This is a genomic window from Evansella vedderi (genome assembly GCF_030813435.1).
GTDB lineage: Bacteria > Bacillota > Bacilli > Bacillales > Salisediminibacteriaceae > Evansella > Evansella vedderi.
Map to the genome: position 1 here is coordinate 1 of NZ_JAUSUG010000005.1, position 230,686 is coordinate 230,686.

Below are 230,686 nucleotides of genomic sequence, written 5' to 3' on the forward strand. Positions count from 1 at the left end.
ATAGTCTATAACAAATTAGGAGAATTCACCATGTATTATTACGTAGAGCAAATTAGTTACTTTTTGAGAGAACCCTTTATGAATGCAGCGAATTCTATGGAATCCATTCCTATTATTTTTGCATTATTAATTGGTTTAGTTGGAGCAATGGCCCCTTGTCAATTTTCAAGTAATATTAGTGCCATTACTTTATACGGGACACAATCCTTAAATAAAGGAATTTCTTGGTCCAATACTATTTTCTTCGTTTTAGGAAAAATAGTGGCTTTTTCAGGTCTTGGATTCATTGTGTTCTATCTTGGACAGGAGTTTCAGCAGCAGCTACCACTATTTTTTGAGCCTATGCGAAAGGTTATAGGACCAATATTAATATTGATCGGAATTTATATGTTAGGTGTATTTAAAATGAAGTGGACCCTGAGTCTTTGGAAACAGCAGTCCACAGAGAAGAAAAGAAAAGGAAAATGGGGAGCATTTATGCTGGGCTTTAGTTTTTCCTTAGCCTTTTGCCCAACCATGTTTATCTTGTTTTTCGTGTTGCTAATGCCAATGACGTTATCAACTGCATATGGAGCAGTACTGCCAAGTTTATTTGCCATTGGAACGTCGATTCCTTTTATCATTGCCATTTTATTAATCTGGTACTTAGGACTAAGCGGTAAGGTGTTGAAAAAAGGAAGAAAAGTGGGCCTCATCGTCCAGCGAGTGGCCGGAAGTATCATGATATTAATTGGGATATTGGATATTTTAACCTTTTGGTAAGAGGTTGACTCAAAAGTGTTTTTTGAGTCGACTTCTATTCCTTTAATAAAAACCCGGCATCTCCTAATGCCTTCACAGCATCATCTATATCTTCTTCTGACTTCGCTTCAAGGGTATGGAGATGAATTCCATCCGTAAGTTCTGATAAGTAGGATGCTTTCGTTTCCTTTATTCTTACCAAGAACTGCTTCACTTCTTTTCTGTTGCTCACCATGATGGAGGAGGTAAGGTCTCCGTACACAGGATGTTCTATTTTTACATCCTTTACCGTTACCCCATGATCCACTATAATATTTAGCTCTTCTTCTGTTCGCTCTGGAGGGTGATAACAGGCAATAATTCGAGAAAAAGGTAATGTTTTCTCGTCTCCTTCTGACAAAATATAACCTTGACTTGTTGCCATAATCGGGATGTTCTTTGCCTTTAACAGGGAAATATCTTGAACAATAACTTGCCGGCTTACATTTAATTCTTCTGCTAAAGCACTTCCTGTTTGAGGTTTTTTTCGTTCCTTTAATAAACTTAATATCTTATATCTCCGCTCTTCCCCATACCATTTTTTCTTATTCTCCAATCACTTTCCCCTCCTTCTCATATACACAATTTACAATTCTAGTAGCTGTTTCTAGTATATCCTCTCGGGTATTATGAATTCCCATGGAAATTCGAAAAAAACGTTTGGCTTCTTGTGAGGTTCGGTGTAATGCTTTCATCGCTATGGATGGCTCTAGCTTTTCCGATTGACATGCACTACCTGTAGAAATACATATCCCATGACGATCCAATGTGAGAAGCATGTATTGCCCTTCCAATCCGTGTATTCCCATCCCGATAATATGTGGGAGCTGATTTTCTATATCTCCTTCTACTTTTATTAAATGGGATATAGGTGACAACTGTTCAAGTAGCAGTTGGCGGAGTTCCCTCATATACTCTAAGTTTGCCTTCTGCTCCTTTTCCATATCCAGTGCAGCCGTTGTAAAGGCGGCAATGCCTGGTGTATTTAACGTCCCCTGTCGAAAACCACTTTCATGGGTAGTTAGTAAATCCGCCGGTTTCCACTTCACATTTTTGGATAAAAAGACAGCACCGACTCCTTTAGGACCGTAGATTTTGTGGCTAGAAATGGAGAGAGCATCAAGCTGAAACTCTACCACATTAATAGGGATTTTTCCAAAGGACTGTACACAATCACTGTGAAAGATTACATCGTGCTTTTTTAGAAGACTACCAATCTCTTGCATCGGTTGAATAGTACCTATTTCTGAGTTCACATGTTGTATAGAGGCTAAGATAGTGTCCGGTCGTATGGCTTCTTCTAATTCATTTAATCGAACCTGTCCATCATTATTCACTCCTACGTATGTTACATTCACCCCATTATTTTCTAATTTATGAAAAAAGGAATGGACGGAGGGATGCTCCATCGTCGTTGTTATCACATGATTTCCTCTATATTTATTCCCTAAATAAAGGGATTCCAACACCCTTAAATTGGATTCTGATCCACCACTTGTAAAAAAAATCTCTTGAGAATCTGCATGAAATAAATTCGCAATTTCTTTACGACATTGATTTAATAATAGCTTCGACTTTTCCCCTTGCTCGTGTAAACTGTTAGTATTTGCAAAGAATTCAGTGCTCGCTTTCACAAACGTTTCCACAGCATTTTGTGACATGGGTGTTGTTGCCGCATGGTCTAAATAAATCATTATCATCCCTCATTTTCGTTAGTAAATATTTTCATAGACATGTAGATTTACGCCCCTTTAGAATGCCTTTTAAAAAAATGCTCTTGTCATTAGTTTAAATTTATGTAAATATAGGTGTCAAGACACATGTAAAAAAGGGTGTAACGAAATGAGTGATAAACAGGTCATTATCGTGGGATCGGGAATGGCTGCTCTCATTACTGCCGTAAGACTTTCCAAAGAAAAGAATGTGAAATTATTTACAAAAAACTTTTCCTCAGGTGGTAATTCTTGGCGTGCCCAAGGTGGTATGGCAGCGGCAATTCATGAGCAGGACCATCCATTTGATCATTTGCAAGATACACTGGAGGCAGGGTGTTTTCATAATGATTCCAAAATGGTATCCATTCTTGTTGAAGAAGGAGTCGTCCGTACGAAGAAGTGGATCGAACAAGGTATGGTCTTTGACAAAAAAAATGGCGATTTCTCCCTTGGAATGGAAGGTGCTCATCGTAAACGTAGAATTCTGCATGCTGGTGGCGATCAAACAGGGTTCCATTGGATGACCTTTTTACACGAGCAAATAGCGATGCAATCAAACCTTCTAATCTATGAAAAGGAAGCTGTTATTGATTTCATCGTGGAAGAGGGCGAATGCAAAGGTGTTCTAACGAAGGATGGGGATGGTGAAATTCGAGAATACCTTGCTTCTGCTACTATTCTAGCGACAGGTGGCTGCGGTGGAATTTTTGAAGCAACGAGCAATGATCCTACGATTATTGGTGATGGGATTGCCATGGCTTACCGAGCGGGAGCAGCCATATCTGACATGGAGTTCATGCAATTCCATCCAACCCTTATTAAATACAATGGAAAAGTCATTGGATTAGCCTCGGAAGCTCTTCGGGGAGAAGGGGCAAGGCTTGTTGATTCCAGTGGGAAATTCATTATGGAGGGAAAACATCCCTTAAAGGATTTAGCTCCAAGAGATGTGGTTGCACGTGTCATTGAACAGGAAACGAAACAAGGTAATCAAATTTACTTAGATATAAACCCTATTAAAGACTTTGAAAATTGCTTTCCTGCGATCTATTCTATGTGTAAGAATTCACAAATTCCATTAGAAGAGGGAAAAATTCCAGTTACCATTGGAGCTCACTTTTTAATGGGGGGAGTAATGACAGATTCCGTTGGAAGAACAACCATACCACGTTTATTTGCCGTTGGTGAGGTTGCCAGAACAGGGGTGCATGGAGCCAATCGCTTAGCCAGCAACTCGTTATTGGAAGCCCTTGTCTTTTCCGAAAGAACAGCAGAGTTTATTTTACAAACACATTCTCAAGCCTCCTTCAATGGCAAAAAGGGATTTGTTAAGGGAGGCATCAGGAAACCTTCCTACAGTTCATTGCATCCGTACCATACGAAAGGGGAAATTCGGAAACGTGCCACTTATGCCCTTGGAGTGGAAAGGAATGGGGCTGACATGGGTGAACTTATTCGTTGGCTTGAGAGTTCGAATCAAATAGATTTGCATATAAACAACGACCGCAGTCAGTGGACCAATGAGGAAATACAGTGTTCTAATATGCTGATTACCACTTGGTTAATGGCAAGCTCTGCTTATCAACGTACAGAAAGTATTGGAGCCCATTTTCGTGTAGACTACCCAACTCAAGATAAACGGAAATGGCTGGGAAAACAAATAATGAGGGAGCTTGAGACAGATATCAGATTAAAGCGAGTAGGAAGGGGAGCATCCAATGAACAAGCTATTACTTAGGGAACAATTACTCCATTTTTATAAAGAGGATATAGGTTTTGGGGACAAAACCTCGGAAAGCATGTTTACGAATGAAAGAAGCAAAGCTATTTTTTTAGCTAAAGAAGACGGAGTTTTTTCTGGAGAGATAGTATTAAGGGAAGGCTACAAAATACTAGAGGAAGATATTCATTTAACATTATTAAAAAAAGATGGTGACAAGGTTTCCGTGGGAGATGTGATCGCAGAGGTAGAAGGTCCAACCATTGATATATTATCAACCGAACGGGTTTTATTAAATCTTGTACAGCGAATGAGTGGAATTGCCACCTTAACAGCGAAGGTTGCGGAGAAGCTAGCAGGTTCCAACACAAAGGTTTGTGATACTCGAAAGACAACTCCTGGACTAAGGATGCTTGAAAAGCATGCAGTATTTTGCGGTGGTGGATCTAATCACCGACTACGGTTGGATGATGCGGTGATGATTAAAGATAATCATATTGCTCAATGCGGTTCCATCCTCGATGCAGTAAAACGGGTTCGAGATCATGTAGGGCACACCATGAAGGTTGAGGTGGAGGTGGAGTCATTAGAAGCATTAAGGGAGGCCATTGAAGCAAAGGCAGATATTATAATGTTTGATAACTGTACGATGGAAGAAGCAATGGCGTGGTGTAAGGAAACACCGAGTCATATTATAACCGAGGTTTCTGGAGGCATTACTATGGAGACCGTTGAGGAGTATGGAAAAACTGGCGTAGATTATATTTCCATCGGTGCCTTAACACATTCTGTGAAAGCGTTAGACATCAGTCTTGATATAAAGGGATTGGAGGAGTAAAACATGGGGACAATCAATTTATTTGAAAGCTTACAAGCAACGATTCCAGAGGAATATAAAAAGCGATCCACATTAGAGTTGGAGGCCCGGGTTAATGAAATCAAAAGTAAATTAGGTAAGCGTTTATTTATTCCAGGGCATCATTATCAAAAGGATGAGGTCATCCAATTTTCAGATGCTACAGGAGACTCCTTACAGCTGGCACAGATTTCTGCTGCAAATCAGGAAGCGGAATACGTTGTATTTTGTGGTGTACATTTCATGGCCGAGACGGCTGATATTTTAACTGGGGAAAATCAAACGGTTGTGTTACCAGATATGCGTGCGGGCTGTTCGATGGCGGATATGGCAAATATGGAGCAGACAGAGCGGGCATGGGGGAAGCTTGTGGAACGTTATGGTGATACGATTATCCCATTAACTTACGTAAACTCCACTGCTGAAATTAAAGCATTTGTTGGGAAAAATGGTGGGGCAACCGTCACCTCTTCCAATGCAGAAAAAATGTTGAAATGGGCTTTTAGGCAGAAGAAACGAATTTTATTTTTACCAGATCAGCATTTAGGTAGAAACACAGCATTTGATCTAGGGATCCCATTGTCAGATATGGTAGTTTGGAACCCTCGAACAGATGAATTTGAAGGAGACGCCCATGATGATGTAAAGATGATTTTGTGGAAGGGGCATTGCTCTGTTCATGAAAACTTTAGGTTAGAGCATGTGGAAGATCTTCGTGCAAATGAGCCAGACCGAAAAATATTAGTTCATCCTGAGTGTACCCATGACGTTGTGCGAGCTTCAGATTTAGACGGTTCCACAAAATACATTATTGAGACGATTGAGCAAGCACCAGCAGGAAGCAAGTGGGCCATCGGTACGGAGATGAATCTAGTAAATCGACTAATCGATAGTCACCCAGATAAGGATATTGTTTCCTTAAATCCTGAAATGTGTCCTTGCTTAACGATGAACCGCATTGACTTGCCGCATTTTGTTTGGGCTTTAGAGCAAATTGAAAAGGGCCAACCAGTAAACGAAATTCGTGTAGATGCTGCCATTGCAAAGGATGCTAAGCTAGCTATTGAACGGATGTTTGAGAATGTGTAGTAGATTAATATAATATGTAAGAGTTTCTGAACTCCTTGTCTAATGTAGATGAGGAGTTCTTTTGGGTTTATAGTACGGGATCGATAGGGATGGATAACGAGGCATTGACGTTTACATTCAAATTAGGTTGATGAAACGCAAAGATGGGAGAGACAGAAGATAGCTTCCGTCTAACTGTCATTTTTTTCCCCAATTAGAAATATAGTTAACTTAGGGATAAGCACCACCTACCTATGATCCCAAAAATTAAACTGTTCACCACATCACAAAGTTACAAATATTATAAATTCGTTGTCAATTCAGAAAATATTACCTATAATTAAATTACTTGGAGATAATCTGAACGAATGCTCAGTCAGTAAAGTGGTCAGGTTGTTTCCTTTTATTTCGAATGGAAATGTAAGCCTTTACATGTTAAAGAATGGGGGAAAATGAATGGATTTTTCATTTACAAAAGAGCAACTGATGATTCGGGACATGGTTAAGGAATTTGCAGAAAAGGAGATAGCACCACTAGCTGAGGAGCTAGATCGGACGTCACAATTTCCAATTGAGAACTTTAAAAAGATGGGGGAGCTTGGACTATTAGGCATTCCTTTTCCTGAAGAATATGGGGGGGCAGGAGGGGATACACTTTCCTATATTTTAGCTGTGGAGGAGATTGGAAAGGCATGTGGCGGTACAGGGCTTAGTTATGCTGCAGCAGTTTCCCTAGGTGCTGCACCACTATTTTATTTTGGAACAGAAGAACAAAAACGTGAGCACCTTGTTCCTTTAGCGAAAGGGGAAAGCTTAGGTGCATTTGGACTGACGGAGCCAAATGCAGGTTCAGATGCTGGTGGAACTCGGACGAAAGCTGTTTTAGATGGGGATTATTATGTGATAAATGGAGAGAAGTGCTGGATTACCAACGCTAGCTTTGCAAGAACCGTGATTATAACAGCTGTAAACGGAACGGATGAGAGAGGTAAAAAGAAAATATCGGCTTTTATTGTCCCTACAGACACTAAAGGTTTAACCATTCGAGCGGAGTATGAAAAAATGGGGGTCCGTGCTTCAGATACGACGGAAATCATTTTAGAAGATGTAAGAGTCCCAAAAGAAAATATACTTGGCGACCTAAATAAAGGATTCGGACAATTTTTATATACATTAGATGGAGGTAGGATTTCTATCGCAGCATTAGCTCTTGGTGTGGGAAGAGCTGCCTATGAAGCAGCACTCCAATACAGTAAAGAAAGAAAGCAGTTCGGGAAACCGATCGGAAGCTTCCAAGCCATCCAGTTCAAACTAGCGGACATGGCTATGGAGTTGGAGCTGGCACAGAACATGATCTATAAAGCAGCTTGGTTAAAGGACCAAGGAAAACCTTTCAAGAAAGAAGCAGCTTTTGCTAAACTATTCGCTTCGGAAGCAGCAACAAGGGCATGTAATCAAGCTATTCAAATTCACGGTGGTTATGGATACATGCGGGAATATCATGTGGAGCGTTTCCTGCGAGACGCAAAGCTTCTAGAAATCGGTGAAGGAACATCTGAAATTCAACGTATGGTTATTGCTCGAGAAATTGGCTGTCCAAGATAGGGGGAAACTTTTTGTTTAAGAAATTACTCATTGCAAATAGAGGGGAAATTGCAGTAAGAATTATTAAAACATGCAAACGATTAGGAATTAGGACGGTTGCTGTTTATTCAGAGGCAGACCATGAGAGTCTCCATGTAAAAGTGGCAGATGAAGCAGTGAATATTGGAGGGCCCAGGGTAAATGAAAGCTATTTAAATATGGATTCTATTCTTCAAGCTGCTGAAGAAACAAACGCGGATGCCATTCACCCTGGCTATGGTTTCCTATCAGAGAATGCCACCTTTGCAAGGAGAGTGGAAGAAAAAGGGATTTCCTTTATCGGTCCAAAGGCAGAGGTCATACAGCAAATGGGAAATAAAATAGAAGCAAGAATGAGGATGGAAAAAGCCAGTGTTCCAGTAATACCAGGTGTAACCTTAAGGGATACGGATGAAAGAACGGTAATAAAAGCAGCGAGGCAAATTGGCTATCCCATTATGGTAAAGGCCGCTTCCGGAGGTGGAGGCATCGGGATGCAAAAGGTGGAGCATGAGGATGAGATAATGAAGGTCGTTTCCTCTGTTGTGAAAAAATCAGAAACTTTTTTTGGATCGGGAGATATCTACCTTGAAAAATATATTGAAAATCCAAGACATATTGAAGCCCAATTAGCAGGGGATATGTATGGAAATGTAGTTTGTCTAGGAGATAGGGATTGTTCCATTCAACGGCGGCACCAAAAAATTATTGAAGAGGCACCTTCCCCGTTTTTATCCCAAGAAGGAAGGGAAAGGTTATATAACGTTGCAGTTTTGGCAGGAAAATCAATTCAATATACCAATGTAGGTACTGTAGAGTTTTTAGTAGATGAAGAGGAAAATATATATTTTTTAGAAATGAACACACGTCTGCAGGTGGAGCATCCTGTTACAGAGGAAACCACAGGTCATGATCTTGTGGAATGGCAGTTAAACATTGCTGCTGGAAAAGAACTTCCTCCAGTTAATGATATTCAAGGTCATGCTGTTGAGGTTCGGATATATGCAGAGGATCCGGTTACATTTTTTCCATCACCAGGAAAACTAGAAAAATGGTCCTTTCCACAAATGGAAAACATCCGCTTTGATTTTGGAGTTAGTGAAGGGAGTACAGTTACACCCTTTTACGATCCTATGATTGGAAAGGTAATTTCGAAAGGTAATACAAGGGAAGAAGCTATCGATTTACTTATTTACTGCTTAGAAAAGTCGAACGTTCAAGGAATAAAAACGAATATTCCAATGTTGATTAGTTCTTTAAATAATGCTGTTTTTCGTGACGGGAAAGCTACAACGGATTTTGTTAATCGTCATATAAAAGGAAATTAATCTTATAAGGCTGTTTTCTAAAAGATTTTAGGAGAATAACTCAGTGGCTTGGATAGTCGCCGCCTTGCGCTACTCCAAGCATTTGAAAAAGTAACAAAGTTTGCATAAAAACAGCCTATTACCCAAAAGGAAAGGGAGGAAACAGGATGAAAGAAGTTAGGGCAACGATGGCGGGGAATGTATGGAAAATACAAGTTGCAGTAGGGGATGAAGTGAAAGCTGGGGATGAAGTAGTTATCCTTGAATCTATGAAAATGGAAATACCAATCACCACTGAAGCAGATGGAATTGTGGAGGAGTTAAAGGTAGAAGAGGGAAGCTTTGTAAATGAAGATGATGTGTTAATAACACTTAAGAGTGAATAAGGAGAGTTTATTTTTAATGGATTTACCAAACAAGGTACAAATCAAAGAAGTGGGTCCAAGGGATGGATTACAAAATGAAAGGAAATTCATCTCCACAGAGGCAAAGGTGGAATGGATTAACCAACTTAGTGAAACGGGGATGAATTATATAGAAATTACCTCCTTTGTCCACCCAAAGTGGATCCCAGCCCTTTGTGACGCAGTAGACGTAGCAGCCCAAATAAAGCGAAAAAAAGGCGTAACCTATGCAGCTTTAGTGCCAAACAGTAAAGGGCTGGAAAAGGCGTTAGCAGCAAACCTAGATGAAATTTCTGTCTTTATGTCTGCGAGTGAAACTCACAATTTGAAGAATATAAATAAGTCTATTAACAATACATTTCCAGTTCTAGAAGAAGTAGTGAAAGGAGCCCTTTCTGCAGGTAAAAAGGTTCGTGGTTATGTTTCCACCGTGTTTGGCTGTCCCTATGAAGGTGTTGTTCCCCTACATTCTGTAAAAAAGGTTACAAACAAGCTTTTTGAAATGGGAGTGTACGAAGTTTCTTTAGGGGATACGATAGGGGTTGCCAATCCACAACAAATGGAAACCGTTTTGACGGAGCTGGAGAAAACCTTTTCAGTCTCTTCCCTCGCTTTGCATCTCCATGATACAAGGGGAATGGCTCTGGCAAATACTTTAGTTGGCTTGACAAAGGGCATAACAGTATTTGATAGTGCCGTTGGAGGTTTAGGGGGATGCCCTTATGCAAAAGGGGCTTCTGGAAATATAGCTACAGAAGATCTTCTCCATATGCTTCAAGAAATGAAAATCGATACAGGAATAGACTTTGACCGTTTAATGAATGCAGCGAAATATATAGAAAAAATAATAGATAAGCCGTTACCAAGCCGCCAGCTGAAGCTTTAAATGGTTCAAAAGGAGTGAAAACTATCTTGGAATATATGGATGTTTCCATAAAGGGACATATTGCCTATCTGACTTTGAAGAGAAAAGGAAGTGCCAATGCCCTTTCCCAAGCATTGCTTGATGAAATGATGACTGTATTTCAGCAATGGAAATTTGATCCTTCGATTCGCACCATTATCATTACTGGTGACGGAGATAATGTTTTCTGTGCTGGTGCAGATCTCAAAGAACGAAGAGATATGAACGAGACCCAAGTGAGGCAAGCGGTAAATAAAATACGTCAGACCATCCAGATGGTAGAGGACATGCCTATCCCCGTTATTGCAGCCATCAATGGTTCAGCCATCGGAGGTGGATTGGAGCTTGCCCTAGCCTGTGATTTAAGACTTGCGTCGGATCAGGCTAAGTTTGCATTAACAGAAACTACCCTTGCAATTATCCCAGGGGCTGGAGGTACTCAGCGTTTACCACGGGCAATAGGTACACAGCGGGCAAAGGAAATGATTTATACAGGGAAAAGAATAACTGCAGAAACTGCTGAATCGTGGGGACTGATCTTGAAAGTAGTTTCCCAAGACTCTTTATTGGAGGAAGCGACGAAACTTGCCAATGAAATAGGACAAAATGGACCAATTGCAATAAAACAGGCAAAGTTCGCCATAAACCAGGGGATCGAAGTAGATTTAAAAACAGGCTTATCCATAGAAGAAAAGGCATATGAATTAACTATACCAACAAAGGATCGAAAAGAAGGGCTAACTGCTTTTAAGGAAAAACGGTCACCTGTGTATACCGGAGAGTAATTGGAGAATAAATGAGGTGTTTATATTGAGTAGAGAAAACCGTTGGGAAGAAATTGTTACAGAAATTGAAAAGGGCGGCCCTACTAAATATCATCAAGCTAATGAAAAAAAAGGGAAGCTTTTCGTTCGGGATCGATTAGGTAGATTATTTGATAATGGTGAATGGAAAGAAGATGGTAAATTCGCTAACTGCCAAAAGGAAAGTTTACCGGCAGATGGCGTGGTTACTGCTATTGGTAAAGTCGCTGGTCGAACGGTTTGTGTAATGGCCAATGACTCTACTGTTAAAGCTGGTTCATGGGGTTCCAGAACCGTGGAGAAGATTATTAGGATACAAGAAACAGCGGAAAAACTGGAGGTACCACTGATCTATTTAGTGGATTCTGCTGGTGCAAGAATTACGGACCAAATTGAAATGTTCCCTGGCCGCCGTGGGGCTGGACGTATTTTTTACAATCAAGTGAAATTATCAGGAAGAATCCCGCAAGTTTGCATACTTTTTGGACCATCTGCTGCAGGAGGTGCGTATATTCCTGCCTTTTGTGACGTAGTCATGATGGTAGATGGGAATGCTTCCATGTATTTAGGATCGCCAAGGATGGCGGAAATGGTCATTGGAGAAAAAGTTTCTTTGGAAGAAATGGGTGGAGCAAAGATGCACTGCTCTGTTTCAGGCTGTGGTGACATCTTAGTGAACACAGAAGAAGAAGCAATTGAAAAGGCAAAAGCCTATTTAAGTTACTTTCCGTTGAATTATTTAAATCGACCTCCATCTGCAGAAGCAGTAGAACCAAAGGAATTAGATAAATCATTGGAAGAAATCATTCCGGAAAATCAAAACGCCTCCTTTGATATGTATCAATTTATCGACGGAATTATTGATGAAGATAGCTTTTTTGAAATAAAAGCACTTTTCGCAAAAGAATTAATAACAGGATTTGCAAGAATCGATGGAAGGCCAATAGGTATTATTGCCAATCAACCAAGACAGAAGGGAGGAGTATTATTTCACGATTCAGCAGATAAAGCTGCAAGGTTTATTACCCTTTGTGATGCCTTCCATATTCCTTTATTATTTTTAGCTGATGTGCCTGGTTTTATGATTGGAACAAAAGTGGAAAGGGCTGGTATTATTCGTCACGGTGCAAAAATGATTTCTGCTATGTCCGAGGCTACTGTTCCAAAGATATCGGTCATCGTACGAAAAGCTTATGGTGCTGGATTATATGCCATGGCAGGACCTGCCTTTGAACCAGATTGCTGTATTGCCCTGCCGTCAGCTCAAATCGCTGTCATGGGACCAGAAGCTGCTGTAAATGCTGTCTATGCTAATAAAATTGAATCTTTACCTATAGAGGAGCGACCAGCTTTCATTCAAGAAAAACGAAAAGAATATCAAGAAAATATTGATATTTATCGTCTTGCTTCAGAATTAATTATTGATGATGTAGTACCTGCTAATGAGCTTCGAAATAACCTTGTGGATCGTTTTGAGATTTATTCTTCTAAGTATCAAGTGTTTTCTCATCGGAAACACGCGGTTTACCCAGTATAAATGTGATTCACGGCAAGAATCCACTTGTAACATATTCGAGTAATCTTTTGGCTGTTTTCGTAAACTTTGTTGCTTTTTTATAAAGCTTGGAGAAGCGAAAGGCGGTGACTCCAGTGGGAAAAGCAACGGCTGAAGACACCGTAGTGTGGATTTCCAGAGTAGGCTGAAGCGTTGCCCGCGGGGAACCAGGTCGGTGACATTACGCCTGTAGCAGATCCAAGCCATATTATATTTCTTTTGCAGCTAATCTATTTAAAAGTAATTTTTATTACGAAGAATGGGAGGGGAAATGATGAAGGAGGTATTAACGTCATTTACTGATGCAGTGGCAGACATTAAAGACGGATCGACACTTTTAGTAGGTGGATTTGGGTTGTGTGGTATTCCAGAAAATTTAATTAAAGGCTTACGGGAAACAGGGGTAAAGGATTTAACTGTTATTTCCAATAATTGTGGAGTAGATGACTGGGGTTTAGGTCTTTTATTAGAAAATAAGCAAATAAAAAAAATAATGGCATCCTATGTAGGTGAAAATAAAGAGTTTGAACGGCAAGTTCTTGCTGGGGAGTTAGAGGTTGATCTTATTCCTCAAGGTACCCTTGCTGAAAGGATACGGGCGGGAGGTGCTGGCATATCAGCTTTTTATACTCCAGCGGGAGTAGGAACGAAAATTGCAGAAGGGAAAGAAGTAAGGGTTTTTGACGGTAAAGAATATTTGTTGGAACGTGCCATTACGGCTGACTTTAGTCTCGTTCGAGCCTATATAGGAGACCGCCATGGAAACCTTATTTATCGAAAAACAGCCCAGAATTTTAATCCAATGATGGCTGCTGCAGGAAATGTAACCATTGCAGAAGTGGAGAACCTTGTGGAGGCAGGAGATCTTAATCCAGAACATATCCATACTCCTAGCATATATGTTAATAAACTCATCATAGGTAAACAGGAGAAACGAATTGAGCGAAAAACATTAGCCCAATCTTAAGGTGAGGAGGGGAAAAAATGAGTGTCGATAGGAAAGCTTTGAGAGAAAAAATTGCACGAAGAGCAGAAAAGGAAATTTATGATGGGGACTATGTAAATTTAGGAATAGGTATGCCTACAATGGTAGCAAATTATATTTCTGATAATAAGCAAGTAATTCTTCAATCAGAAAATGGCCTCTTAGGTATCGGCCCATTTCCAACGGAAGAAGAATTAGATCCGGATCTAATTAATGCTGGAAAAGAAACGGTAACCGCAGTAAAAGGAGCATCCTATTTTAGCAGTGCCGAATCCTTTGCAATGATTCGGGGCGGCCATATTGATGTGGCCATTTTAGGAGCAATGGAAGTTGCGGCCAATGGAGATTTAGCCAACTGGATGATTCCAGGAAAAATGATTAAAGGTATGGGCGGAGCAATGGACCTTGTCCATGGGGCAAAAAAAGTCGTAATCATTATGGAGCATGTCAATAAAAATGGGGATCCGAAAATTTTAAATAAATGCAGCCTTCCTTTGACAGGTAAAGGGGTGGTAAACAGAATTATTACTGATCGTGCAGTTATTGATGTGACAGATAAAGGTCTTGTTCTAAAGGAGATTCTTGGTAATGAAAGCTTTGAAGACATTCAAGCTATAACGGAGCCTCCTCTTATAAATGGTATTAGTTAAGAAATATTTAAGGTTGATAATAAGGGAGAGAACCTTTATTAGCAACCTTTTATTTTTTACCTAAAAATTGTTAATGAGATTTTTACATACATGGGCTCTTTTGATTCATACTATGGTTACGTCAGGAGGTGAGAAACATGCCAAACAACAGAAGCAACAACAACAATCAACTTCTTGTACCTGGTGTACAACAAGCACTTGACCAAATGAAGTATGAAATTGCACAAGAGTTTGGAGTTCAACTTGGTGCTGATGCTACTTCTCGTGCTAACGGATCTGTTGGTGGAGAAATCACAAAGCGTCTAGTATCTATGGCTGAGCAACAATTTAGTGGTCAGCAACAACAATAATTAAATGAATAACATGGCTGTATAGGGGATGGACAAGCTCCATCCTCTTTTTTAGATTTTAACCATTATATTCTACCAAATAATAGCCTAATTTCCAAAATTACAGTGACTAGCATTAAAGGATTTGATAAATCCTAAAATTATATAATTTGTATCTTGGAGGCTCTCTAAAATGAGTTATTGTCCAGCTTGTAATGGTATTGAGAATATAAGTCAAAACTGTCCTTCATGTGGATCTTTAATGGAGGACAAGGGAAGATGGTTTGATTATTTTGATGATTATAGTGCTTATATGCCAATAAATACAATGAAACTATTTGATGGAATACAAAATGACTTGCAACAAGAAACATGTCCTCATCTTCTATATTGTGAAAACTGTCATAATGACTCCGTTATATTAATCCAAGAACAAAAATAAAGGCTCTTTCGCAACTTTGTTACTTTTTTAAAAAAGCTTGGAGAAGCGAAAGTTTGTGACTCCAGTGGGAAAAGCAACATTCTTTTATTGCGACGAGTAATCGCAGGAGCAATCTATACGAAAAGAGTCAAATGAAGAAGGGGGAGTCATAAAGGTTTTTTAAAACCTTTTGACTCCCCCTTTTTATTATAGATTAGCGAATACGTAATTCTGTTTCAGGATCAAAGAAGTGACATTTGTTCATGTCGAACGCCATTGTTAAAGTGTCACCGCTGTTCACGTCTGTACGTGAGTCAACACGTGCAATAAAGTCTTGGTTACCTACCTTAGAGTATAGGAATGTTTCTGCCCCCATAAGCTCTGCTACATCGATGTATGCTTCAAACTGTGAGTTTTCAGATGCTTCTAGGAATACAGGCTCATCATGGATGTCCTCAGGACGAATTCCTAAAATGATCTCTTTGTTATTATAAGCCTCAACAAGCTTTAATTTTCCAGCAGGTACTTTTACTTTATGGTCTCCTACATGGAAGTGTCCATCTTTAAGTGTACCAGTTAGGAAGTTCATAGAAGGTGATCCAATGAATCCGCCTACGAATACGTTTTCTGGATAATCATAAATATCCTTTGGACGACCTACTTGTTGAATTAATCCGTCTTTCATAACAACGATACGTGTCGCCATTGTCATGGCCTCTGTTTGGTCGTGCGTTACATAGATCGTTGTTGTTTGTAGACGTTGGTGAAGTTTTGTAATTTCCGCACGCATTTGTACACGAAGCTTTGCATCAAGGTTCGATAATGGCTCATCCATTAAGAATACTTTAGGATTACGTACGATTGCACGACCTAATGCCACACGCTGACGCTGACCACCAGACATTGCTTTTGGCTTACGGTCAAGCATTTCTGTTAAACCAAGAATTCTAGCTGCTTCTTTTACACGCTTTTCAATTTCATCTTTTTTGAACTTACGAAGCTTTAGACCAAATGCCATGTTATCGTAAACGTTCATATGTGGATATAGTGCATAGTTTTGGAATACCATTGCGATGTCACGATCTTTAGGAGCTACATCGTTCACTAGCTCATCACCAATGTATAGCTCTCCTTTAGAAATATCCTCAAGACCTGCAACCATACGTAGTGTAGTAGACTTACCGCAACCAGATGGACCTACGAATACGATAAATTCTTTGTCTTCAATATCAAGGTTGAAATCTGTAACCGCTGTTACGTCACCATCATAAATTTTGTAAAGACCTTTAAAAGTAATGTCTGCCATGATTTCCACTCCTTATTCTATGAACGTTACGAATTTGAAACGCTCAAGATTGAATTAATTTGATAGTCTTAGTGTAACTTGTAAAGGGTTACAAAACTATTGTAAGAGTGCACAAAAAAAAACTAGATTTTTGTGCAACCTGCAAACGATTACAAGAAAAGAAACTCTATCGCCCCAAGTAAGTAGGCGATAGAGCAGGAAAGCAGCTAGTCATCCCTTCTAGCTGGTTCAAGCATTGTGAACATAAAGTAGACTGCAACGGCATTAGGAAAACGTTTTATATCAATAGATGTTTTTTCAATAAATTTATCTACTCTGTATTGGAGTGTATTACGGTGCATGTACATCTTTTTTGCCGCTAAGCTCGTATTTAAATTACATTCTAAATAAACCTTAACGGAGTCTAATAGGGTACGGTCATCTAATACAGGAGTAAGTGAATGGAGGATTGTTTTTTTCGTTTCCTCTGTCAAGTCCTTCAAGAAAATATAAGGGACGATATCCTGTTCCACAAATAAATTCTTTGCTGTTGCAGCTGGCCTTGCCATCTCAAAAACCTTAGATTCCCAACGAAACCTTTCCTTTATTTCACCTAATTCTGTAATAGGTGATCCTACGTATAAAGTAAGCTGAACAAAAAAATCGGACATGATTGTATCTATCAACGACTCTTCTATTTCATCATCTTCGAAATGATCATCGATTAATTGTACAAGCACTCCTTTATTAGTAGAAATCCACAACAAGTCATTAGTGGATGAAAATAAGTTTTTCATTGCTTCCTCAAAATCAGATTGATCCGCAACGGTGCCTTTAAAATTAAAATGAATAAACCTGCATGGGAAAGTAAGTATCTTTGAAACTTTCCCTGTATCCATTTCTTCATTGAGAATTAAACAGTTATATAGAACCTCTTCAAGCATTGATTTCGGATGAAAAATGTGTTCATCCTTTACTTTGAATATCGTTTCAAGGAGATTTACTTCATCCTTGGATAATTTTCTCCTGTCAAATGTAACGGTATCTCCCATATCATCTGCAATTGTTAGCTGGTATGATTTTGATAACACGCTAACGTCATGTATAATTGCGTGCTTATAATTTTGTTTTAAGCGATTTAACATGTAAACCTTACCCCTTTATAAAACATGGGCAAATTGTTTTCTTTGATTTTCCCCAATAGCCCTTCAATATTCTTACAGAATTTATAGTACTCATTATATAAAAGTAATAAGGTTAATTCCATCATTCTTTTTGTTTCAATAATTATTAAAAATGAAGAAGGGTGTCTCAAAGGTATGTTTTTATCCTCTAGAGACACCCTCTTTCTAAAAAAATTAATTCTCATCGGTATGATAAGGAGGATCTTCTTTTTTAAAATCCTGAGCCTCATCAATTTGTCGTTTTCCATGGGTTATATGGTCTTGGCCCCCCGCCAAGCCTTCATTGGTCATCCTGTCTACGTCCACCATTACACGGTCTCTTCCTTCATGCTGAGAATCTTTTCTCATTCGTCATCCCTCCTCAGTAGTATAGTTTCATTTTCGAGGAGAAATTATCCAACTTAATGCTTTTCATAAACATGGAACAACATTAAATCGTGGACACAAGTTTCAAGGAATTTTTTGTCTTCTTCTTTAGGAGAAGGGTTGTCCCATTTTATTGTCCCGTCTTTATAATAATTGCCTAAATACTTTTTTTGTTTGTAGTAAAAGGAAAAACTCCATTCTTGATTAATTAGATTATTTTTAATTTCTTTATAGTGAAAGTGCGTAAGCATGAGATCCCCTCCAAGTAGCAACAAAGTTTGTGAAACAGCCTTAGTATAACAATAAGGGACTGGTCATTCCTATGGAAGGGCACAGTCCCTTGGATTAACTGTCGTTTAAAAAGATATTTGTGAGCATCTTTAATCGACTTTCTTGAATCTTTTTTTCATCAAAAGACATGGGCTTACTATTTACATCTAATACCCATAATTTTTGGTGGTTATCCATTATAATGTCAAAGGAAAACTCTCGAACACTTGAATAGTGGTTTTGAAGCAGTACCCCAATTTTTTTTCCAATTCTTTTTACATGAAAGGGGTTTGGGCGAACCGGAACATCATGGAGGGACATTACTTCTCCCCCTTGGGGAACATGAGTAGTGTATCCTCCGTGGGAGGCCCCCCGAACACCGATACCAACTAGCTTCCATTGATTATTTTCAAAAATCATTAATACTCGGAAGTCATAAGGATGGTTATTAACCGTTATACCTGCTATCGTCTCCTGGAGGAGTATTATCCTTTCCCTCATGATGGATTGTAATAAATAAGCTAATTGCTGAAAGTTTAGGTTAGAAAAAACCTTTTGCTGAGAATGTAACGTATATTTTTTTTGAATACGATTTATTTTCCAAATTCCCTTTCCTTGTGAGCCATTCACATCTTTTAAAAATATTGAACGGTGTTTTTGCAGGAAGTTGTATAAAGTTGTTTTGCCTGTTAAAGGTAATGTTCTAGGAAAGTGATGTTGTAGGAACACATCACCTTGGAAGAGCTTTGCAATGGTTTGTTTATTGAAAAATGTGCTATTAAAGTAAGGAACTTCCCAACGATCAAGCAGTTTTAAATAAGCACGTAATGGTTCAGTTTCCGGCCCATCCCGATATGGATATCGATTATAGACGATATGCGGTTTCGGGCAGATCACTTCTTGCCATTGCTTCAAAGAATTATTCCAGAAGTATCCTTCAAATAAAATATTATCTTCACGGAGAGGTAGGACAAATCCCATTCCCCCATGTTCACTAATGGAAGTGAGAAGTTGCTCATAATACTCCACTTCACCAGAAAATTTCTGTCTTTCTTTTGGAGCAGTTAAAATAACAACATTTTTCTTCAACGGAGCATCCACCTCCAGAAAAAACGATTATACCGTTGCCTCTTCTGTAGAATTGATATCCTGTATTGTCGATTTATATAAATAAGTTGCATAGCTCATTGGCATTTGCCTTGTTAATTGGTCCTCCCGTTTTAGTTTAGGGTGAGAGAAGATCGTACGTCCTGGCTTGGAATTGGCTTCAAACATCCAAACCTTCTCCTCTTGATCAATTCCTAGATCAAAACCTATTTCGCCAACGTTCCCATCTGTAGTTTTATCGATTGCCTTACTTAAGGATAGAGCTGTTTTTTTCAATCCACTAAGGAGGGCCTTGCTTAAATTTAAGTCCTCCCAAATTTCTTGTACGGATTTTACATGCCCGCCGCTTTTTACATGGGTTGTGACACTGCCAGAACCTGCAATCTTTGCAGCAATGGCACTAATCTTCCAAATTCCCTGATCATCTTTATTTGTATGAATTCGGAAATCTATTGGATTATTTTGATATTTTAATAAAGAAATACCTTCTTGAATGACTAAATGGTTAAAGCCATTAGGAAATTGAGTTTTTAATAATCTTGACAGGGAACCGTATCTTCTTAATCGATTACGTTTTTTATCACGGAAACGACAATAATAGAATTTCTCACCGGTATCATAGTGTATTTGATGAATACCTAAGCCAAGACTCCCGTTTTTAGGTTTAATATAGACATGTTTATATTCATGAACAAAATCTTTAATTTCCTCCTTTGTTGGAGCCGATATGGTTTTAGGAAGGAGGTGCTTTACCTCGTCAACGTGGATAAGTCGGTCGTAAATCTCTGATTTATCAAAAAAACCAGGGTTGAACCACGGTATGTTATAGTCATTTTGCAGTTTTTCTCGAACTTCTGAATAAGCTGGATGGGCTTCTGTTCTCCGATTTGGCAATCTGTCGTAAATAACATTAGGAAATGGTACGATTACTTTTTGCCAGCCTGATTCTAAGAAAGAATACCCTTCAATAATTCCCTCATCCCAGTTTATATGATGGGAGCCGAAAATCACTGCTAAAGACCCACTTAAACTTGCAGCATGAATATACTTTGCAAATAGAAAGGATCTTTCCCCTACAGGTCTTAAAACACTTCCCGTAAAGCCTGCAGTAAAAATACCAATTATCGGTCCGAAATAAAACTTTTCCTTGTCTACATAATCTAAGGTTAATGTTAAGGGATAAGGGATAAACAAGTTTTCCCAAGCTTTCTTTGAAAATTCACAATGTTTAAAGCTTAAGTGTTTTTTTGAATAAATCCTACAATTAACTTCCCGTGAGCCGAATTGAACTGTTTTTACATCCCCTTCCTCAAGCTTTAAATGAGTTAACAGCTCCTTTGATAAAAAAAGTTGATTTTCATTTTTATCCGATTCCACTTGATTAACATTGATAGTATAAGGCATGAAATTGATTCACTCCTTTAGTTGATGCTAGCTTATTTAAGAAAATGTATAAGACAGTATTATTAAAGGACATTTTGTTCCCGACGTTTTTTTTCGAGAGATTCTACAAGCTCTATAGGTCCATTAAAGATAGAGTCGTATTTCTCTTTCATTATAGTTCTCATTACTGTTTGATAGCCTGGTTTGGAATTAACCTCTAATATCCACAGGCGTCCATCCTCGCTAATCCCTATATCGATTCCCAATTCAAATAGAGGTTGATGAAACCGTTCCAATTGATTTGGAATTAGACGAATGATTGTAGCAATATTCTCTTTTAAATATTCTGCTTTTTTTTTCGATATTGGAATGGAAGAACGAATTTCTCCTCCCGTTTGAAGGTTCGAAAGGAATGTACCTTTCTTACCTATTCTAAACCCTTTTCCCACTACCTTCCACTTAGAAACGCTATTCCTTTGAACAACTATCCTTAAATCGAAAGGGGAATTATTAACTTTGAGGGGGAGGTAAGGCTGTATTAAATAACCCTCGGAAATAAGCTTTCTGTATATATATTCATAGAGCTCATGAATATCCTTATCCACTCTATGTTCCGCCGTGTTCACTCCGTTAGAAATTAGGTAATGGTCAGGTGTCATTTCAACAACATAAAAGCCATAGCCCCCTGAACCGAAGATAGGTTTTAAAACAATCTTCGAAAAAGTTTCTAAGTAACTTTGTAAGGATGCTTTCGAAAGAAGGGTAGTTGGAGGTAGGTGTTTTTTTAGCGTATTATTTTGTTGCAGCCATTGATAAACAATCCATTTATTAGGAAGTCCTGAACCTAAAAAAATTGTCTTCTTTTTAATAGTATTTATTTTTTTGATCATAGCTTTTCTAAATAGTTTATTTTTTGGAAAGAAAGTTCGATCATATATATATTCAGGAAGAGGGAATCTCCCATCTTTCCATTGCTGCTGAACTTTATCATATTTCATACCATCTATTTTTTCTAATTTTTCATGGTAGTTAAAAGGAGTAAATCGGATAACTTCAATTCCTTTATTAGTAGAAGCCGCTGCCACTTTATTCAAGTATTCGTTATATTCATTAGTATTAAATTGAAGAATCCCTAATGAGGTCAACCTTGACACCCTCTCTATTTATCAATAAATCCAGCTAATGAAGCTGCAAATGTTAACAGAAGCTTTATGGAGGGAGGTGTTTGGTTCCCATTTTGAGTAAATTCACTTTTAGAAGGCTTAATATTTACCTCTAATATCCAAACATGTTCCCTTTTATCAACCATAAAGTCAAATCCTAACTCACCGAATAGCCCGCCAGCTTCCGCATCAAGTACTTGAGCACAATGTACAGACAATTCGTGGAGAAACCTTTCCACTTGAAGGGCTTTTTCTTTACTCATTAATTCCTCTAAAATAAGCAATGCCTTTCTTTGTGAGCCACCTTTAGAAAGGTTAGAAACAATATTTTCCCTTTGGCCTACTCTTCCTATAGCAGAACAAGTTCTCCAATAACCACTGGTATCCTTTATACAGAGGACACGGAAGTCAACTGGTGCTTCATTCATGATCATCATGTCTATCCCTTGCTGTATTAAATATTTTCGTTTCTTCAACCTCCCCTTTAATGTAAAAAATAGGTCAGGTAAGTTTACTTCTTTTTTTGTTTGCCATCCATCGTCATTTGGATACGTAATAATAAAAAGATCCTTTTCTTTTTGAATGCGGATTATCCCAGAACCCTCTTTTCCCCAAAAAGGTTTTAAATAAATGGTGGGATATTTTTCAAGCATGTAAAAAAGATCCTTCTTTGATTGTAGTTGACGAGTTTCTGGTAAATATGGTGTTAACGTGGGCTCTTGTAAAAAAAATGAAAAAGTATGCCATTTATGGAGAAAACGATCATTAAAATAAGGGATGCCCATTTCTGTAAGCTTTTCAAAAAATAACTGACACTTATCAGATCTTTCTTGATCTCTACGACCTATACGGTTATAAATGACGTGAGGCAAAGGGAAATACCCCTTTTTCCACGAGTTTTCTTCAAAAATAAAGGCATGGACAAAGGAGCCTTCCACTTCTTTGTATGAGAAAACGATTAGTGGACAATATAGCTCAATTGCTGCTTTCGCCATATCTGTAATATATGCTGTTAACGGACCAAAAGGGCTTTCCCCTTTCTCTAGGACATCCCCAAGAACAATGCCCACACTAGGTCCAAAATAAAAGGAGTTTTCTTTGCTGCTGTATTGGCACTGTATTTTTCCCTCTTCTGGTAAATATAACTGTGATAATAAGTGAGGGTTCATCTCTATTTCAAATTCCGACAAGTGTGGTTCCACTACTATTTCTACTTCCTTTGATAAAAAATGGTAATTCAGTTTACCGTACTTTCTTGCAGGAAGTTTCCAAATGGACGCGATTTTATTGGGAATTATTAATTGATTCGTTTTTAATTTTTCATTAAGACGAATATGTGAAATATAGAATGTAAAATTTATCATAATCAGCCCTCATTTAGTAACAGAACTTAAAAGATTGGAACTAGTTGTAACCTTTGATAAAATCAAAATGCTAATGATAAAATTTGCCAGACTAGGTATTTGTCGATACCGTATCTTATGAGTCAGGAGCGGAAGGTGTGCATTTACAATAGAAAGGTGATTAAAATAATGGAATTTCAATTTTTGTGGATAGCTATTCTTATCGTTATTGGGTCGTTTGTAGGAGGAGGAACGAACATAATTGCTATTCGAATGCTGTTCCGACCTCATGGAGTAATATATGTAGGTCCTTATAAACTGCCATTCACTCCTGGACTTATCCCAAAAAGACGGGAACAGATTGCTGCACAGTTAGGAAAAATGGTAGAAGAGCATTTAGTGACACCTGAAGGAATTGCTCAAAAAATTTTTCACCAACCCTTTATTGAAGAATTAAGTAATCGAGCAAAAGGAATGCTTCATTCCTTCCTAAATCAGGAATTGACTGTCGATGATTGGTTAAGGGAACACGTTGGTGGCCAATGGTCCACTATGGATGCTAGGGAAAAACTAGAAGCAGATTTACGGAATAAAATCTGGTCGCTTGTGAAGGACAAGGAGAATGACCGGATAGTAGAATTACTTCCTCAGGAATGGAAGGAAAAAATAGAGGGGAAAATTCCTGTTGTATCAAAAAAGATCCTAAATAAGGGTGTAGAGTACCTTGAATCTCCAGAAGGGGAAGAGCAAATGGATCGTATGGTAACTCAGTTTTTCGCTTCAAAGGGTAACATGGGTGGACTTCTAGGTCGAATGATCCAACGGGTTTCTCCTACCTCGATCATTTCTAATGAGTTGACGAAATTGCTTCAAGATGTGAGAACGGAGGAAATGATTAATAACTTGCTTCAAAAAGAGTGGAACGCTATTTTAGAGAAAACCCCAAGTAATTTCATTTCTAGGACGGTAGTAGGGGAAAAAATCAATGGATTTGTAAAGGTAGTTGTAGACGAAACACCAATTATCGGTGAGTGGGAACAACCGTTAAATAAGTGGGCGATTCGCTATGAGGAAATAATTGTCAATAGCTTCCTGCCAATTATTACCGAATCTGTCACCCAACTTGTACAGAAACATTTGAAAACGGCCATGAAGCACTTAGGAATTCAAGACATTGTTCGTAAGCAAATTAATAGTTTCCCCTTGCAAAGACTAGAGGCCATGCTTCTGTCTATCGCAGGACGAGAACTGAAAATGATCGCTTTACTAGGAGCAATGATAGGAGGATTAATTGGTTTACTACAAGGGATCATTATTTTTATCTTTATTTAGATTGCTTCTAAAATTTGCACTATGGAGAATGAAAATTGTACATTGTCTCTCGAATCCGTTACAGGCGTAATGTCGCCATCCTGGCTCCCGCGGGCAATGCCTCAGCCTCCTCGGGAAAAACTGTGTCTCTTCCTCTGCAAGCTTTGCTTCGTAGCATATCCGTCGAGACAACTCGTAGCTATTTCATGAAGCCTCGCTCGTCGCTGGAGTCGCCGCCTTTCACTCCTTCGAGAGTGCAAACTGCAACACGGGAACTATATTTTCAAGGTAGATCTCCATACAAGTGAAATTTTGCACCATGGGTAAGAAAATACAAGTTATTATTGCAGTTGGTGTGAGCGAAAGCCCACGAGACTCCTGCGGGAACAGCGAGCCAGGCAAGACCCCACAGGGCGTAAGCCCGAGGAGGCTTGCGGTTCGCCCGCGGAAAGGGAGTGGGCTGCAGCGAATACCAACACAGTATTTGTATTTACAGGGTAGACTTCCAAGCAAGTAGAAATTTGCACCATAGTGAATGACACTTAGATTCGAATTTTCATGGCAGCCTCTAGTTAAAATAATATTTTGAATCTTTGTCCCTAGGGTGAATTCATTTTTATTTCATGTTATGGTAGAAAGGATAGAGTAAACGTGCGTATATTTCATAAATGTTCGTACAAAAAACAAGGAGGAAATATTTAATGACTAATCCTTATGATAAGGCACAAGAATTAGCGGGTGTCTTAAGAAACAGCGAAGAATTCACTACACTAAAGAACCTTCATGAAGAGGTAAACAAAGACGAGGTTGCTAAGCGTATGCTAGATAACTTCCGCAATGTTCAACTTGAGCTGCAACAGAAGCAAATGCAAGGTGAGCAAATTACAGAAGAGGAAATTCAACAAGCACAGAAGCAATTTGAATTAGTACAGCAGCATGAAACTATTTCAAAGCTAATGGAAGCGGAACAACGCATGAGCCAATTAATTACTGAGTTAAATCAAGCGATAACAGCTCCATTAGAAGAGCTATACGGAGCAGAAGCTCAACAAAGCTAAAAATAACTTAAAAGAACTGAATTATTTTTGATGAGCCTTTTTTTAAAGTCTCAATTTAAAATAAAACTGGTCAGAAAACGAATGTGGAAATCAGCACATTCGTTTTTTTGTGGACAAATTAGACCATTAGGCCCCTTTTCTTCTACTGTTAAGTTCTATTCATGAAAAAAAGGACATATATGTATTACCAATACCAATGATAGTAAGGACAATTGAAGGGGGATGGCAGCAATGACGTATCGCTTATTAGCGTTAGACATCGATGGGACCCTATTAAAGTCAAATCATCGACTGGCAAAGGAAACAAAGGAAGCAATTGAATATGCAAAGGATAAAGGGGTGTATGTCACTTTAGCTACGGGTAGAGCATTTCCATCTGCCAAAAAGATAGCTAACGCATTGAAATTAGATGATGCTTATTTAGTTACACATGATGGTGCTTATATCGCCTCTGAATTAGAGGAGCCAATATACGAAAGAAGGTTAGATTCTGACAGAGCATATCAAATTGTAGATATTCTGGAAAATTATCATTGCCATGTGAGGCTCTTACACGAAAAATATTCTATTGCTAATAAAGTAAGACAACGGAATTATTTGATTGCTAAAATGAACATAGGTGTTCGTGAGCCTTTGTTTTATCCTGTTAATTTTGTTGACTCAGTTAGTCATCACCTAATCGATCAACCTTTAACCGTTCCAAAAATTAGAGCTCATTTCTGGAATGAAAAAGAGCGAAGGGATGCAATAGAAGAAATAAATGAGTCAGTAAGGCATGTAAATTTGACCTCCTCTGCAGAAGGAAGCCTAGACATTGTGGATGCATCTGCTTCCAAAGCGAGAGGGATGCAAGTGCTCGGGAAAAAATTAGGGATTAAGCTTCAAGAAATGGTTGCCGTCGGCTCCTTTGATAACGATATAGAGATGCTTACACAATCAGGACTTGGTATTGCAATGGGCACTTCACCGAAGCACGTTAAAGAGGCTGCTGACTGGGTAACTAGGTCTAATAATCAAAATGGAGTTGGCTATGCTGTAAGAGAAGTATTCCGAAAGCAGCTTCACCCAGCTGTCTATAAATAAGAACAGGTTATTTTCGTAATTTTTTATGCTTTTTTTGAAAAGCTTGGAGAGGCGGAAGATGGCAAGAAGAAGGTATTCTAAGCGAGAGCTAAGGATACCTTCTTTTTTATGGTATAGGAAATTATATTTTTCACTCGTGGAAAAGTTTATTTATTATTAATCACGTCTAGCTTCAGCGCCTACTCGCTCGAGGTCAAATGATCTGCCCGCTTAAAAGTAAAAAGCACTTTTTATCGGGCAGATGCATTTGCTGGTCGCTCGTAGACAAGGCGCTTGCGCTTTTGTTCTGTGGGTAAACCCGGTTCATGCTATATCTAGCTTATATGTAACCTTCCTGTTGACTCGGGGCACAATACATAGATACACTGTATTAAGCAATGTGACAGATAGAAAGGAACGACGAAGATGAAGGTTATTGAACTTTTAGGAGTACAAGAGTCATTTCAACGATCCTGTGAACGAATCGTTCAGCTCTTCTTTGAAGAATCTACAGTCCGTTTTCCAAGTAAACCTGCAAAGGAAGAGGGATTGGCCATCTCCTTCCATACTAATGATTTAGAAGACACAAATCAGATGCGAATAACAGGGGAGCTTTTTGAAAATAAAACGAAGGTAAACGCACAGGATGTCATTTTTAATATAAACGAACAACCACGAAAGAAAGTGGAGAAACAAGGGGTAAGCTTTGTCCTCCTTAAATTATTAGAAGAATATACAGGAATGGAGCAACCATGGGGGGTTCTCACGGGAATACGCCCTACGAAGCTTTATCATATGATGCGTCGGGAAGGTAAATCAAAGGAAGAAATCGCAGAAATCCTTCAAGAAAAATACTTACTCCAGCCGGAAAAAATTCAATTACTACAACAAATTGTGGAACGCCAGCTTACGGTTGTTCCTGATCTTGACCGAATTGGTGAAGAGGTTAGTATTTATATTGGCATTCCCTTTTGTCCGACAATGTGTGCCTATTGCACCTTCCCAGCTTACCCGATTAACGGAAGGAACGGCTCTGTGGAAGAGTTCTTGATGGGGCTTCATTACGAGATGGAAAAAACAGGTCAATGGCTGAAGGATAACAACATAAGAATTACTACTATTTATTATGGTGGAGGTACTCCCACTAGTATTACTGCAGAACAGATGGATGCCCTTTATGCAAAAATGTATAAGGTTTTTCCAGCAGTGGAAAATGTGAGAGAGCTAACGGTGGAAGCTGGGCGTCCTGATACAATTGAACCTGCAAAAATAGATGTATTAAACAAGTGGAATGTGGACCGCATTAGTGTCAATCCTCAATCGTTCACGGATGATACACTAAAAGCTATTGGCAGACGCCATTCGGTAGAAGAAACGATTACGAAATATCATTTAGCATTTAAAATGGGACTGACAAATATTAATATGGACTTAATTATTGGACTTCCAGGTGAAGGAAAAGAAGAATTCTCCCATACCTTGGAGGTTACGAAAGAGCTTCAACCTGCATCCTTAACCGTTCATACGTTATCTTATAAGCGGGCATCCCAAATGACGAGATATAAGGAAAAATATAAGGTAGCAGGGCGGGATGAAATTCATGAAATGATGGAGATGGCAAGTCACTGGATGAAGAAGGAAGGCTATGTACCATATTACCTCTATCGTCAAAAAAATATTTTAGGAAACCTGGAGAATGTGGGCTATGCTAAACCGGAACAGGAAAGCTTATACAATATCATGATTATGGAGGAGGCCCAAACGATTATTGGCTTAGGCTGCGGTGCTTCCAGCAAGTGGGTGGATCCTATTACTGGTAAAATTGATCGATATGCTAATCCAAAGGATCCGCAAACGTATATAAGTAAATATGAAGAATATACCCATAAAAAAATAGAACAATTAACAGAACTATTTTCCAGAAAAAGGACGGAAGTATAAAGTAAAGGTATAAGAGAGGTAGGATGAAAGTGGATGAGCAAAAATTACGGGATAAGTTTGAAGAGGCCATAAAAGTTCATAATGATGGGACTGGTCAATTATTTTTATATTCCCTTTTAGATTTTGACATTCAATATGATGAACAGAAAGAGACGGTTTCCATAACTGTACCCGTTTCTGAAATTATGTTTAATCCCATTGGCTTCATTCACGGGGGATTAATAACTTATATCGCAGACACTGCGATGGGACATTTGTGTGCTGCTTTTGCAGATAGCCCATGTGTATCTTTGGAGTTAAAAACACAATTTTTAAATACGGCAAGAGAGGGACAAGTTCATGCGAAGGCATCCTTCTTAAAGAAAGGGAGAAGTGTGCAGTTTGCGGAGTGTGTGTTAGAGGATAATAAGGGGAAAATGTTAGCGAAAGTTTCTGGTACTTTTTATTCTATAAATAAGTAATGGTATTTGCTTCGCTCGTCGCTCGCCCACTCGAGAAAACCACTCGTGTGGGCTTTCGAAAGATTACGACGGCTACGCAAATACTTCGAGGGAGAATCAAAAGGTAAAAAATACCCTTTGATTCTCCCTCTTTCTTATGGTTTGAAGTAAATTAGTCCTGCTGAGGATCGAACGATTCGACTTGTATTAATTTCGATCTTTTCTTCTTTTAGGCGTTTGAGTCCCTTATGTTTTGCATCTTGGTCATCTTTAGCATGAAAGGATTCATTGAGTAATACGGAACCATCCGCATTAAAAGCCGTAACGAAATATTTTCCCATGCATGTTTCCCCCTAAAAAATTTTTCCTCCTTTTTTAAACTTTACGTAACTATTCCCCGTTCCTATCTAGATAAAACTTTCTAGGAAAAACTTGAAAAAATACTTTTTTGATGGGGAACGTTTATTCTGTTATATGTTATACTTCATGTAATAGAAGAAAAAAATGGAAGGGTGATGGGAATGATCCGTTTTATACATGCTGCAGATCTTCACCTAGGTCGGGCGATTCGAACCCGTGGTGACTTGCCTGAACATATGAAGGAGACCATTCAACAAGCAACCTACACTTCTTTTGAAAGAATTGTAGATCAAGCGCTGGAATGGAACGTGGACTTTGTATTAATAAGTGGAGATGTGTACGATCACGAAGAAAGGTCTTTAAGGGGACAATGGTTTGTAAGAAAACAAGCAAAAAGGCTGGAAGTGAAAGGAATTCCATTATTTATTATTCACGGAAATCATGACCCACTAAATTCAAATGTAGTTAGACAAAATATACCAGCCAATGTTCATATTTTTTCCCAGGACGTAGAAGGGGTCCCCATCACTACAAAAGGGAAAGACAAGGTATATATATATGGATTTAGTTATCCTCAAAAAGCTTATTATGAAAATCCTATTCCAAAGTATGAAAGGAAAAATGACCCTGATTCCTATCATATAGCTATGCTTCATGGTCAGGAAGCTGGTAATAAAGAGCACGAACCGTATGCCCCCTTTACTCTAAAGGAAGTGCAGGAAAAGGATTTTCATTATTGGGCATTAGGACACATTCATAAGCGGCAAACATTATCTCCTAATCCTCCCGTTGTGTATCCTGGAAATATTCAAGGGGCTCATCGAAATGAAACAGGGGAAAAAGGGGCTTATTTAGTTGAAATGACAAAAGTAGAAACAACTATGACCTTTCTTCCAACCAATCCTGTTCAATGGGAGAAGATTACCGTCTCCATTGAAGGATTGGAAACGTATGATGAGCTTTTGGAACAGTTAGAAGAAGAATTGTCCCTAAAAGAAGAAAACAAACTATTCCTTCTTGACCTTACGATTCATGGAAGTGGCCCTTTGCATGATATTTTACTGGAGGATTCGAAACAAGACGAACTTCTCACGATCCTCAGAGAGGAAGTTCTTGAGACGGCAGGTTGGGTTGATCGTATTCATGTACAAACAATTCCCGTTATTGATAGAAATCAGTTAAGGAAGCAAGATCATCTGTTAGGGGATGTTGTTAGAATAGTGGATGACTTTAAAGAGAAACATCCTGAGGTAAATGTATTAGAGCAAGTATATGGACATGCTTCCCTAAGAAAATACCTTACCCCTTTAACGGAAAAGGATGTAAAAGAAATAGTTGATGAGGCTGAAATGAGGCTTTTAACTCCACTTTTAAGGGAGCTGGAAAGACAATGAAAATAGTAAATGTTCATATTTATGGCTATGGAAAATGGAAGGATCAAAGCTGGGAGTTGTCGGAGGATGGAGTTCAATTGTTTTTTGGTGAGAATGAATCTGGTAAATCCACCTTCATGTCTTTTATAAAGGCAATTCTTTTTGGATTCCCGAAAAAATCAGACAATCAATATATCCCAGTAGACACGGATTCCTATGGAGGAACGATTAAACTCCTTTCTGAGCAATTTGGAGAAGTGGTTGTGGAAAGGGTAAAGGGAAGAAAGGTCAGTGGGGAGGTTACTGTTTATTTTCATGATGGAACTTCTGGCGGGGAGGAAGAACTGGCTAAGGTTCTTGATGATATAGATCAAACTACTTTTCAGGGAATCTTTCATTTCGACCTAGATGGCTTAAATGGAATCGATAAAATGACTCCAGAGGAATTAAACCAATTTTTGTATGATACCGGTCTTGGTGGTGGACAATCCATATCCGCCATTGAAAAGAAAATAAATGTGGATATGGAGAAGCTTTATAAGCCAAGGGGTAAGAAAACGGAAATGAATCTTCTATTGAAAGAAATGGAAGGGAAGGAAAGGGATATTCACCAATGGGAAGAACGGATTGACCGATACGAGGAATTAACTAGCCTTATTAAACAGAAGGAAGAAAATATAAAAGATAATAAAAACCAGCAAGCTGTTTTACAGGAAAGAATAAAAAAAATGGAAAAGTACGAAATGATTGTGCCATTGGCAAAGGCATGGGAGGAGAAAAGACTTCAACTTCTAGAGGAGAAGGAGATACAAGATTTTCCGGAAAACGGATTAGAAAGAATGGATCGGTTCGAGGAGCGACTGTTAGAGAAAAAATCAAATTTAAGGGATGGGAAAGTAAAGGAAAAGCTGTTAAGGGAAAAGTATGAAGCATTAACGGAACATTCTCCAGATATAATCCATAGAGCTAAAGAGTATATAAGTGAATATGAGCTTTACTCTCATAGACAAAAAGAATTAAACGATTTTCGAGTGGAAAAAGATCACCTGACTAAACGTATGGAGAGTATGGAGAGGGATTGGAACGGTTCATCCATCGTATCTTTTATGGAAATCCCTTTTCAACCGTTTATGAAAAATAAACTTTATCATATAAAAGAAAGGGATTTAGTGGAAAATCAAGAGGAAAGGGCTGTTCAACGGGATTTAGAAAGAGTAAATAAAAATATAAACGAACTTATGGGCCAAATAAAAGAAAATAATCTTGATCTTCTAGCAGACGAAGAGATTTTACAATTAGAAGAAAAACTTTCGAAGGTAAAGGGAAAACAACAATTGCTTGATGAAAAGGCCACATTAGTGGAACAGCTCCAATATATGCAAAAACAGCATCGGATTATGAGACAGAGAGATAAACAAACGGAGTATATATTTTTTATCCTAACTATCGTTTTCACTGGCCTCGCCATATTTGTATTGCCTGAAATCATTCTAGCTTTATCCATTGTCTTACTCTCTATTCTTTCATGTGGTATGGGAATTCAAAAACGTCTTGCTTCGAAAAAATGGGATAAGGAAATGAAAAGGGATGCAAGCATACTTAAGGAAAAAATAAAAAAAATAGAAGATATTATCTCCTCCAATAATATGGAAGAAGGGGAACAGTTAAATAAAATTTTATTTTACCAAAGGGAAAAACAATTAAATCAACAGCAGCTTAAGTATCAATTGGGGGAGCTTTATATTAAAAAGGGAAATCTAGAGGAAGATCTTGAAATTATTAGAAAAAATAGAGGAGAAATAAGCATCGAATTAAGTGAATGGTGTACACAGTTTTCTCTTCCTCAAGATGAAGACTACCTTTATTATGAGGGGTTGCTTGATACATTAGAGGAATGGAATAAAATACACGAACAAAGGGAACAGATCCAAGCTAAAATGGATCGAATGGAGCGAATTCAACATGAATTTTCCAATAAGGTAAAGGAGTTAATTAGGGAGCTTAAACCAACTATATTAGAGGATCAAACATTGCAGAGATCAATAGAATTACTAATACAATTCCTTAACGAGGTAGAAAGAACAGAGAGAAGGAGAAGCTCTGTTCAAGAACAGATTTCTAACTGTAAGGAAACTATTTCAAAATTTCAGGTAGAAATAGAAGATATAATGGGTGAAATGGAAGAGTTATTACGAAAAGCAGCAGTATCCAGTTTAGAGGATTATAGAAAGAAAGGTGCTGCAAACGAACGTTACCAAAGGCTTCAAGGGGAATATAAGCAACTATGGCTCCAAATGAAGCTTATAATCAGGAATGAAGAAGAATTAAGTCAAACGGTTCCCCTTCTATTAGACGGAGAATTAAAGCCTATTTATGAATTGAGTAATTTGAAAGGGCAGTTAATAGAGCTAGATACGGCTAATGAAGAAACATATAAGGATTTAGCTGCTATAAAAAAGGAGTTATCCGTTTTAGTGGAAGACGGAACGTATGAAGAGGTCCTGCAAGAGTTTACCCAAATGAAAGAGGAATTGAATTCATTAGGGAAAAAATGGGCAGTCCTTTCTATTAGTAAACATATTATCCAAGAGGTTAAACGGATGTATGAACAGGAAAAACAGCCTGCCGTCATAAAAGAGGCAGAAGTATTGTTTTCCTCCATGACAAATGGAGAATATCGAAAGCTATTTGCACCATTGGGGGAAGAACGTTTTATTTTGGAGAGACATGATGGTGTGAGGTTTGATCCGGCACAATTGAGCCGAGGTACTTGTGAATTGCTGTATCTAGCTTTTCGTTTTGCATTAGCAAAAAAGTTTCCGAAAAAGGAAGCATTTCCGTTGGTTATGGATGAAGCCTTAGTCAATATTGATCGGTCACGCAGAAAGCAAGTGTTAAAATTGGTGGAGGATATTTCTCAATATCGTCAAGTTTTGTTTTTTACTTGTCATAATCACATTAGGAAAGAAATGAATGGAAATTTATTAACTTTGCCTGAAAGTGGGGTCTTACCGCGTCTGTGAAATCCCTTTTAACCTAGATGATCTTTTGGTAAAATGTATGGAGGTAAAGAAGGCTTGGAGGTTTTTTCATTGCAAAATGATCAAAACTGGATGAATTATGAGAAAATTAAAGATCATTTCATTCATAGTATTGCGAAAAACATGACGCTATATGGAATTACACCATCAATAGGAAGGTTATATGGGGCTTTATATTTTTCCGATGAACCGATGACGTTGGACGATATGTGCAAAGAACTTGCCATGAGTAAAACAAGTATGAGTACTGGGGTTCGAACATTATCGGACATGAAAATGGTAGAACCTGTTTTTCGAAGGGGAGTAAGAAAAGATTTATATGAAACAGAAAAGGATTGGTATAAATCTTTTACAGCTTTGTTTTCCCGTCAATGGAAAGCAGCAACCGAAACCAATATAGAAGAAGCGGAAGAGGCAATGGTCGAGCTTAAGAGGATTTACGAAAACACTGCAGACGAACAATTAAAGATGAGAATTGATAATGATAGGGCACGTCTCGAGTATGCTCATCAATATTATCGATGGCTGCTTCGATTTGTAGATGCTGTGGAATCAGGTGCAATATATGATTTAGTTCCGAAAGAAGAGTCAAAGGACCAAAAATAAGGAGGGTGTCACAGTGACACCCTCTTTCACATTTTTTCATGGTATTGTTCTTGAACTGACATATAACATTCATTCCTTTTAAGTAACTTTTATATTAAAATAGGCTCAATAGGAAAAATGTATAGTAAAAAGGATGATAGAAGATGAATCAATTTCAAATTAATTTAGTGGAAGATGAACAAAACTTGGGTGAGGTAATTAAAGCCTATATGGAAAAAGAGGGGTGGAAAGTAACTCATTTTACAGATGGTAAAGAAGCATATGATGCCATTGAGTCTACACCACACCTTTGGATACTTGACATAATGCTTCCAGGGATGGATGGTTATCAGCTGTTAAAAGCCATTAAAACAAAAGAGGATACACCTGTCATCTTTATCTCAGCAAGGGATAAGGATTTAGATCGGGTATTAGGACTAGAGCTAGGGAGTGATGATTATCTAGCAAAACCGTTTTTACCTGAAGAACTGGTTATTCGTGCAAAGAAGCTGTTAAAGCGTGTGTATCCACAGGATGAACAAGAAGTAGAAAAAATTGAGCTTAATGGCTATATAATCGATCCCCATGGAAGAACTATTTTAGATGGGAGCGAGAATATAGAACTGACTACGAAAGAATTAGATTTAATTATCTTGCTCACGACAAACGTTGGGAAAGCATTATCTAGGGAAGAGATTATTGAACATGTTTGGGGTAACGATTATTACGGCTCGGAGCGTGCGGTGGATGATGTAGTTAGACGGGTTCGTAAAAAGCTTCCCCGTATTCACGTGGAAACTCTCTATGGATATGGTTATAGGGTCCTATCTTCATGATAAAGTTAAATTTAACACAAAGAATTTGGTTTTCTTTTATAGCTATCATTCTAATGGTTGGGCTCCTGATAGGTATTATCTATCCTATTTCATTAAAAAGTACTTTGACAGAAGAGACCTATCGTATCATCGAGCAGGAACAGGAGAGGTATGTAAATCCAACTAGCGAAAACCTCCTTCCTCCTCAGTCAGAGATTGACTTTATTGAAAGAAGAGATGCAGAGCGATCCGTTGGTCATCTCTTTTTAATGAACCAATTTGGAAGACTAGAAGGAGATCCTGTACCGAATGAAGTGTTAAGGGAAATGGGTGAAAAGGCTCACAATCAGATGACACGGCGGGGCAGATATGAACTTAATTTTAACGAAGCAACTTTATTTTACGTCGTTTATAAGGTATACACTACAGGTGGAGAAGCCTATCACATTTCATGGATGTGGGATACATATAGAGACCAAATGGTTAATCGTCTCTGGGGGCGTCTTTCCTATATTATGGTCCTTGCTGGCTTCCTTAGTCTCATTCCGGCTTTTTGGCTAAAGCATTATTTAAAACAGCCATTAATAAGCCTAGGTAACCATTTCGAACAAATTTCCAAAAGAAATTGGAAAGAACCTTTCCATTGGGAAGGAGATAATGACTTTGAAAAACTTTCTGACCAATTCGAACGTATGAGACAGAATTTAATGCGCTACGATAGAGCGCAGAAGACGTTTATCCAACATGCTTCCCATGAACTGAAAACACCAATTATGGTAGTTAAAAGTTATGCTCAAGCTGTAAAAGATGGAATTTTACCGAAAGAAAACATTGAAAACACAATGGATGTTATCATTCAAGAATCAAATCGAATGGAAAAAAGGGTAAAGGATATGCTTTACTATACAAAGCTCGATTCATTAAAGGAATCACCTATGGAAAAAGAAACCTTTCCATTCGGTTCGGTAGCCTATGGAATAGAAGAACGATTTCGATTGCACCGTGATGATGTATCTATTGTTGTTAAAGGTGATAATGTGCCAATACATGGAGATAAGGAATTACTAGGAGTCTTACTTGAAAATTTAGTTGAAAATGCTCTCAGGTATACAGAGGGTCTCATAGAGATCAGTGCTGAGGAGGAAGAGGATAATATTTCCGTTAGCGTAATTAATAATGGGGAGAATATCCCAGAAAATGAAATGGAACACATTTTTACCCCGTTTCGAAAGGGGAATAAGGGTCAGTTTGGTTTGGGACTAGCTATTGTAAAGAGAATTTGTGAGCTTCATGGAGGTTTTCCTTTGGTTTTTAATGAAGCAGAAGGAGTACGTTTCACGATGGTAATTCCGAAAATAGGGGCTGAAGGAAACTTCTAGACTTTTTTATTGCTGTGACATCCCCTTTTATACCATAGGAAAGTAGCTGGTTGTTCGTGGTATACTAGAATAAGAGACTACTGTTGAGGGAGGGGAAATTTTTATGAAGAAGGGAATTCATCATCATCAAATTGGTGATAGTATCGAATTGTATTTACTAATAAAAAATGTGAAAAAAGGTACTGCTAGCAATGGTAAACCATTTTTGACACTACAAATGTCTGATAAAACAGGTGAAATAGATGCTAAGCTATGGAGTGTTTCTCCTGAAGATGAAGCTACCTTTGTCAGTTCTGTGATTGTCCATGTTCAAGGAGAAATACAAGATTTTAGGGGGATGAGACAGTTAAAAATTAAAGCCATTCGTCCAACAAGTGGTATGGATCAAGTGAGGCATGGGGATTTTCTTCCCTCTGCCCCCTTATCTCCTGAAGAAATGCTAGAGAGGGTTACCCAATATATATTTGAAATGAGTAACCCAAAGCTTCAAAGAATTACTAGACATTTGTTTAAAAAACATCAAGATAAGTTTTTACAATCACCAGCTGCAACAAAAAACCATCACGAGTATGTTGCTGGGTTAGCTTACCATGTTGTTTCTATGCTTGATTTAGCGAAAGCAATGGTAAATTTATATCCTTCCTTAGACCAGGATCTATTGTATGCTGGAGTAATATTACATGATCTAGGAAAAGTGCGTGAACTTTCGGGTCCTCTTGTATCAGAATATACAACGGAAGGTAAGCTGTTAGGCCATATTACCTTAATGGTTAATGAAATTGAAGAAGCTGCGAAAGAACTGGAAATTGAAGGGGAAGAAGTGTTAGTCCTGCAGCATTTAGTCCTTAGTCATCATGGTAAAGGGGAGTGGGGAAGTCCGAAAGCCCCCCTTATTAAAGAAGCAGAAATACTGCATATGATTGATAACATTGACGCAAAAATGAACATGATGGACAGAGCATTAGAAAGGGTAATGCCAGGGGAATTTAGTGAAAGAATCTTCCCAATGGATAACAGGTCCTTTTATAAACCAACCTTTCACGCCCCACCAATAGAATATTAGAATAAAAGCGAATCCTTAAGTAACAATCTTTAATATACAGCCCAAATAAAAAGACAAGGGAGGAATTTGAACTTTCCTCCCTTGTCTTTTTTAGTCTCCTATATTTAAGAAACGTTAGATTTACTATCCTCTATCTGTAAAATTTCAACCTCTATGTCTTTAATAACCTCTTCTTTGAAAAGAGAAAAACAGTTTGACTGAAGCCATTGTTCCCAATTCATTTGCGAACATTTCATCCATATTAATGACCAGTGTGCAAGTAAAAATGAGTCCACTCTATCTAAGACCAGTGGAAAGTATACAAGAGGAGATATAGCTTTATCGTCTATTTCTTTCATGGTTAATTGTACTAATCTTTCTTGAAATTCACCATAGGACATGTCAGACAATCGTTTACTATTCATCTGTATATCACCTCGCTGAATATTGAAAGTTAGAAAACTATTCCCAATAATAAATATTTTAAAACTTTCTATCATATTGCCTAATAGAATACGTATAGATAGATAGTAGAGTTAGTTGATAGAAAGGAGATTTCCATGAAACCAATAATCATTATTTTTTCCATGTTAGGTGTGTTATTTCTTATTTTTGTAGTAAGGCTGTTATCCTTAACATCGGCAGGGCCAGGGATCGTGTCTGCCCCATGGTGGGTATATATTACGTATTTAGGTATTTTATTTAGTGGGATTATGTTTGTTTATTCTTGGATAGAAGATAAACGAATTGAGCAAAAAGTCATTGAAGAAGAAGGTAATAAAATCTTATCCATGTATCAAAGGGACAGAAAGAAAATAAAAGCTAGTCATAATGACCCTTCACAGATAATGAAAGATGAAGGGTTAGACGAAGAATGGAAAAGGTATTCATTATAATAAAACAGTATTTCATATGACATTATTATGTTATGTAGGTAGGGATAAAATTGTTACGTAAATACAAAAAAAAGAGGGGTGTGAAGGTTCCGTGAACCTTTATTTAACTCCTCTTTTTACAGGGTATTAGTTTGTGAATTTAGGAAGTTTAAATTGTTCATCTAATACATTTACTTCTACGTTCTCGAATAATTCTTCTTGCATTTGACTCATATGATAAAGCTTACGATTATTTAAAGTATCACGCAGCTTTTCCATTACCTCTTCAAAGCTGTCTTCGAATTCTTTACGGTCTGTTACTTCAATGATATGGTAGCCAAAGTTGGTAGGTACAGGCTCACTGATAGATCCTACTTCTGTATAAAAGGCTGCCTCTTCAAAGGGCGGGGTCATAATTCCCCGTTGAAAGAAACCTAGGTTACCTCCGTCATCTTTAGAACCTGGGTCCTGGGAGTATTCCTTAGCAAGCTCTCCAAAGTCTTCTCCACCACGGGCTCTTTCAAGAAGCTCTTCTGCAGTTTCTATATCATTTACAAGAATATGTCTTGCTTCTACTTCCAATCCAAGTTCATATTCTTCACGAAGTTCATCTTCCGTAAATTCTCCAACATGGCCAACGAGATTTTGAAGGACAAGGTGGCTTAAAAAACGCTCCCGGAGATCTGCTTCACTTTGAATTCCTTGCATTTGTAAAAATTGCTGAAATTGCTGATCATCCTCGATCTCAAGACTTTCCTTTAATGTATCAATCTCACTTTGTATTTCCTCTTCACCAATACCTAACTCTTCACCCTTACTCAAGAGAACTTTTTTCTGTACTAATTCATTTAATACCGTTTCTCCATACAAGTCCTTTAGTTGTTGAACAAACTCTTCCTCTGTTATATTACCAACACTTGTTTCAACTACAATGTCACCAGATTGTGCATTGTTCGTCTCTCCACATGCTGTAACTATAATAAGTAGGGGAATAGATAGTAACGTTAAAATCCTTTTCAACTTTTACTCACTCCTAATTTGTATGTAGACAAGCTTATTTTTACTATAGCACACTACGCTGCGATTGCACATACTGAACCAAAGGAAGGACGAGAAAAAAACAAGCAAAGAATATCATTCTCTGCTTGTTATCATTAGTATTTACAGTTAAGTTAGGAATATACGAAAATAGGAAGACGTAAGGAGTATTGTAATCAATACATTTATAGTTCTAAAAACCTTGGATTGTCTTTCCTCGGGTATTTCCTTTTGTAAACATAGTGAGTTCGTCATAGAATTAATCATGAACAGATAAAAGATTGCGAAGATAAAAAAAGGAATATACATTAAGAAACCTCCACTTATAGGTAGACTCTTTATAACTTTAACAAAATATGACCAAAATGAACAGGGGTCTTTGTAAGAAAAATAAATAATAGGGACGTGAGATAGCATATGAAAGTATGGAACATATGGAAAATTGCTTTTATTACTTTATTTAGTATTTTATTATTACTTATTTCTGCTGGGTATATTTTCTTATACAACCTCTCTAATACGGGGGAATTGTTTGAATCCCCACCAGAAAGGGTGAATCTAACAGGACCAAAATTTAATGTGACTACTACAAAGGGGGATCTAAACCTTTGGCTCGAAAGGGAAATGCAAAAAGAACAAACTGGAAACGATGTACCATTCCAATTATATCTTGATAGTTATGTTCATTTTAAAACGGTGTTACCTATATTTGGATTAACGATCCCTTTAGAAATGACCTTGGAACCGTACGTATCGGAGGGAGGAAACTTAGAGCTATATGAGAGATCCTTTCAAATTAGTGATTTTTCATTACCATCTCAGCGGATATTTCAATTAATTCAAACAACAGTAGAATTACCACCTTGGATATATATATACCCTGATGAGCAAAAATTTTATTTAGACCTAGGTGGAATATCCGAGGATATTCAAATTTACATTAAATCCTTTAACTTAGAAGAAGATGATTTACAATTTATTATAACATTTTAAAAGGTGTCAGCTATGGTCTGACACCTTTGTAGAGAATATTATATCCATTTTCATATTCTTCAATAACACAGCTTTTAGGAGCATGTATTAACTGTTTTAAATATAGGAGATCATAAACGCTTAATCCCATATTTATGGCTGCTACAATTGCCATTACATGCATCCATTGGGGCATCATAACAGAAATAATAATTGTAACAAGAGTAATTACTACTAAAGGAAAGGCAATGGATACAATAAGTAACTGTTTAGAAATGGCTTGTTTTGTAGAAAAGTTACAATAGGGCCACTGTTCACGGATACTGATTGTTGCCTTTTTTCCAAAAGCCCAGATGGGAAGGCAATGGAGGAGAATATGAACAGGTATGATTGATAAAATGAAAAATAATAACGGCAAACCAAAATCAACAAAAGGTACATTTGATATAAATGTACGAAAAAAAACAAAATGAATGATGAAATAACTAAGCATCATTATTAATGACATAAATAGAAGACGTTCTCTACCAAATTCTTTTTCGATTGAAATGGATTTCCAGCAGTTCATCTAGTTGCCCTCCTTCAATATACTTTAGTAATTTACGCCTTTATGAAGAATAAATCAAGCTATTTTCATAAAAAAAATTGGAAATTTTCGCTTGACTTTTTAGGATAACTAAATCTAGAAGCTAGACCTTCATACAATAGTAATTTTGCACCATGGAGAATGAAAATTTTAATCTGCATTGGAATGAGCGAAGGTCCACGACACTCCTGCGGAAGAACGAGCAAGCCAAGACCACACAGGGCAAAGGCCGTGGGGGCTTGACAGGTCGTCCGCGGAAAGGGAGTGGACCGTAGCGAATAACACCTGATTCGTATTTTCAGGATAGAGCAATAAAAAAAGGTATTAAAAGCATGCATTGCTTTTAATACCTTTTTTGGAATTTGTTAAGAATTTAGGAAGATTGTACTTCCTTCGTTTCCTGAGCTTTTGATATTAATCTACCATCAGCTTCATCAAATTCAGATTCTATTTTTGATAAACTTTTTTCAAAAATAGACATAAAATCTGGTCCGTAAATATGCTTCACAATGCTCATCACTTCTGAAAATTCAGGGAATTTACCATACAATTCTTTAATTGGAAGTGTAGCGCTGTACACTCCATAACTTTGTGGATTATAGCTTTCCAATGTCTCGATGAAGAGTTCTTCCCCTTCCTTTGTAAGAAATACATAAGTATTTCTTTTATCTGTTTGACGTTTAGAAAAGGTTAATAACCCACGTTCTTCTAATTTTTTAGAAAAGTTAAATGCTGTTGATACGTGCATGACTCCAAATTTAGCAATATCAGAAATGGAAGCTCCTTCAAGGTGATAAGCGATCCATAAAATATGGTGCTCATTAATGTTAAGATCATAAGGCTTAATCCAGGTCTGCCAATCTTTTTCTATGGATTTCCATAAAGCCTTGCTTAGCTGTGCAATTTTATGGCTAAACATAATGGATTGCTTTATGGATTGTGTTGGATGTTCCATAACGTCCGTCCCCTCCGTTCTAAAATCCTCGGTTGAAAATTGTTTTCTAAATTTTCATTATTTTACTAGGAAAATGATAATAACATCATAACATAATATTATATTTTATCTCAATACCCTTTCAGTATTTTCTGAAAATTATTCTTGTTAATCCGATTGTTAAATGAACCAATCGGATACGTAATACATTACTTGTCCCAGTTTTGAATGCGATTTTTTAAGTCTATCACAATCTGTTGTAAATAAAGAAGGTACCCCTTCATCTCATATAGGTGTGGTTGTATCTCTTCACTAAACTGTTTTATGCGTGAAACAAGGTCAGGAAGTTTGTCATTAATAAAGCTTAAAGCCTTTTCCTTCAGTTCTTCTCCTATATAAACAAGTTCTTGGAGATCTCTTTTTAGGCCTTGAAAATTATCAATCATCACATCCTTGCATAAAGAAATTTCTTCACGAAATCGCTGACTAGAATTTGGACTTGATAATAGCACCGCTGTTCCAGCAATAGTTCCTCCTATAAGAACACCACATAAATAAGTTGATGATTTAGCCATAAATTTCCCCCCTCTTAAATGTGAAAATACCCTTATAAGAAATATTAATATATAGTTTTATTATTGTCCAAGAAGAATTTTCGAATATTTTTAAGAGGCAGAATATAACTATTTATGTTCTTTTAAGAAACTTTCCATAAAATCAACTAATGTCTCCACGTGCTCCTTTGGTACCGCATTATATATGGATGCTCTAAGTCCTCCCACTGATCGGTGTCCTTTTAATCCTATGAATCCCTTTTCTTCTGCAATTTTTACAAATTTTTGTTCCAATTCCTTAGAAGGAAGATTAAACGTCACATTCATTGTAGAACGGCTGTCTTTTAAAGCGTGTCCTTTGTAAAAACCATCACTATTATCGATGGCACTATATAGTAAAGACGCCTTTTCAGCAGCAAACTTTTCCATCGCTGCTACTCCCCCTTGTTCCTCTATCCAATTCATCACAAGCCCTAATAAATAGATGGAACCGGTAGGCGGGGTATGGTAAAGGGAGTCCGTTTTAACATGTGTTTCATAGGAAAGGATTTTTGGAATATCTTTATTTGCTTGCTCCATAAATGATTTACGTAAAATAACAATGGTAACTCCGGACGGTCCAGCGTTTTTTTGAGCTCCTGCATATAGTAAATCAATATTTCCCCAGTCTAAAGTTTTACTAAAAATATCGCTCGAAGCATCTACACATATTGGAGCAAACTTATTATTCGGATAAGAAATCCATTGTGTTCCAAAGATCGTATTATTTGAAGTTAAATGAATGTAGCTCGTATCCTGAGAGCATTGATCCAATGGTACAAATGGAATGGCACGGTAGTTATCTGCTTTAGTAGATGCTAGTTCATAAGTCTCTCCTATTCTCGATGCTTCTTGAAAGGCTTTTTCTGACCAGGATCCAGAAAGGATATAAGCAGCTTTTTTCTCATTGGTTAAAAAATTCATTGGAAGCATTGCAAATTGCAAACTTGCTCCACCTTGCAAAAATAATATTTCAAACTCATCTGGTACCTTTAGTAAGGAGCGTACTTTGTTTAAAGCCCCGTAATGGATTTCTTCATATATAGGACCACGGTGACTCATTTCCAGAACAGATAATTCTGAATTTTGATAATCGAACATAGACTTTTTTGCCTCTTCGATTACCGGATACGGCAAGGCACTGGGGCCCGCATTAAAATTATAAATTGGCATGTTTCTCCCCCGTTTCTTTCTAATTTTCATCATACAAGGAAAATTCTTTTTATAGTTAAGTTTAAGTCTTTAAAGGAGTAAAGTAAATGGGGTTTTGAAAAAAACTTAAAGAAAGTAGCGAGGATGCTCTAATAACTAGTAATGAACAAGGGTAACTAAAAAGGTAAAAATCATACCTTTTTAGTCACCCTACACACGTAACTATTAATAAACCTTTGATGAGATTTCCCGTGCTATTTCTTGAAGGTCCTCTCCCGAATATTCACTGCTGTGGTCATGCCATACAGCCCCAAACCCGTCTCCTTTTCCATACCTTGGTAAAAGGTGTACATGGTAATGGAAAACGGATTGACCTGCGTCTTTACCGTTATTATTCAACATATTTAAACCTTTTGGTTCATAAGCAGCTTTTAATGCCCTGGATATTTTTGGGACAGCCGAAAAGACCGCATGGACACTTTCCTCTGAAAGTTCATAAATGTTTTCCTCATGTTTCTTTGGGATGACAAGTGTATGTCCTTTTGTCACTTGGCTTAAGTCTAAAAATGCGAGAACTTTATCGTCTTCGTAAACTTTAGCAGAAGGGATATCTCCATTAGCGATTTTACAAAAAATACAGTCATTTACTTTCGTCATTGCAAGATCACCTCATATTCTATTTTTTCCTATGTTACCACATTTATCCGCCAAAGAAAAAAGGCATGTCTACTCCTAAGCTTGTGCACATAAAAATAGAGATGTAAGGAGTTGGTTATGTTGAGTAACATGAAAGATAAAACAATTTTATTCGTAATTTTATTTTTAATATTTATCAGTATGCACATGCAATTTCCTGTATTTACCCCTCTGGCGGTTTCATTAGGGGCAGGAAGCTTTCTTATTGGAGTTATGCTTAGTACTACATCATTTGTTAATTTAACAGGAAACATTGTAGCTGGGTCTTATATCGATCGTTTTGGGGCAAAATGGTTTATTGTTATTCCTTTGTTCCTGTTATCCATTTCCCTTTTTTCTCATACTTTCATAGAAAAGTCTTCCCATTTATTTTTTCTAAGGGTGGTAAATGGGTTTATATTAGCTTTTTTAACACCAGCTTGCATGACCATGCTTGCTTCATTTGCTAAAAGTAGTCAAAAACAAAGCAAAAATATGGCCATGAACACGTTAATTGTTACACTTGCTATGACGGTGGCACCACTCATTGGCGGTTTTTTAGGAGAGAGGTTTGGTGCGGATGGAGCTTATTACGCCATAAGTTTTACTACTGCGGTTGCTTTTATTTTATCTTTATTTTTCCTAAACCAACCTTCAAAAGTCCGTCCCGTAAAAAAGGAAACAGGAATATTAGCTATGTTCCTATATCCACCATTGCTTCCTGTTTTTTTAACTGGATTTGCTATTATGTTTGCACAGGGGACCTTAATGTACGAATTACCTTTCCTATCTGTTGAACAAGGAGTTACAAAAGGGACTGTTGGATTAATGGCAGCTTTTATGGGAATAGGCACTTTAATTGTTTTGTCACTAGTGTTTCTTCATAAATTACCAGCAAAATTTCGTGCTGTTGTAGGACTTTTCATGATGGCAGGTGCGTTAGTATGGATTATGTTTTCAGGGAGTATTCCTACGAAAGGCAGCTTAATTTTGTTTGGAGCGGCATCAGGTGTGATTATGCCTGCCATGATGACTCTTGTTACGGAAGCTATTGAAGAAGGGAATAGGGGGAAAGCTTTTGCTTTTCTCTCAGCTGTATTTTCCGTAGGAACCATTTCTTCCCCTTTTATAGCAGCAGCAGTACGTACTTACATATCACCTTATTTTGTGGCATGGGTCGTTATGATGTTCGTTATTATGTTCATTGGCTTAGTATTAATGAATTCACAGAAACATAGAAAAACCATCCAATCGTAACTTTCCAATACGTTTGTATTTCGTTATAGTAAAAGATGGAAGATTATAAGTATAAAAGAAAGAATAGATATATTGTCTAAAGGAGATATCGATGATGGACAAGTTACTAACTATTAATAATTTAACCGGCGGCTACCAACGAAGCAGGCCAGTTTTGCACGATGTTTCATTTTCAGTTAACACTCATGAAATAGTTGGATTGATCGGGTTGAACGGAGCTGGAAAAAGTACGACAATTAAGCATATTTTAGGTTTGATGGAGCCACATAGTGGCGAGGTAAGGCTGGAAGGAAAAACATGGGTAGAAGCTAAAGATCAATATCGGCAGGAGCTTGCCTATATTCCAGAGATGCCTTTATTATATGAGGAAATGACCTTGTGGGAGCATTTAGAGCTTACAGCTATGGCTTATGGGCTTGACGAAGAAACATTTGAAATGAGGGCAAAAGGTTTGTTGAAGGAGTTTCGAATGGAAAAAATGGTGAAATGGTTTCCGAGTCATTTCTCAAAAGGGATGAGGCAAAAGGTGATGATTATGTGTGCATTTCTCATTCAACCTTCCCTTTATGTTGCAGACGAACCATTCGTAGGATTAGACCCTATTGGAATTAAATCCTTCTTGGACCGTATGGTGGAGTTAAAAAGGGAGGGGTGCGGTATTTTAATGTCGACCCATATATTAGCTACTGCGGAGAAGTATTGTGATCGCTTTGTCCTATTACATGAGGGAAAAATATTATTACAAGGTACTTTAAAGGACCTGCAAGAGCAAGCAAATATGCCTCGAGCAGATTTAGACGAAATTTATGTGGAAATGACAAAGGAAGATGATCATGATTAGTGAAAAGCAGCTTTGGTCAAGACGTAGAATTGATTATTGGACAATGGCCACTAAATATTTAAAGCTAATTGGGAATAGTGGCTTTCTATTTACTATATATCTTTTATTTGTTTTTGGAAGTTATTATTACGGACAGTTTCTACAATGGCTTCCTGAAACCTTCCCTGCTGTATTATTCTTTACCTTGGTCTTTATGTGGCTCATGACAAGGGGCAGGGTTCGTACGTTTGTAAAGCAAGGAGATCTTTTTTTCTTAACACCAAGGGAGGAAAAGATGTCTAGCTATTTTCGTTCTGCCCTTCATTACAGTTGGCTAATGGAAACCTTTTATTTCGCATTAGTTTTTTTGCTGTTAGCCCCGTTATTTTTTGATCGGATACATCCATCCGGAAGTTTATTGTTATCTATTCTGCTGCTTTTAAGCGGGTTAAAATTGTGGAACCTAGCTTCAGGGTTTCAAGAACAGCGTGTACAAGAAAAGGGTAAATACCACGTTCATACTTTCATTCGGTTAGGAATTAATGGTGTGACTGTTTATGCATTATTTTCCCTTCAGCCAATGTGGTTTGTTGTGCTTCTTGCAGGGATATTGGCAGTATTTTACTATGGTTACTTCTATCAGCTGTCCAAGACACATAGTGTAAAATGGGAACGGTTAGTGGAAATTGAAGATCAAACGGTTATGACCTTTTACCGAATCGCTAACTCTTTTACAGATGTTCCCCAATTGAAATCAAAGGTGCGTTTCAGAAGATGGCTATCACCATTGTTTAAGCTGGTATCTTTTAAAAAGCAGCATGTGTATCATTATCTATTCAGTCGTGCATTTGTACGTTCCAATGATTATTTTGGGATTTATGCTCGACTAACACTACTAGGATTACTCTTTATCAGTGTTGTCCAGCTTGACTGGGGACGCTGGTTAGTTATTGGTTTATTTGCCTATATGACAGCACAGCAAATTGAAACGTTAAAGCATCATTACGCTACGAATAAAATGGTGGAATTATACCCTTTGTCTGCACAGTCAAAGTTTCAGAGTCATCAATTTTGGCTTTTAGTCTTAGGGGCTATTCAAGCTGTTATTTTTGGTACCGGAGCTCTAATCTTTTATAATTTAATGGATATGGTTATCGCTTTGTTTATTGTGTCACTTGTATACTTCTATCATGGGTTTATCAGGCTGGCCAAAGTATATCGCCCAGCTTAATGAACATTAAGGGGGCAGGGTTTATGGGTTATGATGAAAAAATAGAACGGGAGCTTGAACGGTGGGAAAGAATAGTTCTCCGTCCCCCTTCCATGACAAGTAAACTAACGAAAGGATGGCAAAACAAGATTAATAATAAAATACCTGATCGAATTCACCGAACCGTTTCCGAAAGTATTAAACAAATGGTACGTGCAACGATAGCTGGAAGTGACTATTTATCTGACCAACCATTATTAACAGGATGCACGATTGAGGAACAAGAGGAAGTTCTACATAAACGGATCGAAATGTATAAACGGACAGCTGCCGTAGAGGGAGCGGGTACTGGTGCAGGGGGAATTGTTTTAGGGCTAGCAGATTTACCTTTACTATTAAGTATCAAAATGAAATTTTTGTTTGATGCTGCTAAAATTTATGGCTTTGATGTGTCAGATTATCGGGAAAGGTTATTTTTATTATCGATATTCCAACTTGCTTTTTCAAAAGAAACAAAGAAAATTGAAGCCTTTTACAAAGTAATTAATTGGGAAAGTAAGAGAGGTGAATTACCAGCTACAAAGGAAAGCTACTTAGAGGCGATAGATTGGAAGACGTTTCAACTAGAATATAGAGACTTTATCGATTTACCAAAAACGCTGCAATTAATTCCAGGATTCGGGGCTATCGTTGGAGCAGTAGCTAATTATCATTACTTAGATATTTTAGCCAACCACACCAAAAACAGCTACCGCCATAGAATAATAAAGCAGAAGGGGTGACTAAACAGGATGTATTTCCCTGTTTAGTCACCCCTTTGGTGCAATGAGCGAAAGCACCGCAATCTTTTAAAGCCTGCTTTGAGTGGTTTTCTCAAAGCAGGCCCGCGGTGTCTGAAGCCATTGCCCTAACTCCTCTCCCCTACATACTCCAAAGTCAATCTTCCTAGCATCTTTGCTGCTAACAGCATTGCTTTCTCATCAAAATCAAATTTTGGGTGATGATGGGGATACGGGTCAGTGATATCTGCACGCTTTGCCCCTGTAAAGAAGAAAGCCCCTTTAACATGATTTAAATAATAGGCAAAGTCCTCTCCACCCATTTGGGGTTTAGCAAATTCTACTTCTGTAATCCCTGGTGTGTCTAGGGCAACTTTCTTAATCAATTCCCCTTCTTGTTGATGGTTAATTAATGCAGGATAACCTTTATAATACGAAAAATCTGCTTTAGCACCATAGCTGGAGGCAACCCCTTTTATAATTTCCTCCATATCTTCAATAATATTATTTTGTACCTCTTCACTAAAAGTTCGAACAGTACCAATCATTTTTGCAGAATCAGCAATAACGTTAAAGGCATTTTTGGCTTCGAAGTGACCGATACTTAAAACTGCCGATTCCTGTGGATCCACCCTGCGGCTGACAACATGCTGTAACGATTGAACAATTTGAGAACCAATTAGAATGGAGTCCTTCGTATAATGGGGTTGAGCACCATGCCCACCTTTACCGTGTACAGTTATTTCAAAGCGATCTGCGGCAGCCATTAATGGACCAGTATTATATTGTATCTTTCCTGTTGCCTCAGTAGCCCACAAATGAGTACCGAAAATAACATCCACCCCTTCAAGACAGCCATCTTCTATCATTGCAATGGCACCACCAGGGGCATATTCTTCTGCATGCTGATGAATGAATACGATAGTTCCTGCCAGCTCGTCTTTTATAGTGTTAAGAGCTTTGGCTAAAACTAATAATTCTGCAGTGTGGCCATCATGACCACAGGCATGCATGACACCAGGAACGGTTGACCTATATGGAATATCTTTTTCATCCTGAATTGGCAAGGCATCAAAATCGGCCCTAAGAGCAACTTTTGGACCAGGCTTAGCCCCTTTTAAGGTAGCCACAACTCCCCTTTCACCAACTCCTTCACGAACTTCGTGTCCTAATTCTCGGTGATAGTTTGCTATATATTTTGGTGTCTCCACCTCTTGGAAAGATAATTCTGGATGCTGGTGTAAATAACGACGGATTTCAACCATTTCACTATATGACTGCTCAAGCAGCACATCTAACTGAAGCATAAATAAATCTCATCTCCTTTAATTGGCCATATACTACCTATTCTATTTTAATTGTCTTTTATCCTGCTGCCTATTAATCAAGGAGAGGTTTCTTGTATATAGATGCTTTGAAATTGTACGATTTTATCTCAATTTTTGAGATTTAGACCTAAAGTCTCCCTTTAGTGGTTAGATCTTTAATTAGTTGCTCTATGTTTGTAAAAGGTAATAGGAAGTCATAAACGATCAAGTTATTGAGAAATAATACACTAGCAAAGGATATAAGGCTAACCATGGAAACTGTCAGTGCTGTATTTATAAACGCAGTACCATACATTCAAACATCCCCTTTCCATTATAAACTCGCTTTTATGTATACGTCTTATAGCCTATTAAAGTGGATAATAGTTACAATTTACTTAATTGATAAAATAAGATACGGGAAATAGGTAATTTAAAATAGTTAATTAGATTTATTTTACCGTAATTTTCCTTACTGGAATAAATTGATAGTAGTATATAAGTAATATCTATGCATACGACCTACCTTTCTATTTATTAAACTAGTACTTTTGTATAATGGGATTTCTTTCATAACTCCTGACTCTTGTCCATATGATGGTAAAAAGTAGCGAAGATAAGGGAGTTTAGTTTATGATTTATATTTTAGATAACTGTTATATGAGGGGAAGGAAATGAGAATACCACCACTGTATAATGACAAGAGTTGGCAACGATTATTTGCAGGGTTTATTTTAGGCTTAATATTTGGTTGGATTTTCTTCCTTTTTCACTTTGGCCATGTTTACGAAAAAATAATCATGGATAATAGGGAGTTAAATTCAACCATTGAAAGACAGGAAAGAAGGATTGAGTCATTAGAAAAGGAAAATAGTGAAAAAAATAGAGACTTGCAAGAGAGTATAACCATTCAGGAAATTGAAATTACCTTTACAAATGAAGCAGATGTTAATATTAGTGAACTAACATTACACGAATTAAAAAATAGATTAGAAGATGAATTAGAGTCCGTTAGGGGAAGAAATGTAGAAACCATTGTGGAGTCCTATGACATTCTTATTAGAACAATGGAGAATGCACAAATAAGCATAAGTGGAAATGATTACAGTGTAGAAGTGGAAGAGTTATTTATACTGTCAGCAACTGTTAGGATGGGCCTGAGAATAAAATCTGCAGAGTAATTCCATCAATGGTGAGAGAAGAAAGGAAAGGGTGAGCTGAAAACAATCAGTTCACCCTATTTTCTATGCTTATTGAATTTGAAACTAGATATTAAAAGGAATAAATTGGGATAGGTAGGCGGCCATTCTTGAGAAAATTCCAGTAAAGAGCATGACTCCTAAAATAATCATAATGACACCACTTGATTTTTGAATAATTGGCAAGAATTTATTTAAGTTTCTTACTTTATCAAGTGATTTAGAATAAAGAATCGCTACTAATAGGAAAGGAATACCTAAACCTAAAGAATAGAAAAGTAATAGGGTCATGGCCCCAAATGTATCCGTACTTTGTGCAGCAAGAGTTAGAATCGATCCTAACACAAGGCCGATACAAGGAGACCACCCTGCTGCGAAAACGAGGCCGAACAAAACGGACCGGCCAAAGCTAGTTGTTTTATTAGGCTTCATTAATCTCTTCTCACTTAATAAGAAAGTAAGATTAAACACTCCCATCAATTGAAGACCAAACAACACGATAATAATACCACCTAGCTTTTCTAATAGATCTCGATTATGAAAGAAAATACTTCCAATAAAGGACGAGGAGGCCCCTAAAATTAAAAATATAGACGTAAATCCAATGATAAATCCAATGCTTCTAGATATAATTAATTTTTTATCAGCCGTTACTTTATTATCGGTGATATTACTTCCTGTAAGTTGGGCAATATAGGCTGGAACTAACGGGAACACACATGGGGACAAGAAAGATACAATCCCAGCAAACAAAGCGATCCATATTGAAATAAAGGTAAATTCATTAATATAAAAAATACTCATAAGTTCCATAACACGTACCTCCAATGTGTCTCAAACAAAATGTTGAACATTCTTTCAAAAAAACGCTTGGCTTTTCTCTGATTTGATTATAACTGATTTCTTTTTCTTAAAATACACTCTTTGAATTTCGTCATATAGATGTCACACATTTTAAACTTACTTAAGATAAATATGTAAAAAAAGGACAACTATGACCCGACTGAAATAGTATCTTATTGTTTTTTTAACACCCATGTCTTTACAGACATCACGATAGATGAAAACTATTTTTGGGTGCTCTATATTTGGAAGTTGATTTACGCTTCAGGCACTTCAATTACGCCTAAGAGCAGCCCACGTCCTGCGTCTGCGATTACTCGACGCAAACTACTCGAGGAAGCGTCTCAGGTCCCGCTTGTGGGCAACGGCGTAATGTCGCCATCCTGGCTCCGCGGGTAACGCGTCAGCCGTTGCTTTTCCCGCAGGAAAGAGCTTTTCTTCGTCGAATAATCATCGATTTGTCTCGACGCAGAATGCTACAGAACAATGCTGGCAGAGGAAGAGACAGTTCTCGTGCCTTACGCTTCAATCAACTTCGTTTGAAAATAAGCAATGTATTAAAACATAATTTTCTTATAAAGAGTAAAATTATTGTAGTCATCTCTGCTTTTTGCAAAATATGAAACATTTTTCTACTTTTTTCGTAAATAATATACATGAACACTTTTACCATCATAAACCATCCACTTCCTATTCGCCAAATAATTTCATTTCAAGTAAGATAATTGTATAGGGGGGTGACACCTATGTCGAAAAAACGAATATTATTTGGAAGTGCCTTCATAGCAGCTATTTTTGTTTTTGGCTTTATTGTTTATTTAGGAATTATATTGTTTGGAAATTATGCTATTGATAATAAAGAGCTTGTTATGAATGCTGCATCAACCGTTGAAACGGGCGATGGGGATTTAATAACAAGACTATATTTCGAGAATCGCGATATTGTTAGTCTTGATGAAATTCCCGAACATGTACAACACGCCTTCTTGGCAGTGGAAGATCATCGATTTTTTTCCCACCAAGGAATAGACTTTCGGGCTATTGGACGAGCACTGTATAGGGATATTTTAGCTGGCTCAAAGGTGGAGGGAGGAAGTACCATTACCCAACAGCTAGCAAAAAATGTTTTCTTGACCCATGATAAAACATGGCTTAGAAAAACAAAGGAAGTGCTCATTGCTATTAACTTAGAGTATAGGTATTCCAAGGAAGACATCCTTGAAATGTACTTAAATAGGATTTATTTTGGCCATGGGGCACATGGTATACAAGCTGCCAGTCAATTATATTTTGATAAGCCTGTAAGTGAATTGTCAACGGAAGAGGGTGCTTTAATAGCAGCATTGCCGAAGGCACCAAATTACTATTCACCAATGAGAAACCCAGAGGAAAGTAAGGAAAGAAGAAATCTAGTGCTGGGGTTAATGGAGAGAAGGGGCTATTTATCTGCAGAAGAAGCAGTAAGATTACAAGGAAGAACGATCCCCACTACTTTTGCTCAAGTAACGGAAAACCCTGCATATCTTTCTTATGTAGATTTAGTCTTAGATGAAGGGGAGAGGGTTTATAATATTTCTAAGGATGAAATATTAAAGGGAGGCTATCGAATTGTTGTGGAAATGGATCCTCATCTTCAAGAAAAAACCTACGATGCCTTTCAGGATAGTAATAATTTTCCCGCTCCTTTGGGGGAGAATCATGTAGAAGGGAGTATTGTACTCCTTGACCATCAAACTGGAGGAGTAGTTGCTGTTCAAGGTGGACGTTATTACGTACAGCAGGGTTTTAATCGAGCTATAGCTAAACGTCAACCTGGCTCTATTTTAAAACCAATGGCAGTCTTTGCCCCTGCATTAGAATCGGGTAACTATCATCCATACTCTCTATTAACGGATGAGCTCATAGACTATAATGGTTATTCTCCTCGAAACTATAACCATCAATATAGTGGTGAAATTACGATGTATGATGCCTTAAAGGACTCTGCTAATGCCCCAGCGGTATGGCTTCTTAATGAACTGGGAATTGATCTAGTTGTAGACAGTCTAAAGGCACAAAATATCGAAATAAATGAACCTGGATTAGCTTTGGCCCTTGGGGGTTTACATGATGGAGTTTCTCCTTTGCAGATGGCAGCAGCATATGGCACATTTGCAAACGGTGGTATTTACCGTGAGCCATATTTTATTAAAGAAATATATGATCGAAATGGTAATCTTGTTGCAGAAAGAAAGGGAATAGAAGAACAGGTGCTGTCCCCTCAAACCGCCTGGTATATGACTCGAATGCTAGAAGCGGTTGTAAAAGAAGGTACAGGTGCATCTGGAATATATGATGGTCCCCTAGCGGGAAAAACCGGTACAACCTCCTTCGAAGGTATAACTGGAGCAAACAGAGATATTTGGTTTGCTGGGTATACACCGGAACTATCAGGAGCTATTTGGATGGGGTATGATCGAACAGATGAAGATAACTATTTAACGGCCAGCAGCAGTTTACCGACAAAATTATTTAAGGACATTTTGACAGTAGGGAAAACAGAAATGGATCAGAATATTGCTTTTGAGGTTCCCGATGGTGTAACGGATCTAGAAGAGCCAATTCGATTTGTAGGAATAAAAGATTTAACTGCAGATGTTTCCCTTGGATTAAGGGGGGCCACCGTCCATTTACAATGGTCAGGTAGTGCTGATGATCGACTTCACTATGTTATATATGAAAAGAAAGAAGATGGTATTCAAAAGGTAGGAGAAGTAGTTGGAGAACATGAATACAGAATCACAGGGAAAAATATATTTTCTCAGAATGCTTATGTAGTTGTTCCATATAGTCCACAAATTGAAAGGGAAGGCCTTCCTTCTAATGTTGTAGAAGCGAGATTCCGTTTGTTTTCTCAAGATGATAATGCATCCTAAATATTTCTAATGGAAGTTTAGGTGATCCTATCATGTCGTGGGGTCACCATTTTTCATCTATTTTATGACATTTTCACTACAGAGGTGTACAAAATTACATAGTATTAGTATAGTAAAAACGATTTAGTTAAAATTATATATTTATTTTTATAGGCTCTTTTCGGATAGATTGTTTTTATTTGATAACTCGAAGGAGTAAAAGGTGGCGACTCCAGCGACGAGCAAACGGAGTGGCGCAGGAGCATAGCTTTCTAGAGTTGGCTACGAGTTGTCTCGACACAAGTATCTACAGAGCAAAGCTGGTAGAGGAAGAGACAGGGACATTGTGTGGCTGTCAAAAAGCAATAATCTTTTAGGAAAACAGCCTTTTTTTAAATTTTTTTTAAATATAACTTTGATATGAAGAGGTGTTAGATAATGGGTGAAGTCAATATGTTTAACGATATGTTTTTGAGATCATGTAGAAAGGAAGCAATCGAACATGTACCTGTATGGTATATGCGTCAAGCGGGACGGTCACAACCAGAATATCGTGAATTAAAAAAGAAATATTCACTAGAGGAGATTACTCACCGTCCAGAGACTTGTGCGTATGTAACTAAACTCCCGGTAGACCAGTACAATAATGATGCAGCTATTTTATATAAGGATATTATGACCCCTCTTCCTGCAATAGGAGTAGATGTGGAAATAAAAAAGGGGATTGGACCTGTAATACATAATCCAATAAGCACCCTTGAAGATGTAATGAAATTAGGAACAATAGAACCAGAAAAGGACGTAGACTTTGTTCTGGAAACAATTAAGATTTTAAGAACTCAGTTAACAGTTCCTTTAATTAGCTTCGGAGGTGCCCCCTTTACCCTTGCGAGCTACATGATTGAAGGTGGACCTTCCAAAAACTATAATAAAACGAAAGCGTTCATGTATTCACAAAATGAAGCTTGGTTCCTATTAATGGATAAACTTGCGGACATGACAATTACCTATGTAAAGTCACAAATTAAAGCCGGGGCACAAGCCATTCAAATATTTGATTCTTGGGTAGGAACGCTCAATCAAGAGGATTATCGAAAGTTTGTAAAGCCAGTTATGCAAAGAATTTTCTCTGAATTAAGAGGAGAAGGAGTACCTCTCATTATGTTTGGAGTAGGAGCAAGGCATTTAACCCAAGATTGGCATGACTTACCTTTAGATGTTGTAGGGCTTGACTGGAGATATCCAATTGGAGAAGCGAGAAAGAACGGCATAACAAAAGCGGTTCAAGGAAATCTAGATCCTAGTCTATTGATTGCCCCTTGGAATGTTATTGAGGAAAAGGCAAAAGCCATTATTGATCAAGGCTTGGAACAACCAGGTTTCATCTTTAACCTAGGTCATGGTGTCTTCCCGGAAATACAACCAGCAACTTTAAAGCGTTTAACAAGCTTCGTGCACGAATATTCAGCTGAAAAGTTAGCTGCTAAGAACCAATAAAAATAATGAGGTGTGTAAAGGAAAATGAGTAAAACTGTAGGATTATTAGTAATGGCATATGGAACTCCAAGAAAAATAGAAGAAGTGGAACCTTATTATACTCATATTCGGAGAGGACGCAAGCCTTCTAAGGAGCAGCTAGATGATCTAACTGAAAGATATGAAGCTATTGGCGGTATTTCTCCGTTAGCAAAAATTACGGAAGATCAAACGAAAAAACTGGAAGAAGAATTAAACAGGCGATTTACTGATCGACAGTTTCGCTCTTATCAAGGTTTAAAACATATTGACCCATTCATTGAGGATGCAATACAACAGATGAAGGAAGATGGAATTGAAGAGGCAGTGAGTATTGTATTAGCTCCTCATTATTCTACCTTCAGTGTAAAGTCTTATAACGGACGTGCACACGAAGAGTCAGAATCTATTCAAGGGCCAAAAATAACGAGTATTGACAGCTGGTACGATGAACCAAAGTTTATTGAATATTGGGCAGATCAGATTGTAAAAACGAGGGAACAAATGACGGAAGAGGAAAGGGCAAATCACGTGGTTATTTTCTCAGCCCATAGTTTACCAGAACGAATTCTCCAAAGTGGCGACCCTTACCCTGATCAGCTTAGGGAAACTGCTGATTTAATAGTGGAAAAAGCTGGTGTACAAAACTATGCTATAGGCTGGCAAAGTGAAGGTAATACACCTGAACCGTGGCTCGGACCAGATGTACAAGATCTAACTCGAGAACTATACGAGAAAGAAAAGTATAAAGCGTTTGTGTATTGTCCTGTAGGGTTTGTTGCTGACCATTTGGAAGTACTTTATGACAATGATTATGAGTGTAAAGTAGTGACAGATGAATTGGGAGCAAAATACTATCGCCCGGAGATGCCTAATGCTAAAAAGGAATTTATTGATACATTAGCGACAGTGGTAGAAAAACACTTAAAAGGGTGAGGAAAAAATGAGTAAGAAGAGAATAGCTATCGTTGGTGGTGGAATTACAGGATTGAGTGCAGCCTTTTATTTACAAAAAGAAGTGAAGGAAAAGAAATTAAAAGCTGAGATTATGCTATATGAATCCTCCTCAAGGCTAGGTGGAAACATCCAAACGGATTATTCTAACGGGTTTGTTTCTGAATTGGGGCCAGATTCCTATTTAGCAAGAAAAAATAGTATGACTCAACTTATCAAGGATGTGGGGTTAGGGGAGGACCTTGTTTATAATAGCTCCGGTAAATCCTACATCCTCCATGAAGGCTCCTTATATCCTATGCCAGGTGGAGCCATTATGGGAATTCCAACACAATGGGGCCCATTCTTGGGTACGAAGCTATTTTCTTTAAGTGGTAAAGCGAGGGCAGCAGGAGATCTTTTCTTACCAAGAGCAATAAAGAACGGGAAGGATATTTCCCTTGGACATTTCTTTCGTAAACGTTTAGGAAATGAAGTTGTAGACCGGCTCATTGATCCGTTACTATCTGGGATTTACGCTGGTGATCTTGATCGGATTAGCTTAAGAGCCACTTTTCCCCATTTTGAACAAATGGAGAAGAAATACCGCAGCATGATTGTAGGAATGAAATCCTCCATTGCGAAACAACAATCCGTAGCACCATCTCGCGGTCCAGGTAAAGGAAAACCGAAAGGAATGTTCCTTTCCCTTAAAAGGGGTCTTCAATCATTAGTCGATGCAGTAGAGAATAGTCTTGGTGAAAGTATAGTAAAGAAGAATGCTAGACTTTTAAAAATTCAAAAACATGATAAGCAATATATGTTACGATTTGAAGATGGACGTACGGATATTGTGGATTATTTAATACTTACTACCCCGCATAAGATTTCGTATGATCTTCTTAGAGACTATTCGGCTGTACAATATTTAAAGGAAATTCCAGCTACATCTGTAGCTACAATTGTATTAGCATTTCCGAAGTCAGCTGTTAAAAAGGATATAGATGGAACTGGATTTGTAGTGTCCAAAAAGACCTCTGATTACTCTATAACAGCCTGTACATGGACCCACAAAAAATGGATGCACTCAACTCCAGAGGGGTATGTATCCCTTAGGGGGTATGTTGGACGTTTTGGTGAAGATGATATTGTCCATAAGTCGGATGAAGAAATTCTCAGTCTAGTAATGAAAGACTTAAATCAGATAATGGAAATTGAAGGGGAGCCGGAGCACTTTAGGATTACCCGCTGGAAAGAGACAATGCCTCAATACGAAGTAGGCCACGTTGAACGTATAAAAGAATTGAATGAAGGATTGCATAGAGAACTTCCAGGTTTATTTATAACTGGAGCCTCTTTTGAGGGTATCGGTCTTCCTGACTGCATTGATCAAGGAAAGAAAACTGCTTTTAACATTGTAGATCAATTAACAAGTTATTCCATGGAAGCAGGAGATTAGTAGAGACAGAGGGAAAAAACAATTGCATATATAAAAAATACCGCACGGCCTTATATATGGCGTGCGGTTTTCCTGATGAAGGAAATTATATGAGAAAGTGGGGGAGTTATATTTTCCAATTACCCTTTTTGCCCCAGTTTTTAAACATATTTTTTTAAAGGCTCTATTAAAGGATAATGTTGATTTTTTGTCACTGCTCCCGAACCGCCCGCGGAAAGCGAGTAGCAGAAGCGAAAATCAATATCAAAGTTTAACAGAACCTTTTAAAAAATATTATAAAGAATTCATCTCACCATAATAATGGAGTTACCAAATTAAAAATGTAGCGCTGTGTCGTAAAGGGTAGAAATTACCGATAATTTGTTCGTATTTATAAAATAAAAGGAGCCTTTGTCGTAAAGTTCTTTCTCTCTTATCGTTAAAGTTGTCTTATACTTATTTTGGGACAAAATAATGGGGTGATAGATGATGACACACCAAAAATATGATCTGTCTAATTATTTGTTTGATAAGAAGCCGCTCATCATCAAAGAAATAATAGAAGCATATGACAAGGAAATCTCAAATAACATGGTGGATTTTGCTATATTTAGTAATGGAGTTTCTAATTTATATGAGCTTTTTTTACAAAAGGTTGCAGGGAATTCTAGTGAACAAGTGGTTAATATAGGTGTAAAAATCGAAAAATTCAGGAAAGGCGAAAAAATTACGCTGGAGAACTTTCTATCTTTTATGGAATCGGCACGACTGATTATCGAAAAATGGATTATTTCTATTCCAGGTGAGGAGATTGTTAAGTCGAAGGGAATTGCAGAACTGAATAAGTTTTTTTTGGATATACAAAGGGAAATAACTCTCCAGCTCAATAAGGTAAACGAAGATAGATTAAAGGTTAAGAATGCAGAGGTTTATCGATTGGAAAAGGAAAGAATGCAAATTTTATCTAAGCTCTCCAATAGCTTCGCACATGAAATTCGAAACCCATTAACCTCGATAAAAGGTTTTATTCAGTTATTGGAAAGTCGTATTGACAAACCAGCAGATACTGATGAAAGAAAATATTTTGATTATATTAATCGTGAAATTAAGGAACTAGAGGTACAGGTAAATCAAATTTTATTTTTATCTGACAGAAAGAACCATCAAGACTATAATTTAAAGTCTATTTCATTAAATCAAATCGTGTTACACGTTTTAAGAACCTTTCAACCTATTATTAATGAGCACAGAATCCAATTAGATATAAAATTACCTAAACATTCGATGGTGAATGGGATAGAAGATCATCTGAAATTAGCCGTTTTTAAGTTATTACAAAATGCTGTGGATGCTTTATTAATGAAAGAAAAGGAACGGAAAATAAAAATAACCCTCAACACTAAGAAAGATGAGGTAGTCTTATCTGTTACAAATAATGGCCCCCCCATACCTGAAGTTATTAAAAACAGCTTATTTGATCCATTTGTAAGTACGAAGGAGTTAGGTAAAGGTATTGGACTTGCCATTACAAAGCAAATTGTTGAAAAGCATCACGGAAAAATATATTGTAGATCAGAAGGGAAATGGACCTCGTTTCAATTAGTTTTTCCATATATTTTAGGAAAGTAAGGAAAATATTTAAAGAAAACCTCGATACATGTAGTATAATAGGAGAAAATCTTACCATCTATAATTAAGTGGATATTTCATAGGAGTGTTAATATGAGGAAATGGGAAGTCGTAGATGTATTACGGCACTACCGTCATGATTGGTTGAATAAACTGCAATTAATTAAGGGGAATTTAGATATAGGAAGGATTGAAAAGGTAGAGGGGTTAATACAAGAAGTTATCCAACAATCGAAAAATGAAAGCGATTTGTCTAACTTAAATAGTCAAAAGTTAGCTGAGAGGTTGCTTACTTTTAATTGGGAGGAACATCCATATGTTCTCTTTTATGAAATTTTAACAGAGGATAAAAATTGGGGGCCTATAGAGAGTAGAGTTATGGGTATATTAAATCATATATTCCTGTTATTTGATTCCCATGCAAAGTATGGTTATGATAACCAGTTAATTGTTATCTTGAAGGATGTAGATGGTGCAGAACTGGAATTGGACTATCACGGGCAGCTTTTACTTAATGATAACTGGCATTCTGACTTAGAGAATTTTCAGAAGCAATATGCAAATGTAATAAGAAAAATAGAATGGGATGAAAATGGATTGTTTTTAAACATTCATTTTTAATGTTCTTTGGAAAGTAATGAATGAGGTGAAACAGCATGTTTGTAGATAAGGTTAAAATATATGTGAAAGCCGGAGACGGCGGAAATGGTATGGTTGCTTATAGACGTGAAAAGTACGTTCCAGATGGGGGGCCGGCAGGCGGTGACGGTGGAAAGGGAGCTGATGTGGTTTTTCAAGTGGAAGAGGGTTTAAGAACTCTTATGGACTTCCGATATCAAAAACATTTTAAGGCGGAACGCGGAGAAAACGGCAGGCCAAAAAATCAGCACGGAAAAAGCCGTGATGACATGATTGTTAAGGTCCCTCCTGGAACAACTGTTATAGACGAGGATACTGGCAAAATCATTGCTGATTTAACAGAACATGGTCAGCGAGCAGTAATTGCCCACGGCGGACGAGGAGGTAGAGGAAATAGCCGTTTTGCTACCCCTGCTAACCCAGCCCCTGAAATTGCTGAAAATGGTCAACCGGGACAGGAGAGGAACTTAGTTTTAGAATTAAAGGTTCTAGCTGATGTGGGACTTGTTGGCTTTCCTAGTGTAGGTAAATCTACACTCCTTTCTGTTGTATCTGCAGCAAGACCTAAAATAGCGGAATACCATTTTACAACATTGACGCCTAATTTAGGTGTTGTGGAAACAGATGATAATCGAAGCTTTGTAATGGCTGATTTACCAGGTTTAATTGAAGGTGCCCACTCCGGTGTAGGGTTAGGACATCAGTTTTTAAGACATATTGAACGAACAAGGGTTATTGTCCATGTTATTGATATGAGTGGTTTAGAAGGAAGAGACCCTTACGAAGATTATATAACCATTAATGAAGAACTGGAGCAATATAACTTACGTTTGACGGAACGTCCACAAATAATCGTTGCAAATAAAATGGACTTACCGACCTCCGAAGAGAATTTAGCCCAATTCCAAGAAAAGGTTGGTAATGGTGTACAGATTTTCCCTATTTCTGCTGTAACGAAAAAGGGGTTGAACAGTTTACTGAGGGCTGTGGCTGATAAGATAGAAACAACTCCTGAGTTTCCATTATATGAAGAAGACCAAATAGAGCAACGTGTTGTTTATAAATTCCAAAAACAAGAAGAACCTTTCCATATAACTCGTGATGATGATGGTGCCTTTGTTATTGAAGGGCATGAGATTGAAGAACTCTTTAAAATGACTAACTTCGACCGTGAGGATGCCGTACGACGATTTGCTAGAAGGATGCGTCATATGGGCATTGATGAAGCTCTGAGGGAACGTGGAGCAGAAGACGGTGATACGGTTCGAATTTTAAATCATGAATTTGAGTTTGTGGAATAAGTAAAGTTTTCAGCAAAGGCTGTATTTGTGTTGCTTTTTTTAATATTGGAGAAACGGAAGGCACCTGCTGAAAAAAACTAGGTAAAAAAGTAATTCCTCCTTTGGAATTACTTTTTTACTTTATATAAATACAGTAAATGTGTTGTCAAGAAATTAGTTGGTCTTTATAATGAATAAATAGTATTATTCGTAGGTGGTGTTGATAGTGAGCAAACGAACAGATCAGTTTTACCTTGTTCGTGAGGATATGCTTCCTGAAGCGATGTTGAAGACAGTGGAGGTGAAGCATTTGTTAGACAGTGGTAAATGCGAAAAAATCAATGAGGCAGTTCAGAAGGTCAATTTAAGTAGAAGTGCATTTTATAAATATAAGGATGGTATTTTCCCATTTCATACAATGGTAAAAGAAAAAATAATCACCTTATCCATCCACTTAGAAGATCGTTCTGGAGCACTGTCTAAACTTCTATCACTTATTGCTCAAACGGGAGCAAATGTATTAACCATTAATCAAACAATTCCTTTACAAGGACGTGCCACCATTACATTATCCATAGAAACTGCTGCAATGAATGCAGATGTAACTATTTTATTAAAAAAAATTGAACAATTAGATTCTGTAGTAAAAGTAGAATTAATTGGTTCGGGAACATGAGGAAGGGGAAAAATCATGGGTACTGTAGCATTTTTAGGACCAAAGGGTTCCTTCACTGAAGCCGCCGCAAGGGCAATTTTACCAAATGAAACACATAAACCTTATCGTTCTATTCCAGACTGTATAGATGCAGTCAAGGAAAATGAAGTAGAATGTGCTGTTGTTCCATTAGAAAATGCCATTGAAGGCTCAGTCAATATAACATTAGATTATTTAATTCATCACCAAAGGTTGGAAATGGTGGCAGAAGTTACTGCTCCTATTTCCCAAAACTTATTAGTTCAGAATCAACACTCTGAAAATTGGGAGAAAGTAACTACGGTTTACTCCCATCCTCAAGCTATAGCACAGTGTCACCAATTTCTTCGTAAATATCTTCCTGATGCAAAAGTTTCGTTGACGAGCTCTACAGCAGAGGCTGCCAAGCTTGTGAGCGAAATGGATAAAGGTATTTCTGCAGCTATTGCTAATGACATTTCAGCAAAAGAATATGGTCTAACTATAGCAAAATCAAATATAAATGATTACGAAAACAACCGCACTAGGTTTATCGTTCTAAAAAGTGGAAATTTTAACACTGGTTCTTTTATGAGATCAAATACGGAATCTAATTATAAAACAACACTGATGATCACGTTACCTTCAGATTACTCTGGTGCATTACATCAAGTTTTATCAGCATTTGCATGGAGAAAGATAAATTTGAGTAAAATCGAATCCCGTCCAATGAAAACAGGTTTAGGAAATTATTTCTTTATTATTGACGTTGATATGAAAATGGACGACATATTAATTCCAGGAGTCCGCGATGAGCTGAAAGCCTTAGGTTGCGGAGTTGAAATATTAGGAAGCTACCCTTGCTTCCAATGGGAAGCATTAACCATGAACGGCTCAGTAAAATAACAAGTAATTGGGTATTTAAAGAAATTTATTCACTCGAATTCGTTACAGGCGGACCAATTACGCCTAAGGGCAGCCCACGTCCTACTGCGATTACTCGACGCAAACTATTCGAGGAAGCGTCTCAGGTCCCGCTTGTGGGCAACGGCGTAATGTCGCCATCCTGACTCCCGCGGGGAACACTTCAGCCTCCTTGGGAAAAAACCAAGGCTACTGAAAAAGGGAAAAACATCCTTTTTCAGTGGCCTCAAAAACCCCCTGCGGTGTCTTCAGCTGTTAACCTGTCTCTTCCTCTACGAGTATCGCTCTGGAGCAGTATCCAAGAGTCATCGTAAACGATGACGCTCCGAGACAACTCGAAGCGTATTCAAGAGGCATCACGCGTGATGCCTCTCTGAAGTAACGCTCGTCGCTGGAGACGCCGCCTTCCACTCCTTCGAGTTATCCAAAAAACATTATTTAATTTAAAAACAGCCAAAAGGGTGTGCTAGGTCTTGAATGACCTGTGGCACACCCTTTTGGCATAGGCATTAGTGGAGATGCATAAACATGGAATGTGAAAAATAAAAAAAGAGTGACGATTCGCCCAAAGCAGCATAGGATGTAGTGACATTGTATGGGAGGGATCTAAAAAAGTGAGAATTCATATTGTACAAAAAGGTGAAACTCTTTGGAAAATTGCTCAAAAGTATGGGGTTAATTTTGAAGAACTAAAGAGTGCTAACAATCATTTAAGTAATCCTGATTTAATTATGCCAGGAATGAAGGTGAAAATTCCAACTGGCAGTGTTCAAGCAAAGAAGGAGTCTGTCATTCCTACTCCTAAAGAGGCACCGATCAAAGAACAAACACCACCACCATCCTTAAAGGAAGAAAAAGAAAAACCAATTAAAATGCCTGCACCACCAAAGGTACAGCCGCACTTGTATCAACAAAATACTCATATGAACTTTAATATTTATAAGGAACAGCCGCAGCAGCCAAAGGTACCAGTACCGCCTAAAATGCCAAAACCCAAAGAAGTACCAGTTGTAGAGAAACCAATAGAAAAAAAACCAATAGAAAAAAAACCAGTAGAAAAAAAGCCAGTACCAGTACCAGTACCAGTACCTTCTATTAAAAAACCGGTTGAAAAGGCGCCAAAAGTAAAACCTGTACCTACTGCAAAAAAACCATTACCAGCTGACTGCCATCCTGTAACTCCTGTTTATCATAAAGGATATTGTCCACCACCGACACCTTATACTGGGTATCCTTATCCATATGGGTGTGGTCCAGTTGGGTATCCTGCACCAGGGCATGTACCTTTACAGGGGAACATAGGTTATCCAGTACAGCCTGTTACACCAGGAGTTCAACAGGGTCATACACCTAATCAACCAACACCAGATACTCCGCAATTTGGAGATGTGACTCAGTATCAATTCCAACAAGTTCCTGCACCTTATCAGCCAATCCATCCTGGATATGGGTATAACCCATATGTTCAGCCTGGATATGCATACGGGTACTATCCGCAGCAACCCCTTTGGAGAGATGAGATAGAGGAAGATGAGGAACAAAATAATTAGTTAAAATACAATGTGAAATTTTTGAGGCTGGGACATAACTAAAGTGTTTAATCGGAAATACGAACAATACACTACCTTAGGGAAGTACAAAGCGGGTACATTGCACCTACATCTAGTTTGTTCGGATTTCTTATTAGTAAAAATACTTTTGTCCCAGCCTCTTTTTTTGTTTTTTTCCAATCTTATTATATGGATGGAACTAAGATTGTACTAAAAAAAATTACCTATAAATGTTAGAATCAAACTTGCTTCTCCTAGACAACCTAAGTGGTGAAAGGAGGAGTAAATGAATGAAAAAAATTGCTTTAAGTTTAACGGCAGCAAGTATGATTTTTGCAGGTTTAGCAGGTTGTGGCGATGTTAACGATACTGGCATGAATAATACAACAACTGGATATACAACTAATCAAGGTCAAGGTGCTGGTACTGCAACTGGATTTGGTTTTGATAATGGAAGGTATCCAGAAGGTGTGTATCCTCATACCCGTGATTTTCAAGGAACTAGAGGATATAGAGAGGGTAGAGGATCAACAGGATTTGGAAATGGTCAAGGTACGATAGGTTTTGGCGCGGGACAAGGAAATGGATTTGGTGCCAGAGCAGGACAAGGTAACTATCAAGTAGGTCCATCAACGCGTAATAACAATGTGGGTCATGGTGCAGGATATGTGACAGAAGAGAGAAACTTTGGAAGTGCTTTTGATTATCAAACTGGAAATACAACTCCAAGACAAGGTTTACGTGGACAAAACAATGCTGGGGGATTTAACGTAAGAGGAAATAGAGACTATCGAGGATTTGGCAGAGGAATAACTGGAAATGACAGACCTGGAATGGTTGATGAAAACGGACTTCTTAACGGTTTCGACAATCGTGGTCAAGTAGGTCGTCAACATCGTGGTTTTAACCGAGGAACAGAAGGTTTCAATCACGGCACAGGTAGAGACTATGGTAATTTAAATGGCGGTACTGGAAGAAATAATGGAACTCAAGGTCTAAACCGTGGAACTGGTCGAACTGGTATAAACGCTCAAAACAATACTGGTGCTTACTTTGACAGTGAAGATGGACGACTTGCTACACAAATAAATGATCGTATTGGTGGAGACAACATTCGTGATTCCCGTGTAATTGTACATGGAAATGATGTACTAATCGGTGTAGATGCTGATGACACGGATGGAATTGACGATGACGTTCGTAATCGTGTAGGAAATCTTGCTGGAGACCGGAATGTCCATGTCGTGACAGATCGGAACCAGTATAGAGGGTTAAGAGATATGGATGATCGACTACGTGCTGGCGATGCATTTGAGGAAATTGGAGCAACTTTCAATGATATGCTTGATGACCTAGGCAATGCCGTTCAAAGACCGTTTGAACGAAGTCGCTAATAAGTGAAAGTCGCTGTCTCATAAGTTACTCGTAGTGGGTTATATAAAAAATTGTGACGGCTAATACTCGAGGGTGTTTCAAAAGGTTAAAAACATACCTATTGAAACACCCTCTTCCTTTGTATATTTCTACCCTATATTGGAAATCCTACGAATAGGTTACATACTGTATTTTTAAGGAGGCGACATGCATGTGTCTCTCATATGCACCATCTAAGGTCTTACGTAAAGAGACCACTGTTTTTATCATTACAAGTATAATTCTTTTAATTTTTACATTTGGATATGGAAACACTTCTGCAGAGGAATTTCAAATAGCACAGGCTAGCGATGTAAAAACAGTGGAAGTTATTCTGCAAAGACATTATTTAGATGGAGAAATTAGTGAGGAAACTGTACAAGAAACTATTTGGTCAATGGAAGATTTTTGGGCCTTTTATGAAGAGTGGCAACTAGTAGATCAATCCAATGATCAGGTTATTTTTAAAAGGAATATGAATGATATTTCACCATTATTAAAAATGAATGGATACTTTGGAATTTCTGATGATGGAACTTTAAATATATATTATGGAAAACCACAGGAAAATGAAGTAATTCAATCGTTTTTTCAAGTAAATACCAGTCGTTTAAAAAGTCATATTCACCGATCTTTAATGGAGGGAATACCAGTAACCACTAAAGATAATTATTTACAGGTATTGAAAATGTTCGAGGAATATGCAATAAATGAATTATAATCCTTAAGGTGGCTGCCACTAGGCAGCTTCTTTTTTGTTATTTTTCTGTTGCTGTTGAAATGTGTTTGTCATTAACGCATTTCATCATTTTGGTATGGTAAAATAGAAATGTGTGTTCTCATAGAAGTTAATAAATATTAGAGAGGAAATGGTTTTGTGATTGAGTGTTTAACGGGGAAAATTGTCCATATTGAATCGGACAATATAACAATTGATGTAAATAATGTAGGTTATTTAGTGTTTTGCCCAAATCCTTATCAATTTCAGCAATGGAAAAATGAAAAAGCTACTGTATATACATATCAGCATGTACGTGAAGATGCTATTCGTCTGTATGGTTTTATAAGTCGTGAGGAAAGACGGTTATTCGAAAAGTTATTACAGGTATCTGGTATTGGTCCAAAAGGTGCATTAGCTATTTTAGCTTCAGGTGAGCCGAAATTAGTTGTATCAGCCATCGAAAATGAGGATGAAAAATTCCTTGTGAAATTTCCTGGCGTAGGGAAAAAAACGGCAAGACAAATTATACTTGATTTAAAAGGAAAGCTTATGGAATTACTTCCTTCACATAATTGGGATGATGATATAGAGGCAGACAGGGTAACCGCTGATGACTGTTCCAATAATAAAGAATTAAATGAAGCAGTTGAAGCACTGAAAGCATTAGGTTATGTAGATAGGGAAATTAATAAAATATTACCTGAATTGAATAAGGAAGAGCTTTCAACAGATGTTTACATAAAGAAGGCTCTCCAGTTAATGTTACGCTAAATAGTGAAGTGAGAGGGGGAACTTAAAGTGGAGGACAGGGTTATTAGTAGTGAGGCACAGGGGCACGAAGAGTGGGAAGAACGAAGCTTACGTCCTCAAACCTTATCTCAATATATAGGACAGAAAAAGGTAAAGGATAATTTAACAGTCTTTATCGAAGCAGCTAAGATACGAGAAGAATCTTTAGATCATGTTTTATTATATGGACCACCTGGTTTGGGAAAAACTACATTATCCATGATTATTGCTAATGAAATGAACGTAAACTTAAGAACAACCTCAGGCCCTGCAATAGAAAGACCAGGAGATTTAGCAGCTATTTTAACTGCCTTAGAGCCTGGTGATGTCCTTTTTATAGATGAAATTCACCGTTTAAATAGAGCAGTAGAAGAGGTTCTTTATCCTGCAATGGAAGATTTTAGTTTAGATATAGTCATTGGAAAGGGGCCATCTGCCCGCTCAGTACGATTAGATTTACCACCATTTACACTGGTTGGGGCGACTACCAGGGCTGGAATGCTTTCAGCACCCCTCAGAGATCGTTTTGGTGTTGTTAGCCGGTTAGAGTATTACACCTTCGATGAACTAGCAGAAATAGTGGAACGAACGGCTCAGGTAATGGAAGTTGAAATTGACAAAAAGGCAGCGGAAGAAATTGCGACAAGATCAAGGGGTACACCACGTATCGCCAATCGTCTACTACGGAGGGTAAGGGATTTTGCTCAAGTAAGGGGAGATGGTGATATACGAATCGCAATTACAAAAGAAGCCTTAGAGCTCCTTCAAGTGGATCAACTTGGATTAGATGAAATTGACCATAAATTGATATTAAATGTCATTGAGAAGTTCCGTGGTGGTCCCGTTGGTTTAGATACGATCGCTGCTACCATTGGAGAAGAATCCCATACGATTGAGGATGTGTATGAGCCGTATTTATTACAAATAGGATTCCTACAACGGACACCAAGGGGAAGAATTGTTACCCCTCAAGCATACCATCACTTTCAATTGGAGGTGCCCCGTTCATGAGTCAAATTCCAAAGATATTAATAACCTTAGGAATAGTCATGATTATTGCCGGGTTAATTTGGCAAATTGGTGGAAAATATATTTCTTTAGGAAAATTACCTGGGGATATACTAATTAAAAGAGGTAATACAACCTTTTATTTTCCCATCGTTACGTCAATTATAGTTAGTATAGTTTTATCTTTATTATTTTTTATTATCGGCAGATTACGGTAAGACATTTTAGTGTAGACAAGAAAGGTGAAGTTAAATGGATGTAAATGAATTTGATTTTGAGCTTCCGGATGAGTTAATTGCCCAAACTCCCTTAAAAGACCGTACCGCATCACGTCTTCTTGTTATGAATAAAGTAACAGGAAAAATTGAGCACCGTCAGTTTCCAGATTTAATACAGTATTTAAATGAAGGGGATGTGCTCGTTTTAAATGATACGAAGGTAATTCCTGCAAGGCTATATGGTACAAAAGAAGATACAGGGGCAAAAATTGAGTTATTGCTCTTACGGGAAGAGACGAACCATACTTGGGAAGCTCTAGTTAAACCTGCAAAAAGAATAAAAGTGGGTTCCGAAATTATTTTTGGTGATGGAAAGCTAAAGGGAACTTGTATAGAAGAATTAACGGAGGGGAGAAGAAGGATTCAATTCTCATTTTCCGGTATTTTTCATGAAATTTTAGATGAATTAGGGCAAATGCCGTTGCCCCCCTATATTCAGGAGCAATTAGAGGAAAAGGATCGTTACCAAACAGTATATGCAAAAAACATCGGGTCTGCAGCTGCTCCAACAGCAGGTCTTCATTTCACAGAAGAACTTTTACAGCAAATCAAAGAATCGGGTGTACATATTGTCTATATTACACTTCATGTAGGACTAGGTACTTTTCGTCCGGTTTCCGTGGATAAAGTAGAGGAGCATACGATGCATGCAGAGTTTTATCAATTGACGGAAGAAGCTGCAAAAGTAATTAATGAAGCGAAAGAAAATGGAAATAAAATAATTGGGGTAGGAACTACTTCCGTAAGAACGTTAGAAACGATTGCTCATAAATATGGAAAAATAGAAGCAAGTTCAGGCTGGACAGATATTTTTATTTATCCAGGTTTTCAATATAAGGCCATAGATTCCTTAGTTACTAATTTTCATTTACCGAAATCAACATTAGTAATGCTTGTAAGCGCGTTTGCAGGTAAAGAAAATGTTTTGAATGCTTATGAAACAGCAGTGAAAGAAAGGTATCGCTTCTTTAGCTTTGGAGACGCCATGCTTTTAATTTAGCTATTCGAGTTACCTTAAATTTAGGTGTAAATGTTCAAAAGATAAGGCTCTTTTTGTAAACTTTGTTGCTTTTTAATGAAAAAGCTTGGAGTAGCGAAAGGCGGCGACTCCAGCGGGAAAAGCAATCGACGAAGACCCCGCAGGGTGTTTTTTACCGAGGAGGCTGAGTCATTGCCCGCGGGAGCCAGGACGGCGACATTACGCCGTTGCCCACAGGACGTGGGCTGCCCTTAGGCGTAATTGGTCCGCCTGTAGCGTAATCCAAGCGGAAAATATGTTTATAAACAACAATCTATGCGAAAAGAGCCAAAGATAAAAAGCAAAGGTGATCTTTGCTTGAAAAAGATTAGGAAGTGGAATATATGCCAGCAGTTACGTACGAACATATCAAAACTTGTAAACAGTCGGGTGCCCGTTTGGGAATCGTACATACACCCCATGGATCCTTTGAAACGCCAATGTTTATGCCAGTAGGGACTTTAGCGACTGTTAAAACAATGAGTCCTGAGGACTTGAAAGATATGGGGGCAAAAATTATTTTAAGTAACACCTATCATTTATGGCTGAGACCAGGTCATGACATTGTAAAGGGAGCAGGTGGGCTTCACAAATTTATGAATTGGGATCGACCAATACTTACCGATTCTGGGGGCTTTCAAGTATTTAGCCTTAGTGATATGCGAAAGATTACAGAAGAAGGTGTAGAGTTTAAAAATCACTTAAATGGAGAAAGAATGTTCTTATCTCCTGAAAAAGCAATGGAAATTCAAAATGACTTAGGCCCTGACATCATGATGGCATTCGATGAATGTCCTCCATATCCTGCAGAGTACGATTATATGAAGGCTTCTGTAGAACGGACCAGTAGGTGGGCGGAACGATGTCTAAAGGCACACGCACGTTCAAACGACCAAGGATTGTTTGGAATTGTTCAAGGAGGAGAATATGAGGAGTTACGAAAGCAGAGTGCAAAGGACCTAGTCTCCCTTGACTTTCCAGGCTATGCTATTGGAGGATTATCTGTAGGTGAGCCCAAGGATATTATGAATGAAGTACTGGAGTTCACTACACCGTTACTACCAGCTAATAAACCCAGGTATTTAATGGGGGTTGGCTCCCCGGATTCTTTAGTAGATGGTGCTATTCGTGGTATCGATATGTTTGATTGTGTTCTTCCAACTAGGATTGCACGTAATGGTACACTTATGACGAGTGCAGGTAGATTAGTAATTAGAAATGCTAAATTTGCACGGGATTATAGACCGCTTGATGAAAAATGTGATTGTCATGTGTGTGAAAATTATACTAGAGCCTATATTAGACATTTAATAAAATGCAATGAAACGCTTGGCTTTAGATTGACTACATACCATAACCTTTACTTCCTCCTAAAATTAATGGAAAATGTTAGACAAGCCATTCGAGAAGATCGACTGTTGGACTATCGAGAAGAATTTTTCGAAGAATACGGGTTTAATAAACCAAATGCTAAGAACTTCTAATGACAAAATCAATTTTCATCATGTTATGTATTGATTTTACTAGTAATTATTGTCTAAAATAGTATAGTAGGGACAACCTTACTTAAAACAGTATCTTTTATTTAAGTGAGCTTTTGCCCAAAAAAGTGTAAAGTAATTTCAAAAGAAAAAGGAAAAATTTCCCCAAAATTTTGGAATGGCCTCTAAAGCAAAAGCATCGGGAGTTTGTCACTGAAAGGGGTGAAGTATATGGAAGGTTTAGCTGGTGCATTATTACCTTTAATACTTATGTTTGCGATCTTTTATTTCCTTTTGATTCGTCCTCAGCAAAAACGTCAAAAGAAGATCCAACAAATGCATGCATCTCTTCAAAAGGGAGATAAAGTTGTAACAATAGGCGGTATACACGGAAAAATCGATGCCCTTGATGAAGATCGAGTTGTTATTGATGTAAATGGCAGCCAAAAATTGACGTTCGATCGTCAAGCAGTACGAGATGTAGTGAACCCAGATTAATAAAAAAACCGATTTCCTTAAAATCAGGAAGTCGGTTTTTTTAGTAAATAGGCTGATTTCGTAAACTTTGTTGTTTAACTTTAAAGGCTTGGAGAAGCGAAAGGCGGTGACTCCAGCGTTGCTCGCGAAACCAGGACGGTGACATTACGCCTGTAGCGTATCCAAGCCAAAAATGTACTCCTAAAACAACAATCTTTTAGAAAACAGTAAATTAATAAGACTCTCCTCTTACATTTACTCCAAAAATACCACCTAACATAGCTGCTAAAACGTAACCGCTATGTACTAACCATTGCTGTAAATCAAACCCTTCATTGAATCCTAAAAATTGTACAAGGAAAATAACAAAGGTATACAAAACAGCTGTTAATGCTCCTGCAAGCCAACCTTTCTGCCCAGATCTTCCCCCTGCTATAAAACCACCGCAAAGAACTGCTAAGAAAGAGAAGCCAAGCAGAGCCCACGTAAAGCTCCCCTCTTGTAAAGATGTAAATTTCAGGATTGTGGAGCTAATAAGACTGGCAACAATAACAAGAACGAGTATCGTAAGTATACCGTACAAGGCACTACTAAACAGCCTCTGATTCATCATTCCATCCCTCCCTAATATCTCTTATTTCATACATATTCAGTGTCCTAACTTTTAGACGAGCTTTTTTGAAAATTCCCAAAGGCTGTTCTCGTCTTTAAAAAATTTCATGAAGGTCGTCCTATCTTTTTGTACAACCAATACATGTTTGTCCGGTTTCGTTCATACAATGTATCGAATGAATGGGGAGGGACGGTTATGGATTGGGTTTTTGCTTTAGCTATCTTTACGATTAGCTATATTTTTATTATTAGTGAGAAAATAAATCGAGCTCTTGTTGCTTGTCTCGGTGGGGTTTTTATGTTATTTGCAGGAGTTCTAGATTTAAATGCTGCTTTTTTAGAGCATATAGATTGGCATACAATTGTCCTTTTACTGTCTATGATGATTCTTGTATCTATTACAAGTCAAAGTGGTTTTTTTGAGTTTATAGCTGTCTTTTTAGCGCAAAGAATAAAAGGGAGACCGATTCCCCTTTTAATTATGATTTCTACACTGACAGCTATTGGCTCAGCTTTTCTTAATAACGTTACTACAGTACTTCTAATCGTGCCTATCGTTTTTACATTGACGAAGATGCTGCAAATATCTGCGATTCCTTATTTAATGGCTGCCATTCTCGCTTCCAATATTGGTGGCACAGCCACCCTAATTGGTGATCCACCTAATCTTATGATAGGGCAGGCAGTGGAGCATTTAACTTTTAATGCATTTTTAATAAATTTAGCACCAATTGTCATTGTAATATTTGTAATCATTATGATTGGAATTTGTTTTCTTTATCGTAATCAATTGTTAGTGAGTGTTGATAACCGGAAAAAACTAATGACGATCCATCCCAAAAGCTATTTACAGCATAAGTCATTATTATTTAAATCCGTTACTGTTTTAACACTTACTACGGTTGGCTTTACTATACAGCCATTATTAAACGTGGAATTGACAAGTGTGGCAATGGCTGGCGCTCTTTTACTAATGCTTTTGACCTATGACGACAAGCGTACAGAAGAGGTTTTTCAAACGGTTGAGTGGGTAACTATTTTCTTCTTCGTAGGATTATTTATGCTTGTTGGCGGATTAAAGGAAGTAGGGATTATTGATGAAATAGCAAAATCGATCATTTATTATACGGAAGGTGATTTACCAAAAACGGCAATGCTAATTTTATGGGCATCAGGTATACTATCTGGATTCGTTGATAATATTCCGTTTGTTGCTGCAATGATCCCTGTTATTCTAGAATTTCAGGATTATGGAATGACTAATTTAGATCCATTATGGTGGGCGCTAGCATTGGGTGCTTGTTTAGGGGGCAATGCCACTTTAATTGGAGCAAGTTCTAATGTTATTGTGGCAGGATTAGCGATTAAGGAAAAACAACCTTTTACTTATATGGATTTTCTTAAAATTGGAGCGCCCACAGCGATCGTTTCCTTTGTTATATCCAGTATATATTTATACTTTAGATACCTTATCTTTTTTTAAGAAGGCTGATTTAGTTAATTTGTTGAATACACTTAAACTCCTGTGGAAAAAGGTCCATTGGGGTTTATTTTTTTCCCAACCATGTTCCTAAGTTTCCATTCCTTCTCATTCATGGATTGAACTTAAACGGTAAAAAATATTAAGGTGTACTAGTTGGAGAAGGGGCGTTCACCTGTGGAAGTAGGAACAATAATAACGAGAACTGTAGTAATATATATCGTAATCCTTCTAGTCTTCAGGATCATGGGAAAACGAGAAATTGGAGAGTTATCCGTTGTAGATTTTGTTATTTCGATTATGCTTGCTGAATTAGCGGTGATATCCATTGAAAACGAAAATGCTCCTATTGCAAAACAAATTATTCCTATGCTTGTATTAATGTGTATTCAGATAACCCTTGCCTTTGTGTCTTTAAAAAATGAGAAACTCCGAAAGTTTATTGATGGTTCTCCGAGCATTCTGATTCGTAGAGGGAAGATTGACGAGAAGGAAATGCGAAAGCAACGATACAATTTCGATGATCTTATGATGCAATTAAGGCAAAAGAATATTAAATACTTATCTGATGTGGAATTTGCCATTCTGGAGCCGTCTGGAGACCTTTCCGTTATTGAAAAGGAAACAGGACCAGATGCAAAAAGACATCCCCATTACCTTCCTCTTCCACTTATATTAGATGGGAAAATTAAACAGGACCATTTGACTCAACTAGGAAAAACAGAGTTTTGGTTAAGACAGGAATTACGAAAATTAGGCTACAGAGATATCACAAAAATATCTTTTTGTTCATTAGACAGAAATGATCGCCTATATGTAGATTTAATAGATGAGTAACAAAAATAACGTGTCGCAGGAGCAATCTATATGAAAGATCCATTTTAGAAGAGGGTTCCTCAAAAGGTTAAAACATACCTTTTGAGAAACCCTCTTATTTAAACCAGCCTCCAATGATCGGAATCTTTGCTACTTCATCCTTTTTTATCAATCCTAATAATGATATTAGGAGCACGTAAACAACAGCAGCTATACCAATGCTGCCAACAGTTTTAAAGAGCAGGATAAAGGTATCAAATACATGTGCATAAAGCCAATGGGCCATAAAGCCAGATACAAGAATTGCTACTAATACCTTTAGATATTCTCTAATATTAAGGGTAAAGCTGATAGCTTTTACAACAGTAGCAAAATGTAGGAATGTTACTAATAGAAATCCAATAGTAATGGCTAATGCTGCACCCATAATGCCGAGCTCTGGTCTTGATGCTAGTACAAAAATAGCAGCTATTTTAACGAAAGCACCGATAAAGCTATTGATCATGGCTGCTTTCGCTAGTCCAAGAGCTTGTAACGTAGCCTGTAACGGAGATTGGAAATATAGAAATAAACTAAATGGTGCCATTATTTTTAAATAAGTCGCAACAGTAGGTGCATCATATACGAGCTCCATAATTGGTTCAGCAAAGACATACAAAATAAATACGGAACCACCACCTGCTACTAAAGCTAATCTTAAAGCTTGAGATAATCGATGGTTAATAATTCTGTAGTTTCTTTGATAAGCTGCCTCACTTATAGCGGGAACAAGGGATACTGAAAGAGATTGGGTAATAAAGGTAGGAAGTAAAAGTAACGGAATGACATACCCTGATAGTTCTCCATATTGGGCTGTCGCTACCGCAGTAGCTACCCCAGCAATAGCCAAGCTTTGTGCAACAACAATAGGCTCAAAGAAAAACGCTACAGACCCTATTAATCGACTTCCAGTTGTTGGTAAGGCGATGGAAAGTAGATCATTTAATGTTTTCTTTCCACCTTTTACATATTCAAAAAATTGACGACGTACTTTAAAGCGCTTTTTCTGTTTAAACATGGTGATCATGTAAATTAATGATGCCAGTTCTCCTAATACAACAGAAATCATGGCACCTGCTGCAGCATACTCTAATCCATACGGTAAAAAAGCAGTTGTAAAAGCAGCAACCAGTGTTATTCTTACAACTTGTTCAATTACCTGGGAGATGGCAGAAGGTTTCATATTTTGTAATCCTTGAAAATATCCCCTTAAAACGGCAGATAATGCTACAATAGGAACAATAGGTGAAATGGCGATTAATGGGTAAAATGCCCTTGAATCCGTTAAGAATGTTTTAGATATAAGAGGAGCACCAAGGATCATTAAGGCTGTAAAGAAAATACTCAACACTCCGGTTACCGAAAGGGAAACTACTAAAATACGTTTTATCCGAGCTTTATCGTTATCAGCATCAGCTTCCGCCACAAGTTTTGAGATAGCCACTGGTAAGCCAAGCTGTGTTAGTGTAATAATTAGAAGTAGTGTTGGAACGGCCATCATATATAAGCCGACCCCTTCTGCTCCCATGATCCGTGCAACAACAATTCGATTTACAAACCCGAGGATTCGGGTGATTAGCCCAGCTAGTATTAGAATAAGTGCTCCCTTTATAAAGGATTGCTTTGTCATAAAACCGCCCTACCTTCTATAAAAAAATCATGGATTTATTCGTTAAATATGTATATGCTGAAGAGGTGGTCAAGCATGACATGTTTACTAAAAAAGACATTTATCCTTCTGGCAGGAGGGAGAGAATTTACATAACAAAAATAAGTTAGGAGATTGAAAATCGTGGAATGGAGAAACCTTTATCGTGGTGCTATGATGGGAATTACAGAATTGATACCAGGGGTAAGCAGCGGTACAATTGCAGTAATTTTAGGGATATACGATCAACTAATAACAGCAATCAATGGTTTATTTAGTAAAGAGTGGAGAAAGCATCTCCTGTTTCTAATCCCCCTAGGGTTAGGAATGGTAATAGCTATTGGAGCATTTCTTCATCTTATTAAATTTTTATTAGATAATTTTCGAGAGCCAACTCACTTTTTTTTCTTAGGTTTGATTATAGGAGTACTGCCACTATTGTTGCGTCAGGCAAATGTTAAACACACCTTTGGAACTGGCCATTATATGGCATTGTTACTAGCTGCTGTATTTGTAGGGTTACTAGATTTCTTACCTGAACGAACGGATGGTGTAATCGAGAGTTTAACAATGGGAAATACACTGGGTCTCTTTCTTTCTGGCTGGCTTGCAAGTATGTCCATGCTTCTTCCAGGGATTAGTGGATCCCTTGTCTTTTTAATTCTTGGTGTATATGAAACAGCCATTACTGCTTTAATTACACTTAATCTACCAATTATCGCAGTAATTGGTGCAGGAGTAATTTTAGGCTTTGCCATTAGCAGTAAGGTAATCAAATATTTGTTAAGAAACTACCATTACATGACCTATGCCGTAATAATCGGGCTTGTATTAGGTTCAACTGTAATCATTTACCCTGGCTTTAGCTCTTGGCTAGTAGTAATTCCAAGTTTAATCACATTTTTTGGAGGAGCAGTAACTGCCTTTTTGTTAGGGAGAAGAGGGTAATGGTACTTCTACAATCTTAAAGGAATGTTTAAGGAGTGATAGAGATGGAACAATGGGACAATTGGAAGGCACAGCTAGAGCCGGTGTTGAAAAGCAAGGCAGAGGAATGGCAAATGCTTGGTTATGATCGGGTAACGGAGGATGATGTATGGGCCTGTTTCTTGGCTAAACGTTCACGTATGGACATCCCTGACCCTGTACTTACACATTGGATTGTAGGTGAGTTATTCCGCCTTAAAGCGAATGATTATATGAATTGGCTTACAGTGGAAGCATATAAGGGTCCTAATTGGTTTGATAAGGAAGAGCCTCTTGATTTAAGTCAAGATTTAAGTCAAGAGAGTGCGACGAAACCGGTAAAGCCAGTAACGTAACATTGACAGTGAATTTTCAAAATCGCTATAATGATATTGCTACACATTTTTATATAGGCTCTTTTCGTACAAATTGTTGGAATTTATATCGCGTTGCCCGCGGAAAGTGTCCGCCTGTAACGGAGTCGAGATATAATTTTAATATATCGACAATTTTTAAGAAAACAGTCTTTACATAGTATTAAAGGGGTTGTTTCAAATAGGGACAACCTTTCACGAATGAAGGGGTTGCTACAATAAAAGTCACCCTTTACTTCATTTGAACATATGAAGGAGGCTCACTGGTCCATGAAAAAAAAGAGAGGGGTCAGAAAAGGACTGATTTTCAGTTTCTTTGTGATCGTTGCAGCTTTAGGAGCTTTAATTGCTTCAAACGTTCTTGACCATGCAGAAGATATCAGCCTTGGTCTTGATCTACAAGGAGGCTTTGAAGTACTTTATGAAGTACATCCTATAGACGGGGAACAAGAAATTACTCGCGATCTATTAACGGATACGGTTGCTTCGTTAAATGCCAGAATTAACGTTTTAGGGGTATCTGAACCTAATGTACGCATTGAAGGGGAAGACCGAATTCGAGTTCAACTTGCGGGGGTGAGTGACCAGCAAACGGCAAGGGAACTATTATCAACACAAGCTAGGTTATCCTTTCGTGACACAGATGATAATGTTATGCTTGATGGTTCTGATTTAGTAGAAGGTGGAGCTAGACAGAGCTTTTCAGAAACAAATCAACCAATAGTTACGGTTACTGTACGAGATGCTAATTTATTTGGTGATGTAACACGTGAAATTAAGGATAGACCAGATAATAGATTAGCGATTTGGCTTGATTGGGAAGAAGGAGACAATTTTTACGATGAGATCATAAAGGAAGATTCAAAAATTGTATCTGCTCCAACTGTACATGAAGTTCTACCATATAGAGATATTATGATTACAGGTAATTTTACGATTGAATCGGCTCAACAGTTAGCTGGGATACTAAATGCTGGTGCATTACCAGTAGAGCTTGAAGAAATTTACTCTAATTCTGTCGGTGCTTCCTTAGGGGAGAGAGCGATGGAGCAAGCTATTTTTGCTGGTTTTATAGGAATTGCGTTAATTTTCGCCTATATGCTTTTCTATTATCGATTTATGGGAATGATTGCTGTCATTACCCTCACAGCTTATATCTATATCGTATTAGTTATTTTCAATTGGATGAATGCTGTGTTAACACTCCCTGGAATTGCTGCCTTAATTCTTGGCGTAGGGATGGCCGTAGACGCCAATATTATTACGTACGAGCGGATTAAGGACGAGCTCCGATCTGGTAAGTCTACTATGAGTGCTTTCAGAGCGGGGGGACGTCGCTCCTTATCCACTATACTAGATGCGAATATCACTACCATTTTAGCAGCAGCAGTATTGTTTTATTTTGGTACAAGTGCTGTTCAAGGGTTTGCGGTTATGTTAATAGTCAGTATTCTAACTAGCTTCTTAACGGCCGTATTCGGTACTAGGTTATTACTTGGACTTTGGGTAAACAGCCGAGTGCTGAATGGTAAACCTAGGATGTTTGGCGTGAAGGAGAGTGAAATTGGTGAACTTTGATCATGAAACAACGAAGTTAGACTTTGTAAAACATAGAAACAAATTTTTTATTTTTTCTGGAGGCCTCCTTCTCCTAGGTATCATTCTTTTAGCAACTATCGGTTTAAATTTGGGAATAGACTTCCGAAGTGGTACGACAATCGATGTTTTAACAGAGGAATCAGCCACTGCGGAAGAGATTCGATCTGAGTTTGAATCAATTGGTTTAGTACCAGATGATATTACGTTGGCAGGGGATCAAAATGAAATAGGGCGTGCTGCTTTTATAGGTGCATTAAACCAAGAGGAGACGCTGGAGATACAACGGCATTTTGAAGAAGTATATGGGAATACGCCAACTGTAAGTACTGTAACTCCTATTGTGGGTGAAGAATTGGCAAGAAATGCAATAATCTCCGTATTAATAGCATCTATAGGGATTATTATTTATGTAACCATTCGATTCGAATTTCTTTATGGTATCTCTGCTATCGTTGCCCTTTTCCACGATGCACTGTTTATATTAGTTGTGTTTAGTATTTTACAGGTAGAGGTCAACATCCCATTCATTGCAGCAGTTTTGACCATTGTAGGTTATTCCATTAACGATACAATTGTTACCTTTGACCGTATAAGGGAAAATATAAAATATGAGAAAAGAATCAAGGGATTTGATGATGTGGCTAGGGTAGTGAACAAAAGTTTAGTGCAAACATTAGCCCGTTCCATTAATACCGTTTTAACGGTTGTGTTTGCAGCAGGTGCCCTATTTATATTTGGAGGAGAAGCACTTCGTGCATTCTCGTTGGCACTTGTGATTGGGCTTGTGGCTGGAACCTATTCTTCTTTATTTATCGCAGCTCAGCTTTGGTTAGTGTTAAAATCAAAGCAGTTGGAAAAAAGAAAAAACCGACCAGTACCAAACGAAGCATAATGAATTAACACCAGATGGCGTCTACATGCTAAGTAGCGCCATCTTTTGTGATTGTTTAGGCAATTATATTTTTTCTGAATGTGGATAACAGTAGCTGAATAATCGTCTAGCTTCATGCGCCATCGGCTCGAGAAAATTTCTGCCCGAATAAAAAGCAAAAAGCACTTTTTATCGGTCAGTGCATTTTCCGTTCGAATAGGCAACGCGCGCGTTGCCGCTTCGATAGGCAGGCACATTGCGCTTTTGTTCTTTTTTTATGGAATATGGGCTTTCACTTATAAAACAGGTCATACTAAACAAATAATGTTAAAGTACCCCCATATATAGATAAAGTCAAGCAGGTGATAAAGGGAATGGAAAATATACATCCAGACGAACGTTATAAGAAGGTCAAGTTAGGAGCATGGATTGGGATAATTGGAAATATTGTTCTGGCTGTTATTAAAGCGATTGTGGGGATGATGGCAAACAGCCGAGCATTAGTTGCAGATGCCGTTCACTCCGCTTCAGATGTGGTAGGTTCCGTTGCCGTTCTTATTGGAGTAAGGGCGGCTCAGCTTCCCCCTGACAGGGATCATCCATATGGGCACGGTAAAGCAGAGACAGTAACAGCAATTATTGTTGCGGTATTGCTGTTTATTGTAGGATTAGAGATTGCCATAAATGCATTTAAAGCATTTTTTGAACCAATTGCAGTACCGGGTGTTGCAGCTATTTATGCTGTTATTTTTTCAATCATTATAAAAGAATTAATGTTTCGTTATAAAATATATTTGGGTAAAAAATATAAAAGTGATGCTTTAGTAACAGATGCATGGCATCACCGTTCAGATGTTTTTTCCTCTGTTGCAGCCCTTCTTGGGATCGGTGCTTCTATCACTGGGGGCTGGTTAGGTATTTCCTGGCTCGTATACGCTGACCCTGTTGCAGGAATCTTTGTAGCTATTTTGATTATTAAAATGGCATGGAAGTTAGGAAGCGAATCGATACATAATACATTGGATCATGTCCTCCATGAAGAGGATACTAAAGAGATGTATAATACTGCGGCAAATGTAAAGGGTGTACTGAAGGTGGATGAGCTCTTAGCAAGAGAACATGGGCATTATGTTATTATTGATATTAAAGTTGCCGTTGATCCAACTATTACGGTTAAGGAAGGACATGCAATTGGAAAAAAAGTTAAAGAAAAACTGATGGAGGATCAATATGTACAGGACGTAAGAGTACATATTAATCCATTTGGAGAAGAGGAGAGTGAAGGAAGTTGAAAGGTCAATGGAACCTAATCATTGGGATCATCATTGCTATTATTATTGCTGTCTTTGCAGTTATTAACGTGGAACCAGTAGAGGTTAATTATATATTTGGACAAAACGAATGGCCGTTAGTACTCATTATCCTTGGATCCGTTTTAATGGGCGGTGTCATTGTGGGGAGTGTTGGGATGTATAAAATATACCAACTTCAGCAAGAATTAAAACAAGTAAGGAAAAAGTTGGAGACATCAAGTATCAATGATAACAAAAATACTAAGGAAACTCCGGGAAATGAGGACAAACAGCTCGGAAATAATAGTAAAAAAGATCTTAAGAAGCAGGATTATAATTAATTTAGGATAGGACAAACATTGCCACCCCTTCTGACCTTATGTATAATGATTTGGTCAGGGGTGGTTTTTTATGTTACAGTCAAAAGCGCGCTGGAAGATTAATAAGGCAGATGAAGACAAAGTAAATGAACTTTCGGAGCAGTTAAATATATCAAAGATCGCTAGTAGATTTCTCATACAACGGGGGTTTACAAATGTAGACGACGCGCGAGATTTTTTACATACAGATGAATCGTCTGTACACGACCCATTTTTACTAAAGGATATGGAAAAGGCCATATCTCGCATAAAGGCTGGTATTGAATCTGGAGAAAATATTTTAGTATTCGGGGATTATGATGCGGACGGTGTCACCAGTACATCCCTTTTGTATTTAACTTTAAGGGAGTTAGGTGCAAACGTTGGATATTATGTTCCAAATCGATTTACAGAGGGATATGGCCCAAATGAACAAGCATTTCGCCATGCGAAAGAGGAAAATGTCTCCTTAATTATTACAGTGGATACGGGGATTTCGGCAGTACATGAAGCAGAGGTTGCGAAAGAACTGGAAGTGGATCTGATTATAACTGATCATCACGAACCCCCGCCGCAAATACCAGATGCGTATGCAGTAATTAATCCTAAACAAGAGGATTGTTATTATCCTAATCCTAATTTAGCAGGTGTAGGCGTGGCTTTTAAGGTTGCCCATGCCCTATTAGACCGCTATCCACAGGAATATGTAGACCTTGTTGCCATGGGAACTATAGCTGACCTTGTTCCTTTAAAGGGAGAAAATAGATTCTTAGCTAAAGCGGGAATTCAGACCTTAATGGAGTATCAGCGTCCTGGTATAAAGGCTCTATTTGAACAGTGTGGCATTCAAGGACAGGAAATGTCAGAAGAACAAATTGGCTTTATGATTGGTCCCCGTTTAAATGCTGCAGGGCGCTTAGATTCAGCAGATCCTGCTATCCAACTCATCATCAGTGAAGATGAAATGGAAGCCTATGAACTCGCACTTATCATTGATGATTTAAACAAAGAGCGTCAGCAGATCGTCAATGATATGACAAAGGAAGCGGAAGAACAAGTTGATAGCTTCGATGAATTACCTCCTGTTCTTATAGTTGGAAAAGAGGATTGGAATGCTGGAGTAATTGGCATAGTGGCGAGTAGATTGGTAGAAAAATATTATCGACCAACCATTGTCTTAAGCATAAACTCCGATACAGGTCTAGCGAAAGGATCCGCCAGAAGTATAGAAGGCTTTGATATGTTCCAGTCTCTCTCCAAGTGCCGTGAATGGTTACCCCACTTTGGGGGGCATCCTATGGCAGCAGGTTTAACAATGAAGATAGAACATATAGATTTATTGCAAAAAAAGTTAGGAGAAATCGCAGATGAAACGTTGTCAGAGGAGGATTGGCAGCGATCTCTATCTGTAGACTTACCGGTTGAATTCAGTGAAATTTCCATTGAATCCATTGGAGAATTGCAAGCGATGGCACCATTTGGTGTTGGAAATCCAGCGCCAAAAGTTTTATTAGAGCAGGTGGAGTTCTCACTTATTAAAAAAATTGGAGCAAAGGAAGATCATTTAAAACTAGGACTTAAAAAGGGTGATGACATTCTAGATGGTATTGGATTCCGAATGGGGACATTACACAATGAACTATCTCCTTTAGCCTCTGCCTCCATTGTAGGTCAATTATCTATTAATGAGTGGAACGGCCATTGTAAACCACAAATCATTATTGAAGATTTGAAAGTAGAGGAGTGGCAATTGTTCGACTTAAGGGGAGAGACTGATCCTATTAAAAAATTATTAGCTTATCAACATCTAGAGATGACGGTTATTATTTTTCGGGAAGAAACAAAGAACTTTACTATCTCCGTTCCAGAGGGGTGGACGGTTATCCAGTATAGAAATTTAAATAGTTCTACCATAGATTTGCATAATAAGAATCTTCTTTTCCTAGATTTACCTGAAAATAAGGAACAGATTATACAAATATTAGACGTAGAAAGGAAACCAAGTCGAATTTATATATCTTTTCTACACGAAAAAGATCATTTTTTCGAGATGCTTCCCACAAGAGAACATTTTAAGTGGTTCTATGCTTTTATCTACAAAAGGAAGACATTTGATATGAACCGCCATGCTATTGATTTAGCGAAGCATAAAGGGTGGACAGTTGATGCCGTGCATTTTATTAGTCAGGTGTTTTTTGATTTAGGTTTTGTTAAAATAGACAATGGAATTGTAACCTTGGTAGAAAATCCGGCAAAGAAGGATTTGACCGACTCATTAACCTACCGACAACGGATTGAACAGTCTGAATTGGAAAATGAATTAATTTATTCTTCCTATGAGGACGTCAAAGAATGGTTTTCCAAGATGATGAAAGAAAAAGCACTAGTTGAGCATTAAACATGAATAGAGGGTGACTCAAAAGTTTACCTTATTATACGAAAACTATGGCTTTAATACATTGCTTATTTTCAATCGGGTTGATTGAAGCGAGTGCCTGAAACGTAAATCAATTTCCAAATTTAGCACAGAAAAAAATAGTTTTCATATATCGTGGGTCTGTAAAGACATAGGAGATGAGTCATCCACATCATACATATTTCTTTAGGTTTATGAGTAAACGAATAAAAGGCAAAACTAGGAGGATTAACATGGATTACAAACAGTATATTACCGTAGTACCCGACTTCCCAAAAGAAGGAATTAAGTTTAAAGACATTACAACCTTAATGGAGAATGGTGAAGTTTATAAGAAGGCTATTGATGAAATGGCGGATTTTGCAAAGGAAAAAGAGATCGATGTTGTAGTAGGACCTGAAGCCCGAGGCTTTGTAGTTGGATGCCCGATTGCCTATGCATTAGGTGTTGGTTTCGTACCAGTTAGAAAAGCGGGGAAATTACCTAGAGAGGTGATTGAAATTGATTATGGTTTAGAATATGGCAAGGATTCCTTAAATCTCCACAAGGATTCTATTAAACCAGGGCAAAAGGTGTTAATAACAGACGATTTATTAGCTACTGGCGGTACCATTGAAGCAACAATCCAAATGGTAGAAAAATTAGGCGGAGTTGTGGCAGGAATTGTATTTATGATCGAGCTAAGCTACCTTGATGGCCGTGATAAATTGAAGCAGTACGATGTGTTCTCTTTAATGACGTATTAATATGATACCCCAGGTAGAGAGTCTCTCCTGGGGATTTTAGTGTCCACAAGTAAGAACACTTAGAGTAAACTCCACGCAAATAATAGACATTCCTAGAATAGGAAAAAACATCTATATTTATCCTTCATTAATTTCTTCATAACATTTGCTAACAAAGAATTTCTGTAATATACTAATTTCATTATGCTTTTCTGAAAAATATGTTATTATTAAATGAAAGTCTTTTCTACGGAAGAGACCCTTTTTTTATAAAGATATTCGACAAAATTTTCATCATTTTCAATGAAGATAAATTATACTATAGTAAGAAAGAAATTAGACGGGATATTAAGGTGATTCCATGACTAGTGAACAAGTATTAGAAAAGGCAAGTGAATATCTATCTGAAAAAGATGTGGCTTTCTTAAAGAAAGCATATGAAGTAGCGGAGCATGCCCACCGGGAGCAATTTCGAAAGTCGGGGGAGCCGTATATTTGGCATCCAGTTCAAGTGGCAGGAATTCTTGTTGACTTAGGAATGGATCCAAATACGGTAGCAGCTGCGTTTCTTCATGATGTCGTGGAAGACACAAACGTTTCTTTATCTGAAATCGAAGAGGAATTTGGAAATGAAGTAGCCATGCTCGTTGACGGAGTTACAAAGCTAGGGAAAATTAAATATAAATCAAAGGAAGAGCAACAAGCTGAGAATCACAGGAAAATGTTTGTGGCTATGGCAAAGGACATTAGGGTTATTTTAATCAAACTAGCAGACCGTCTGCATAACATGAGGACCCTTAAGCATCTTCCACCTGAAAAACAACGTAGAATCGCAAACGAAACATTAGAAATCTTTGCACCGCTAGCTCACCGTCTAGGTATCTCAAAAATTAAATGGGAGCTAGAAGATACAGCGCTACGCTACTTAAATCCGCAGCAGTATTATAGAATTGTAAATTTAATGAAAAAGAAACGTGCAGAACGTGAAGAGTATATTGAAGAAGTACAGCAAAAAATTCGCGAACGCTTAGAGTCGGTAAATGTAAAAGCAGAGATTCATGGCCGAGCGAAACATATTTACAGTATTTATCGTAAAATGGCCTTGCAAAATAAACAGTTTAATGAAATATACGATCTATTAGCAGTACGAATCATTGTAGAAAGTATTAAAGACTGTTACGCCGTACTAGGAATCATTCACACCCATTGGAAGCCCATGCCTGGTAGATTTAAGGATTATATTGCCATGCCGAAAGCCAACATGTATCAATCCTTGCATACTACCGTTATTGGTCCAAAGGGTGACCCATTAGAAGTGCAAATCCGCTCGGAGGATATGCATAAGGTAGCAGAATTCGGGGTAGCTGCCCACTGGGCTTATAAAGAAGGCAGGACGGTGAAAAACGCCGAGTCTTTGGAGACGAAAATGTCTTGGTTTAGGGAAATTCTTGAGTGGCAGAATGATACAAACGATGCGCAAGAATTTATGGAATCACTAAAGATTGACCTATTCTCCGATATGGTCTTTGTGTTTACACCAAAAGGTGACGTAATCGAACTACCAAAGGGTTCTGTACCGCTTGATTTTGCTTTCCGTATCCATACAGAGGTAGGAAGCAGATGTATTGGAGCAAAAGTAAACGGTAAAATGGTGCCTTTAGACCATAGGCTGCAAACAGGAGATATTGTAGAAGTCCTTACGTCTAAACATTCTTACGGACCTAGTCAAGATTGGTTAAAAATTACCCAAAGCTCTCATGCAAAAAATAAAATTCGTCAATGGTTCAAGAAGGAGCGACGGGAGGAAAATGTAGAAAAAGGCCGTGAAATGATTGAAAAGGAAATAGAGAAAAAGGGCTATTCCTTAAAAGAGGTAATGAAGGCGGAAAATATCGAAAGAGTGGCCAATAAATTCAACTTTACTGGTGAAGAGGATATGTATGCTGCCGTTGGTTACGGTGGGATTACTGCTGCTCAGATCGTAACACGACTAACCGATACTATTAGAAAGCAACAAGATGAAATACAAGAGAACTTACCCTTAAAAGAAGCGGTTCAGGAGCTAAAGACCTTTGATACTACGAAGAAAACTAGCGTAGGAGTAAGGGTAAAGGGGATTGATAACCTACTCATTCGTCTATCACGTTGCTGCAATCCTGTACCTGGAGACGACATTGTGGGTTATATTACAAAGGGACGTGGAGTGTCTATTCACCGCAGTGATTGCCCAAATATTAATACAGAAGAGGCACAAACTCGCCTGCTGCCTGTGGAATGGGAAGGGGATATCCAACATTCGAAGAACTACAATGTGGATATTGAAATCTCCGGCTTTGACCGTCGAGGGTTATTGAACGAAGTTTTGCAAGCGGTAGCGGAAACGAAAACAAATATAAATGCAGTGTCCGGCCGCTCCGATAAAAATAAAATGGCAACTATCCATATGACAATATCTATTCAAAATGTCGCCCATTTGCAAAGAGTGGTGGAACGTATTAAACAAATCTCCGATATATACTCTGTACGTCGGATTATGCATTAAAGCTTGAAAGAGGGATTATATGCGTGTTGTTGTTCAACGCTCGTTAGGAGCAAAAGTAACAGTTTCTGGAGAAACAGTTGGAGAAATAGATCACGGTCTTGTTCTATTAGTTGGTCTCACTCATGATGATACAGAAAAGGATGTTAAATTTATTGCAGAAAAAGTTGCTAATCTCCGTATTTTTGAAGATGATAATGATAAGTTGAATCTTTCCGTAAAAGATGCGGAAGGGCAAATTTTATCCATTTCACAATTTACCTTATACGGGGACTGTCGTAAAGGAAGGCGTCCTAATTTCATGAACGCAGCTAAGCCGGAGCAAGCGGAAAAGCTCTATAACATGTTTAATGAGGAATTGCGCAAGCAAAACTTAACGGTGGAGACAGGAGTTTTTGGTGAAATGATGGATGTATCCTTCACAAACCACGGCCCCGTGACACTCATTGTAGAAAGTAATGAAAATAAAAAATAATTTTTTCGTACAAATAGGAGTAACCTCCATCTTTTTCGGTCAAACTGATAGAAAAAGTGGAGGGAATCATCTATGCGTTCCAGTCATCAACAAGCACGATTTACTAGCCCTAATTCTAGGTTATTGGGGGTCAACCTCCATCGATTTACAGAAATCGAAGAAAATGCAGATAGCTATGAAATTGCAACAGAATTTGGTTTATCTTTAAGGGAAGTTAAGTCTTTAAAAAAACGTATCGAGCGTAACTAAATGAAATTCTTCTCCAAAAAGGTTGACAGGATTCTTGACAATGCGTATGATAAAAAAAACTTCATTTCACGACACAAACCAATGAGGGAGAATAGTAGTGAAGCTTCCCCATGATCAGAGAGAAAGTGCCTTTGGCTGAAAGCACTTTTACATGGACCTTCATGAATGAACACTCCTTAGGTATCTCTCTGAAAGAGTTAGTCTTTATTAGGAGAGATCGTATAATCAGGCGTTAACTGATAAAGAGGAAGCTCCTCTTTAAAGAGAGCTTCAACTAGGGTGGTACCACGGGATTCAAACTCTCGTCCCTGACAGTGTTCAGGGGCGGGAGTTTTTTGTGTTTTATAAAAGTATAACTCTTGATATTCAATTACAAGATTTATTACATATTAAAAAACAACGAATGAATGTAACCAACTTTTTTACATAATAGTGTTGGATAATGAGGAGGAAATGGTTATGAGCTTTAAAATTCCGAGAGGGACGCAGGATATCTTGCCAGAACAGTCTGCAAAGTGGCAATACATAGAGCAGAAGGCCCAGGATTTGTGCAGGCGATACAATTATAAGGAGATACGTACTCCAATCTTTGAGCAAACGGAGCTGTTTGCCCGTGGAGTAGGTGATACGACGGATATTGTCCAAAAAGAAATGTACACATTTGAAGATCGGGGTGGAAGAAGCTTAACATTACGACCAGAAGGGACGGCGTCTACTGTACGTTCCTTTGTAGAGAACAAAATGTATGGTCTTCCCGATCAGCCTGTTAAACTCTATTATATTGGTCCAATGTTTCGGTATGAGAGGCCTCAATCGGGTAGAATGCGCCAGTTCGTTCAATTTGGAGTAGAGGCTATGGGAAGCGACAACCCTGCCATTGATGCAGAAGTTATCGGGCTTGTAATGGACTTTTATAAGGAATTAGGCTTGAAGAATTTAAAGCTAGTTATTAATAGCTTAGGTGACAAGGAAAGCAGAAACAGTCACCGGCAAGCTCTAATCAAGCACTTTCAGCCAAGAATTTCAGAGTTTTGCAGTGACTGTCAAAAACGCTTAGACAAAAATCCATTACGAATTTTGGATTGTAAACAGGATAAGAACCATGAATTAATGGAAACTGCCCCATCTATTCTCGATTATCTAAATGAAGAATCAAAAGATTACTTTAAAAAGGTCCAGGAGTTTTTAACACAAATGGGAATATCTTTTGAAGTAGATGCTACCCTTGTGAGGGGGCTGGATTATTATAATAATACTGCCTTTGAAGTGATGATAGATGGGGAAGGCTTTGGGGCTATTACGACCCTTTGTGGCGGGGGAAGATATAATGGTTTGGTAGAAGAGATCGGTGGTCCAACGACTCCTGGAATTGGATTTGCCCTTAGCATTGAACGGTTACTCATGGCTTTGGAAACACAGGGAATTTCTTTGCCGGTACAAGAAGGTTTAGATGCCTATTTAATTGTCATGGGGGATGAACCGAAACAATTGGCCCCGAAACTGCTACATGATTTGCGGTCCAACGGTTTGACTGTGGATACGGATTATTTAAATAAAAAGATGAAGGGGCAAATAAAAGCGGCAGACCGGCTTGGTGCAGCCTTTGCCATCATTTTAGGGGAAGATGAGATTGCTAATAATGAAGTCGTCATAAAAACATTGGCAACAGGTCATCAAGAGTCAGTTACTTTAGATAATATAACAAACTACATTCAATCAAAACTAGAGGAGATATAGAAAGGGGTATACTAGTGAATCAACGAACACATATATGCGGAGAATTATCCGAGCATTTAATTGGAGAAAAGGTATGCTTACAAGGCTGGGTAAAGAAACGACGGGATTTAGGACAGGTTATTTTTATCGACCTTCGCGACCGTTCCGGACAGGTACAAGTGGTTTTTAACGGGGAAAAGAATGCTGAAGCATTATCTATTGCAGAGAAAGTGCGTAATGAATATGTAGTAGATGTTTGCGGAACAGTTGTTGCAAGGGATGAAGAGAATATCAATGATAAGATTTCTACTGGAAAAATAGAGGTTATCGTTGATGAAATTGTCATTCTAAATGCATCCAAAGGACTTCCTTTCATGATAGAAGATGATGTAGAGGTTTCTGAAGATGTTCGCTTAAAGTATCGTTACTTAGATTTACGTCGACCGAAAATGTTTCAAACAATGCAATTACGCCATAAAACAACGAAGTTAATTCGTGATTTCTTAGACGAAAATCATTTCATGGAAATAGAAACTCCAATGCTGACAAAAAGCACACCAGAAGGGGCAAGGGATTATCTTGTACCATCCCGGGTTCATCATGGTGAATTCTATGCCTTACCACAATCACCACAATTATTTAAGCAGTTATTGATGGTTTCAGGGTTTGAACGTTACTACCAAGTGGCCCGTTGTTTCCGTGACGAAGATTTGCGTGCCGACCGTCAACCGGAATTTACTCAAGTGGATATTGAGGCCTCTTTTTTAGGAAAGGAAGAGCTTCTTTCCATGATGGAAGAAATGATGGTGAAGCTTCTTAAGGAATTAAAGGGAATTGATGTACCTAGACCTTTCCCTCGTTTATCTTACGAGGATGCCATGAACCGTTTTGGTTCTGATAAACCAGATACTCGCTATGGCATGGAATTAGTTGATATTTCTAAAGCAGTGGAAGACAGCGACTTCAAGGTTTTTGCTAATACGGTGAAGAATGGTGGAGTTGTAAAAGGGATATGTGTTAAGGGGATTGCAGAGAAATACTCCCGTAAAGATCTGGATAGTTTAGGCTCATTTGTCGAAGTTTACGGAGCTAAGGGGTTAGCTTGGTTAAAGGTAGAAGAGAACAACACATTAAAAGGACCAATTGCTAAATTCTTTAATGAAACGGAAGCAAAGACTTTATGTGATGGATTTGGAGCTGAGAACGGGGATGTTCTATTCTTCGTAGCGGATAAAAAGAAGGTAGCCTGGGATGCATTAGGTGCATTACGAATTAAGTTTGCAAAGGACTTAGAGTTAGTAAATCACAATGAATTTAATTTCTTATGGGTAACGGAGTTCCCGCTTCTTTCTTATGACGAGGATGAGGACCGTTATGTGGCTGAGCACCATCCGTTTACACGTCCATTGAAAGAGGATGAAGAAAAGTTAGATGTGTCACCCGAAAATGTTCGTGCGGAAGCATATGACCTCGTATTAAATGGATATGAACTTGGAGGGGGATCTCAACGTATATTTGAGAGAGAGCTACAAGAAAAAATGTTTACTGCATTAGGATTTACTCAAGAAGAAGCACAAAGTCAATTTGGCTTCTTGTTAGATGCCTTCGAATACGGTACTCCACCACACGGGGGAATTGCATTAGGGTTAGACCGACTTGTGATGATTTTGGCTGGAAGAAGCAATTTAAGGGAAACAATTGCCTTTCCAAAAACCGCTAGCGCTAGCTGTTTGTTAACCAATGCTCCAAGCAATGTGAGCGAGGCCCAATTAAATGAGCTTAATCTCTCTGTTGTACCGAAGAAAAAGGAAGAAAAGGTACAAAATTAATATAAGCACCATGGGGCATGAAAATTTTAGTCTGCATTGGAATGAGCGAAGGTCCACGACACTCCTGCGGAAGAACGAGCAAGCCAAGACCACACAGGGCAAAGCCCGTGGGGGCTTGATAGGTCGTCGGTGACACAAAAGATAAAGTGCGATCTTTTGTGCCACCTATTTTCAGGGTAGACACCTTTTAACAAAAAAAGTGGCTTTAAAAAATACATGTAGGTAAAAAATAGGTTTGTAAAGAAATTGTCACTCTTTTTTCCCACATTTGTTATTGTTTTTTGTCATCGAATTTTATATGATAAAAATAACTTAAGTAACATTTTTTCAAACATTGGAGTCCTGTGGTGTACGTCAATACTCTACGTTTTGAGCCAACACTTTAAAAAAGGGAGCCCCCGTTTCAACGAAGGTTGCATGCCGTTATCACGGATAACGGAAGCATAAAGTCGATGAACAGGGCACCCACCTGTTAACGCAGGTTCAAACAAGGAAGACCAAACGGCACACATGGGACCCCATACATATCAATTTATTATCAAAAAGTACCTAGCATAGTCTAGGTGCTTTTTTAATGACTTAGGAATGTATTTTATTTGAATGTGGATAACTGTAGGCGCATTGCGCTTTTGTTCATGGTCTTTTAAAGAAAATAGGGTATAGATAGTTGGCATAACTTTATAAGGCTGATACGGTGAGGCAATTCCCAAATAAGTCTGTAAATTTGGAATTCCTCCTTTTCTTTTATGTAGATTATGAGATAATAATAGGAGACTTTTTTATTTTATACATTCTATTTAGCGTAAGTCATCAGATGACCTTACCTTTAAAATGTTGGAGGTGGACTTTTAGTGAAGGTATCTTTATTCCTAACGTGTCTTGCAGATGTGGTCTATCCTGCATCTGTAGGGAGAAGTACGGTAGAAATTCTTGAACGACTAGGATGTGAAGTGGATTTTCCTAAAAAACAGACGTGTTGTGGCCAACCCGCATTTAACAGCGGTTTTCACAAGGAATCACGGGAAGTGGCAAAGCATATGATTAAAACTTTTGAATCGGCAGAATATGTAGTTTCTCCATCAGGTTCCTGTACTTCCATGCTTCATGAGTATGAAAAACTATTTGAAGACGACCTAGAATGGCAAGTTAAAGCAAAGGAACTTGCGAAAAAATCCTATGAATTAACCCAATTTATTGTTGATGTTTTAAAGATAGAAGATGTTGGGGCTGAATTCAATGGAAATGTAACCTATCATACTTCCTGTCATATGACTAGATTGCTAGGGGTGAAGGAAGCGCCAATGAAGCTTTTGGAAAATGTAAAAGGTTTAAAATTTACAGAGCTACCCTTTAAACAGCAGTGCTGCGGCTTTGGAGGTACTTTCTCTGTTAAAATGGTTCCTATTTCCGAGCAGATGGTTAACGAAAAGGTACATCACATTGAGGAAACGGAAGCGGAAGTATTAATTGGAGCAGACCTTGGATGTTTAATGAATATTGGGGGAAGAATTGATCGGCAAGGGAAGTCTGTTAAAGTGATGCATATCGCGGAAATCTTAAATAGTAGAGGAGAAGCGGGGTGAAACAATGGGGATCAAGACCAGTAATGAAAAGTTTTTTGACCGAGTAGAAAAAGGAATAAATGATTCATTTATGCGAAAAGCTGTTGTGGAGGCACAAGGAAGGTTAGAAGGAAGGAAAACACAAACAACAGAAGAACTCGGTAATTGGGAGGATTGGCGAGATCTGGCGGAAGAAATCAGACAACATACTCTAGAAAATCTGGACTACTATTTAGAGCAATTTGTAGAAAACGTTTCCAATCAAGGAGGCCATGTCTTTTTCGCAGAAACAGCAGAAGAGGCAAATGAGTACATTACTTCTGTTGTGAAAGATAAGAAGGCTAAGAATATTATTAAGTCAAAATCTATGGTAACAGAAGAGATTGGAATGAATGGGGCACTTGAGGAGATTGGATGTAACGTCGTAGAGTCTGATTTAGGGGAGTGGATCTTACAATTGGACGATCATGATCCACCTTCTCACATTGTTGTACCAGCTCTTCATAAGAATAAAGAGCAAATCAGAGATACCTTTAAGGTAAAACGACAATATGATAAATCCTCCGATCCAACAGAATTAGCGTTATTTGCCCGTGAACAGCTCAGAAAAGACTTTTTGGCAGCTGAGGTAGGAATAACAGGCTGTAACTTTGCAGTTGCGGAATCGGGGTCTATTACGTTAGTTACAAATGAGGGGAATGCAAGAATGTCTACTACGCTTCCAAAAACCCAAATTACTGTAATGGGGATGGAACGTATTGTTCCTACATGGAAAGAGCTAGATATCTTGGTGAGTATGCTTTGTCGAAGTGCCGTAGGGCAAAAGTTAACGAGCTATATAACAGGCCTAACGGCTGCAAAGGAAGAAGGAGACGTGGATGGTCCAGAAGAGTTTCATGTGGTAATCATCGATAATGGTCGGTCTAAAATATTAGGAACAAAATTTCAGTCGACCCTTCAATGTATTCGTTGTGCTGCTTGTATTAACGTATGTCCCGTATACCGGCATGTGGGAGGGCATTCCTATGGATCTATTTATCCAGGCCCAATAGGAGCCGTTCTAACTCCTTTATTAGAGGGCTATGATGACTATAAGGAACTGCCGTATGCCTCAACTTTATGTGCAGCATGTACCGAAGCTTGTCCCGTAAAAATACCATTACATGAGTTGTTAATAGAACATCGAAAAGATATCGTTGAAGAAGCTGGGAAAACAAGTTTTGCAGAGAAGTTAGCAATGAAAGGCTATGCATTTGCCATGAGTAACCCAGGGGTTTATCGAATCGGTTCCAAGGCAGCCCCATCCGTAATAGGACCAATCGCAAAAGGTGGAGAAGGAAAGGGACCAGGACCAGTAAAGCTGTGGACCCAAATTCGGGATCTACCAGAACCAACAGGTGAAAGCTTTAGAAAATGGTTCGAAGGTCGTGATAAGAAAGGGGATAAATCATGACAAAGGGAACTGTGCAGAACAAAGATAAATTCCTAAATAAAATAGCAAAACGTCTTGGAAGAGAGCGTAGAAATTCAGGAGTAAAGCTGCCAGAATGGGCTAAATTGCCCCAATATGAAGTATTTAAAGACTTCTCACAGGATGAATTGATGGAGCAATTTATAAACCACTGCAAAAACATTCATACAAGTGTAAAAGTAACAAAAAAAGAGAGCCTTAAAGAAACCTTTCATGAAGCAATAAGCGATTTAGGTGGAAAATCTATTGTTTACTGGAATGATGACAGGTTTCGTTATTACGGCTTAACGGACGCTTTGTATGAAGCAAGGGCTCACCATAATATTGATGTTCATTGCTGGAATCCTCAACTTGGAGAGGAAAATGTAAAGGTGGCAGAAAAAGCCAACATTGGAATAACCTTTGCGGATATTTCATTAGCTGAGTCAGGAACGGTCGTACTTTTCAGTAATGCAGATAAAGGACGGTCTGTCAGTTTATTACCCAGAACTTATTTGGCTATTATCCCAAAAAGCACACTTGTGCCAAGGATGACACAGGCAACAGAGAAGATTCATAAGATGGCAAGTGATCTTGGTAGAATGCCTTCTTGTATTAATTTTATTTCTGGTCCAAGTAATTCAGCAGATATTGAACTCCGCCTGGTAGTTGGGGTTCATGGTCCGGTGCAAGCCATCTATATTGTTATAGAGGATGAATAAGGGAGAATTATTGGTAGTTAAATAGTGATGGCATTAGCTTCGCTCTTAGCAAAATATTTAAGGGAGACTAAAAAGGTTAAAAATATACCTTTTTAGTCTCCCTCTTATTTTGCAATTTTTTCTAGGTTGCCGTTTTTGTCCATTCTAAATGTTGGTGCATGACGGTCATCAGATTCTTCTTCCAGCAATGCCATTCTTCTAGCACGATTCATAATTTGAATGATGGATTGATAGTCTTCCTCAATTACTTGATGTTCGTCTTTCAATTTATTAAGCTCTTGCTCCAGTTCTTTAACGCGGTTTTTAAGATTATTGTTTTCCAATTGTAAAGCTTCATTTTCTTGTTTTAGTAAGCTTTCTTGACGTCCTTTGCTATTCATAGTTTGTAAAAATTGAATAACATCTTGAAGAGTAAGCTCACCCTCATGTCTTCCCGTAACCATAGGTCTTTCTTCGTTAAATGTCACAGGTTTTTCATAAGTAGGTTGAGTAGAAGGTGCTGTAAATGTAACAGGCTTAGCCTCCCGTGCTAATTGACGCTTTCTGTCTTTACGATGTTTTTTTGCTAGTTTGATTGCATCATCGTATTTATCTCGTACAACTGCATTCCAACGGAATCCGCATGCTGCAGAGGTTCGGTTTAAAGCGTCACCTACTTCATCAAATGCTCTTAATTGAGTACTACCTTCGCGAATGTGTCTAAGTACTGTTTCTGCCAGTAGAAGATCATCTTCTTCTGACCATGCATCTTGTCTTACTTTCATATTTGTCCAATCCTTTCTATCCAAAACTTTTTCCAAATGTTGTTTGTTACTATAATGGGCACGAACGGAAAAAAATATACCAAATTATTAAAAATTTGATAGGATTGGACAAAAGATGTTAGATTTTGAACGAGGTAACTATCAATTATGAATAGATTTTTAAAGGATGCTATAAATTAGAAAATATGAAGCTGGGTGTCATTCGCTACGGTCCACTCCCTTTCCGCGGACGACCTGTCAAGCCCCCACTGTGTGGTCTTGGCTTGCTCGTTCTTCCGCAGGAGTGTCGTGGACCTTCGCTCATTCCAATGCAGACTAAAACTTTCATTTTCCATGGAGGTCTACCCTGAAAATACGAAATCCGTGTTGCCGTTCGCACTCTCGAAGGAGTGAAAGGCGGCGACTCCAGCGGGAAAAGGAATCAGCCAAGCCAGGATGGCGACATTACGCCGTTGCCCACAGGACGTGGGCTGCCTTTAGGTGTAATTGGTCCGCCTGTAGCGGATTCGAGAGACATGATTAATACCAATCTAATACATCATAGTGAAATATAATGAGAGTGAGCCTGCTAAATTCCACGTTTATTTCTTTCCTTAAAATAATCCAGTCTTTTTTGAACTGTTTTTTCATAACCATTCTGGGAAGGGGCGTAGAATTTATTATCTTTTAATTGATCTGGTAAATATTGCTGTGGCACATAATGGTGATCATAATCATGGGGATATTTATATCCTTTTCCATGGCCTAGCGTAGCAGCTCCTTTATAATGGGCATCCCTTAAATGGACTGGGACATCCCCTGTTTTCTCCTTTTCTACTCTATTTAAAGCTGCATCTATACCGTTAATCACAGCATTACTCTTAGGTGCAGTAGCTACATAGAGGGCAGCTTCAGCAAGGGGAATCCTTGCTTCAGGCATACCAATGAACTCTACAGCATAAGCTGCTGCTTGTGCTATTAAAAGGGCATTAGGATCAGCAAGTCCCACATCCTCTGCTGCATGAACGTAAATTCTTCGTGCAATAAATCTAGGGTCTTCCCCGGCGTAAATCATCTTCGCAAGCCAATAAAGGGTTGCATCAGGATCAGACCCACGCATACTTTTAATAAAAGCTGAAATAGTATCATAATGCTGGTCTCCAGATTTATCATACTGGAGTACTCGTTTTTGGATGGAGGCCTCAGCTATTTCTAGGTTAATAAAAATAGTCCCATCTTCATTTGGGTCTGTAGTCAAAATCGCTAACTCTAACGCGTTTAATGCAGTTCTAGCATCACCATTCGAAACATTTACTAAATGATCTAGTGCATCCCTTTCCAGGTGGATTGGATAGTTTCCAAATCCTCGTTCTTTATCGGTAATTGCTACTTGAATTACCTGTTCAATTTCCTCATTATTTAATGACTGTAGACGAAACAGTCTGGAACGGGAAAGAAGTGCCGGGTTTACTTCGAACATGGGGTTTTCCGTTGTAGCGCCAATCAGTATGACAGTCCCATCCTCGACAAAAGGAAGTAGTGCATCCTGCTGACCTTTATTAAATCGGTGTATCTCGTCTATAAAAAGAACTGTTTTTTCTTGGTCGTATTTTAAGCGGTCTTTGGCCCTTTGTACGATTTCTCTTACTTCCTTTATACCAGCAATAACTGCGTTTAATTGTTCAAAGTGGGCAGAGGTTGTATTGGCTATTACTTTGGCTAATGTTGTTTTTCCGGTACCAGGGGGACCATAAAATATCATTGGTGTTAACCTGTCTGCTTCTATGGCTCTTCTCAATAGGGTTCCTTTACCGACGATTTCTTTTTGTCCAATAACTTCGTCAATAGTACGAGGGCGCATTCTTGCTGCTAAGGGACCTTTCGGTGTATCATGTTCTTTGTTGTTAAATTCAAACAAATCCATTCTAGAAAACTCCTTTCAAACGTGGAGATAACTTTTTAAAAAGCTGCTTTATAAAAGTAGTTGCTATTGAATAAACTTATCTTTCGAATCCGTTACAGGCTCTAAACGCTCGTCGCTGGAGTCGCCGCCTTTCACTTCTCGATATATAAATCAATAATCTTTGGAAAAGAGCCTTTGATGAAGTATTATATAGGAATTTTTCTGCTAAAATTAATTCTTAATCACAAAGTATAGTAACACGCTTACCACGAAAAGGCTATTTCTATGCTATAATAATAACGGGATGAGGGAACTAACTATTGTCATAATTTAATAGGTTCTTTTATTGTTTTAGTTTGTGGTTAATTATTTAGAGAGAAAGAAGATGGGGAAGTGAAAGATAACTGTATAGGATTCATTCAGAATCACACATCAATGTTTCGTTGGGGTGTCTTTCTCATTGGATTAATTATCATGAGTTTTGGCATCGCCTTAATCATTCGAGCAGATTTAGGAAGTGCACCATGGGATGTACTCCATATTGGTCTAACCCTAAACTTTGGTTTAACAATTGGGACATGGACAATCATTATGGGGTTTTTACTTTTAATCGCAGCTTCATTTTTGACGAAAGAATTTCCTAAATTAGGTGCATTTCTAAATATGGTTTTTGTAGGAGTTTTTGTGGACATTTTTTTATTTTTATTAAATACACCAACGTCACTATTTTTGCAAGGCATCATGTTAGTAGTTGGAATTTTAATTATGGGATTTGGAATAGGCGTTTATATTTCACCGAAATGCGGTGCAGGACCGAGGGATAGTTTAATGCTTGCTGTTTCTTCCAAAACGAGGTTAACTGTTCCACAAGTTAGAATTAGTATGGAGGTAGCCGTTCTTGCTTTTGGGTGGCTCTTAGGTGGCCCAGTTTTTATAGGTACAATACTCTTTAGTCTAACAATTGGTCACGTTACTGGAATTTCATTAATATGGTGTCAAACATGGATGGATCGGCGAATGGAAAGAGGGGTTAAAGTTGAAAATATCCACTAAAGGCAGATACGGATTAACGATTATGATGGCATTGGCAAAAAAATATGGGGAAGGACCCACTTCCCTAAAATCAATTGCAAAGGACTATGACTTGTCAGAGCATTATTTGGAGCAATTAATCGCTCCCCTAAGAAATGCAACGTTGGTAAAAAGTGTAAGGGGTGCTTATGGAGGTTACATGCTTTCTAAGCCCCCTGCTAATATTACAGCAGGTGATATTATTCGTGTATTAGAAGGTCCAATAAGTCCTGTAGAAGTAATGGATGACGAAGAACCGGCAAAAAGGGATTTATGGATAAAAATCCGTGACGCAGTCAAGGAAGTTTTAGATAGTACCACACTAGAAGACTTAGCAAATTACGAAGACAAAGGCGACCAAGAGTATTATATGTTTTATATTTAAGGTAAAGAAAAAAGAAGATCTTCCTTTTTTCTTTACCTTAAGGATGACGAAGCTGTCGCCCTCATTTAAGAGCCTGTTTGAGTACTTTCCTCAAACAGGCGAGCGACGAGCGAGTCATCCATCCTGAGAACAGGTTACATTTCCACCTTTTTGACTAAACCTATTAAGTGAGGGCCAAAGGCTCCTCACTTTTCTTTTTGAAAAAAAATATGTATTCTTATCTACAGGGTTATACTTAATAAAAGACGCTTAAATCGATTAAATATAGAAGGTGTTAACAATGGAACGTATTTATTTAGATCATGCTGCAACATCACCGATGCATCCTGACGTGTTTGCAGCAATGAAGCCGTATTACGATAATATTTTTGGAAACCCGTCTAGTATTCATCATTTTGGACGTGAAGCAAGAAGAGGCTTAGATGAATCGAGGGAATCAATTGCAAAGGCAATTGATGCTTCCTTTGATGAGATTGTTTTCACAAGTGGTGGAACGGAGGCAGATAATTTAGCAATTATCGGCTATGCCTTAGCACATCGCAGTGAGGGAGAGCATTTGATCACCACGAAGATAGAGCATCATGGGGTTTTACATGCCTTTGAATACTTGGAAAAGCTAGGTTTCACTGTTAATTATCTAGATGTGGATGAGTTCGGTCGTATTTCAACAGATACACTAGAACAAGCCCTTCGTGAAGATACGATTCTTGTTTCATGTATGTTCGGAAATAATGAAGTTGGTACTGTTCAGCCAATAAAAGAAATAGGGCAACTACTTAGAAATCACCAGGCAGTATTTCATACTGATGCTGTCCAAGCTTTTGGCTTAGAAACCATAAATGTAAATGAGCTGAATGTTGACTTCCTAGCAGTTTCCGCTCATAAACTAAATGGGCCAAAGGGCATTGGTTTTTTATATGCTAAAAAAGGACTAGCCCTAGCTCCTTTACTTCATGGTGGTGAACAGGAAAGAAAACGAAGAGCAGGTACCGAAAATGTGGCGGGAATTGTTGGACTGCAAAAAGCTGTAGAGCTTTCTATAAAGGAAATGGAAGAGAGAAAACAAGCATACGAAACATATCGTCAGATTATATTAGACACATTTAAACGGGAGGAGATTTCCTTTCTTGTAAATGGTCATGACCATTATTATTTACCCCATATTTTAAATGTGAGCTTTCCAGGGTTAAGTGTTGAATCACTTCTCATGAATCTCGACTTAGAAGGGGTTGCCGTTTCTAGTGGTTCAGCTTGTACGGCAGGTTCTATAGACCCTTCCCACGTTCTTACAGCAATGTTTGAAGATAAAAGAAGGAGTCATTCAGCTATTCGCTTTAGCTTTGGTTACGGATTAACAGAGGAGCAGGTGAAAAACGCGGCAGAACGGACCGTTAAAGTTGTCCAACGCTTAGAAAAATAGCTCTTGGAGAAAGGAGGATAAAGGACGATGAATAATCTAAAAGATAGAGATAAAGGGGATATCCGTGTTGTTGTTGGTATGTCTGGAGGTGTAGATTCCTCCGTTGCTGCTTATTTACTAAAGGAGCAAGGCTACCAGGTTATCGGCATTTTTATGAAAAATTGGGATGATACAGATGACACAGGCATGTGTACAGCAACAGAGGATTATAACGATGTGATTCGTGTTTGCAATCAACTAGATATTCCTTACTATGCAGTGAACTTTGAAAAGGAATATTGGGATAAAGTATTTACTTATTTCCTTGATGAGTATAAAGCAGGTCGTACTCCAAATCCTGATGTAATGTGTAATAAGGAAATTAAATTTAAAGCATTCTTAGACCACGCCATGTCCCTTGGGGCAGATTATGTTGCCACTGGTCACTATGCAAGAGTAAGGCATAGCGAAAAGGGTGTTCAACTGTTACGTGGTGTGGACGATAATAAAGACCAAACTTATTTTTTAAATGCATTAAGTGAAGAACAGCTTGAACATGTTCTATTCCCAATTGGGGAAATCGAAAAGCCTCGGGTACGGGAGATTGCTAAAGAAGCTGGTTTGGCAACGGCCTCGAAAAAGGACAGTACTGGCATTTGCTTCATTGGGGAAAGAAACTTTAAAGAGTTCTTAAGTCAGTATTTACCAGCAACTCCAGGGGAAATGCAAACACTAGAAGGTGAAGTCAAGGGAAGGCATGATGGCCTTATGTACTACACTTTAGGACAGCGGCAAGGACTTGGTATTGGTGGTGCAGGTGAACCATGGTTTGTTGTAGGGAAGGATTTACAAAAAAATGTATTAATCGTAGGACAAGGCTATCACCACCCCGAGCTTTATTCCAAAGGCTTAATTGCAGAAAATGTGAATTGGATCAATAAAAATATAGTTGAAAAAGGTACTTTTCATTGTGTAGCGAAATTCCGGCACCGTCAGGAAGACCAAGGGGTTACGGTAACGATTATTAATGAGAGTGAAGTAAGAGTAGATTTTGATGAACCACAACGGGCCATCACCCCGGGACAATCGTCTGTTTTTTATGATGGGGATATATGCTTAGGTGGGGGAGTCATTAAAGAAGTAATAAAGGACTGATACAGAGTCAGTCCTTTTCCCTATGTTTTTAATAAACCGTATTTATATCTTTTATTGCTTTTTTTTGAAAAGCTTGGAGAAGCGGAAGGCGGCGACTCCAGCGGGAAAAGCAACTGCAGAAGACACCGAGGGTATTTTTCAGTGGACTAGAAGCAATCAGCGAAGCCGTTGCCCACAAGCGGGACCTGAGACGCTTCCACGAGTAGTTTGCGTCGAGTAATCGCAGACGCAGGACGTGGGCGCCCTTTAGGCGTAATTGGTCTGCCTGTAGCGTATCCAAGCCATATTAAATTTCAGAAAAACAATAATCATAGGAGTAACTTTTAAAAAAACAGCAAAACATTAATACACCATAAAAAAGAGTGAGGTTAAGAGTAGAAAATGGATAAAAACAAACTTGCAGTTGAGAAAATGAAGGATGGAAATATTGAAGAAGCAGCTAAATTATTAAACGAAGCCATTGAAGAGAACCCAAAGGATGCAGTAGCTTATACAAATTTCGGAAATTTACTTTCTGCCGTCCAAGAAAAGGAAAAAGCACTGATTTTTTTTAATAAAGCCATTGAATTGGATGCAGATTTGGCTGCTGCCTATTACGGAAAAGGGAATGTATTGTATAATGAAGACAAGTTTTTAGAAGCGATCGATGTATACCAAGAGGCATTGGCAAAAGGACTTCACGAAGGTGACGTCTATTATATGCTAGGAATGAGTTTCTATCAACAAGGAGACCTACCTAGATCATTGCCTAGCCTTCAACGTGCTACAGAATTGAATGTAACGGATATTGACGCTAAATTTCAGTATGGTTTAGTACTAGCTCAATTGGAACAAATTGATGAAGCAATAAATGTCTTTGAAGAGGTTATCCAATTGGATGAGACACATGCCGATAGTTATTTTAATTTAGGGGTTGCTTTTACATACAAAAATGAACTTGAAACAGCATTAACAATGTTTAATAAGGCTTTAGAGATACAACCAGATCATACGCTTAGTGCCAATGGGAAAAAACAGGTGGAAAAGCTGCTTCAAGGAGAGTAGAAAGTAGGATTCCATATGCTAGAATTGGAAACTGGTCAGGAAGAAAAGGATTATATAAAGGGTGAGCTTCTTTATACTGTTTATCACAGTGAAGAATCCCTATATACCGTTGCAAAAATCAAGGTCAAAGAGGCATCTAATCCTTTAGTGGAAAAGGAAACTACTGTAGTTGGTGTGATGCCCCGCCTAGAAATGGATGTAAACTATTTATTTCATGGTCATTTAACGGAGCATCCAAGATTCGGCCGTCAATACAAAGTAGAACAATTTCAAAAAATTATGCCGGAAACGGAACAAGGCATTATTCTTTACCTTTCTAGTGAACGTTTTCCTGGAATTGGTAAAAAAACTGCAGAGAAAATTGTAGATGTTTTAGGAAAAGAAGCTATTTCAAGAATTGTTGAGGATCGTGCATCACTTGAAAAAATCCCAGGTCTAAATCCAAAAAAAGCAGAAGAAATTTATCAAACTCTACTCGAAGATCAAGGAATCGAGCAGGTGCTAATGCGACTATACGAATTTGGTTTTGGTTTGCAGTTAGCCGTGAAGGTGTATCAAGTTTATAAGACCGAAGCATTGGTAATTATTGAAACAAATCCCTATCAAATGATCGAAGATGTTGAGGGAATTGGTTTTGGGAGAGCGGACATGATCGGTAGGAAACAAGGGATCACAGGAAGCCACCCTGACCGTATCAAAGCTGCTGTCCTTTATACATTAAACGAAAATTCCATGAATGAAGGACATGTTTTTGTACGAAACGAAACGATCGTCACAAACAGTAAAGTCCTATTAGAAAAGGAGGGGGGAGAGGAAATTTCTTCCCTGAAGATTGCTGATCAGGTCATTGCGTTAGGAGAAGAGGGCAAAATCATTGTGGAAGAGGATCGGATGTATTTGCCCTCCCTTTATTTTGCCGAGCAAGGTATCGTCTCGAATCTGCATCGGTTATTAGACAGTGACAATGATATGGAGGAATATCCAGATTCTGAGTTCTATAAGGCTTTAGGACAAGTGGAAGAATCGTTAGGAATAAGCTATGCTCCCTCCCAGCAGGAGGCGATAAAAGAAGCCTTGTCTTCTCCAATAATGATTTTAACGGGTGGTCCAGGTACTGGTAAAACAACGGTTATAAAAGGCTTAGTAGAAGTGTTTGGTATATTAAAGGGAATTTCCGTGAACCCAGAAGATTATAAGAAAAAAGGGGACTTTCCTATTTTAATGGCGGCACCTACTGGCCGAGCTGCTAAAAGAATGAGTGAATCGACGGGGTTACCTGCTTCTACTATACATCGGTTATTAGGATTTAAAGGTAATGAAGCTGAAATTGATGACGAACATCCAGAACAATTGGAAGGCAAGCTGATTATATTAGATGAAATGTCTATGGTTGATACTTGGCTAGCAAATCAATTATTGAAAGCAATCCCGAAAGATATGCAGGTTGTATTTGTGGGGGATGAAGACCAGCTTCCGTCTGTAGGTCCTGGCCAAGTGTTAGCAGATTTATTAGCTTCAAAAATCATTCCTGCAGTGAAACTCACGGATATATACAGACAATCGGAAGGCTCCAAAATAATTGATTTTTCCCATGGAATTAAAGAAGGAAAATTACCGGAGCGTATTGATTCCACAAGCAAAGATTTAAGGTTCTTTCCTTGTTCTCAGCAAAATGTACCCGAAGCAGTTAAAAGAATTTGTGAAGGAGCTATTAGTAAAGGCTATTCTGCGAGAGAAATCCAGGTTCTCGCCCCTATGTACCGTGGTGTGGCAGGTGTAGAGAATTTAAATGATATGCTGCAAAAGCTATTTAATCCCCCTACTGAAAAAGGCCGGGAAGTTACGTACGGAAATATTGTCTATCGAACAGGAGATATGGTATTGCAACTCGTAAATAATCCAGAAGAAAATGTGTTTAATGGAGACCGTGGTGAAATTGTTGCTATATTTACAGAAAAGGAAAATACCGATCGTGAAGTTAAAATTGTCATTTCCTTTGATGGAATTGAAGTAACCTATACGAAACCTGATCTATCCCAAATCACCCATGCATACTGCTGTTCCATTCATAAGTCTCAAGGAAGCGAATTTCCTATTGTGATTATGCCAGTTGTTAAAGGCTATTATCGAATGCTTCGAAAAAAACTAATTTATACCGGAGTAACAAGGGCAAAGAATTTCTTGCTATTATGTGGTGAGTGGGATGCTTTAGCGTATGCAGTGGGAAATGATTCCGATGTAAAAAGGAATACGATGTTAACGAAAAAGTTAAAAAATTTCACTAAGGCAAATAGAAGTTCAAGTAAAATATAGATAATGAACTGTTGCGTTTTAACATAATTTTATTATGGCTAAAACATACCAGCATTATTAACCCACAGTCTCCAAACACTAAGAATGTTCGAAAGGAGGGAAATCCTTTGCGGACGTTCCAAAAGGTCAAGGGAGCACCTATATTAGAAAGGGAAACTAAACGTATTATTGGTACAGTGTCTGACTTAGTTCTTTCTGATGAAGTAACAAAAGTAAAGGGATATTGGGTTCAAACTCGAAAATGGTGGTCAAAAAAACATTACCTTTCATTAGAGGAAATAACGCATGAGGACGGGGATGGGTTATATGTTGACAAGGGGACAACTTTAACTCTCATGCCGAAGAAAAAAAATAAACGTCTTATAGACGGGAACGGCCATTTAATAGGTAAACCAATATTAGAACAGGACGGGACAATGGTTGGGATCATTGAAGATGTATATTTTCTTCCAGATTCGGGCATGATTGTAGGGTATGAACTTACGGAAGGATTATTTTCTGATTTTACTAAGGGAATAAGGCTTTTAAAGCCTAAATTACCCTTAATTCAAAGGGAAGAATCCTTCATGGTTCTAAAGGAATCATAAGATCTGGAGGTTGTCCCTATGCGTTGTCCTAATTGTAAAGGTAAAGATATTGGAAAAATTGGAACAAACCAGTATTACTGCTGGAATTGCTTTATAGAGTTATCCATTAAAGATGATCGGTTTTGTCTACACCAAGTGGAACCTGACGGATCTTTAAGCTCCCTTGACGATTTATTTGAAGAGGAAGAACGAAAAATCATGGAATAAATCAATAAGGGTGGTGACAATAGGTGAGAATGTTAGTATCATTAGCCGCTATTGGTGCCGGAGCATATGCTTATAGAAACATGGATAAGAGAACAAAAAAGCAAATTAGGAAAGCTTTTCAACAATTTCAGCGTTAGTTCACACATGGAGAACGGTTAATCCTATATAAAATGTATGAGAAAACCTTATTTTGAAATAATAGTGTACCAAAAGGTATTATTTTAGCCTTTGGTACACTTCATTATTTTTGAGGAGGAGCATCATGGAGAATCGTTTGCTATACTGGATCATGAGGCTCGGATTTGTTTTACTGGTTGGTCTTGTTCTGTTTATGTTTGTTCAGTTGCTTACATACATTTCACCTTTGTTCAAATTGGCAGGAAGAATTGCCTTACCCTTTATATTAGCAGGAATTATTGCATATTTATTACACCCGATCGTGGAACGGCTTGAAAAAAATAATGTTCCAAGACCATTATCCATCTTGTTAATTTATTCTGCTTTTATTGTTATGTTTGTATGGATTATATTTAAAGGAACACCTTATATTATACAGGAAGGTCAGGATTTATTAGAGCAGCTTCCTAAAATGGCAGAGACATACAGAAATTTTGCTAATACAGTACATGAGCAAACAGAGGTTTTACCATCGACGTTCCAAGAACGGGCCGATGGTTGGTTAGAAAGTGTGGAAGCTTTTATTGCTGAATCCATATTACAAGTAGGTGTCTTTTTAAGGGAGTTAGTAGATTGGATGCTTCTTTTGATCGTTATCCCCTTTATTGTTTTTTATTTATTAAAGGACATAAATCTTGTGAAAAAAGTTTGTTGGTATTTAACGCCTGAGAGGTTTCGTTCAGAGGGCTTGAATTTAATAAAGGAAGTAGATCATTCTCTTGGAAATTATATTAGAGGTCAGTTGTTAGTATGTGCCGTTGTGGGCTTATTGGCGTATATTGGTTTTTTGATTATAAATATGCCTTATGCCCTGTTATTGGCAGTTTTTATTGGACTTACAAATATTATTCCTTATTTCGGTCCAATTATTGGGGTAATACCAGTTATATTTATTGCATTAACAGAATCGTTACATTTAGTGATTCTAGGGTTAATTGTAAACTTCATAGTACAAATTATTGAAGGAAACTTATTAGCTCCAATCATTGTTGGAAAAACGTTGCATATGCATCCTGTTTTGATTATCTTCGCCTTAATTGTGGGAGGAGAAATGGCAGGTGTAATTGGGTTAATTATTTCTGTACCAATACTAACCATCCTTCGAGTCATTTTTCTTCACGTTCGGCGTTTAGTTCGAGAAAGGAAAGGTATTTATACGTAATTAACATCTATTTGTCGATTATAGTTGACAAATGCGACTCCTATTTCTATAATGCAGGTATAATTTACAAAAAATAAATTGATGACGGAACGGATTACTAAAGACCATCTAAAGCACGATGCTGCTTGTCAGAGAGGAATTTCCTTGGGCTGTAAGAAATTCTAGATGAAGGTTAGTAATTAGCTACTCCTGAGAGCAAGTGAAACCTTGCCGGTTAAACGACCGTTATTCGTTGAAAGGTGATAAAATGGAGGATTTAAATAGGGATCCAATATTTTATAACCAGGGTGGTACCGCGTGAGTAAACTCTCGTCCCTGTTTCAGGGAGGGAGTTTTTTTTATTTCAAAAATAATTGGCCCTCCTGTAATGGAGTCGAGCGATATTCTACTTTCCAAAAAGGAAATAGCCAATAAAAAATTAAAATTAGTGTGATTGGAGGAAAAGAAATGAAACAATTAAGTTCTGCCGAAGTTCGGCAAATGTTTTTAGATTTTTTCAAAGAAAAAGGACATGATGTGGAGCCAAGTGCATCCCTTGTTCCACACGAAGATCCATCCCTTTTATGGATTAATAGTGGTGTTGCTACATTAAAAAAATACTTTGATGGGCGTGTTATCCCTAAAAATCCAAGAATAACAAATGCCCAAAAATCAATTCGTACAAATGATATTGAAAATGTAGGAAAAACAGCAAGACACCATACTTTCTTTGAGATGCTAGGTAATTTTTCTATTGGAGATTATTTTAAGAAGGAAGCTATTCATTGGGCTTGGGAGTTTTTAACGAGTGATGAATGGATTGGTTTTGAAGAAGAGAAGCTTTCTGTTACCATTTACCCTGATGATGAGGAAGCTTTTGAATTTTGGAATAAAGAAATTGGTCTCCCTGAAGAACGTATTATTCGCTTGAAAGATAACTTCTGGGATATTGGGGAAGGACCTTGTGGACCAAATACAGAGATCTTCTATGATCGTGGCGAGGCTTATGGAAACGACCCTAATGATCCAGAATTATTTCCTGGGGGAGAAAACGAACGTTATTTGGAGATATGGAACTTAGTTTTTTCCCAATATAATCATAATCCAGATGGAAGTTATACACCCCTTCCTAAGAAAAACATTGATACGGGTATGGGATTAGAGCGAATGGTATCCGTAATTCAGGATGTGAAGACAAACTTTGATACAGACTTGTTTATTCCCATTATTCAGGCTACAGAACAAATCTCAGGGGTAGATTACGGAAAATCGGATGAATTGGACACTGCCTTTAAGGTTATTGCCGATCACATTCGTACAGTAACCTTTGCTGTTTCCGATGGAGCACTCCCTTCTAATGAAGGACGTGGTTATGTATTAAGAAGGCTCCTTCGCCGTGCAGTTAGGTTTGCAAAGCAAATTAATATTGAACGTCCATTTATGTATGAGCTTGTACCGGTAGTGGGTGAAATTATGAAAGATTTCTACCCAGAAGTGAAAGAAAAGACAGAGTTCATTCAAAAGGTTATTAAGAATGAGGAAGAACGCTTCCATGAAACGTTGAATGAGGGGCTGACTATATTAAACAAAATCATGGAAAAGGCAAAGGAAGAGGACAAAAGTATTATTGAGGGGACGGATGTTTTCCGACTATACGACACATATGGGTTTCCGGTAGACTTAACGGAAGAATACGTTAAGGAAGCAGGCTTTGAGGTTGATATACCAGGTTTTGAAGATGAAATGAAAAAGCAAAGGGACCGTGCAAGAGCCGCTCGTCAAGAATTGGGCTCTATGCAAACACAGGATGAGATTCTCGGCAACATTAAAGTGGAAAGTGAATTTGTAGGTTATGATCTATTAGAAATTCCTGCTGTAATTCAAACAATTGTAAAGGAAAAGGAATTGGCAGAAGAAGCACGAGTTGGTGAAACGGTGCAAATTATTACAGATCGTACACCGTTTTACGCGGAAAGCGGTGGGCAAATTGCTGACTTAGGAACGTTTGAGAATGATGACACTGTATTGGAAGTTAAGGATGTGAAAAAAGCACCTAACGGCCAAAATCTCCATACAGTGGAAGTGGTTAAAGGGACATTAACAACGAACATGACCTTTGCTGCTAAGGTCGATAGACATAATCGAAAAGGTGTTATTAAGAACCATACAGCAACCCATCTATTACACCAAGCATTGAAGGATGTTCTAGGGGAGCATGTGAATCAAGCAGGATCCCTTGTTGCAGCTGACCGCCTGCGGTTTGACTTCTCACATTTCGGCCAAATAAATACGAAAGAGTTAGAGAAGATTGAGGAAATCGTAAATGAAAAGGTATGGGAAGGTATTCAAGTTCAAACGATGTACCGAAGCTTACAGGAAGCTAAGGAAATGGGAGCAATGGCTTTGTTTGGTGAGAAATATGGTGACACAGTCCGTGTTGTTCAGGTAGGAGACTATAGTCTTGAACTTTGTGGAGGATGCCATGTTAATAACTCTGCTGAAATTGGTTTGTTTAAAATTGTTTCTGAAGGTGGTATTGGTGCTGGAGTACGCAGAATAGAAGCGGTTACGGGAAAAAATGCCTACGAACACATGAACAGCCAAGTGGATGTATTGAAAGAAGCAGCTGAACTGTTAAAAACGAAGCTGACAGAAGTACCATTCCGTATCGAGCAGCTTCAACATCAATTAAAGGAAAAGGAACGGGAAAATGAATCCTTTGCTGCAAAATTAAGCCAGTTAGAGGCAGGAAATATTTTGGATGATTTAGAAGTAGTTAATGGTATTTCCCTTTTAGTGAAAAAAGTAAACGTCCCAGATATGAATCGTTTAAGACAAATGGCAGATTCATTAAAAGAAAAGGTGGAATCAGGTATTCTTGTCCTTGCCGCTGTTAACAATGATAAAGTTAATATTGTTGCTAGTGTATCGAAGGATCTTGTAAAGGAAGGCTATCATGCTGGTAATATTGTAAAAGAAGTTGCTACACGCTGTGGAGGCGGAGGGGGAGGCCGCCCAGATATGGCACAAGCAGGTGGAAAAGATCCAAACAAGTTAGCAGAAGCTTTGAAAATTGTTCCTGATTTAGTAAAAAGAAATTACTAATTGGAATCAATTGGTGTAAAATAAAAGACAAGGGTAAATGTACGTGACCAAAATTTGATTCCCTTAAGCCTTTCTTTTCAAAAAAGGAGCGAGGTGTGTAAAAATGAGTTCGATGGATAACACGATGAAGTTTAATTTTAATGATGAATCGATGGATGAAGATGTGAAGGATGTTCTTCTGGCTGTGTACTCTTCGTTAGAGGAAAAGGGCTATAATCCCATTAACCAAATCGTTGGTTATTTATTGTCTGGAGATCCGGCCTATATTCCTCGTCATAACGATGCAAGAGCATTAATTCGAAAAATTGAGCGAGACGAAATTATTGAGGAGTTAGTAAGGTCCTATTTATCCCAACACGATAAGGAGTAGCCATGAAAGTTCTAGGATTAGATGTAGGCACAAGAACGATCGGTGTAGCTGTGAGTGATGCTTTTGGATGGACTGCGCAGGGTGTCGAAACAATTAAGCGTGTGGAAAATGATGAAGAAAAGGATTTCGAAAGGTTAGATACGTTAATCAAGGAACACGAGGTGGGCACAATTGTTGTAGGTCTTCCTAAAAATATGAATGGTACCATTGGCCCTAGCGGTGAATTGTGTCAAGCCTTTGCTGATAAGCTAAAGGCTAGAACCAATTTGAAGGTTGAGTTATGGGACGAACGTTTATCTACTGTTGCTGCAGAACGAATGCTGGTAACAGCGGATGTGAGCCGAAAGAAAAGAAAAAAGGTAATAGATAAGATGGCTGCGGTAATGATCTTACAAGGATACTTAGATAGAAACCAGTAAAAACTAGTCATGTTGTTGTTATGAAAGGAGAAGGTGGATATGGCCAATCACCAGATAAATATTCCAGAAGAGGAAGAGGCAAAAATTGTAATCGAAGATGAAGAGGGAGAGAAACATCTCTTCGAAGTATTATTCACTTTTGATGTGGATTCAACCGGTAAATCATACATGGTTTTAACCCCAGAAGGTTCTAACGAATCGGATGAGGAAGAAATGGAGGTTTATCCAGTAAGATATGAGGAACAGGATGAGGAAGACTATAAACTAATTCCAATTGATACAGATGAGGAATGGGAAATGGTTGAGGAGCTCCTAAATACCTTTTCAGAACAAGAAATGGATGAATAAAAAAGGCTTGGAGAAGCGAAAGGCGGCGACTCCAGCGGGAAAAGCAACATTCTTTTCTTGCGGCGAGTAATCGCAGGAGCAACCTATACGAAGAAGCAATAAAAAAGGTGAGAGCTTAGCTCTCATCTTTTTTATTCATCATCCGCGCGAAAGACGCAGCAAAGTTTCTCTGAAAGTAATGTATTTAACTCTGTATAATTAAGTTGATAATAATTCCATGTTCCTTTCGTTTCTTTTGTAATTAACTCTGCATCAAGGAGGATTTTTAAGTGATAGGATAATTTAGATTGTTTCATTTCAATCGTTTCACTTAAATCACATACACAAACAGATCCTTGGCGCGTAATTTCATAAAGAATTTCAAGTCTTTTTTCATCTGCGAGTGCCTTAAATTTTTTTTCAAATTGTTGGAAAAATTCAGGGGAAGGCTTATTGGAGTCTGTTGGAATTAATGGTATGGATAATGGGTCCATAATTAACACCTCAATTCAATTTTTATATCAAGAAAAATTGATTATAAGACTATTATAGCAAGATTTGATGGAAATACAACTGTTACCATTTTTTATAGGGGAGAATGGTGCATTTTCAGTGTTGTTAAACAATGTTTCGACATAAACCATCGAAAAATGATGGAAATGTAGTATAATAGATGGGGTGAAAGGGGGAGTAGCATTGTCTGATGAAAAAGATAAATTAAAACAGAAACATATAGAAAAACTTCAAGAGAGACAAAGAGAGGCAAGTATAGTACGTAGGATTGTGCTTGTATCGCTTATTGTAATAATATTGGCTGTTGCAGGTGTAGGATATGGGGTATATCAGCATATCGTCGGTGCCATTGGTCCTGTTGATGAAAATGATGACGAAATAGTCGAGGTAACTATCCCAATTGGCTCTACTGTTACTGGAATAGGAAATATTCTAGAAGAACATAATCTAGTAAGCAACGGGGATATGTTCCGGTTTTACGTTAGGTTTAGAAATGAGAGCGGTTTTCAAGCAGGCGATTACCAGTTGACTCGATCCATGGATATGGATGAAATCATTGAAGAGCTGAAACAGGGAACCATTTATCAAGAATATGAGCTTACTTTTACGATTCCTGAGGGACGTTGGCTGGATAATGTTGTGGCTCGAGTAGCAGATGAGACAAATCTAACGGAAGAAGAACTGATGGAAAAATTAGAAGATAGGGAGTATCTTGAATCCCTTATAGATCGTTATTCCATTTTAGATGACGTTATATTGGATGAGCGAATTCGTTGGCCACTAGAGGGTTATTTATTCCCCGCAAGGTATGATTTTGTGGATGAAGAATTAGAAGTAGAGCAGCTAATAGAGACTATGTTAAATCGTACAACAGAAGTTCTATCTGAAAGTGGTGCAAGCGGCTCCAACTATAGTTATCATGAAATATTAACTATTGCTTCGATTATTGAAGGGGAAGCTAGAAATGATGAGGAAAGGGCAAGAATCTCTGGTGTTATCCGTAACCGTCTTAATATTAGTATGAGACTTGAAATGGATCCGACAGTTGCCTATGCCCATGGAGAGCATTTTGAAAGGACTCTTTATGAACATTTGGACATCGAATCACCATATAACACATATCGAATTACTGGTTTACCAGTAGGACCAATCAATAACCCTGGTGCTGCTTCCATACGTGCTGCCTTGTATCCAGAGGATCACGATTACTTGTACTTCTTCCATGCTCCAAATGGTAATGTATATTTCTCAGAATCATTTCCTGAGCATAATAGAGCTGTACAACAGTATAGATAGTAAATTATTCCATTTGTAAGTAGGAGAGAATGTGGTATTCGCATTCTCTTCTTTTGTATGGTAAAATATATCGGGTTAAAGTAGAAACCCTGTGGAAACAGGGAAAAGAGCAGCCAAAGGAGGCGCTTTTTTTGGTTAAACGAGGGATTCAAGAAGATTATTTATCCTCTCTGCTGTTGGAGAGAAATGAAGATATTCAGGCAATAGAGAAATATGCTGAAGAAAATAATGTTCCAATAATGGAGCAGACAGGGATGCAGCTCCTGCTCCAAGTTCTCCAGCTCCATCGCCCTAAATCTATATTAGAAATAGGTACAGCTATTGGTTATTCCGCAATTAGAATGGCAGAGGTGACTCTAGCTCAAATTGTTACTGTAGAGAGGGACGAGGAAAGGATTAAAATAGCGGAAAGTAATATAAACAAAAAAGGTATGAACGATCGTATAAAGATCATAAAAGGGGATGCCTTAGAAGTTGAACCTGAAGTTTCGCAATACGGTCCCTATGATGTTTTATTTATAGATGCTGCTAAAGGACAGTATGAGCGTTTCTTTCACCTTTATGAGCCATTAGTGTCCATTGGTGGTGTCATTATTTCCGACAATGTTCTATTTAAAGGGCTGGTTTCAGGGGAAAGTGATATACCATCTAAAAGGCTAGAAGGTATGGTTAAAAAACTACGCAGCTATAATGAAGAAAGGATGGCTGACAAACGCTTTTCCTCCATGATCTACCCTGTAGGTGATGGGGTTATGGTCAGTATTAAGAAAGCTTAGTTTCTTTTTAAAGAAAAGTTTATTTATTAGTTGGATGTGGAAGTAATGAGGATATTCGCTTAAAACGTATACTTTCTGACATATACACAATTTCATATAAAAATCTGTTCAAAAAGCTCAAAAACTGACCTTTTTATATGAAAAATATGTTTTTATACGTTGTTTATTTTGAAACGAAGTAGATTGAAGCGTAATCAACTTCCAAATTTAGCACAGCAAAAAAAGTTTTCATTTATCGTGATGTCTAATAAGACATGGGAGTTATTGAACAGACTCTGTAAATATAATTGTATTAACTTGGGAGGGGTGTTCGAGCTAACACCGTTCTATTAATTAATGGAAGGAAATTGGTGGTGAAACTATGGCTAAACCAGAATTATTAGTAACGCCTACATCAGTAGCGCACATTGATGATGTAATAGATGCAGGAGCAACTGCGGTTATTGTAGGGGAAGAAACCTTTGGCCTACGCTTAGCTGGTGAATTTTCAAGGGATCATATTAAAGAAACAGTTTATAAAGCTCATGGGAAAGGAGTAAAAGTTTACGTAGCTGTAAACGGAATTTTTCATAACGACAGACTCTCAGACCTACCCGATTATCTGAAATATTTAGATGATATTGGAGTAGATGCTGTTGTTTTTGGAGATCCCGCTGTATTAATGGTAGCCCGTGAATTCGCTCCAAACATGAAGCTTCATTGGAACACGGAAACAACGGCAACAAACTGGTACACAGCAAACTACTGGGGAAGAAAAGGGGCAAAACGTGCTGTTCTAGCCCGGGAATTAAATATGGATGCCATTGTTGAAATAAAGGAAAATGCAGAAGTGGAAATTGAAGTACAAGTCCATGGCATGACTTGTATGTTTCAGTCAAAACGAACATTAATTGGGAACTATATGGAGTTTCAAGGGAAGGATTTAAAGGTAGAAGGGCGCAGTAAAGATCGTACCCTAATCTTGCATGATCCAGAAAGGGATGCAAAGTATCCTATCTGGGAAGATAAAAACGGGACCCATATTATGAGCCCAAAAGATATTTGTATTATTGATGAGCTGGAAGAAATGCTTGATGCAGGTATTGATTCGTTTAAAATTGATGGAATATTAAAAAGCAGTGACTACATTACGAAAATCACTAAGTTATATCGTGAGGCTATTGATTTGTATTTGGAAGATCCAGAAGCATACACAGATAAAAAAGACGATTTTGTAGAAGAAGTGAGAGCTATCCAGCCTCGTAACAGAGATATTGATACTGGCTTCTTCTTTAAAGAAACGGTTTATTAAGGGGGGAAATAATATGGAACAAATAACAGTAAAAACTGCAGAAGGTAAACGGATAATCACGAAAAAACCTGAGCTTTTAGCTCCTGCAGGTAATTTAGAGAAATTAAAAATTGCTGTTCATTATGGTGCCGACGCTGTTTTTATTGGTGGACAAGAGTTTGGTTTAAGGTCTAACGCAGACAATTTTTCCATTGAAGAAATGGCAGAAGGAGTTCAATTTGCAAATAAATATGGTGCTAGGATTTATGTGACAACAAATATATTTGCCCATAATGAAAATATGGATGGGCTTGATGAATATCTTCAAGATTTAGAACGGGTAAGTGTGGCAGGAATCATTGTTGCAGACCCTTTAATTATTGAAACATGCAAACGGGTAGCCCCTAAATTAGAGGTTCATTTATCTACTCAACAATCCCTTGCTAACTGGCAAGCGGTGAAGTTTTGGAAGGAAGAAGGCCTAGAACGTGTTGTCCTAGCACGAGAGGTTGGACTAGAAGAAATGCTAGAAATGAAAAGAAATGTGGATATTGAAATAGAGACGTTTATTCACGGTGCTATGTGTATTTCCTACTCTGGAAGGTGTACCTTAAGTAATCATATGACTGCTCGAGATTCCAATCGTGGCGGTTGCTGCCAATCTTGCCGCTGGGATTACTTCTTATACGAAGAAGGGGAATCGCAAGAAACGGCACTATTTACTGAAGAAGATGTACCCTTTGCCATGTCACCAAAGGATTTAAACTTAATTGAATCCATCCCTAAGCTCATTGAAGCTGGCATTGACAGTTTAAAAATAGAAGGAAGAATGAAGTCTATTCACTATGTAGCAACTGTTGTTAGTGTGTATCGTAAGGTGATTGATGCTTACTGTGCGGATCCTGACAATTTTGAAATTGATCCGAAATGGTTAGAAGAGCTTGCGAAATGTGCAAACAGACCAACAGCACCTGCTTTCTTTGAAAATATTCCTGGTGTGGACGAGCAGCTCTTTAAAAATCATAGTCAAAAAACAACACATGATTTTGCAGGATTAGTATTGGACTATGATGATAAAACTGGTATCATAACCCTTCAACAGAGAAACTATTTCCGTCCTGGTGACGAAGTGGAATTCTTTGGACCTGAGATCGAGAACTTTACTCAAAAGGTCGGTAACTTGTGGGATGAGGATGATAATGAGCTTGACGCAGCCCGTCATCCTTTACAAATTGTGAAATTTAAAGCTGAGAAGCCAGTTTATCGTAATAATATGATGCGAAAGGAAGCAAGATAATGAATAAAAAGCCGGTAATAATCGGTGTAGCCGGTGGATCAGGATCTGGAAAAACCACGGTCGCTAATAAAATCTATTGCAAATTTCAAGATCGAAGTGTTGTTATGATTGAGCAAGACGCTTATTATAAAGGCCAAAGTCATTTACCGATGGAGGAAAGGTTAAAAACAAATTACGACCATCCCCTTGCCTTTGATAATGAGCTTCTTATAAAGCATTTGACGAAGCTTCGAAATCGTGAAGCAATACACAAACCTGTTTATGATTACGCAAATCATACCCGTTCAGATGAAGTTATTTTAATAGAACCGAGAGATGTTATTATTCTTGAAGGAATTTTAATATTGGAAGATGAGAAATTAAGAGATATAATGGATATTAAATTATATGTAGATACTGATGCCGATTTGCGAATCATTCGTCGCCTTATGAGGGACATAAAGGAAAGAGGAAGAACAATCGATTCCGTAATCGATCAGTATACATCCGTTGTTCGCCCGATGCATCTCCAGTTTATAGAACCGACGAAGAGATATGCCGATATTATTGTACCTGAGGGTGGACATAATCAAGTTGCTATCGATTTAATGGTAACAAAAATAAAAACTATTCTTGAAGAAAAATCAATTTTGTAATAGCATAAGGTAAGCAATAATAAAACGGTTATCTTTTGAATAAAGTTAATGGATCAGCGCCCCAATATCTTTTTTAGGTTTCTGTTAAAGAGGTAATTGGGCGCTGAAACGTTTATGAAGATGAGGTACTATTCATTTTTTCTTTATGGTTTCATAGGCTTCAATATACCGTTTTATATAATTATTTAATATACTTAGGGTGCCAATAGAAAAAACTTGAAAGCGCTCACGAACTGGAATTTTTTTACTAGACTGAAGGAGTGAACAAAATGGCAGAAGAAAAACATTACATGACAGTAGAGGGCAAGGAGAAATTAGAAAAAGAACTTGAATACTTAAAAACAGAACGACGAAAAGAAGTCGTTGAACGTATAAAAGTTGCTCGCAGCTTTGGAGATCTTTCTGAGAACTCCGAATACGATTCAGCTAAAGAGGAACAAGCCTTCGTAGAAGGAAGAATTGGAACACTAGAAAAGATGATCCGCAATGCGGTAATTATCGAAGAGGATACTTCTAACACATCTGTGGTTTCCCTTGGAAAGACTGTTACCTTTAAGGAACTTCCAGACGGAGAAGAAGAAGTTTACACTATTGTTGGACGTGCAGAAGCAGACCCAATTGAAGGGAAGATTTCTAACGATTCACCAATGGCACAAAGCTTAATGGGGAAAGCAGTTGGCGATACAGTAACTGTTTCTACTCCAGGCGGCGACATGAAAGTAGAGATCATTGAAGTTAAATGAAGGTAATTATTTTCCCTTAAGGGCTCTGCCCTTAAGGTTTTTTTGGTTTTAAAGAGATGGAGGAGCCTAAAGCAGGAAAAATGACCGCGTGCCAGCTAACCACAGGTTCCCTTCCCAAATCTATATTGACTTTCAAAATACTTAAATGGATGAACCTACAGATGGTTTAGACAGTATAGCGAGGCAGCAGTTCCTCGATTTAGTACAGCAATATATGGAGAAGGAATACCGCTCTATCGTCTTATCTACTCACTACACGAAGGAAGTAGAAGGTATTTGTGACTATGTCCTATTCATCAAAAATGGAAAGCTGCAATTTACCATTACCTCTAAGTCAACGATGATAAGCAGCTGTGATGATATAGTAGAAACGACACGATTATCTGTAGGGGATATAAAGCTTCCTTCGGAGGAAACTAGAGATCTAGTACAAATGTATTTTCTTCGCTATTTTGATGAGATATGGGGAGACGGTACATCGCGTTATTACAGTCATACATTTCGGTTAAGTTATCGGCTCACTGAACAGGAGACTAATCAATTTATAAAAGATTTCAACAAAGAGGATATTAAAATAATGCTAGAAAACCCAAGAGTGTCAGGCGGTGCCATTGAACTTTCCTTTTAAACGGCCATATTTTGACTATTAATCTCGAATAAATCCAGTAGATGCATTATAATATAGGACAAGGGAGTATTAAAGGAGGAACATTATTCTATGAATCAGTACGGAAACTATGGCCCCCGTCGATCTGAAATGAGAAAAAAGCAAAAACTAAATACATGGTTAAATGGAGCAATTATTATTTCGATTATTGGGATTGTTTTCTTTGCTTCAACACTCATTTTTGGAGGAGGTAGTTCAGAACCAGCAGCAGGTGATGAGTTAGAAGAAGAACAAAATGCCCTTGAAGAGGATGTATCAGTTGAAGATGAGGAAGGATTAGAGGAAACTGTTGGAACGGAGGAATCCACAGATGATTCCACAGAAGAGGATTCGGAAGGAAGTAACGAAACGGAAACAGATAATACTTCCTCATCAGAAGAGGCTAATGGAAATGAAAGTGAAGAAACGACCCCATCTACTGTTGTTGGTGAAGGCCAGTGGGCACCGATTGGTACCGTCCAAGAAGAGCCGTTTGTTGCAGTATACGAGAAAGATCATGTGAACTGGGAAGAAATGACCCGTGCTCTCAAGTATGCTACGGGTTTAGGGGATGATATGATCACTTGGCATATAGGAAATGGCGGCGACCACGAGAGTGCTGTCGGTATTGTTAGTGATTATGCTAATCGTAAAACACCATATGAAGTGCGCATTGAATGGGTAACCAATGAAGGGTGGATGCCTGTTTCAGTTAACCAATTGGAAGAAAATCCAAGACTGAATAACAATTAATAAAAAGAAATGAGGCTGGAAATTATTCCAGTCTCATTTCTTTATAGATTAGCTTTAAAGTGAACAACCGCAGTATAAGTTTTTCTCCCGGATTTAGGGTCCATACATACATCGTGAGAAACATGATGAACAGATAGCATAATAGCTTGATTGTCCTCTACTTTTTTTGCAATTTCCTTTTCTAATGTATGGAGATCATTGGCCTCAAAAAACTCGATCTTATCCTTTAGGAAGCTTGTTTGAATCATCATACGGTCACCTCGTCTTATCTTATTTATTACTATTACTACTATTACTAGCATAATGGAAAGCTGGTGAAAAATACAAGAGAACACAAAAGTGGACTTGCCCTTAGACAATTGTTCCGCTATGATAAATAAAGGTATTTTTACATAACAATGCACTTCCGTAATTACCATAATGTTAAACGAAAGTAGGTTATAAATGATGCGTATAGGTATTATCGGCGCTATGGATGAAGAAGTGGAGCTATTACGTTCTAAAATGACTATTTCGGAAAATCATGTAACTGCAGGCTGTGAATTTTTTTTAGGAAAGCTTCAAGGAGTAGAAGTAGTGTTGTCAAAGTCCGGTATAGGTAAGGTCAATGCTACCATTAGCACAACCTTAATGAATCAACTTTATAATCCAGATTATATTATCAATACAGGCTCAGCTGGGGGCTTTCATCATGAGCTAGCAGTGGGTGACATTGTTATTTCAACGGAAGTTCGTTATAACGATGTAGATGCAACAGTATTCGGCTATGAATTTGGCCAGGTTCCCCGTATGCCAGCTTTCTATAGTCCTAATGAAGAGTTGATATCTATTGCTGAGGAGTGTGCCAAGGAAATTGGAATAAACTCCGTGAAAGGGTTGGTCCTTTCTGGTGATTCCTTTATGAGTGATCATGCACGTGTAGAAGAGATTCGTCAGAGGTTTAACGATCCTTATTGTTCTGAAATGGAAGCGGGGGCAATTGCACAAACATGTCATCAATTTCAATGCCCATTCGTTATCATTCGATCCTTATCGGATATTGCAGGTCAAGATGCAAAGGTTTCTTATGACCAATTCTTAGAAACAGCTTCCGTTAATTCGGCAAAAATGGTTTTATTGATGCTCGAGGAGTTAAGAAAGAAAAATTAGAAGAGGCAGTTCCATAAGTAAATAAGGGAGACTTAAAAGGTTAAAAAAAACCTTTTGAGTATCCTTTTTTTTGGGTATTCAAGTGAAAGCATAACAAGCAAAGGGGAGTTTTAAATAAGGAATTGTAATTTTTATGGAAATCATTACTACGTCCGTCAAACCAGAGACATGTTATACTATTCATAGTTTCATATATGAGTTAAAGAGATAAATATATAAAGCTGATAACTGTTATAAAATATTTTACTCTCCTATTAGAAAAGGTGAATAGATATGTCTGAAAAACAATTGACGGATTTAAAACATAAAGTAACGGACTTGAAACGATTTGCATTTATACTATTAGCCCTTAGCGGGTTTTTATGTGTGGGCCTTGTTTTACCAAACGAAGGTGTTACTGTACAACAACAAGGAATGTTAGTAGGGCTAGTGTTCATCCTATTAATCGGTGCTTTTGGATTACACCGTATAGCAATGGAAACTCAAAGAAAAATTAATGAAGAAGAATAACTCACAATAGTTTGGAATAGGCAGTGATGGCATTTGCTTCACTCGTCGCAAATACAGCGAGGGTTTCTCAAAAGGTTAAAACCATACCTTTTGAGAAACCCTCTTTAATTCTCAATAAATTGTTTCATTTCCTCGATTACATGGGCAAGAATCCTAGCTGTTATCCCCCATATAACATAATTGTTATATTCATAAAAAAGTTCTTTTACGCTACCGGTCCGCCAATTGTAGTCCTCCCCGTTAGGGATCAAATGGTATGGAAATTCCTTTTCTGGTTCCACCTTTAAATATATATGGTGTTCCATAGGTTCCATTATTAGTAACTCAGAAAGGGGAACATAAAGGACTTCCCTTACCTCTCCATCATTTTTGCTAATGTTTGCATCCTCCTCAATAATTCCTAAAAAAGGATAGAGGATCAACTTATATGGAGTGATCATATAGTCCAATTCCCCGATTATTTCTACTTTTGAAGGAGTTACTCCTAATTCCTCTGAAAGTTCCCGTATAGCTGCCGCTTCATGGGAGGGATCTGTTGAATCAACTTTACCCCCTGGAAAACAAATCTCCCCAGGTTGACGAATATTTTCTGCCCTTACCTCAAAGATCATATGATATTCACCGTTTATTTTCATAAGTGGAACAAATAGGGCAAAACGGTGATATTTGTTGAAGTCCATAATTTGTCCTTTACGAGAACGAAAGTGATGTAACCACCCCTGGTTTAGATTTTCCAAAGTATTCACTCCTTGCTGTTTTACCTTTTACTTCTTTATCATAACAGAATTTTTTGTTAAGTAATTATCACTTGCTTATAATAATTAATTGTATTTCCATTAACAGAGCAATATAATGTAACTAATAAATAAAAGAGGGAGTGTTTTCCAATGAAGTTAACCGTTCAAAAACCAATTTTTGCTGAATCAGCTAGTAAACTTGTGAATTTAGCGGGTGATCATGCTTCTACTATTTTAATTAAGAAGGATCACTGGGTCGTTGATGCGAAAAGTCTGCTAGGTGTGTTAGCCCTTGCGTTACAGCCTGGAGAAGAAGTCGAAGTGAGTGTGGAAGGAGAGTCTGGGGATGAATTCCTTAGTGAATTAGTGAGCTCAGGACTCTTCGAGAAATAAATATAAGAATAAGGAAAATGGGATGCTCCTCCCCAGAGGACATCCCATTTGTATTTTTTCAATAATAAACTAGTGGATATGTACGATTGCCACTTTGTTTTATACATTCTTATTCATTGTTTTTCTTTCGAAATGTTGCTACTATTAACAAAGGTGATAGCTTTTTAAATAGCAATGAGGTGAAGAAATGAATATAACAAACAAAGCCAAAGAATTTTTACAAGAGGTCATGGCAGAACATGGTGTTGAACAGGTTCGAGTTTTTTTCGCAGGGATGGGTTGAGGTGGACCCCAATTGGGCCTGTCTCTGGATGAGACGGCAGAAACGGATATAATGGAAGAAATCAACGGAATAAACGTAGCCTTTGATGAAATGATTTATTCTCAAACAAAAGAGCTCACTTTGGAACTAAAAGAAACACCTGAAGGTAAAGGGTTAACGATTATGGGAAATGAAAGTCATTGTTAAATAAAAAAGCGCTCTCCAGCTTTACTGGAGGGCTTTTTTAGTGGTGTTTTTTTGCCACTGCGACACCAACTGGATAATATTCATTTTCTCTAGGAGGTTCTAATAGGACTCCCCGTTGGAAATAGAAGTCTACCCCTTTGAAACTGGTGAATAATGATTTAAATTCGTTGATTGTTAATTGATGATAATGGAAAGGCTGACTTGTAGGCTTCCCTCTTCCTTGGCCAAATGGGGTAGATAATATTAAAGTTCCCCCCGGTTTTAATAAGCTGTACAGTTGATCCATAAAAAATAGGTCATCTTCCACATGCTCAATAGTTTCAAAGCTAATTATAGTATCGAATGTTCCGTGCTTTTTCACTATATGTGGATCTAATACATCACCCTGAACATAGGTTAACAAAGGGTGATAGTAGTTGGCTTTGGCATAATTAACCGCTTCTTGACAAAGGTCTACTCCTAAAAATTCACTTATTACCGTCTTTTTTGCCTTGACGAGCATTTTACTACCATAGCCTGTTCCACAGGCAATGTCTAGCACTCGGCCTTTTACATAATGTATGGCGAATTGATATCGAGCTAAATGCTCTAATAACAATCCATTCATTGGATCCATATTGTTTGGAATGACTCGCTCTCCAGTATCCTTTAACACATTAATCACCGCTTTTTTATTTTAGGCTATTTTATAAAAAGATTATTGTTTTTAATGAGAATATAATATGGCTTGGATACGCTACAAGCGGATCAATTACGCCTAAAGGCAGTCCACGTCCTGAGTCTGGGATTACTCGACGCAACCTACTTGAGGAAGCTTCTCAGGTCCCGCTTGTGGGCAACGGTGCAACGTCACCGTTCTGTTTCCGCGGGCAACGCTGGAGACGTCGCCTTCCGCTACTTCAAGCTGTTCAAAAAAAAGCAACAAAGTTTTATCTTATTTTAAGGGTTTTATTATACCATTTTTGAATTGTGTTCCAAATATTATCATGAAAAGTGTGGATATGGTATAATTCGGTTTGTTGAAATAAGAGAGAATGAGAGGTAGCTATATAATGGCAAAAGCAATCTTATTTGATTTAGATGGAACATTACTACCAATGGACACAGAGTCTTTTGTTAAGGTATATATAAGCCAGTTAGCACCAAGAGTTGCCCATATTATGGATCCAAATGATTTTATTAAAGCTCTTTGGACTGGAACAGAAGGGATGATGCGTAATTTAGATCCTGAAAAGACAAATGAACAGGTTTTTGAAGAAACATTCTTGAGCATTATTCCTGTAAAAAAAGAAGATATTTGGGCTACTCTAGATGAATTTTATGAAAATATTTTTCCTACTTTTTCACACCTGTGTGAACCTACACCTGTTGCTAGACAGATAGCAGAAGAAGCACTCCACCAAGGTTATAAAATAGCTGTAGCTACTAATCCAGTCTTTCCGAAGGCGGCGATATATCACCGATTAAAATGGGCTGGAATTGATGATATCCCCTTTGAATTGGTAACGGTATATGAGGAAAGCATGTTCACAAAGCCTCATTCTCAATATTATAAAGATATTTATCAACGGCTAGAAGTAAAGCCGGAAGAATGTATCATGGTTGGAAATGATAAGCAAGAGGACATGGTGGCTAGTGAAGTTGGCATGAAAACCTTCTTAGTGGAAGGGTTTGTGATTGATCGTGGTGAACCTCAATATACTATTGATGACCAAGGTACTTTAAGTGAACTATATACAAAGCTTAAGGAGCGGACAGGATTGTTTGCTGATAGATCGTTAACAAATCATTAAAACCGAATTTCCTTGAAAAAGCCCATAGGTAAATATGGGCTTTTTCACATTCTAGAATTTTAAATGAACAATGTCAAAGTCCACAATGTGCTCATATAGTAATAAGGCGAATAACTAAGTAACATATAAACGTAATGGGGTATTTACAATGAAAAATATTTTTTTTAAAGCGGTACCTGGGTTATTTCAACGGAGAAAAAATATAAAGAATGATAACCAACAGTTTTATTACGATAACAAAGTTATGGATTCCATTAACAAGTTACAGAAGGCAAATCATAAGTTAGTAGATAAGATAACAAGCTTAAATGAATCAACTAACAAGGTTGGAGAGAAAACAGAAGATCTCTTTCAAATAATTGATAATATTAAATACGATCATGCTGAGGAAATGGAAAAGGTCTTAGGTCAAATGTCAGAATTAAATGAAAATCAAAAGCTGGAAATGGAAGATATGAAAAATTATTTAAAAAATTTACAGCGAAAACAACAGGAGAAGATGGGCAGACAACTGGGAGATTTAAGAACTAACCTTCAACAATTAAAGGAGTTACAAGACAAAAACCAAATTAATTCAACGAATGACCATGAAATTTTAACTGTTTTATTAGAAGGGCTGTATGACCGGTTGGATACTCTTCAACAGAACCACAAGAAGGAAATTGGACGAATTGCTACCAAACTTGGTGAAACGAATAAGGATATTCAAGAGAAAAGTAATATTCAATTGGAATACAGTAAAACGCATTCTGACCTTCTTTATAAATTGCGGGAACAGCATTTTGATTATGAAAGTAATCAATTGGAGGAACAAAAAAAGTTAGTGGACATCATTGAAGAATTGCGTGGAGACATGAAGAAGCTAGAAAAGTTGATGGAAGTAAGTGAAGGATTAATGAAAACTAAATAATGAAAACGAGAAGAAGAAGGGAGCTAAGTATAGGGAGATTTTATCTAAGCTAAGCAGCTGCCTTCTTTTTTCATTATTTTCTAAATATTCCCTTCTATTTTTACAATTAAACCATAAAATAAATATTTTACATCAATTAAAAAAGACAGACACAGACAACCACCGGTGTGCATATAAATGAGGTACAATGCCCAAAAACGGAGGTGCAGTGCATGTCCAGTCTAATTGCAGCAATTACACACTTTGTGAAAGAATTGTTTGTCTTTGTTTCCTTTGTCAAGAACAATGCATTTCCACAGCCGTTAAATGCAAAGGAAGAAAAGGAATACATTAAGCGGATGAATGAAGGAGATGAAGAAGCAAGAAACCTCCTCATTGAACATAATTTACGCTTAGTGGCACATATCGTCAAGAAGTTTGAAAACACACGCGAGGAGAATGAAGATTTAATTTCCATTGGAACTATCGGTTTAATTAAAGCGATTGAGAGCTATTCCCCAGGAAAAGGTACCAAATTAGCAACCTATGCGGCACGATGCATTGAAAATGAAATTCTAATGCATCTTCGTGCATTAAAAAAGGTTCGCAAAGATGTTTCCTTGCATGATCCTATTGGTCAAGACAAAGAAGGAAATGAAATTAGTTTAATCGATGTTCTACAAGCGGAAACGGACGATGTAGTGGAAACAATTCAGTTAAATATGGAGAAGAAACAAATTTATGAATACATTCATGTTTTAGATGAACGGGAAAAAGAGGTTGTAGTTGGTAGATTCGGTTTAGATATGAAAAAGGAAAAAACACAAAGGGAGATTGCTAAAGAGCTTGGAATTTCCCGCAGCTACGTTTCTAGGATTGAAAAAAGGGCATTGATGAAGCTGTTCCATGAGTTTTACCGTCATCAGAAAAATGCATATAAGTCAGATTAGAATATAACAGGGTGTGTCCAAAGGTTCTTGTTTGACCCTTAAAAACACACCCTTTTTACATTCCTTGATTATTCCTCGATAGCAGCAGATAACGCCACATGGACCATTTCGTTAAATGTTTCTTGTCTTTCTTGAGAGGATGTCTCTTCCCCCGTAAGTAAATGATCACTTACTGTTAGGACAGATAAGGCATTTACACCAAAGCGAGCGGCAATTGTATATAATGCCGATGTTTCCATTTCCACTGCAAGAACTTGATGATCTGCAAGAAGCCTAACTATCTCCTTATTATCATTATAAAACACATCGCTAGTGTAAACACTTCCCACTTTAACATTTAAATTTTCTTTTAAAGCCCCTTGATAGGCTCTATTTAGTAGGTCGAAACTAGCTGTTGGGGCAAAGTCAAGTCCGCGAAAATGTAGACGATTCACTCCTGAATCAGTTGAAGCACTCATAGCTAAAATAACATCACGAACCTTTACATCCTTTTGTAAAGCTCCACATGTTCCTACACGAATTAAGTTTTTAACATTATAGCTATTAATTAATTCATGAACATAAATAGAGATAGATGGGACGCCCATACCTGTTCCTTGGACAGATATTTTCTTACCCTTATATGTACCTGTAAATCCCAACATCCCCCTTACTTCATTATAACAGCTAATATCCTCCAAGAAATTCTCGGCTATATATTTGGCACGCAAAGGATCCCCAGGTAATAAAATAGATTCAGCAATTTCTCCCTGCTTTGCTCCAATATGAACACTCATGTTGATCATCCTTCCTATATTTAATGGACTCTTTCTAAACTTACCATAATGAGTTTATTATTTGCAAAAGTGAACGTAAAAATAGGACTATATTCTAAAATTTAGTAAAATAAAAAGTAAAATTGTGAATATTGTATGAATATATTGTAATATAAAGGAAATGGTCGAAAAAAGGGGCGGGAAGATGGTTGTGGTACAAATGAATCAAGATCATAAAATAATAGGCAGAGTGTTGGCCGATGATGTTATTTCTGATTTGGGACATTTTTTACTGCGAAGAGGTATGGTTTTGTCCCCTTGGCATTTACAAATTTTAAAGATTCATAAGATTGAATATGTTGTTTTACAAGACATGGAAGCTCCGCCCCTAAACATTCAAATTAAGAATGTTTTTAAAAATAACGAAGAGGTTTCTAATTTATATTATGAAAATGTTATGGAAATAAAAAGCTTGTTTCAACAGGCTATTTCTCGTGAGATCCCTAGTTTACAAACATTTATGAAGCCCTTTACTCCATTGCTTGAGACAGTTATTAAAGGCAGTAATATTTTATTGGAACTGCACCATATTCGAGGATATGACGAGTATACATATAGACATAGTATAAACGTAGGTTTACTAGCGGCTACGATAGGTAAAATTTTAAAGTATCCTAACGAAATTACAATGATTCTAGGGAAAGTCGGATTCCTTCATGATATAGGAAAAATGAAAGTTTCTCACCAAATTTTAAATAAAAAGGGTCCACTCACGGATCAAGAGTACGGGGAAATAAAAAAACATACCATCTATGGAAAAGAAATTCTTGAAAGTATTGAAGGAACAGAGCAGGCATTGAAAATAGGGGCCTTATATCATCATGAGCGATTGGATGGATCTGGTTATCCTCACAATTTAAGGGGAAAGGAAATCCCCTTCTTGGCTCAAATAATTGCTGTTGCTGATACGTATGATGCCGTATCTTCGGACAGGGTATATAGAAATAAATATGCCCCTCTTGAAGCACTGAATGAGTTAGTAAAAGACGTTTATAATGGACGTTTAAACGGAGAGATTGTCTTACCGTTTGTGAATCATATCATGAATGGTTATATGGGAAATAAAGTAGTATTAAGTGATGGTAGAAGGGGACAAATAGTACACCTACATATTGATGAAATTTATCGTCCTTTAGTTATGTTGGACGATGGACAGTGTATTGATTTAAGAAAACATAGGACTATAGCTATTGTAAATGTGTTTTCATAATAGAAGAGCGTGTCTCAAACTCCCATGTCTTTACAAACACCACGATTTAATGAAAACTATTTTTGGCTGTACTAAATATGGAAGTTGATTTACGCTTCAGGCACTCCAATTGTAGCCGTTGCTTTTCCCGCAGGAAAGAGCGTTTCTTCTTTGAATAATCACCGATTTGTCTCGACGCATAATGCTACAGAGCAATGCTAGCAGAGGAAGAGACAGTTCTCGTGCCTTACGCTTCAATCAACTTCGTTTGAAAAACTTTCTTATAGGACATGCTTTCATTACTGTATTATTTTCTCCAGGATTTTTTCCTTGCTTAGTTCGGGGTTATTTAATTGTAGAGCTTCTGCATTCAACAAGAGCTCTTTAAATTTAGGGCTTGGCTGTAACCCAAATTGTTTTAAATCAGCCCCAGTAACTTTTTTTTGCATTTTCTCCCTTGAAAGGATATATTTCAGTCCCTTTAATGAAGTTTCTTCAGGCAATAAGGTTATAAACACAAGCATTGTTTCTATGCTTATACCTGAAAAATGTTGATGCCAATCTCCCAATAAATCAGGGTACTTTTTTTCTAGTGGATTGTCCTTTACTAGTTCGTAAAGATCCTCTAACAGCATTTGATCCCCTTTATTCAGAGAGTATAACCAAAGTTTATCTTTCTCCCTCTTTAATGGTGTTAGAAGAAGTAAAAAGGAAATCCAAACAGAATCCAAAGTAATTCCTTCTTTTTTTAATGTAATGATATAGCGACTTAGCCTTTTTATTCGTATGTTTATTATATTCCTTGATTCTAGAGTATTTAGGAGGAAAGGAAGCACCCCTAATTCAGCCATTCGTTTTACACCATATACTGGGTCTTCTTCAATAAAAAGTCGTTTTAATTCATTGGCAATCCTTGACTTGGAAACAGTAAGGAGGTTATTAGCCGATTGTTTTGCCAATCCCTCTGTTTGACTGTCCATGGCAAAACCTAAACGACTTTCAAATCGAATTGCCCTTAATATTCGTGTTGGATCCTCTACAAAACTTAAGTTATGTAGAATTTTTAATTTACCTTCTAATAGATCTTCATATCCATGAAAGAAATCTAATAAGGTTCCAAATTGTTCCTTATCGAGAGAAATAGCCATTGCATTAAAAGTGAAGTCCCTTCGGAATAAATCTTCTTTTATAGTGGACTTCTCTACCTCTGGAAGTGCCCCAGGATAATTATAAAACTCTGTTCGTGCACTTATTAAGTCTACTTTTATATTTGATGGATGCCTCCAGGCAGCCGTTCCAAATTTCTCATGATAACGAAGCTGACCACCGTATTTTTCCTGTAAATGTTTGGCTAACTTTAATCCATCACCTTCCACTACAACATCCATATCTTGATTACTTCTTTTGAGGAATAAATCTCGAACCATCCCCCCTACTAAATAAGCTTTTATACCAAGATTACTGGATTCCTTCCTAATGAGCATAAGCAGGCTGTAGACTTTGTCTGAAAGCTGTTCTTCCAGTTCCCTGTTTAAATTATAATTTTGAAGCCTTTTTGATTTTAGATCTCCTATTTGGAATTGTTTTCCTTTGACACTGTGAATGGCTTCTATTACATCCGTACGGGAAACAATTCCAACTAGCACTCCTTCTTCAACTACCGGTAGTCTTCCTATGTTCTTATCAATCATATACTCTTGTATTTGCCCTAAGTTTGTGTATTTGTTAATTGTAATAGGATAGTGACTCATGAAACTCTTTACGGGAATATAACCTAATCCGTGATGAAGTGCTTTATCTATATCTTTTCTTGAAATAGACCCAACAACATTCTCCTTCTCTACAATAGGGAATCCAGTATGACCATATCGATTGAACATTTTAGAAACATCTTTAATGGACATTTCCGGTGTCACCACACGTACAGGACTGGACATTATGTCCTTTGCTGAAAGGGGAATATCAATAAACTGTTGAATCAAGGTTATGTTTGCTCCATTTTCCAAAAACCAGGCTCCAGCAAGTAAGTCCCTCCTTGTAGTTTGTTCAGATGTAAAAGATCCTGTATCACTGTATAACCCAATGGCAAATACCGTGGCTTCAAATGGGGTAATTTCTATAGACGAAGCTTGAAGCTGCTCTGCTATAATAGTAATTGTTGCTCCTACATTCCCTATCTCACCACTGGAAAAGAGAAGGCTTTTATCTGTTTTTGGATGATGGTCGTACACCACAATATTTGGAGTTCGAGAAACACGAAGATTTACATCAACTCCAGAAAAGTTATTTGTATTTACTAAAATCAGATCGGTAACATTACTCCATTCAAAAGTATTGCTCCCTTTAAATGGAAAGTTATCCTTATAAATAGTTAAGAAAGAGTCAACACTTGGGTCAACTTTTTCTGGTAAAATCATGATAGATTGTGGGAACAATTTATTTGCGCCGATCATCGAAGCTAAACCGCCAAAGTCTAAATTTGTATGAGATAGAATTACTTTCATGATCAATCCCCCCAATATGAGGTAATGGTTATGTTTTCGCAAACTTTGTTGATTTTTTTAAAATCTTGGAGAAGCGAAAGGCGGCGACTCCAGCGGGAAAAGCAACAGCTGAAGATACCGCAGGGACGAGCGTTACGAGTAATCGCAGAAGCAGGACGTGGGCTGCCCTTAGGCATAATTGATCCGCCTGTAGCGTATCCAAGCAAACATATAAGCTAAAAAAAGAACAACCCTAAAAAAAATCTCCCATTATGGGAGACTTATAATTATTATACCTTTTTTATTCGAAAATTGCTTATCATTAGTAAAGATAGTGTTAAAATAAGAAACATAAAGACAGGAAGCGCTATCACTTCATTTAAGAGATAACTTATCGTTAGTATACAACCGGCAGCAGTAATAGGTAATCCAACAAAAAAACCTTCCTGTTCTGTCACGTTGAACCTTGCTAAACGAATAGCACCACATGCAATAAATATAATAGTAAACATCATTCCGGAGAAACCAAATTCGTGTAAGATTGATTGGTATATCAGTATAGCCGGGGCAACACCAAAGGAAATAATGTCACATAATGAGTCCAATTGTTTTCCAAGCTCTGAGGAAATGTTCATTCTCCGGGCAACCTTACCATCAAAACGATCAAAAATAGCAGCAAAGCAAATAAATGCTACACTATAGCCAAACTGTCCTTGAATTGCGTAGATCATGGCGAATCCACCTAAACCAAGGTTAATAATTGTTAAGAGGTTAGCTGTTTGGCTACGAAATTTCTTTACGGTATTATCAACAATGTGTTGAAATAGGAGCAATCATCATCCCTCCTTTATTTATGATTTGCCAATACATTTTATTGAAAATTAATTATATCATAATTACTGATGTAAACTACTAAAAAATTTATTATTTGGAGGAAGAACTTTATGCAGAAACAATTATACCGGTCCATGGTGGAATTAACACGAAATCCTATCTATACATCACTCCTCAAATCCTTTGCTACTTCTCGGCTAAGTGGTAAATTAAATCAATCCTTTGCAAAAGCCTTTGGTATAGATGATTCAGAGTTAGAAGGAAGCATTTCTGATTACAAAACGTTAAATGATTTCTTTATTCGCAATTTAAAGGAAGGGACTAGACCCATTGCGGAAGGGAAAGATACAATCGCAAGTCCTGTGGATGGTCTTATTTCCCAAGTTGGAGCTATCAATGAAAGGGCTACATTTCATATAAAAGAGCAAGATTATTCCTTACGAAATATGCTGGGACTAGAAAAAACAGTGGAACGGTATATTGGAGGGACATTTATACTTTTTTATTTGAGTCCAAAGGATTATCACCGTATTCATAGCCCAATAGATGGGGAAGTAACGAAGAGATGGGCCTTAGGAAAATATTCTGAGCCAGTTAATCAATGGGGGCTGCTCCTTGGACAGCAACCGTTGGCTAATAACTATCGTTTAATTACGGAAATAGAAAACATGGGGAAACGGATGGCAGTTGTAAAAGTCGGTGCATTAAATGTAAATAGCATTCACCCAACACAGGTTGAACGAAGGGTAATAAAAGGAGAAGAAATGGCTTATTTTACGTTCGGATCCACTGTAATTTTGTTATTTGAAAAAGATATGATAGTGCAAACAGTTGATGTAAAGGGAGAAGGCATTCCAATAAAACAGGGACAAGCTATCGGTGCTTTGATGTAATGTAACCCTTTAAAATTACAACACTAGGGGAGGGGGGGATCTGGATGAAGCTCCTATCTACTTTAGCCACTCGAATTGTTAAAGAGGTAACCCATATTGTAAATGAAGAGATAATAGTTGTAGATGACAGTGGAATTATTATGGCAGCGAGTGATGAAAAACGAGTAGGCAACTTTCATGAAGGAGCTTATAAAGCTGTTCGAAAAAAAGAAAAATTAATTATATCTGACCAGGATGTGGGGCGGTTAAAAGGGGTAAAGGCAGGTTTAAATTTACCGATAATTTTTGACCACCGAGCTATTGGTGTAATTGGAATAACCGGTAAGCCTGAGAAAGTTAATCATTTTGGAGAATTAATTCAACGAATGACAGAATTAATTATTCAAGCGGCCTACACAAGTGAAAGATTAGCTTCAAAATATCGTGGTTTAGAGACCTTTGTATATGAATGGGTTCATTTAACACAAATCGATCAAGACTTTCTAGAACGGGGAGAAATTCTTGGGATATCTATGTTTCTCCCGAGAGTTTGTGCAATGTATGAGGTCAGGGCAGAGGAATTGGATGCTGGGGATGATCGGTTAATAGAAAAAGAGGTTATAGAACAAATCAGACTATCCTTCCGAGATAATCCCCAAGACTTAGTAGTAAGGTGGGGAAATGGAAGGTTTGTATTACTAAAGCATTTTCATGAGGAAGATAAGAGTCAATTGGAACATGCATTATATCAATGTAAGCAACGGATAAAACGAGAACAAGGTATTGATGTTTTTGTAGGTATAGGGACGACGGAAAAGGAACCAGATAAATTACATCGTTCTTATCATGCAGCAAGAAAAGCATTATTAGTTTCCAAGAAAAAAAGTACTATTACCTTTTATAATGAATTAACATTAGATATCGCATTAACGGAAATAACGGAAGAAACTAGGAGAATAGTTGTAAGAAAGGTTTTAGGTGAAATAGCTAACGATAATGAATTATTAGAGACCTTGAAAGCTTATATTCAACACAACTGTTCCATCAAGGAAACAGCAAAATATCTCCATATTCATATTAATACACTTCACTATCGCTTGAAACGAATTAATGAGCTAACAGGAATGCCTTTAAAAGAAACGGAAAATCTCGTTTCCTTTTATTTAGCCTTATCTTTTTTAAATGAACTTGTATAAATACACAAAAATAAAGTGCTTTCATCTGTGAGAATTGTATTATAAAACATAGATGGGAACGCTTTATTTTTTTATAATATTTTTAATGGGGAAGTAATATTTTCACTTAAATGAGGGGGAATTTTCATGTTAAAGCAGGAAGTTAGGGATATGCTTGTATCCATTGTCGGGGATGATAATCTGCGGGATTCACAGCAGGATTTAATCGCCTATTCCTATGATGCAACACCAAATTATCAAGCGTTACCTGATGCTGTTATTAAACCAAGAAATACAAAAGATGTTTCAGAGATTGTCAAAGTTTGCAATGAATACAAGATTCCTATTGTACCAAGGGGAAATGCAACTAATCTATGTGCAGGTACAACACCGTTAGAAGGCGGTATTGTAATGATTTTTACTCACATGAACCAAATTTTAGAATTAGATGAAGAGAACCTTACTGTTACTGTACAACCTGGAATCATTACATTAAATATGATTGAGGCGGTGGAGGCAAAAGGCTTGTTTTACCCTCCGGACCCCTCTTCTATGAAAATTTCTACCATCGGTGGAAATATCAATGAGTGCTCAGGAGGGTTACGAGGTTTAAAATATGGAGTAACAAGGGACTATGTAATAGGTTTAGAATTCGTTATGCCAAATGGAGATATTGTCCGAACTGGAGGTAAGCTCGCTAAGGATGTGGCCGGATACGATTTAACTCGCCTAATGGTTGGCTCGGAGGGAACGCTAGGTATTATTACAGAGGCAACCTTAAAGCTAATTCCTAAACCAGAGTCGAAGAAAACGATGCTTGCTATGTATAATAGCTTGGAAGCAGCTGGGAAGACAGTTTCGGCTATCATTGCTAACAAAATTATCCCAACTACACTAGAATTTCTAGATCAACCTACCATTCAAGTGGTGGAAGACTTTGCAAAAATTGGGCTTCCAACAGAAGTGGGGGCAATTCTTTTAATTGAACAGGATGGCCCTTTAGAAGTGGTTGAGCGGGATAGTAATAAAATTGCAGAGATTTGTGAAGAAGGAGGTGCCATATCAGTAAAAATTGCAGAAACACCGGAAGAGGGAGAAGCATTGACAACGGCCAGACGAGCTGCTTTATCTGCACTTGCGAGATTAAAACCTACAACTATATTAGAGGACGCAACAGTACCTCGTTCCAAAATAGCAGAAATGGTTCGTGCCATTGAAGAAATAGCCGAACGGAATAACGTTCGAATCTGTACTTTTGGGCATGCAGGGGATGGTAACCTTCATCCAACATGTATGACAGACGCACGGGATAAGGAAGAAATGGAACGTGTGGAAAAAGCTTTTGAAGAGGTGTTTGAAAAAGCGATTGAACTGGGAGGTACCATAACTGGGGAACATGGTGTCGGAGTAATGAAATCACCTTATCTTGCCTGGAAGATTGGAGAGACAGGGGTAAATGCCATGTTAGCTATTAAACAATCCTTTGATCCTAATAATATTATGAACCCTGGAAAAATGTTTGCTAAGGAGAGTCGTAAACGGGTGGTGGTTCAAAAATGAGCAATTCGAAGATAAATCGTACGAATCAAATCGTAAAAGATTTCCAAGAGAAAATGGATTATGATGAATTAATGAACTGTATGCGTTGTGGATTTTGCCTTCCATCTTGTCCAACCTATCGTGAGACAGGAGGAAATGAGGCAGCTTCACCGAGGGGAAGAATTGCCATGATGAAGGCAGTGGTAGATGGTAAAATGACTCCTGATGAGGATTTTGAAAAACAACTAAGCCTCTGCTTAGGCTGCCGCGCATGTGAACCAGCCTGCCCACCAGGAGTTAAATACGGACACCTCCTAGAGGATGCAGTAGATATTCTTCAAAAGAATAAGAAGCAGTCTTCTTCCGTAAAATTTCTTAGAGGGTTTCTTTTTGATCATCTTTTTCCAAAGAAGAGCAATATGATCACTTTTACTGGTTTAATGTGGTTTTACCAAAAAAGCGGGATTCAAAAGTTTGCAAGGGCTACTAAATTAACTAGGCTTGTTGGGAAGCAGATGAGTGCCATGGAGAGGGTACTACCTGACCTTCCTTCACCAAAACAAATGAAGAATCGACCGACATATGTTCAACCAGAGGGAGAAGTAAAGAAGAGGGTAGCGTTCTTTTCCAATTGTATGATGGATACATTATTTTTGGATACAAATGATTCCACACTATTTTTATTAAAGAAGGCAAAGTGTGAGGTTGTAATACCGGAGGATCAAACCTGCTGTGGTGCCATCCTAGCCCATAGTGGAGAAAAGGATAAAGCGAAGGAATTAGCTAAAAAGAATATTGAAGCCTTTGAAAAGGAAAATGTTGATTATATTATATCTAATGCAGGTGGGTGCGGTGCTTTATTAGCGGAATATGATCATTTGTTAAAGGATGAATTAGATTGGTTGCCCCGTGCAAAAGCATTTGTAAGAAAGGTAAAGGACATATCTGAAATACTATATGCTGTTGGATTACCAGAGATGGAGTTACCTCCACAAATTATAACGTATCAAGATTCTTGTCACTTAAGAAATGTGATGAAGACAGCAGCTGCACCACGTAAGCTTTTGCAATCCATCAAAGGAGTAGCCTATAAGGAGATGGTAGAAGCAGACAGATGCTGCGGTTCAGCAGGAACTTACAATATAATAGAACAGGAAATGTCTATGCAAATACTAGACCACAAAATGGTAAAAGTTCTTGATACTAAAGCAACTACTATTGTAACGGCTAACCCAGGCTGTCTCTTACAAATGAAGCTAGGAATTGACAGGGAAGGATACAGTAATACGATGCGAGGGGTTCATATTGTCGATTTGCTAGCAGAGGCTATAAAGTTCAGTGAAGAACAGAAGAAGAACGTATTAGACAAAGAAGGTAAGAAACAACCTGTAAATACTTAATTAGGCTGTATTAATGAGATAATGGTATTTGCTTCACGCATGGCAAATACTTAGAGGGTGACTAAAAAGGTTAAAAACCAACCTTTTTAGTCACCCTCTTTTTCTCATGATTTTTGTTTCTCTTTTCTATCCAGTTGTTTAATATGTTCACCAAGGTCATCCTGTAAGCTCTTATCCCATAACTTAACTCCCACATTATAAGCAGATTTTGATATCATAAATCCTGCAACAGGAGCTGTTAAAAAGACAAAGAGAATGGTTAATAAAAGCTTTCCAGCAAAGATACCCTCAATGAAATAAAAGAATATAAAGACACCAAGAATTATACTGATAACCCCAAGTGTGGCACTTTTGGTTGCTGCGTGTAACCTTCCATACACGTCAGGGAAACGAATAATACCGATGGCACCTAATAAACTTAATCCTCCACCAATAAGGATTAAGATACTAATCACGATCTCGGTCAAGGACCACACCCCCTTCAATAAACTTTGCAAGTGCAACAGAGCCTATGAATGCAAGGATTGCAATGACTAAAGCAACTTCTGCATATGCTAACGTTTGTTGCACTATCATGATAACACCAGCAAAGCCAATTAAATTGATTCCGATAGTATCAAGTGCTACAACTCGATCAGACATTGTAGGACCTATTAATACACGGATAAAACAAACGAGAATAGAAAGTGACATTAATATTAAAACAATTGTACTCACTGTTTCTAACATTATTTTGTCACCTCCAGAATAGCCTTTTCAAAAGAATCGTGGATTTCTTTTATAGCTTCATCTTTATCCTCAATATGAATAAAATGGACGTAAATTGTTTTTCCATTTTCAGAGAAATTCATAGAAAGTGTTCCAGGTGTTAAGGAAATCATCGTGGCCAGAAGGGTGATTTCCCATTCCGTGTCCAAGTCTGTTGGTACAGCAATGATTCCCGGTCGAATATCCATTTTTGGACTTAATACAATTTTTATGACATCGATATTGGCAAGGATTAATTTGTAAATGAACAGCACTATAAGTTTAAAAAATGCATAGACCCTTCTCCCGTAAAATTCAAAGTTTAGAAGTCCACGTAAAACGAATAGCATTATGAACCCGATAAAATATCCCACAAGGAAATCGATCACTGTAAAGTCATTACGCAATAAAATCCATAGAAAGGCAATACCAATGTTAAGGAGGATCTGAAATGCCATAGTACCTACTCCTTCAGTACAGAATTAATATAGATTGATGGATCTAACATTTGATCTGCAGCTTCAAACAATAAAATGAAAAGTGGTTCTGCTAGAATCCCCATTAAAAAGCTGATGATAATTAGAGGGATTCCAGGCAATAACAGCTTGCCAACTTTTCGTTCTTTCGCTTGTTCTGGCGTAAGAGACGGAGAGCCCCAGAATACATACATAAAGATTTTAACCATTGAGAAAAGGGTTAATAGGCCCACTACTAAGCTTACAAATACGATAAAGTAATTCCCCGCATCTAGACCACCTAAAACAAGAGCGAATTTAGCAAAGAATCCACTTAATGGTGGTATACCTGCTAATGATATTGCCGCTATAAAGAACAGCCAACCTAATTGTGGGTGCGTCTTTAATAAACCGCTCATTTTCTTTAAATCTGTTGTACCTGTTACTTTTTCTGTAGCACCGCAGTATAAAAATAATGCAGTTTTAACTATCATATTATGAGCAATGATATAAATGGCACCTGCGATTGCCATCTGGGTAAAGATCCCTAATCCCATTATCATGTATCCAACCTGGCTGATAATATGAATAGCTAAGATTTTCTTAAAGTCAAATTTAGAAACGGCCCCAATAACTCCTATAAACATCGTTAATCCAGCTAAGATAAGAATGATATTTAAAGTGAAGTCTTGATTATGCGTAAAAATTAACGTGTATGTACGCATAATGGAATATACTCCTACTTTGGTAAGTAAACCACCAAGTAGTGCAGCTACAGCTGTAGGAGGGCCGAAATAGGAATTTGGTAACCAAAAGTGAAGAGGGACCAATGCACCTTTTATACCAAATACGATTAAGAATAGAATTGCAATAACCGTTAATACCCCTGTTTGTTCCACTTCACCAATTCTTTCAGCTAAGTGAGCAAAGTTTAAAGTTCCCGTAACAGAATAGAGTAATGCTATTGCAATAACAAAGAACATAGATCCAAAAATACTAATTACAACATATTTAAACGATTCTCGAAGTTGATACTTTGTTCTCCCCATAACAATTAATACGAAGGAGGAAAGAAGCATTACTTCAAAGAATACAAACAGGTTAAACATGTCACCTGTTAAGAAAGACCCGTTTACACCAGTGAGTAAGAAAAAATAAAACGGATAAAAGTAATATTTCTCTCTATCAGGATGAAGTGTTTGAAAAGCAAAGAATAAACATGCAACCGCCACGATACTTGCTAATGTAACCATTATAGAAGCAAATAAATCTCCCACAAGTATAATCCCAAACGGCGCTTGCCAATTACCTAATTCAACTGTCATTATCCCGTCTTGATAGATTAAGTAAACCATGTAAATTGATACAAATACTAGGCTAAGCGACGTTAATCCACTTACAAATCGTTGTAGTTGTATATTTTTCTTAAATAAGATAAGAATGACACCTACAATAAATGGTATCAAGACAGGTAGCAATATTATATCATTCATCGGCACTACCCCTTAATTCATCAAGATCGTCTGTTTTATGTGCTTTATACGTTTGATAAGAAAGTACAAGTAGAAAAGCTGTTACCCCAAACCCAATTACAATAGCTGTTAAAATAAGTGCCTGTGGCAGAGGGTCTGCATAAGAAGAGGCATACTCACCTAAAAGCGGTGGAGCACCTTCTTTAAGTCCAGCCATTGTTAAGAAAAGTAGATGGGCACCATGAGCTAGCATAACAAGGCCTAATACTACTCGGAGTAAGCTTTTGGTTAAAATTAAATACGTACTTACGGAGACTATTACCCCAACCGTAAGAATCATTAATATCTCCATTACGTATCATCCTCCGCAATCGTTAAGATGGATAACAAGGCTACGGCCACAACTACTAAATAGATTCCTAAATCAAATGGTAATGCTGTTTTTAATCCAATTTCACCGAATATTGGTACGGTGTAGTACTCAAAAAATTGAGTTAAATATGGATAACCAAACAACATACTATAGAGCCCTGTACCGATGGCAATAAGTAAACCCCAAGCTATAATTGTCGAGTAATCGAAGGGGATAACTTTCTTAATTTTTTTAATATCAAAGCTTACATATAGAAGGAGGAGGGCTGCTGCTGTCATTAAGCCCCCGATAAAACCTCCTCCAGGATTATTGTGACCAGCAAAGAATAAAAAGATCGAAAAGGAAAGGATGATAAAGGAAACGATACGTGTAATAGTGTGAAGCATTAAGTAATTCGTTTTCATACGTCCGATCCCTCCTTAACCTTTAATTTAACTAAGGCAACAATACCTAGGGCTGCAATTCCTAAAACCAATACTTCTAATAAAGTATCTAAAGCACGGAAATCTACTAGGATTACGTTAACCATATTGTAACCGCCTGCCAGTGGCTTGGAATGTTCCACAAAGAATTGGGAAATCACATCAAAGTTAACGTCATGTCTCATTGCATGTGCACTGAAAGCGATAAGCGTAACCATAAGCCCCATACCAATAGAAATTACTAAATTTGTCATTTTAAAAACTGGTTTAAACTTTTCTTTGCGAAGCTCTGGTAAGTGATAAAAAACAAGTAAGAATAAAATTACCATTACTGTTTCAACAAGTAACTGCGTAAGAGCCAAATCTGGTGCTCTGAAAACAACGAACAGAAGCGCTAATAAAAACCCTACTACACCAACAGCGATTACTGCAGTAATTCTGTGCTGAATGAATGGAATACTTATTGTAGTTACAATCAGTACTCCAGTTATAATCCATAAATAAGGAGAAATCTCCGATACATTAATAAAATCGAAAGCTAATGCGTCAAAACGGAAGAATGTCCAGCCTAACAGAAGGATCATAAAGACTATTGTATAAGCAAAATAATCTCGTAATAATCCGGTTAATTGTACATTCGTTACTCCTTTTGATACTGTTACAAGTCCTTCTAGTCCACCATCATACAACCTATTTAATGGGTCACGTTCCCGAAGGAAGAAAGTAGCTTCTTGCCAGTGCTTAAGGTTTAGGAAGACAAGAGAACCGAACAAGACTACTCCGACTGTCATTAACAATTCTGTATTAAGACCGTGCCAGTGGTAGATGTTAACGTATGTTTCAGGTCCATAAGGTAATATCGATTGGATGGCAGGTACAATAATAGAATTGGAAAGTAAATTTGGAAATAAACCAAATATAACAACTAAGGACGCTAGAATAATAGGCGACAGAAGCAAACCGATTGGTGCTTCATGTGCTTTTTTCTCTAGCTTTTCCGGCTGATACTTTCCTGTAAAGGTTTTAAAGAACATAATCATACAGTAAACAAAAGTAAACACACTCGCAATCCAAGCTACAATAGGGAAGATGAAACCTAAAGCTTGAACATTAAAGATGTCCAAGGCCGTAGCATTTAATACCCCAGTAAAGAACATTTCCTTACTTAGGAATCCATTAAAAGGTGGTAAGCCGGCCATAGAGGCTATTCCAATAATGGAAATAGTAAAGGTGACAGGCATGATAGCCATTAAACCACCTAGTTTTCTTATATCCCTTGTTCCTGTTTCATGGTCAACAATACCAACGACCATAAAGAGACTTCCTTTAAAGGTTGCATGGTTAATTAAATGGAATACTGCTGCTATAATGGCTACTTCAGCTATATGGTCTATAAAGGAAGCTGAACCAATCCCTAAAAGTGCCATAATTAGACCTAATTGACTTATTGTTGAAAAGGCTAGAATTGCCTTTAAGTCCGTTTGACGTATGGCTGAAATGGATCCCCATATCAAAGTTAATAACCCAAAGCTTGTAATGATCCAAAACCACTCTGGAATTCCACCGAAAACTGGTGTAAATCGTGCAACTAAGTAAATACCAGCCTTTACCATCGTTGCTGAGTGAAGGTATGCACTTACTGGTGTAGGTGCTTCCATTGCATCTGGTAACCAAATATGGAATGGAAATTGGGCTGATTTTGTAAAAGCCCCAAGCAAGATTAACAACATAGCAGGAATAAATAATGCTTCATTGAAGACAGCATTTGAAGCAAAGAATTCAATAATACCTTGGATACTGAATGTACCAGTCATGATATATAAGAGGCAGAAACCTGCTAACATAGCAAACCCGCCGCTAACGGTAATCAGCATGGACTTCTGAGCTCCATATTTGGATTTGTCCTTATGGAACCAATAAGCAATGAGTAATGATGACGCCAAGCTTGTTAATTCCCAAAATACATAAATGACGATCAGGTTATCTGATAAAACAACACCTAACATTGCCCCCATAAACATGAGTAAATACACGTAGAAGTTATTCAGTGGTTCATCCTTCTTATTAGCTATATAGTAAATAGAATAAAGAACCACTAATGCACCAATACCAGTGATGAGTAAAGCAAATAATAAACTTAAACCATCTAGATAAATAGAGAAATTAATCCCAACAGATGGAACCCAAGGAACGACCAGGGGCTCTGGTGTTTCATTCATTGGGAGGTATTGGATAAGGTAGATAAACAAAATAACAGGTAATGCAAGTACGAACCACCCAGTATGTATTTGGCGGAACCACTTATAGAAAAACGGAATAAAAACTGCCATTATAAAGGGCGCTAATACTAAAAAGTGAAGCGTTGACAAGTGATTTACCTCCTTTTATATATGTAATGTTAATTAGTTTTCAGCATCATCCATTTCTCTCCTCAAATTTATGACCAAATAAAATTATAATATAAATTATTTTTCGTTGCACCTTTCAGCCATTTAGCTTAAGCGTTTTGCATCAAATTTATTAAATAAGAAGAAAGTGAACTTTTTTCATCAAAAAAAATTTTTTTTTACATGCTCTAGACAAACATGATAATAATATTTTTACCTATAAAGTGAATTTATTACATTTTTTTTTACGGGAGATTATTGGAGAGCGGGTATAAAAAAAAGAAAACCGTATCATCCTTATACTAAAGGCGGTGATACGGTTGGAAAATAAAAAACTATTTACAATTCCAGGTATAATTTTCTTCATTCTATTATTCATTGCAATACCTTTCCATATTGATTCAACGAATCATATTGTTGAAAGACAATATGAGAATGAAAATATTAGTGGATTTATTTTCGATGAAAATCAAAGGAATGAAGCACGTTTTCGTCCTCGAGAATATATCCATACTAATAGACACCATGAAGAAAATTTAAATGAAGGGTCATAGTTTCCTTTAACTATACGTTAAAGGGAGCTATGATGTCATGGAACGCTTGTCCTTTATGGCTCGACGTTCAATCTCTTGTTGTATTAAAGAAATAAATTCCTCACTTAGTTTCAATTCTTGTGCTTTTTCATATGTTTCCAATAATAAGGCATCCGACAAATATCTCATAGCCCCTTGCCGCCCCATGGCAGCTTCACCTCCCCTATTATATTTTCCGATTAGAAGGTTCTGTAAATGGATGAATTACATTAACTTGTCCATTTTACTTCCTGTCAACAATTATATAAATTATGATCGCTCATATGGTGTTTCATAACAATTTAATAATAAGCATTTGCTGGTCGCTCATAGTCGAGTCGATTGTGCTTTTCTTATTATGTGTGTTGATAATATCATGTAATAAAAAGGTTCTCAATGGCCCTTTTATCCACATTAATTAGTGGATAAGTTGTGGATATATTGTATATAAATGTAAGGAAACTACGTTATTTATAGGTGGATATGTGTATAATGTTATCCACAATTGTTTGACTTTGTGGTAATTTGTCGAAAAATATTTGTCATACTTTTATTTTAACCTCATAAACACCAGTTAAACTTGCTACGTTTGATATTTTGGATAAAATATATGTATGATAGAGGAATATCTTACTTAATAGTGATAGGGATATATAAAATTACATAAGAAAATGCTAATGCAAATTAATGGAAAGGAAGTTACATTATAATGGGAGATTCTAAAGAACAGTCCATCAGTTGTTCCGGCTGTGGGATAAAGATCCAAACGGAAGAACCAAATAAGCTAGGTTATACACCAAAATCTGCCTTAGAAAGGGAGATAGTCATTTGTCAAAGGTGCTTTCGCTTAAAGCACTATAATGAAGTTCAGGATGTCTCGTTAACAGACGATGATTTCTTAAAGATTTTAAATACCCTAGGAGAAAAGAATGCTCTTATAGTTAAAATTGTAGATATTTTTGATTTTGAAGGAAGCTGGCTTCCTGGATTACATCGTTTTGTTGGTAAAAATCCTATATTGCTTGTTGGTAATAAGGTTGACCTTTTACCTAAATCCGTAAAAAGAACGAAGCTTATCGATTGGATGAAATCAACAAGCAAGGATTATGGGTTAAAAGCGACGGATGTTCATTTAATGAGCGCCGGAACAGGGGAAGGGGTATTGGAAACTGCAAACCTTATTGAACAATATCGAAATAAGGGAGATGTTTATGTTGTTGGTTCCACAAATGTGGGAAAATCAACGTTTATTAATCGTTTATTGAAGGAATTTGGAGCGGATGACGATTTTATGATAACAACCTCCAATATCCCAGGAACAACATTAGATATGATTGATGTTCCATTAGATGATGGTTCATCACTTTTTGATACACCAGGAATAATTAATCATCATCAAATGGCCCATTTATTAGATAAAAATGAATTAAAGGTTATCTCACCAAGAAAAGAAATAAAGCCTACCGTTTTTCAATTACGCTCTGGTCAAACATTATTTATGGGAGGTTTGGCGAGAATCGACTTTGTAGAAGGGGAGGATCAGTCCTTTGTCTGTTACTTTTCTAACGATTTAAACATTCATCGAACAAAATTAGAGAAAGCAGATGATTTATATCAAAACCATTTAGGAGAGTTGCTAACACCACCAACTGGCAAAAATGTCGATTCCTTTCCAGAGCTTATAAAAAAGGAATGGAAATTGAAGAAGGAAAAGCAAGATGTAGTAATATCCGGATTAGGATGGATTACCATTCACGGGGAAGGTGCTACCGTACGAACTCACGCACCAAAAGGAGTACACGTCAGCTTACGCTCATCTATTTTTTAATATCAACGGGAAGAGGGGAAAAAATGTCAATGAAACAAATAATGGGAGTAATAGGTCACCCCATCAAACACACCCTATCACCATTAATGCATGAGGCTGCTTACAATGCACTAGAGCTAAATATGGCTTATCTTGCTTTTGAGGTGAAACCGGAGGATCTGGATAAGGCTATTCATGGTATTAGGGCACTAGGATTACGGGGAATAAATGTAACAATCCCACATAAAGTGGAGGTTATTCCGTTTTTAGATGAAATTGATGATCTAGCAAAAGAAATAGGCGCTGTTAATACAATAGTAAACGATAATGGTCGCTTAATGGGATATAACACCGATGGGGAAGGTTATTTAAAATCATTATTGCAATGCTTAACGAATGATCTGAAAGGGATGCATGTTCTGATCATTGGTGCAGGAGGGGCTTCAAAAGCTGTTGCCCTAACCTTAGCTAAACATGGGGTAAAGGCAATGGCTATATGTAATCGTACTATAGAAAAAGCAGAAGATTTGGCTAAAAACTGTGGGAAATACGTCCCCTCTTTATCCATTTCCTTAGAAGAGGCAGAGGAACAAATCAATGATTTTGATATTATTATTAATACTACATCAATTGGGATGATTAATGAGAATGAATTACCCATATCACTAAAAAAGCTTAATAAAAAGAAAGATATATACTTTAGCGATCTAATTTACACTCCTTTTCAGACAAAGTTACTGTTAGAGGGAGAGAAAGCTGGAGCCAAAACATTAAATGGATTAGACATGTTTATTTATCAAGGGGCATTAGCTTTTGAGCGGTGGACAGGTCATGAGGCACCTATTAATGTGATGAGAGAAGCGGTAACCAAACATCTTCGAGGAGGAAAATAATGCTAACAAGTAAACAGAAGAGATTCTTAAAAAGTAAAGCACACCATCTAAAGCCAATTTTTCAGGTTGGAAAGGGCGGTGTAAACGAAAACCTTATTACCCAAGTGGTAGATGCCTTAGAAGCGAGGGAGCTAATCAAAGTGAATATTCTGCAAAACTGTGAGGAGGACAAGCACGAAGTGGCCAAAGAAATATCTACTGGAGCAGATGCAGAGTTAGTTCAATTAATAGGAAATACAATGGTTTTTTATAAGGAATCGAAGAATAATAAGAAGCTGGAATTACCTTCTTAAGAGGTGGTCGTATGGGACGTATAGGAATACTGGGAGGTACGTTTGACCCACCACATATAGGACATTTATTTATGGCGGAAGAAGCCAGGATTAAGATGGATCTTGATGAGGTTTGGTGGATGCCCAATCGAATTCCCCCCCATAAAGAAAAGGAAAGTGATACGACAGAGAGGGACCGTGTAGATATGATTCAATCAATGGTTAACCTCCACCCGTCCTTTGCTTTATGTGATATCGAATTGAAAAGGGAAGGCCCATCTTATACTTATGATACAGTTATGGAGCTTAGAGGAAAATATCCAAATGAGGAATTCTTCTTTATAATTGGTGAAGACAGCCTAGAAACATTAGATTCATGGCATAAAGGTCAAGATCTTAAGAAATTGATCACTTTTATAGTAATTCGCAGGCCAGGATATTATTATGAAAAAAAGCTGTCTAAGGGAATTACTATTATTGAAGGGCCGACAATAGATGTTTCTTCAAGTGTCATACGGGAAACAATATATCATAAGAAATGTAATAGGTTTTTATTAACCAATGATGTTTTTTCCATAATAAAGGAGAGGCAGCTCTATGAATGAAGAACAAGCCTTTGCTGCAGTGAAAAAAAGCCTAAAGAAAAGAAGGTACGAGCACACAATCCGTGTCACAGAAGAGACAGAACGTTTGGCTCAAAGATTTAATGTAAATGTCGAAAAAGCAAGACTTGCTGCAATTCTTCATGATTATGCGAAATATCGTCCTGTAGAAGAAATGCGTAAAACAATAAAAGAAGAAAATCTTCCGGGGAACCTTCTTAATTTTGGTGATGAAATTCTTCATGCTTTTGTAGGTGCATTTTACGTGGCAAAGGAATTAAATGTTGATGATTTAGGGGTCTTAGATGCGATTCGTTATCATACAACAGGAAGAGCAAATATGAGTAACTTAGAAAAGGTTGTATTTTTAGCTGATTATATTGAACCTGGAAGAAGCTTTGCCGGGATAGATGAAGTACGCTTAGCAGCTGAAACTAATTTAGATAAAGCTTGTTTTCTAGCACTAAGAAACACAATAAATTTTCTTGTTTTAAAACAACAACCTGTTTATCCAGAAACGTTTGAGGCATATAATGATTATGCCATAGTATTTAAAGGGAGGTCATGAAGCTTTCATGAAAAAAAATAATTTGTTAGATTTGGCTGTAAAAGCAGCAGATGATAAAAAAGCATTGGATTTAAATGTATTAGATATGGAAGGGATTTCACTTATTGCCGATTATTTTGTTATTTGTCATGGTAATTCTGAGAAACAAGTGGAGGCCATAGCTCGAGAAATAAAGGATCGCGCTCAAGAAGAAGGGATTGAGCTAAAAAGATTAGAGGGGTTAGATGAATGCCGTTGGGTTCTTATTGATTTAAACGATGTAATTGTCCATGTCTTCCATAAAGACGAGCGCCTTTATTATAATTTGGAAAAGCTATGGGGCGATGCAAGGATAATATCGGTTGAACAAGTGTTAAATACGTAATAATAGCTATTTGTTTTTATGTGAGGAGAATTTTTAATGACAGAGCAACATTTTGCCTCTATATACGATTTACTTATGGAGGATGTTCCTTATGAAGAATGGTTAAACTTTACAAGAAAATTTGTTTCTACAGGGGCAAAAGTTCTTGACCTTGCATGTGGAACAGGAACATTAGCCATAAAATTTTACGAAGCAGGCTTCAATGTCACTGGTGTCGACATATCACAGGACATGCTTGCTGTTGCTGAGAAAAAGATTAGAGAAAAGCAGATACCAGTTCGGTTATTTAATGGGGATATGCGTAATCTCTCTGGTTTTTCTGATATGGATGCTGTAACAATTTTCTGTGATGGTGTGAACTATCTCTTAGAGGAACAGGATGTACAGCGAACTTTCTCTGAGGTTGCAAAAACCTTGCAGCCTGGTGGGGTTTTCTTATTTGATGTTCATAGCATTTATAAGATGGAGACTATTTTTAATGATCAATTATATGGTGAAAATGGAGAAGAGATTTCTTATTTATGGTTTAGTTCCCCTGGGGAAAAAAAATATAGTGTAGATCATACATTAACTTTTTTTATAAAGGAGCAAGAAGGGGTATATAATCGTATGGACGAAGAACATTCCCAGCGAACATTCCCCGTTGAAACTTATATGACTTGGTTAAAGGATGCTGGATTTAATTTCATTGAAGTATACAGTGATTTTGGAAAAGAAGCCCCTAGGAAAACTGATGAAAGATATTTTTTTAAAGCAATAAAAAATAAGCAGGAATTTTAACATTTTTAGCGAATAAAAAAGAGCAAGGGAAGTCATTCCTTGCTCTTTTCTTTCTGTGGTAATTGTTTTTGAATTAACATGCGATCCTCGTCAAATTTTTCGTGAGTACTCTGAAATAGTTTGTTAAATTGGTCTCCAACCTCTTCTCGTAATACATTCAGCCCTACACCAGTTACGCCTCCTGGAACGGTGACTTTCTCCTGCAAGGTTTGAAGAGTAAAGTGTTTTTGCCTTAATAATTCACCATAACCAATAAGCATAGACTCCATAATATTAGTTGCTTCTTGTTCTGTGATTTCCGTTTCTGCTACTGCTCCTTTAATCATTTGTTCTACTAAAAAGCTAATAAATGCAGGTCCGCAGCACCCCAGATCTGATGCAACACGTGTAATACGATCACTGATTATTTCCGGACGGGAAATAGTTGATGCAAAATGTAAGAATTCCTCCTTTAAACTTCCAGATACAGTATCACCAAATGTTACTAAAGAAGGACCATCTAATGCACGGTTCACAATGCTTGGAATAAATCTAATGACATTTGCATCTGTAAAGGATTCTAATTCTTCTACAAGTAAAGGACTGGTAATAGAAATTAATGTATGCTTTTTAGTTAATGCATCTCGATTCCTTTCTAATAGTGGAATCATTTGCAATGGTTTAACACATAAAAAGATCCAGTCACTTTGCTCTATAACAGAACGAGCATCCTCTACTACGTTTAGTCCCTCATGTACAGTGGCTAAATTATAAGCCTTACTAATGGTCCGGTTCGTGATCGTCACGTCACTTGGGGCGATTGCATGGGCATTTAAAAAGGATTCAATTAAGATCGTACCCATGTTTCCTGTTCCGATGAAGCCAATTCTCTTCAACCGTTCCCCCTCCTTTAAATACATTTACTCCTAAACATTGTATGAAAAAAAAAACTGAATATGAATTAGATGAGGTGAAAGGTATGGGTTTTTTAAGTAATTCAATCAAGTGGCAGGTAATTTTCGCAGTAATACTTAGTTTCTTTGTAGGTGGCCTTTTAATTTTTTTTATTTTAGGAGAAGGAAGAGAAAGTGAGGAAGAGGAATGGATATTGCCTTGGGAAGAAGTTAAAGAAGAAAAGAGTGATTCACTGCAAGCATCATCAATGGAGAAAATATTTGTGGATATTAAAGGAGAGGTTATATATCCGGGTATTTACGAAATAGAAGAAGGAGGAAGAGTATTTCAAGCCATTGATAAGGCTGGTGGCTTTACAGAACTAGCTGAGGAAAGGGTCATTAATTTAGCAGAAAAATGCTATGACGAAATGGTTATCTATGTTCCTTCAAAGGAGGAGTTTGAGGGAGGAGGAATGATAAATTATTCCCAATCAAGTAATTCTCAAGATGATAGGATCCGAATCAACCAAGCGACTCCTATGGAGCTTACAAAGCTACCTGGGATAGGTCCAGCAAAAGCAGAAGCTATTATTCGATACCGTGAAGAGAATGGGCCATTTCGGAATGTGGAAGAATTAGTGAATGTTCCAGGAATTGGTGAAAAAACATTAGAAAATATAAAGGATTTAATTAAAGTTCATTAAATTTCACCTATCATTTTCAGGTTACTTTGAAACTTTCTGCAGAAAATGTTGACGATATTAAGGCAAGTTGTCTAAACTAGATTTAAATATGTCGAATTTTGGTCTGGAGAGGGGAGTTGTTGACTAAATGGAAAGAATCTCATGGCACCAATACTTTATGGCTCAAAGTCATTTGTTGGCTCTTCGAAGTACATGCAGTCGACTAATGGTTGGAGCGACTATTGTAAGAGAGAAGCGGATTATTGCAGGTGGATATAACGGAGCAATTTCGGGAGGAGTACATTGCATTGATGAAGGATGTTATGTTATTGATAATCATTGTGTAAGAACGATACACGCCGAAGTTAATGCCCTTCTTCAATGTGCAAAATTTGGAGTTCCTACAGAAGGGGCGGAGATTTATGTCACTCATTTTCCTTGTCTAAACTGCTGTAAGTCTCTAATCCAAGCAGGGATCAGGAAGGTTTACTTTGCTGCTGATTATAAAAATCATCCATACGCCATTGAGCTTTTTGAACAATCTGGTGTAGCAGTTGAACAAGTGGAGCTAGAAGAAATGATTTTGGATAGAAATAATGATGAAAAGCTAAGGTTTACTGCTGATCTTCTTACACAATTAGAACGACTGGGATTAAAGGAAGATGAGTTAGCTGAGTTAAAGGAAAAAGCAAATCGTCTTTATACTTCTTCATAATTAGAAAATCACAAGTTACCCCTTCTAGTCTAAGATAGTTAGATGGTTTTTAATCTCTTTAAATTTTTACTTCACGGGAGGGTTCTAATTTCCTATTAGTAAACCTCCTGTGCCTCTATTTATTACCTTCCTTTGTATTTTTCCGTACGACTTTAAACTTAAGCTCTTTTTGCATAGATTGTTGTTTTAAGTATATATTTTGCTTGGATACGCTACAGGCGGATCAATTATGCCTAAGGGCAGCCCACGTCCTGCGTCTGCGATTACTCGACGCAAACTACTCGGGGAAGCGTCTCAGGTCCCGCTTGTGGGCAACGGCATAATGTCGCCATCCTGGCTCCCGCGGGCAACGCTTCAGCCCCCTTCGGGAAAACTACCCTTCGTGGTCTTCAGCAGTTGCTTTTCCCACTGGAGTCGCCGCCTTTCGCTTCTCCAAGCTTTTAAAAAAAGCAACAAAGTTTACGAAAACAGCCTTTAAAAAAGTAACGAAGTTTGCGAAAACAGCAAAACTTAATAAAAAGTGTGAAGGGGCTGATATTTTGTTCCAACGAACCTATTCATTTGTGTTTTCTGCTGTCAGTGCCTTATTATTTTCCTTTTCAGGTATTAACTTATGGGGGATTGTTTTTGCTTTGCTAGGATTAATTCCTATTATTCTTTCATTTAAGGTAAAGAAAGATGCTTTAAAAATTGGAAGTTATATTATTTTCTTTTTGTTTTTTTATGGGTACGGCACGATTTTCTTCCAAAACGATCAGTCATCATTAACTGGTAAGGAAACTACTTTTATAGGGAGTGTTATAAGCGAACCAACTCTAACGTCCAATATGCAATGGTCATATGAGTTCAAATTAGATAACAAAGAAAGGCTTCAAGTCTTCACCTCTTATGATGTTCCTGCCCCAGCTTTCAAGGATCGCTGTCTTTTTGAAGGAGAATTACAAAGGCCATCCCCTAATAGAAACCCCTTTGGCTTCGATTATGCAGATTACCTATACAAAAATGGAATTCAATGGTTAGTTAGGCTACACAAGGATCATATTACATGTGAGAATTCTAATAACAAATTAAAGGGGATTTATGAACTTAGGAATAAGGGTATCGAAGCATTGATGTCAAAAAATATTCCAGAAGCATCAGCAATAATGACTGCTTTAGTATACGGAGATCGTTCTTTCATTTCCGAAAAAAGGATAAATACATATCGACAATTAGGTACTCTTCATTTACTCGCTGTTTCGGGCCTTCATGTAGGGATGGTAACCTTTGCAATGTATTTTATCCTTATTCGTTTTGGTATGACAAGGGAACGGGCCAGTATTATTCTTATGTCAGTCTTACCTTTTTATATTGTCTTAGCTGGAGGAGCCCCTTCCGTTGTAAGGGCTTCCTTGATGTGTTTTTTTCTATTATTTATAAGTTTATTAAAATGGCGGATGAAAGCAGTAGACTTGTTAGCCATTATTTGTCTATCACTTCTTATTTACAATCCATACTTTCTATTCCACCTAGGGTTTCAATTATCTTTCTTAACAAGCTTTTCCCTCCTATTATCTAGCAAGCTCTTAAAGGAGCAGAATAGGATAATTTTAGTATTAAAGGTGACCTTCGTTGCTCAACTTATTTCTATGCCTTTAACCTTGTATCATTTTTATGAAATATCTTTGTTAACTCTCCCAGTTAACTTACTGTTTATCCCTTTTATCTCGTTATGGATCCTCCCATTGTCATTTATTACGGTTATATTCCAAATTGTTTTCCCACCTTTAGCTATGGTTAGTTATTTCTTAGCTTCTAAAAGTCTTCAAACCGTTCATTACTTTATTGATATTTTTTCAAGTTGGAAATGGGACATGATCGTATTTGGGAAACCAGGAGATATTATTGTATTAGGGCTTATATTAAGCGTTGTAATGCTATTTACAGCCCTTGAAGAAAAAAATAAAAAATACATCTTCCTAACTTGTGTCCTTTTAATTTGTATTTTAGCTATTCAATTGTTTTCCCCTTATTTTCGTACCTATGCAACAGTAACTATGCTAGATGTTGGTCAGGGAGATGCTATTGTTATTGAATTACCAAGGAGGGAAGGTGTTTATTTAGTAGATACAGGTGGTGTTGTATTGTGGGGGCTCTGGGGAGGGGGAGGTGACATAACAGAAAATAGTAATGGCCCAGGTAAAAGGGTTATTGAACCCTTTTTAAAGGGGAACGGCATTAAAAAAATTGACAAATTAATATTAACCCATGGACACTGGGATCATATTGGGGAAGTTTGTTATCTTTTAACAGCTTTTCCAGTTAAACAAGTTCTATATCCTTTATCTTTAGATATCCCTAATTCAGCTAAAAAAGTACTGCAATGTATATACGAAGAGCAAGTTCCCGTCCATTGGGCAAAGAAGGGCGATTATTGGAGGGTAACAGCTCAGGGATTTTATATCATTCATCCTGAAGGAAATGAACGGGGGGAAAACGATCGCTCAATTACATTTATAGCTGAAATAGAAGGGGTTACCTTCTTATTTACAGGTGATGTTGAAGAGGCAGGTGAACATAAAATTATCCAAGGAATAGAAAATATTTCGGCTGATATATTAAAAGTTGGTCATCATGGAAGTCGCACATCAACATCGGAAAGGTTTATACAAAAAGTTTCCCCAAGGGTAGCTTTAATATCAGCTGGAAGAAATAATCGGTATGGCCATCCCCATCAGGAGGTTACAGACCGTCTCTCAGATCATGGAATCCTAACCTTCAGAACAGATAAGCATGGAGCCGTTACTATAAAGATTAAAAAAGGAAATCTTAATCTAGAGGTTACGGTAACTGAATAGGAAAGGTGGAATGGCGGAAAAAAGCTTAAAAAAACATTTTTTCAAGGGAGCCTTGAAAAAATGTTTTTTTATTGTTTAATAAACTATATTTTTTCTGAATGTTGATAACTGTGCTTAAATAATCTTCGAGCTTCAGCGCCTACTCGCTCGAGGTCAAATGTGCCTGCAGTTACTCGGCATAGGTAAAGAGTGTTTTGCCCGAATAAAAAGTAAAAAGCACTTTTTTTAGGTCAAAAGCATTTGCTGGTCGTTGGAGTCAGGATGACAACATGACACCGTTGCCCACAGGACGTGGGCAGTATTTAGGCGGCATTGAATCCTATATGTATTCCATTACATTGTGCCAAAAAAGTGAATTGCTTGAGCGATGATAAAAATAGTCATAAAGAATCCGAAAGACACAACAAATCCAACAGCGCTATCTAAAAAATCGTTACGTTTTGATTGTACTTCCTTTTCAAATTGATTTAACATAAATATTCCCTCCTGTCACCCATTTAGTATACGTCAAAGTTAAAAAAAAATCCACTGTAAAATGCGTAATTACGTCTTGTTTATTCATTGCCTTTACTGTAAAGAGTTGTCACTTATAGGGGAATTAAGCATAGGATATGATAACGAATACACAGCAATTAGTAACGTCTCATATAAGTGATTTTACGGATATCGCCATTGTGAAGAATCCTAGGTACTTTACGTGGCGTTTATCATAAATGGGGAGGAAACAATTACTGTTTTCTCTCCTTTTTCCATTCTCCCTTTCTTATGATAAACTACAGAAGAAGAGTATGAAGGGAGAATAAAACCATGGCTTACATAGATGTCCTGAAAAGTATAAAAAAGGGTAATGTTGCTCCAATTTACTTATTATCTGGAACAGAACATTATATCATTGAGGATACACTTCATCTTTTAATAAAGCAAGTGCTTACAGAAGAGGAACGGGAATTTAACTTATCTAAATTTGATATGAAAGAATATCCCATTGAACTTGCCGTAGAAGAAGCATATACGTTTCCCTTTATGGGAGGGAAACGTGTGGTAATTGTGAAGGACGCTTTTTTCTTCAGCGCTTCAAAGGATACTGGAAAAATGGAGCATGACCTAAAGAAGTTGGAGGCTTATTTACAGGAACCTGCACCAGAAACGGTGTTTGTTATTCTAGCTCCATATGATAAGTTGGATGAAAGAAAGAAAATTGTTAAACTTGCTAAAAAAAATGGCCAATTTCTGGATGGATCTCCTTTAGAAGAGAGGGATTTAAAGCTGTGGGTAATGGATCGAGGAAAGGAAAACAATGTTCATTTTAATGAAGATGCTATTGAACACTTAATTACGCTTACAGGTGCACAATTAATGCTCATGGCCTCAGAAATAAAAAAAATATCTATTCATATTGGTGAAGGTGGTACGATTACAAAGGAATTGGTGGAGGAATTAGTCCCCCGCTCACTTGAACAAAACATTTTTGCCTTAGTAGAAGGCGTAGTTAAAAGGGAAATTGATAAATCGTGGAAAATTTATTTGGATCTTCTAAAGCAAAAGGAAGAACCCATAAAAATTATCGCATTAATGGTTAGACAATTCCGTATTTTATATCAGGTAAAGCAACTCTCGCAGCAGGGTTACTCTCAAAAGCAAATGGCTTCACAGTTAAAGCTGCACCCTTATGTTGTCAAACTGGCCGGAAATCAAGCAAGACAATTTAAGGATGAAGAGCTCCTAGGTGTATTAAATGATTTAGCGAATATGGACTATGAAATTAAGACCGGGAAAATAGATAAGGTACTAGCCGTGGAATTATTTTTCTCTAAACGTGCCCCCGTAAGAAACACTTAAAAAAGTTGGCTTAGTAGTAGAGGGTGTCTAAAAAGGTTAAAATACATGCCTTTTTAGACACCCTCTCATGATTTAAGTAAATGTTGTGCAAACTACTATGTATTAGGAAATGTAAAAAGGCATTCAACAATGGAATGCCTTACTACAGTTTACGCAGATACTTCGTTCAAACGCTTTTGTAAACTTGACTTTTGACGATTTGCCGCATTTTTATGGATTAATCCTTTGTTAGCTGCTTTATCAATTTTTTTGGTTGCCACCAAGAATGCTTGTTTAGCACCTTCTACATCATTGCTCTCAGCTTTTACATTGAAAGATTTAATTGCTGTACGAAGGTCAGACTTGAATGCAGCATTTTGGGCGCGACGCTTCTCGCTCGTTTGAACACGTTTGATAGCAGATTTAATGTTTGCCATCCGTTTCACCTCCTTGATGCAACCGTAATAACGTTTTGTATTCCGTGCAACACTAAGGATTGTACCAAAAGCGTTTTTAAATTGCAATAGTAATTGTTGTACTTAAATAAGTTATTAATGTATTGGGAAGCTTTTTATATTAACAAAATAGAGGTGATTGGGAAGATGAGTCAAGAATTAGATGTATCGAAATACCAGGTTAGAACAGATTTAGCTCTAGAAGCACATGAAATGCTGATAGAACGAGAAAACCAGAAGCAGCAAGAAGAACAGAAAGAAAAATCTACCATTGATGGGGTAGTTGTGAAAGAACAGGAAATAGATGGAATTAAAGTTACGAAAGTAGAAATTTCTAAAGAAGCTACGGAGCGGATAGGAAAAAAAGCTGGTCAATATTTGACTTTTGAAGCCCAAGGTATTAGACAGAAGGATACGGAGCTTCAAGACAGAGTAGAGGAAATTTTCGCGACAGAATTTCAACAATTCCTTAAAGGATTGGGAATTAAAGATGACGCCCGTTGTTTAGTAGTAGGTTTAGGTAACTGGAATGTAACACCCGATGCACTCGGCCCCCTAGTAGTTGAAAACTTATTAGTGACCAGTCACTTATTCGATCTTCAGCCTGAAAATGTGGAAGAGGGATTCCGACCAGTAAGTGCCATTTCACCTGGTGTAATGGGGATCACGGGGATTGAAACGAGTGATATCATTCAAGGGGTAGTGGAAAAGGTTAAACCTGATTTTATCATAGCAATCGACGCTTTAGCATCAAGGTCTATTGAGCGGGTGAATACGACTATTCAAATATCAGATACAGGGATTCATCCGGGATCTGGAGTAGGAAATAAACGTAAGGAGTTATCTAAAGAAGTATTAGGTATTCCAGTAATTGCTGTGGGTATCCCTACAGTAGTGGATGCTGTTTCCATTACAAGTGATACCATTGATTTTGTTCTAAAGCACTTTGGGAGAGAGCTAAGGGAACAAAACTCTCCGAAACGTGCTTTGGCACCTGCAGGAATGACTTTTGGGGAAAAAAGAAAATTGACGGATGAAGATATGCCTGGTGAACAAGAAAGGCAGCAATATCTGGGAATTGTAGGCGGCCTGGATGAAAATGAAAAGCGCCAGCTTATTTCCGAAGTTCTTGCCCCATTAGGTTACAATTTAATGGTCACTCCAAAAGAAGTGGATGATTTTATAGAGGATATGGGGAATGTACTTGCCCAAGGACTAAACGCAGCTCTTCATGGAAACATTGACCAAGAAAATGTGGGGGCATATACACATTAGTCAAACTTGATGTGAAGTAGGGTCGAATGAACCTATTTCCCACCCCAACTTGATATGTTCTCAGAAAGAATACACCTAAGTTACGCAGCTAACTTAGGTGTTTTTCGTGCCCTCAATTATAAACTCAAGGCTGTTTTCGTAAACTTTGTTGCTTTTTTTAAGCTTGGAGAAGCGGAAGGCGGTGACTCCAGTGGGAAAAGCAACAATGCACTTTATGCGAAAAGAGCCTTTAGAAAACAGCCAAACTAAAAAACGGTTCTATCTTAACCGTCCCCTACATACTTTTTATAGTAGACAAGCTCTAATTAAAAGTTTGTGACATTTGAAAGGATGGACAAGTTCTATGAGGAAACGCCCTGTTCGTAGGAAAAAAATACACTCTCAATGGAATAGGACAAGCTTCAGTTTAAGTAAAGGGATTTTCTCAGTTGTGATGGGAGTATTATTATTATTTTTCTTCATCCCATTATTAACAGCCTTGGGACCAAGTATCATTACTTCTGCTTCTATTAATGAAGCTGGTAGGAATATATCTCATGAAATGTTTGTTTCCATGATGGGAACAGAGAATAGCTATTTTACTCAGGCTCTCCCTGAGGATTACTCTCCTCCATCAGTATCTAGTGCCGTTTTTGAATTGGCTACAAGTATTAATCCGGAGGATCATCGAAGCTTATTGGGAAGGGAACTTCCTGGATTTGCGTTATTTGATGGAAGAATTATTGTGGCTGGTGAAGGGGTAGATTATACACAGATGCCTATAGAGTCTGCTCCCCCAATGGAAGTATTATTGGCTGAACGTGAGGCGGCAAATGAAAGGTTAGAAGAAATAGAACGTATGCGTCAAGAAATGGATGAGCAAGAATTACTAGAAAATGTCGTTCATATTATGCATGCACATAACCGTGAATCGTTCTTCCCAGAGTTAAATATTGAAGATACTTCAAATGCCAATTTAGCAAATCATGGAGAGGTTAACATTACTCTCGCTGGAGAACGACTAGGGATGGAGTTGGCTAAATATGGAATCGGGTCTGTCGTTGATAAAAGTGATATTGGTGCCAAATTAAATGATAGGGGATGGCTATATAGGGATTCGTACAGAATGGCCAGAGAGGTGCTTAAAGGGAATATAGAGGAGCATGGTGAATTTGAATTTTACTTTGACCTTCATCGTGATGCACAACGTAGACCTGTAACAACGGTAGAAATAAATGGAGTGGAATATGCAAAATTGTTATTTGTGATTGGAAAAAACAATCCAAATCATGAGAAGAATGAGGATTTAATGACTGAGCTTCATAGACGAGTGGAAGAAAAATATCCTGGTTTAAGCAGAGGGGTATTTGATCCAACAAAAACGGGGACAGGTGTAAACGGAGTCTACAATCAAGACGTATCACCTAATTCCATCCTCATTGAATTTGGCGGTGTGGACAATTCTTTGGAAGAGGTTTACCGCACAGTAGAAGTGTTTGCAAAAATATTTAGTGAGTTTTATTGGGAAACTAGAGGTGAAAACATGCCGGGAGGAGATGAGGAGTAAATGGCACATATTTTTGGAAGAGGGCTTCTATTTGCAGCAATACTGATGTTTGGGTTTATTTTAGGTATTGTTTATTCTAACCATGTCCAAGTAGATCCGGATAATATTCTAGCAAAAAAAGAGAAAGAGCCAAAAGAGGAAGAGTCTGTTCCAGTGAGAACAACACCTGGTATTGTTTTTAAGGAAGTGGAAGATTATAAAATTAAAATGGAAGACGGGGATGGACTTGTCATTTATGATCACGATGATGAGGAGATTCGTAAGGATTTAGTGAAGGATGTGGATTTGCAACGGGATTTAATGGATAAAACCCTTTATGCTAATTCGGCTGGTAGACATAACTTTTTTTCACAAATGGGTCTTAGAACTGCTGATGCATTTGAAGGTGCATTTCGATCCTTTTTCTCTCTAATGAGTCATTAAATATATAAACAGTTTAAGAGGGTGTCTTCATAAATAGTGAAGTAGGGTGACTTAAAGGGTTAAAAAATACCTATTGAGTCACCTTCTTTGTTTATTTTGTGGATATAATACTAAAAAAAACACTGTTAAACTTTGATGTTAATTTTCCCTTCAGGATACTCGCTTTCCACGGGCAATGCTTCAGCCTCCTCGGGCCATGTCTCTTCCTCTGCTAGTATCTCTTCGTAGTTCCATCCGTCGAGACAACTCGAAGCGTACTCGTGAAGAAACGCTCGTCCCTGCGGTGTCTTCAGCCATTGCTTTTCGAGGCCCATATATTTTTCGCTGAGAAAATAGCAATCGCTCCGCGCGTTGCGGGCCTGCTATGAAAAAACCACTCATAGCAGGCTTTAAAAACTTGCAACGGCTTCGCTGATTGCTTCGAGACCACTGAAAAAGGGAAAAAACGTCCTTTTTCAGTGGCCTCTTGCTTTTCCCGCAGGAGTCTCGCACCTTCCGCTTCATTCAACACTATTTCAATCTGTTTCGAAATTAACATCGTTTAACTGTGCCATAAAAAAGAATATTTGAAGATTTACCCTTATTATTGCTATAATATTTCTTAGTGTATTCTCGAGTGGTATTGTTACTCGAGGATCTTATGATGAAAAACGCTAGTTCTCCTCCCTTTTTGCAAAAGGAACATTTTCCGTATTTTTAGTTTACATACTTTGACTTAGAGATCTCCTTCGGAAGATCAAGCATACTATATCTAAGTCAGGTGTCTTTATAGAATTAGTAGGAGTGATATTAGGATGAAGCATGAGGATCGAATTAAACGACGAGAGAAAATACGTAATTTCTCTATAATTGCCCATATAGACCATGGAAAGTCAACATTAGCGGACCGAATCCTTGAGAAAACCAGTGCATTAACGCAGCGAGAAATGAAAGATCAGATGCTTGATGCGATGGATCTAGAACGGGAACGTGGGATTACCATAAAATTAAATGCTGTTCAATTAAGCTATAAAGCAAACGATGGTGAAGAATATATTTTCCACCTGATAGATACTCCAGGACATGTGGATTTTACGTATGAGGTTTCTCGAAGCTTAGCAGCATGTGAAGGTGCATTGTTAATTGTAGATGCTGCTCAAGGGATTGAAGCTCAGACATTAGCTAATGTTTATTTGGCCTTAGATAATGATTTAGAGATAATTCCTGTTATTAATAAAATCGATCTCCCTAGTGCAGAACCAGAACGTGTAAAACAGGAAGTGGAAGATGTTATCGGATTAGATAAAGAAGACTGCCTTCTCGCTTCTGCAAAGAGCGGTATTGGAATTGATGAAATTCTAGAAGCGGTAGTGGATAAAATTCCTGCCCCTTCCGGAGATCCTTCTGCACCCTTAAAGGCGATGATTTTTGATTCATTATATGACCCTTATCGTGGCGTAATCGTGTATATGCGGGTCGTAGAAGGGACGGTAAAACCTGGTGATAAGGTTCGAATGATGGCTACCAAAAAAGAATTCGAAGTCCAAGAAGTTGGAGTATTTACCCCTAAACCTACAGCTATGGAGGAACTAACGGTTGGTGATGTAGGATTTATGATTGCGTCCATTAAGAATGTAAGTGATACACGGGTGGGGGATACTGTAACAAGTGCCGATCGACCAACAGCAGAACCACTCCCAGGGTATCGTAAGTTAAATCCAATGGTGTTCTGTGGTCTGTATCCAGTTGATACAAATGATTATAACGATTTACGAGATGCCTTAGAAAAATTAGAATTAAACGATGCTGCTTTGCAATTTGAGCCAGAAACATCCCAGGCACTAGGATTTGGTTTCCGCTGTGGATTCCTAGGCTTATTGCATATGGAAATTATCCAAGAGCGGATTGAACGGGAATTTAATATTGATTTAATCACTACCGCACCGAGTGTAATTTATCATGTTTATTTGACTGATGGCAGTCAATTGACCATTGATAATCCAGCGAATATGCCGGAACAGCAAAAAATTGACCACGTGGAAGAGCCGTATGTAAAGGCGCAGGTTATGGTTCCAAACGATTACGTGGGTGCCGTGATGGAGTTGTGCCAGAAGAAGCGCGGTGACTATGTGGATATGAAATATATGGATGAAAACCGTGTAAATATCGTTTACGAAATACCACTTTCTGAAATTGTATTTGATTTCTTTGATGTACTGAAGTCCAGTACAAAAGGTTATGCTTCCTTTGATTATGAAATGATTGGTTATAAGGAAAGCAGGTTAGTGAAAATGGATATTTTATTAAACGCTGAAAAGATAGATGCTTTATCTATTATTGTTCATCGTGATAGTGCTTACCAACGTGGAAAGGTTATTGTTGAGAAGCTTAAGGAATTAATCCCAAGGCAGCAGTTTGAAGTACCAGTTCAAGCAACCTTAGGTCAAAAAATCATTGCTCGATCCACCATTAAGGCGATGCGTAAAAATGTCTTAGCTAAATGTTACGGGGGGGATATTTCCCGTAAACGTAAGCTTCTTGAAAAGCAAAAAGAAGGTAAGAAGCGTATGAAGAGTGTTGGAAGTGTAGAGGTTCCACAAGAAGCGTTTATGTCTGTATTAAGTATGGACGATACGAAAAAGTAACTAAGGTTTAAGACCGTGGGGATTTCCTGCGGTCTTTAACTTTCAATGAAAAGAAGGTCGGTGAGTAAAATGACGCATGCCGTTTATGTCCATGTTCCCTTTTGTGAGCAAATTTGTCATTATTGTGATTTCAATAAATTTTTTCTAGCTAACCAACCGGTTGATGAGTATTTATCCTTATGTGAAGATGAAATTGTTAATACGCTGAAAGCTTTTCCTACAGATAGGATTTCAACTATATATGTGGGAGGAGGAACCCCAACTTCCTTGTCTACTGACCAGTTGTATAAGCTCCTAAACACTATTAAGCTCTATTTCCCTCTTCAACCAGAGCTAGAGTGGACGGTGGAAGTGAATCCTGGTAGCGCGGACTTGGAAAAATTAAAGATGATGAAAGAATTAGGCGTTAATCGTCTTAGTATAGGAGCGCAAACCTTTGACCCTACCTTATTGAAACAAATTGGCAGGGATCATCATCCAGAAGATATTGATAAAACCATTCTTTTGGCAAGGGAAGTTGGATTTACTAATTTATCATTAGATTTAATGTTTGGTTTACCAAACCAAACAATGGAACAATTAAACACTACGTTGGAAAAAGTTAATACATTATCCATTGAACATGTCAGCGCATATTCCCTAAAAGTGGAAGAGAAAACCGTATTCTATCAGCTCTTTAAAAAGGGTAAACTACCATTGCCGGGAGAAGATTTAGAAGGAGACATGTACGAAGAATTACGGATTCATATGGCTAAAGGGAACTTTCACCAATACGAAATCAGTAATTTTGCTAAAGATGGTTATGAAAGTAAGCATAATGTAACTTATTGGGATAATGAATATTATTATGGTATTGGTGCAGGTGCACACAGTTATGTTAATGGTACAAGAAGAATAAATCACGGACCGTTACCTAAATACATGGAGGCTATGAAAAAAACAGGATTTCCTTTTAGAGAAGAACACAGAGTAACGTTAAAAGAAAAAATGGAAGAAGAAATGTTTATGGGTTTAAGAAAGCTTTCAGGAGTAAGTATGAATAAATTCAGGGAAAAGTTTAATATTGAAATGGATGAAGCTTTTTCTGGAGTCATTTCTCCACTTGTTAATAAAGGACTTCTACTCCAGGATGGGGACTTCCTTCGGTTAACGGAAAAGGGACTATTATTAGGTAACGAAGTGTTTGAGCAATTTTTACTAGGGGAGTAATTTATACAAAATTATGTCCTCTTTAACTATGTTCATTGACAAGAGGATTCCTTCTTTGGTAACTTATATTATAGATTTAGCACTCGTTGATGAAGAGTGCTAACAGGAGGGGGATGCATATGCTGACAGAACGTCAATTGCTCATATTAAAGGCTATTATTGATGATTATATTACCCATGCTGAACCTGTAGGCTCCAGAAGTGTTTCAAAGCGGGAGGATATTGATTACAGCCCTGCTACTATTAGAAATGAAATGTCAGACTTAGAAGAGCTTGGTTTCTTAGAGAAACCACATAGTTCGGCTGGAAGAATTCCATCACAAAAGGGATACAGATATTATGTGGATCACTTATTGTCACCAAAGGAGTTAACCTCTCGGGAAATAAGTGATATAAAGTCTGTTTTTCGCGAACGATTTAGTGAAATTGAAGAAGTTATTCAGCAATCAGCTAAGATCCTATCCAATTTAACAAGCTATACATCTATCGTGTTAGGGCCTGAAGTATTTGAATCCACATTAAAGCAAATACAAATAGTACCAATATCCCAAAACTCAGCGGTGGCCATCATTGTCACAGATACGGGACATGTGGAAAATCAAACTGTATCGCTCCCAAATGGTTTGGATGTAAACGAATTAGAAAAAGTAGTCAACATCTTAAATGATAAGTTAAAGGGTGTCCCCCTCGTTCATTTGCGGAATAAGCTCACATCAGAGATTGGTAGGGTTTTGGAAAAATACATTGATCAATATGACTCAGTCATGACTTTACTGAATCAAACCTTTCTATCTCAACAAAACGAAAAGGTGTTTTTTAGCGGTAAAACAAATATTTTGGCACAACCGGAATTCAATGATGTGGAGAGAGTAAAACGTTTATTTAACATTTTTGAGGAGGATGCCTTAATTTCTAAACTAATTCGTTCTGAAGGGAAAGGCATGACTATTAAAATTGGGCAAGAAAACCGTTTTGAACCATTTGATGATTGTACATTGATTACAGCTACCTATTCTGTAGATGGAAAACACATGGGAACATTCGGTATTCTTGGTCCAACGAGGATGGAATATCCCCGTGTAATTGGAATTATGGATTACCTTTCTAAGGATTTGTCGAAACTGTTAACTAATCGATATCAAAAATAACTACTTTTAATGGTTATTATTTGACAAAAAGACTTACAAGTTTTATTCTCCATATTTGTAAACGGAAAACTCTTTCTTTCATTTTTTCCTAATGAATGGAGGAGCTTTTCCTTGAAATAAATCCATCATAATTTTTTATTAACTTGAGGAGGTGAAAATGGTGGATAAGAAAAATAGCACAGCTCAAGAAGAAGTGGTAGAAAAAATGGAACAAACGGTAGAACCTGAAGCTTCAGAAACAGAAGCTGCAGATGAATTAGTAGAGAATGGCCCAGTGGAGGAAGCTCATGAAACTAAAGAAGAGTCAGACCCTGTAAATGAATTAGAACAGAAGCTGGAAGAAACGACAAATCGTCTTCTTCGAGTGCAAGCTGACTACGATAACTTCCGCAGACGTACAAGGTTAGAGAAGGAAGCGGATGCTAAATATAGATCACAACAACTTGCAGAGGAATTGTTACCTGCTTTAGATAATTTCGAGCGGGCCCTTATGATTACACCTGAAGCTGAGGAAACGAAAAACCTGTTAAAGGGGATGGAAATGGTCTATCGCCAGATTAAGGATGCTTTAAATAGAGAAGGTATTGAAGTTATTGAAACTGTTGGACAGGTTTTTGATCCACATGTACATCAGGCTGTCATGCAAGTGGAAACAGATGAATATGAAAAGAATGTTGTTGTAGAAGAGCTTCAAAAAGGTTATAAACTAAAGGATCGCGTAATAAGACCTGCAATGGTAAAAGTAAACTCGTAGTACTACATATTGTTTAAAAAGAACAGGAGGTAATTTAAAAATGAGTAAAGTTATTGGTATAGACTTAGGAACAACGAACTCTTGTGTAGCGGTAATGGAAGGTGGAGAAGCCACTGTTATTACCAATGCTGAGGGAGCGAGAACGACACCATCAGTAGTTTCTTTTAAGGATGGAGAACGTCAAGTAGGGGAAGTAGCAAAGCGTCAAATGATTACGAACCCTAATACAATTGTATCTATTAAAAGACACATGGGTACTGATTACAAGGTAGACGTAGAAGGGAAAAACTACACTCCACAAGAAGTTTCAGCTATTATTCTTCAAAAGCTAAAGGAAGATGCGGAAGCCTATTTAGGGGAAAAGGTGACTAAAGCGGTAATAACTGTCCCAGCTTATTTCAACGACTCTCAACGCCAAGCAACAAAGGATGCTGGGAAAATTGCGGGTCTAGAAGTTGAAAGAATTGTAAATGAGCCAACCGCTGCAGCACTTGCTTATGGTTTAGAAAAGGAAGAGGATCAAACGATTTTAGTTTATGACCTTGGTGGTGGAACGTTCGACGTTTCTATCTTAGAGTTAGGAGACGGCTTCTTTGAAGTTAAAGCTACTTCTGGTGACAATAAATTAGGTGGGGATGACTTTGACCAAGTTATCATTGATTATTTAGTGGCAGAGTTCAAAAAAGATAATGGTATTGATCTTTCTCAAGATAAAATGGCATTACAACGTTTGAAGGATGCTGCTGAAAAGGCGAAGAAGGATTTATCAGGGGTTTCTCAAACTCAAATCTCACTGCCGTTTATTACAGCGGATGCATCAGGGCCAAAGCACTTGGAGCTTAACTTATCTCGTGCTAAATTCGAAGAATTATCTTCTGACCTAGTGGAAAGAACAATGGGACCAACTCGCCGTGCTATGTCTGATGCTGGGTTATCTGCAAATGAAATTGACAAGGTAGTGCTTGTTGGTGGATCTACGCGTATCCCTGCTGTTCAAAAGGCTATCAAGCAGTTAACTGGTAAGGATCCTCATAAAGGAGTTAACCCTGATGAAGTAGTTGCCCTTGGTGCAGCGATTCAAGCAGGGGTTCTAACAGGAGATGTTAAGGATGTTGTATTACTCGACGTAACTCCATTATCTTTAGGTATTGAAACAATGGGTGGAGTTATGACGAAGCTTATTGACAGAAATACAACAATTCCAACAAGTAAGTCTCAAATTTTCTCAACAGCTGCTGATAACCAGCCATCTGTTGATATTCATGTTCTTCAAGGGGAGCGTGAAATGGCTGCAGACAACAAGACATTAGGTCGTTTCCAATTATCCGATATTCCTCCTGCACCGCGTGGGGTACCGCAAATTGAGGTATCTTTTGATATTGATGCTAATGGTATTGTTAACGTACGTGCGAAGGATTTAGGAACTAATAAAGAGCAATCTATCACAATCACTTCTTCATCAGGTTTATCTGAAGAGGAAATTGAAAAGATGGTTAAGGACGCGGAGGCAAATGCGGAAGCGGACAAAAAGCGTCGTGAAGAAGTAGACCTTCGTAATGAAGCAGATCAATTAGTGTTTACTACTGAGAAAACGCTAAAGGATCTTGCTGATAATGTGGATGCTGCTGATAAAGAGAAAGCAGAAATAGCTAAAGATAAAGTGAAATCTGCCTTAGAAGGTACAGATATCGAAGCAATTCGTACTGCTAAAGATGAGCTTCAAGAAGTGGTTCAACAGCTTTCCACAAAGCTATATGAGCAAGCAGCTCAACAGGCACAGGCTCAAGGCCAAGGTGAAGGAGATGCTGGAACTGCAGGTAACAACGACGATGTTGTGGATGCAGAATACGAAGAAGTGAATGAAGAAGAGAAAAAGTAATACACAACGCTTCGAATGGTGTTTGTTTAAAAGTCAAAGTCAGGTCGCCCTTGGCTTTGACTTTTTTACAGTAAGGCTGTTTTCTAATAAGGTTTTTATAGACGAATATATTTGGCTTGGATACGCTACAGGCTTTCAAAAACAACTATGTTATTCGAAAACAGCCTACTGTAATGATAGATAACTTCTTTGTTTGTTAAATAATGCAAGATGGGGTGTCTATCTTGCCTGTTTTGCTAGAGAGTGTTAACATAGTCGTTATGGATTAAAATCGGGAGTGGATACAATGAGCAAGAGAGATTTTTATGATGTGCTCGGTGTCGATAAAAATGCATCGGAAGCAGAAATAAAGAAAGCTTACCGTAAGCTAGCACGCCAGTATCATCCAGATGTAAATAAAGCAGCGGATGCTGAAGCGAAATTTAAAGAAGTAAAAGAGGCCTATGATACTCTAAGCGACAGTCAAAAACGTGCTCACTATGATCAATTTGGTCATACAGATCCAAATCAAGGTTTTGGTGGATTTGGCGGAAGTGCTGGGGGTGACTTCGGCGGCTTTAGTGATATATTTGATATGTTCTTTGGTGGCGGTGGCGGCAGAAGAGATCCAAATGCCCCTCGGCAAGGTGCTGATCTTCAATATACCATGACTTTAGAGTTTAAAGAGGCTGTCTTTGGAAAAGAAACAGATATAGAAATTCCTCGAGAAGAGACGTGTGAAACATGTCATGGATCTGGTGCAAAACCAGGAACAAAACCAGAAAACTGTTCCCATTGCGGTGGTTCTGGTCAATTAAACATTGAACAAAACACACCATTTGGCCGTGTAGTAAATAGAAGAGTGTGTAACCATTGTAACGGGACCGGTAAGTTCATAAAAAATAAATGCCGTACTTGTGGTGGGGAAGGGAAAGTTAAAAAACGTAAGAAAATTCATATTAAAATCCCTGCTGGAGTGGATACAGGTCAACAGATTAGAGTATCCGGGCAAGGTGAACCTGGTGTGAATGGTGGCCCTCCGGGAGACTTGTATGTTGTCTTTAACGTAAAATCCCATGAGTTTTTCAAACGGGATGGGGACGATATTTATTGTGAAATGCCATTGACCTTTGTTCAAGCCTCCCTAGGAGATGAGATTGAAGTACCAACCTTAAACGGGAAGGTAAAATTAAAGATTCCTGCAGGAACACAAACTGGTACACATTTTAGACTCCGTGGAAAAGGTGTCCCAAATGTACGTGGAATGGGGCAAGGTGACCAGCATATCCAAGTTAGAGTTATTACACCAAAGAAATTATCCGAAAAGCAGAAGGAGTTACTCCGGGAATTTGCGGAAATAAGCGGTAATGAAGTGCCGGATGAACAGAGTGAGAATTTCTTTGCCAAGGTGAAACGCGCTTTTAAAAACTTCGGTGATTAATGAAAGCATTTAAGTAATATTTTATATCAATATTAAAGGAGTTGGTTCCGTTGAAGTGGTCTGAAATTTGTATCCATACAACCCAAGATGCGGTAGAACCTGTAAGTAATATTCTTCACGAAGCAGGTGCAAGCGGTGTAGTCATTGAAGACCCACAGGATTTAGAGAGGGTTTGGGAGACGAAGTATGGTGAAATTTATCAACTTTCTCCGGATGATTATCCACAAGAGGGTGTTCTTGTAAAAGCCTATTTGCCTGTAAACAGTTTTTTAGGTGATACGGTAGATGCAATCAAAGAGGCTATTAACCAACTCCTTCAATTTGATATAGATATAGGGCACAATACAGTTTCTGTTAGTGAAGTAAATGAGGAAGAGTGGGCCTCAGCTTGGAAAAAGTACTATAAGCCTGTCAAGGTTTCAGAGCAAATAACTATTACACCAACATGGGAAGAGTATCAGCGCATACATGACAAAGAATTAGTCATTGAGCTTGATCCTGGCATGGCCTTTGGTACTGGTACACATCCAACTACTGTATTATGTATTCAAGCATTAGAGCGCCATTTATCTAAAGGTGATACAGTTATTGATGTAGGAACGGGCTCTGGTGTTCTTAGCATTGCAGCAGCAAAATTGGGGGCCTCCAAAGTTGATGCCATAGATTTAGATGACGTAGCAGTTCAATCAGCTAGACTAAATGTAAAGCTTAATAAAGTCCAAAATGTTGTTTCGGTGAAACAAGGTAATCTTTTAGAAGGTGTTGCAACAACACCTAATGTCATTGTGGCTAATATTCTTGCAGATGTCATTGTAAAAATGACAGACGATGCTTATCAATCACTAAATCCTGGTGGCAAAATTATAACATCAGGAATTATCAAAGGAAAAAAAGCAGATGTGAAAGAAGCGATGAATCGTAGTGGGTTTGAAATTCTCGAAATCGTAGAAATGGAAGATTGGTTAGCGATTATTGGAAAAAAAACCAGAGTAGGGTGATTAGCTTGCAACGCTATTTTTTAAATAAATCACAATTCCATGAAGAATATGTTATGATAACCGGTGATGTCATAAAGCACATTAGACGTGTTATGCGCATGAATGAAGGAGATAGGATAATTTGCTGTTCAGAAGAAGGGACTTGCTATATATGTGAGCTTTCTGATGTTTCAGATGAACAGATTCAAGCTACGATTCTCTCAGAAGAAAAAAGTGTTGTAGAGCTCCCTATTAAAGTCACTATAGCCCATGGTTTACCAAAGGGTGATAAGCTAGAGTTAGTTATCCAAAAGGGAACCGAATTAGGAGCAAATGCCTTTATCCCATTTGAAGCAGAGCGTTCTGTCGTAAAATGGGATGCGAAAAAGGCAGGTAAAAAAGTGGAGCGATGGTCGAAAATCGCACAAGAAGCAGCAGAACAATCCCATAGGCAAGTATGCCCAAATGTCTGGGACGTTGTAAAATTTCCATTACTTTTGGAAAAGTTCAACCAGTTTGATACCGTTTTAGTTGCATATGAAGAAGCAGCTAAAAACGATGAGAAAAGCCATCTAGTTTCGGAATTAAATAAAATGAATGAAGGAGAATCTCTTTTATTTTTATTTGGACCTGAAGGTGGTTTTTCTGATCGTGAAATTGATCTAATGAAAGAAAATGGAGCAGTCCCTTGTGGACTAGGTCCAAGAATTTTACGGAGTGAAACAGCTCCTTTATATGGCTTATCTGCCATATCCTATCATTTTGAATTGTTGAGGTGATATCCATGCCAACAGTGGCCTTTCATACATTAGGTTGTAAAGTGAATCATTATGAAACAGAAGCAATTTGGCAGCTGTTTCAGTCTGCGGGTTATGAGAAAACAGAGTTTGAGCATACATCTGATGTGTATGTTATAAATACTTGTACTGTAACGAATACAGGGGATAAAAAAAGTCGTCAGGTTATTCGGCGGGCAATTAGAAAAAATCCAGATGCTGTTGTTTGTGTTACTGGATGCTATGCCCAAACATCTCCAGCAGAGGTTATGGCTATACCAGGAGTAGATATTGTTGTTGGTACACAAGATCGTCATAAGCTTCTTGGATATATTGAACAGTATCAAAAGGAACGTGAGCCTATTAATGGAGTAGGCAATATTATGAAGGCTCGTGTTTACGAAGAGTTGGATGTTCCTGCATTTACAGACCGTACTCGTGCTTCATTAAAAATTCAAGAAGGCTGTAATAACTTCTGTACATTCTGCATTATACCATGGGCAAGAGGCTTAATGCGTTCTAGGAAACCGGAGGATGTTATTAGACAAGCAAATCAATTAGTAGCTTCAGGCTATAAAGAGATCGTTCTAACAGGAATTCATACAGGTGGCTACGGGGAAGATATGAAGGATTATAGTTTAGCTAAACTACTTTTAGATTTAGAAAAAGTTGAAGGCTTAAAGAGAATCCGAATATCATCTATTGAGGCAAGTCAAATTACCGATGAGGTTATTGATGTTATTGACCGCTCAAACAAAGTAGTGAACCATTTACATGTACCACTACAATCAGGGTCTGATAGTGTGTTGAAGCGTATGCGTAGAAAATATACGACTGAATTTTATATGGAGAGAGTCGAGAAGTTGAAAAAAGCTTTACCAGGTCTTGCTGTTACTTCTGATGTAATTGTCGGTTTCCCTGGAGAAACAGATGAAGAATTCCAAGAAACCTATGAATTCATAAATAAAATAGGTTTCTCTGAACTACATGTTTTCCCATATTCAAAGCGTACTGGAACTCCAGCTGCACGAATGGAGAATCAAGTGGATGATGAGGTGAAAAACAAACGCGTTCATAAGTTGATTGAATTATCTAACCAGCTTGCAAAAGAATATGCTTCTAATTACGAAGGAGAGGTATTGGAAGTAATCCCTGAAGAATTGGATAAGGAAAATCCAGAATCAGGATTTTTTGTTGGATATGCTGATAATTATATGAAAGTTAAGGTTCCTGTAGATGAGAGTCTTATTGGAGAAATCGTGAAAGTGAAGATAGAAAAAGCAGGATACCCATATAACGTTGGAAGTTTTGTACGTGTCATCCGTGATGATTATGAACAACCAAAAAAGGTCGTAAATAATTAATCTAAAAGATTTAGAAATAAGTTCAATAAAGAGGGTGCTACCATTAAGTGGCACCCTCTTCTTTATAGTGTCTTAGAGAATGTTCACAAATTTGTAACTGACCGGGTTCATGAATGATTATTGGGGATAATATGAAATGTTCACTCGTAAAGGTAAATAAAACGTGGTATGCTTTGAAAAGAGGTACGTACATCTAAAGATTTATTGAGAGGATGGGTTGAATGGAAAAAGAGCTGGCGAAAATGATTGACCACACTCTATTAAAACCTGAGTCAACAAAGGAGCAAGTTACTAAATTAGCAAAGGAAGCAAAGGAATTTGGGTTTGCATCTGTTTGTATTAATCCTACATGGGTAAGAACAGCCTATGATGTATTAAAAGATACACCTGAAGTTAAAGTATGCACAGTAATTGGTTTTCCCCTTGGTGCAACGACGCCAGAAGTGAAGGCCTATGAAACAGCAAATGCCATTGAAAATGGTGCCACAGAAGTAGATATGGTTATTAATATTGGTGCATTGAAGGATAATAACGATGAGCTGGTATTTAACGATATAAAAGCTGTTGTGGAAGCCGCTAAAGGAAAAGCTTTAGTAAAGGTAATTATTGAGACATCCTTACTTACTGAAGAAGAAAAAGTACGAGCATGTGACTTAGCTGTACAAGCAGGAACCGATTTCGTAAAAACTTCTACAGGATTTTCTGGTGGAGGAGCAACAGTAGAAGATATTCGGCTCATGAGAGAGACGGTTGGTCCTAACATTGGTGTTAAAGCATCGGGTGGTGTAAGAGATCGTGAGACAGCAGCAGCACTAATTGAAGCAGGTGCCACTCGTATTGGTGCAAGTGCAGGAATTGCCATTGTTCAAGGAAAACAGGGACAAGCTGGGTATTAACAGCTATGAAGAGGGTGATCAAAAGGTTAAAATTAACCATTTAATCACCCTCTTTACGTATAAAAATTTAATGTGTTTTTCTTATTCAATAGGAGTCTTATGAACCCACTGAATAAATTTCGCAAAGTATTGAATAATTGGCAAAAATAATAAAGAACACACCACATTAAAAATAAGGGCTGCATGTGCCAACTGTTGAGAAGGGATAGACGATAGGGTCTCGATATAATAAGAAAAAAGCTGTACAAATGGGATAAAGAGTAGAATCCCAAAAACATTAACCCAAATATGCGCATAGGCAGTTAATTTTGATTCTTTACTCCCACCAATACTTGCTAACCACGCTGTTACACATGTTCCTAGATTAGCTCCTAGCATGATAGAGATTCCTGCAGGTAAGATGAGTAAGTTTTCATTCATGAAGCTCATGGCAATGGCTGTAACTGCCGAGCTAGATTGAATTAAGGCACTAATAATTATGCCTGCTGTAAGGGCTACGATATTATGTTCATTTGTCGAAAGAATCCAATCATATACTAATGTGAGGGAGGATAATGGGTACGTCAATGTTTCAAAACCATGCATGGCAATAATAATACTGCTGAAACCAAATAAGAAACAGCCAATACTAAACAGCAGATGACTTTTTGTCATAAGTAAAGGAACCCCAATTATTAGTAAAGGAAATATAAGCCATGTTAAATCAAATGCTAGGATTTCTAAAGTAGCAATGGTACCAATGTTTACTCCTAAAATGATACCAATGGAGTGTCGAAAACTAAGATAACCAGTTGCAACCAATCCTACAGTCATTACCATTACTGCAGAACTGCTTTGTAATAAAGCCGTAACTACTATCCCTATGGACAAGCTTTTTAATGGGTGGTCCACTGCCTTATGTAACCAATCCTTCATCCTATCCCCTTGTAAATGTAACAGCCCTTGACGCATAACTGTCATTCCAAATAAAAAAAGGGCAATATAAATGGCAAAAAGTGAAAGTATTTGATTCATGTCTTCAACTCCCCTCTAAATATATGTATGGGGGATAAGGGACAAGGATGACAAGCAATTCCACTTTCGTGTATTTTAAACGGAATATCTTCTTCATACCTTATAAAAAGTCAGGTGAGTGTGAAGAATTATTTCCACTTTTTTAATTGGCTTTTTTAAAGGGAATTTTTGATTTTTAAACAATGTTGATTGAAGCGAGCGCCTGAAGCAAAAATCAACATCGAAATCAAAATTTAACTGAGCTTTTTAATAAAAAGTTGACCCAAATTGCCTATTCGTATATAATCAACAAAGACATGCAATTTTGTGTGTCTTCGATTGGTTGTTTGGAGGGAGGGATATAGAATGGCAGAAACACGTGTACGTAAAAATGAATCCATAGATGCTGCTCTTCGTCGCTTCAAGAGAACCATGTCTAAAGAGGGCACGTTGGCAGAAGTACGAAAACGCAAGCATTATGAGAAACCGAGCATTAAGCGTAAGAAGAAGTCTGAAGCAGCTCGTAAGCGTAAGTTCTAAGGAGAGGGTGTATTTCCTTGAAGATTCTTGATCAGTTAAATCAAGATATGAAGGATGCGATGAAGAAAAAGGAAAAGGAACGTCTCAATGTCATTCGCTCAGTAAAGTCTTCTTTACAAAATGAAGCAATTAAACTGGGGAATGATCTTTCAGAAGATGATGTTCTAACTGTTCTAAATCGTGAAATGAAGCAACGTAAAGAATCCCTCCACGAATTTGAACAAGCCAATCGTGAAGACCTGGTTGAAAAAACGAAGTCAGAGATTGAATTCCTACAAGTATATATGCCATCACAACTATCTGTGGAAGAATTACAGCAAGTAGTTAATGAAACCATTTTAGAAGTTGGTGCAAAATCAAGAGCAGATATGGGGAAAGTGATGGGAGCCATCATGCCTAAAGTAAAAGGCCGAGCAGATGGTGGAAAAGTTAAACAACTTGTTCAAAATACGTTAGCTTAAGTAAAACGCCTTGTACGATGCAAGGCGTTTTTTAATTGTTAAAGTTTTCTTTGGATAAATTTATGATTATAATAAAATTAGAAACACTTTATTTGAAACTTTACTTTAGTTTATACGTATCTTAACTATGGTAATTTAGTTAGCCTTAAAAGAAAGGAGGAAACTACTAACATGAAGCGTATGAGAATTATCGCATTTACATTAATGATCCTCTTCGGCTTATCGCTTACATTAATACCTACTGCTGCGGATGAAGGGGGAGACGGTAAGCTTGTCTATTATATCCCTGTAGAACAAGCTGTAGAACGAGGTTTACTTGCCTTTTTACAACGTTCTGTTGATACAGCATTAGAGGAAGGGGCCGATCAAATTGTTTTCGAGGTAGATACCCCAGGTGGATTTGTGGATGCAGCAGGTCAAATTGCTAATCTTATAAAAGGAATCCCTATTCCAACGACAGCTTATGTTGTGGGAGAAGCTATGTCTGCTGGAGCTTTTATTTCTCTTAATGCAGATCAAATTGTCATGGTTCCAGGATCTGCAATGGGGGCAGCGCAGGTTATCGATGGTTCCGGTACGGCTGCTGATGATAAAGCTCACTCTGCTTGGTTAGCTACAATGAAAGAGGCAGCGGAGTTAAATGGAAGAGATCCTATTTATGCATTAGCGATGGCAGACCCGGAAATCGACTTACCAGAATACCGTGCACAAGAAGGCTATCTTCTTACTTTAACAGCAAGTGAAGCTTATGAAGTAGGATATGCTGAGGCAATAGCTAGGGATCGCTCAGAGCTATTGGAATTTCTTGGCTTAGAAAATGCTGAAGAACGGGAAATGGAAGTTAGTTTTGCAGAACAAATAGCACGATTTGTTACGCATCCTGTTGTTATCCCAATCTTACTATCAATTGGGAGTATGGGGCTTGTTTTAGAACTTTATTCACCAGGTTTTGGTATTCCAGGAATAATGGGGGCCACAGCACTATTTCTCTATTTTTTTGGACATATGGTTGCAGGCTTTGCTGGAATGGAAACATTTATTTTATTTGGTGTAGGAGTTATTCTGCTACTTATTGAAATATTAGTGCCTGGATTCGGGATATTTGGTATTATAGGTATTGGAGCGATAATTGGGAGTATGGTTTTGGCTTCCTATTCCACTGCTAATATTTTAATTTCTTTATTAATTGCAGCTGTTTTAACCATAATAATGTCTGTCCTTTTCTTTAAGTATGTTGGTTATCGTGGTCCATTAAAAAAAGTAATTTTAACCGATTCCATAAAGACAGAGGAAGGTTATGTATCCAATGTAACACGTCAAGATATGGTTGGGAAAGAAGGGGAAGCCCTTACAGTCCTTAGACCATCGGGAACCGCCATTTTTGGTAATGAACGACTTGACGTTGTTTCTGAAGGAGGCTATATTGGACAGGGTAGGAAAGTGAAAATCGTTGCAACCGCAGGTTCAAGAATTGTCGTTCGAGAAGTAAATGAAAACTAAAAGATGGAAAAGTTGAAGGAGGAAACATTATGCCAACAGAAATTATGCTCATTATTGTTTTAGGTTTAGTTGTGGTAGCTTTTGCTATACTATTTACATTTGTTCCAGTAATGCTTTGGATTTCCGCATGGGCAGCTGGAGTAAAAGTAGGTATCTTTACACTAGTAGGGATGAGACTACGTCGAGTTATACCACATCGTGTTATCAATCCATTAATTAAAGCAGTTAAAGCCGGATTAGAACTTAGCATAAATAAACTAGAGGGTCATTATCTTGCAGGTGGTAACGTAGACCGAGTTGTTAATGCGCTTATTGCTGCACAACGTGCAAATATTGAATTAACTTTTGAACGTGCGGCAGCAATCGATCTAGCCGGTCGTGACGTATTAGAAGCAGTACAAATGAGTGTTAATCCGAAAGTAATTGAAACACCGTTTATTGCCGGTGTTGCCATGGATGGAATTGAAGTAAAAGCGAAAGCACGAATCACAGTTCGTGCAAACATTGATAGACTCGTTGGGGGTGCTGGAGAAGATACAGTAATTGCCCGTGTAGGTGAAGGTATCGTATCTACTATCGGTTCTGCTAAAACACATAAAGAAGTTTTAGAAAATCCAGACATGATCTCACAAACTGTATTGAAAAAAGGTTTAGATTCAGGGACTGCTTTTGAAATCCTATCCATTGATATTGCTGACATTGATATTGGGAAAAACATTGGTGCCGGATTACAAACGGACCAAGCAGAAGCAGATAAGAAAATTGCCCAAGCCAAAGCGGAAGAGCGCCGTGCTATGGCCGTTGCTCGTGAGCAAGAGATGAAAGCAAAAGTAGAAGAAATGCGTGCGAAGGTAGTAGAAGCAGAAGCAGAAGTACCTTTAGCGATGGCAGAAGCTTTCCGCTCTGGGAACATGGGTGTTATGGATTACATGAATATGAAAAACGTAATGGCAGACACTGACATGCGTGAATCCATTGGAAAAGCTACCGACGACGGAAAAGACGACGAAAATCGTCGTAAGTAATAATATTTAAGAAGTTAACAAGGGGAATTCTCCCCTTGTCATTTAAGAAAGGAGCCGAATAAGTATGGGGTTAATTGAAGCATTATTAGGCAACCCGCTCCTTCTCTTTTTTGTCATCGCTGCGCTGTTAAGTTTATTTCGTAATGCTGGAGGGAACAACCAAGAAGAACAAAAGCGCTCTAGAAGACCTGCAAGCGGACGAAATACACAGGGACAGGACGAGGTAGATTGGCGTGAAATTTTCCAACAGGAGCAACAACCTGCAAAGCCTAGTCCTTTGGAAGAAACAAGAACAGCGTCGAGAGAGACAGTCGAGGAGACATATTCTATTCCTGAGAGTGTAGCTAAAGAACAGGATAAAGCGAACAGAGAACTTCAAGAGAGATATGAACAAGTACAACGACGAAAAAAATTAGCTATGGAAATGGCTGATAAACAGCAAGACTCACCTATTTACTCGAATGATATTTCTAATTCTAAAGTCCATTTAAACTTTAAAAAAATCTCACGAGAAGAAGCTATTAAAGGTATTATTTGGTCTGAAATATTAGGAAAACCAAAAGCAAGAAAGCTTAGATGATAAAAGATAAAATCACTTAAGGTATATTACCTTAAGTGATTTTTTTTATGGAGAAAAAAATATACCTATATAAAGTGGACGCTTCCGCTTTTCTTATAAAAATCGTTACTTTTAAGTGATAGGGATTGGAGATGTATCATACATATGATGTGAAAGGAGGTTCATCATGAAAAAAATAAAAAAACAACTGAGAAGATGGATGACAGAACAAATGGATCTCCCGGCAGATGTCATGATGGACTTACCGAGAGTTACCTTAATTGGCAACTTTCATATATACATTGAAAATCATAAAGGTGTAATCCGTTTTACAAAAACAGAATTGCGTCTCCGTTTGACAGAAGGTGAACTGCTGGTAATTGGTAATGATTTTGTTATAAAAAATATCTTACCGGAAGAGATGTTACTTGAAGGTGTTATTGAAGATATTCGTTTTCTAAAAGAGGGGAGCTCAGGTAGGTGATGATTAATGAAAAATCAGTGGGTGCATAAAGTATCGGGATATGTTCGTATTAAAATTACGGGACCATATCCAGAATTGTTTATTAATCGATGTATAGATAATAAAATGTACATTTGGGACATTCATCATCCAGGAAAAGAAGTACTTATTTGTTCCGTATTATTGGACGAGGTTTCCCATTTACGTAAATTAGCACGTGCTTCAGATTGTAAAATTTCCTTTATAGACCGAAGGGGAATGCCGTTTTTTATGCAAAAATTATGGCGAAGAAACGGTCTGTTGTTTGGGGCATTTGCTTTTGTTGTCTCCATTTTTATATTATCAAATATGGTATGGGGAGTTCAGATTGAAGGAGCATCACCTAAAGTGGAACACGAACTTAGACAGGCAGTTATGGAGTTAGGAGTAAAAACAGGTGCATTTCAATTTACCCTGCCCCCTCCTGAGGAAATACAAACTATAATAACAGAAGAAATAAGTGACGCTACATGGATAGGTGTGACAAGAAAAGGTACAACCTATCATTTTCAAGTGGTTGAAAAGGAAATAGCAGAACGGGAACCTAGGGAAGCGCCTGGGCACCTTGTAGCTTCAAGAGATGCTGTTATATACGACTTATTTGTTGAAGAGGGACTACCTATGGTGGAAATCAATCAAGTGGTTGAAAAGGGAGATCTCCTTGTTTCAGGTTTAATTGGAGAAGAAGGAGAAGAAAGGAGAGTTCCGGCTAGAGGGACAATTTTTGGTGAAATTTGGTTTCAAGGGAAAGTGGAAATACCGTTATCAAGAACACTTTATGCTGTCACCGGTGACAAATACAGAACACATAAATTATATATTGGAAATGTAGGTATCCCAATTTGGGGGTGGAATCCTCCTGAATATGCACATGCTATAGAGGAGGAGTATGAAAGTTCTTGGAATATTTTTAATATGGAGCTGCCTTTTCAATACGGCTATAAGGAAGTATTAGAAGCTACCGAAGTTGAAGTGGAACATGCGGTAGAACAAGCAGTTACTCTTGCTGTGGATGAGGGAAAAGAAGAATTACTATCTCAATTTAGTGAAGACGCAGAAATAATTGGCGAAAAAGTTTTGCACCAAGAAGTAGAGGATGGTAAAGTTAAAGTAATCATTCACTATCGAATTGTAGATGATATTGCAATGAAACAACCAATTATTCAAGGAGACTGAGACGATTGGCAGATATGAAACAGACGATACAACTTCCAATTCAGAATGCAAATGAAGTACAAGCCCTTTTTGGCCCAAATGACCGCCATTTAAAGCGGCTAGAGGAAGCTTTTGAAACACAAATTTTAACTAGGGGAGAAGAGGTAACTATAGTTGGCACGGATAACGATTTCCAAAAAATTGAGGAAATCCTTATCATGCTTCTTCAACTTATTCGTAAAGGGACTACTATTCAAGAAAGGGATGTAGTTTATGCTGCTCAATTGGCAAAGCGGGATATGCTGCATCAACTTCCTGAACTGTTTGAGGATAGAATTACCCTAAGCGCAAAAGGAAAACCTATTTTAGCTAAGACACTGGGGCAGAGACATTATGTTTCAGCTATTAGAAAACACGATATTGTCTTTGGTATTGGGCCTGCTGGTACGGGTAAAACATATTTAGCGGTTGTTATGGCTGTACATGCTTTAAAGGAAGGACATATTAAGCGAATCATTTTAACAAGGCCTGCAGTAGAAGCAGGGGAAAGCTTAGGTTTTTTACCAGGAGATTTAAAAGAAAAGGTTGATCCATATTTAAGACCATTATACGATGCTCTTCATGACGTCCTTGGTTTTGAACAAACAGAGCGTTTAATGGAAAGGGGAACTATTGAAGTTGCTCCATTAGCTTATATGCGTGGACGAACCTTAGATGATTCCTTTGTCATTTTAGATGAAGCGCAAAATACAACCCCGGAACAAATAAAAATGTTTTTAACAAGACTTGGCTTTGGATCAAAGATGGTTGTAACAGGTGATGTTACCCAAATTGATTTACCAAGAGGGAAAATGTCAGGGTTAAAGGAAGCCTTAAAAATACTAAGTAATGTTGAGGGAATTTCTTTTATCCATTTGGAATCAGCAGATGTAGTAAGACACACACTGGTAAAGCGAATAATCGATGCCTATGATCGTGTGGAGCCTAAAAAAGATAAATAAAATATGAAAGGCTCATTAAGACCCTTTATGAGGTGAAGGACATGGGGAAACGAACGTCTATTGACCACCAAAAATGGTGGCAGAGCATAAAAGATCATAAGTATATCCGTTTTGCCCTATTTATCTTAATAGGGATTATTACTTATTCCTTAATGGTGACAAATATTATTCCTGAAACATTAGAAGTTAGTCAGGGAACAGTATCCGATCAGGATATTCGCTCGCCCATAACAATTGAGAATAAAAATGAAACGGAACGTTTAAGACAGCAGGCATACGAATCTGTGGAGTCCATTTACTCTACAAAAAACCATTATGCACAGAACCAGGTTGAACGTATCAATTATATATTTGATACCATTATTCACGTTCGAAAAGAAGCTCAAGAACGCAGGGAAGAAATTAAACAAATGGAAGCAGCCCTAGAAAATGAAGAGGGGAAGGAGAATGACCAAGCAGAAGAAGAGCCTATAGAAATTCCGGAAGAGATTACCATCCAACAACAAGTGGAAATGGTAAAGGAAATTATATCTGAACAAATAACGGATGAGATATCCAATGACACGCTACAAACTTTGTTAGAGTCCTCAGAAGATGATCTTGTATTGGCAAAGGAAACGACCACAAGCGCTATTAACGATGTTATGAGTGAAGATATTCACCAAGACGAAGTGGAAGAAGCCAGAAACAGTGCTGAACGAAAAGTGATCAATTCAACTGTTGATCCTGGATTATATCGTTCTATGATTGAGTTAGCTAGATTTGGGATTACTGCAAATTATCTATTTGACGAAGCAGCTACTGAACAGGCTCGAGGAGAAGCAATGGAAGCAGTTGACCCAATAATCGTTCGTGAAGGTCAGTTGCTTGTTGAGGAAGGCCAAATAATTACTTCTGAAATCTATAGTCAACTGGCACTAGTAGGTTTGTTAGATGATCATTCCAATGCCTTTCCATATATAGGATTAGGTATTCTTGTTATTTTATTAATAGGAATGCTTGCTTATTATTTAGGAGATGCAAAGACATCTCTTCAGAAGAATAATACTCATCTTCTAATGTTTACAATTATCTACTCCTTAACTTTGCTTATTATGAAGTTAGTTAGTTTAACTTATATGATAGAGGTTACTGGTATAACATACATGGTACCAGTCGCCATGGGTACGATGCTGATTACTATACTCCTTCATTCTAGAGTTGCTTTGTTTACTAGTATGGTTTTTGCTATAGTAGCCAGTGTAATTTTTAATGAGCAATCTACTGGAATTGTTGATTATACACATGGAATTTATGTTTTCTTTAGTTCAGTAGCTGGTGTCTTTTTCTTAAGTAAATCTAATAGAGTTATAAGGATTCTCCAAGCTGGTTTGTTTGTAGGTGGATTAAATGTACTGGTTATTGCATCATTCTTATTGCTAAAAAGCGGGCAATACGGGTGGATGGAGATTGGATTGAATTTAGGTTTTGCCGCATTGTCTGGTTTTGTTGCAGCAGTTTTAACCCTTGGTTTGTTGCCATTTTTGGAAGCGGGCTTTGGAGTATTGTCTGCTACAAAGCTGATAGAACTTTCTAGTCCAAACCACCCTTTATTGAGAAAAATATTATTGGAAGCACCAGGAACTTATCACCACAGTGTTTTCGTTGCTAATCTTGCTGAAGGAGCCTGTGAGTCAGTGGGTGCTAACGGACTATTAGCAAGGGTTGGCGCCTATTATCATGATTTGGGGAAGACGAAACGACCGCACTTTTTTATTGAAAATCAAATGAAAATCGATAACCCGCATGATAAGATTTCTCCACAATTAAGTAAAACGATCATTATCGCCCACCCTTATGACGGTGCGGACTTATTGAGAGAATACAGATTACCGAAAGAAATTATTGGAATTGCTGAACAGCATCATGGAACTACACTATTAAAATATTTTTATCATAAAGCAAATCAGGAATCGGATAAATCTATTCCTGAGGAAGAATTCAGGTACCCAGGACCAAAAGCACAAACAAAGGAAGCGGCTATAGTAGGAATTGCAGATTGTGTAGAAGCAGCAGTACGTTCCATGAATAAACCAACTCCTGCCAAAATAGAAACTTTAGTTAAAAAGATTATTAATGACAGATTAGAAGATGGTCAGTTTGATGAATGCGACATTACATTAAAGGAATTAAGTATAGTGGCGAAATCTATTTGTGAAACACTACAAGGCACTTTCCATACTAGAATCGAATACCCTGAAGAAGTTGCAGAAAAAGCGAAAGAAAAAGATAATAATAAAGAAATAGAAAGACGTAAAGACGAGCAAGATAAGAACGGAGGAAACGAGAAAGAGGGTGATTAAGTTTATGGAATATAAACAAGTGGGGCTAATAGATGAAACGGGTGAATTACCAGATGACTTGTTAAACCTTGTTGGTGATGTAATTGAAACAGCAATTGAGTATGAAAATATAGAAGAAAATGTAGAAGTTGCCATTACCTTTGTTAACGATGAGCGAATTCAAGAATTGAATCGTGAATATAGGGGGAAGGATCAACCTACAGATGTATTGTCCTTTGCGTTGAATGATGGGGAGGATACCCTCTTGACCGACGAAGATGTTCCTGAACTCCTTGGTGATATAATTGTTTCGGTTCCACGGGCTATTATCCAAGCAGAGGAATATGGGCATGATTTAAAACGGGAACTTTGTTTTCTTGCGGTCCATGGCTTCCTGCATTTATTAGGGTATGACCATGATTCCGTAGAAAATGAAAAAATAATGTTTAGTAAGCAAGAGGGTATATTAAATAAACATGGTCTCAAGAAATAATCGACCATTTATATCGTGGAGCCGGTTAAAGAAGAGTTTTGTTTATGCGTCAACCGGTATTATACACACTTGGAAGCATGAACAAAATTTTAGAATTCATTCCATGTTGATTGTATTGGTACTTATTCTGGCACAATTATTAAATGTTCCACTGTATGAACAAGCACTTCTCATTATTGTTATTGGTGGAGTATTGGCATTGGAGCTAATAAACACTGCAGTGGAGCATTGTGTTGATCTAATTGTTGAAACTTATGATGTAAGGGCAAAAATAATTAAAGACGCTGCGGCTGGGGCAGTGTTTGTATTTTCTTTAACAGCTGTGATTGTAGGTGCAATGATTTTTATCCCGAAGATACTTGCACTTTTTTTATAGCCGTTTTTTAAAAGATTGTAGCTTTTAAATAAAATAGAATAAAAATACTGCTCGAATCCGATACAGGCGGACCAATTACGCCTAAAGACAGCCCGCGTCCTGGGATCCCTCGCGGGCAATGCTTCAGACTCCTCGTTCGCAAAACCGGCCTCTGTGGGGTCTTCAGCTATTGTTTTTCCCACTGGAGTCGCCGCCTTTCACTACTTCGAGTTGTGGAAATACAACGTTTATATGAAAAGAGCCTTTTAATAAAACTAAAAAAGTTAAGGTGATATATATGGTTGATAAGGAACAGTTAATTATAGAAGCGAAAAAAGCTAGGGAGAAAGCATATGTACCTTATTCTAAATTCAAGGTAGGTGCTGCATTATTATCTGAAGATGGTACCATATATCACGGATGCAATATTGAAAATGCAGCCTATAGTATGTGTAATTGTGCTGAAAGAACGGCAATCTTTAAAGCAGTGTCAGAAGGAGTTCGATCTTTTAAAGCTTTGGCAGTTGTTGCTGATACGGAGGGGCCTGTTTCACCTTGTGGTGCCTGCAGACAAGTCATTTCAGAATTATTACAAAAAGATACTTCCGTTTATCTCACTAATTTACAAGGTGATGTTGCGGAATGGACAGTAGAGGACCTTTTACCAGGTGCCTTTTCTCCAAAAGATTTAGAAGGGTGAGTGCAGCATGAAAAAATCAGGATTTGTTGCTTTAATTGGACGTCCAAACGTGGGGAAGTCCACATTGTTGAACGAGGTTCTTGGTCAAAAGGTTGCTATCATGAGTGATAAAGCACAAACAACACGTAATAGAATTCAAGGAGTTTATACTGAAGAGCGGGGACAAATCGTCTTTATTGATACTCCGGGAATACATAAACCGAAACATCGCCTTGGGGATTTTATGATGAAAATTGCGCAAACGACGTTAGGAGAGGTAGATGTCGTTCTTTTTTTAGTGGATGCAAAGGAAGGAAAAGGGCGCGGGGATTTATTTATAATGGACAGGCTAAAAAATGTAAACACGCCGGTGTTTTTAGTAGTAAATAAAATTGATGAAGTTCATCCTGACGACTTGTTTCTCCTCATTGATGAGTACCGCAAGGAATTTGATTTTACAGAAGTAATTCCAGTGTCAGCGTTATACGGTAACAACACTAATACACTTTTGGATCAAGTATTTCATTATCTTGAGGAGGGACCACAATACTATCCAGAGGATCAAGTGACGGATCATCCGGAGCGCTTTTTAATGTCTGAAATGATCCGTGAAAAAGTTCTACACCTTACACACGAAGAAGTTCCCCATTCCATTGCTGTAGAAATTGAACAAATTAATCGCAGGGAAAATAATCGTGCTATTCATGTTGGTGCGGTAATCGTTGTAGAAAGAAGCTCACAAAAAGGGATTATTATTGGAAAACAAGGAAAAATGCTAAAAGAAATTGGACAAAAGGCCCGTGAAGATATTGAGGCCCTATTAGGCTCTAAAGTATTTTTAGAGCTTTGGGTTAGAGTGGAGAAGGATTGGCGTAATAAAGGTAAGTATTTAAAGGACTTCGGTTACACAACGGAGGAGTATTAAGGTCTTTTGCTAATACTGCAAATAATAATGGAGTCGCCTCCTTTTCTTCTGTTGAACGCCTGATGTATGTTACAGTAGTGTTAAAAATTTTAAATATTTAGATAAGTACAAGGGGACCTATTGAAAAATATTGTCAAAAGGTCTATTATAGCCTTACAAAGGTGGAAGGAAGTTAATTGTCAATATTTCCATATCATGAAACGGGTAATAGAGGTCAAGATAATAATATGTATGGAGGTAATTTATTACTCTTTGCTGAAAGGTGGAAATACTCATGATGGACTTAACTTGGAAGGTCTTCTCAATGACAGGCAACATCGATTCATATTTATTGTACAAGGAATTTGAACGAGATGGCTCTTTTGCAGACGAGAAGGAAGAGGAGTTAGAGTCAGAAGAGTTTAATCCTCCAACACATTAACCTCTATCCGCCAAATTTGGTGGTGAATAATTTGCTTCACAAAGTTGAAGGATTAGTCATTCGAACGAATGATTACGGAGAAACAAACAAAATAATTACGATCTTTACAAGGGAAAATGGTAAAGTAGCAGTAATGGCACGGGGGGCAAAGCGACCGAAAAGTCGTTTTGCATCCAGTGCCCAACTTTTTATGTACGGTATTTTTGTATATCAACGCTCGACAGGGGTTGGAACTCTCAATTCTGCTGATGTAGTGGATTCCTTTCGCGAAATTAGAAGTGACTTAAAGCTAACAGCATATGGGGCATACATTGTAGAATTAGTAGATAAATTAACAGAAGACAATACCCGGAACCCTTTTTTATTTGAACTTGTTTATCAGACAATAGTTCATTTAAATGAAGGGATTGACCCTGACATTATTACAAGGATTTTTGAGACTAAAATGTTGGAAGTGGCAGGTGTTACCCCTGCATTGGATCGATGCTCTTTGTGCGGTAATCCTGAAAGTCATTTTGTTTTTTCCATGAGGCATTCTGGTGTACTCTGTTCTAGATGTAAGTTTGAAGATCCCTACTCTATTTCCATACATCGAGCAGTAATTAAATTACTGCGATTGTTTCAACACTTAGATTTAAAAAGAATCGGCACTATAAATGTTAAACAAGAAACGAAGGATCAATTAAAAGAAATACTTGCCCATTACTATGATGAATTTGTAGGAGTTCGTCTAAAATCAAAACGGTTTTTAGATCAAATTGACAAATTGTATCGAGAATAAGTTGACAGGAAGTTTTTTTTTCAGTAAGATTTGAATAAATTATATATCGGTGCAAGGATAGAAAGGAGTACTTACTCCCTCTGTATAATGTTATAAAGCGAACCTAGGATGGTGGAAGCTAGGGATACAGACAGTAAGGAAGGCGTTCTGGAGCACACTATGGAAAGAGGCTTCAAGTTCTTTAATTTCTAGCTTGAAGCAAATAGGGTGGAACCGCGGGTAACTCTCGTCCCTATGTCAATAAGACATAGTGCGAGAGTTTTTTTGTTTATAAAAAAATGTTTTCTAAAAAAAGAGTTGTTTATAAAAAAGCAATAAAGTTTAAGAAAACAGCCTACAAAAAACGTCACTTTTATTTTTCTTAAAAAACCGATAAAGATGGAGGGAAAGTCATGAATGTTCAAGATATGATCTTGACGTTACAAAAATTTTGGTCAAAACAAAATTGTTTAATTTTACAGGCTTATGATGTGGAAAAAGGAGCAGGAACAATGAATCCTATGACTTTTTTACGGAGCATTGGACCTGAGCCATGGAATGTGGCCTATGTTGAACCGTCAAGGCGTCCCGCAGATGGTCGTTACGGTGAGAACCCAAACCGTTTATATCAACATCATCAGTTTCAAGTGATTATGAAACCCTCACCAGACAATATTCAAGAGCTGTATTTGAATAGTTTGCGTGAGTTAGGTATTAACCCTGAAGAGCATGATATCCGCTTTGTTGAAGACAACTGGGAAGCTCCAACTTTGGCTGCCTGGGGCTTAGGTTGGGAGGTATGGCTGGATGGAATGGAAATAACTCAATTTACTTATTTTCAACAAGTAGGGGGATTAGATGCCAGTCCAGTTGCAGTAGAAATTACTTACGGTATAGAGCGATTAGCCTCTTATATTCAGAATAAAGAAAATGTATTTGATTTAGAATGGGTTAACGGTTTTACATATGGCGATGTATTTCTACAAAATGAATATGAGCAGTCCAAGTACTCTTTTGAAATCGCAGATAGTAATATGCTGTTTAACCTTTTTTCTACTTATGAACGGGAGGCTAAACGAACATTGGAAGCAAACTTAGTAATTCCAGCTTACGATTACGTTTTAAAGTGCTCTCACGTATTTAATCTACTAGACGCACAGGGGGCAATTTCCGTAACAGAAAGAACTGGTTATATTGGGAGGGTTCGCCAATTAGCAAGGGAGTGTGCGAAGCATTATTACGAAATTAGGGAGAGTTTAGGTTTTCCTATGTTAAAAAAGGAAGGGAATGATACTCATGAGTAAGGGAACATTTTTATTGGAAATAGGACTAGAAGAAATGCCTGCTAGATTTGTTACCAACTCCATGGATCAATTAGCTGATAATGTAGAGGATTGGCTAAAAAATCATCGTCTATCCTTTGATAACATAAAAAAATATTCAACCCCAAGGCGTTTAGCTATTGTCATTGAGGGACTGGATGATAAACAAGCAGATATGGAAGAGGAAGCTAAGGGACCTTCAAAAAAAATCGCCATTGATTCAGAAGGAAATTGGACAAAGGCTGCCCAAGGTTTTTCCAGAGGGCAAGGAGTATCAGTAGAAGAATTGTATTTCAAGGAATTAAAAGGGGAAGAGTACGTCTTTGCTAAAAAGTTTACGGAAGGGCAATCAACCGATGTTCTTTTAAAAGGATTGAAAGACGTTATTCTTAGTATGCAATTTCCTAAAAATATGAAGTGGGGATCACATAACTTGAAATATGTTCGCCCTATAAAGTGGTTAGTGGCCCTTTTTGATAGTAAAGTAATTCCATTTGGTATTGCAGATGTCCATACAAATAATACAACATTAGGTCATCGTTTCTTGGGTGGTTTTGCCACATTGATGAAGGCAGATGATTATATCAATGTACTAATGGGTGAGCATGTTATTGTGGATCCAGTTGAACGTAAACTGGCTATTCGTCAGCAAATCACCGAATTATCCGCTGTTGAGGGCTGGAATATTCCTATTGATGAAGACTTATTAGAAGAAGTAAATAATCTTGTGGAATATCCAACCGTGCTTTATGGAAGCTTTGATGAGAGGTATTTAAATATTCCAGAAGAAGTTTTAATAACCTCCATGCGGGAGCATCAACGATATTTCCCAGTTAAGGATGGAGATGGGAAGTTATTGCCTTATTTTGTGACCGTGAGAAACGGTGATCACCGACATTTAGATAATGTTCGAAAGGGAAATGAAAAAGTATTAAGGGCTAGACTGGCTGATGCGGAATTTTTCTATCAAGAGGATTTAAAGAAGCCGTTAGAAGAGGGGTTAAAAAGGCTTGAATCTATAGTCTACCATGTGGAATTAGGTTCAATTGGTGATAAAGTGCGACGAATTAAGGAGTTAGCCCTAACCCTCGGAAAAGATTTAGATATGACAGGGGAACGTCTAGCAAAAGTGGAGCGAGCTGCTTTATTAAGTAAAGCAGACCTTGTTACACATATGGTAGGAGAATTTCCAGAGTTAGAAGGAAGAATGGGAGAAGAATATGCACTGAAATCTGGAGAAGATGAGGAAGTGGCAAAAGGAATTTACGAGCATTATCTTCCAAAACAAGCAGGTGATGAGCCTCCTGCAACAGATATTGGAGCGATTGTTAGTGTATCAGATAAATTAGACACTGTCGTTACAAGTTTTGGAATTGGATTAATACCAACCGGTTCGCAGGACCCACATGGGTTAAGAAGACAAACAGCAGGGATTGTACAAATCTTTTTAACACATGGCTGGGACTTAGACCTTATTCAGGTCCTTACAGAAGGAATTGATGTTGCCGAAAAGCGGGGATTATTAAAACGAGATAAGGAATCGGTAAAGGAAGATTTAGTGGAGTTCCTTAAACTGCGAGTGAAGAACCTGCTTCAAGAGCAAGGAGTACGCTATGATGTTGTAGATGCAGTTTTGAAAACGGACCTTGGGCAAATTAAAACATTGGTGAACAAAGCTCATTTTCTTCAAGATCAATTGGTTAATCCAGAATTTAAACAAGTGGTGGAAGCATTTAGCCGTGTTACTAATATTTCCAAAAAAGCTACTGATGTTAGAGTAGACTTTGACTCAAATTTATTAGAGGGTGAGGCGGAGAAGGAGCTGTACAATTCTGTACAGGAAGTCCAAGCTAAGGTTCGTGACTATTTGAAAACAGGGAAAATATCTTTTGCCTATGAAGAGCTTAAAGGGTTAGTACCAAAAATACATGATTACTTTGACAATACAATGGTTATGGCAGAGGATACTACATTAAGAAATAATCGCCTTAAGCAAATGCAAGAGACCTCGAAAATTATTACAACATTTGCTGACTTTCAATCAATTGTGTTTCATTCTGAAGAATAATTAAGGCTGTTTTCGTAAACTTGAATTGTTTGGAGAAAACAACCATAATTCAAAATAGATACTTAATCTAAACTATTTTTCAGTTATAATGAAAGATAAAGGAAATGTTTGCCTGTGAGCAGAGGGCGGTGAGGACGATCGAATTAAATCAACGACAAGAGCTTATTTTGCAAATCGTTAAAGATAGTGGGCCAATTACCGGAGAACAGATTGCCGATAAGCTATCTTTAACTAGGGCCACCTTGCGTCCGGATTTAGCCATTTTAACTATGGCTGGCTTTTTGGATGCTAGACCAAGGGTAGGGTATTTCTATACAGGTAAAACTGGTTCTCAATTATTTACAGAGCGTTTAAAGAAATTGTTTGTCAAGGATTTTCAATCTATTCCAGTAGTGGTAAATGAGTCAGCATCCGTATATGACGCTATAGTAACAATGTTTTTGGAAGACGTAGGTACTCTTTTTGTTGTGGATAAAGATTCCCATCTTATAGGAGTTTTATCAAGGAAAGACCTGTTAAGGGCAAGTATGGGGAAACAAGATTTAGAAACAATTCCAGTAAATATTATCATGACAAGAATGCCCAACATTACAACATGTAAACCAGATGATTTATTAATTGATGTGGCCAATACACTAATTAACAAACAGATCGATGCATTACCGGTTGTATTGAAGATTGCTGATGAAAGTAATGAAAAGTATGAGGTAATCGGAAGAATTACTAAAACGAATATTACAAAAGCATTTGTGCATATTGCGAATGAAATGCATTGAGCTTAGAGGAGGTGACAACTGCTCTATGGATAAACAACCGATAGTATATGTTGTATCCGATTCAGTAGGAGAAACTGCCGAATTAGTAGTAAAAGCAGCAGCTAGTCAATTTAATGGTTCAGCAATAGAAATACAACGGGTTCCCTACGTGGAAGATAAAATGACTATTGATGAGGTGATAGCACAGGCGAAAGAGACGAATGGAATAATTGCTTTCACCTTAGTTGTACCGGCTATCCGAAAATACTTAGAAGAGGAAGCTGTTAAAGAAGATATACCGTTGTACGATATTTTAAGTCCGATGATGAAAATGCTACAATCCCGATTTAATAAAACACCACGAAACGAGCCTGGCTTAATGCATACATTAGATGAAGATTATTTCCGTAAAGTAGAAGCCATAGAATTTGCAGTCAAATATGATGACGGCAGGGACCCGCGTGGGGTACTTAGAGCCGATGTGGTACTAATAGGTGTTTCAAGAACATCTAAAACCCCTCTGTCTCAATATTTAGCACATAAACGATTAAAAGTGGCCAATATTCCTTTGGTTCCGGAAGTAGACCCGCCAAAAGAGTTGTTCGAAATTCCCAGCCGTAAAGTGATCGGCTTAACTATTAGTCCAGAAAAACTTAACAGTATTCGTACAGAACGTTTAAAGGCTTTGGGGTTAAAAGAAGAAGCCAATTACGCAAATGTAAAACGAATACAGGAAGAACTAAACTATTCTAATAAAATTATGGAGAAAATCGGTTGTGAAGTGATTGATGTATCTCACAAAGCAGTTGAAGAGACAGCAAATATGATATACCATATGTTCCAAAAAAACAAAGAAAGATAAGCTAAAGGGTGTTTCAAAAGGTACGGTTTTAACCTTTTGAGGCACCCTTTTTTAACAAAATAGTAACAAAAATCAGTTATTTAAAAAACTTTTTTGAATAACCTATATTAAAATTATAGCAATACGGAAAATTTTCCTTTATAATGAAATATTGTGATTTCATATTATTTTTTATGAAAAATGGGCATAAACAATAAAAGAACAAATAAATTGTAAAAGTCAAGACTTTTTATTATTTTTTTGGTAAAGATAGTAAATGGGAATTTGTTTGGGAGATAACGTTGTAAAAAGAAGGATTCTCAAAAAGGATGTAGAATACAGAAGTATGAAAGAGGTTAATGGTAAAATCTTTGTCGATGGAGATTCGTGTCCGGTTGTAAATGAAATTGTTACCATTGCGAAGGAGAAAAACATAGAAGTTATTTTTGTAACTTCTTATGCACATATTCGCAAAAAGGAGTTTCCTCCTAATGTCCAATCTGTATTCGTTGATCAAGACCGAGAAGCTGCAGACTTAAAAATTGCCAATATGATTAAGAGAGACGATGTAGCTATTACAGACGACCTTGGTCTTTCGAGTTTATTACTGGCAAAGGAGGTTCAAGTTCTTACCTCGCGGGGAAAGTTAGTAACAAATGACGAAATTGACTACTTATTGGATTCAAGGTATAGATCTGCAAAACAGCGGCGTGCTGGCGCTAAAACAAAAGGTCCAAAAAAACTGACAGATCAAAATCGCCTTGATTTTAAAAAACAATTAGAAAAAATTTTGTCAAATAGGCAGGAATTTTGACGGAGAGGGCGAAACTATATAAGCCATCCCTTTTATTTAGAAGGATTGGTGGTGAGGAATATGAGTCGACGTATTCCAGAAGAAAAAATCGAGGAAATTAGAAAATCAATAGACATCGTAGATGTCATTAGTGAATATGTTTCATTGAAAAAGCAAGGAAGAAATTTTATTGGACTTTGTCCCTTTCATGGGGAGAAAACTCCATCCTTTTCTGTATCACCGGATAAACAACTTTTCCATTGTTTTGGGTGCGGTGCCGGTGGGAATGTTTTTTCTTTCTTAATGGATTCAGAAGGAATTTCCTTTATTGAATCAGTCGGAAAAATAGCATCAAAGCTTAATATCGACCTTCCTGAGTTGGAACAAATTACAGAGGCCACGGAAGAAAAAAACGATACTCTAAAGTATTGGTATGGAGGTCATGAAATAGCAGCTAAGCTTTTTCACCATATTTTAACTGTTTCCGAAGAAGGGAAAGGAGCAAGGGAGTACTTAAGGAAACGGGGGTTTACAAAGGAAGTAATAGATAGGTTTCAAATTGGTTATGCTCCTAATTCTTGGGATTTTTTAACGAATTTCTTGGAAAAAAGGAAGTTTCCAATAGAAGAAATGGTTGCTTGCGGATTACTTTCCATAAGAGAATTTGATCAAAAACCATTTGACCGCTTTCGAGACCGCATCATGTTTCCAATTTGGAATAAAAGCGGCGATATTATTGCATTTGGGGGCCGGGTCCTCAACGAGGGAAATCCGAAATATTTAAATAGCCCCGAGTCTACTGTGTTTAACAAGAGTGAAACACTCTATTATTATCATAAGGCCCGCCAAAACATAAGAAAGAAAAATGAAGTTGTATTGTTCGAAGGTTACGTTGATGTTATTTCAGCATGGAGAGCAGGTATAGAGAATGGAGTTGCAACCTTAGGTACCGCTTTAACAGAAACGCAAACCAAATTACTGCGAAGAACTAGTGATAATATAATACTTTGCTACGATTCTGATAATGCTGGCCAGAATGCCACATTAAAAAATGCAGCTATGTTAGAGGCCGCGGGAATGAAGGTTCGAATTGGAAAACTTCCAGATGGGTTTGATCCTGATGACTATATACAAAAAAATGGACCAGAACGTTTTAATCAAGACATCATTGGTCAAAGCTTGACGTTAATGGCATTTAAATTTCAATATTACCGACGGGGAAGAAATCTCCAAGATGAAGGTCAAAAACTGGATTATATTCAACAAATATTAACTGAAATTAGCAAATTAACGAGAGCGGTGGAAAGGGATCATTATTTACGGCAGTTAGCAGATGAGTTTTCCATTTCGTTAGAAGCATTGAAGCAGGAGCAAATACAAATTTTTAAAGGGCGAAAAAGCAAGGAAAAACGGGAAAACAAAGCACCAAGTGAATCATCTAAGTTTATAAAAGCCCAGAAAAAATTACTTTCTGCCTATGAAAATGCAGAAAGAATATTATTAGCACATATGCTTCAAAAAGAAAATGTTGCTACCCAGGTACAGGAACTAGTGGGTGGGACATTTAATATAGATGAATACCAAGCAATAGCAGCACATCTTTACAGCTATTATAGTGAAGGCAACATGCCAAATCCCTCCGCATTTATCGAGCGTTTGGAGGACGAAACACTGAAACGAATCACAACAGAGCTTGCGATGATGACCATTAATGAAGATATGTCTGAGCAAGAGTTGAACGACTATATTAGAAAAATTCAACAATATCCTAAAAAGTTAGAGATTGAACAGTTGAAGCTGAAAAGGGTACAACTAGAGGAAGCTAAAGAGTACAAACAAGCAGCTGCCATAGGGATGGAGATCATCAAAATGGAGCAGGAATTAAAAAAGGCATAATCCGGACGATGCTGAAGTTGTCTTGAATTATAGGAAGGAGGGATCGCATGGCTGAGAAACCATTACGTCCAATGGCGGAAGGAGATTTGTCCATCGATCAAGTCAAGGAACAATTAGTAGAACTGGGGAAAAAACGGGGGGAGTTAAGTTACGCAGAAATTACAGAACGCCTTGCCATATTTGACCAGGATTCAGACCAAATGGATGAGTTCTTTGAATATTTGGGAGAGCAGGGGGTAGAAATTTTAAATGAAACAGAAGCAGTTCCTAGTCTTCAACAAGTAGAGAAAGAGGAAGAGGAATTTGATCTTAATGATTTATCAGTACCACCTGGAATTAAAATAAATGACCCTGTTCGTATGTATTTAAAGGAGATAGGGCGTGTACCCTTATTGTCAGCCTCAGAAGAAATCGAATTAGCTAAGAAGATTGAGGATGGGGATGAAGAAGCAAAACGGAGACTTGCAGAAGCCAACCTCCGTCTAGTTGTAAGTATTGCTAAGAGATATGTTGGTAGAGGAATGTTATTTCTTGACCTTATTCAAGAAGGTAACATGGGACTAATAAAAGCAGTTGAGAAATTCGACTATAATAAAGGTTATAAATTCAGTACGTACGCTACGTGGTGGATTCGCCAAGCTATTACAAGAGCTATTGCAGACCAAGCAAGAACCATTCGTATCCCAGTTCATATGGTTGAAACCATTAATAAGCTAATACGTGTACAAAGACAGCTCCTTCAAGACCTTGGTCGTGAACCTTCACCGGAAGAAGTGTCAAAGGAAATGGATTTAACTCCAGAGAAGGTGCGTGAGATTTTAAAAATTGCTCAAGAACCAGTTTCTCTTGAAACTCCAATTGGTGAAGAAGACGATTCTCACTTGGGAGATTTCATCGAAGACCAAGAAGCTTTAGCTCCTTCAGACGCAGCGGCCTACGAGTTACTAAAGGAGCAGCTTGAAGATGTTCTTGATACGTTAACCGATCGAGAAGAGAATGTTCTCCGACTACGTTTTGGTCTTGATGATGGAAGAACACGCACCCTCGAAGAAGTAGGTAAAGTCTTTGGTGTTACCCGTGAAAGAATTCGTCAAATTGAAGCTAAAGCATTGCGTAAACTAAGACATCCAAGTCGTAGTAAACGTCTAAAGGATTTCTTAGAATAGTCATAATGCTTCTGAAAGATAAATGATTTACTTGAGCCTGGCAATGGTTTATTGTCAGGTTCCTTTAATTTAAAACTGCCTATTGGCAAAACTTGAATTTCGCTATATATAAATAATGTGACTTGGATAAGCTATAAGCGGACCAATTACGCTTAAAGGCAGCCCACGTACTGCGTCTGCGATTACTCGAATGATCGTCTAATCCCTGAAATTTACTGCAATTTCTTACTTCGACTTTATTCGAGGGAGGTAATCAAAGGTACTTTGAAGTCCCCTAAAGTATAGTAGAAATCAAATTCTTTGCTTTTGTAACGATTGCATTGGTAACGTTATCATTTGTTATTATTTATTTTACTCAGTTATCACCTACAATGCAAATTGCTTTATTAATTAGTTATTGGCCATATTGCTGTGTACCGTGTCTTGTTTACGAAAGAAAGGGAAATTTATTGCCCACGTTTATGTTATGATTTCTGCTTTTATTTCGTTCTTGTTGGTGCTGACAATAAACACTTTTTAGGGGAGTCATGGGTTTTCGGTTTATCCATTTTCTAGCTATGTTTTATATGGATATACGTAGGTGTACGGTGGGGGGTACTACTTAATAATTACCGGGATTATAGGAATTGCAATCTACATAATGGCTGTATTATCTAATGAATGGTTATAATCTGAATAAGGGGTGTAATTCCTAATGAAAATAATTGCCCATCGTGGGAATAAACGTTACACACCAGAAAATACGATGGCAGCATTTCAATCAGCATGCCAATACCCCATTGATGGAATTGAATTTGACTTACAAATAACAAAGGATGGAATTCCTATCGTTATCCATGATGAGAAAATAGATAGAACAACAAATGGAAAGGGGTTTGTTAGAACCTTTACCTTCAGGGAAATTAGAAAATTTGATGCAGGGAGCTGGTTTAATAAATCGTTTCAAGGGGAAAAAATCCCTTCTTTTGAAGAAGTGATTTTATGGTCGAAGGGAAAGAATATTACTCTACATATTGAGCTTAAACACCAGAAGGGAAGGAACAATCAATTTCTTCATACTTTTTTAGAAATGGTAGAAGATTATAAAATGATTGAATCGGTGGTTATAAGTAGTTTTAATCATTCCTATATTACTTATTTAAAAGAATTGAATTCGAGTTTATCAACAGCATTCATTACGAAAACTCCTATATTCGGTGCAATAAAATACGCATCAAAAATAAAAGCAGATGCAATCCATATTAGAAATAGCTATCAAGCTATGCGGTTCTACCGTACCTGGATGAGTAAGGGGTTACCAGTTCGAGCTTATAATGTTCATCGCATAAAGGATGCCATGAAATGTCACCGACTTAATATAGATTCCATTATCACAAATGACCCTAAAAAAATGACAGAAATATTTCGCCATCTATGTAAAGAGAATTAAAAATGACTTTTTATAAAATGCTTTACTGATTTTACTTTTCTATTCTTATATTTTAAAGTACAATATAGAATAGCTTTGCTTATGCGAGCTTTGGTAATAATAGAGAATAACAATTAAAGGAGGTACATAACATGAAAGGAAAACCGTTATTTCCTTTTGCAGTAACTGCTGTTCTAGGAATTCTTTTGATCGTCATTTTATCTTTTGTTGGTCTAAATCAAGGACAAGATATAGCAGGAGAAGATGGGGATGCTGATGAACAGGAATTTGAAACTGCTTATGAGCTAGGAGAACATATTTATTTACAAAGCTGTGCTGCCTGTCACGGTCAGGACTTAGAAGGTGTGGGTAGTAACCCAGCTGTAAATGCCCTTGAGGGTAGATTTACAAAGGAAGAAATTGTCCAAATTATTCATGAAGGACCTGGAGCAATGCCTCCTTTTGCAAATTTAGGGGACGATGCAGAAGCTGTTGCTGAATTTTTATTAACTGAATCTGAGTAATTGTTAAAAAAAGAAGGATATTACGTAAATCCTTCTTTTTTTCAATATCTTTGGTAAAAATAAAAATGAGAAGGTATTATATACATAATTTTAAAGGGAATTTATAGGTGAAGAAAATGAATGAAATTCAATTATCTAAACGCTTAGAAAAAGTAGCATCCTACGTGAGAGCAGGTTCATCTGTTGCGGATATTGGGTCAGACCATGCTTATCTCCCAGTTCATTTGGTTTCAAGGGGAATCGCTAGGAGAGCTATAGCAGGTGAAGTAAATAAAGGCCCCCTCACCACAGCTATAAAACAAATAAAGAAGAATAATTTGGAAGCGAAAATCCATGCGAAACTAGGGAATGGATTGGAGGTAATAGAGGGGGAAGAGGTAGATACTGTAACCATTTGTGGCATGGGAGGACCACTCATATCACAAATACTTGAGGAGGGGAAAGGGGAATTGTCTAACGTCTCCAGATTAATATTACAGCCTAATATTGCAGCCGATCATGTTAGAAGGTTTCTGTTAAATAATCAATGGGAATTAAAAGATGAGTCTATTCTTAAAGAAGATGGTCACATATATGAAATACTCATGGCAGAGAAAGGGAAGCCATTGGTAGCTTATAGTGATGACTTAGAAAAGGAGCTTTGGCTAGGCCCCTTTCTTCTGAAGAAGAAGAGTCCTGAATTTATGGAAAAGTGGTCCAAGGAACTAGAGCAATTAGAAATTATTTATGAAAAATTAAATGAGGCAGCTCCAACAGAGGAGCTAATGGATAAAAGAGAAAGTGTAAAACGTAAGATGGATTGGTTAAAGGAGGTATTAAAGTGAAATTAGCAAATGGCCAAACAATAATCCAAGCTTTTGAAGCTGTTTCACCGAAGTCCTTTGCTATGGAAGGGGATAAAATTGGGCTTCAAATAGGTACTTTAAACAAACCGGTTAAAAAAGTAATGGTTGCTTTAGATGTTCTAGAGACAGTTGTAGATGAAGCCATAGAAGAGGGTGTAGATCTAATTATTGCTCATCATCCAATTATTTTTAGACCAATTAAATCACTCAATTTGGATACTTCTTATGGACGTACAATTGAAAAACTCATTAAACATGATATCGCTGTTTATGCGGCACATACGAATTTAGATGTAGCACCGGGAGGGGTTAATGACCTTATGGCAGATGCACTTGGACTTGAAAGCCTGGAAGTCCTTGTGAAAACAACAGAAGACCCCTTAAAAAAGCTAGTCGTGTTTGTTCCTGAGAAATATGCTGATGAAGTTCGGGAAGCGCTTGGGACTGCAGGGGCAGGGCATATTGGCAACTATAGTCACTGTACCTTTAATACGAAAGGAACAGGGACTTTTAAGCCTGGTGAAGGAACAAATCCCCATATTGGTCAACAAGGAAAGATGGAGTTTGTATCTGAAGTGAAGATTGAAAGTGTTTTTCCTGAAAGTCTAGAAAAAAAAGTTATAAGGGCTATGCTTAAGGCACATCCGTATGAAGAAGCAGCATATGACGTTTTTAATATGGCTGTAAGCGGTCAGAATTATGGATTAGGTAGAATAGGTTACCTCCCTAAGGAAATGTCTCTAGGGGACTTTGCAGAGCTTGTGAAGAGGACATTTAAAGTGAATGGGGTACGTGTAGTGGGTGACCTGAATAGAAAGGTAAAAAAAGTAGCTGTCCTTGGTGGAGATGGAAATAAATATACCTCCGCTGCATTATTTAAAGGGGCAGATGTCTATGTTACTGGAGATCTTTATTACCATGTAGCACATGATGCTATGATGGAGGGTCTTGCTATGGTTGACCCTGGTCATAATGTAGAAAAAATTATGAAAGACGGTGTTAAGAAGATCATTAAGTCTTTTGTAGAAGAAAAGGGTTATGCTACAGAGGTCATATCATCAAAAGTTCATACGGATCCTTTTCAGTTTATGTAAAAAACAAAGAGGTTGGGACAAAAGCGTTTTGTCAATGAGAATTCCGAACGAAGCATATAAATCGCTTCGGAAATATACTTCGCTACGATAATACATTGTTCGTATTTTCATCTAAACACTTTAGTTATGTCCCAGCCTCTCTTTTTATGATTTTAAGTTGCTTTCTTTTTTACCTTTGGTAAAATTTTAGTTAGCTTGACTGTACTTGTTGTATCCCAAGTGTGGGGATCATCTTCATCGTATTTTTCAAGAAATTGAATAAGTTCTTTAGTGATCGGTGTGGGGGTACTTGCGCCGGAAGTAACGGCTACCTTTTTAACCCCTTTTAACCATTCCAAATTCAGTTCATTTAAGTTTGCAATTCGATGGGCAGGAGTACCGGCTATTTCTTTAGATACTTGAGCTAAACGGTTGGAGTTATTACTTTTAGGATCTCCCACCACCAGCAGTAAATCTGCTTCTTTTGCTTGCTCTGCCACTGCCTCCTGACGCACTTGGGTTGCAAGGCATATTTCATTATGGACCTCTGCATGTGGGAATTTCTTTAAAGAATCATTGATAAGATGGGATACATCCCACTGACTCATAGTTGTTTGATTCGTAATTAATATTTTATCCGACTTAATTTTTAAATTATTAACATCCTCTGATGATTGAACGAGGTGAACAATATCGGGTGCTACACCAATGGCACCTTCAGGCTCAGGGTGGCCTTTTTTACCTATATATATTATTTCATAACCTTCCTCTTTTTTTTCACGAATTAAATCATGAGTTCTCGTTACATCAGGGCAGGTTGCATCCACAGTTGTTAACCCTTTTTCCCTTGCCATCTTTCTAACCTCAGGAGAGACACCGTGTGCAGTAAAAATTACTGTCCCTTTATCTACTTGCTTTAAAATTTCCAAACGATTCGGTCCGTCTAGTGTGATGATACCTTCTTCCGTAAAGGCATCCGTAACATGTTTATTATGAACAATCATTCCTAAGATATAAATAGGTCTAGGCAAATCTAGATTTTCTGCCGCTTGTCTGGCTAAAACCATGGCATCTACTACACCATAGCAATAGCCACGGGGAGAAATTTTAATGACTTCCATTGGGGAACCTCCAATCATATATTTAACACTAAGATAGTGGATATAATGTTCATTATTCATTAATTATTATAAGGCCATTTCAGGTATATTGACAAACGAATGTATTTAAAGGAATGGGATATAAAAACAAAGTCCGCCCGGCTGCAATAGCAACAGGACGGCTATAAAAGAGGTTATGCCCCTTTAGAATGATCATTAATAAATTGTAATGCTTCTTCCTCAGAAATATTTTTTACTAACATTAATTCGCTAACAATAAATTGCTTTGCACGATCTAGATTTTTACGGTCCTCCATATGTAAACCGTTCGTGCGTTCTCCTTCTTTCGAAGTTAAATTTGCAATTACCATGGCTGCATCTATAATGGATCCTGATTTTAGTAATGTTTCGTTTTCTTTGGAGTAAGGACGTGCTGCTTCTTTTTTGGAGGCACCTTCTGTCGGCTTAAGCGCAGTTGCTACCTCTTCTAATTGTTTAGGTTGAATGATCTTTCGTAAACCAGAACTCTTGATTCGATTTTCAGGTAACATAAGTGTAACGTGGTTTAAAGGAAAGAAAACCACATAGTAATTTAACTTTTCACCTAGAATATCCTTTTCCTCAATGTCATTAATTGTACCAGCACCGTGGTATGGGTAAACAACATGATCACCGACTTTAAACATGAGCATTCCTCCAATACAATAGTAAATCTATTGTAACATAAATGGAATTAAATTTAAAATTTTACTACGGAAATTATAATTAGTCAATGAGAAAATGTGTAAAAAGAACCAGTCAGGGAGAGGACTGATTATATATATAGTTTAGGACATGGAATTTTACCAGTGACGTCCTTTTTTTTCTTTACCGTGGTTTTTGAGGGCTTCTTTTTTTTCGATGATTTCTTTTTTTGAGATGTATCCTTTGAGAGATTTTGTTTTTTTGTTGTAGTTTGATTTTGTTTCTTTTGACTTTTCTTTTTTTTCTGTTCTGCCTCTACTTCTTCTTTTTCGTGTTCTTCCTCTTTATCCTTTTCTTTTAGTCCGTCAACTTCTTCTTCTTCTTCTTCTTCTTCTTCTGAATCAGAATCTCCCTCCTGGTCAACTTCTTGTTCATCAATAATTGACTCATCTGATTCTTCATCGCTATCGTCATCGTCACTTGATTGTAATGCGGAGAGAAGCTCTGGTAATGACTTTAACATAGGACCGTATTGTTGTACCATGGGACCAACTTGTTGAGCAAATTCGATGGCCTTTTGTGCATTTTCTACGAATCCTAATAAGGTAGCTAATCCACCACCACTTCCCGCAGTAGCTGCAGCACCAGCAGCACCAGCAGCATTACCTAATGCCGAACCAGCACTTCCAAGGGCACCTGTATTACCTACCATATTACCCATAGCAGGTCCAGGGTTTCCTGCCGCCGCACCACCGCCTCCAAATAAACGTGAAAGAAGTCCGCCGCCTCCCCGCGCAGCTTGCTGCATAGGGGCGGAACCTAGGGACCGTGACATCATTTGTTGAGTTTGTGGTTGGGAGAAAGCCCCTCTTGCAAACATACCACCGCTGTGTGAAGGTGGTCCTGAAGGATAAGGTCTAGGTCCAAACATGTGGAACATCCTTTCAAAAAAACGTATTCTTTCTCATGTTAGGTATATGCAATGGGAAAGAATATGGTATAGGCGGAAATCTAAGAATGAATAATGGAAATAATGTACACAAATTTAGCAAGTGGCATGAACGCGGTTATTCATGATAGAATAAGTAACTAGTGTGACAAAAGCTCGGAAATGAGACTGAAGAAGGAAGGTTAAGATATGAAACATAACTTTGAACGATTTGAATTAAAGCCTTTTTTAATAGAAGCTTTAGCTTCAAAAAATATAACATTACCCACTGAAATACAAGAGCGTTTAATCCCAGCAATAAAGAATGGAATGGATGTTATTGGGCAATCACAAACAGGGACAGGGAAAACGTACGCTTTTTTGTTGCCTATTCTTCATAGAATTGATATAACAAAAAAAGAAACGCAAGCAGTCATTACTGCCCCAACTAGAGAGTTAGCAGGTCAGTTATATGAAGAATTAAAAAAGCTTACTGATTTTTCAGATGAGACTATTGATTCCCAGCTTGTTGTAGGTGGGACAGACAGATTGCGAATGATGAATAAATTAAAGCATAGTCCCCATGTTGTTGTTGGAACACCGGGAAGAATAGCAGATATGGTTGATAAACAAGCCCTTGATGTACACCATGTTGAGATGTTTGTTGTGGATGAAGCAGATCAAATGTTGGATATGGGCTTTATTGAAGATGTGGATAGAACAGCAAGCAGAATGGGTCAGGAGCTGCAAATGATGGTATTCTCAGCAACCATCCCAGAGAAGCTAAAACCTTTTTTAAAAAAGTATCTTAAAAATCCACGGCAGGTTGAAGTGCAGCCAAAAACAGCTTCTCCAAAAAAAATTCAACATTGGTTAGTTCCAGATAGAGATAGGGAGCGTAAAGAACTTCTTATAAATGTAGTAAATGCGTTGAATCCTTTTTTAGCTGTTATATTTACAAATAAAAAAGAAACAGCAGACGAAGTATATGCCGCATTGCAGGATACGGGAATTGACGCTGATATCCTCCATGGTGGTGTCAGTCCACGTCAGCGAAAAAAAGTGATGAAACGATTACAGGACGCAGAAGTTCAATTTTTAGTAGCTACGGATTTAGTGGCTCGAGGGATTGATGTAGTGGGGATTAGCCATATCATCAATTATGAACTTCCAACTGAACTAGAATACTATATTCATCGTGTCGGCAGAACGGCTCGCGCCGGGTGGGACGGCATAGCAATAACCTTCTATGGGAGGAACGATCAAGACAGTATTCAAAAGCTGGAAAAACAAGGGATTTCTTTTGTATATCGAGAATTGAAGAATGGGGAATGGAAGGATATAGAGAAACGAAATCGTCCAAGGATGGTATCAACTAGAACAGAGAAGGCTGTTTCTGCTCCTAAAACTGGTGGAAGCGTTGGAAAAGCGAAGGCAAAGCCAAAGAAGGTTAAACCAGGCTATAAGAAAAAAGCTCGCTATAAAAAAGCGAAAGAAGAGCAACGTCAAAGACGAATTGAAAACAAAAAAAGAAAATAAATGGAGTAATGAAAGAGGAATGGGAGAGGATTTTTTATGTTATTAGGATCACACGTTTCCATGAGTGGGAAGAAAATGTTGTTAGCAGCAAGTGAGGAAGCTACATCCTATGGTGCAACAACATTTATGATTTATACGGGTGCGCCCCAGAATACAAGAAGAAAAGCTATTGAGGATTTAAATATTGAATCTGGATTAGAACATATGAAAGCCAATGGAATTGATAATATTGTTGTGCACGCACCATATATCATTAACATAGGTAACTCACAAAAGAAGGAAACATTCGAATTAGGTGTAAATTTTTTACGTAGTGAGATCGAGAGAACTGCTGCAATAGGTGCAAAACAAATCGTCCTTCATCCTGGAGCGCATATAGGGGCAGGGGTTGAAGAAGGGATTAAGAAAATAATTGAGGGTTTAAATGAAGTTTTAGAAAAGGATCAAAAGGTACAAATAGCTTTGGAAACTATGGCTGGCAAAGGGTCTGAATGTGGCCGATCTTTTGATGAATTAGCGAAAATAATTGACGGTGTCACTCATAATGATCGTTTATCCGTTTGCTTTGACACATGTCACGTACATGATGCTGGGTATGATATTGTAAATAATTTGGACAAGGTATTAGAAGAATTTGATCAAATTGTTGGTTTAGAAAGGTTGAAGGTCCTTCATGTTAACGATAGTAAAAATGAGCGTGGGTCTCGAAAAGACCGGCATGAAAATATTGGATTTGGTCATATCGGCTTCGAAGCATTGGAACGTATTCTGTATCATGAGGTTTTCACTGAGGTCCCAAAAATTCTAGAGACACCCTATGTTGGAGCAGATAAGAAAAATAAATTTGCACCGTACAAATTAGAAATTGATATGATCAAGGGCAGAAAGTTTGACGAGGGGTTAAAAGAGAAATTAATTAGTACTGCAAGTGTTTAATATGTTTATAGTGCCTGGTATGAGTAAAATTACTCGTACCAGGCTTTTGTTCAAATTTTAATCAAGAGAATAATCTAAATATGTTTCGTATGGCTGCAACAATTTTCGTGCCTTTTTATATAGACTTGGGTCTAGTTTTTTTAGTTGGTTGTTAATGGATAATACTAATTTTTTATTACCTATGTCAAATGGTTTAGCCTGAAGAATTTGGAGAATTTCCTTTGCTTGTTTTACTGTTATACTTAAGTTATTTTCCCTACCTATTCGAATTATTTCCTTGACTGTTAAATTCCTGATCTTTTGATTCACCATTTGTCGAATCAAGGGATTCAATAAAATTACCTCCTTTCATTCCTTAAAAGTTAAAAAAGAATACAATTTATGATTATGGTTTAATCAGCAAAATGTTCCATTTTAATGTATACTAATTTATAAGGAAGTTTAGAATTTTGTTTTTGTAAGGGGATCTGAAAATGAAGGAAGAAGCAATAAGGAATGATTATAATATTCTTCAAACAGTCGCTGCACTGTCTGACTCTTGGATATTTGTGTTTGAAACAGATCATACACTTACAAAGACTTATGTTTCCGACAAAGAAATTCAAGAAACATTACAATATAATTTTTTTTATTGTCTTAAAAAGGACGAGCACAAGAAATTCCGTTTGTTTTTTGAAAAAGTACTGAACTCTTCCTCCTTAGTTAAAGAGCAATTTACGTTCCATATCAATTTACATAAAATAGAGGTGCTTATTACTGCTACTGTTGAAGATCAACATGTTGTAATGATAGGGAAACCAAAGGTCGATAGGGAGAGGTACCAACATGATTCCTCGATTGTTCATCAGTTTCCTGTACCTGTTCTTTCCTTAACTCAAGATGGAGATATTTCTAATTGGAACTGCCATATGGAACGCCTTCTTAAACAAATGGACGTACCAGATATTGAGAAAGATAAACAAATCTCCTTTAACAAAACGAGCAATGATTTTTTTTATAAAATTACAGAAATATATCATTCTATGAAAGAAACAGGTGAGTCGAAGAAAGAAATGTATAAGTCAGAGGAAATGCGTTTTATCCTCCAGGGACTCATTTATGATGAAGAGACATTTCTAGTAGTGATTAAAGATGAAAGCTACCAAAGGAAGTTTGAACAACTTCTTACTTATCAACATCAAATGCAGGCTGTCTCTCAAATAGCAGCGGGAGTTGCTCATGAGTTGAGGAATCCCTTATCTGTTATTAAAGGTTTCCTCCAACTTTCGAGGCTATCTGATAATCTAAATAAATATTATGAAACCATCCTATCTGAAATAGAACGAATGAATAAAATTATTGAAGATTTCTTATCTGTTTCAAGAAAGAAAATCGACAAGCATTATATTCAACCAGAGGAATTAATGGACTCTATACTAATGATATTCCATTCTGAATGTATTCTACATGATATTGAACTAACCTTTAATATTATTGATTCCAATAGTTCTATTTATGCGAATGAGCAAATGATTAAGCAAGTACTCTTAAATGTTCTGAGAAATTCCATTGAAGCTTATGAAGAACAGAAACTAAACCGTGTTTTCGTCGTAAATACAGAAATATATAAAGGGTTTTATTGTATTGAACTAACGGATAAAGGTCCTGGAATTAGTCGTGAGGCAATGGAAAAAATTGAACAGCCTTTTTTCACAACAAAGGAGAAAGGAACTGGAATTGGTATCCCCCTATGTAAACGAATTATTGAGGAACACAATGGTGGGTTCTATATTACAAGTGAAGAAGGAATGGGAACTACTGTACGTATTCAACTGCCACTTCACAAAAATTAAATAATAGAACGAGGTATTCTGCAAGTGTAAATTTACCTTGAGAATACCTTTTTTAGTATGTCAATTTGAAAAAGGAAGTGTCCATAAGGGTGAATAGCTTAGGGTACCCTATTTGTTTTCCTGGACGCTGTTTTTAAAGATATGATTAAATCCTATAAATCCTTATTGTAAGCCTGTGCTTGTTTATATAAGGTGAGTTGGCTATCTATGAGGGGGTCATGCTTTTTTATATCAATGTAATGGTAGTCTCCGTTTTTTTGTTGGGACTCTAACTTTTTTGTTCGGATTTTTGTCCCAGCCTTTATATTCCAAAGGATGCCATACAAGAAACAGCTAACCTATCCCGATGGGGGAGTCCATCTATCGATTGATTAGTTAAAAGATAAAAGGTATGCTGACTTTGTGATTCTGAATTTATTTTGGCACCTATATAAAGTACTTTTGTACTCCACCTTAAAAGTTGAAGTTAATGTTTTGTAAAGGGCTGTTCCATTAACTTATTAAGTTCGTTAGCTAAAAAACAGTAGAACAGAAATACGCCTTTGAGTCTCCTTATCTAGAGAGTAATTGAAACTTAATGAAATGAGTTAGTAATGTATTCCCTAGACGTATTATTTATCATTTTTATGGAAAATCCCTTACGTTTACAAAAAAATTATGGTAATGTATACTCGATGAGTAAATCGTAATGATTCTTAATAGATGATACAGTTCCTTTCTTTACCAAAGTAAGGTATTAAAGATAGATATATAGAGTGTTATATAAAATGTATTAATTAAGGTGGTTTGTTAATGGGTGAAAAGAAGACTCCTTATGCTATTGAAATAGATCATGTGTTTTTTTCCTATGGCCAAAGGGATGTACTACAGGATATTCATTTAAAAATTTCAGAAGGCTCATTTCTTGCCTTAGTAGGCCCTAATGGTTCAGGGAAATCTACTCTCATAAAATGTATTTTAGGATTATTAACTCTACAAAAAGGGAGTATCAAGTTATTTGGCCAGTCCATTAAAAAATTTCATGAGTGGAATCAAATAGGCTTTGTTTCACAGAAAGCAAACAGTTTTAACAGCGGGTTTCCTGCAACAGTATTTGAAGTAGTTTCCATGGGTCTTTATGGGAAAATAGGGTTGTTCCGTTTTTTAACAAAAAGACATAAGGAAAAAGTTAAAGAAGCTATTAAACAGGTAGGTATGGAAGAATATATGAATCAAAATATCGGTGAGCTATCTGGGGGACAGCAGCAGCGAGTATTTATTGCTAGAGCACTGGTGAGTGAACCTCGACTTTTAATATTAGATGAGCCTACTGTTGGTGTTGATGCTAAATCTGTACAGAATTTTTATAACATGTTAAGAAAATTGAATACAGAAAAAAAAATCACCCTTATTTTAGTCACACACGATGTTGGTGCAGTAACAGAATACATTACAGATGTTGCTTGTTTAAATAAATGTCTTCATTTCCATGGGGATACTCATGAGTTTGAGGAAAAGCAAGACGAAATGATGTCTACCATGTACGGTCACGATGTTAGGGTAATTACTCATAACCATGACCATGATCATCACGATCATTTTCACGATCATGATGGGAGCGACCTTCGATGATTAGCGTCTTTTTTCAATATGATTTTTTGACTTATTCCTTATATACAGGATTAATGATAGGATTTCTTGCTCCATTTATCGGAGTGTTCCTCGTGGTAAGACGACTTTCCTTGATATCGGATGCACTATCTCATATTACTTTATCTGGGGTAGCATTTAGTTTATTGTTAGGAAGATATTATCCATTTTTTGCTGGACTTAATCCAATTTATATGGGTATGGCCTTTTCCGTAAGTGGTGCATTGTTTATTGATCGATTAAGAAATGTTTATCAATATTATAAAGAGTTAGCCATTCCAATTATTTTATCAGCTGGTATTGGGATCGGCGTTGTTTTTATCTCCCTTGCTAATGGTTTTAATAATGATTTATTTCAATATTTATTCGGCAGTGTAGTTGCCATTCGGCAATCGGATTTTCAAATAGTTAGCATTATTACAATTGTTGTTTTATTATTATTTATCTTATTTTATAAAGAATGGTTTTACTTAAGTTTTGATGAAGAACAAGCAGTAGTTTCAGGTATTCCGAGAAAACCTCTTCATTTTCTTTTTATGATAATTGTAGCCTTAGTTATTGCTGTATCTATGCGTGTAGTGGGTATACTTTTAGTTTCTTCCTTAATGACACTTCCGGTAGCAGCCGCATTAAGGCTTGCAAAGGGGTTTAAGCAAATGTTTATTTATGCTGTTATTTTTGGTGAAATTTCTGTTATTTTTGGTTTAATAAGTGCTTTTCATTTAGATACAGCACCTGGCGGGACAATTGTAATTATCAATATTTTAATATTATTATTTGCGATTCTTTTTTCAAAATATAGAAGAGCATGAATTAGGTGAGTTTATGGAAATATTGCAGCAGCTGACATTTTTAGAACGTGGAATTGCAGCAGGACTAATCATTGGGTTTATCTGTCCTTTACTTGGTGCCTTTTTATTAGTACGGCGAATAACAATTATATCAGAAGCTTTGTCCCATATAACGTTAACTGGGATTACAGCGGGTATTTTTTTAAGCCAAGGATTTGTTTTTCTATCCTTTTTAAATCCCTTATATACAGGATTATTTTTTTCATTGATTGGTTCATTATTGGTAGAAAAATTAAGACAAATATATAAGAATTTTCAGGAACTTGCTATTCCAGTAATCCTTTCCGCAGGCATCGGTTTAAGTGCTATTTTAATTAGTTTAGTCAATACCAGTTATTCAGAGTGGTATAGCTATTTATTTGGAAGTATTGTTACTGTTTCCCTTAATGATTTACTATTTATAATCATAACAGGTCTATTGGCCTTTCTTATGATTGTTGCCTTTTATAAAGAACTTCTTTCCATTTCCTTTGATCAAGAATTTGCAAAGGTTTCGGGCATTTCTATTAGACGATTTAACTTCTTCTTTTCTATATTAATAGCACTCGTTATATCTATGTCCATGAAAGTAGTTGGAATTTTGCTGGTTGGAGCAATGGTAACTCTTCCGATTGCTGCGAGTATACAAATTGCTAAAAGCTTTCGCCAAGTCATTTTCTGGGGGATCGTTTTTGGAGAAGTCTCCATGATAGGTGGAATCCTTTTTTCTTACTTCTTTGATATTGCAACAGGGGGAATGATTGTAGTAACAGGTATAGGTTTGTTACTATTAACTACAATAATTAAACGTTCTAAGGAATATGTTGAGCATAAACTTTCAGGTGGGTGACAAAGGATGAATTTACATCAAGCAATGGAGATTTTGAAGGAAAATGGATACAAGCATACGAATAAACGTCAAGATATGCTGACACTTTTTTCGAATGAAAAGCGTTATTTAGCTGCAAAGGATGTTTTGGAACATATGCAAAGCAAGTATTCTGGATTAAGCTTTGATACGATCTATCGTAATTTGTCTGTTTTTACTGAATTGGGTATATTAGAAACAACTGAGCTTGATGGCGAGAAAAAGTTTAGATTTACATGTTCGACTGAGCATCACCATCATCATTTAATATGTTTAAACTGCGGAAAATCTAAACATATTCACGAATGTCCAATGGACTTGTTTCCAGTATCGAAGGAAGGGTTTAAAATAGTAGGGCATAAATTTGAGGTATATGGGTATTGTGATAAATGTGATGAAGATAATAAACAATATAAATAAAAAATAAAGAATAAGCTCACTAATTTTGTGAGCTTATTTTTTATTTTTCCATTTGTTGTTCTTGACACCTTTTTTTGTTGAGTTTCCATCAAATGTACCAAAATGTCTACCTAGTTCACTTATTAATTCATTATATTTATTTTGAGTTAATCTACCATCAACATAAAGATAGGTTGCTAAAACATAAGCTAATGGTGTAGTATCGACCACTACATTTACATCTACATCAGAATTTCCACTATAAGTAACTGTTGAAGTTGGATTATTACTTATTTCTATTTTTTCCTTTGAATTAGAAGAATTGACAGGTCTAGTTCTAGTTCTCGGAATTAATCGATATTTCAAATTTATTAGCCTCCTTATTTCATATTGAATTACTTTAAAAGGTGTTAGAGGGTCTTTGAAAGGGGAGATCCCTTATCAAAAACCCTCTTCTCTTACGCTCGTTATAGGTCCTCGTCCGTTTGATGTTGTCTCTGTCTCTGACGTTGGTTTTGTACTTGTCTTGCTCTTGCTATTGCTTCTGCATCAACATATACATCTACAAAAGAATTTCCACTATCAACTACTTCAGCAATATTATAGTTGAAGTTTTTGTCTTTAATGAAATTCTCATTGTCCAACCTATTTCTGTTAACATTGTTATCAGAAATAACGTTTGTTGGAGTCGGACGTACTCTGCGAGGTCTTGTCAACAGTATCACTCCTTTCCATATGAACTAATAACAACATATGAAAAAGAAGGGGCAATGAGTGGACAAACTTAATAGTTATTTATTTGTTTTATTCAATTCTGATTTAAAAAGGCATATGGATGAGTTGGTTCACCTAAAAAAAACCAACTCACCTGATGGGAGTTGGGAATGATTTTCTTAATTATAAAATTGGTTTATTATTTCCTTGGCTTCGGTCCAGTTATTGACACGAATTACCCCTTTTGGTACTAGACCTTGATTATAAGGTGTATTCATTAAAATCACTGGTATAGCACACTCCTCAGCAATATCACATGCATTATCATGTTTATCTTCAAAGAAGATGTCCAGCTTATGCTTCTTAACCGCAGCTAATTTATCATGTTTCCCTAACAATTCTAAGTGATCATAAGGGATTGCAAGTTGATGAAACCACTCTAAGGTTATATCATGGTGTACCTTTGCACGTGCACTAATATAAAATAATTCATGTAATTCCTTCCATTCCTTTAATACCTGTCTTGCTCCAGTAGCTAAAACAGCTTTTTTATAAATAGTTGGTTCATGTACTTTCATCCATTTCCAAAAATTTTCGGCAGATATTCCTAAGACACTAGACAAGTCATATTCCGTAATATCATCAATCGTTAAACTTTTATTAAAATGTTTATTTATATAAGGAATAAAAGTGGCAGGGTCTGTTATTGTTCCGTCAATATCAATTCCAAACCTTTGTTTTTTCATCGAATCACCCTTTCTATAAAGCATACTACTACATGAAATCATTGTCATCGATAATACAGTACCATATTGGCATACTAATTGTACACGCATTGGCAAAGGAGGGAAAAACGAATGCCTGAAGATAACCGTAACTATCCAAGGGATTTTCGTGTAGTAAAGGATGAACATGAAGAAGTAAAGAAGTTTGAAACAGAAGAAGGCAAGGAAGTGGAATATCGAGAAGAAACTGCTGCTGAATATGCTCCAAATCAGGGGATATTTAGGGAAAACAGAACTGTAGACGTAGATGTGGATGAGGAAAGGGAAGAAACAACAGCAGGAGAAGGAAGGGGATTAGCAACTTTTGCTGTGGCTCTTTCTATCGTATCTTTGTTGTTTTTACCAATCCTATTCGGTGCAGCAGGATTAATTCTCGGCTTTATGGCTGTTAATAGGGAACAAAGAGGCTTAGGCTATACAGCTATTGCCATAAGTGCATTTTCCATTATTATGAGCGTCTTTTTTGCACCGTTTGTCACCTAACAATTAGCCTTTGCGTGTAATTATAAGGAAAAAGTACCATAATGTATGGTGATATTTGACTTCGTAATTGCAAAGAAAAAGGGTAACTTAAAAGGTTACAATATCCTTTTGAGTTACCCTCAGCAATTTACGGAGTCATATTTAATTTTTTGAAAAATTATTGGTTAAGTTGAGCTTGTTGTTGCTTTTCTTCATGCTCTTTCGCAAGCTTATCTATTTCCTTCTTTAATTCCTCAACCATATCCGCTTCTGGAACTTTTCGAATTGTTTTCCCTTTACGGAACAGCAACCCTTCTCCCCGAGCACCAGCAATTCCAATATCTGCTTCCTTTGCTTCACCAGGTCCATTTACTGCACAGCCTAGTACTGAAATTTTAATTGGAGCATTGATTGTTTGAATATATTCTTCCACTTCATTCGCTATACTTATCAAATCAATTTCAATACGTCCGCAAGTAGGACAAGATATCAGGGTTGGAGCATTGGCAGCTAACCCAAAAGACTTTAACAATTCTTTGGCCACTTTGACCTCTTCCACTGGATCTGCACTTAAAGAGATCCGGACTGTACTGCCAATGCCTTTGTGTAAAAGAACACCTAAACCAGCTGCACTTTTAATCGTCCCTGAAAACAATGTACCAGACTCTGTTATTCCTAAATGGAGTGGGTAATCAAAAGCTTGCGCTGCTTTTTCATAAGCTTCTATTGCCAACCGAACATCTGATGCCTTCATAGAAACGATAATATCATGAAAGTCTAAATCTTCAAGAATCTTAATATGATGTAAGGCACTTTCTACCATTCCATCTGCTGTAGGGTAACCATATTTATCTAAGATACGTTTTTCTAATGAGCCTGCGTTAACACCAATTCGAATTGGAATGCCTTTTGCTTTTGCAGCATTAACTACAGCTTCCACCTTCTCACGCCGACCAATATTCCCAGGATTAATTCTAATTTTATCTGCTCCGCCTTCTATGGCTTTCAGAGCTAGTTTATAATCGAAGTGAATATCTACAACTAATGGAATATTGATTTGTTTTTTTATTTCAGAGATTGCTTCAGCAGCTCTCATATCAGGACATGCTACTCGTACAACTTGGCAGCCAGCTTCCTCTAAACGTTTAATTTCCGCAACGGTAGCTTCCACATCGTGTGTTTTTGACATAGTCATACTTTGAATGATTACTTCGTCACTGCCACCAATCGTTATTGGACCAACTTTAATCGGCCGTGTATTTTTTCGGTGAATTATTTGGGTCACACTATATCGCCCCTTTATGTGTAAAATCATTGTAAAAAAAAAGATAGTCCTCGTTTATTGTACCAACGAGTTTACAGTTGGGCAAGAAGAAAGATATTATTATTGGCTAGTTGAACGATAAATTGGAAATCTGTAAGAGTGGCCAATAATTATTTGATGTGCTGTAACATTAGGATTTAATGCTTCAAAATCTTCTACTACTTTATGAGGGGGATACGTCATTTCATTTTCTCCATGCAAGGACTTAACGATTCCATAAACCGTTTGTCCTGCTTCCACGATAACTTCTTCATAAGGGAGACTTATATTTCCAGGAGATTCTATTTGATCATCATCTTCCTCTATCTTATCAATTTCGTCAGGGATTGGAGGGTGCTCTTCCTCCTGGGCTACAAATGGTGAGGAATGGGGTATCGTTCCCACCCTTAGGTCATAATAAGCACTGGTAGAGAACAACATAATAATAGCTAGAACAATAATGGGACGCATACAATCGACTCCTTACCATCTTTTTTTAAACGATATGCTTGTCCAATTTAAAATATGAACCCTTTTTGTTGAAAGTGAGTTGAAATTTTTGTTAAATAAAGACAATATTTTAATGATTATTTTAGGCTTTTTACCTTTTGTTATGGTAATAGGTAATTCTATGTTCATCCCAATATTACCTACTATAGAAATGGAATTAGGAATAAATTCAGCTCAAACAGGGCTGCTTTTGACGGTGTTTTCTATTCCGGCAGCTTTAATAATACCTTTTACGGGCTTTTTTGCAAATAAGTTTGGACGTAAAAAGATTATTCTAATTTCCTTATTTCTTGTAGGTACAGGGAGTATTCTGTCTGCTGTTTCTCCTTTTATTGGTTCTACTGAAGCGTCCTATGCATTATTAATTATTGGAAGAGTCATTCAAGGATTAGGTGCGGGAGGTACAGCACCGTTAGCAATGACATTGGTTGGAGATCTATTTACCGCGGGCAAAAGAAGTAAAGCATTGGGTACAATAGAGGTATTCAACGGGTTAGGTAAAATGCTCAGTCCTTTTTTTGGAATTATAGCCGTTATGATTGTATGGCACAGTGCCTTTTGGTTTTATTTGCTGTTAGTTACTGTAACTTTTCTTGGTATTTTAACGTATGTAAACACTGACAAGCCAACCTATCCGATGAGTATAAAACAGTATAGAAACAATGTGAAAGCAGTTTTAACAAAAGAACATAAATGGCTTCTCCCCGTCTTTTTCACCGGGGGAGTAATTTTATTTATTTTGTTTGGCTTACTTGTTTACCTTTCTTATGAGGCAGAAATGGTTTATTTAGTAAATGGAATGACGAAGGGGATTTTATTTGCTGTACCATTAGGGGTTATGACTATTTGCTCCTATTTTTCTGGGCGCTATATTGGTGACGATGTGGGTAGGGTAAAGATAATGGTTAGTAGTGGTTTAGGCCTAATGTTGGTTGTTTTAATTGGTGGGATGCTCCAACATTCATTTGTGATGCTAGTTATAATGATGACGTTTTTTTCGGCAGGTGCTGGTTTTTTACTTCCATGCTGTAACCTTTTTGTTACTTCTAACGTCTCAAAGGAGGATAGGGGAAGCGTTGTTTCTCTTTATGGGATGGTCCGTTTTATGGGAGTTGCTCTTGGCCCACTAATATATAGCCAATGGATGTATAATGAATGGTGGATGTTTATGTATTCTTTTCTTCTCCTAATTGGAGCGGTTATATGGTTATATGTCGGTTGGCTGGCTTTAGGTGACGGTGATAGCCTTTCTACTTCTCCTACTTAAATAGAGAAAGTTAGAACTTTGGACCCTTCCATTTTTGTGAAAAATATTGTTTTCTACTATTAGGTTTGTTTAAAATACCCCAAATAAACCTGAGAATAAAAATAAGACAAGTTTTAAGTAGGTATAACGAAGAGAGGAGCTTGTACAATGAATAATAAAGTAATAAAAATTGCTATACTAAGTTTTACTGCTTGGTTCCTAATGGTGTCTATGAGCTTTGCCGATGCCATTGCAGGTGAAGTAATTGTTACATTAGGAGAAGACCTTTCTGAAGAACAGAGACAAACAGTGTTAAATGAAATGGGGGTCACAGAAGATACAGTAAGAATTGTTACCGTAACTAATCAGGAGGAACACCATTATTTAGGTGATTATATTTCAGCTAGTGTGATTGGTACACGAGCTATTTCTTCTTCAAAGATTACGATTTTGCCTGAAGGAGAAGGTCTAAATGTCGAAACGAATAGAATTGATTGGGTTTCCGAAGGGATGTATGCTAATGCCCTTATCACAGCGGGAGTTAGGGATGCTGATGTCTATATTACTGCCCCTTTTAATGTGTCGGGAACAGGTGCACTTACTGGTCTGATCAAAGCATATGAGATAACCACGGATGAAGTTATTCCGGAAGAGCAAAAACAGGTTGCAAACGAAGAGCTTGTAAAAACAGCGAACCTTGGTGAAAAATATGGAGTGGAGCAAGCAACGGAGCTTATGGCTCGAATAAAAGAAGCTATTGCAAATGAGAATGTGGAAACAGAAGAGGATCTTCGTGCACTAATTCAGAGACTTGCTGGTGAATTAGGGATTAACCTGACTGATACTGAGTTAGAAGGTTTAGTTTCCTTATTTAATCGTATGAAGAATTTGAATATTGATTGGGATCAAGTTCAAAATCAAATCAATAAAATTCGTGATAATTTAAGTGATTTTTTAAGCAGTGATGAAGGGCAAGGCTTTATTCGCGCAGTATTAGACTTCTTTAATACCTTATTAGATGCATTAAAGGATTGGTTTAACGCATCCATGATTATTTGGAGAAATTAACCTTAAGGAGGGTGACTTAAAAGGTATGCTTTTAAGTCACCCTCGTAACATTTGTAACGGGGAAAGCAGGTGTTTTCATTAAAAACCTTGGGAGAGTCCTTCTTTATTTTGATTGGAAAAACTAATAATATAAAATGAAACTTTTATTAATTATACACGTACATATTTATAAGCAATAAAAATTTGTTAAAATGGTTTAAAAGGAAATTAGTTAATTTACCTTTGTGAAAGGGGGAAAACAAAATGGAAATATTAGATAATGCCACAATTGGCTTTATAGTTGTTTTCATAGCAACTTTATTTATTTTCGGAGAAGTGATGGTACGGGCTAAAGGATTATTTGGGATCATAGGAGTAGTTCTCATGGCGCTATACTTTTCGTATCATCTAGATGTATCTGCTAGTCTCTGGGTTGTGTTACTTTATATCATTGGATTAGCATTAATTATTTTTGACGGAAAAGTAACTACAGATGGTACCATTGCGTTAATGGGTTTGCTTTTAATGGTTTTAGGTTTAGCACTACCTGCACCTGGAATAGTGTACGGTATTCTGGTAGCGATGGCACTTATTCTTGCGGCACCTGCTTCTTACTTATTTACTAAGGTGTTTCCATCTCGTAACATGTGGTCGAAAATGACTTTAAAGGATAAATTATCCAGTGATTTAGGTTATAATTCCATGAATGAAAGTTATAAAGAGCTGTTAGGAAAAGAAGGGATAACGAAAACACCTTTTAGACCAACTGGTACTGTAGAAATAGATGGAAAGCTTTATAGTGCTACAACGGATAACTTATGGGTAGAGTCCGGAGAAAAGGTAAAAGTGATATCTGTTGACGGGACTCGAATCGTAGTGGTACCTGATTGAAAAAAGGTAATAAATGTAGTTCTAAAGAGGGGGGAACTCTTTAGAACTATTTTTTTATCTGTTATTGATATAAATAAAACTAAACATAAAAAATTCTACAAATCACAAAAATTAGGAAGAAAAATGTCAATTGAAGGGGAAGGTCGAAAACCAAAGTCACATTTTTTTAGTTTAAATATAGAATATAACTAGGAAAACACTTCTTTAATGTCAAAATAATGTCGATTTTGATGGAATGAATAGGTATTTATGCTTATTTTTGGGAGGCTGACAATATTCCCCAAACTCTTCGGAAAAATCAGTCTATAATCATTACAACAATAAAACATGGTCTTCTTCTAGCTAATGGCAAAACTATTGAAAAATAGAGACGCAAAACCACGGGTCTAAAGGTTAATACATATATGGTATGAAGTATCTAGGATAGCCGGGTTGCCTAGTAGGTTGAATGAGGGGGTTCCAAGGAAGCAATGGAGGAGAGTAAGCCTGTATTATTAGACGAAGAGTGGGTAGAGTTAATTAAAGAAGCTCTAAGCATAGGAGTGGAGCCGAGAGATATACGGAATTTTCTAAGAAAAGACACAACGGTATCTGAAATTGGGTAATAAAAAAACACTTTTAACATCGAACATTTGTTAAAAGTGTTTTCTTTTTAATTGTTTTAGGAAATTATATTTTTTCTGAATGTGGATAACAGTAGCTGAATAATCGTCTAGCTTCATGCGCCATCGGCTCGAGAAAATTTCAGCCCGAATAAAAAGCAAAAAGCGCTTTTACCGGTCAGAGCATTTTCCGTTCGAATAGGCAACGCGCGCGTTGCCGCTTCGATAGGCAGGCGCATTGCACTTTTGTTCCTCTAATTACGGAATGCATTTACAGAGGAGGTTGGTTCCTCAAGAGAGGAGATTGTAGTAATAGGTAAGTTAAGAGATTGAAAAATCCGTTTAATTACGTCGATAGAGGGATTCTTTTTCATCCCCCGTTCAATATAGCTGAGATAAGATTTTGAAACCCCGGTCATCCTAGATAATTCAGATAGTGAAATTCCCCGTTCCTTTCTTCGTTTTTTAATAATATCACCGATCATATCATACCTCCTTCCCCTCCTGTTAAAACACATAAGTTCATTATATCGCACAATTTAAATTTTAGGAAGATCGAAATATTAAGAAACAGGGTGTTAATAGAGGATATATGAGCGGTCACTTCGTTATAAAGAAAAAAACAAGGGAATGTGGTGTTTTTAATAACGAACAAAACGGAGTATACTATACTTTTAAGAGAACATGGAAGCCTCGTGGTGTCGGTCACTATATCGGGATTCCCTTCCCAAGGGGAAGGGATAATAGAAGAGTAATCTAGCTAAAAAATTTTCCAAAAAAAAAAAGCTTCCAACTAGGGAGCTTTATTTTTGGTTCATTTTCCATTTATTATACTCAAGAAAATCACGGAATTCTTCTTTTGATACTCCTGAATTCATTGCCTCTCGTACAAGCTTTACCCATTCATTATCGATATTTTTACCATCTTCTGCTGATACGCTTTCTACATTATCCTTTATTAAATGATCAATGGATATATTTAATACAGCAGCAACTTTTTCTAAGAATTGAACGGAAGGATTCGTTTGAATATTTCTTTCTAAAGCACTTAAATATGATTTTGCAACGCCAGCTCTTTCAGCAAGTTCAGTTAATGTCATACCAGCCTCTTTGCGATACCTTTTCACTCGCTCGCCAATCATGGATCATATCCCCTTTTGCTTCATACATTTAATATTTAATAAGAAATAGTAGAATGACTTTTATTTATAATAATTCGGTAAAAGGTTAATAAAAATGACCGTCAATTACTATTATCCTATGGCTATTTTCTAAAAGTTTAATGTTATTAGAAGAATAAAAGCCGCTTGAATACGCTATAGACGTCTCCTTTGGTCCTCCTAGCTTACTAAAAAACAAAGTTTACGAAAACATTTTAATTTATTTACATCTTATATTTATAAATATAGCATAATATTTCTATCTGAACAGTAAAAAGGTACTTTTGCAATAAAAGTCCTTATTTATCCTCCGATTGTTCCTCGCGCATTTTAGGTTGAGGAATTTTGTTAAAGACAAGATATAACATAATAAAGGCAATAATCCAATAGATAGTAAAGGAGTATGGTACGTTAAGAGCTAATGTATCAAATAACGCAAGTAGTATAGTCGGTAAAGTAGCAGTATACGCAGCTAATGTCCAGCATTGAGCGTAGGTTACTTTCACACCTCTTCTTCTTCTCATTAATAGGGCTACGAAGGACAATGTAAATATACCAATAAATTTCATACCTGTAGCAAATAAATACATAAAAACAATCAAAAGGCCAATTAAAAGTGGAAGTATACCACCAACACTTTCAACAAGGTCAATAGCACTGTCTCTCGTAATGTTTAGTGCTATATCTTGGTAATTAAAAGATTGATAAACACCATCTGCAACGATAAGTGCTTCCCTTTCTAATAAAGCAAAGGCAGGGTCATAATCCGCTACATCCGAAGGTGTCAATTCCCCTGTAGAGTCAAAAATAATAAACTCTCCATTTTCTTCTAAAATTAAGGGTTCCTCTAGATCAGAAAGTAAGACTCCATTTTCTATGGAAAAATCCGGGAATGTTTCTTGAAGGTGTGTTTCTGTTTGAGTAAAGAATGACTGTATACTTGAACCGAATAACCACGATGGTGGAATCGTTGCAATTAACATGAAGAAAAATATGTATAATATGGTCTTTCCAATCTTTTGAAATCTGAATTTTGCTATTGTCTCTGGGGAGTACAAGCTTTTATAAAATTGTTGAAATATATTCATATATATTTACTCTCCTTTTTTTCTATTTTCCATTTAAATTAACTGAACTAGTGCAAACTGAAAAAGGTAACTATCTTTTTTATTTTAACCAATGAAAAAGGTTGAGACAAGCATTGGCTTTTCTAAGAAAAAAGTGTAGGATTATGAATGGAAAATAAAAACTTAATAAAATCTTTACAATTCATTAATATTCAATTTACATTAACAGCTTAGTATGAGTTTCAGTGGTAAAAATGAAAGAGATATGTTGAATTAAGGGGATGAGATTTTTGGATATTGATTTAAGGGATCTTCTGTTTATGTTTTTTGGGGGATTGGCTATTTTCCTATTTGGTATTAAATACATGGGGGATGGATTACAAAAAACTGCTGGGGACAGACTGAGGGATGTTTTAGATAAATTTACAAGCAACCCGGTAATGGGGGTTCTCGCTGGGATTATTGTTACAGTTTTACTTCAAACAAGTACTGGAACAACAGTACTAGCTATTGGACTTGTAAATGCAGGTTTTATGACACTGCGTCAATCTATTGGTGTTATTATGGGTGCCAATATAGGTACCACAATAACTGCCTTTATCATTGGTCTAAAGATATCTGACTATGCTTTACCAATTATTGCTGTTGGAACGTTCTTGATTTTCTTTATTAAAAATAAGAAAGCAAATAATATTGGACAAGTATTCTTTGGTTTTGGTGCATTATTTTACGGATTAAATTTAATGGGGAATGGATTAAGACCTCTTCGCGATTTGGAAGTTTTTGCTGAGTTAACAGTATCTATGAGTGAGAATCCTTTACTTGGTGTACTAATTGGAACTATTTTTACTGTTGCAGTTCAAAGCTCATCTGCATCCATTGGTTTATTACAACAGCTTTTTGCTCAAGGGGCAATGACTTTAGACGCGGCATTACCAGTTTTATTTGGTGACAATATTGGTACAACCATAACAGCTGTTTTAGCTGCTTTAGGAGCATCTATTGCTGCAAAACGGGCTGCACTAACTCATGTATTATTTAACTTAATCGGTACCATATTAGTTTTAATTATAATAAAACCTTATATTGCATTTATCGCATTTATCCAAGATACATGGCATTTAAATCCTGAAATGACCATCGCTGTTGCCCACGGTATATTTAACGTCTCGAACGTAATGATTCAATTACCTTTCGTGGGTTTATTAGCGATTATTGTAACAAAAGTAATACCAGGGAAGGAAACGGTAATTGAATACAAAGCTCAACATTTAGACCCTGTACTAGTTCAACAGTCTTCTTCTATTGCATTAGGCCAAGCTAAGAAAGAAACCCTTCGTATGGCAGAACTTGCCGCACAGGGCTTAGTAGAAGCCTCACAATTTGTTGTAACGAAGCAAAAACGTCATGCTGAATTAACCTATCAGTTTGAAGATGCAGTTAACAACTTAGATAGAAAAATAACAGATTATCTTGTCAAAATATCTGCTAATTCCTTATCGGCACAAGATTCAGCAACCCACTCCATGCTAATGGACACCGTTAGGGATATTGAACGGGTAGGTGATCATATGGAAAACGTTATTGAATTAGCTGAGTATCAAGTAACAAATAAAGTGAAAGTCTCTGGCCTTGCTATGGAAGATTTAAATGAAATGTTCCGTTTAACAATAGAAACATTTAAACAAGCAATCTCTGCATTAGAGAAAAATGATATTGCTGAAGCAAGGGCTGTAATTTTAAAAGAAGAGAAAATTGATAAAATGGAAAGACAACTTCGAAAAAAACATATCATTCGTTTGAACGAAGGGAAATGTGAAGCATCTGCAGGGATTATATTTGTGGACATGATCAGCAACTTAGAACGTATTGGTGACCATGCATTAAATATTGCAGAAGCAGTAATCGGAGAAGAGTAAAATTACATCTTAGATTAAAAATAGAGTGAGCTTCTTTATAAGAGCTCGCTCTATTTTATTGAGGTCTACCCTGAAAATAGGTGGCACAAAAGATCGCACTTTATCTTTTGTGCCACCGAAGCAATGAGCGAAGCCGCCGCAATCTTTAAAAAGGTAGCTATGAGCGGTTTTCTCATAGCTATCTTTTTTGCGACGAGTAACCGCGTGGCGAGCGGAGCCATTGCCGGCACTTTTCATACTCCATGGTGCAAATTTTTACATGCATGGAGGTCTATTCTGTAAATTCGAATCTGCGTTGTCATTCGCTACGGTCCACTCCCTTTCCGCGGACGACCTGTCAAGCCCCCACGGGCTTTGCCCTGTGTGGTCTTGGCTTGCACGTTCTTCCGCAGGAGTGTTATGGGTGCACTTGGTCCGCCTGTAGCTTATCCAAGCCGCATTATATTTAACGAAAAACAACATTTTTTTAGAACTCAGCCTTTTTACAAAATTGTATTGACTTGTCTTAGAAGTACGTGCTAAGATATTCATTGTCTTTGGTAAATAATTTGGCGGTGTAGCTCAGCTGGCTAGAGCGTACGGTTCATACCCGTGAGGTCGGGGGTTCGATCCCCTCCGCCGCTACCAAATAATACTATGGACCCTTAGCTCAGTTGGTTAGAGCAATGAGCGACTCTTCACCGAGTATACTACGAATTGTCCCGACGGATATCGCATCGAAGCGAAGCTAGGAGAGGAAGGGACAACAGGTTGTAACATAATTAGAATACAGTAAAAGATGTATATAATAAATACTATGGACCCTTAGCTCAGTTGGTTAGAGCAACCGGCTCATAACCGGTTGGTCGTAGGTTCGAGTCCTACAGGGTCCACCAACATTCACGGAGGAATACCCAAGTCCGGCTGAAGGGATCGGTCTTGAAAACCGACAGGGGTGTCAAAGCCCGCGGGGGTTCGAATCCCTCTTCCTCCGCCATACATATGGAAATTAAAAGCTTACTTCTTTTGAAGTAAGCTTTTTTATATCGTTTTTCTTTTCTTATTTAGGATTTTTTTTTATAATATTTTTAGAACTTTAAATAATTCGACGGACTTAATTGGAGTGATTAAATGAATATAAGACTTACTGAAAGTGCTCAACATGTATTGAATACAAGAAGCTCAAAAATAGAAGATAATATCCTATTTATTAAATATGATACTGAAGGTTGCGGATGTGTTGTTAGTGGTGTCAGTAAACTACTAGAAATTGAAGCTATTGACGAAAAGTTAGAGTTGGTAGAGACAAGCCCATGTACATATAAGGTAGCTTATGAAAAACAATATGAATGGGCTTACGATGAAAATTTAATAATAGATTTTAATTCTGCCTCAAATACCTTTATGTTAAAAAGTCCTAATCAAATTCTAAATCCAAGAATGTCATTTACTCCACTAAAAAAATAATTAGCATGAAATAGAGGGATATAAGATAAAATAGATAGATGAGATGGGGCTATGTAATGGATTAAAAAACTATTTAATTTTTCTACTAATTATAAGCTTTATTATTTGAAAGCTGAGGTTATATCTGGTAATGTGATTTTTGAGGGGCTACTTGGCTTCCCCATAGTGGAAAAGTTGTTTTTTCCTGCTATTAAAGTTGATAATTGAGTTACCTAAACACTCAATGATCATAAATCTAATTTCTACATATTAAATTCAAGGAGGAGATTTATATGGCATTTACACTACCAGAATTACCGTATGCCCATAACGCATTAGAACCACACATTGATGAAAAGACAATGCAAATTCACCACGGAAAACACCACAACACTTACGTTACAAAGCTTAACGACGCTGTGGCAGGAACTGAATTTGAAGGAAAGAGCCTAGAAGAATTAATTAGCAATCTTGACGCTCTTCCAGAGAACATTCGTGGAGCTGTTAGGAATAATGGTGGTGGGCACTATAACCACACATTATTCTGGGAAATTATGTCTCCAAATGGTGGGGGTGCTCCAACTGGAGAGTTAGCGGATGCTATAAATGAAGCTTTTGGAACCTTCGATAAATTCAAAGAAGAATTCAAAAATGCTGCACTTACTCGTTTTGGATCAGGTTGGTCTTGGCTTGTAGTTGATGGAGGAAAGTTAGCAGTTACAAGCACTCCTAACCAAGACACTCCAATTATGGAAGGAAAAACAGCTATCCTTGGTGTAGATGTTTGGGAGCATGCTTACTACTTAAAATACCAAAACTTACGTCCCGACTATGTTGATGCTTTCTTCAACGTCATTAACTGGGATGAAGTTGCTAAACGTTTCGCAGCGGCAAAATAATGTAAGCCAAAAAACCGGTTGTCTTAAGGCAATCGGTTTTTTCTTTTTGGTTAACTTGGATTTGTCGAATATCCTTTTTGTTTCGAGACACAATATAAACTGTCACGGCAAAAGGAGCGTCGGCTATGAGGAAATGGGTTCAAAGTATGGTCGGTGATGTTGAGGCAAATAAAGATTTAAATCTTCTTTTAGTTATAGGTGGATTATTTGCACTCAGTATTGCCTTGTCTAACACATTTGTTAATGTTTATTTATGGAAGCAGTCAGGAGAGTTCATGCACTTAGCCCTCTATAATTTATCAGTGGTTGTCATGCAGCCCCTTACTTTTATACTTGCAGGGAGATGGGCAAAAAAGATTGATCGGGTTGTCGTCCTTCGTTTAGGCGTCACATTCTTATCAATCTTTTTCTTTACGGTACTCTTTTTAGGTGAAAATGCAGGTAAATATCTTATATTATTGGGAGGTCTGCTTGGGATTGGCTACGGTTTCTATTGGCTTTCCTTTAATGTGTTGACCTTTGAAATTACAGAACCAGAAACCCGTGATTTTTTCAATGGATTTCTTGGGATATTGACCTCATTTGCTGGGATGATTGGACCAATAAGTGCTGGTTTTCTTATTACCCATATGGAAAAGCTTACAGGATATCGGTTGATTTTTGCCATTTCATTGGGGTTATTCATTACAGCGGTTATCCTAAGCTTTTTCTTAAAGAGACGTTCGGCGAAGGGGCAGTATCATCTAAAGGATGTTTTTAAAATAAGAAAGGATAATCCGCAGTGGAAAAGGATTACGAGGGCTCATTTTTTTCAAGGCCTTCGTGAAGGGAGCTTTGTTTTTGTAATTGTTGTTTGGGTTTATCTTTCAACAGAAAGTGAATTAGCGTTAGGAACATATGGTTTGGTTGCTTCTGCAGTATCTTTTGTTAGCTATTACATTGTCGGAAGATTTATCAAGCCTCAATACCGAAAAAAATCGATCCTGACAGGTGGATTAATTCTATATGGAGCGATTTTTATTATTATCTTTGATTTAAACTTTACAAGGCTAATTATTTATGGCATTACAATTTCTATTGCTTATCCATTACTTCTTGTACCATATATTTCTCTCACCTATGATGTGATCGGCAGTGCCTGGAAAGCAGCAGAAATGCGTGTAGAATATATCGTTATCCGTGAGTTGTTTACAAACAGCGGAAGGATAACTTCTATTCTTACTTTAATGCTTTTTATAACAATATTTAACGAGGAAAAAGGGATCCCTTTGGCTTTGATCATCCTAGGGTTAGGTCATACGCTTATCTATTGGTGTGTTCGAAAAATAGATCTTCCTTTTTTGAAGGATAATAAAACATAAGTGAATAGAAACAATAGGAACAGGTTGTCCTGTAATGTTGAAAAAATGTTTAATTATGATATAATGTAATCAAATAAAATAAAAATGCCTGCGGTGTTGGTGAACTTCGAGTATAATTCGAACCGAACACCAATTCACTATGGGAGCTCAATATTATAGCACGTACAACAAGCCTTATAATAGTATTTATTTACTATTTTGGAAGTTAGAAATGCTTTTGCGGGCACCCACCTGCTTAAGGGCGGGTTCGTGATATCTGGAAGATAACCGCATCTGCGGGCGACATATTATAGAGGGTGACGCAAAAGGTATTTATACCTTTTGCGTCACCCTCGAAGTATTTGCTTGACCTTCCTAATATTATAAACGCTTACTATTAGGAAGGGTGTCCTGTGGCGGGCGTGGGAAAGGGTGGAGCAAACGCCATTATCATATTTTCCACTAATGGTAGAGGTTCTAAGTTGCAATAACCAATTTGTTTATTAATAATAAAATGTATAAGAGAATAGTTGAAAGGAATTATGAAAATATGACTGAAAAAAAAATTAAACGAAACCATCTACCTGTACGTCTTAATATATTGTTCTTCCTTGTGTTTATATTGTTTTCCGCACTTATTTTAAGGTTAGGTGTTGTACAAATTGTCCAAGGGGAAGAATACCAAGAGCTGCTAGAACGAACCATCAATGTGAGTGTACCAGTTGAGGCGCCAAGGGGCCTCATTTATGATAGATTTGGCAATGTTTTGGTGGACAATAAAAGGCTATTTACAGTAACTTACACAAACCGCAGAACCCCTCAAAGTGAAATGCTGGAAACAGCCCGGAAGCTAAATGAATATATTACGCTAGTACCAAATAGAATTAATGACCGTGATAAAAGAGAGTATTGGAGCCTTTTATTTCCTGAGGAATACGAGGAAAAATTGTCACTAGAAGATGCAAGAGAATTAGAGCTAACGGATAGGGAAGCACATGTAGAACGACTTAATCGAATTACGGAAAGTGAATTAGATTGGTTGACAGAGGAAGATATGGATGTATTTGCCTTATGGCGTGAGTTTAATGCAGGCTTTAATAATTTACCACATAAAGTGATGGTTGATATTACTTACGAAGAAGCGGCACGTATAATGGAAAATTTGGAAGACCTTCCAGGTGTAGATATCATATCAGATTCTGAACGGAAATATCTATATGGCGACACCTTGAGGGGGGTTTTCGGAAGTGTCGGCTCTATTCCCCGTGATGATATTGATTTCTATTTAGCTAATGGTTATGAACGGAATGAAGAGGTTGGTCGTAGTTACTTAGAAGCTCAGTATGAATCGGTTTTAAGGGGGAGAAAAGGGCGACTGGAGAATTTTTTGGATCAAAACGGTAATTTCCTCCAAAATCCAAAAGAACATCAAGGGAGTCGTGGAAATGATCTTATCCTAACGATTGATATGGAGCTACAGCAGCGTGTAGACCAAATTTTAGAGGATCGAGTAAGGGAGTTTGAAAATAGCTTTGTTGGAACTCCTGATGCCTATGTAGTTGTAATGGAACCCCATACAGGTGATATTTTAGCAATGTCAGGTTATGGGAGTGGTATTAACACGGATATTGGGACGTTTACTAGGGCATATGAAATGGGGTCAGCTATGAAAGGGGCAACTGTTCTTGCTGGCTTTGATACAGGAGTAATTGCTCCGTATCAGTCCGTGTTAGATAGAACTTTAAATCTACCTTCTGCTCCATCCATAAGTTCTTGGACGACATTAGGGTATGTAAATCATTTAACAGCACTTGAACGTTCCTCCAATATTTATATGGTCGAAGTAGCGATGAGATTAATTGGTTATATACCAGGTGTTTCGGGAACAGGATGGGGAAATTTAAATCGAGGGTATGAAATACTCCGCTCCTACTATCATCAATTCGGATTAGGGGTCAAAACTGAAATTGATTTACCTAACGAAACGGCAGGAATTCCTGGTGGGAGCAGTCGAGAAGAGCCAGGACGGTTATTATTTCTTTCCTTCGGTCAGTTAGATACGTACACTCCAATGCAATTAGCTCAATACGTATCCACTATTGCTAATGGAGGTTATCGAATTGCACCACGGGTAGTTAAGGAAATTCGTGAACCTGGTAGAGAGCGAGAGGAACTAGGACCAATTTCACAGCAAATGAAACCGAGGGTTTTAAATAAATTAGATGTAAGTGATGAACACCTGGAAGAGGTACAAAGAGGTTTTCGTTTAGTGACTCAAGGTAACAGGGGAACCGCCCGTGAATTCTTTCGAAATAAACCCTATGACGTTGCAGGAAAGACGGGGACAGCACAGGTTACTGTCGATGGTCAGCGTGCAAACAATCAAACGTTTGTTGCGTATGCTCCATTTGATAATCCTGAAGTGGCAATAGCAGTAGTCGTCCCAGGACTTAGAACAACTCAAAGTGGTGTTGCAAACAGAATATCGGCTGATGTTTTAGATGCTTATTTTGATCTGAAAGAAAGAAGAAATGGTCCCATGAATTGGGAGGAAATATATGAGGAATTAGGAGAAGACAGTTAAGAATTAGAAGAAAACGAATAAAAGAAAAAACTTCAAGCTATTATCAGCTTGAAGTTTTTTAATTAAGGAGAAGATAAGGTTTGAGCTACTTCTTGTATAGTCATGTCACTTGTTAGATTAAATTCTCCCATTCTAAGGGCACGTTCTAAACCTGATTCCTGTACATATCTCTCAAATGCTCTGCTGTCAGAGATAATATTTAAATATTCAAGTTGATCGGCAATATTTCTAGTCGTCATGCCTGATTCTATTATAAGAACAGCCTCATAAACTGTTTCAGTTGATTCTTCTTCAGCCTCGGGAGACTCTATCTCTTCCTCTGGGCTTGTTTGTCCATTCTCGACTTCTTCCTCTAGTTCCATCAGTACATTTATTTCTTCCTCTAAATGTGTAATTTCATCCATTAAATTATTATGTTCCTGATTCGTAAGAACAGTATAGTTCTCATTTTCTAATATTTGAAGTGCTTCCTCTGCTGTAATTGCTTCATCAACATAGGAGGATGCTGCAGATCCATGGAAATAGTATACACTTGCAAAGATTGAAGTTGTAACGAAGACTCCCATGGCTGAACCCCGTAAAATATGTTTTACTGACACCGTAATTTCCTGCCTTTCATTTTTTACTTTGCGAGTAACTCTTCCACTTCTATTTCTTGTCTTTTTGTTATAGCTGCTATATCAGATACGGAGTATCCGTCTTCATACATTGATAGTACGTCATCTCTAGTCAAAGGGCCCTCCGAAATATTACTATAATCCTTAAGTTTGTGGTTGCTAGTAATCATATGTTCTTCCTCTAACAATTTTACTTTATTCTGTAATTGATACATTTCCTGCATAAGTTGAATTGACAGATTCTCCAACTGTTTTTCTACGTCTTTTGTACGATCCCGTTGAAACATAGAAAATACGAATAGTATTATTGACAAACTAAATAATCCAAATATTGTCCATTCCATTGTAATTCCTCCGTTTATATTCCTCAATAATATTACTTCATTATTTATAACATAAAAATATTAACCTTCCTATATGACCAAAGTCGGGTCCTTGTCAAAAAACGGCGACATCACGCGGTTTACCCATAATAATTTACAAGAATTACCTTGGATTTTGTAGAAAAAACATGTGATTTTATTTTCAAAAGAAAAAAATGAAATTTTTATGATTTTTTTTTTGTATAAACTCGCCCGTTGGAATGAGTGTGACATATAATGACAAAAATACCTTCTTGTTGTAATGATAGATACTCGATAAGATGGTAATACATACAAACATTCCATTCCATTTTCGGTGTTTTTACATAAAAGAAAGACAAGCTTTTTTGAGAGTTTGTTAATAAATCTAAAGGGAGGTATATCATGTCAGTAGTACCATACTTATCCGTCGATTATAAAAAAGAGTATGCTCTGAAAACGAATAATAAAATAGCGGCTGTATTAGATCCAATGGACTTTAATCATTTTCAAGAAGGGGAAGAACAGAATATTAGTTGGAAGTGGATACATCTTCCCATGAAAACGCAAGGTAAGGAACTAAATAAATTAGTATTACAAAACAATACAAATGACTCCATATATGTTACAGTACTTATTCGATATACTCTGGCAAAAGCTAATGAGGCTCCATTAGTATATTATTCCCCAACTAGAGAAGCCCTTATTGTTCATGATGGATGTGGTTATAGGCTAATTGGGGGGATTAGCGACCAAGGGAATATAGAAAAATACAGTACGATGCAAATTAATATGGAGGACTGGGCAATTGGCTCTCCCCTAAAATATCAACCTTTAACAAAGGAAAGTAAAGGTTGGGGAATGGAACTTAAGTTCCTTATCAAAAAAAAGAGTACTGCTTACCTTTATGAATGGGAATTTCAGAGTCAAAAATTACAGGAATTAGAAGACCTTCATTTGCAATATCAAGAATTGTTGTGTAAGCGAGAAAAAGATCTTTAAACGTTGGAATTTTATTTCTCTTGAATATCTCTGTAATTTTTGCTATTATTTTAAGGTATGAATATTAGGAAGAGATGTGGAGGGAAATAATATGAGAGTACAAGTAACGTTAGCTTGCACAGAAACTGGTGATCGTAACTACATTACCACTAAAAATAAACGTACAAACCCAGACCGTATTGAACTAAAAAAATACAGTCCAAGATTAAAGCGTGTAACTTTACACCGTGAAACAAAATAATACACTATAGAGCGGCATGGAAAATTTATTTTTCACGTCGCTCTTTTATTTTATAGAACTATATTATTGTACCTTAAATAATTAGTGAAACCATTGGTAACTATTAATAGTTAGGGGGAACGAAAATGAACAAGCAAGATTTACGCGACAAGGTAAAAGAGAGGATGGCAACAATTAGTTTAGAGCAGAGGAATAGTAAGACAAGAGAGATTCATAAACAGTTATTTGAAAAGGAAGAATGGAAAATGGGAAAACTGATTGGTACTACCATATCAACA

232 protein-coding genes, 3 tRNA genes, 2 other RNA genes, 1 pseudogene, 1 riboswitch and 1 other annotated feature (1 of these 240 cut by a window edge) are annotated in these 230,686 nt (G+C 37.4%); of the genes and pseudogenes, 177 read left to right on the top strand and 61 right to left on the bottom strand.

All coding sequences use genetic code 11. The features are described from left to right. The first annotated feature begins 30 nt into the window (after positions 1–30). Positions 31–762, top strand: coding sequence for an urease accessory protein UreH domain-containing protein (locus tag J2S74_RS07530; RefSeq protein WP_307324366.1), 732 nt, complete (start codon positions 31–33; stop codon positions 760–762). Positions 763–796: 34 nt separating this feature from the next. Here J2S74_RS07530 and J2S74_RS07535 read toward each other — a convergent pair whose 3' ends face one another. Both J2S74_RS07535 and J2S74_RS07540 read right to left on the bottom strand, forming a co-directional pair. Next, positions 797–1,336 carry a transcription repressor NadR gene (locus J2S74_RS07535; RefSeq protein ID WP_307323763.1) on the bottom strand — a complete coding sequence of 180 codons (540 nt, stop codon included), beginning with the start codon at positions 1,334–1,336 and terminating at the stop codon, positions 797–799. Beyond that, on the bottom strand, positions 1,326–2,474 hold the full coding sequence (locus J2S74_RS07540) for an IscS subfamily cysteine desulfurase (RefSeq protein WP_307323766.1): 1,149 nt from the start codon (positions 2,472–2,474) through the stop codon (positions 1,326–1,328). Before J2S74_RS07540 ends, J2S74_RS07535 begins: the two co-directional genes overlap by 11 nt. 148 nt (positions 2,475–2,622) lie before the next feature. Here J2S74_RS07540 and nadB point away from each other — a divergent pair, with 148 nt between their 5' ends. The 13 genes from nadB (at position 2,623) to J2S74_RS07605 (ending at position 15,141) form a co-directional block, all read left to right on the top strand. Continuing rightward, entirely contained in the window at positions 2,623–4,233 is a 1,611-nt protein-coding gene (nadB, locus tag J2S74_RS07545; RefSeq protein ID WP_307323769.1) for an L-aspartate oxidase, read from the top strand. Continuing rightward, positions 4,214–5,053: a carboxylating nicotinate-nucleotide diphosphorylase gene (gene nadC / locus J2S74_RS07550; RefSeq protein ID WP_307323772.1), complete on the top strand. Its 840-nt coding sequence runs from the start codon at positions 4,214–4,216 to the stop codon at positions 5,051–5,053. The genes nadB and nadC overlap by 20 nt, the downstream gene beginning before the upstream one ends. Before the next feature lie 3 nt (positions 5,054–5,056). Further along, complete coding sequence (gene nadA, locus J2S74_RS07555; protein ID WP_307323773.1) at positions 5,057–6,160, top strand: quinolinate synthase NadA; 1,104 nt, start codon at positions 5,057–5,059, stop codon at positions 6,158–6,160. Between the two features lie 435 nt (positions 6,161–6,595). Then, entirely contained in the window at positions 6,596–7,744 is a 1,149-nt protein-coding gene (locus J2S74_RS07560; protein WP_307323775.1) for an acyl-CoA dehydrogenase family protein, read from the top strand. Between the two features lie 11 nt (positions 7,745–7,755). Further along, positions 7,756–9,090 carry an acetyl-CoA carboxylase biotin carboxylase subunit gene (locus J2S74_RS07565; RefSeq protein WP_307323777.1) on the top strand — a complete coding sequence of 445 codons (1,335 nt, stop codon included), beginning with the start codon at positions 7,756–7,758 and terminating at the stop codon, positions 9,088–9,090. A gap of 146 nt (positions 9,091–9,236) precedes the next feature. Beyond that, the gene (locus J2S74_RS07570; protein ID WP_307323779.1) at positions 9,237–9,455 is read left to right on the top strand and encodes an acetyl-CoA carboxylase biotin carboxyl carrier protein subunit; all 219 of its coding nucleotides are present in this window, start codon (positions 9,237–9,239) and stop codon (positions 9,453–9,455) included. Positions 9,456–9,471: 16 nt separating this feature from the next. Further along, positions 9,472–10,359 carry a hydroxymethylglutaryl-CoA lyase gene (locus J2S74_RS07575; protein WP_307324368.1) on the top strand — a complete coding sequence of 296 codons (888 nt, stop codon included), beginning with the start codon at positions 9,472–9,474 and terminating at the stop codon, positions 10,357–10,359. Positions 10,360–10,394: 35 nt separating this feature from the next. Continuing rightward, positions 10,395–11,162: an enoyl-CoA hydratase gene (locus J2S74_RS07580; RefSeq protein WP_307324371.1), complete on the top strand. Its 768-nt coding sequence runs from the start codon at positions 10,395–10,397 to the stop codon at positions 11,160–11,162. A 25-nt stretch (positions 11,163–11,187) separates the two neighbouring features. Next, complete coding sequence (locus J2S74_RS07585; protein ID WP_370875983.1) at positions 11,188–12,717, top strand: acyl-CoA carboxylase subunit beta; 1,530 nt, start codon at positions 11,188–11,190, stop codon at positions 12,715–12,717. A gap of 292 nt (positions 12,718–13,009) precedes the next feature. After that, the gene (locus J2S74_RS07590; RefSeq protein ID WP_307323781.1) at positions 13,010–13,702 is read left to right on the top strand and encodes a CoA transferase subunit A; all 693 of its coding nucleotides are present in this window, start codon (positions 13,010–13,012) and stop codon (positions 13,700–13,702) included. 17 nt (positions 13,703–13,719) lie between these two features. Further along, entirely contained in the window at positions 13,720–14,370 is a 651-nt protein-coding gene (locus J2S74_RS07595; protein ID WP_307323784.1) for a CoA transferase subunit B, read from the top strand. Positions 14,371–14,507: 137 nt separating this feature from the next. After that, positions 14,508–14,720: an alpha/beta-type small acid-soluble spore protein gene (locus J2S74_RS07600; RefSeq protein WP_307323786.1), complete on the top strand. Its 213-nt coding sequence runs from the start codon at positions 14,508–14,510 to the stop codon at positions 14,718–14,720. A 172-nt stretch (positions 14,721–14,892) separates the two neighbouring features. Then, the gene (locus J2S74_RS07605) at positions 14,893–15,141 is read left to right on the top strand and encodes a hypothetical protein (protein ID WP_307323788.1); all 249 of its coding nucleotides are present in this window, start codon (positions 14,893–14,895) and stop codon (positions 15,139–15,141) included. A gap of 193 nt (positions 15,142–15,334) precedes the next feature. Here J2S74_RS07605 and J2S74_RS07610 read toward each other — a convergent pair whose 3' ends face one another. The 8 genes from J2S74_RS07610 to J2S74_RS07645 form a co-directional block, all read right to left on the bottom strand. Beyond that, positions 15,335–16,426 carry an ABC transporter ATP-binding protein gene (locus J2S74_RS07610; RefSeq protein WP_307323790.1) on the bottom strand — a complete coding sequence of 364 codons (1,092 nt, stop codon included), beginning with the start codon at positions 16,424–16,426 and terminating at the stop codon, positions 15,335–15,337. 206 nt (positions 16,427–16,632) lie between these two features. Further along, on the bottom strand, positions 16,633–17,550 hold the full coding sequence (locus tag J2S74_RS07615; protein WP_307323792.1) for a PucR family transcriptional regulator: 918 nt from the start codon (positions 17,548–17,550) through the stop codon (positions 16,633–16,635). Positions 17,551–17,763: 213 nt separating this feature from the next. Continuing rightward, positions 17,764–17,937: a hypothetical protein gene (locus tag J2S74_RS07620; protein WP_307323794.1), complete on the bottom strand. Its 174-nt coding sequence runs from the start codon at positions 17,935–17,937 to the stop codon at positions 17,764–17,766. A gap of 53 nt (positions 17,938–17,990) precedes the next feature. Continuing rightward, positions 17,991–18,206 (bottom strand): DUF5342 family protein, encoded by a 216-nt coding sequence (locus tag J2S74_RS07625; RefSeq protein WP_307323796.1) that lies wholly within the window; start codon positions 18,204–18,206, stop codon positions 17,991–17,993. Positions 18,207–18,300: 94 nt separating this feature from the next. Then, positions 18,301–19,314: a YheC/YheD family protein gene (locus J2S74_RS07630; RefSeq protein WP_307323799.1), complete on the bottom strand. Its 1,014-nt coding sequence runs from the start codon at positions 19,312–19,314 to the stop codon at positions 18,301–18,303. 27 nt (positions 19,315–19,341) lie between these two features. Beyond that, entirely contained in the window at positions 19,342–20,736 is a 1,395-nt protein-coding gene (locus tag J2S74_RS07635) for a YheC/YheD family endospore coat-associated protein (protein WP_307323801.1), read from the bottom strand. A gap of 62 nt (positions 20,737–20,798) precedes the next feature. Next, positions 20,799–21,860, bottom strand: coding sequence for a YheC/YheD family endospore coat-associated protein (locus tag J2S74_RS07640; RefSeq protein ID WP_307323804.1), 1,062 nt, complete (start codon positions 21,858–21,860; stop codon positions 20,799–20,801). A 14-nt stretch (positions 21,861–21,874) separates the two neighbouring features. Beyond that, on the bottom strand, positions 21,875–23,242 hold the full coding sequence (locus tag J2S74_RS07645) for a YheC/YheD family endospore coat-associated protein (RefSeq protein ID WP_307323808.1): 1,368 nt from the start codon (positions 23,240–23,242) through the stop codon (positions 21,875–21,877). 168 nt (positions 23,243–23,410) lie between these two features. Here J2S74_RS07645 and J2S74_RS07650 point away from each other — a divergent pair, with 168 nt between their 5' ends. The 5 genes from J2S74_RS07650 to J2S74_RS07670 all read left to right on the top strand — a co-directional run bounded on the left by J2S74_RS07650 (position 23,411) and on the right by J2S74_RS07670 (position 29,054). Continuing rightward, complete coding sequence (locus J2S74_RS07650; RefSeq protein WP_307323811.1) at positions 23,411–24,553, top strand: DUF445 domain-containing protein; 1,143 nt, start codon at positions 23,411–23,413, stop codon at positions 24,551–24,553. A 680-nt stretch (positions 24,554–25,233) separates the two neighbouring features. After that, the gene (locus J2S74_RS07655) at positions 25,234–25,590 is read left to right on the top strand and encodes a YlbF/YmcA family competence regulator (RefSeq protein ID WP_307323813.1); all 357 of its coding nucleotides are present in this window, start codon (positions 25,234–25,236) and stop codon (positions 25,588–25,590) included. A gap of 231 nt (positions 25,591–25,821) precedes the next feature. Then, positions 25,822–26,673 (top strand): Cof-type HAD-IIB family hydrolase, encoded by an 852-nt coding sequence (locus tag J2S74_RS07660; RefSeq protein ID WP_307323815.1) that lies wholly within the window; start codon positions 25,822–25,824, stop codon positions 26,671–26,673. A gap of 405 nt (positions 26,674–27,078) precedes the next feature. Next, a complete protein-coding gene (locus J2S74_RS07665; RefSeq protein ID WP_307323818.1) occupies positions 27,079–28,593 on the top strand; it encodes a coproporphyrinogen III oxidase in 1,515 nt (504 codons plus the stop codon). Positions 28,594–28,616: 23 nt separating this feature from the next. Next, entirely contained in the window at positions 28,617–29,054 is a 438-nt protein-coding gene (locus J2S74_RS07670) for a PaaI family thioesterase (protein ID WP_307323821.1), read from the top strand. Positions 29,055–29,188: 134 nt separating this feature from the next. On the opposite strand, the gene J2S74_RS07675 is transcribed toward J2S74_RS07670, so the two are convergent. After that, positions 29,189–29,374 carry a YhzD family protein gene (locus J2S74_RS07675; protein WP_307323824.1) on the bottom strand — a complete coding sequence of 62 codons (186 nt, stop codon included), beginning with the start codon at positions 29,372–29,374 and terminating at the stop codon, positions 29,189–29,191. Between the two features lie 180 nt (positions 29,375–29,554). Between J2S74_RS07675 and J2S74_RS07680 the strand changes: the two genes are divergently transcribed. The 6 genes from J2S74_RS07680 to yhaM all read left to right on the top strand — a co-directional run bounded on the left by J2S74_RS07680 (position 29,555) and on the right by yhaM (position 37,649). Beyond that, positions 29,555–30,787, top strand: a complete 1,233-nt coding sequence (locus J2S74_RS07680; RefSeq protein ID WP_307323827.1) for a metallophosphoesterase family protein — start codon at positions 29,555–29,557, stop codon at positions 30,785–30,787. Then, entirely contained in the window at positions 30,784–33,789 is a 3,006-nt protein-coding gene (locus J2S74_RS07685; RefSeq protein ID WP_307323830.1) for an ATP-binding protein, read from the top strand. The genes J2S74_RS07680 and J2S74_RS07685 overlap by 4 nt, the downstream gene beginning before the upstream one ends. Before the next feature lie 69 nt (positions 33,790–33,858). After that, entirely contained in the window at positions 33,859–34,413 is a 555-nt protein-coding gene (locus J2S74_RS07690; protein ID WP_307323833.1) for a GbsR/MarR family transcriptional regulator, read from the top strand. Positions 34,414–34,556: 143 nt separating this feature from the next. Beyond that, entirely contained in the window at positions 34,557–35,228 is a 672-nt protein-coding gene (locus J2S74_RS07695) for a response regulator transcription factor (RefSeq protein WP_307323836.1), read from the top strand. Next, positions 35,225–36,586, top strand: coding sequence for a sensor histidine kinase (locus J2S74_RS07700; RefSeq protein WP_307323839.1), 1,362 nt, complete (start codon positions 35,225–35,227; stop codon positions 36,584–36,586). The genes J2S74_RS07695 and J2S74_RS07700 overlap by 4 nt, the downstream gene beginning before the upstream one ends. Before the next feature lie 103 nt (positions 36,587–36,689). After that, positions 36,690–37,649, top strand: a complete 960-nt coding sequence (gene yhaM, locus J2S74_RS07705; protein WP_307323841.1) for a 3'-5' exoribonuclease YhaM — start codon at positions 36,690–36,692, stop codon at positions 37,647–37,649. A gap of 104 nt (positions 37,650–37,753) precedes the next feature. Here the strand turns inward: yhaM and J2S74_RS07710 are convergent, their stop codons facing one another. After that, positions 37,754–38,053 carry a hypothetical protein gene (locus tag J2S74_RS07710; RefSeq protein ID WP_307323844.1) on the bottom strand — a complete coding sequence of 100 codons (300 nt, stop codon included), beginning with the start codon at positions 38,051–38,053 and terminating at the stop codon, positions 37,754–37,756. Between the two features lie 135 nt (positions 38,054–38,188). Here J2S74_RS07710 and J2S74_RS07715 point away from each other — a divergent pair, with 135 nt between their 5' ends. Next, positions 38,189–38,524: a sporulation YhaL family protein gene (locus tag J2S74_RS07715; RefSeq protein WP_307323847.1), complete on the top strand. Its 336-nt coding sequence runs from the start codon at positions 38,189–38,191 to the stop codon at positions 38,522–38,524. A 126-nt stretch (positions 38,525–38,650) separates the two neighbouring features. Here J2S74_RS07715 and J2S74_RS07720 read toward each other — a convergent pair whose 3' ends face one another. Together J2S74_RS07720 and J2S74_RS07725 are read right to left on the bottom strand one after the other, a co-directional pair. Next, positions 38,651–39,523 (bottom strand): peptidylprolyl isomerase, encoded by an 873-nt coding sequence (locus J2S74_RS07720; RefSeq protein WP_307323853.1) that lies wholly within the window; start codon positions 39,521–39,523, stop codon positions 38,651–38,653. Positions 39,524–39,670: 147 nt separating this feature from the next. Further along, on the bottom strand, positions 39,671–39,850 hold the full coding sequence (locus J2S74_RS07725; protein WP_307323855.1) for a hypothetical protein: 180 nt from the start codon (positions 39,848–39,850) through the stop codon (positions 39,671–39,673). Between the two features lie 108 nt (positions 39,851–39,958). On the opposite strand from J2S74_RS07725, the gene J2S74_RS07730 reads away from it, so the two are divergent. Beyond that, positions 39,959–40,534 (top strand): YpmS family protein, encoded by a 576-nt coding sequence (locus J2S74_RS07730; protein ID WP_307323859.1) that lies wholly within the window; start codon positions 39,959–39,961, stop codon positions 40,532–40,534. A 10-nt stretch (positions 40,535–40,544) separates the two neighbouring features. On the opposite strand, the gene J2S74_RS07735 is transcribed toward J2S74_RS07730, so the two are convergent. The 5 genes from J2S74_RS07735 to J2S74_RS07755 all read right to left on the bottom strand — a co-directional run bounded on the left by J2S74_RS07735 (position 40,545) and on the right by J2S74_RS07755 (position 44,435). Continuing rightward, positions 40,545–41,081: a DUF3267 domain-containing protein gene (locus tag J2S74_RS07735; RefSeq protein ID WP_307323862.1), complete on the bottom strand. Its 537-nt coding sequence runs from the start codon at positions 41,079–41,081 to the stop codon at positions 40,545–40,547. A gap of 391 nt (positions 41,082–41,472) precedes the next feature. Beyond that, complete coding sequence (locus J2S74_RS07740; RefSeq protein WP_307323865.1) at positions 41,473–42,054, bottom strand: HTH-type transcriptional regulator Hpr; 582 nt, start codon at positions 42,052–42,054, stop codon at positions 41,473–41,475. Between the two features lie 188 nt (positions 42,055–42,242). Then, positions 42,243–42,608: a YtxH domain-containing protein gene (locus tag J2S74_RS07745; RefSeq protein WP_307323867.1), complete on the bottom strand. Its 366-nt coding sequence runs from the start codon at positions 42,606–42,608 to the stop codon at positions 42,243–42,245. A 108-nt stretch (positions 42,609–42,716) separates the two neighbouring features. Beyond that, a complete protein-coding gene (gene serC / locus J2S74_RS07750) occupies positions 42,717–43,799 on the bottom strand; it encodes a 3-phosphoserine/phosphohydroxythreonine transaminase (RefSeq protein ID WP_307323870.1) in 1,083 nt (360 codons plus the stop codon). Between the two features lie 204 nt (positions 43,800–44,003). Further along, positions 44,004–44,435: an HIT family protein gene (locus tag J2S74_RS07755; protein ID WP_307323873.1), complete on the bottom strand. Its 432-nt coding sequence runs from the start codon at positions 44,433–44,435 to the stop codon at positions 44,004–44,006. A gap of 129 nt (positions 44,436–44,564) precedes the next feature. Here J2S74_RS07755 and J2S74_RS07760 point away from each other — a divergent pair, with 129 nt between their 5' ends. From J2S74_RS07760 to J2S74_RS07775, 4 genes are all read left to right on the top strand, one after another. Further along, on the top strand, positions 44,565–45,710 hold the full coding sequence (locus tag J2S74_RS07760) for an MFS transporter (RefSeq protein WP_307324375.1): 1,146 nt from the start codon (positions 44,565–44,567) through the stop codon (positions 45,708–45,710). A gap of 94 nt (positions 45,711–45,804) precedes the next feature. Then, on the top strand, positions 45,805–46,551 hold the full coding sequence (locus tag J2S74_RS07765; protein WP_307323876.1) for an ABC transporter ATP-binding protein: 747 nt from the start codon (positions 45,805–45,807) through the stop codon (positions 46,549–46,551). Further along, on the top strand, positions 46,544–47,761 hold the full coding sequence (locus tag J2S74_RS07770) for an ABC transporter permease (RefSeq protein ID WP_307323879.1): 1,218 nt from the start codon (positions 46,544–46,546) through the stop codon (positions 47,759–47,761). Before J2S74_RS07765 ends, J2S74_RS07770 begins: the two co-directional genes overlap by 8 nt. A gap of 23 nt (positions 47,762–47,784) precedes the next feature. Further along, positions 47,785–48,522, top strand: a complete 738-nt coding sequence (locus J2S74_RS07775) for an EcsC family protein (RefSeq protein WP_307323882.1) — start codon at positions 47,785–47,787, stop codon at positions 48,520–48,522. 125 nt (positions 48,523–48,647) lie between these two features. Here J2S74_RS07775 and J2S74_RS07780 read toward each other — a convergent pair whose 3' ends face one another. Both J2S74_RS07780 and J2S74_RS07785 read right to left on the bottom strand, forming a co-directional pair. Beyond that, positions 48,648–49,826: a M20 family metallopeptidase gene (locus J2S74_RS07780; protein ID WP_307323885.1), complete on the bottom strand. Its 1,179-nt coding sequence runs from the start codon at positions 49,824–49,826 to the stop codon at positions 48,648–48,650. Between the two features lie 148 nt (positions 49,827–49,974). Continuing rightward, complete coding sequence (locus J2S74_RS07785; protein ID WP_307323887.1) at positions 49,975–50,142, bottom strand: hypothetical protein; 168 nt, start codon at positions 50,140–50,142, stop codon at positions 49,975–49,977. A 358-nt stretch (positions 50,143–50,500) separates the two neighbouring features. Between J2S74_RS07785 and ytrI the strand changes: the two genes are divergently transcribed. After that, positions 50,501–51,007 carry a sporulation membrane protein YtrI gene (gene ytrI, locus J2S74_RS07790; protein WP_307323890.1) on the top strand — a complete coding sequence of 169 codons (507 nt, stop codon included), beginning with the start codon at positions 50,501–50,503 and terminating at the stop codon, positions 51,005–51,007. An 84-nt stretch (positions 51,008–51,091) separates the two neighbouring features. Here the strand turns inward: ytrI and J2S74_RS07795 are convergent, their stop codons facing one another. Continuing rightward, the gene (locus J2S74_RS07795; RefSeq protein ID WP_307323893.1) at positions 51,092–51,838 is read right to left on the bottom strand and encodes a cytochrome c biogenesis CcdA family protein; all 747 of its coding nucleotides are present in this window, start codon (positions 51,836–51,838) and stop codon (positions 51,092–51,094) included. 776 nt (positions 51,839–52,614) lie between these two features. On the opposite strand from J2S74_RS07795, the gene J2S74_RS07800 reads away from it, so the two are divergent. The 18 genes and pseudogenes from J2S74_RS07800 to yajC all read left to right on the top strand — a co-directional run bounded on the left by J2S74_RS07800 (position 52,615) and on the right by yajC (position 72,549). Next, entirely contained in the window at positions 52,615–54,783 is a 2,169-nt protein-coding gene (locus J2S74_RS07800; RefSeq protein WP_307323896.1) for a transglycosylase domain-containing protein, read from the top strand. A 417-nt stretch (positions 54,784–55,200) separates the two neighbouring features. Further along, positions 55,201–56,259: a uroporphyrinogen decarboxylase gene (gene hemE / locus J2S74_RS07805; protein ID WP_307323899.1), complete on the top strand. Its 1,059-nt coding sequence runs from the start codon at positions 55,201–55,203 to the stop codon at positions 56,257–56,259. A 24-nt stretch (positions 56,260–56,283) separates the two neighbouring features. Beyond that, a complete protein-coding gene (gene hemH / locus J2S74_RS07810; RefSeq protein WP_307323901.1) occupies positions 56,284–57,213 on the top strand; it encodes a ferrochelatase in 930 nt (309 codons plus the stop codon). A gap of 7 nt (positions 57,214–57,220) precedes the next feature. Then, a complete protein-coding gene (gene hemY, locus J2S74_RS07815) occupies positions 57,221–58,669 on the top strand; it encodes a protoporphyrinogen oxidase (RefSeq protein WP_307323904.1) in 1,449 nt (482 codons plus the stop codon). 468 nt (positions 58,670–59,137) lie between these two features. Beyond that, entirely contained in the window at positions 59,138–60,277 is a 1,140-nt protein-coding gene (locus J2S74_RS07820; protein ID WP_307323907.1) for a sensor histidine kinase, read from the top strand. Positions 60,278–60,370: 93 nt separating this feature from the next. After that, positions 60,371–60,898, top strand: coding sequence for a Spo0B C-terminal domain-containing protein (locus J2S74_RS07825; RefSeq protein WP_307323910.1), 528 nt, complete (start codon positions 60,371–60,373; stop codon positions 60,896–60,898). 35 nt (positions 60,899–60,933) lie between these two features. Next, positions 60,934–62,217 (top strand): GTPase ObgE, encoded by a 1,284-nt coding sequence (gene obgE / locus J2S74_RS07830; RefSeq protein WP_307323911.1) that lies wholly within the window; start codon positions 60,934–60,936, stop codon positions 62,215–62,217. 247 nt (positions 62,218–62,464) lie between these two features. Beyond that, positions 62,465–62,872, top strand: coding sequence for a transcriptional regulator ThrR (gene thrR, locus J2S74_RS07835; protein ID WP_370875992.1), 408 nt, complete (start codon positions 62,465–62,467; stop codon positions 62,870–62,872). A gap of 15 nt (positions 62,873–62,887) precedes the next feature. After that, a complete protein-coding gene (gene pheA / locus J2S74_RS07840) occupies positions 62,888–63,775 on the top strand; it encodes a prephenate dehydratase (RefSeq protein ID WP_307323917.1) in 888 nt (295 codons plus the stop codon). 632 nt (positions 63,776–64,407) lie between these two features. Further along, positions 64,408–64,552 (top strand): annotated as a pseudogene (gene safA / locus J2S74_RS27410) (SafA/ExsA family spore coat assembly protein); the annotation flags it as partial. A 1,081-nt stretch (positions 64,553–65,633) separates the two neighbouring features. Continuing rightward, a complete protein-coding gene (locus J2S74_RS07850; protein ID WP_307323923.1) occupies positions 65,634–66,737 on the top strand; it encodes a YhcN/YlaJ family sporulation lipoprotein in 1,104 nt (367 codons plus the stop codon). A 191-nt stretch (positions 66,738–66,928) separates the two neighbouring features. Beyond that, complete coding sequence (locus J2S74_RS07855) at positions 66,929–67,477, top strand: intercompartmental signaling factor BofC (protein WP_307323926.1); 549 nt, start codon at positions 66,929–66,931, stop codon at positions 67,475–67,477. Positions 67,478–67,633: 156 nt separating this feature from the next. Continuing rightward, positions 67,634–68,248 carry a Holliday junction branch migration protein RuvA gene (ruvA, locus tag J2S74_RS07860; RefSeq protein ID WP_307323928.1) on the top strand — a complete coding sequence of 205 codons (615 nt, stop codon included), beginning with the start codon at positions 67,634–67,636 and terminating at the stop codon, positions 68,246–68,248. 27 nt (positions 68,249–68,275) lie between these two features. Next, a complete protein-coding gene (gene ruvB, locus J2S74_RS07865) occupies positions 68,276–69,277 on the top strand; it encodes a Holliday junction branch migration DNA helicase RuvB (RefSeq protein WP_307323931.1) in 1,002 nt (333 codons plus the stop codon). Beyond that, complete coding sequence (locus J2S74_RS07870; RefSeq protein WP_307323932.1) at positions 69,274–69,492, top strand: DUF2905 domain-containing protein; 219 nt, start codon at positions 69,274–69,276, stop codon at positions 69,490–69,492. The genes ruvB and J2S74_RS07870 overlap by 4 nt, the downstream gene beginning before the upstream one ends. Before the next feature lie 34 nt (positions 69,493–69,526). After that, the gene (queA, locus tag J2S74_RS07875) at positions 69,527–70,552 is read left to right on the top strand and encodes a tRNA preQ1(34) S-adenosylmethionine ribosyltransferase-isomerase QueA (protein ID WP_307323935.1); all 1,026 of its coding nucleotides are present in this window, start codon (positions 69,527–69,529) and stop codon (positions 70,550–70,552) included. A 362-nt stretch (positions 70,553–70,914) separates the two neighbouring features. Further along, positions 70,915–72,054, top strand: a complete 1,140-nt coding sequence (gene tgt, locus J2S74_RS07880; RefSeq protein ID WP_307323938.1) for a tRNA guanosine(34) transglycosylase Tgt — start codon at positions 70,915–70,917, stop codon at positions 72,052–72,054. A 228-nt stretch (positions 72,055–72,282) separates the two neighbouring features. Continuing rightward, entirely contained in the window at positions 72,283–72,549 is a 267-nt protein-coding gene (yajC, locus tag J2S74_RS07885) for a preprotein translocase subunit YajC (protein WP_307323941.1), read from the top strand. Between the two features lie 211 nt (positions 72,550–72,760). On the opposite strand, the gene J2S74_RS07890 is transcribed toward yajC, so the two are convergent. Next, complete coding sequence (locus tag J2S74_RS07890; protein WP_307323944.1) at positions 72,761–73,141, bottom strand: TIGR04086 family membrane protein; 381 nt, start codon at positions 73,139–73,141, stop codon at positions 72,761–72,763. Between the two features lie 195 nt (positions 73,142–73,336). Between J2S74_RS07890 and J2S74_RS07895 the strand changes: the two genes are divergently transcribed. Together J2S74_RS07895 and J2S74_RS07900 are read left to right on the top strand one after the other, a co-directional pair. Then, positions 73,337–74,623, top strand: coding sequence for an ArsB/NhaD family transporter (locus J2S74_RS07895; RefSeq protein WP_307323947.1), 1,287 nt, complete (start codon positions 73,337–73,339; stop codon positions 74,621–74,623). A 174-nt stretch (positions 74,624–74,797) separates the two neighbouring features. Then, on the top strand, positions 74,798–75,457 hold the full coding sequence (locus J2S74_RS07900) for a DUF421 domain-containing protein (RefSeq protein WP_307323949.1): 660 nt from the start codon (positions 74,798–74,800) through the stop codon (positions 75,455–75,457). Positions 75,458–75,551: 94 nt separating this feature from the next. On the opposite strand, the gene spoVB is transcribed toward J2S74_RS07900, so the two are convergent. After that, complete coding sequence (spoVB, locus tag J2S74_RS07905) at positions 75,552–77,105, bottom strand: stage V sporulation protein B (RefSeq protein ID WP_307323953.1); 1,554 nt, start codon at positions 77,103–77,105, stop codon at positions 75,552–75,554. Positions 77,106–77,267: 162 nt separating this feature from the next. On the opposite strand from spoVB, the gene J2S74_RS07910 reads away from it, so the two are divergent. The 17 genes from J2S74_RS07910 (at position 77,268) to J2S74_RS07990 (ending at position 96,267) form a co-directional block, all read left to right on the top strand. Next, on the top strand, positions 77,268–78,071 hold the full coding sequence (locus tag J2S74_RS07910; RefSeq protein WP_307323955.1) for a DUF368 domain-containing protein: 804 nt from the start codon (positions 77,268–77,270) through the stop codon (positions 78,069–78,071). A gap of 44 nt (positions 78,072–78,115) precedes the next feature. Further along, a complete protein-coding gene (locus tag J2S74_RS07915) occupies positions 78,116–78,445 on the top strand; it encodes a post-transcriptional regulator (RefSeq protein ID WP_307323958.1) in 330 nt (109 codons plus the stop codon). A gap of 288 nt (positions 78,446–78,733) precedes the next feature. Further along, positions 78,734–80,041 carry a protein translocase subunit SecD gene (gene secD, locus J2S74_RS07920; RefSeq protein WP_307323961.1) on the top strand — a complete coding sequence of 436 codons (1,308 nt, stop codon included), beginning with the start codon at positions 78,734–78,736 and terminating at the stop codon, positions 80,039–80,041. Next, positions 80,031–80,954: a protein translocase subunit SecF gene (gene secF, locus J2S74_RS07925; protein ID WP_307323963.1), complete on the top strand. Its 924-nt coding sequence runs from the start codon at positions 80,031–80,033 to the stop codon at positions 80,952–80,954. Before secD ends, secF begins: the two co-directional genes overlap by 11 nt. A gap of 353 nt (positions 80,955–81,307) precedes the next feature. Then, entirely contained in the window at positions 81,308–82,225 is a 918-nt protein-coding gene (locus J2S74_RS07930; protein ID WP_307323966.1) for a cation diffusion facilitator family transporter, read from the top strand. After that, positions 82,222–82,566, top strand: coding sequence for a LapA family protein (locus tag J2S74_RS07935; protein ID WP_307323968.1), 345 nt, complete (start codon positions 82,222–82,224; stop codon positions 82,564–82,566). Before J2S74_RS07930 ends, J2S74_RS07935 begins: the two co-directional genes overlap by 4 nt. Before the next feature lie 70 nt (positions 82,567–82,636). Further along, the gene (recJ, locus tag J2S74_RS07940; protein ID WP_307323971.1) at positions 82,637–84,982 is read left to right on the top strand and encodes a single-stranded-DNA-specific exonuclease RecJ; all 2,346 of its coding nucleotides are present in this window, start codon (positions 82,637–82,639) and stop codon (positions 84,980–84,982) included. A gap of 251 nt (positions 84,983–85,233) precedes the next feature. After that, the gene (locus J2S74_RS07945; RefSeq protein ID WP_307323973.1) at positions 85,234–85,746 is read left to right on the top strand and encodes an adenine phosphoribosyltransferase; all 513 of its coding nucleotides are present in this window, start codon (positions 85,234–85,236) and stop codon (positions 85,744–85,746) included. A 340-nt stretch (positions 85,747–86,086) separates the two neighbouring features. Further along, entirely contained in the window at positions 86,087–88,267 is a 2,181-nt protein-coding gene (locus J2S74_RS07950; RefSeq protein WP_307323976.1) for a RelA/SpoT family protein, read from the top strand. A gap of 19 nt (positions 88,268–88,286) precedes the next feature. Further along, positions 88,287–88,739 carry a D-aminoacyl-tRNA deacylase gene (gene dtd, locus J2S74_RS07955; protein WP_307323979.1) on the top strand — a complete coding sequence of 151 codons (453 nt, stop codon included), beginning with the start codon at positions 88,287–88,289 and terminating at the stop codon, positions 88,737–88,739. Between the two features lie 72 nt (positions 88,740–88,811). Further along, complete coding sequence (locus tag J2S74_RS07960) at positions 88,812–88,988, top strand: hypothetical protein (RefSeq protein WP_307323982.1); 177 nt, start codon at positions 88,812–88,814, stop codon at positions 88,986–88,988. 72 nt (positions 88,989–89,060) lie between these two features. Further along, positions 89,061–89,301, top strand: a binding site (T-box leader). 146 nt (positions 89,302–89,447) lie between these two features. Continuing rightward, a complete protein-coding gene (gene hisS / locus J2S74_RS07965) occupies positions 89,448–90,725 on the top strand; it encodes a histidine--tRNA ligase (RefSeq protein ID WP_307323985.1) in 1,278 nt (425 codons plus the stop codon). Positions 90,726–90,739: 14 nt separating this feature from the next. Next, entirely contained in the window at positions 90,740–92,533 is a 1,794-nt protein-coding gene (gene aspS / locus J2S74_RS07970; protein WP_307323989.1) for an aspartate--tRNA ligase, read from the top strand. A gap of 336 nt (positions 92,534–92,869) precedes the next feature. Then, a non-coding RNA gene (gene ssrS / locus J2S74_RS07975) (6S RNA) lies at positions 92,870–93,054 on the top strand. Positions 93,055–93,384: 330 nt separating this feature from the next. Then, a complete protein-coding gene (locus J2S74_RS07980; protein WP_307323991.1) occupies positions 93,385–94,116 on the top strand; it encodes a (Fe-S)-binding protein in 732 nt (243 codons plus the stop codon). A gap of 4 nt (positions 94,117–94,120) precedes the next feature. Then, positions 94,121–95,548, top strand: a complete 1,428-nt coding sequence (locus J2S74_RS07985; RefSeq protein WP_307323994.1) for a LutB/LldF family L-lactate oxidation iron-sulfur protein — start codon at positions 94,121–94,123, stop codon at positions 95,546–95,548. Next, the gene (locus tag J2S74_RS07990; protein ID WP_307323997.1) at positions 95,545–96,267 is read left to right on the top strand and encodes a LutC/YkgG family protein; all 723 of its coding nucleotides are present in this window, start codon (positions 95,545–95,547) and stop codon (positions 96,265–96,267) included. The genes J2S74_RS07985 and J2S74_RS07990 overlap by 4 nt, the downstream gene beginning before the upstream one ends. A 104-nt stretch (positions 96,268–96,371) precedes the next feature. Here J2S74_RS07990 and J2S74_RS07995 read toward each other — a convergent pair whose 3' ends face one another. Then, entirely contained in the window at positions 96,372–97,031 is a 660-nt protein-coding gene (locus J2S74_RS07995) for an RsfA family transcriptional regulator (RefSeq protein ID WP_307324000.1), read from the bottom strand. Between the two features lie 568 nt (positions 97,032–97,599). Beyond that, positions 97,600–98,934: an AAA family ATPase gene (locus tag J2S74_RS08000; RefSeq protein WP_307324002.1), complete on the bottom strand. Its 1,335-nt coding sequence runs from the start codon at positions 98,932–98,934 to the stop codon at positions 97,600–97,602. A gap of 414 nt (positions 98,935–99,348) precedes the next feature. On the opposite strand from J2S74_RS08000, the gene J2S74_RS08005 reads away from it, so the two are divergent. From J2S74_RS08005 to J2S74_RS08065, 13 genes are all read left to right on the top strand, one after another. Further along, positions 99,349–99,966 carry a YczE/YyaS/YitT family protein gene (locus tag J2S74_RS08005; RefSeq protein WP_307324003.1) on the top strand — a complete coding sequence of 206 codons (618 nt, stop codon included), beginning with the start codon at positions 99,349–99,351 and terminating at the stop codon, positions 99,964–99,966. After that, on the top strand, positions 99,950–100,369 hold the full coding sequence (cymR, locus tag J2S74_RS08010; RefSeq protein ID WP_307324005.1) for a cysteine metabolism transcriptional regulator CymR: 420 nt from the start codon (positions 99,950–99,952) through the stop codon (positions 100,367–100,369). Before J2S74_RS08005 ends, cymR begins: the two co-directional genes overlap by 17 nt. 280 nt (positions 100,370–100,649) lie before the next feature. Further along, the gene (locus J2S74_RS08015) at positions 100,650–101,789 is read left to right on the top strand and encodes a cysteine desulfurase family protein (protein WP_307324007.1); all 1,140 of its coding nucleotides are present in this window, start codon (positions 100,650–100,652) and stop codon (positions 101,787–101,789) included. Positions 101,790–101,816: 27 nt separating this feature from the next. Then, positions 101,817–102,923: a tRNA 2-thiouridine(34) synthase MnmA gene (gene mnmA / locus J2S74_RS08020; protein ID WP_307324009.1), complete on the top strand. Its 1,107-nt coding sequence runs from the start codon at positions 101,817–101,819 to the stop codon at positions 102,921–102,923. Positions 102,924–103,304: 381 nt separating this feature from the next. Then, positions 103,305–103,967, top strand: coding sequence for a tetratricopeptide repeat protein (locus J2S74_RS08025; protein ID WP_307324011.1), 663 nt, complete (start codon positions 103,305–103,307; stop codon positions 103,965–103,967). Positions 103,968–103,982: 15 nt separating this feature from the next. Beyond that, complete coding sequence (gene recD2, locus J2S74_RS08030) at positions 103,983–106,280, top strand: SF1B family DNA helicase RecD2 (protein WP_307324014.1); 2,298 nt, start codon at positions 103,983–103,985, stop codon at positions 106,278–106,280. 107 nt (positions 106,281–106,387) lie between these two features. Further along, the gene (locus J2S74_RS08035; RefSeq protein WP_307324016.1) at positions 106,388–106,867 is read left to right on the top strand and encodes a PRC-barrel domain-containing protein; all 480 of its coding nucleotides are present in this window, start codon (positions 106,388–106,390) and stop codon (positions 106,865–106,867) included. Positions 106,868–106,885: 18 nt separating this feature from the next. Then, positions 106,886–107,074: a YrzR-like zinc ribbon domain gene (locus J2S74_RS08040; protein ID WP_307324018.1), complete on the top strand. Its 189-nt coding sequence runs from the start codon at positions 106,886–106,888 to the stop codon at positions 107,072–107,074. Between the two features lie 262 nt (positions 107,075–107,336). Then, entirely contained in the window at positions 107,337–108,413 is a 1,077-nt protein-coding gene (locus J2S74_RS08045; RefSeq protein WP_307324021.1) for an AI-2E family transporter, read from the top strand. A gap of 447 nt (positions 108,414–108,860) precedes the next feature. Then, the gene (gene alaS, locus J2S74_RS08050; RefSeq protein ID WP_307324023.1) at positions 108,861–111,497 is read left to right on the top strand and encodes an alanine--tRNA ligase; all 2,637 of its coding nucleotides are present in this window, start codon (positions 108,861–108,863) and stop codon (positions 111,495–111,497) included. 103 nt (positions 111,498–111,600) lie between these two features. Next, positions 111,601–111,867 (top strand): IreB family regulatory phosphoprotein, encoded by a 267-nt coding sequence (locus J2S74_RS08055; protein WP_307324025.1) that lies wholly within the window; start codon positions 111,601–111,603, stop codon positions 111,865–111,867. Positions 111,868–111,869: 2 nt separating this feature from the next. Then, positions 111,870–112,286 (top strand): Holliday junction resolvase RuvX, encoded by a 417-nt coding sequence (ruvX, locus tag J2S74_RS08060; protein ID WP_307324027.1) that lies wholly within the window; start codon positions 111,870–111,872, stop codon positions 112,284–112,286. Positions 112,287–112,325: 39 nt separating this feature from the next. Continuing rightward, the gene (locus J2S74_RS08065) at positions 112,326–112,634 is read left to right on the top strand and encodes a DUF1292 domain-containing protein (RefSeq protein ID WP_307324030.1); all 309 of its coding nucleotides are present in this window, start codon (positions 112,326–112,328) and stop codon (positions 112,632–112,634) included. A gap of 131 nt (positions 112,635–112,765) precedes the next feature. On the opposite strand, the gene J2S74_RS08070 is transcribed toward J2S74_RS08065, so the two are convergent. Beyond that, the gene (locus J2S74_RS08070; RefSeq protein ID WP_307324032.1) at positions 112,766–113,107 is read right to left on the bottom strand and encodes an ArsR/SmtB family transcription factor; all 342 of its coding nucleotides are present in this window, start codon (positions 113,105–113,107) and stop codon (positions 112,766–112,768) included. Between the two features lie 202 nt (positions 113,108–113,309). Here J2S74_RS08070 and mltG point away from each other — a divergent pair, with 202 nt between their 5' ends. The 8 genes from mltG to J2S74_RS08110 all read left to right on the top strand — a co-directional run bounded on the left by mltG (position 113,310) and on the right by J2S74_RS08110 (position 120,542). Then, positions 113,310–114,422 (top strand): endolytic transglycosylase MltG, encoded by a 1,113-nt coding sequence (mltG, locus tag J2S74_RS08075; RefSeq protein ID WP_307324034.1) that lies wholly within the window; start codon positions 113,310–113,312, stop codon positions 114,420–114,422. 131 nt (positions 114,423–114,553) lie between these two features. Beyond that, positions 114,554–115,198, top strand: a complete 645-nt coding sequence (locus tag J2S74_RS08080; protein WP_307324036.1) for an O-methyltransferase — start codon at positions 114,554–114,556, stop codon at positions 115,196–115,198. A 361-nt stretch (positions 115,199–115,559) separates the two neighbouring features. Next, a complete protein-coding gene (locus J2S74_RS08085) occupies positions 115,560–116,489 on the top strand; it encodes a peptidase U32 family protein (protein ID WP_307324038.1) in 930 nt (309 codons plus the stop codon). A gap of 13 nt (positions 116,490–116,502) precedes the next feature. After that, positions 116,503–117,765: a peptidase U32 family protein gene (locus tag J2S74_RS08090; protein ID WP_307324040.1), complete on the top strand. Its 1,263-nt coding sequence runs from the start codon at positions 116,503–116,505 to the stop codon at positions 117,763–117,765. Then, on the top strand, positions 117,765–118,400 hold the full coding sequence (udk, locus tag J2S74_RS08095; RefSeq protein WP_307324042.1) for a uridine kinase: 636 nt from the start codon (positions 117,765–117,767) through the stop codon (positions 118,398–118,400). Before J2S74_RS08090 ends, udk begins: the two co-directional genes overlap by 1 nt. A gap of 269 nt (positions 118,401–118,669) precedes the next feature. After that, a complete protein-coding gene (gene greA / locus J2S74_RS08100) occupies positions 118,670–119,143 on the top strand; it encodes a transcription elongation factor GreA (RefSeq protein WP_307324044.1) in 474 nt (157 codons plus the stop codon). Between the two features lie 145 nt (positions 119,144–119,288). Then, positions 119,289–119,771: an ATP-binding cassette domain-containing protein gene (locus J2S74_RS08105; RefSeq protein WP_307324046.1), complete on the top strand. Its 483-nt coding sequence runs from the start codon at positions 119,289–119,291 to the stop codon at positions 119,769–119,771. Positions 119,772–119,861: 90 nt separating this feature from the next. Beyond that, entirely contained in the window at positions 119,862–120,542 is a 681-nt protein-coding gene (locus J2S74_RS08110; protein ID WP_307324048.1) for a YrrS family protein, read from the top strand. 41 nt (positions 120,543–120,583) lie between these two features. Here J2S74_RS08110 and J2S74_RS08115 read toward each other — a convergent pair whose 3' ends face one another. Beyond that, positions 120,584–120,793 carry a DUF2536 family protein gene (locus J2S74_RS08115; protein ID WP_307324050.1) on the bottom strand — a complete coding sequence of 70 codons (210 nt, stop codon included), beginning with the start codon at positions 120,791–120,793 and terminating at the stop codon, positions 120,584–120,586. A gap of 196 nt (positions 120,794–120,989) precedes the next feature. Between J2S74_RS08115 and mtnN the strand changes: the two genes are divergently transcribed. Both mtnN and J2S74_RS08125 read left to right on the top strand, forming a co-directional pair. After that, positions 120,990–121,691: a 5'-methylthioadenosine/S-adenosylhomocysteine nucleosidase gene (gene mtnN, locus J2S74_RS08120; RefSeq protein WP_307324377.1), complete on the top strand. Its 702-nt coding sequence runs from the start codon at positions 120,990–120,992 to the stop codon at positions 121,689–121,691. Between the two features lie 273 nt (positions 121,692–121,964). Further along, positions 121,965–122,201, top strand: a complete 237-nt coding sequence (locus J2S74_RS08125; RefSeq protein ID WP_307324054.1) for a YrhC family protein — start codon at positions 121,965–121,967, stop codon at positions 122,199–122,201. A 104-nt stretch (positions 122,202–122,305) separates the two neighbouring features. On the opposite strand, the gene J2S74_RS08130 is transcribed toward J2S74_RS08125, so the two are convergent. Then, a complete protein-coding gene (locus tag J2S74_RS08130) occupies positions 122,306–122,938 on the bottom strand; it encodes an NUDIX hydrolase (RefSeq protein ID WP_307324058.1) in 633 nt (210 codons plus the stop codon). A 150-nt stretch (positions 122,939–123,088) separates the two neighbouring features. Between J2S74_RS08130 and J2S74_RS08135 the strand changes: the two genes are divergently transcribed. Then, entirely contained in the window at positions 123,089–123,331 is a 243-nt protein-coding gene (locus J2S74_RS08135; protein ID WP_307324061.1) for an HPr family phosphocarrier protein, read from the top strand. Positions 123,332–123,626: 295 nt separating this feature from the next. Further along, entirely contained in the window at positions 123,627–123,800 is a 174-nt protein-coding gene (locus tag J2S74_RS08140) for a hypothetical protein (protein WP_307324064.1), read from the top strand. Between the two features lie 37 nt (positions 123,801–123,837). Here the strand turns inward: J2S74_RS08140 and J2S74_RS08145 are convergent, their stop codons facing one another. After that, positions 123,838–124,455, bottom strand: a complete 618-nt coding sequence (locus J2S74_RS08145) for a class I SAM-dependent methyltransferase (protein WP_307324067.1) — start codon at positions 124,453–124,455, stop codon at positions 123,838–123,840. A 397-nt stretch (positions 124,456–124,852) separates the two neighbouring features. Between J2S74_RS08145 and J2S74_RS08150 the strand changes: the two genes are divergently transcribed. The 3 genes from J2S74_RS08150 to sigK all read left to right on the top strand — a co-directional run bounded on the left by J2S74_RS08150 (position 124,853) and on the right by sigK (position 127,432). Next, positions 124,853–125,593, top strand: coding sequence for an HAD family hydrolase (locus J2S74_RS08150; RefSeq protein ID WP_307324070.1), 741 nt, complete (start codon positions 124,853–124,855; stop codon positions 125,591–125,593). A 148-nt stretch (positions 125,594–125,741) separates the two neighbouring features. After that, entirely contained in the window at positions 125,742–126,503 is a 762-nt protein-coding gene (locus tag J2S74_RS08155) for a hypothetical protein (protein ID WP_307324073.1), read from the top strand. A 212-nt stretch (positions 126,504–126,715) separates the two neighbouring features. Then, entirely contained in the window at positions 126,716–127,432 is a 717-nt protein-coding gene (sigK, locus tag J2S74_RS08160; protein WP_307324075.1) for an RNA polymerase sporulation sigma factor SigK, read from the top strand. A gap of 68 nt (positions 127,433–127,500) precedes the next feature. On the opposite strand, the gene deoD is transcribed toward sigK, so the two are convergent. Next, complete coding sequence (deoD, locus tag J2S74_RS08165; protein WP_307324078.1) at positions 127,501–128,208, bottom strand: purine-nucleoside phosphorylase; 708 nt, start codon at positions 128,206–128,208, stop codon at positions 127,501–127,503. 199 nt (positions 128,209–128,407) lie between these two features. On the opposite strand from deoD, the gene J2S74_RS08170 reads away from it, so the two are divergent. Continuing rightward, positions 128,408–129,457: an HD-GYP domain-containing protein gene (locus tag J2S74_RS08170; protein WP_307324080.1), complete on the top strand. Its 1,050-nt coding sequence runs from the start codon at positions 128,408–128,410 to the stop codon at positions 129,455–129,457. A gap of 278 nt (positions 129,458–129,735) precedes the next feature. On the opposite strand, the gene J2S74_RS08175 is transcribed toward J2S74_RS08170, so the two are convergent. After that, positions 129,736–131,940, bottom strand: a complete 2,205-nt coding sequence (locus J2S74_RS08175; protein ID WP_307324082.1) for a CBS domain-containing protein — start codon at positions 131,938–131,940, stop codon at positions 129,736–129,738. 269 nt (positions 131,941–132,209) lie between these two features. Continuing rightward, complete coding sequence (gene pssA, locus J2S74_RS08180) at positions 132,210–132,752, bottom strand: CDP-diacylglycerol--serine O-phosphatidyltransferase (protein WP_307324084.1); 543 nt, start codon at positions 132,750–132,752, stop codon at positions 132,210–132,212. Positions 132,753–132,863: 111 nt separating this feature from the next. Between pssA and J2S74_RS08185 the strand changes: the two genes are divergently transcribed. The 4 genes from J2S74_RS08185 (at position 132,864) to J2S74_RS08200 (ending at position 137,739) form a co-directional block, all read left to right on the top strand. Next, complete coding sequence (locus tag J2S74_RS08185; protein WP_307324086.1) at positions 132,864–133,646, top strand: phosphatidylserine decarboxylase; 783 nt, start codon at positions 132,864–132,866, stop codon at positions 133,644–133,646. Between the two features lie 44 nt (positions 133,647–133,690). Further along, positions 133,691–134,821, top strand: a complete 1,131-nt coding sequence (locus tag J2S74_RS08190; protein ID WP_307324089.1) for a CdaR family transcriptional regulator — start codon at positions 133,691–133,693, stop codon at positions 134,819–134,821. A 126-nt stretch (positions 134,822–134,947) separates the two neighbouring features. Continuing rightward, entirely contained in the window at positions 134,948–136,360 is a 1,413-nt protein-coding gene (gene glcD, locus J2S74_RS08195; protein WP_307324091.1) for a glycolate oxidase subunit GlcD, read from the top strand. Further along, complete coding sequence (locus tag J2S74_RS08200; RefSeq protein ID WP_307324093.1) at positions 136,357–137,739, top strand: (Fe-S)-binding protein; 1,383 nt, start codon at positions 136,357–136,359, stop codon at positions 137,737–137,739. Before glcD ends, J2S74_RS08200 begins: the two co-directional genes overlap by 4 nt. Positions 137,740–137,843: 104 nt before the next feature. On the opposite strand, the gene mnhG is transcribed toward J2S74_RS08200, so the two are convergent. Genes mnhG through J2S74_RS08235 form a run of 7 tightly spaced genes read right to left on the bottom strand, consistent with a single transcriptional unit; the run spans position 137,844 to position 143,577 of the window. Next, on the bottom strand, positions 137,844–138,206 hold the full coding sequence (gene mnhG, locus J2S74_RS08205) for a monovalent cation/H(+) antiporter subunit G (RefSeq protein ID WP_307324095.1): 363 nt from the start codon (positions 138,204–138,206) through the stop codon (positions 137,844–137,846). Then, on the bottom strand, positions 138,187–138,468 hold the full coding sequence (locus J2S74_RS08210; protein ID WP_307324097.1) for a Na(+)/H(+) antiporter subunit F1: 282 nt from the start codon (positions 138,466–138,468) through the stop codon (positions 138,187–138,189). Before J2S74_RS08210 ends, mnhG begins: the two co-directional genes overlap by 20 nt. Beyond that, positions 138,468–138,944 carry a Na+/H+ antiporter subunit E gene (locus J2S74_RS08215; protein ID WP_307324099.1) on the bottom strand — a complete coding sequence of 159 codons (477 nt, stop codon included), beginning with the start codon at positions 138,942–138,944 and terminating at the stop codon, positions 138,468–138,470. The genes J2S74_RS08210 and J2S74_RS08215 overlap by 1 nt, the downstream gene beginning before the upstream one ends. A gap of 5 nt (positions 138,945–138,949) precedes the next feature. Then, positions 138,950–140,434: a Na+/H+ antiporter subunit D gene (locus J2S74_RS08220; RefSeq protein WP_307324102.1), complete on the bottom strand. Its 1,485-nt coding sequence runs from the start codon at positions 140,432–140,434 to the stop codon at positions 138,950–138,952. Next, a complete protein-coding gene (locus tag J2S74_RS08225) occupies positions 140,427–140,765 on the bottom strand; it encodes a Na(+)/H(+) antiporter subunit C (protein WP_307324104.1) in 339 nt (112 codons plus the stop codon). Before J2S74_RS08225 ends, J2S74_RS08220 begins: the two co-directional genes overlap by 8 nt. Next, positions 140,765–141,190, bottom strand: coding sequence for a Na(+)/H(+) antiporter subunit B (locus tag J2S74_RS08230; RefSeq protein ID WP_307324107.1), 426 nt, complete (start codon positions 141,188–141,190; stop codon positions 140,765–140,767). The genes J2S74_RS08225 and J2S74_RS08230 overlap by 1 nt, the downstream gene beginning before the upstream one ends. Then, entirely contained in the window at positions 141,187–143,577 is a 2,391-nt protein-coding gene (locus J2S74_RS08235; RefSeq protein WP_307324110.1) for a Na+/H+ antiporter subunit A, read from the bottom strand. The genes J2S74_RS08230 and J2S74_RS08235 overlap by 4 nt, the downstream gene beginning before the upstream one ends. Before the next feature lie 338 nt (positions 143,578–143,915). On the opposite strand from J2S74_RS08235, the gene J2S74_RS08240 reads away from it, so the two are divergent. Then, the gene (locus J2S74_RS08240) at positions 143,916–144,149 is read left to right on the top strand and encodes a hypothetical protein (RefSeq protein ID WP_307324113.1); all 234 of its coding nucleotides are present in this window, start codon (positions 143,916–143,918) and stop codon (positions 144,147–144,149) included. A gap of 27 nt (positions 144,150–144,176) precedes the next feature. Here J2S74_RS08240 and J2S74_RS08245 read toward each other — a convergent pair whose 3' ends face one another. Next, positions 144,177–144,335, bottom strand: coding sequence for a sporulation histidine kinase inhibitor Sda (locus tag J2S74_RS08245; RefSeq protein ID WP_370875984.1), 159 nt, complete (start codon positions 144,333–144,335; stop codon positions 144,177–144,179). A 541-nt stretch (positions 144,336–144,876) separates the two neighbouring features. On the opposite strand from J2S74_RS08245, the gene yqeH reads away from it, so the two are divergent. Genes yqeH through J2S74_RS08280 form a run of 7 tightly spaced genes read left to right on the top strand, consistent with a single transcriptional unit; the run spans position 144,877 to position 149,453 of the window. Continuing rightward, a complete protein-coding gene (gene yqeH, locus J2S74_RS08250) occupies positions 144,877–145,995 on the top strand; it encodes a ribosome biogenesis GTPase YqeH (RefSeq protein ID WP_307324116.1) in 1,119 nt (372 codons plus the stop codon). Positions 145,996–146,024: 29 nt separating this feature from the next. Beyond that, positions 146,025–146,867, top strand: coding sequence for a shikimate dehydrogenase (gene aroE / locus J2S74_RS08255; RefSeq protein WP_307324118.1), 843 nt, complete (start codon positions 146,025–146,027; stop codon positions 146,865–146,867). Beyond that, on the top strand, positions 146,867–147,160 hold the full coding sequence (gene yhbY, locus J2S74_RS08260; RefSeq protein WP_307324122.1) for a ribosome assembly RNA-binding protein YhbY: 294 nt from the start codon (positions 146,867–146,869) through the stop codon (positions 147,158–147,160). The genes aroE and yhbY overlap by 1 nt, the downstream gene beginning before the upstream one ends. A gap of 11 nt (positions 147,161–147,171) precedes the next feature. Further along, positions 147,172–147,744 carry a nicotinate-nucleotide adenylyltransferase gene (locus J2S74_RS08265; protein WP_307324124.1) on the top strand — a complete coding sequence of 191 codons (573 nt, stop codon included), beginning with the start codon at positions 147,172–147,174 and terminating at the stop codon, positions 147,742–147,744. Then, on the top strand, positions 147,737–148,309 hold the full coding sequence (gene yqeK / locus J2S74_RS08270) for a bis(5'-nucleosyl)-tetraphosphatase (symmetrical) YqeK (protein ID WP_307324126.1): 573 nt from the start codon (positions 147,737–147,739) through the stop codon (positions 148,307–148,309). The genes J2S74_RS08265 and yqeK overlap by 8 nt, the downstream gene beginning before the upstream one ends. A 7-nt stretch (positions 148,310–148,316) precedes the next feature. Beyond that, complete coding sequence (rsfS, locus tag J2S74_RS08275) at positions 148,317–148,673, top strand: ribosome silencing factor (RefSeq protein WP_307324129.1); 357 nt, start codon at positions 148,317–148,319, stop codon at positions 148,671–148,673. A 36-nt stretch (positions 148,674–148,709) separates the two neighbouring features. Beyond that, positions 148,710–149,453, top strand: coding sequence for a class I SAM-dependent DNA methyltransferase (locus tag J2S74_RS08280; RefSeq protein ID WP_307324131.1), 744 nt, complete (start codon positions 148,710–148,712; stop codon positions 149,451–149,453). Between the two features lie 32 nt (positions 149,454–149,485). Here the strand turns inward: J2S74_RS08280 and comER are convergent, their stop codons facing one another. Next, complete coding sequence (gene comER / locus J2S74_RS08285; RefSeq protein ID WP_307324134.1) at positions 149,486–150,328, bottom strand: late competence protein ComER; 843 nt, start codon at positions 150,326–150,328, stop codon at positions 149,486–149,488. Positions 150,329–150,369: 41 nt separating this feature from the next. Between comER and J2S74_RS08290 the strand changes: the two genes are divergently transcribed. From J2S74_RS08290 to J2S74_RS08300, 3 genes are all read left to right on the top strand, one after another. Then, positions 150,370–151,032, top strand: a complete 663-nt coding sequence (locus tag J2S74_RS08290; protein WP_307324137.1) for a helix-hairpin-helix domain-containing protein — start codon at positions 150,370–150,372, stop codon at positions 151,030–151,032. 127 nt (positions 151,033–151,159) lie between these two features. Further along, positions 151,160–151,726: a ComE operon protein 2 gene (locus tag J2S74_RS08295; protein WP_307324139.1), complete on the top strand. Its 567-nt coding sequence runs from the start codon at positions 151,160–151,162 to the stop codon at positions 151,724–151,726. 539 nt (positions 151,727–152,265) lie between these two features. Next, positions 152,266–154,563, top strand: a complete 2,298-nt coding sequence (locus tag J2S74_RS08300) for a DNA internalization-related competence protein ComEC/Rec2 (RefSeq protein ID WP_307324141.1) — start codon at positions 152,266–152,268, stop codon at positions 154,561–154,563. A 333-nt stretch (positions 154,564–154,896) separates the two neighbouring features. Here the strand turns inward: J2S74_RS08300 and J2S74_RS08305 are convergent, their stop codons facing one another. After that, complete coding sequence (locus tag J2S74_RS08305) at positions 154,897–155,037, bottom strand: YqzM family protein (protein ID WP_307324144.1); 141 nt, start codon at positions 155,035–155,037, stop codon at positions 154,897–154,899. Positions 155,038–155,370: 333 nt separating this feature from the next. Here J2S74_RS08305 and holA point away from each other — a divergent pair, with 333 nt between their 5' ends. Continuing rightward, entirely contained in the window at positions 155,371–156,402 is a 1,032-nt protein-coding gene (gene holA / locus J2S74_RS08310) for a DNA polymerase III subunit delta (protein WP_307324147.1), read from the top strand. Positions 156,403–156,551: 149 nt separating this feature from the next. Here the strand turns inward: holA and rpsT are convergent, their stop codons facing one another. Next, complete coding sequence (rpsT, locus tag J2S74_RS08315) at positions 156,552–156,818, bottom strand: 30S ribosomal protein S20 (protein ID WP_307324150.1); 267 nt, start codon at positions 156,816–156,818, stop codon at positions 156,552–156,554. A 165-nt stretch (positions 156,819–156,983) separates the two neighbouring features. Between rpsT and gpr the strand changes: the two genes are divergently transcribed. The 3 genes from gpr (at position 156,984) to J2S74_RS08330 (ending at position 160,080) form a co-directional block, all read left to right on the top strand. Continuing rightward, positions 156,984–158,111: a GPR endopeptidase gene (gpr, locus tag J2S74_RS08320; RefSeq protein ID WP_307324152.1), complete on the top strand. Its 1,128-nt coding sequence runs from the start codon at positions 156,984–156,986 to the stop codon at positions 158,109–158,111. Between the two features lie 433 nt (positions 158,112–158,544). Continuing rightward, a complete protein-coding gene (spoIIP, locus tag J2S74_RS08325) occupies positions 158,545–159,657 on the top strand; it encodes a stage II sporulation protein P (protein WP_307324154.1) in 1,113 nt (370 codons plus the stop codon). After that, complete coding sequence (locus J2S74_RS08330) at positions 159,658–160,080, top strand: hypothetical protein (RefSeq protein ID WP_307324157.1); 423 nt, start codon at positions 159,658–159,660, stop codon at positions 160,078–160,080. 125 nt (positions 160,081–160,205) lie between these two features. On the opposite strand, the gene J2S74_RS08335 is transcribed toward J2S74_RS08330, so the two are convergent. After that, positions 160,206–160,394 carry a hypothetical protein gene (locus J2S74_RS08335; protein ID WP_307324159.1) on the bottom strand — a complete coding sequence of 63 codons (189 nt, stop codon included), beginning with the start codon at positions 160,392–160,394 and terminating at the stop codon, positions 160,206–160,208. A gap of 480 nt (positions 160,395–160,874) precedes the next feature. Between J2S74_RS08335 and lepA the strand changes: the two genes are divergently transcribed. The 10 genes from lepA to deoC all read left to right on the top strand — a co-directional run bounded on the left by lepA (position 160,875) and on the right by deoC (position 173,127). Then, a complete protein-coding gene (gene lepA, locus J2S74_RS08340; RefSeq protein WP_307324161.1) occupies positions 160,875–162,704 on the top strand; it encodes a translation elongation factor 4 in 1,830 nt (609 codons plus the stop codon). 69 nt (positions 162,705–162,773) lie between these two features. Next, complete coding sequence (hemW, locus tag J2S74_RS08345; RefSeq protein ID WP_307324382.1) at positions 162,774–163,913, top strand: radical SAM family heme chaperone HemW; 1,140 nt, start codon at positions 162,774–162,776, stop codon at positions 163,911–163,913. 119 nt (positions 163,914–164,032) lie between these two features. Further along, a complete protein-coding gene (gene hrcA, locus J2S74_RS08350) occupies positions 164,033–165,061 on the top strand; it encodes a heat-inducible transcriptional repressor HrcA (RefSeq protein ID WP_307324164.1) in 1,029 nt (342 codons plus the stop codon). A gap of 157 nt (positions 165,062–165,218) precedes the next feature. After that, positions 165,219–165,815 carry a nucleotide exchange factor GrpE gene (gene grpE, locus J2S74_RS08355; protein ID WP_307324167.1) on the top strand — a complete coding sequence of 199 codons (597 nt, stop codon included), beginning with the start codon at positions 165,219–165,221 and terminating at the stop codon, positions 165,813–165,815. Positions 165,816–165,855: 40 nt separating this feature from the next. After that, positions 165,856–167,694: a molecular chaperone DnaK gene (gene dnaK / locus J2S74_RS08360; RefSeq protein ID WP_307324171.1), complete on the top strand. Its 1,839-nt coding sequence runs from the start codon at positions 165,856–165,858 to the stop codon at positions 167,692–167,694. Positions 167,695–167,980: 286 nt separating this feature from the next. Beyond that, positions 167,981–169,114 (top strand): molecular chaperone DnaJ, encoded by a 1,134-nt coding sequence (gene dnaJ / locus J2S74_RS08365; RefSeq protein ID WP_307324173.1) that lies wholly within the window; start codon positions 167,981–167,983, stop codon positions 169,112–169,114. 50 nt (positions 169,115–169,164) lie between these two features. Next, the gene (prmA, locus tag J2S74_RS08370) at positions 169,165–170,112 is read left to right on the top strand and encodes a 50S ribosomal protein L11 methyltransferase (protein WP_307324176.1); all 948 of its coding nucleotides are present in this window, start codon (positions 169,165–169,167) and stop codon (positions 170,110–170,112) included. A 5-nt stretch (positions 170,113–170,117) separates the two neighbouring features. Next, positions 170,118–170,870, top strand: coding sequence for a 16S rRNA (uracil(1498)-N(3))-methyltransferase (locus J2S74_RS08375; protein ID WP_307324179.1), 753 nt, complete (start codon positions 170,118–170,120; stop codon positions 170,868–170,870). Between the two features lie 5 nt (positions 170,871–170,875). Continuing rightward, the gene (gene mtaB, locus J2S74_RS08380; protein WP_307324183.1) at positions 170,876–172,231 is read left to right on the top strand and encodes a tRNA (N(6)-L-threonylcarbamoyladenosine(37)-C(2))-methylthiotransferase MtaB; all 1,356 of its coding nucleotides are present in this window, start codon (positions 170,876–170,878) and stop codon (positions 172,229–172,231) included. A 221-nt stretch (positions 172,232–172,452) separates the two neighbouring features. Beyond that, on the top strand, positions 172,453–173,127 hold the full coding sequence (gene deoC / locus J2S74_RS08385) for a deoxyribose-phosphate aldolase (RefSeq protein WP_307324187.1): 675 nt from the start codon (positions 172,453–172,455) through the stop codon (positions 173,125–173,127). 81 nt (positions 173,128–173,208) lie between these two features. Here the strand turns inward: deoC and J2S74_RS08390 are convergent, their stop codons facing one another. Further along, a complete protein-coding gene (locus J2S74_RS08390) occupies positions 173,209–174,141 on the bottom strand; it encodes a Na/Pi symporter (RefSeq protein WP_307324189.1) in 933 nt (310 codons plus the stop codon). A 345-nt stretch (positions 174,142–174,486) separates the two neighbouring features. Here J2S74_RS08390 and rpsU point away from each other — a divergent pair, with 345 nt between their 5' ends. The 26 genes from rpsU (at position 174,487) to J2S74_RS08520 (ending at position 199,529) form a co-directional block, all read left to right on the top strand. Further along, a complete protein-coding gene (gene rpsU / locus J2S74_RS08395) occupies positions 174,487–174,660 on the top strand; it encodes a 30S ribosomal protein S21 (protein ID WP_013488195.1) in 174 nt (57 codons plus the stop codon). A 17-nt stretch (positions 174,661–174,677) separates the two neighbouring features. Further along, positions 174,678–175,121 (top strand): GatB/YqeY domain-containing protein, encoded by a 444-nt coding sequence (locus J2S74_RS08400; RefSeq protein ID WP_307324199.1) that lies wholly within the window; start codon positions 174,678–174,680, stop codon positions 175,119–175,121. A 171-nt stretch (positions 175,122–175,292) separates the two neighbouring features. Next, on the top strand, positions 175,293–176,621 hold the full coding sequence (locus J2S74_RS08405; protein WP_307324201.1) for an NfeD family protein: 1,329 nt from the start codon (positions 175,293–175,295) through the stop codon (positions 176,619–176,621). A gap of 29 nt (positions 176,622–176,650) precedes the next feature. Next, positions 176,651–177,646 carry a flotillin-like protein FloA gene (floA, locus tag J2S74_RS08410; protein WP_307324202.1) on the top strand — a complete coding sequence of 332 codons (996 nt, stop codon included), beginning with the start codon at positions 176,651–176,653 and terminating at the stop codon, positions 177,644–177,646. A 64-nt stretch (positions 177,647–177,710) separates the two neighbouring features. Further along, positions 177,711–178,226 carry a YqfB family membrane protein gene (locus tag J2S74_RS08415; RefSeq protein WP_307324204.1) on the top strand — a complete coding sequence of 172 codons (516 nt, stop codon included), beginning with the start codon at positions 177,711–177,713 and terminating at the stop codon, positions 178,224–178,226. A 166-nt stretch (positions 178,227–178,392) separates the two neighbouring features. After that, positions 178,393–178,689, top strand: coding sequence for a sporulation protein YqfC (gene yqfC, locus J2S74_RS08420; protein WP_307324207.1), 297 nt, complete (start codon positions 178,393–178,395; stop codon positions 178,687–178,689). Positions 178,690–178,695: 6 nt separating this feature from the next. Further along, positions 178,696–179,883 (top strand): sporulation protein YqfD, encoded by a 1,188-nt coding sequence (gene yqfD, locus J2S74_RS08425; RefSeq protein ID WP_307324209.1) that lies wholly within the window; start codon positions 178,696–178,698, stop codon positions 179,881–179,883. Positions 179,884–179,888: 5 nt separating this feature from the next. Beyond that, positions 179,889–180,863 (top strand): PhoH family protein, encoded by a 975-nt coding sequence (locus tag J2S74_RS08430; RefSeq protein WP_370875986.1) that lies wholly within the window; start codon positions 179,889–179,891, stop codon positions 180,861–180,863. Between the two features lie 41 nt (positions 180,864–180,904). Then, positions 180,905–183,205 carry an HD family phosphohydrolase gene (locus tag J2S74_RS08435; protein ID WP_307324210.1) on the top strand — a complete coding sequence of 767 codons (2,301 nt, stop codon included), beginning with the start codon at positions 180,905–180,907 and terminating at the stop codon, positions 183,203–183,205. A 4-nt stretch (positions 183,206–183,209) separates the two neighbouring features. Further along, positions 183,210–183,677, top strand: a complete 468-nt coding sequence (ybeY, locus tag J2S74_RS08440) for an rRNA maturation RNase YbeY (protein WP_307324212.1) — start codon at positions 183,210–183,212, stop codon at positions 183,675–183,677. Then, a complete protein-coding gene (locus J2S74_RS08445) occupies positions 183,661–184,053 on the top strand; it encodes a diacylglycerol kinase family protein (protein ID WP_307324215.1) in 393 nt (130 codons plus the stop codon). The genes ybeY and J2S74_RS08445 overlap by 17 nt, the downstream gene beginning before the upstream one ends. Before the next feature lie 277 nt (positions 184,054–184,330). Beyond that, positions 184,331–184,732, top strand: a complete 402-nt coding sequence (locus J2S74_RS08450; RefSeq protein WP_307324217.1) for a cytidine deaminase — start codon at positions 184,331–184,333, stop codon at positions 184,730–184,732. Between the two features lie 7 nt (positions 184,733–184,739). After that, positions 184,740–185,636 carry a GTPase Era gene (gene era, locus J2S74_RS08455; protein ID WP_307324220.1) on the top strand — a complete coding sequence of 299 codons (897 nt, stop codon included), beginning with the start codon at positions 184,740–184,742 and terminating at the stop codon, positions 185,634–185,636. A 274-nt stretch (positions 185,637–185,910) separates the two neighbouring features. After that, positions 185,911–186,057 carry a YqzL family protein gene (locus J2S74_RS08460; protein WP_307324223.1) on the top strand — a complete coding sequence of 49 codons (147 nt, stop codon included), beginning with the start codon at positions 185,911–185,913 and terminating at the stop codon, positions 186,055–186,057. Between the two features lie 31 nt (positions 186,058–186,088). Continuing rightward, positions 186,089–186,838 (top strand): DNA repair protein RecO, encoded by a 750-nt coding sequence (gene recO, locus J2S74_RS08465; protein WP_307324226.1) that lies wholly within the window; start codon positions 186,089–186,091, stop codon positions 186,836–186,838. A 392-nt stretch (positions 186,839–187,230) separates the two neighbouring features. Beyond that, positions 187,231–188,121: a glycine--tRNA ligase subunit alpha gene (gene glyQ, locus J2S74_RS08470; protein WP_307324229.1), complete on the top strand. Its 891-nt coding sequence runs from the start codon at positions 187,231–187,233 to the stop codon at positions 188,119–188,121. Next, on the top strand, positions 188,114–190,207 hold the full coding sequence (glyS, locus tag J2S74_RS08475) for a glycine--tRNA ligase subunit beta (protein ID WP_307324231.1): 2,094 nt from the start codon (positions 188,114–188,116) through the stop codon (positions 190,205–190,207). Before glyQ ends, glyS begins: the two co-directional genes overlap by 8 nt. 104 nt (positions 190,208–190,311) lie before the next feature. Beyond that, positions 190,312–190,983 (top strand): transcriptional regulator CcpN, encoded by a 672-nt coding sequence (gene ccpN, locus J2S74_RS08480; protein ID WP_370875988.1) that lies wholly within the window; start codon positions 190,312–190,314, stop codon positions 190,981–190,983. A gap of 25 nt (positions 190,984–191,008) precedes the next feature. Then, on the top strand, positions 191,009–191,824 hold the full coding sequence (locus tag J2S74_RS08485; protein WP_307324234.1) for a pyruvate, water dikinase regulatory protein: 816 nt from the start codon (positions 191,009–191,011) through the stop codon (positions 191,822–191,824). 325 nt (positions 191,825–192,149) lie between these two features. Next, positions 192,150–192,617 carry a DUF188 domain-containing protein gene (locus J2S74_RS08490; RefSeq protein ID WP_307324238.1) on the top strand — a complete coding sequence of 156 codons (468 nt, stop codon included), beginning with the start codon at positions 192,150–192,152 and terminating at the stop codon, positions 192,615–192,617. A 60-nt stretch (positions 192,618–192,677) separates the two neighbouring features. Then, the gene (dnaG, locus tag J2S74_RS08495) at positions 192,678–194,492 is read left to right on the top strand and encodes a DNA primase (protein WP_307324240.1); all 1,815 of its coding nucleotides are present in this window, start codon (positions 192,678–192,680) and stop codon (positions 194,490–194,492) included. Between the two features lie 47 nt (positions 194,493–194,539). Beyond that, positions 194,540–195,658, top strand: a complete 1,119-nt coding sequence (gene rpoD / locus J2S74_RS08500; RefSeq protein WP_307324243.1) for an RNA polymerase sigma factor RpoD — start codon at positions 194,540–194,542, stop codon at positions 195,656–195,658. Positions 195,659–196,352: 694 nt separating this feature from the next. Continuing rightward, positions 196,353–197,087, top strand: coding sequence for a glycerophosphodiester phosphodiesterase family protein (locus J2S74_RS08505; RefSeq protein ID WP_307324245.1), 735 nt, complete (start codon positions 196,353–196,355; stop codon positions 197,085–197,087). Between the two features lie 131 nt (positions 197,088–197,218). After that, positions 197,219–197,590, top strand: coding sequence for a c-type cytochrome (locus tag J2S74_RS08510; protein ID WP_307324247.1), 372 nt, complete (start codon positions 197,219–197,221; stop codon positions 197,588–197,590). A 116-nt stretch (positions 197,591–197,706) separates the two neighbouring features. Further along, positions 197,707–198,414, top strand: coding sequence for a tRNA (adenine(22)-N(1))-methyltransferase (locus J2S74_RS08515; RefSeq protein WP_307324388.1), 708 nt, complete (start codon positions 197,707–197,709; stop codon positions 198,412–198,414). Beyond that, entirely contained in the window at positions 198,411–199,529 is a 1,119-nt protein-coding gene (locus J2S74_RS08520) for a Nif3-like dinuclear metal center hexameric protein (protein ID WP_307324248.1), read from the top strand. The genes J2S74_RS08515 and J2S74_RS08520 overlap by 4 nt, the downstream gene beginning before the upstream one ends. Before the next feature lie 152 nt (positions 199,530–199,681). Here the strand turns inward: J2S74_RS08520 and J2S74_RS08525 are convergent, their stop codons facing one another. The 3 genes from J2S74_RS08525 to vrrA form a co-directional block, all read right to left on the bottom strand. Further along, complete coding sequence (locus J2S74_RS08525; protein ID WP_307324249.1) at positions 199,682–200,629, bottom strand: 4-hydroxy-3-methylbut-2-enyl diphosphate reductase; 948 nt, start codon at positions 200,627–200,629, stop codon at positions 199,682–199,684. A 173-nt stretch (positions 200,630–200,802) separates the two neighbouring features. After that, on the bottom strand, positions 200,803–201,294 hold the full coding sequence (locus J2S74_RS08530) for a CarD family transcriptional regulator (protein WP_307324251.1): 492 nt from the start codon (positions 201,292–201,294) through the stop codon (positions 200,803–200,805). Between the two features lie 128 nt (positions 201,295–201,422). Then, positions 201,423–202,223, bottom strand: coding sequence for a VrrA/YqfQ family protein (gene vrrA / locus J2S74_RS08535; protein WP_307324253.1), 801 nt, complete (start codon positions 202,221–202,223; stop codon positions 201,423–201,425). A gap of 207 nt (positions 202,224–202,430) precedes the next feature. Here vrrA and J2S74_RS08540 point away from each other — a divergent pair, with 207 nt between their 5' ends. Both J2S74_RS08540 and J2S74_RS08545 read left to right on the top strand, forming a co-directional pair. Then, positions 202,431–203,759, top strand: a complete 1,329-nt coding sequence (locus J2S74_RS08540) for a DEAD/DEAH box helicase (RefSeq protein WP_307324255.1) — start codon at positions 202,431–202,433, stop codon at positions 203,757–203,759. Between the two features lie 36 nt (positions 203,760–203,795). Further along, on the top strand, positions 203,796–204,695 hold the full coding sequence (locus J2S74_RS08545; protein ID WP_307324257.1) for a deoxyribonuclease IV: 900 nt from the start codon (positions 203,796–203,798) through the stop codon (positions 204,693–204,695). 57 nt (positions 204,696–204,752) lie between these two features. Here J2S74_RS08545 and J2S74_RS08550 read toward each other — a convergent pair whose 3' ends face one another. Then, entirely contained in the window at positions 204,753–205,028 is a 276-nt protein-coding gene (locus J2S74_RS08550; protein ID WP_307324259.1) for a DUF2624 family protein, read from the bottom strand. Between the two features lie 140 nt (positions 205,029–205,168). Between J2S74_RS08550 and J2S74_RS08555 the strand changes: the two genes are divergently transcribed. The 5 genes from J2S74_RS08555 to J2S74_RS08575 all read left to right on the top strand — a co-directional run bounded on the left by J2S74_RS08555 (position 205,169) and on the right by J2S74_RS08575 (position 210,274). After that, positions 205,169–206,527, top strand: coding sequence for a two-component system sensor histidine kinase NtrB (locus J2S74_RS08555; protein WP_307324261.1), 1,359 nt, complete (start codon positions 205,169–205,171; stop codon positions 206,525–206,527). 792 nt (positions 206,528–207,319) lie between these two features. Continuing rightward, complete coding sequence (locus J2S74_RS08560) at positions 207,320–208,138, top strand: metal ABC transporter ATP-binding protein (protein WP_307324263.1); 819 nt, start codon at positions 207,320–207,322, stop codon at positions 208,136–208,138. Continuing rightward, positions 208,135–208,968 (top strand): metal ABC transporter permease, encoded by an 834-nt coding sequence (locus tag J2S74_RS08565; protein ID WP_307324265.1) that lies wholly within the window; start codon positions 208,135–208,137, stop codon positions 208,966–208,968. The genes J2S74_RS08560 and J2S74_RS08565 overlap by 4 nt, the downstream gene beginning before the upstream one ends. Before the next feature lie 13 nt (positions 208,969–208,981). Beyond that, a complete protein-coding gene (locus tag J2S74_RS08570; protein WP_307324267.1) occupies positions 208,982–209,836 on the top strand; it encodes a metal ABC transporter permease in 855 nt (284 codons plus the stop codon). A gap of 6 nt (positions 209,837–209,842) precedes the next feature. Continuing rightward, entirely contained in the window at positions 209,843–210,274 is a 432-nt protein-coding gene (locus J2S74_RS08575; RefSeq protein ID WP_307324269.1) for a Fur family transcriptional regulator, read from the top strand. A gap of 33 nt (positions 210,275–210,307) precedes the next feature. On the opposite strand, the gene J2S74_RS08580 is transcribed toward J2S74_RS08575, so the two are convergent. From J2S74_RS08580 to J2S74_RS08590, 3 genes are all read right to left on the bottom strand, one after another. After that, entirely contained in the window at positions 210,308–210,619 is a 312-nt protein-coding gene (locus J2S74_RS08580; RefSeq protein ID WP_307324271.1) for a hypothetical protein, read from the bottom strand. Positions 210,620–210,720: 101 nt separating this feature from the next. Continuing rightward, entirely contained in the window at positions 210,721–210,969 is a 249-nt protein-coding gene (locus J2S74_RS08585) for a hypothetical protein (protein ID WP_307324273.1), read from the bottom strand. Positions 210,970–211,146: 177 nt separating this feature from the next. Beyond that, positions 211,147–211,713, bottom strand: coding sequence for a 5' nucleotidase, NT5C type (locus J2S74_RS08590; protein WP_307324275.1), 567 nt, complete (start codon positions 211,711–211,713; stop codon positions 211,147–211,149). Between the two features lie 111 nt (positions 211,714–211,824). On the opposite strand from J2S74_RS08590, the gene J2S74_RS08595 reads away from it, so the two are divergent. Then, positions 211,825–212,235, top strand: coding sequence for a DUF4190 domain-containing protein (locus J2S74_RS08595; protein WP_307324277.1), 411 nt, complete (start codon positions 211,825–211,827; stop codon positions 212,233–212,235). 157 nt (positions 212,236–212,392) lie between these two features. Here the strand turns inward: J2S74_RS08595 and ispG are convergent, their stop codons facing one another. Together ispG and yqfZ are read right to left on the bottom strand one after the other, a co-directional pair. After that, positions 212,393–213,499 (bottom strand): flavodoxin-dependent (E)-4-hydroxy-3-methylbut-2-enyl-diphosphate synthase, encoded by a 1,107-nt coding sequence (gene ispG / locus J2S74_RS08600; RefSeq protein WP_370875989.1) that lies wholly within the window; start codon positions 213,497–213,499, stop codon positions 212,393–212,395. Positions 213,500–213,598: 99 nt separating this feature from the next. Continuing rightward, positions 213,599–213,988, bottom strand: coding sequence for a protein YqfZ (yqfZ, locus tag J2S74_RS08605; protein ID WP_307324278.1), 390 nt, complete (start codon positions 213,986–213,988; stop codon positions 213,599–213,601). 88 nt (positions 213,989–214,076) lie between these two features. Here yqfZ and J2S74_RS08610 point away from each other — a divergent pair, with 88 nt between their 5' ends. From J2S74_RS08610 to J2S74_RS08625, 4 genes are all read left to right on the top strand, one after another. Next, positions 214,077–215,294 carry an MFS transporter gene (locus J2S74_RS08610; RefSeq protein WP_307324282.1) on the top strand — a complete coding sequence of 406 codons (1,218 nt, stop codon included), beginning with the start codon at positions 214,077–214,079 and terminating at the stop codon, positions 215,292–215,294. A gap of 147 nt (positions 215,295–215,441) precedes the next feature. Next, positions 215,442–216,341 carry a DUF1002 domain-containing protein gene (locus J2S74_RS08615; protein WP_307324284.1) on the top strand — a complete coding sequence of 300 codons (900 nt, stop codon included), beginning with the start codon at positions 215,442–215,444 and terminating at the stop codon, positions 216,339–216,341. Positions 216,342–216,584: 243 nt separating this feature from the next. Beyond that, entirely contained in the window at positions 216,585–217,211 is a 627-nt protein-coding gene (locus J2S74_RS08620; protein ID WP_307324285.1) for an NfeD family protein, read from the top strand. Between the two features lie 337 nt (positions 217,212–217,548). Continuing rightward, positions 217,549–217,651: riboswitch (cyclic di-GMP riboswitch) on the top strand. A gap of 30 nt (positions 217,652–217,681) precedes the next feature. Continuing rightward, the gene (locus tag J2S74_RS08625; RefSeq protein WP_307324288.1) at positions 217,682–217,816 is read left to right on the top strand and encodes an anti-repressor SinI family protein; all 135 of its coding nucleotides are present in this window, start codon (positions 217,682–217,684) and stop codon (positions 217,814–217,816) included. A 251-nt stretch (positions 217,817–218,067) separates the two neighbouring features. Here the strand turns inward: J2S74_RS08625 and J2S74_RS08630 are convergent, their stop codons facing one another. The 3 genes from J2S74_RS08630 to J2S74_RS08640 form a co-directional block, all read right to left on the bottom strand. Then, positions 218,068–218,298 carry a helix-turn-helix domain-containing protein gene (locus J2S74_RS08630; RefSeq protein WP_307324290.1) on the bottom strand — a complete coding sequence of 77 codons (231 nt, stop codon included), beginning with the start codon at positions 218,296–218,298 and terminating at the stop codon, positions 218,068–218,070. A 318-nt stretch (positions 218,299–218,616) separates the two neighbouring features. Beyond that, complete coding sequence (locus J2S74_RS08635; RefSeq protein ID WP_307324292.1) at positions 218,617–218,955, bottom strand: helix-turn-helix domain-containing protein; 339 nt, start codon at positions 218,953–218,955, stop codon at positions 218,617–218,619. A 317-nt stretch (positions 218,956–219,272) separates the two neighbouring features. Next, positions 219,273–220,061, bottom strand: coding sequence for a DUF1189 domain-containing protein (locus tag J2S74_RS08640; protein WP_307324296.1), 789 nt, complete (start codon positions 220,059–220,061; stop codon positions 219,273–219,275). A 260-nt stretch (positions 220,062–220,321) separates the two neighbouring features. Here J2S74_RS08640 and J2S74_RS08645 point away from each other — a divergent pair, with 260 nt between their 5' ends. Beyond that, positions 220,322–221,959, top strand: a complete 1,638-nt coding sequence (locus J2S74_RS08645) for a Na/Pi cotransporter family protein (RefSeq protein ID WP_307324299.1) — start codon at positions 220,322–220,324, stop codon at positions 221,957–221,959. Between the two features lie 9 nt (positions 221,960–221,968). On the opposite strand, the gene J2S74_RS08650 is transcribed toward J2S74_RS08645, so the two are convergent. Next, complete coding sequence (locus tag J2S74_RS08650; protein ID WP_307324301.1) at positions 221,969–222,196, bottom strand: hypothetical protein; 228 nt, start codon at positions 222,194–222,196, stop codon at positions 221,969–221,971. A 313-nt stretch (positions 222,197–222,509) separates the two neighbouring features. On the opposite strand from J2S74_RS08650, the gene J2S74_RS08655 reads away from it, so the two are divergent. The 8 genes from J2S74_RS08655 (at position 222,510) to J2S74_RS08690 (ending at position 228,207) form a co-directional block, all read left to right on the top strand. Then, positions 222,510–222,586, top strand: a tRNA-Met gene (locus tag J2S74_RS08655). Between the two features lie 171 nt (positions 222,587–222,757). After that, positions 222,758–222,834, top strand: a tRNA-Ile gene (locus J2S74_RS08660). An 8-nt stretch (positions 222,835–222,842) separates the two neighbouring features. Continuing rightward, a tRNA-Ser gene (locus tag J2S74_RS08665) sits at positions 222,843–222,935 on the top strand. Between the two features lie 134 nt (positions 222,936–223,069). Next, positions 223,070–223,405 carry an iron-sulfur cluster biosynthesis family protein gene (locus J2S74_RS08670; protein ID WP_307324304.1) on the top strand — a complete coding sequence of 112 codons (336 nt, stop codon included), beginning with the start codon at positions 223,070–223,072 and terminating at the stop codon, positions 223,403–223,405. A 272-nt stretch (positions 223,406–223,677) separates the two neighbouring features. Further along, positions 223,678–224,283 carry a superoxide dismutase gene (locus J2S74_RS08675; RefSeq protein ID WP_307324306.1) on the top strand — a complete coding sequence of 202 codons (606 nt, stop codon included), beginning with the start codon at positions 223,678–223,680 and terminating at the stop codon, positions 224,281–224,283. A gap of 125 nt (positions 224,284–224,408) precedes the next feature. Further along, positions 224,409–225,644 (top strand): MFS transporter, encoded by a 1,236-nt coding sequence (locus J2S74_RS08680; RefSeq protein ID WP_307324309.1) that lies wholly within the window; start codon positions 224,409–224,411, stop codon positions 225,642–225,644. An 82-nt stretch (positions 225,645–225,726) separates the two neighbouring features. Beyond that, positions 225,727–225,930: non-coding RNA, 6S RNA (gene ssrS, locus J2S74_RS08685), on the top strand. Positions 225,931–226,173: 243 nt separating this feature from the next. Next, a complete protein-coding gene (locus tag J2S74_RS08690; protein ID WP_307324312.1) occupies positions 226,174–228,207 on the top strand; it encodes a penicillin-binding transpeptidase domain-containing protein in 2,034 nt (677 codons plus the stop codon). Positions 228,208–228,269: 62 nt separating this feature from the next. Here the strand turns inward: J2S74_RS08690 and J2S74_RS08695 are convergent, their stop codons facing one another. Continuing rightward, on the bottom strand, positions 228,270–228,806 hold the full coding sequence (locus J2S74_RS08695) for a hypothetical protein (protein WP_307324316.1): 537 nt from the start codon (positions 228,804–228,806) through the stop codon (positions 228,270–228,272). A 23-nt stretch (positions 228,807–228,829) separates the two neighbouring features. After that, positions 228,830–229,168 (bottom strand): hypothetical protein, encoded by a 339-nt coding sequence (locus J2S74_RS08700; protein ID WP_307324319.1) that lies wholly within the window; start codon positions 229,166–229,168, stop codon positions 228,830–228,832. 402 nt (positions 229,169–229,570) lie between these two features. Here J2S74_RS08700 and J2S74_RS08705 point away from each other — a divergent pair, with 402 nt between their 5' ends. From J2S74_RS08705 to J2S74_RS08715, 3 genes are all read left to right on the top strand, one after another. Beyond that, on the top strand, positions 229,571–230,167 hold the full coding sequence (locus J2S74_RS08705) for a hypothetical protein (RefSeq protein ID WP_307324321.1): 597 nt from the start codon (positions 229,571–229,573) through the stop codon (positions 230,165–230,167). A gap of 91 nt (positions 230,168–230,258) precedes the next feature. Further along, positions 230,259–230,408 (top strand): 50S ribosomal protein L33, encoded by a 150-nt coding sequence (gene rpmG, locus J2S74_RS08710; protein ID WP_307324323.1) that lies wholly within the window; start codon positions 230,259–230,261, stop codon positions 230,406–230,408. Between the two features lie 125 nt (positions 230,409–230,533). Beyond that, a protein-coding gene (locus J2S74_RS08715) for a 5-formyltetrahydrofolate cyclo-ligase (protein ID WP_307324325.1) crosses the window boundary here: on the top strand, positions 230,534–230,686 show its beginning. The gene runs 405 nt beyond the window's last position; the window shows 153 of its 558 coding nt (coding positions 1–153); it begins with the start codon at positions 230,534–230,536; its stop codon lies off the right edge, out of view.

Excerpts from the sequence above, each read along its gene's own strand:
- J2S74_RS07530 (WP_307324366.1), top strand. The coding sequence starts at position 31 with ATGTATTATTACGTAGAGCAAATTAGTTACTTTTTGAGAGAACCCTTT.
- J2S74_RS07540 (WP_307323766.1), bottom strand. The coding sequence starts at position 2,474 with ATGATTTATTTAGACCATGCGGCAACAACACCCATGTCACAAAATGCT.
- nadB (WP_307323769.1), top strand. The coding sequence starts at position 2,623 with ATGAGTGATAAACAGGTCATTATCGTGGGATCGGGAATGGCTGCTCTC.
- nadC (WP_307323772.1), top strand. The coding sequence starts at position 4,214 with ATGAACAAGCTATTACTTAGGGAACAATTACTCCATTTTTATAAAGAG.
- nadA (WP_307323773.1), top strand. The coding sequence starts at position 5,057 with ATGGGGACAATCAATTTATTTGAAAGCTTACAAGCAACGATTCCAGAG.
- J2S74_RS07560 (WP_307323775.1), top strand. The coding sequence starts at position 6,596 with ATGGATTTTTCATTTACAAAAGAGCAACTGATGATTCGGGACATGGTT.
- J2S74_RS07570 (WP_307323779.1), top strand. The coding sequence starts at position 9,237 with ATGAAAGAAGTTAGGGCAACGATGGCGGGGAATGTATGGAAAATACAA.
- J2S74_RS07575 (WP_307324368.1), top strand. The coding sequence starts at position 9,472 with ATGGATTTACCAAACAAGGTACAAATCAAAGAAGTGGGTCCAAGGGAT.
- J2S74_RS07580 (WP_307324371.1), top strand. The coding sequence starts at position 10,395 with ATGGATGTTTCCATAAAGGGACATATTGCCTATCTGACTTTGAAGAGA.
- J2S74_RS07590 (WP_307323781.1), top strand. The coding sequence starts at position 13,010 with ATGAAGGAGGTATTAACGTCATTTACTGATGCAGTGGCAGACATTAAA.
- J2S74_RS07595 (WP_307323784.1), top strand. The coding sequence starts at position 13,720 with ATGAGTGTCGATAGGAAAGCTTTGAGAGAAAAAATTGCACGAAGAGCA.
- J2S74_RS07600 (WP_307323786.1), top strand. The coding sequence starts at position 14,508 with ATGCCAAACAACAGAAGCAACAACAACAATCAACTTCTTGTACCTGGT.
- J2S74_RS07605 (WP_307323788.1), top strand. The coding sequence starts at position 14,893 with ATGAGTTATTGTCCAGCTTGTAATGGTATTGAGAATATAAGTCAAAAC.
- J2S74_RS07610 (WP_307323790.1), bottom strand. The coding sequence starts at position 16,426 with ATGGCAGACATTACTTTTAAAGGTCTTTACAAAATTTATGATGGTGAC.
- J2S74_RS07615 (WP_307323792.1), bottom strand. The coding sequence starts at position 17,550 with ATGTTAAATCGCTTAAAACAAAATTATAAGCACGCAATTATACATGAC.
- J2S74_RS07620 (WP_307323794.1), bottom strand. The coding sequence starts at position 17,937 with ATGAGAAAAGATTCTCAGCATGAAGGAAGAGACCGTGTAATGGTGGAC.
- J2S74_RS07625 (WP_307323796.1), bottom strand. The coding sequence starts at position 18,206 with ATGCTTACGCACTTTCACTATAAAGAAATTAAAAATAATCTAATTAAT.
- J2S74_RS07635 (WP_307323801.1), bottom strand. The coding sequence starts at position 20,736 with ATGCCTTATACTATCAATGTTAATCAAGTGGAATCGGATAAAAATGAA.
- J2S74_RS07645 (WP_307323808.1), bottom strand. The coding sequence starts at position 23,242 with ATGATAAATTTTACATTCTATATTTCACATATTCGTCTTAATGAAAAA.
- J2S74_RS07650 (WP_307323811.1), top strand. The coding sequence starts at position 23,411 with ATGGAATTTCAATTTTTGTGGATAGCTATTCTTATCGTTATTGGGTCG.
- J2S74_RS07655 (WP_307323813.1), top strand. The coding sequence starts at position 25,234 with ATGACTAATCCTTATGATAAGGCACAAGAATTAGCGGGTGTCTTAAGA.
- J2S74_RS07660 (WP_307323815.1), top strand. The coding sequence starts at position 25,822 with ATGACGTATCGCTTATTAGCGTTAGACATCGATGGGACCCTATTAAAG.
- J2S74_RS07665 (WP_307323818.1), top strand. The coding sequence starts at position 27,079 with ATGAAGGTTATTGAACTTTTAGGAGTACAAGAGTCATTTCAACGATCC.
- J2S74_RS07670 (WP_307323821.1), top strand. The coding sequence starts at position 28,617 with ATGAAAGTGGATGAGCAAAAATTACGGGATAAGTTTGAAGAGGCCATA.
- J2S74_RS07675 (WP_307323824.1), bottom strand. The coding sequence starts at position 29,374 with ATGGGAAAATATTTCGTTACGGCTTTTAATGCGGATGGTTCCGTATTA.
- J2S74_RS07680 (WP_307323827.1), top strand. The coding sequence starts at position 29,555 with ATGATCCGTTTTATACATGCTGCAGATCTTCACCTAGGTCGGGCGATT.
- J2S74_RS07685 (WP_307323830.1), top strand. The coding sequence starts at position 30,784 with ATGAAAATAGTAAATGTTCATATTTATGGCTATGGAAAATGGAAGGAT.
- J2S74_RS07695 (WP_307323836.1), top strand. The coding sequence starts at position 34,557 with ATGAATCAATTTCAAATTAATTTAGTGGAAGATGAACAAAACTTGGGT.
- J2S74_RS07700 (WP_307323839.1), top strand. The coding sequence starts at position 35,225 with ATGATAAAGTTAAATTTAACACAAAGAATTTGGTTTTCTTTTATAGCT.
- yhaM (WP_307323841.1), top strand. The coding sequence starts at position 36,690 with ATGAAGAAGGGAATTCATCATCATCAAATTGGTGATAGTATCGAATTG.
- J2S74_RS07710 (WP_307323844.1), bottom strand. The coding sequence starts at position 38,053 with ATGAATAGTAAACGATTGTCTGACATGTCCTATGGTGAATTTCAAGAA.
- J2S74_RS07715 (WP_307323847.1), top strand. The coding sequence starts at position 38,189 with ATGAAACCAATAATCATTATTTTTTCCATGTTAGGTGTGTTATTTCTT.
- J2S74_RS07725 (WP_307323855.1), bottom strand. The coding sequence starts at position 39,850 with ATGTATATTCCTTTTTTTATCTTCGCAATCTTTTATCTGTTCATGATT.
- J2S74_RS07730 (WP_307323859.1), top strand. The coding sequence starts at position 39,959 with ATGAAAGTATGGAACATATGGAAAATTGCTTTTATTACTTTATTTAGT.
- J2S74_RS07735 (WP_307323862.1), bottom strand. The coding sequence starts at position 41,081 with ATGAACTGCTGGAAATCCATTTCAATCGAAAAAGAATTTGGTAGAGAA.
- J2S74_RS07740 (WP_307323865.1), bottom strand. The coding sequence starts at position 42,054 with ATGGAACATCCAACACAATCCATAAAGCAATCCATTATGTTTAGCCAT.
- J2S74_RS07745 (WP_307323867.1), bottom strand. The coding sequence starts at position 42,608 with ATGGCTAAATCATCAACTTATTTATGTGGTGTTCTTATAGGAGGAACT.
- serC (WP_307323870.1), bottom strand. The coding sequence starts at position 43,799 with ATGCCAATTTATAATTTTAATGCGGGCCCCAGTGCCTTGCCGTATCCG.
- J2S74_RS07755 (WP_307323873.1), bottom strand. The coding sequence starts at position 44,435 with ATGACGAAAGTAAATGACTGTATTTTTTGTAAAATCGCTAATGGAGAT.
- J2S74_RS07760 (WP_307324375.1), top strand. The coding sequence starts at position 44,565 with ATGAAAGATAAAACAATTTTATTCGTAATTTTATTTTTAATATTTATC.
- J2S74_RS07765 (WP_307323876.1), top strand. The coding sequence starts at position 45,805 with ATGGACAAGTTACTAACTATTAATAATTTAACCGGCGGCTACCAACGA.
- J2S74_RS07770 (WP_307323879.1), top strand. The coding sequence starts at position 46,544 with ATGATTAGTGAAAAGCAGCTTTGGTCAAGACGTAGAATTGATTATTGG.
- J2S74_RS07775 (WP_307323882.1), top strand. The coding sequence starts at position 47,785 with ATGGGTTATGATGAAAAAATAGAACGGGAGCTTGAACGGTGGGAAAGA.
- J2S74_RS07780 (WP_307323885.1), bottom strand. The coding sequence starts at position 49,826 with ATGCTTCAGTTAGATGTGCTGCTTGAGCAGTCATATAGTGAAATGGTT.
- J2S74_RS07785 (WP_307323887.1), bottom strand. The coding sequence starts at position 50,142 with ATGTATGGTACTGCGTTTATAAATACAGCACTGACAGTTTCCATGGTT.
- ytrI (WP_307323890.1), top strand. The coding sequence starts at position 50,501 with ATGAGAATACCACCACTGTATAATGACAAGAGTTGGCAACGATTATTT.
- J2S74_RS07795 (WP_307323893.1), bottom strand. The coding sequence starts at position 51,838 with ATGGAACTTATGAGTATTTTTTATATTAATGAATTTACCTTTATTTCA.
- J2S74_RS07800 (WP_307323896.1), top strand. The coding sequence starts at position 52,615 with ATGTCGAAAAAACGAATATTATTTGGAAGTGCCTTCATAGCAGCTATT.
- hemE (WP_307323899.1), top strand. The coding sequence starts at position 55,201 with ATGGGTGAAGTCAATATGTTTAACGATATGTTTTTGAGATCATGTAGA.
- hemH (WP_307323901.1), top strand. The coding sequence starts at position 56,284 with ATGAGTAAAACTGTAGGATTATTAGTAATGGCATATGGAACTCCAAGA.
- hemY (WP_307323904.1), top strand. The coding sequence starts at position 57,221 with ATGAGTAAGAAGAGAATAGCTATCGTTGGTGGTGGAATTACAGGATTG.
- J2S74_RS07820 (WP_307323907.1), top strand. The coding sequence starts at position 59,138 with ATGACACACCAAAAATATGATCTGTCTAATTATTTGTTTGATAAGAAG.
- J2S74_RS07825 (WP_307323910.1), top strand. The coding sequence starts at position 60,371 with ATGAGGAAATGGGAAGTCGTAGATGTATTACGGCACTACCGTCATGAT.
- obgE (WP_307323911.1), top strand. The coding sequence starts at position 60,934 with ATGTTTGTAGATAAGGTTAAAATATATGTGAAAGCCGGAGACGGCGGA.
- thrR (WP_370875992.1), top strand. The coding sequence starts at position 62,465 with ATGCTTCCTGAAGCGATGTTGAAGACAGTGGAGGTGAAGCATTTGTTA.
- pheA (WP_307323917.1), top strand. The coding sequence starts at position 62,888 with ATGGGTACTGTAGCATTTTTAGGACCAAAGGGTTCCTTCACTGAAGCC.
- J2S74_RS07850 (WP_307323923.1), top strand. The coding sequence starts at position 65,634 with ATGAAAAAAATTGCTTTAAGTTTAACGGCAGCAAGTATGATTTTTGCA.
- J2S74_RS07855 (WP_307323926.1), top strand. The coding sequence starts at position 66,929 with ATGTGTCTCTCATATGCACCATCTAAGGTCTTACGTAAAGAGACCACT.
- J2S74_RS07870 (WP_307323932.1), top strand. The coding sequence starts at position 69,274 with ATGAGTCAAATTCCAAAGATATTAATAACCTTAGGAATAGTCATGATT.
- queA (WP_307323935.1), top strand. The coding sequence starts at position 69,527 with ATGGATGTAAATGAATTTGATTTTGAGCTTCCGGATGAGTTAATTGCC.
- tgt (WP_307323938.1), top strand. The coding sequence starts at position 70,915 with ATGCCAGCAGTTACGTACGAACATATCAAAACTTGTAAACAGTCGGGT.
- yajC (WP_307323941.1), top strand. The coding sequence starts at position 72,283 with ATGGAAGGTTTAGCTGGTGCATTATTACCTTTAATACTTATGTTTGCG.
- J2S74_RS07890 (WP_307323944.1), bottom strand. The coding sequence starts at position 73,141 with ATGATGAATCAGAGGCTGTTTAGTAGTGCCTTGTACGGTATACTTACG.
- J2S74_RS07895 (WP_307323947.1), top strand. The coding sequence starts at position 73,337 with ATGGATTGGGTTTTTGCTTTAGCTATCTTTACGATTAGCTATATTTTT.
- spoVB (WP_307323953.1), bottom strand. The coding sequence starts at position 77,105 with ATGACAAAGCAATCCTTTATAAAGGGAGCACTTATTCTAATACTAGCT.
- J2S74_RS07915 (WP_307323958.1), top strand. The coding sequence starts at position 78,116 with ATGGAACAATGGGACAATTGGAAGGCACAGCTAGAGCCGGTGTTGAAA.
- secD (WP_307323961.1), top strand. The coding sequence starts at position 78,734 with ATGAAAAAAAAGAGAGGGGTCAGAAAAGGACTGATTTTCAGTTTCTTT.
- J2S74_RS07930 (WP_307323966.1), top strand. The coding sequence starts at position 81,308 with ATGGAAAATATACATCCAGACGAACGTTATAAGAAGGTCAAGTTAGGA.
- recJ (WP_307323971.1), top strand. The coding sequence starts at position 82,637 with ATGTTACAGTCAAAAGCGCGCTGGAAGATTAATAAGGCAGATGAAGAC.
- J2S74_RS07945 (WP_307323973.1), top strand. The coding sequence starts at position 85,234 with ATGGATTACAAACAGTATATTACCGTAGTACCCGACTTCCCAAAAGAA.
- J2S74_RS07950 (WP_307323976.1), top strand. The coding sequence starts at position 86,087 with ATGACTAGTGAACAAGTATTAGAAAAGGCAAGTGAATATCTATCTGAA.
- dtd (WP_307323979.1), top strand. The coding sequence starts at position 88,287 with ATGCGTGTTGTTGTTCAACGCTCGTTAGGAGCAAAAGTAACAGTTTCT.
- J2S74_RS07960 (WP_307323982.1), top strand. The coding sequence starts at position 88,812 with ATGCGTTCCAGTCATCAACAAGCACGATTTACTAGCCCTAATTCTAGG.
- hisS (WP_307323985.1), top strand. The coding sequence starts at position 89,448 with ATGAGCTTTAAAATTCCGAGAGGGACGCAGGATATCTTGCCAGAACAG.
- J2S74_RS07985 (WP_307323994.1), top strand. The coding sequence starts at position 94,121 with ATGGGGATCAAGACCAGTAATGAAAAGTTTTTTGACCGAGTAGAAAAA.
- J2S74_RS07990 (WP_307323997.1), top strand. The coding sequence starts at position 95,545 with ATGACAAAGGGAACTGTGCAGAACAAAGATAAATTCCTAAATAAAATA.
- J2S74_RS07995 (WP_307324000.1), bottom strand. The coding sequence starts at position 97,031 with ATGAAAGTAAGACAAGATGCATGGTCAGAAGAAGATGATCTTCTACTG.
- J2S74_RS08000 (WP_307324002.1), bottom strand. The coding sequence starts at position 98,934 with ATGGATTTGTTTGAATTTAACAACAAAGAACATGATACACCGAAAGGT.
- J2S74_RS08005 (WP_307324003.1), top strand. The coding sequence starts at position 99,349 with ATGTTTCGTTGGGGTGTCTTTCTCATTGGATTAATTATCATGAGTTTT.
- J2S74_RS08015 (WP_307324007.1), top strand. The coding sequence starts at position 100,650 with ATGGAACGTATTTATTTAGATCATGCTGCAACATCACCGATGCATCCT.
- mnmA (WP_307324009.1), top strand. The coding sequence starts at position 101,817 with ATGAATAATCTAAAAGATAGAGATAAAGGGGATATCCGTGTTGTTGTT.
- J2S74_RS08025 (WP_307324011.1), top strand. The coding sequence starts at position 103,305 with ATGGATAAAAACAAACTTGCAGTTGAGAAAATGAAGGATGGAAATATT.
- recD2 (WP_307324014.1), top strand. The coding sequence starts at position 103,983 with ATGCTAGAATTGGAAACTGGTCAGGAAGAAAAGGATTATATAAAGGGT.
- J2S74_RS08040 (WP_307324018.1), top strand. The coding sequence starts at position 106,886 with ATGCGTTGTCCTAATTGTAAAGGTAAAGATATTGGAAAAATTGGAACA.
- J2S74_RS08045 (WP_307324021.1), top strand. The coding sequence starts at position 107,337 with ATGGAGAATCGTTTGCTATACTGGATCATGAGGCTCGGATTTGTTTTA.
- alaS (WP_307324023.1), top strand. The coding sequence starts at position 108,861 with ATGAAACAATTAAGTTCTGCCGAAGTTCGGCAAATGTTTTTAGATTTT.
- J2S74_RS08055 (WP_307324025.1), top strand. The coding sequence starts at position 111,601 with ATGAGTTCGATGGATAACACGATGAAGTTTAATTTTAATGATGAATCG.
- ruvX (WP_307324027.1), top strand. The coding sequence starts at position 111,870 with ATGAAAGTTCTAGGATTAGATGTAGGCACAAGAACGATCGGTGTAGCT.
- J2S74_RS08065 (WP_307324030.1), top strand. The coding sequence starts at position 112,326 with ATGGCCAATCACCAGATAAATATTCCAGAAGAGGAAGAGGCAAAAATT.
- J2S74_RS08070 (WP_307324032.1), bottom strand. The coding sequence starts at position 113,107 with ATGGACCCATTATCCATACCATTAATTCCAACAGACTCCAATAAGCCT.
- J2S74_RS08085 (WP_307324038.1), top strand. The coding sequence starts at position 115,560 with ATGGCTAAACCAGAATTATTAGTAACGCCTACATCAGTAGCGCACATT.
- J2S74_RS08090 (WP_307324040.1), top strand. The coding sequence starts at position 116,503 with ATGGAACAAATAACAGTAAAAACTGCAGAAGGTAAACGGATAATCACG.
- udk (WP_307324042.1), top strand. The coding sequence starts at position 117,765 with ATGAATAAAAAGCCGGTAATAATCGGTGTAGCCGGTGGATCAGGATCT.
- greA (WP_307324044.1), top strand. The coding sequence starts at position 118,670 with ATGGCAGAAGAAAAACATTACATGACAGTAGAGGGCAAGGAGAAATTA.
- J2S74_RS08105 (WP_307324046.1), top strand. The coding sequence starts at position 119,289 with ATGGATGAACCTACAGATGGTTTAGACAGTATAGCGAGGCAGCAGTTC.
- J2S74_RS08110 (WP_307324048.1), top strand. The coding sequence starts at position 119,862 with ATGAATCAGTACGGAAACTATGGCCCCCGTCGATCTGAAATGAGAAAA.
- J2S74_RS08115 (WP_307324050.1), bottom strand. The coding sequence starts at position 120,793 with ATGATGATTCAAACAAGCTTCCTAAAGGATAAGATCGAGTTTTTTGAG.
- mtnN (WP_307324377.1), top strand. The coding sequence starts at position 120,990 with ATGCGTATAGGTATTATCGGCGCTATGGATGAAGAAGTGGAGCTATTA.
- J2S74_RS08125 (WP_307324054.1), top strand. The coding sequence starts at position 121,965 with ATGTCTGAAAAACAATTGACGGATTTAAAACATAAAGTAACGGACTTG.
- J2S74_RS08135 (WP_307324061.1), top strand. The coding sequence starts at position 123,089 with ATGAAGTTAACCGTTCAAAAACCAATTTTTGCTGAATCAGCTAGTAAA.
- J2S74_RS08150 (WP_307324070.1), top strand. The coding sequence starts at position 124,853 with ATGGCAAAAGCAATCTTATTTGATTTAGATGGAACATTACTACCAATG.
- J2S74_RS08155 (WP_307324073.1), top strand. The coding sequence starts at position 125,742 with ATGAAAAATATTTTTTTTAAAGCGGTACCTGGGTTATTTCAACGGAGA.
- sigK (WP_307324075.1), top strand. The coding sequence starts at position 126,716 with ATGTCCAGTCTAATTGCAGCAATTACACACTTTGTGAAAGAATTGTTT.
- deoD (WP_307324078.1), bottom strand. The coding sequence starts at position 128,208 with ATGAGTGTTCATATTGGAGCAAAGCAGGGAGAAATTGCTGAATCTATT.
- J2S74_RS08170 (WP_307324080.1), top strand. The coding sequence starts at position 128,408 with ATGAATCAAGATCATAAAATAATAGGCAGAGTGTTGGCCGATGATGTT.
- J2S74_RS08175 (WP_307324082.1), bottom strand. The coding sequence starts at position 131,940 with ATGAAAGTAATTCTATCTCATACAAATTTAGACTTTGGCGGTTTAGCT.
- J2S74_RS08185 (WP_307324086.1), top strand. The coding sequence starts at position 132,864 with ATGCAGAAACAATTATACCGGTCCATGGTGGAATTAACACGAAATCCT.
- J2S74_RS08190 (WP_307324089.1), top strand. The coding sequence starts at position 133,691 with ATGAAGCTCCTATCTACTTTAGCCACTCGAATTGTTAAAGAGGTAACC.
- glcD (WP_307324091.1), top strand. The coding sequence starts at position 134,948 with ATGTTAAAGCAGGAAGTTAGGGATATGCTTGTATCCATTGTCGGGGAT.
- J2S74_RS08200 (WP_307324093.1), top strand. The coding sequence starts at position 136,357 with ATGAGCAATTCGAAGATAAATCGTACGAATCAAATCGTAAAAGATTTC.
- J2S74_RS08210 (WP_307324097.1), bottom strand. The coding sequence starts at position 138,468 with ATGTTAGAAACAGTGAGTACAATTGTTTTAATATTAATGTCACTTTCT.
- J2S74_RS08215 (WP_307324099.1), bottom strand. The coding sequence starts at position 138,944 with ATGGCATTTCAGATCCTCCTTAACATTGGTATTGCCTTTCTATGGATT.
- J2S74_RS08220 (WP_307324102.1), bottom strand. The coding sequence starts at position 140,434 with ATGAATGATATAATATTGCTACCTGTCTTGATACCATTTATTGTAGGT.
- J2S74_RS08225 (WP_307324104.1), bottom strand. The coding sequence starts at position 140,765 with ATGGAGATATTAATGATTCTTACGGTTGGGGTAATAGTCTCCGTAAGT.
- J2S74_RS08230 (WP_307324107.1), bottom strand. The coding sequence starts at position 141,190 with ATGAAAACGAATTACTTAATGCTTCACACTATTACACGTATCGTTTCC.
- J2S74_RS08245 (WP_370875984.1), bottom strand. The coding sequence starts at position 144,335 with ATGGGGCGGCAAGGGGCTATGAGATATTTGTCGGATGCCTTATTATTG.
- yqeH (WP_307324116.1), top strand. The coding sequence starts at position 144,877 with ATGGGAGATTCTAAAGAACAGTCCATCAGTTGTTCCGGCTGTGGGATA.
- aroE (WP_307324118.1), top strand. The coding sequence starts at position 146,025 with ATGAAACAAATAATGGGAGTAATAGGTCACCCCATCAAACACACCCTA.
- yhbY (WP_307324122.1), top strand. The coding sequence starts at position 146,867 with ATGCTAACAAGTAAACAGAAGAGATTCTTAAAAAGTAAAGCACACCAT.
- J2S74_RS08265 (WP_307324124.1), top strand. The coding sequence starts at position 147,172 with ATGGGACGTATAGGAATACTGGGAGGTACGTTTGACCCACCACATATA.
- yqeK (WP_307324126.1), top strand. The coding sequence starts at position 147,737 with ATGAATGAAGAACAAGCCTTTGCTGCAGTGAAAAAAAGCCTAAAGAAA.
- rsfS (WP_307324129.1), top strand. The coding sequence starts at position 148,317 with ATGAAAAAAAATAATTTGTTAGATTTGGCTGTAAAAGCAGCAGATGAT.
- J2S74_RS08280 (WP_307324131.1), top strand. The coding sequence starts at position 148,710 with ATGACAGAGCAACATTTTGCCTCTATATACGATTTACTTATGGAGGAT.
- J2S74_RS08290 (WP_307324137.1), top strand. The coding sequence starts at position 150,370 with ATGAAAAAAAAAACTGAATATGAATTAGATGAGGTGAAAGGTATGGGT.
- J2S74_RS08295 (WP_307324139.1), top strand. The coding sequence starts at position 151,160 with ATGGAAAGAATCTCATGGCACCAATACTTTATGGCTCAAAGTCATTTG.
- J2S74_RS08305 (WP_307324144.1), bottom strand. The coding sequence starts at position 155,037 with ATGTTAAATCAATTTGAAAAGGAAGTACAATCAAAACGTAACGATTTT.
- holA (WP_307324147.1), top strand. The coding sequence starts at position 155,371 with ATGGCTTACATAGATGTCCTGAAAAGTATAAAAAAGGGTAATGTTGCT.
- rpsT (WP_307324150.1), bottom strand. The coding sequence starts at position 156,818 with ATGGCAAACATTAAATCTGCTATCAAACGTGTTCAAACGAGCGAGAAG.
- gpr (WP_307324152.1), top strand. The coding sequence starts at position 156,984 with ATGAGTCAAGAATTAGATGTATCGAAATACCAGGTTAGAACAGATTTA.
- spoIIP (WP_307324154.1), top strand. The coding sequence starts at position 158,545 with ATGGGAGTATTATTATTATTTTTCTTCATCCCATTATTAACAGCCTTG.
- J2S74_RS08330 (WP_307324157.1), top strand. The coding sequence starts at position 159,658 with ATGGCACATATTTTTGGAAGAGGGCTTCTATTTGCAGCAATACTGATG.
- J2S74_RS08335 (WP_307324159.1), bottom strand. The coding sequence starts at position 160,394 with ATGGGCCTCGAAAAGCAATGGCTGAAGACACCGCAGGGACGAGCGTTT.
- lepA (WP_307324161.1), top strand. The coding sequence starts at position 160,875 with ATGAAGCATGAGGATCGAATTAAACGACGAGAGAAAATACGTAATTTC.
- hemW (WP_307324382.1), top strand. The coding sequence starts at position 162,774 with ATGACGCATGCCGTTTATGTCCATGTTCCCTTTTGTGAGCAAATTTGT.
- hrcA (WP_307324164.1), top strand. The coding sequence starts at position 164,033 with ATGCTGACAGAACGTCAATTGCTCATATTAAAGGCTATTATTGATGAT.
- grpE (WP_307324167.1), top strand. The coding sequence starts at position 165,219 with ATGGTGGATAAGAAAAATAGCACAGCTCAAGAAGAAGTGGTAGAAAAA.
- dnaK (WP_307324171.1), top strand. The coding sequence starts at position 165,856 with ATGAGTAAAGTTATTGGTATAGACTTAGGAACAACGAACTCTTGTGTA.
- dnaJ (WP_307324173.1), top strand. The coding sequence starts at position 167,981 with ATGAGCAAGAGAGATTTTTATGATGTGCTCGGTGTCGATAAAAATGCA.
- mtaB (WP_307324183.1), top strand. The coding sequence starts at position 170,876 with ATGCCAACAGTGGCCTTTCATACATTAGGTTGTAAAGTGAATCATTAT.
- deoC (WP_307324187.1), top strand. The coding sequence starts at position 172,453 with ATGGAAAAAGAGCTGGCGAAAATGATTGACCACACTCTATTAAAACCT.
- J2S74_RS08390 (WP_307324189.1), bottom strand. The coding sequence starts at position 174,141 with ATGAATCAAATACTTTCACTTTTTGCCATTTATATTGCCCTTTTTTTA.
- rpsU (WP_013488195.1), top strand. The coding sequence starts at position 174,487 with ATGGCAGAAACACGTGTACGTAAAAATGAATCCATAGATGCTGCTCTT.
- J2S74_RS08405 (WP_307324201.1), top strand. The coding sequence starts at position 175,293 with ATGAAGCGTATGAGAATTATCGCATTTACATTAATGATCCTCTTCGGC.
- floA (WP_307324202.1), top strand. The coding sequence starts at position 176,651 with ATGCCAACAGAAATTATGCTCATTATTGTTTTAGGTTTAGTTGTGGTA.
- J2S74_RS08415 (WP_307324204.1), top strand. The coding sequence starts at position 177,711 with ATGGGGTTAATTGAAGCATTATTAGGCAACCCGCTCCTTCTCTTTTTT.
- yqfC (WP_307324207.1), top strand. The coding sequence starts at position 178,393 with ATGAAAAAAATAAAAAAACAACTGAGAAGATGGATGACAGAACAAATG.
- yqfD (WP_307324209.1), top strand. The coding sequence starts at position 178,696 with ATGAAAAATCAGTGGGTGCATAAAGTATCGGGATATGTTCGTATTAAA.
- J2S74_RS08435 (WP_307324210.1), top strand. The coding sequence starts at position 180,905 with ATGGGGAAACGAACGTCTATTGACCACCAAAAATGGTGGCAGAGCATA.
- ybeY (WP_307324212.1), top strand. The coding sequence starts at position 183,210 with ATGGAATATAAACAAGTGGGGCTAATAGATGAAACGGGTGAATTACCA.
- J2S74_RS08445 (WP_307324215.1), top strand. The coding sequence starts at position 183,661 with ATGGTCTCAAGAAATAATCGACCATTTATATCGTGGAGCCGGTTAAAG.
- J2S74_RS08450 (WP_307324217.1), top strand. The coding sequence starts at position 184,331 with ATGGTTGATAAGGAACAGTTAATTATAGAAGCGAAAAAAGCTAGGGAG.
- era (WP_307324220.1), top strand. The coding sequence starts at position 184,740 with ATGAAAAAATCAGGATTTGTTGCTTTAATTGGACGTCCAAACGTGGGG.
- J2S74_RS08460 (WP_307324223.1), top strand. The coding sequence starts at position 185,911 with ATGATGGACTTAACTTGGAAGGTCTTCTCAATGACAGGCAACATCGAT.
- glyQ (WP_307324229.1), top strand. The coding sequence starts at position 187,231 with ATGAATGTTCAAGATATGATCTTGACGTTACAAAAATTTTGGTCAAAA.
- glyS (WP_307324231.1), top strand. The coding sequence starts at position 188,114 with ATGAGTAAGGGAACATTTTTATTGGAAATAGGACTAGAAGAAATGCCT.
- ccpN (WP_370875988.1), top strand. The coding sequence starts at position 190,312 with ATGTTTGCCTGTGAGCAGAGGGCGGTGAGGACGATCGAATTAAATCAA.
- J2S74_RS08485 (WP_307324234.1), top strand. The coding sequence starts at position 191,009 with ATGGATAAACAACCGATAGTATATGTTGTATCCGATTCAGTAGGAGAA.
- J2S74_RS08490 (WP_307324238.1), top strand. The coding sequence starts at position 192,150 with ATGAAAGAGGTTAATGGTAAAATCTTTGTCGATGGAGATTCGTGTCCG.
- dnaG (WP_307324240.1), top strand. The coding sequence starts at position 192,678 with ATGAGTCGACGTATTCCAGAAGAAAAAATCGAGGAAATTAGAAAATCA.
- rpoD (WP_307324243.1), top strand. The coding sequence starts at position 194,540 with ATGGCTGAGAAACCATTACGTCCAATGGCGGAAGGAGATTTGTCCATC.
- J2S74_RS08505 (WP_307324245.1), top strand. The coding sequence starts at position 196,353 with ATGAAAATAATTGCCCATCGTGGGAATAAACGTTACACACCAGAAAAT.
- J2S74_RS08510 (WP_307324247.1), top strand. The coding sequence starts at position 197,219 with ATGAAAGGAAAACCGTTATTTCCTTTTGCAGTAACTGCTGTTCTAGGA.
- J2S74_RS08515 (WP_307324388.1), top strand. The coding sequence starts at position 197,707 with ATGAATGAAATTCAATTATCTAAACGCTTAGAAAAAGTAGCATCCTAC.
- J2S74_RS08525 (WP_307324249.1), bottom strand. The coding sequence starts at position 200,629 with ATGGAAGTCATTAAAATTTCTCCCCGTGGCTATTGCTATGGTGTAGTA.
- J2S74_RS08530 (WP_307324251.1), bottom strand. The coding sequence starts at position 201,294 with ATGTTTAAAGTCGGTGATCATGTTGTTTACCCATACCACGGTGCTGGT.
- vrrA (WP_307324253.1), bottom strand. The coding sequence starts at position 202,223 with ATGTTTGGACCTAGACCTTATCCTTCAGGACCACCTTCACACAGCGGT.
- J2S74_RS08540 (WP_307324255.1), top strand. The coding sequence starts at position 202,431 with ATGAAACATAACTTTGAACGATTTGAATTAAAGCCTTTTTTAATAGAA.
- J2S74_RS08545 (WP_307324257.1), top strand. The coding sequence starts at position 203,796 with ATGTTATTAGGATCACACGTTTCCATGAGTGGGAAGAAAATGTTGTTA.
- J2S74_RS08555 (WP_307324261.1), top strand. The coding sequence starts at position 205,169 with ATGAAGGAAGAAGCAATAAGGAATGATTATAATATTCTTCAAACAGTC.
- J2S74_RS08560 (WP_307324263.1), top strand. The coding sequence starts at position 207,320 with ATGGGTGAAAAGAAGACTCCTTATGCTATTGAAATAGATCATGTGTTT.
- J2S74_RS08565 (WP_307324265.1), top strand. The coding sequence starts at position 208,135 with ATGATTAGCGTCTTTTTTCAATATGATTTTTTGACTTATTCCTTATAT.
- J2S74_RS08570 (WP_307324267.1), top strand. The coding sequence starts at position 208,982 with ATGGAAATATTGCAGCAGCTGACATTTTTAGAACGTGGAATTGCAGCA.
- J2S74_RS08575 (WP_307324269.1), top strand. The coding sequence starts at position 209,843 with ATGAATTTACATCAAGCAATGGAGATTTTGAAGGAAAATGGATACAAG.
- J2S74_RS08590 (WP_307324275.1), bottom strand. The coding sequence starts at position 211,713 with ATGAAAAAACAAAGGTTTGGAATTGATATTGACGGAACAATAACAGAC.
- J2S74_RS08595 (WP_307324277.1), top strand. The coding sequence starts at position 211,825 with ATGCCTGAAGATAACCGTAACTATCCAAGGGATTTTCGTGTAGTAAAG.
- yqfZ (WP_307324278.1), bottom strand. The coding sequence starts at position 213,988 with ATGCGTCCCATTATTGTTCTAGCTATTATTATGTTGTTCTCTACCAGT.
- J2S74_RS08615 (WP_307324284.1), top strand. The coding sequence starts at position 215,442 with ATGAATAATAAAGTAATAAAAATTGCTATACTAAGTTTTACTGCTTGG.
- J2S74_RS08620 (WP_307324285.1), top strand. The coding sequence starts at position 216,585 with ATGGAAATATTAGATAATGCCACAATTGGCTTTATAGTTGTTTTCATA.
- J2S74_RS08625 (WP_307324288.1), top strand. The coding sequence starts at position 217,682 with ATGGAGGAGAGTAAGCCTGTATTATTAGACGAAGAGTGGGTAGAGTTA.
- J2S74_RS08630 (WP_307324290.1), bottom strand. The coding sequence starts at position 218,298 with ATGATCGGTGATATTATTAAAAAACGAAGAAAGGAACGGGGAATTTCA.
- J2S74_RS08635 (WP_307324292.1), bottom strand. The coding sequence starts at position 218,955 with ATGATTGGCGAGCGAGTGAAAAGGTATCGCAAAGAGGCTGGTATGACA.
- J2S74_RS08640 (WP_307324296.1), bottom strand. The coding sequence starts at position 220,061 with ATGAATATATTTCAACAATTTTATAAAAGCTTGTACTCCCCAGAGACA.
- J2S74_RS08645 (WP_307324299.1), top strand. The coding sequence starts at position 220,322 with ATGAGATTTTTGGATATTGATTTAAGGGATCTTCTGTTTATGTTTTTT.
- J2S74_RS08650 (WP_307324301.1), bottom strand. The coding sequence starts at position 222,196 with ATGAAAAGTGCCGGCAATGGCTCCGCTCGCCACGCGGTTACTCGTCGC.
- J2S74_RS08670 (WP_307324304.1), top strand. The coding sequence starts at position 223,070 with ATGAATATAAGACTTACTGAAAGTGCTCAACATGTATTGAATACAAGA.
- J2S74_RS08675 (WP_307324306.1), top strand. The coding sequence starts at position 223,678 with ATGGCATTTACACTACCAGAATTACCGTATGCCCATAACGCATTAGAA.
- J2S74_RS08680 (WP_307324309.1), top strand. The coding sequence starts at position 224,409 with ATGAGGAAATGGGTTCAAAGTATGGTCGGTGATGTTGAGGCAAATAAA.
- J2S74_RS08690 (WP_307324312.1), top strand. The coding sequence starts at position 226,174 with ATGACTGAAAAAAAAATTAAACGAAACCATCTACCTGTACGTCTTAAT.
- J2S74_RS08700 (WP_307324319.1), bottom strand. The coding sequence starts at position 229,168 with ATGGAATGGACAATATTTGGATTATTTAGTTTGTCAATAATACTATTC.
- J2S74_RS08705 (WP_307324321.1), top strand. The coding sequence starts at position 229,571 with ATGTCAGTAGTACCATACTTATCCGTCGATTATAAAAAAGAGTATGCT.
- rpmG (WP_307324323.1), top strand. The coding sequence starts at position 230,259 with ATGAGAGTACAAGTAACGTTAGCTTGCACAGAAACTGGTGATCGTAAC.